The following is a 227,529-nucleotide window of genomic DNA, read 5'->3' on the forward strand; positions in this document are numbered from 1 at the left end:
CCTGCGGCCGCACTATCAGCTGGAAGGGCTGACGGTGTCGCTGCGGCTGGTTTCCAAGCTGCCTTCGCTCAAACAGAACGAAGGCTGAGTGGCGCTGACAAGTCGGGGCGCAACCGTGCCCCATAACTCCAGGAGACAGATGTGGCAGTGGATATGTTCATGAAGATCGATGGCGCCAACGGTGAATCCAAGGACGCCAACCACAAGGACTGGACCGATATCGTGTCCTTTTCATGGGGCGCAACCCAGCCAGGCAACCTGGCCAGCGGCGGCGGCCTGGGCGCGGGCAAGGCCAGCTTCAACGATCTGCACGTAGTGGCACGCATCGACAAGGCCGCGCCAGCCGTGATGAAGCACTGCGCCAGCGGCAAGCACCTCAGCAAGATCGAGCTGTCCATGTGCAAGGCGGGCGGCGAGCAGATCGAGTACTCCAAGATCACGCTGGAGGACGTGCTGGTGTCGTCGGTGCAGATATCCGGGGACCGCAGTGCCGAAGGCGTGGTGGTGAACTTCGCGTTCCAGGCGGCCAAGGTCAAGCAGCAGTACTGGGAGCAGACCGACAAGGGCGGCAAGGGCGCGGAAAGCCTGGTGGCTTGGGACATCAAGCAGAACAAGGAAGTGGGCTAGGGCGGAGACACCCATGTCCATCGCTGCGGTTCCCTTCGGCGCGCTCAGCCTGGCTGGCCAATTGGACGAGCTGCAGGCGCAGGTGCGCCGGCAGCCCGCCGACGCGGACCTGCGCGCCCAGCTGTTCCAGCTGCTGGCGGTGCAGGGGGATTGGGCGCGCGCGGCCGAGCAGCTCAACGTCTGCGGCCATCTGAACGCGCAGGCGCGGCCGACGCAGGTGCTTTACGCCAGCGCCATCGCGGCGGAACGCGAGCGCGAGGCCGTGCTTGCCGGGCAAGGCGAACCCGCGCTGCTGGACGAGCCCGCTGATTGGTTGCGGGCCATGATATCGGCGCTGCGTCTGGACGGCACTGCGCCAGGCCAGGCGGCCGAGCTGCGTGGCAAGGCTTTCGAGGATGCGAGCGCGCGTGCCGGCCTGTTGGAACTGGCGGCGCAAGAGACGGCGCAGCCGTTCCAATGGATCTGCGATGGCGACAGCCGCCTTGGTCCGGTGTTCGAGTTCCTGGCGGGCGGGCGCTACGTGTGGCTGCCCTTCGCCGGGCTCAAGCGCGTGCGTCTGCTTGCGCCGGAAGGCCTGTGCGACCTGGTCTGGGCGCAGGCCGAGATCGAACTGGAAGACGGCCGGGTGCGGCAGGGCCTGGTGCCGGCGCGCTATCCGGCAGCGCCCGGCGCGCGCATGGTCGAACTGTCCGACTCGGCCAAGCTGGGCAGGACGACCGATTGGCGCGCCTTGCATGGCGATACCTACGCAGGCGTGGGGCAGAAGATGTGGCTGACGGATGCCGCGGAAGTCGCGCTGCTCGAGGTACGCAGCCTGGAGCTGGCGTGATGGGCCACGCCGATCGTCCGCGCGATTGGGAGCCGTTGTCGCGCGGCCAGCGCGCGGCGCGCGACCGGTTGCAGCCGTCGCTGCTGGATCGCCTGATGGACAACGAGCCCGCCAAGCGCGAAGAACCGCGCGAAAACGCCATGTTGACGCATGAGGCGCTGCGCGCGGCGGTGCTGCGGGACCTGCGCTGGCTGCTCAATACCGTCAACCTGCAGGCGTCCCAGGACCTGTCGGCGCACCGGCCGGTAGCGGCCTCGGCGCTGAACTTTGGCGTGCGCGCCATGGCGGGAAAGCGCATGTCGGAGATCGACTGGATCGACGTCGAAGAGTCGATCCGCGCAGCGATCTCCGCGTTCGAGCCGCGCATCCTGGACTCGTCGGTGGAAGTGCGCTGCGTGTCCGATGCCGGCACGCTGGAACACCACAATGTGCTGAGCCTGGAGATACGCGGCATGCTGTGGTGCGTGCCGCAGCCGCTCGAGTTCCTGTTCCGCACGGACATCGACCTGGAAAGCGGCCACATGGATCTGCGCGATCTGGGCGGTGCCTGATGGACGATCGCCTGCTGGATTACTACAACCGGGAACTGGTCTATCTGCGGGAGCTGGGCGCGGAGTTTGCGCAGGCCCATCCCAAGGTGGCGGCGCGGCTGGGCATGAATGCCACGGAGGTCGCCGATCCTTACGTCGAGCGTCTGCTGGAGGGCTTCAGCTTTCTGACCGCCCGCATCCATATGAAGATGGATGCCGAGTTTCCGCGCTTCTCGCAGCGGCTGCTGGAGGTGGTCTATCCCAACTACCTGGCGCCCACGCCGGCGATGGCCATCGTGCAGTTCGCGCCCAGCATGAACGAAGGCACCTTGGCGGGCGGCTTTGAATTGCCGCGCGGCACGCTGCTGCGCGGCCGCGTGGCGCGCGGCGAGCAGACGCCTTGCGACTTCACCACCGGCCACGCCCTGCGCCTGTGGCCCTTGCAGGTCACGCAGGCGGAATTCACCGCCGCGCCGCAGGATCTGCCGCTGGCGCGGCTGGGCCTGGCCGGGCGCGCCGCTCGCGTGCTGAGCGCGCTGCGCATCCGGATAGAGGTTTGCGGCGGGCAGCGTCTGGAGGACCTGGATCTCGATCAGCTGGTGTTCCACCTGAACGGCCAGGACCTGCAAATGCAGCGTTTGCTTGAAGTCGTGATGGGGCATACCGTGGCGGTGCTGGGCCATGACACCGCGAGACCGGTGGCATGGATCAACAGACTGCCGCCGGACGCGGTACGCCACGAAGGTTTTGCCGACGAACAGGCGTTGCTGCCGGGCGACGCCCGCGTGTTCCAGGGCTATCGCCTTCTGCAAGAGTATTTCGCATTCGCGCAGCGCTATCTGTTCTTCAGCATCAACGGATTGAAGCGGGGGCTGCGCACGCCCGCGATGCCCCAGGGCGCGCAGCGCGAAACCCGCGCATTCGATCTGACTCTGCTGTTCTCGATGGCGGCGCCGGAGCTGGAAGGCGCGATATCGGCCGCCAACCTGGCGCTGCATTGCGTGCCGGTGATCAACCTGTTCGCCAAGCGGGCGGACCGCGTGGCGGTTACGCCCAGGACTTCCGAGTACCACGTCGTCATCGACCGCAGCCGCCCGCTGGACTACGAGGTCTACGGGGTGACGCGCGTCGCGGGCCATGCCGCCGCGCAGCGGCAGGAGCAGGAATTCCGGCCGTTCTACGGTTCGCTGGGCAGCGATCCCGAAGAGCACGGCGCGTACTTTTCCATGCGCCGCGAGCCGCGGCTGGTGTCCGATAGCGCGCAACGCAACGGCACCCGTAGCGGCTACATCGGCAGCGAAGTGTTCCTGTCGCTGGTGGACCGGCGCGAGGCGCCGTTCTCGGGCGACCTGCGCCACCTGACCCTGGAAACCCTGTGCACGAACCGCGATCTGGCGCTGCTGTTGCCGCTGGGCGGCGATACCGACATGACCTTGCGTGTGTCGGCGCCGGTGCGCGCGGTCAAGGTGCTGCACGGACCCACGCGGCCCCGCGCGGCGCTGGCCGAGAACGCGGCCACCTGGCACCTGATCAGCCACCTGGGCCTGAACTACCTCAGCCTGACCGACCTGGACGCCGAGCAGGGCGCGCAGACCTTGCGCGAAATGCTGCACGTGTACGGCAACCTGGCCGAGCCGGGCGTGCGCAGGCACATCGCGGGCCTGCGGCACGTCAGCGCCAGGCCTGTGCATCACCGTCTGCCCGTGCCCGGCCCCATCGTCCACGGGCGCGGCGTGCGCATCGCGCTGCAGGTGGACGAGACCGCGTTTTCGGGCATCAGCCCTTATCTGTTTGGCGCCGTGCTGGAGCAGTTCTTCGCCCGCCACGTATCGATCAACCTGATGTCGGAGCTGGTCCTCTCGACCCTGCAGCGCGGCGAGGTCGCCCGCTACAAGCCCCGCATGGGACGCCGGCCCGTGGTCTAGGGGCTGTGCACATTAAAAGGAGCGCGTGATGAAGTCCGCCGCACATCTGAACCGCATGGCTTACGACCCCGTCCATCTGCTGGGCGAGCTGCTGCGCCGCGAAGACGACGGCAGCTATGCCGTGGCCTGCGATGGCCGCGTCTGGACCGTGCAGCGCGCCGCCAGCTGCCTGCTGGAGCCGCAGCCGGGCGACGAAGTGCTGATCAGCGGGCCGGACCCCGCCCGCATCTACCTGATCGCCGTCACCGTGCAGGCCGATCCCGCACGCACCACGCTGCAGGCGGAGGGCGAATTGCTGCTGCGCTCGGGCAGCATCCGCATGGTGGCCAGGCAGCTGCATGCCACGGTGGGCGAAGTCCGTCTGGTGGGCCGCAGCTACGAGGCGGTGATGGACCGCATGACGCTGATGGCGCGGCTGTCGCAGCGCAGCGTCAGCGAGATGGACCAGGTGCGCGCCGGCGCCATCGATTTCCAGGCCGAGCAGAGCGCGCGGCTGCACGCGGCCTACACGGTGGTGACGGGCGGCGACCTGGTGAAGGTGGACGCCAAGCAGATACACATGGGGTAGGACGGTGGATATCGCCCAGCCCGTTGCCGATCCCGTCCATCCGTCCGCCGCGCCTGATGACGCGCTGGCGCAATGGTGGCGCGCGGTCGAACGCGAACCGTACGCCCATGACCTGTTCCATGCCTTGCGCTGGATCGATGCGCTTTCGGGCGCGCGCAAGCCCTTGGGACGCGACACGGTCGCGCGCCACGAACCCGTGCGGCTGCGGCAGGAGCCGTCGATGGCGTTCGCGCCGTCCACCGTGGCCGCCGCGCGCGCCGCCACGGGCGGGCGGCCCGCGGAACTGTCGATTTACAGCTTCGGCCTGTTCGGCCCCAATGGACCCTTGCCCCTGCATCTGACAGAGCATGCCCGCGAGCGTCTGGCGCATCACGGGGACCGCACGCTGTCCGCATTTGCCGACGTGTTCCATCACCGGCTCATCCTGCTGTTCTACCGCGCCTGGGCGGACGCGCAGAGCACGGTCAGCCTGGACCGCAAGGATGAGCGCTTCACTCGCTACGTAGCCAGCCTGCTGCATATGGGCGAGCCGTCGATGCGCCGCCGCGACGCGGTGCTGGACCACGCCAAGTACCACATGGCGGGCCATCTGACGCGACAGACCCGCAACCCGGAAGGGCTCAAGCATATCTTGCAATCGTTCTTCGGCCTGCCCGTGCGCATCCGCGAGTTCGTGCCGCAATGGATCCGCCTGGAACCAGACCAGCGGCTGGGCCTGGGCGGCTTTGCGGGGCTGGGGCGCGACACGGTGCTGGGCGTGGCGGTGCGCGATGCCCAGCACAAATTCCGCATCGAGATCGGCCCGCTGGCGCTGGAGGACTACCAGAGCTTTCTGCCGGGAGGCATACGCGCCCGCCAGCTGACGCATTGGGTCAGGCATTACATCGGCATGGAGCTGGCCTGGGACCTGAGACCGGTGCTGCGCGCGGAGGACGCGCGTGGCGTGAACCTGGGCGCCGCGCGTCCGCTGGGCCTGTCCTCATGGCTGGGCAAGCGCCGGCCCGAGCAAGGCGAGGCGGGCGATCTTCTGCTGGACTACGAAAGCCGCGGCGCCAGGCCGCCACGTGGCCGTGCGCCGGCCTCAACCTCAACGACGACGCGCGCGTGACGCGCCACCCTGCCATGTCCGATATCGGCCGCATCGACCTCTTCGGCAAGCTCAATCCACTGCTCTACCAGACGCTGGAGGGCGCCACCGCGTTCTGCAAGCTGCGAGGCAACCCCTATGTGGAGCTGGTGCATTGGGTGCACCAGATCCTGCACGCGCAAGACAGCGACCTGCATCGCATCGCGCGCCGCTTCGAGCTGGACCTGGCCGCCTTGCAGGCCGACCTGACGGCGGAGCTGGACCGCCTGCCGTCTGGCGCGGGCTCGGTCTCCGACCTGTCCGAACACATCGACCATGCGGTCGAAAGGGCCTGGGTGCTGGGCTCGCTGCGCTATGGCGCGGCGCGCATCCGCAGCGGCCATCTGCTGGCGGGACTGGCGCGGACCTATGCGCTGCGTCACGTGCTGCTGGGCATGTCGGCCCAGTTCTCGCGCATCGCGCCGGACACGCTGTTGGAACAGCTGCAGGAGATCGTGCAGGGCTCGCCGGAAGACGCGGCCGAGACAGCGCCCGTTGCCGCTGCCGGGGCGCCGGACGCGGGCGGTTCCGCGCTGGCGCGGTTCGCCGTCGACCTGACGGCGCGCGCGCGCGCGGGCGAGATCGACCCGGTTTCGGGACGCGATGAGGAAATCCGCCAGCTCATCGACGTGTTGATGCGGAGGCGGCAGAACAATCCGCTGCTGGCCGGCGAGGCCGGCGTCGGCAAGACGGCCGTGGTGGAAGGGCTGGCGCTGCGCCTGGCCGCAGGCGAGGTGCCGCCGCAGCTGCGCGATGTGGCGCTGTACCTGCTGGATATTGGCCTGCTGCAGGCGGGCGCGGGCGTGAAGGGCGAATTCGAGCAGCGGCTGCGCGGTGTCATCGACGAGGTGCAGGCCAGCGAGAAGCCGGTGGTGCTGTTCATCGACGAGATCCACACGCTGGTGGGCGCGGGCGGCGCGGCAGGGACCGGAGACGCGGCCAATCTGTTGAAGCCGGCGCTGGCGCGCGGCGAGCTGCGCACCATCGGCGCCACCACCTGGTCGGAATACAAGAAGTACATCGAGAAAGACCCCGCATTGAGCCGCCGCTTTCAGGTCATACAGGTGCACGAGCCCGACGAGGCGCGCGCATTCGGCATGTTGCGCGGACTGGCTGAAACGCTGCAGGCGCATCATGGCGTGCTGCTGCTGGACGAGGCGATCGAAGCGGCGGTGACACTGTCGCACCGCTACATTCCAGCGCGCCAGCTGCCCGACAAGGCCGTTGCGTTACTGGACACGGCCTGCGCGCGCGTCGCCGTCAGCCAGCATGCGGCGCCGCCCAGCCTGGAGGATGCGCGCAGGCGGGTACAGGCGCTGGAGCTGGCTCAACGCATCGCCGAACGCGAGCTGCGTCTGGGCGAGGGCGATGCGCAGCGGGTCGGACGCCTGGCGGCCGAGCAGGCCGTCGCCGCGAAAGAGGAGCAGGCGCTGGCGGAGCGCTGGGAGTCGGAACGCGCGCTGGCCGGAGAGGTGCTGAATTTGCGCCAGACGCTGGAGCTCGCCTCCTCCGATGCGCAGGAAGACCAGCGCCGCGCACTGGCGCAGGCGCGCATAGCGCTGGCGGCCAGTCAGGATGAATCCGCGATGGTGCATTGCGCGGTCGATGCCGCCGCCGTGGCCGCAGTGGTGGCCGACTGGACCGGCATTCCCGTGGGCCGCATGCTGCGGGACGAGGCGCGCGCGGTGCTGGACCTGGCGGACACGCTTTCGGCGCGTGTGATCGGCCAGCGAGATGCCCTGGAAGCGGTGGCGCGCCGCGTCCAGACTTCGCGGGCCGGCCTGACCGACCCGGACAAGCCGGTAGGCGTGTTCCTGCTCTGCGGCCCCAGCGGCGTCGGCAAGACGGAGACCGCGCTGGCGCTGGCCGAGGCGCTTTACGGCGGCGAGCAGAACCTGATCACCATCAACATGAGCGAGTTCCAGGAGTCGCACACGGTGTCCACGCTCAAGGGTGCGCCGCCGGGGTATGTGGGGTATGGCGAGGGCGGCGTGCTGACCGAGGCCGTGCGCCGGCGGCCCTACAGCGTGGTGTTGCTGGACGAGGTGGAGAAAGCGCATGCCGATGTGCACGAGATCTTCTTCCAGGTCTTTGACAAAGGCTGGATGGAGGACGGCGAGGGGCGCTATATCGATTTCCGCAATGCGGTGATCATCCTGACCTCCAACGTGGGCGCGGAACGGATCGCGACGCTATGCCGCGATCCCGAGCTGCTGCCCGACGCCGCCGCGTTGGCCGCGGCATTGCGCGAGCCGCTGCTGCAAGCCTTTCCAGCCGCGCTGTTGGGGCGGCTGGTGGCGGTGCCCTACCTGCCGCTGCCGGACGCCATGCTGGCGCGCATCGTGGACCTGCAGTTCGAGCGCGTGGGCCGCCGCCTGCTCGAGCAGCACGGCATCGTGCTGGAGGTGACGCCCGAGGCCACTGCGCTGGTGGTGGCGCGCTGCGCGGAGGTGGAGTCGGGGGCGCGCATGGTGGATGCCGTCCTGACCAACACCGTGCTGCCCCGGATCAGCCGGGAGCTGCTGGGCGCTTCCATGCAGGACCGCAGGCTGAGCAAAGTAAGCCTGTCGGTCGCCGACGGGGAGTTCCGCTATGACTACGCCTGAGGCCTCAGCGGTTCTTGTCGCCGGGTCCTGGCTTGACGGGCGCGGGCCGCAGGTAGCCGCCGATCTCGCGCAGATGATCGGACGCGCTGCGGCCGTCTGCCGCGTCGCGCGGGCGGCCCAGCGCGTCGTCGACGGGATGGGCCCGGTGCTCGGCCAATGCGTCGTGCGCGGGCAGGGCGGACGGGGTGCCGTCCGAGAAGATGCTGGGCGTGTCGTCGCCCGGCGCATCGAACAGCGCCAGGGGATCGGTGGGCGGGCGCGACACCGCGCCGTCGCCGGGCGGCAGGTGGCGCAGGGGATCTTCCGGGTTGCGCGCCTGCGCGGAGTCCAGATCGAAGGGGTGTGTGGAGACGTCCGGCGCGCTGCCCACGGGCAGGGTGCCGGGGCCGATCAGGTCGCTGAAGATGTCGTCGTCGACCACGGCGGCCGCGCTGGCCGCCGGAGCCTCGGGCGCGGCCGCTGCGGCGCGCAGCCGGTAGTCGCCGATCTGCAGCTCGTCGCCTGGATGCAGCGGCACTTCCTGGTCGCGCGCGAGCGCCTGGCCATTGACGCTGACCGTGCTCATGTCGCTCAGGTTGAGCAGAAAGCCGGCGTCATCGTCGTTGACGCGGATCGCCGCCTGCACGCGGCAGATGCCGCGCGTCGGATCGGGCAGGGCCAATTGGTTGTCGAGACTGCGGCCTACCGTGCCGCCGGGCGCCGTGAACACGGCGTGGATGGGTTCGAAGGCCGGATCGCCGGCACGCTGGAACACGGTGAGTTTCACGCCTGTCTCCTGGGCGCCGTCGGCGCGTTAACGGATCTGGGACGCTTGCGCCGCCTGGAATGCCGGTCCCCACTGGGGGTGTCCGGCCTCATTCGGCGCGAGCTGGAACGAGGGCTGCAGCTGCAGGATGCGCGCGAAGCTGTCCTCGCACAGTTGGCGATAGTTGGTCACGCAGTAGCTGAAGGCCTGCAGCTTGAGCGCTTCGACCCGCATGGGCGTGGGCGCGGTGGCAAGCGCGTCGGAAGTCGCCACCGTGCGCACGACGGCTCCGAAGCGGCTGGCGGCATATTCGTCGCGCACCTGCTGCAGCGCTTCCACGGCTTGCGGCGATGGGGTGGAAGCACAGGCTGCAAGCAGCGCGAGCGTGGATATCAAGCAAATGCGTGCGGACTGTTTCATGGCGCGGGCGTGTCGTTCGGAGTGTGTAGGCCTGGTCATTCCGCCGATGATAGCGGCCCGCCGTGCAAGGTATGCGTCGCGGCGTAACAGACGTGTGTACTTTTATTTCCGAGGTCTTATGAACGGTCCATGCCTACGAGTGATTCCGACGGGACGGCGGCGCACCGCGGCGATTCTCGCGGCTGCGTTGACGGCGGCGATGCTCGCGGCATGCTCGTCGACGGCCAAGCGAGTGCCCGTGCCGTACGCGATCGAACTGCGCGCGGATCCGAAAGTGAACCAGAACGCCAGCGGCAGGCCCTCGCCGGTGCAGGTGACGATCTATGAACTGAAATCGGCCAGCATCTTCGAATCGCGCGACTTCTTCACCTTGCAGGGCGATGCGCATGCGGCGCTGGGCGCGGAGCTGCTCAATGTCGACCAGGTCATCCTGAAACCGGGTGAAACCAAGGTGGTGCAGTACCCAGGCAACGCCGAGGCGCGCGTGGTGGGCGTGGTGGCGGCCTATCGCGAACTGGAGCAAAGCAAGTGGCGGCTGCTGGTGTCGTTGCCCGAGGCGCAGAACACCAACATCTACAAGGTCTGGCAGTTTTCGCCGAACGAGGAGACGGTGAAGGTCGCGGTCAAGCGCGACGGGCTGGAAGAAGTGGATCGCAGCCGTTCGTGGTGGCCCTTTTAGAAGCGAAGAGAACCGCACATGGTGAGTAGAGACAAAGTGATCTGGTCGGAGGGCATGTTCCTGCGGCCGCAGCATTTCCAGCAGTTTGAACGCCATATGCTGCATACCGCGCAGCAGCGCGCAGCCACGCTCCAGGGATGCTTCTGGGGCTTTGGCCAGCTGTCGCTGGACCGCGACGCGCTGGCGATCGGCAAGGTGGCGCTGACCCGGGCGCAAGGCGTCATGCCCGACGGCACGCCTTTCGATTTCTCGCATCCGGACGCGGCGCCCGCGGCGTTCGAAGTACCGGCGCAGACGCGCGGCGCGCGCATCGTGCTGGCCCTGCCGCGCGTGCGCGCCGGCGTCAGCGACGTCATCTACGAAGGCGAGGAAGACACGCTGGCGCGTTATCTGGTGCACGAAGCCGAAGTGGAAGACAGCGGCTCCGTGGCGCTGGAACCCGTCCTGATGCAGCTCGGACGCTTGCGGCTGCGATTGATGCTGGAGGACGAACTTACCGACGACTGGCTGGGCCTGGGCGTGGCGCGCGTGCTGGAGCGGCGTTCGGACAACCGGGTGGTGCTGGACGAAGGCTATGTGGCGCCGTGGCTGGCGGCGGGCGAGCATCCGGTTCTGCGGGGCTTCGTCGATGAACTGCAGGGGCTGCTCGACGCGCGCAGCGAGGCGCTGGCCTCGCGCCTGTCGCAGCCCGGCCGCGGCGGCGTTTCCGAGGTGTCGGACTTCATGCTGCTGGAAACCGTCAACCGCTATATAGGTTCGATCTGGCATGCGCGGCAGCTTCCGGCGCAGCATCCCGAACGCCTGTTCCACGACTGGCTGATGCTGGCCTGCGACTTGGCCACCTTCACGTCCGCCACGCGCCGGCCCGGTGTGCTGCCGGACTACGTGCACGATGATCTGCAGGGCAGCTTCACGCCTTTGATGAACGAGCTGCGCCGCTCCCTGTCGGCCGTGCTGGAGCAGCGCGCCTTGCAGATACCGCTGCAGGACCGCGGCCAGGGCGTGCGCGTGGCGCAGATCCAGGACGCGGAACTGTTGCAGTCGGCCGGCTTCGTGCTGGCGGTGCATGCGGACCTGGGCGTGGAGACCGTGCGGGCGCGCTTTCCGGCGCAGGTCAAGATCGGTCCGGTGGAACGCATCCGCGACCTGGTGCACCTGCAATTGCCGGGCGTCGCCGTGCGCGCGCTGCCCGTGGCGCCGCGACAGATTCCGTACAGCGCCGGACATGTCTATTTCGAACTGGATAAGAGCGGCGAATTCTGGAAGCAGCTGGAGCGCACCGGCGCGCTGGCGTTGCATCTGGCGGGCGATTTTCCCGGGCTGACGATGGAGTTCTGGGCGCTGCGCGACTGAGCGCGGCCAAACCAGGCGGAGACAACTATGCATGCTTCGGATCACACGCTGGCCGGCCCTCCGGGCGGCATCGGCGAAGGCGCTGCCAATACGGCGGGCAGGCTGCGTCCCCACGATTACGTCATCAGCGGCGCCAATCCGCTGGTGGCGGCGGCCAACCCGCTGCTGGACCTGATCCCGCAGATCCGCGCCACGGCGACGCATCCCTCGCCTGCGATGCTGCGCGAGCACCTGCTGGACGAAGTGCGGCAGTTCGAGCTGCGCGCGCAGCAGGCGGGCATCCCCAACGAAACCATACTGGGCGCGCGCTACTGCCTGTGCACGGCGCTGGACGAGGCCGCGGCGCTCACGCCATGGGGCGGGGGCGGCGTGTGGTCCGCGCACAGCCTGCTGGTCACGTTCCACAACGAGACCTGGGGCGGAGAAAAGTTCTTCCAACTGCTGGCCAAGCTGTCGCAGAACCCCGGGCAGCACCTGGATCTGCTGGAGTTGCTGTATTACTGCCTGCTGCTGGGCTTCGAAGGGCGCTACCGCGTGATCGACAACGGCCGCTCGCAGCTGGAAACGCTGCGCCAGCGCCTCTTGCGCATCCTGCGCGGCGCGCGCGGCGATTATCCGCTGGCGCTGTCTCCGCATTGGCGCGACGAGCCGGCGCAGACGCCATTGCGCCGCCTGCCCGTGCCGCTGTGGGTGTTCGGCGCGTTGGCAGCCGTCCTGGCGCTGGCCCTGTACTGGGGCCTGGGCTGGCGTCTGGGCAGCGAGTCCGACGGCGTGTTCGCGTCCATCGCCAAGCTGCGTCCGCCCACGGTGCAGATCGCCCCGACCGCCGTGAAGCGGCCCGCGCCCGCGCCGCGGCTGGCGGTGTTCCTGGCGCCCGAGATCCGCGACCAGTTGGTCACCGTGCGCGATGAGGTGGACCGCAGCGTGGTGGTGCTGCGGGGCGACGGCGTATTCGAATCTGGCGCCAGTTCCGTGCGCGACCAGTACCTGCCGGTGCTGTCGCGCGTGGCCGATGCCTTGCGCGAGACGCAGGGCAGCATCCTGGTGCGCGGCTACTCCGACAACACGCCGATGCGCAGCGCACGCTTTCCGTCCAACTGGCATTTGTCGCAGGCGCGCGCGGATGCGGTCAAGGACATGCTGGAGCAACGCCTGGGCCAGACGGCCCGCGTGCGCGCGGAAGGGCGCGGCGACGCTGATCCGGTGGCGCCCAATGACACGGCCGCGGGCCGCGCGCTGAACCGGCGGGTGGAGATCACGGTGCTGGTGCCGCCGGTGGCGCACGAGCAGGGAGGACAGGAATGATCTACAGGCTGTTCGGATGGTTCTTCAGCCGCCGCGTGTGGAACTTCCTGGGGCTGGTGGCCCTGGCGGTGCTGATCTGGATCGCGGGGCCGCTCATCGCCATCGGCACGGTGCGCCCGCTGGAAAGCGAAACGGTGCGCATCGCCGTCATCGTGGCGATGTTCGCGATCTGGCTGCTGCGGCTGTTGTGGCGCAAATGGCGCGAAGGGCGCTTGAACGCGCAGCTGCTGAGCCAGTTGCGGCGGCCCTGGCCCAAGGCGGAAAAGCCGCTGGAGGAAGCCGCCGGCAACGACGAGATACGCCAGCTGGAGGCGCGCTTTCACGAGGCCGTGGAACTGCTGCGCAAGACCCGCTTCGAGAGCCGCGGCAGGCGCGGCGCGCTGGACCGGTTCTCCAAGCAGTACCTGTATCAGCTGCCCTGGTACGTGATCATCGGCGCGCCGGGCGCGGGCAAGACCACCGCGCTGGTGAATTCAGGCTTGAACTTTCCTCTGGCCGAACGCTACGGCAAGGTGGCCTTGCGCGGCGTGGGCGGCACGCGCAATTGCGACTGGTGGTTCACTGACGATGCCGTGTTGCTGGACACGGCGGGGCGCTACACCACGCACGAAAGCGATCCGACCGGCGACGAAGAAGAGTGGCGCGGCTTTCTCGGCCTGCTGTCCAAGTACCGCGGCCGCCAGCCCATCAACGGCGCCATGCTCACTGTCAGCGTCGAAGACCTGCTGTCGGCCTCGGATGCGGAACGGGCGCAGCATGCGGCTGTGCTGCGACGCCGCCTGCAGGAATTGCGCGAGCAGCTGGGCATCGCATTCCCGGTGTATGTGCTGGTGACCAAGACGGATCTGCTGTCCGGTTTCGAAGAGTACTTCGCTTCTTTTACCCGAGAGGAGCTGGCGCAGATCTGGGGCTTTACCTTGCCGTATGCGCGCGCGCAGGAGCCGGGTTTCGACCTGTATGAAGCCTTTCACGAAGAGTATGCGCTGTTGCAGCGCCGGTTGGATGACGCCTTGCCTGAAGTGGTGGCGGCCGAGAGCGATCCTGCGCGGCGCGCGCTTGCCTACATGTTGCCGCAGCAGTTTGCGGGCCTGCAGGCCATCCTGGGCCATTTCCTGAGCGATGTGTTCGCGACTTCGAAGTTCGAGGCGCGGGTCATTCCGCGAGGCGTCTACTTCACCAGCGGCACGCAGGGCGGAGAGACCTTCGACCAGGTGACTGGCCATCTGAAGCGCTACCTGCGCATCGACGGCGGCGCCGCGCCCGCGGCCAGCGTGCCGGGCGAGGCGGAAGGACGCAGCTACTTCCTGAAGAACCTGCTGCAGGACGTCATCTTCCGCGAGGCCGGCCTGGCCAGCCGCAACCTGCGTTGGGAACGCCGCTATCGGCAGTTGCACTGGGCGGGGTACGGCCTGGTGACAGCGGCCTTCCTGGCCTTGGTCGCGGGTTGGACGATGAGCTATCGCAACAACGCCGATTACGTGGAAGAGGTGGCGCGGCGGGTGCCGGCGGTGGAGAAGCTGAGCCGCGACATCAAGATCACGCGCACCGGCGACCTGCTGGGGCTGATGCCCTTCCTGGACAGCCTCTGGTACCTGCCCCAGCACGAGGGCTTCGAGATCGACAATCCGCCCCTGAGCTATCGCTATGGCCTCTACCAGGGCCAGAAGCTGCGGGCGGCGGCGCAGGGCGTGTACGGCAACACGCTGGACCAGGTGCTGCTGCCGCAGGTGGCGCGGCGCGTCGAGACCGCCCTGCGCGACGCCTCGGCCAGCGACCTGGAGTATTCCTACGAGGCGCTGCGGGCCTATCTGATGCTGTACGAGGCCGAACGCTACGACGCGGAGTTCATGCATGCGTGGCTGCTCTCGGACATGCAGGCCACCCTGCCTGAAGGCTACACGCGGCGCCAGTATGAGCAGCTGTCGCTGCACCTGCGCAACCTGACGCAGAGCCACGTGCTGGCGTCGCCGTTTCCCAAGGACGACGCGCTGGTGGCCCAGGCGCGCGAGAAGCTGGCGCGCTACACGCTGGCGCAACGCGCCTACAGCCGGCTGCGCCGCACCCTGGCCAACGCCGACGCGGCGCCCGAGATCACGGTGGTGACGCTGGGCGGCGCGCAGGCCAGCGCCGTCTTCGTGCGCAAGAGCGGCAAGCCGTTGAGCCAGGGCATTCCCGCGCTCTACAGCTATCGCGGCTATTGGGACGTGTTCAACAAGCGCGTGACCGGCGTGGCCGAGGTGCTGCGTTCGGATGATGCGTGGATCCTGAACATCCCGTTGCGCAGCCAGCTGGACCAGACGGCGCAACGCCAGCTGGTGGTCGACATCAAGCGCTTGTACATGAACGACTACGTGGCGCAGTGGGACGGCTATCTGAACGATATGCAGCTGGCGCCCAGCAAGTCGCTGCTGCAGAACATCCAGATGGCGCGCACCTTGTCCGCGCCGGAGTCTCCGCTGGTGCAGCTGGTGCGCGGCGTTGCGCGCGAGACCTCCTTGCTGCGCGATACCGGCAAGGATGACCGCTCGCTGGTGGACCAGGCGCGCGACCGCGTCAGCAGCACGCGCGAGGCGCTGGAGCAGATGTTCGGGCCAACCGGGCCCGGCGCGGCCATGCGGGCCGACGCCACCGACGAGAAGCTGGAGCGCATCGTGGACCAGCATTTCGAGCCGTACCGTCGGCTGGCCGAAGGCGAGGGCGCGGCGGCCGGCGCCACCTCGCCTATCGCAGCCACCACCGGCCTCATCAACGAGCTCTATACCTATCTGACGGCGGCGGATGCGGCCTTGCGCAGCGGCAGCCCCGCACCCAGCTCGGATTCCGTGACCAAGCTGAGGGCCGAGGCGGGCCGCTTGCCAGGGCCGCTGCGCGACGTGCTCAACTCGCTGTCGGTGAACGCGTCCGGCGAGGTGTCCGACGTGGCCCGCGCGCGCATGGGCGAGACCGTGTCCGCCACCATCGGCATGTTCTGCGGCCAGTCCGTGGCCGGACGCTATCCGTTTTCGAGCCGTTCGGCGCGCGACGTGGCGCCCAACGATATGGCGCGGCTGTTCGGGCCCAATGGCCTGATGGACGACTTCTTCCAGAAGAACCTGGCGAACCAGATCGACGTTTCCGGACAGCGCTGGCGCTTCAAGCCCGGCATCGACGGCAAGTCGGGGGAGAACTCCACCACGCTGGACGCGTTCCAGCGCGCGGGCGTGATCCGCGACGTGTATTTCATGGCGGGCAATCCCATGCCCTCGTATCGGGTGGCCATCAGGCCCGTGGAAATGGACGCGGGCATTACCCAGTTCGTGATGGACGTGGATGGCCAGGCGGTGCGCTACGCGCATGGTCCGCAGGTGGCGACCACGGTGCAGTGGCCCGGTCCGCGCGGCAGCAACCAGGTGCGCATCGAGCTCACGCCGCAGGTCGGCGCGGCTGGCATGACCACGTCGGGCCCCTGGGCGCTGAACCGCATGCTGGACCGCGCCCAGCTGCGACGGGGGGCCACGCCGGAGGTCACGCTGGCCACATTCGATCTGGGCGGGCGCAAGGTGGTGCTGGAGATCACCGCCAGCAGCGTCAAGAGCCCTTTCCATCTGGCCGAGATGCAGGCGTTCGCCTGCCCGGGCGCGTCGTGAACAGGACATGGACATGGAGCTAGCAGTGGAGCGTGGGCGTGTGGGCTGGTACGGCAAGATTCCGGCGGCGGGCGACTTCGTGCACCGGCGCCTGCCGCGCGAGCTGATCACCTGGTGGGACCGCTGGCTGCAGTTCGGGCTGGCGGCGCTGAAGCAGGCGCCGGACGTCAATGCCGCGCGCGGCTTCGCGTCGGCGCCCATCTGGAATTTCGCGATTCCCGCCGGGCCGGGCGCGGGTGTCGCACAGCTGGGCTGCATCACGCCCAGCCGCGACCGGGTGGGCCGGGGCTACCCGCTGTGCGTGGTCATGGCCGTACCGCCCGCGCAGTACCACAGCAGCATCCTGGATGGCGCCAGCGACTACTACCGGCAGATCGGCGCCAGCATGCTGGCGGCGGTGCGCCATGGCTGCCCGGCGGAGCAGTTCGACCGCAGCCTGCAGCAGGTGCGTACGCCTGCCGCAGCGCCGGGCGCCGCCGCGCCGCGCGGCGGCAGCGACATCATGGACATCCTGAGCGCCGGCCGCGAGCAGGATTCCGCGCCGCTGGCGCGCCGCGCGCTGGGCGCCTGGCCCGACCTGCCGTTCTGCTTCAACCCCAGTTCCCACACCAGCTATTGGTGGACCAACCAGGCGGACGGCGCGGCCTTGCAGACCTACATCCATGGCGGCGCGCTGAACGCGACGCTGTTCGCCAGGCTGTTCTCATCCCTGCCGACCTGGCATCCCTGAATCTGCCGGAGGACCGCGCATGCTACGAACTTCAGCTGTGCCGCCTGGACCGGGCGCGGGGGGCTTCCCGGCCGCGCCAGATGTGGAGCGCCTGGACGATATCCTGCGCCTGCCGCCCGGGCGGCAGCGTGAACAGGAGATCCTGCGAGTGGTCGCCGGCCTGTCCGCGTCCCTGGCCGCCATGCACCAAGGCGGCCGGGCGCATGGCGGCATTTGCCCAGATGCCGTGGTCCGCGACGGGCAGGGTTTTGCCGTCCTGGCGCCGCCTTTCGATGCGGCGCCCGATGACGAAGACGCAGCGCGGCATGCCGGTTACGCCGCGTTCGAACAGTACACGGACGATCCGGGGCATTCTTGCGGCCCCTGGACGGACGTGTACGGGCTGGCGGCGCTGGCGTACTTCCTGGCGACGGGCGCGGCCCCTCCAGGCGCGCTGGCGCGCCGTGTACGCGACGATTGCCCGCCTCTGGATGAGTGGCATCCGGGCGCCTATCGCGCGGCCTTCTGCGCCGCCGTGGACGAGGGCCTGGCGATGGAGGCGCAGGCGAGACCGCGGACAGCCGCGGCGCTTGCTGCGGCGATGGGCGTGATCCCGCCGGCGGTGCCGGCTCCTGCGGCGGTTTCTGTGGCCGCTCCTGTGGAGGATCCGGAGCCGGACATGACCGCGCCTTCATTGATGATGGAGACGCCCGCCGGCGACTTTGCCGATCCGCCGCCGGCCGCCGCTCGCCTGACCGCGATGCGGCCGGAACACCCGACGCGCGCGCGGCGCATGCTGCCGCTGGCCGTGGCGGGCCTTTTGCTGCTTGCGGCGGGGGGATATGCATGGCTGCGGCCGGCACAGCCGCCAGTGGAGCTTGCTGGCGTGGCGCCGCCTCAAGCTCAGCCGCAACCCCAGCCCCAATCGGAGCCACCGTCCCAACCGCCGCCGCAACCCCTGCCGCCGTCGGAACCACAGCCGCAACCCGCGCCCGCGCCGACTCCACCGACCTCGCCGGACTCCCCCGCCGCGACCCTACCAGCCTCGCCGCCGCAGGCCGCAGCCACTGGCTCCACCATGCCGTCCGCCAGCCCGAAGCCAGATAGCGCCCCTGAGCCTGAAGCCGCGGCAGCCCCCGCCGCGTCAGAGCCCGCCGCGCCCGCGACGCCGCCGCCTCAGGCGGCGCCTGTCACGGTGCGCGTGGCCGTGCGTCCATGGGGAGAGGTGGTGGTCAATGGCCGCTCGCGCGGCGTCAGCCCGCCGCTGCGCGAACTGTCCCTGCCGCCAGGCCGTTACCAGGTGACGGTGCGCAACGCATCAGCGGGCGATTACCGCATGACCCTGACAGTAGCGCCGGGCCGGCCGGCTTCCATCACGCATGAGTTCGAGTGAAATGAGCGGCATCGCGCCCCTATGCGGCGCGCGGTCCGCGCCGCGGATGGCGGCAGCCCCTCAGGGCAGCGTGGATTCGCCCTTGAGCAGGTCGTCCAGCGTTTCGCGCTGGCGCACGACGTAGTACTTGTCACCGTCGACCATGGCTTCGGCCGCGCGGGGGCGGGCGTTGTAATTGCTGGCCATGGCCATGCTGTAGGCGCCCGCGGACTCCACCGCCAGCAGGTCGCCCTGTTGGAGAGCAAGCTTGCGCTGCCGGGCCAGCCAGTCGGCGCTTTCGCAGACCGGGCCGACGATGTCGTATAGGGTTTCGTCGCCCGCGCGCGGATGCACGGGGCGCACGCCGTGGAAGGCTTCGTATAGCGCGGGACGCAGCAGGTCGTTCATGGCGGCGTCGACGATGGCGAAGTTGCGCGCTTCCGAGTGCTTCAGGTACTGGACCCGCGTGAGCAGCACGCCGGCGTTGCCCACCAGCGAGCGGCCGGGCTCCAGCACCAGGTGCAGATGGCCGAAGCCGCGCGCGTTCAGGCGTTCGAAGACACGGTCCAGCAAGGCCTGGGGCGAGGGCGGGATCTCATCCGTATAGCGGATGCCCAGGCCGCCGCCCAGGTCCAGATGGACGATCCGGATGCCGGCCTGATCCAGCTTTTCGATCAGGTCCAGCAGCTTTTCCAGCGCGTCGAAATAGGGACTGATGTCGGTGAGCTGCGAACCGATGTGGCAGTCCACGCCCACGATTTCCAGGGCCGGCAGCGACTGGGCCAGGCGGTAGACGTCCAGCGCCGATTCGATGGCGATGCCGAACTTGTTTTCCTTCAGGCCGGTGGAGATGTATGGATGCGTCTGCGCATCCACGTCCGGATTCACCCGCAGCGAAACGGGCGCGCGCAGACCCATGTCATGCGCGATTTCCGACAGCCGGCGCAGTTCGGCTTCGGACTCGACGTTGAAGCACTTGACCTTGGCGGCCAGCGCGGCGCGCATTTCCCAGGCCTGCTTGCCCACACCGGAAAACACGATCCTGGACGGGTCCGCACCGGCCGCCAGGGCGCGCTTGAGCTCGCCGCCGGAAACGATGTCGAAGCCCGCGCCCAGGCGCGCGAATTCCTTCAGGACGGCCAGGTTGGAATTGGCCTTCATGCCGTAGCAGACCAGCACCGGATGCTGGCCGACGGCATTGCGGTAGGATTCCCAGGCAGCCTTGAGCGCGGCGCGCGAGTAAACGTACAGCGGCGTGCCCAGCTTTTCGGCCAGGTGATCCAGCGGCACGTCCTCGGCGTACAGGACATTGTTGCGGAACTGGAAGTACGGATGACCGGCCAGTTCAGGCTGCGCGGGGAATCGGGGTGTCATGGAATGGACTGCACCGGCGGGATGGCCGTCGGTTGCGGCTGCGGCTGCGTGCGCGAGGGCGGCTTGCCGTCCGGCGTCGGCATGTACAAGGGGCCCTTATACCCGCAGGCGGCAACCATGCCGGTCGCCAGCAGCGTGGCTACAATGCGAAGGACCATGCGGCGAAATGCCAAGTGGAACACTGGGAACTCCTAAATCTTGCAGGCTCGATTATGACCGAAACCGAATTTCTTGCGTTGATCGACCAGGTGCTGAACAGCATCGAAAGCCAGGCCGATGACTGGGCGGCTTCGCTCGATGTCGACGTCGAAACCAGCCGCAGCGGCAATGTGCTGACGATGGTTTTCGAGGACAACACCCATGTGGTGGTGAACAGCCAGGCTGCCATGCAGGAGCTGTGGGTCGCGGCGCGCAGCGGCGGCTTTCACTACCGCTACGATGGCCAGCACTGGAACGATACCCGAGGCGGCCCGCAGTTGCCGGATGCCCTGTCGCAGATCTGTTCCGCGGCAGCCGGCGTACCCGTGACGATACGCCTGTAAAACGTCAGCTTCAGGCGAAAAAAAGGCCGGCCCCATGGGGCCGGCCTTGTCATTTGCGCGTCAGAACGGAATCTTCTGGGACCAGGGCGTGTTGCCTTGCGTGCCTACGCCCGGCGCCACCTTGATCCGGGTTTCCTCGCTGGTGCTGCCGTTCAGGCCGTTGAGGAACTCACCCAGCGTGTCGGCCTCGGGCAAGCCCAGGCGCGCCACCGCTTGTCCGGGCGGGAATTCGGAGAAGTAGAACTCGCCGTTTTCGACCAGCAGGCCATCGGGGCGGGGACGCGGCTTCTCTTCGGGCACGCCCTTGAGGACCGTCTGCATGTAATCGACCCAGATCGGCATGGCGACGCCGCCGCCGGTTTCGCGCGAACCCAGGGACTTGGGCTGGTCAAAGCCCAGCCACGCGGTGGCGACCAGCGACGGGGTGTAGCCGGAGAACCAGGCGTCCACCGATTCGTTGGTGGTGCCGGTCTTGCCTGCGATGTCGTTGCGCTTGAGCAGGACGCGGGCGCGCGCTGCGGTGCCGTAGGTGGCCACGCCGCGCAGGATGTCGTCCATGACCCAGGCCGTGCGCGGATCGATGGCGCGGGCCGCGGCGTCGCCGGCCACGACCGGCTTGGACTGCATGATGACCTTGCCGCTGCTGTCGGTGACGCGGTCGATCAGGTAGGGCGTGACGCGGTAGCCGCCATTGGCGAACACCGAGAAGGCGCCGGCCAGCTGCAGGGGCGTGACCGAGCCCGCGCCCAGCGCCAGCGGCAACACGGCGGGCTGGCGGGCCTTGTCGAAGCCGAAGCGGGTCAGGTAGTCCTGCGCGTACTGCGGGCCGATGGCCTGCAGGATACGGATCGACACCATGTTCTTGGACTTGTACAGGCCCTGGCGCAGGGTCAGCATGGGTTCGTACTGGTTGCCGTAGTTCTTCGGGTTCCAGGCCTTGGAGCCGGTCTGCGCGGCCGTCAGTTCGAAGGGCTGGTCCGAGATCTGCGTGCCCGGGGTCAGGCCGCGTTCCAGCGAAGCGGCGTAGATGAAGGGCTTGATGTTCGAACCCGGCTGGCGCCAGGCTTGCGTCACCCGGTTGAAGTTGCCGCGGTAGAAGTCAAAGCCGCCGACCATGGCGCGGATGGCGCCATCTTGCGGCGACAGCGCCACGAAGGCCGCCTGCACCGAAGGCAGGTTGATGATTTCCCAGTTGTCGCCGAACTTGCGGATGTAGACCACGGAGCCGCGCTTGATGCGCTGCTCGGGCTTGGCCTTGTCGTTCAGCGCGCGCGCCACGACGCCCAGCACCTTCTTGTCGGTGACGGTGATGATCTCGCGCGAGCTGCGCGCCAGCTTCACTTCGGTGGGGCTGGCCGACAGCACCAGCGCCGTCAGCAGGTCACCGCTGTCGCTGAACTTGTCGAACACGCCGTCCAGGAATTCGTCCAGCGCCTGCGGGTTATTCTCGGTGCCCGGCGGCAGGTCGAGCTGTTCCTCGGGGCCGGGGTAGGGCGCGCGGCGCGTGTATTCCAGCACGCCTTCGCGCACGGCGCGGTAGGCCGCTTCCTGGTCCTTGGACTGCACGGTGGTGTAGATATTGATGCCGCGCGAATAGACGTTGTCCTGGTACACGTTGAACAACAGCTGGCGTGCCAGTTCCGCCACGTACTCGCCATGGATGGAATAGCCGCCGGCCGGCGTGCCTTCCGCGGACTTCATGACGATGGGCTGGGCCAGCGCCTGCTGGTATTCCGGTTCGGTCAGGTAGCCCAGCGAGTGCATGCGGCCCAGCACGTAGCGCTGGCGCAGCTCGGCGCGCGGGCGGTTGGCGATAGGGTTGAAACGCGAGGGCGCCTTGGGGATGCCGGCCAGCATGGCGGCTTCCGCAGGCGTGACTTCGGACAGGGGCTTGCCGAAGTAGGTGCGCGAGGCGGCCGCGAAACCATAGGCGCGGTGGCCCAGGTAGATCTGGTTCATGTAGAGCTCGAGGATCTGGTCCTTGGTGAGCTCCGACTCGATCTTGAAGGTCAGCAGCAGTTCATAGAACTTGCGCGAATAGGTCTTTTCCGACGACAGGTAGAAGTTGCGCGCCACCTGCATCGTGATGGTGCTGGCGCCCTGCGACTTCGACATGCTGACCAGGTTGGTCAGGCCGGCGCGCGCCACGCCCATCCAGTCGATCCCGCCGTGCTGGTAGAAGCGGTCGTCCTCGGCCGCCAGCACCGCGGACTTCATGACGTCCGGGATTTCGTTGAAGCGCAGCACGTTGCGGCGCTCTTCGCCGAATTCGCCGATCAGGACGCGGTCCGCCGTAAAGACGCGCAGCGGCACCCGGGGGCGGTAGTCCGTCATGGCGTTCAGGTCGGGCAGGTTGGGCCAGGCCAGCGCCAACGCCATCCCAGCCAGCAGCACGCCGCACAGGAACAGGCCGGCAAAGAAAATGCCGGTTTTTACGAAGAATCGCAGTATCGGGGAACCGCTCTTGGCGGGCTTGTCTTTCTTGGAGGAATTCTGGGGCTTGCTCATCGCGGCGATTTTACGGGTATCTCCGGGTCCGTCTTGGCACGGGGTACCGGTTTCTGTAACAAAATCGTTCAGTGTGGTAGGCGGGCAACTGGCGGCTGATGTGATAATGCCGTCATGAACTTTTCCGCTAACTCATGTCCGGAGGCTGACCCGGACCCGGCGTCCTCCTGCGAGACGCCCGAAAACCAGCCTTGCGCGATCGAGTGCACAGGCAAGGCCGCCACGCTGCCGCATGACCTGCCGGTTTTCCTGGTCGGGATGATGGGCGCGGGCAAGACCACCATAGGGCGTGGCCTGGCGCGTGCCCTGGGGCGCGAGTTTATGGACTTGGATCATGAGCTCGAGGCGCGTTGCGGCGTGCGGGTGCCGGTAATCTTCGAAATCGAGGGCGAAGCCGGTTTTCGTCGCCGGGAATCTGCCGCCTTGGAAGAGTGTACCCAACGGCGCAACATAATTCTTGCCACCGGCGGCGGCGCGATCCTGGCGCCGGAAAACCGTCAGCGCCTGCGCGAGCGCGGCATCGTGGTCTACCTGCGCGCCAGCGTGGACGAACTGTTCCGCCGCACCTGCCGCGACCGCAACCGTCCCCTGTTGGCCACGGCCGACCCGCGCGGCACGCTGCGCGACCTCATGACCCTGCGGGAACCCCTCTATAAGGAAGTAGCCGACCTGGTGGTGGAGACGGGCGCCATGCCCATACACACCCTGGTCAAGGCGCTGCTGCCGCAACTGCAAGCCTTCGAGAAGCGCATATGAACGTAGTACACGTGGACACCCCGGGCGGAGCCTACCCGATCCACATCGGCCCCGGCCGCCTGGACGCCCTGGACCAGTGCATCCCCGCCGACGCCACCGCGATCGCCGTGGTGACCAACCCGACCGTCGCCGCCCTGTACGGCGAGCGCGCCGAAGCCGCGCTGGCCCGGACCGGCAAGCGGGTGCTGCGCATCGAATTGCCCGACGGCGAGGCCTATAAGGACTGGCAGTCGCTGAACCTGATCTTCGACGCGCTGCTGGGCAACCGCCTGGACCGCCGCTGCGTGCTGGTGGCGCTGGGCGGCGGCGTCATCGGCGACATGACCGGTTTCGCGGCCGCGGTCTACATGCGCGGCGTGCGCTTCCTGCAGGTGCCCACGACCCTGCTGTCGCAGGTCGATTCGTCGGTGGGCGGCAAGACCGCCGTCAACCATCCGCTGGGCAAGAACATGATCGGCGCGTTCTACCAGCCGGTCGCAGTCGAAATAGACACCGACGTGCTGAACACGCTGCCGGCGCGCGAGGTGTCCGCGGGCCTGGCGGAAGTGATCAAGTACGGCCTGATCCTGGACCCGGAATTCTGGTCCTGGTGCGAGGACAATGCGCAGAAGCTGCGCGAACTGGACCCTGAGGCGGTCGCCTACGCCATCCGCCGCTCCTGCGAACTCAAGGCGCAAGTGGTGGGCAAGGACGAGCGCGAGTCGGGCCTGCGCGCCATCCTCAACCTGGGCCACACCTTCGGCCACGCTATCGAATCCGGCCTGGGCTACGGCGCCTGGCTGCATGGCGAAGCCGTCGGTTGCGGCATGGTGCAGGCTGCCGAGCTGTCGGCCGACGTCGCCGGCTTTGACCGTGCCGACGTGGAGCGCGTGCGCGCGCTGGTGGTCGCCATCGGCTGTCCCGTCGTGGCCCCCGACCTGGGCGCCGACCGCTGGCTGGACCTGATGCAGGTGGACAAGAAGACCGAAGGCGGCTCGATCCGCTATGTGCTCATGACCCGCATCGGCGAGGCCATGATGCGCGCGGCCCCCGACGACGCCGTGCGCGCCGTGCTGGCCCGCACCACCCAATAGCCGTGATGGAGACGGTGTTGCAGATGAAAGAACTGGCTTCCTATGCATCCCACCCGTCTCAATCGCGCGGGCGGACCTATGCCGAGCCGCCGCCGGAAAACCGGACGGAGTTCCAGCGCGACCGCGATCGCATCGTCCATTCCAGCGCCTTCCGGCGCCTGGAGTACAAGACCCAGGTCTTCGTGAACCACGAGGGCGACCTGTTCCGCACCCGCCTGACCCACAGCCTGGAAGTGGCCCAGATTGCGCGCACGCTGGCGCGCAGCCTGGGCCTGTCCGAAGACCTGACCGAAGCCATCTCGCTGGCGCACGACCTGGGCCACACGCCGTTCGGTCATGCGGGCCAGGACGAACTCAACGCCTGCATGCGCGAATTGGCGCCGGAGGCGGGCGGCTTCGAGCACAATCTGCAAAGCCTGCGGGTGGTGGACGAACTGGAAGAACGCTACGCGGACTTCAACGGCCTGAACCTGTGCTTCGAAACGCGCGAAGGCATCCTCAAGCATTGTTCGGCCGCGCATGCGCGGCAGCTGGGCGACGTGGGCCAGCGCTTCCTGGACCGCACCCAACCCTCGCTGGAGGCGCAGTTGGCCAACCTGGCGGACGAGGTCGCCTACAACAACCACGACATCGACGACGGCCTGCGCTCGGGCCTGATCACGCTGGAACAGCTGAAGGAAGTGTCGATCTTCGAGCGCCACCACGCCCACGTGCTGGAAAGCTATCCGGGGCTGGCTGCGCGTCGCGCGGTGGCCGAGACCATACGCCGCATGATCAATACGCTGATCGTCGACCTGACGCGGACCTCGTTGGCGCGCATCCGCGAGTTCGCGCCCGCCACTGCCGACGACGTGCGCCGCGCGCCGCCGCTGGCGACCTTTTCGCCCGAGATCCGGAGCGAGGCCGACGCGCTGAAGAAATTCCTGTTCGACAACCTGTACCGCCACTACCGCGTGTTGCGCATGACGACCAAGGCGCGGCGCATCGTGCGCGAGCTGTTCGCGGCTTTCCTGGACGATCCGCGGCTGTTGCCGCCCGACTATCGCCGGCCGGCTTTCAACGAGCAGGCCCGCGCCATCGCCGACTACATCGCGGGCATGACGGACCGCTACGCCATCCGCGAGCACAAGCGCCTGTTCGAGATGGCCTGAGGCCCGCGGGCCTCAGGCTTGCGCCGCGGCCTCAGCCCGCCAGATAGCGCTGCGTCAGCAGCACCCAGTAGGCCGCGCCCACGGGCAGGCTGTGGTCGTTGAAGTCATAGCCCGGGTTGTGCACCATGCAGGCCCCATGCCCGCTGTTGAAGCCTTCCGCCGAGCCATCGCCATTGCCCACCAGCAGGTAGGACCCTGGCACTTCCTCCAGCATGAAGGCGAAGTCCTCGCTGCCGGTCAGCGCGCGGGTCTGGAGTTCCACCTGGTCGGCGCCTACCAGTTCCACCGCCACCTGGCGCGCGAAATCGGTTTCTTCGCGGGTGTTGACCAGCACGGGATAACCGCGGCCGTAGTCGATGGTGGCGCGCACCTGATAGCTGGCCGCCTGGCTGTGGACCAGTTCCGTGATGCGGGCTTGCAGCGTGTCGCGCACGCCGCGGTCCAGCGCGCGCACGCTGAGTTTCAGCGTGGCGGTCTGGGGGATGACGTTGTTGGCTTTGCCTGCGTTGAATGCGCCGACCGTGATCACCGCCATGTGTAGGGGATCGATATTGCGGGCGACGATGCTTTGCAGGCCCAGCACGATGGCCGCGCCAGCCACCACCGGATCGGCGGCGCAATGCGGCATCGCGCCGTGCCCGCCCACGCCTTCCAGCACGATGGTGACGTTGTCGGACGAAGCCATCGCGGCGCCGTCGCGCAGCAGCAGGCGGCCTTGCGGATGGCCCGGCATGTTGTGCATGGCGAAGATGGCGTCGCAGGGATACTTGCTGAACAGTCCGTCTTCCATCATGCGCTTGGCGCCGCCCAGGCCTTCCTCGGCGGGCTGGAAGATCAGGTTGAGCGTGCCGTCGAAGTCGCCATGCCTGGCCAGGTGGTGCGCGGCCGCCAGCAGCATGGCGGTGTGGCCGTCGTGGCCGCAGGCGTGCATGACGCCTTCGTTGCAGCTGGCGTGTTCCAGGCCCGTCGCTTCCTGGATGGGCAGGGCGTCCATGTCGGCGCGCAGGCCCAGGCGCTTGCCGCCGCTGCCGCGGCGCAACTGCCCCACCACGCCGGTGCCGCCCAGCCCGCGTTCCACTTCATAGCCCCATTGCGTCAGGCACTGCGCCACCAGGTCGCTGGTGCGGAATTCCTGGAAGCCGAGTTCGGGGTGGCGGTGGATGTCGCGGCGGATCGAGACGAATTCGTCGGCCTGGGAGGTCATCGCCTGCAGGATGGGATGCATGTCGGAGAGGTCCTGGAATCGGGTCACTGGTTGCCTGCCAGTTTCACGTTGCTGGAGATTTCGCGGAAGCGCTCGGTCTCGGCGCGGTACATGGCGTCGGCCTGTTCCGCGCTCATGGGGGCGGAGACTTCGATGTTCTGGTGCGCCAGGCTGTCCTTCACCGCCGCATCCTGCATGGCGGCGTTGAGCGCTGCGTTCAGGCGCGCCACCACGTCTTGCGGCGTGTCGCGCTTGACGAAGTAGCCAGTCCAGGTGGTGAAGTTGAAGCCCTTGAGCAGTTGGCCTTCGTTGACCGACGGCACGGTCTTGAGCGCGGGCAACTGGCTGCGCTGCGGGTCCAGGCTGGCCAGCAGCTTGATGCGGCCCTGCTCGGCCAGCGCCACCTGCTGCTGCGACAGCGGCAGGATGGCCAGGTCCACCTGGCCGCCGCCGATGTCCTGCATCAACGGCGCGCCGCCCTTGTAGGGCACATGCATCATGTTGGCGCCGATGGTGCGCGCCATGTGTTCGCCCAGCACGTGGTACAGCGAACCCACCCCCACGCTGCCGAACGTCAGCGGCTGGGTGGCCGAGCGCGAGCGCGCCAGCGTGACCAGCTCGTCGGCATTGTTGGCGGGCAGGTCGGCGCGCGCCACGATCACCAATGGGGCCATGCCGATCATCTGCACCAGGCGGAAATCCTCGCTCTTGAGCTTGACCGCGGGATTGGCAATGGGGGACAGGATCAGCTCGTTGGGCGAGCCCTGGAACAGGTAATAGCCGTCAGCCTTGGCGCCCAGCACCTTCTGCGCGCCCAGCGCGCCGCTCACGCCGCCCAGGTTCTCCACCAGCACGGGCTGGCCCAGCTGCTTGGAGACGGGCGGGGCCACCACGCGGGCGATGGAATCGGACGCGCCGCCGGCCGGGTAGGGCACCATCATCATGACGGGCCGGTCGGGATAGTCTGCGGCCCGGGCGCCCTGGGCCAGCAGCGCCGCGCCCAGCGCCAGCGCACAGCCGGCCAGGCGCAGGCCATTGGAAATCATGCTCACGAAATTCCCCTTGGAATGATCTAGTCGTGATCCGCATGCTAGGGACAGGCCTCGCTAGTTGTCTAACGAATTGTTATTCTGGAAGCTAGAAAAAAAACTCATACTTAATCGGGACCCGGGCATGAATCTCAAGCAGCTCGAACATCTGCTGGCCGTGGCCGAGGCGGGTTCCTTCAGCCGTGCGGCCGAACGCCTGTACCTGACCCAGTCGGCGCTCAGCCGCAGCATCCGCCTGCTGGAAGAAGACCTGGGCGCGCGCCTGCTGGACCGCATGGGCAAGCGCACGGAGCTGACCCCGCTGGGCCTGACCGTCGCCGGCCGCGCGCGGCGCATCCTGTTCGAATCGGGCGAGCTGCGCCGCAGCGCGGAACTGCTGACCCAGGGCGACCGGGGCAGCATCAGCATCGGATTGGGTTCAGGGCCGGGCGTCATGCTCATGACGCCGCTGCTGGCGCACGTGGCGCAGCACTATCCGCAGTTGCGGCTGGACGTGATGCGCGGCTCGCCCGAGGCCCATCTGGCGCTGTTGCGCCAGCGGCGCCTGGATGCGCTGGTGGTCGATACGCGCGGCATCGTGCCGGCGGCCGACCTGCGCATCGAACCCATCTCGGAAATGCGCGCCGGATTCATCTGCCGCCGCGGCCATCCGCTGGCCCAGGCCGGGCGGCCGGCGCGCTTCGCGGAGGTTGCGGCCTATCCGCTGGCGTCCACGTTTCTCGCAGCGGATACCGTGCGCATCGTGGTCGACCATTTCGGCGTCGAGGCGGATCCGCAGACCGCGATGCGCCTGCGCTGCGATGAAATCGGCAGTGTGCTGGAAGCGGTGCGCGTGTCGGACGCGGTATTCCTGGGCATCGTGGGCGCGGCGCGGGTCGGCATCGCCGCGGGCGAACTGACGGAACTGCCTACCGACCCGCCGCTGCGCAGCCACGCGCTGTTTGCAATGGTGACGCTGACGGGCCGCACCGAGGCGCCGGCGATGGCGCTGGTGCGTGAATTCGTGGCCCAGCGCCTGCGCGATTGAACGCGCCGATTGACGTGCTTCAGCGCTGCTTGCGGTAGGGCTCGTCCTCGGGCACGAAGGTGGCTTCCGCGAGCGCGTCGCGGGTCCATTCCTGCATGGCGGGCAGCGCCAGCACGGCGTCCATGTAGTCGCGCACCGGGCCGGATGCCGCGATGCCATAGGTCGTGAAGCGCGAGACCACCGGCGCGAAGAAGGCGTCGGCGATCGAGAACTCGCCGAACAGGAACGGCCCGCCCTGGCCGAATGCCGCGCGCGTGTCGCGCCAGATCGCTTGCAGGCGCTCGATGTCCTGTTGCGCGGCCGCAGGAAAGTCGATGCCGGGCAGGTGCGCTTCGACGTTCATGGGCAGCGCCTGGCGCATCGCGCCAAAGCCGCTGTGCATCTGCGCGGTGAGCGACCGCGCGCGGGCCCGGGCGCGCGCGTCCTGGGGCCACAGGCGGGCTTCGGGATGGCGTTCGGCCAGGTACTCGCAGATCGCCAGCGTGTCCCAGATCGCGAACTCGCCATCCAGCAGCACCGGAACCAGCCCCGCGGGCGACACCGCGCCCACGCGGCGCGAGAATTCCTCGGTGAAGAAGCCGAGCTTCTGCTCGGTAAAGGGTATGCCTGCGGCGCGCAAGGCGATCCACGGCCGCAGGGACCAGGACGAGTAGTTCTTGTTGCCGATGATCAAGGTGTACATGCCGCGATCCTTCCTAGCCGTTGATGTGATGATTCAGGCGCCGGTTCAGCGGCGCAGCAGCTTGCCCAGGTATTGTCCGGTGTGGCTGGCGGACGTGCCGGCCACGTCTTCGGGCGTGCCCTGCGCCACCACGCGCCCGCCGCCGTCGCCGCCTTCGGGACCCATGTCGACCACCCAGTCCGCGGTCTTGATGACGTCCAGGTTGTGCTCGATGATCAGCACCGTGTTGCCGCTGTCGACCAGCTGGTTCAGCACCTGCAGCAGCAGCTCGATGTCGCGGAAATGCAGGCCCGTGGTGGGCTCGTCCAGGATGTAGAGCGTGCGGCCGGTGCTGCGCCGCGACAGTTCCTGCGACAGCTTCACGCGCTGCGCTTCACCGCCCGACAGGGTGGTCGCGCTCTGGCCCAGCCGGATATACGACAGGCCCACGTCGATCAGCGTGTGCAGCTTGCGGGCGATGGCCGGCACGGACTCGAAGTATTCCAGCGCCTGCTCGACCGTCAGGTCCAGCACTTCGCTGATGTTGCGGCCGCGATAGCGGATTTCGAGCGTTTCGCGGTTGTAGCGCTTGCCGTGGCAGACGTCGCAAGGCACGTACATGTCGGGCAGGAAATGCATTTCGACCTTGACCACGCCGTCGCCCTGGCAGGCCTCGCAGCGCCCGCCCTTGACGTTGAAGCTGAAGCGCCCCGGGTCGTAGCCGCGGGTGCGCGCTTCCGGCACGCCCGCGAAGAGTTCGCGGATGGGCGTGAACAGGCCCGTGTAGGTCGCGGGGTTGCTGCGCGGCGTGCGGCCGATGGGGCTCTGGTCCACGCTGATGATCTTGTCGAAGTTCTCCAGCCCCTGCATCGACACGTAAGGAGCGGGTTCGCTCTGCGCATGATGCAGCTGGCGCGACACGGCGACCGCCAGCGTGTCGTTGACCAGCGTGGACTTGCCCGAACCGGACACGCCGGTCACGCACACCAGCCGGCCCGCGGGGATGCGCAGGTCCACGTTCTTCAGGTTGTTGCCGCTGGCGCCCGTCAGGGTCAGCCAGGACAGTTCGTCGTTGACGGGGCGTCGCTTCGGGATGGCGATGGCGCGCGCGCCGCTCAGGTACTGGCCGGTCAGCGACTGGGGGTCGCGCTGCACGGTTTCCGGGTCGCCCTGCGCCACCACCTGGCCGCCGTGCTCGCCCGCGCCCGGTCCCATGTCCACGACCCAGTCGGCCATGCGGATCATGTCTTCGTCGTGCTCCACGACGATGACGCTATTGCCTAGGTCGCGCAGGTGCTGCAGGGTGCCGATGAGGCGGTCGTTGTCGCGCTGGTGCAGGCCGATGGAGGGCTCGTCCAGCACGTACATCACGCCGGTCAGGCCCGATCCGATCTGGCTGGCCAGGCGGATGCGCTGCGCCTCGCCGCCCGAGATGGTATCGGCGCTGCGGTCCAGCGACAGATAGTTCAGGCCGACGTTGTTCAGGAAGCTCAGGCGCGCCTCGATCTCGCGCACGATGCGTTGCGCGATCTCCTGCTTGGCGCCCGTCAGGCTCAGGTCGCGGAACCAGGTAAGGCAGGTCGACAGCGGCATGGCCTCGACCTCGTAGATGGCCTGACCGTGGCGTTCGCCGCCGCGCGGATCCTGGCCGATCAGCACGTTGCGGGCCTCGGGCCGCAGGCGCGAGCCGCCGCAATCCGGGCAGGTCTTGATGTTGCGGTACTTGCCGAGCTCTTCGCGCACGGTGGCCGAATCGGTTTCGCGCCAGCGGCGCTCCAGGTTCGGGATCACGCCTTCGAATGTATGGCGCTTGACCGTGCTGCGGCCTTTTTCGTTCAGGTAGAGGAACGAGATCTCTTCGTCGCCGGAGCCGTACAGCACCTTGTCGCGCAACGCCTCGGGCAGTTCCTCGAAGGGCGCTTCGATGTCGAATTCATAGTGCGCCGCCAGGCTGGTCAAGAGCGAATGCGTGAAGGCGTTGCGGCGGTCCCAGCCGCGGATGGCGCCGGCCGCCAGGCTCAGCTCCGGGAAGGCGACCACGCGCTTGGGGTCGAAGAAGCCGACCTGGCCGATGCCATCGCAACTGGGGCAGGCGCCCATGGGATTGTTGAAGCTGAACAGGCGCGGCTCCAGCTCGGGCAGGCTGTGGCTGCACACCGGGCAGGCGTAGCGGCTGGAGAAGACCTGTTCGCGGCCGCTGTCCATGTCCAGCGCCAGGGCGCGGCCCTCGGCCAGCTGCAACGCGGTCTCGAAGCTTTCCGCCAGGCGCTGCTTGCTTTCAGGCTTGATGCGCAGCCGGTCGATGACGACGTCGATGTCGTGCTTCTCGGTCTTCTTCAGCGGCGCCATGCCGTCGATTTCGGTCAACTGGCCGTCCACGCGCAGACGCACGTAGCCCTGCGCTTGCAGGCTGGCGCATTCGTCCTCGAAACTGCCTTTCTTGCCGCGGGCTATGGGCGCCAGTACCGCCAGCCGGGTTTCGGGCGTCCAGGACAGCACCGCGTCCACCATCTGGCTGACGCTTTGCGCCTGTAATGGCAGGCCGTGGTCGGGGCAATAGGGCGTACCGACCCGCGCGTACAGGAGGCGCAGGTAGTCGTGGATCTCGGTGATGGTGCCGACGGTGGAGCGGGGGTTGTGGCCCGCGGCCTTCTGTTCGATGGAGATGGCCGGGGACAGGCCCTCGATCAGGTCCACGTCCGGCTTGTCCATCAGCTGCAGGAACTGGCGGGCGTAGGCGGACAGGCTTTCCACGTAGCGGCGTTGGCCTTCCGCGTACAGCGTGTCGAAGGCCAGCGACGATTTGCCCGAGCCGGACAAGCCGGTGACGACCACCAGCTTGTGGCGTGGCAGGTCGAGCGAGACGTTCTTGAGATTGTGGGTGCGCGCACCCCGAATGCGTATTGTCACGTCCATCGGGCTCTTTTAAGCGGTTTCAAAGGCCAACTTGGTACTATAGCGCGCCGAATCCCCCTGCGTTCGGGGCAGTACTCCAGCCTGGATAGACCCGGGGGGCGGCGCCGCACCGCCAGATCAGACCGTGGGCGTGTGACATCCACGCGCGCGGGCGAGTCCTAGTCATCGTTGAATTTTTCGCATGCAGGCAGATAAAAAACTGAAATTGACCCCGTCCGAACGCCGCGCCAGCGTGGCGCTGGCCGGACTGTTCGCCGCGCGGATGCTGGGGCTGTTCCTGTTGCTGCCCGTCTTCGCCGTGGCCGCCGCCGGCATGCCGGGCGGGGACGATCCGGCCCGCGTCGGCCTGGCGCTGGGCATGTACGGCCTGACCCAGGCCTTCATGCAGATTCCCTTCGGCCTGGCGTCCGACCGCTGGGGCCGGCGTCCCGTGGTGCTGTTCGGCCTGCTGCTGTTCGTGGCGGGCAGCATCGTCTGTGCACAGGCGTCCGACGTGTACTGGATCACCATCGGCCGCGCCATTCAGGGCGCCGGGGCGATTTCCGCGGCCGTCACCGCCTGGCTGGCGGATTCCACCCGCGACGAGGTCCGCACCCGGGCCATGGCCATGGTGGGCGGGTCGATCGGCCTGTCCTTCGCCGTGTCGCTGGTCCTGTCGCCCGTGCTGGTGGGCTGGTGGGGCCTGTCCGGCCTGTTCTGGACCATCGCCTGTCTGGGCGTGATCTGCCTGGCCGTGGCCGGCTGGGTGGTGCCCGTGGTGCCGCTGACCCAGGCCCGCACCATGCAGGCGGCCCGGCCGCGCGAAGTCCTGACCCACAGCGACCTGCTGCGCCTGAATTTCGGCGTTTTTGTCCTGCACCTGATCCAGGTGGCGCTGTTTGTCGTGGTGCCCGCCCTGCTGGCGAAGGTGGGCGGCCTGGACGCGCGCGAGCTCTGGAAGGTCTATCTGCCGGTCATCCTGGTTTCCTTCGTGCTGATGGTGCCGGTGGTGTTCGTCGCCGAAAAGCGCCGCGCCCATCGCGGCGCCCTGCGCGCCGCCGTGGCCGGGCTGGCGCTGGTGTGCGCCTTGCTGCCCGCGGCCAGCCATGGCTTCTACACCCTGGCAGCCGCCCTGACGGGCTTCTTCGTGGCCTTCAATGTGCTGGAAGCCCTGCAGCCGTCGCTGGTGTCGCGGGTCGCGCCGCAGGCCTACAAGGGCCTGGCGCTGGGCTTCTACAACACCGCCCAGGCCGCCGGCCTGTTCGCGGGTGGCGCGCTGGGCGGCTGGCTGGCCTCGCATTCCGGTTCCAGCGCCGTTTTCATCGCCGCCGCCGCCCTGTCGGCGATCTGGCTGGCGGTGACCTGGGCCCTGCGGCCGTTGCCCGAACCGGACCGCCAGGCATCGGCGCGGGCCGGCTGAAAAGTCGGGATCCCACCCCGAAAAGCGCCCAACAGACGCGAAAACTCCATGGCTGGGGTGGACGGCTTTGTCACATCCTGGTTTGGCGCGGCGGGCGCTTTTCGTCGATAATACGCATCAAATCAGGGCTTCACTCAGGGTTCAACCCGGCGTCGCCGGTCATCGTTGCGGTGACCGGCGTGTTTCATGAAGCCGGTCTTCAACATCATCGCTTTTATGTTGTTGCCGGCGCGTCCGCGGCAACGCACACGCAGGCTGTCAACAACAGAGGGACAACGGCATGGCATCGGTTAACAAAGTCATACTCGTGGGCAATCTGGGACGCGACCCGGAAGTCCGCTACAGCCCCGAAGGGGCGGCAATCTGCAATATGTCCATTGCCACCACCTCCACCTGGAAAGACAAGGCTTCGGGCGAACGCCGCGAAGAAACGGAATGGCACCGCGTAGTCATGTACAACCGCCTGGCTGAAATCGCCGGCGAGTACCTGAAGAAGGGCCGCTCGGTCTACATCGAAGGCCGCCTGAAGACGCGCAAGTGGCAAGACAAGGACACCGGCGCTGACCGCTACAGCACCGAAATCGTCGCCGACCAGATGCAGATGCTGGGCGGCCGCGAAGACGGCGGCGGCGGTGGCGCAAGCTTCGGCGGCGGTGGCGGCTACGACGACGCGCCTTCGCGCCCGCAGCAGCAGCGCGCCCCGGCCCAACGCCCGGCGCCGCAGCAGCGTCCGGCTCCCGCGGCGGCTCCGGCCAGCAGCGGCGCCAATCTGGCGGATATGGACGACGATATTCCGTTCTAAGCCACAGCGCGGCATCAGACTTCAACAAGAACCCGGTAAATTCCTGATTTACCGGGTTTTTTGTTGCCCCTGGCGGTAGTGTGGGCCGACGCGTTCGAGAGGCCGACTCGCGGATGGGGCGCCATTCCGGCATAGGTGAGGCGAAGTCCTGGTGTTGCTGGAATTATTTTGTTTCACAAAACCCCCTTGCGCTATCTACCTAGTAGTAGATAAGATTCATCCATCGACGCAGCAAACCAAACACCCGCCGACGTCGAAACCAGAAATACAGTAGGACCGCTTTTTTATTTCCCTTCTTGTCTACCTATAAGTAGATAGTTTTTTTGAACCGCTACGCAATCGTTATCTGGAGATCAACCATGAAGACCCTCGTATCTGCCCTGATCCTGTCCGCTTCCTTCATTGGCGCCGCCCAAGCCGGCGAGCTGGACTATCCGCCTGCCCTGAACACCGAAAGCACGGTGACCCGCGCCCAAGTGCAGCAAGAGCTGGCCCAGGCCCGCGCCAATGGCGAACTGGTGTCTGGCGAAGAAGGCTACGCCGCCACGATCTTTGCCGCCTCTGGCGACAAGAGCCGCGCCCAGGTCCAGAAGGAACTGGCCGCCGCCCGCGCCCAAGGCCTGACCGACAGCGCCGAACTGGCTTACCCGCCCGTGCAAGGCTGAGTTTTTTTCCCTCGATATCTATCTATAAGTAGATAGCTCCATCGAAACCCTGATGCAGCACCTGATCCTTACTGGAGATCAACCATGAAGACCCTCGTATCCGCCCTGATCCTGTCCGCTTCCTTCATCGGCGCCGCCCAAGCCGGCGAACTGGACTATCCGCCTCCCCTGAACACCGAAAGCACGGTGACCCGCGCCCAGGTGCAGCAGGAACTGGCCGAAGCGCGCGCCAATGGCGAGCTGGTGTCGGGCGAAGAAGGCTACGCCGCCACGATGTTTGCCTCGGCCGGCGACAAGAGCCGCAAGCAAGTGCAGCAGGAATTGGCCGCCGCCCGCGCGCATGGCCTGACCGACAGCGGTGAGCTGGACTACCCGCCCGTGCAAGGCTGAGCTTCATGCCGGTACATGCGGATCCCGGGGGGCGGGATGATTCCCGGCCGGGGTCCGCAAGGGTTTTGGAGCAGTGGCAACGCTGCCGGAACCGATGACGAATCAACCTATTAGTAGGTAATATTCAGCCATGGACACTCCTACTTCCAACACCACTCGCGAACAGCTTCTGGCCCATGCCGAGAAGCTGATCCGCACGCGCGGATGCAACGGCTTCAGCTACCGCGACCTGGCTGAGCATGTGGGCGTAAAGACGTCCAGCATCCACTATTACTTTCCGGGCAAGGACGACTTGCTCTACGAGGCCGTCGAAGCCTACAGCGCACGCGCGCTGGCAGCCATGCGCGGGATCGACACGTCGCTGCCGGCGCAAGCGCAGCTCGACCAATATCTGTCGATGATGGAATCGCGCGCCTGCGGGTCGGGCGAGCTCTGTCTGGCCGGCATGCTGGCGGCCGAGGTCAATTCGCTGCCCGAACGCGTGCGTGGCGCATTGCAAGGATTCTTCCGCGCGCACGAAGCCTGGTTGGCACGCGTGCTGGCCGAAGGCGCGGCGCAGGGCACGATGAAGTTCTCTGGCACGCCGGAGGCGGCTGGCCGCGCGGTGTTCGCCACGGTGCAAGGTTGCATATTGGTGGCGCGCCTGTTCCAACAGCCCGCGGCATTGTGCGAGGCCATCGGCGCGCTGTACGTGGAGTGCGACGGCAAGCACGGCAGCGCCGTCTGAGCGTTCCCGCTCCACGCAGCCCATCAACCACGGCCGCCATGCGCAAGCAGGCGGCCGTTGTGTTTTGCGCGGCGGGATCAGGCCGCGAGCAGCGCCCGCGCCATGTCGACGCTGGTGCGCGCCTGGATACCCAGGTCGCGCATGCGTTGCTGGAAGGTTGCCTGTGCGTCTTCGAAGCCCGCGACGGGGCTCATGCAGTCCGTCAGCAACACCAGGCGCGACAGGTCGCGGCCGGGCAGGTGCTCGGCCAGGTGTTCGACAGTGGCCTTGACGCAATGGCTGCCGGCCTGGCCGGCGATCAGGATGAGTTCGGCGCGGTCCAGCGAATCGAGCAGGCTGCGGTTGAGCTGGCTGCGCGGATCGTCGGCATCAGGGACTTCGGCCATCAGCGCGCTGTAGTGTTCGGTCCAGGGGTTCATACCCTTGGGCACCTTGCGCACGATGAACTGGCGCTCGTCTTCCCAGCGGCTGTAGGCGGCGCGCACGTCCGCATGCACGTTGTGGCCCCAGGTGCCGATTTCGCAATGCAGCGGCCACACCATCAGCGTGTAGCGGCCGCGCGCTTCGAGTTCGTCCAGGTACGACAGGGTACGCGGCAGGTCGTCGTCGTGGCGCGGCCGGAAATCGCCCGCGCGCAGCTGCGCCGCCGTGATCTGCGTGTACGGCGCCACGGGCTGGCCGTCGCCGGTGGACCAGAAGGTCGGATGGGCGATGTCCAGGCGATGGTGCGAATCCAGCGTCACCGTGATCGAGGTAAGCGCGGGCGCGGTCGTGTCGATGAAGTGCGCGAGCCGCTGCATGTCGGCGTGGGCGCCGGCCACAGGCAGGGCGGGCGCGTGCGCGGCGCCCGTCACGGGATCCGTGGGCAGGTACGACTCGGGCAGGTCGCAGAAGTCATTCTGCGGATCGATGATCAGTAGATGATTGGAGCGCGGCATGACGACGTTCGGGACAGGCGAACTCGAAATATAGAACGGGATGGCCATGTCTTTCTAGAAAAGTACCAGATGCTCGGCGCGGTCTGGTAACTGCTTGAGCAGCTCGCGCCACTGCAGCCAGACGCTGCCCCCGGCTGAAACGGCGATCACTGCGATAACGATCCACATGTCAGGCTCCTGGAAAATTTCGCACGACCGTGCGAAATTAAAGTAAAGAATTGCCGGCACGGGCCGGCGCTGGAAATACGGCTACTCGAGGTACTTGAAACTGCGGTAGGTGGAAATCAATCGTTCATAGGCCGCCCGCACGCGCTGGGGAGCCTTGGGATCCCGCAGGAAGCGGGCATCGTGCATCAGCCCGATCATCAGGCTGTAGACCTCGAATACGAGCTGCTCGGGATCCGTGTCCGGCCTGACGTGGCCGGCTTCGAGAGCCTGGTTGACCGTGCGCAGCATGGCGCTGCGCCAGCGCCGTAGATTGCCCTCCAGCACCGAGCGCAGCGGGGATTCCACGTCGTCGTATTCGAAGGCGCCGGCCACGTAGATGCAGCCCGTCAACGTTTCGACATTGCTGGCGCGCTCGATCCAGAGCGAGACCAGGGCGTTGAGCCGGGGCAGGCCGCGGGGATGGGCCAGGGCCGGGGTGAACACGGCTTCAAGGAAGCGCCGGTCGTATTCGTCCAGCACCGCCTGCTGCAGGGCTTCCAGCGAGCCCACGCGCGAGAACACGCCGCTCTTGCTGATGCCCAGGCGCTTGGCCACCTGGCCGAGCGACAGGCTCTCCATGCCTTGCGCCGCGGCCATGTCCAGGGCCGCGTCCACAATGGCCGCGAAGGTCAGCTCGCTTTTCTCGGTTTTGGCAGTCATGCGGCAAATTTAGCACGACCGTGCGAAATTGACCTGGATTTTTTCAGGGTCGCGCCCCGAAAAAAACCGGACAGCCAGGCTGTCCGGTCTTGTTGCGGCAAAAGCGCGCCGGGATCAGGCCTGGTTGGCCTTGAACTCCAGGCGGTACTTGTGCAGCAGCGGCTCGGTGTAGCCGTTGGGCTGGGTCAGGCCTTCGAACACCAGCGCGCAGGCAGCCTTGAATGCCAGCGAGGTGTCGAAGTTGCCGGCCATCGGGCGGTAGAGCGTATCGCCCGCGTTTTGGCCGTCGACCACCTTGGCCATGCGCTTGAAGGTTTCCATGACCTGCTCGCGGTTGGTCACGCCGTGGCGCAGCCAGTTGGCGATGTGCTGGCTGGAGATGCGCAGCGTGGCGCGGTCTTCCATCAGGCCGACGTTGTGGATGTCCGGCACCTTGGAGCAGCCCACGCCCTGGTCGATCCAGCGCACCACGTAGCCCAGGATGCCCTGCACGTTGTTGTCGAGCTCCTGCTGGATGTCCTGCGCGGACCACTTGGACGGATCGCCGACCGGCACCGTCAGCAGGCCGCCCAGCAGGTCATCGCGCACGCTGTCGAGCTTGGTACGTTCCAGCTCCTGCTGCACCGCCTGCACGTCGATCTGGTGGTAGTGCAACGCGTGCAGCGTGGCTGCGGTGGGCGAAGGCACCCAGGCGGTGTTGGCGCCGGCCTTGGGATGGGCGATCTTCTGTTCCAGCATGGCGGCCATCAGGTCCGGCATGGCCCACATGCCCTTGCCGATCTGGGCGCGGCCGCGCAGGCCGGCATCCAGGCCGACCAGCACGTTGTTGCGCTCGTAGGCGGTGATCCAGGCGGTGGACTTCATGTCGCCCTTGCGCAGCATCGGGCCGGCTTCCATGCTGGAGTGCATTTCGTCGCCGGTGCGGTCCAGGAAGCCGGTGTTGATGAAGGCCACGCGCGCGGCGGCGGCCTCGATGCACGCCTTGAGGTTAATGCTGGTGCGGCGCTCTTCGTCCATGATGCCCATTTTCAGGGTGTTGCGCGGCAGCTTGAGCAGGTCTTCGACGCGGTCGAACAGTTCGCTGGCGAAGGCGGCTTCGACGGGGCCGTGCATCTTCGGCTTCACGATGTAGACGGAACCGGTGCGCGAATTCAGCTTGTGCTTGCGGTCCTGCAGCGCGGCCAGGCTGGTGACCACGGCGTCCAGGATGCCTTCGGGGATTTCGCGGCCCTCGCGGTCCAGGATGGCCGGGTTGGTCATCAGGTGGCCGACGTTGCGCACGAACATGAGCGAACGGCCATGCAGGGTCAGCGGCGAACCGTCGGGACGCGTGTAGTCGCGGTCGGCGTTGAGCTTGCGGGTGAAGGTCTTGCCGCCCTTGGTGACCTCTTCGGTCAGGTCGCCCTTCATCAGGCCGAGCCAGTTGCGGTAGATATGGACCTTGTCCTCGGCATCCACGGCGGCGACGGAATCCTCGCAGTCCATGATGGTGGTGAGCGCGGCTTCCACCAGCACGTCCTTGACGCCTGCGGCGTCGGTGGCGCCGATGCTGTGGCTGCGGTCGATCTGGATTTCGAAGTGCAGGCCGTTGTTCTTGAGCAGGATGGCCGTAGGCGCGGAGGCCTCGCCCTGGTAGCCGGCCAATTGCGCGGGATTCTTCAGGCCGGTCGAGCCGTTGGCCAGCGCCACGCGCAGTTGACCGCTTTCCACGGTGTAGCCGCGGGCGTCGGCATGCGAGCCCTGGGCCAGCGGGGCGGCGGTGTCCAGGAAGGCGCGGGCGCGGGCGATGACGGCGGCGCCGCGTTCCGGGTTGTAGCCGCGGCCCGTGTCGCCGGGCGTGGCGGGGATGGCGTCGGTGCCGTAGAGCGCGTCGTACAGGCTGCCCCAGCGCGCGTTGGCGGCGTTCAGCGCGTAGCGCGAGTTGGACATGGGCACGACCAGCTGCGGGCCGGCCTGCTGCGAAATCTCGGTGTCGACGTTGTCGGTGGTGGCGCGCACACTGGCCGGCTGCGGCAGCAGGTAGCCGATGCCTTCCAGGAATTTGCGGTAGGCGGCCGGATCGGCGATGGGGCCGGGGTGGGCGCGGTGCCATGCGTCGAGCTCGGCCTGCAGGCGGTCGCGTTCGGCCAGCAACGCGCGGTTCTTCGGAGCCAGGTCGTCCACCAGGGCCGCGAAGCCTTGCCAGAAGCCTTCGGCATCCAGGCCGGTGCCGGGCAGGGCTTCCTGTTCGATGAATTGATTGAGATTGGCCGCCACTTGCAGGCCGTGATGCTGGATGCGTTGAGTCATGCGGTTCTCTAGCGGTAAGGGACTGGCCGACGCCGCGCGCCGGGCGTATCTGGTCTCGACATCATCGTTCGCGCCTGCCGCAATGTCCATATCAAAACCCACTGGTCATACCAGTTTGTGCACTGCCGTATGGGCAAAGCCGTAATTTTTATGGTTTTATATCAGCTACTTACGGGGGTGTTATGCAAGAGGTCCGATCGGGGATGCACTTGGTCATACCACTGGTGCGGAGAGTGCATGTACGCGGAAACTGAAGAAAAGCCTCGCCAGGTGGCGGACGAGGTCGCCGAACGGATCGAACGCCTGATCCTGGACGGCGTGCTGAAGGCCGGCCAGGCGCTGCCTTCCGAACGGCGTCTGACCGAGAAGCTGGGCGTGTCGCGCACGGCCCTACGCGAAGGGCTCAAGCTCTTGCGCGCGCGCGAGATCATCCACACCGCGCAAGGCAAGGGTTCGTATGTGGCGCACATATCCAAGGTGGATGCCGGTCCGCTGATGCACCTGTTCAATTCGCAGCCGCGCACGCTCTACGACCTGCTGGAAGTGCGTTCGCTGCTGGAAGCCGAGTCTGCCCGGCTGGCGGCCATACGTGGCACCGAGGCGGATTTCATCATGATCCGCCGCCGTTATGACGAAATGGTGGCGGCGCAGGGCACGGCCACCGACACGGCGACGCACGCGCATCTGGACCATGCCTTTCACCTGGCCATCTGCGAGGCTTCGCACAATCCGGTGCTGGTGCACACGCTGCAATCGCTGACGGACTTGCTGCTGGGCTCGGTCTTCGCCTGCGTCAACAACCTGTACCACCGCCAACCCGAGAAACGCCAGATCGACCGGCAGCACACGCGGCTGTTCAACGCCGTGACGGCGCGCCAGCCGGAGCAGGCGCGCAAGGCGGCCGCGGACCACGTGGACAGCGTGCGCCAGAGCCTGGCCGATATCGAGCAGGAAGAGCAGCGCCTGGTGCGCGCGACGCTGCGGCTGGAAGGCTGGAGCTAGCGTCCTGCGCTCTCGCGGGGCAGGACGCATGAGGGCGCGTCGTGGTTCAGCGGTCGGCCATGGCGCCGCTGCCCACCAGCGCCAGTGGCTTGCCCGCGTACACGCGGCCAAAGCGGTTGTTGATGAACGCGTCCAGATCGATGGCTTCCTGCCCGACGAACCCGCGTTGCGGCAATGCGCCCTGCGCCACCAGATCCAGCGCGGCGCAGATGCCGGCGGCGGTGGACAGCTGGATCGCGCTCAGGCGATGGCCGTCGACGTCCGCGCCGAAGATGCGGATGGGATAGGACTCCTCTTCCAGCCGGCCATGGCGGCGGCCCGATGCCGAAGCCTGGATCACGATCACGTCCTGTTCGGTCGTGGGAATGGCGGCTTCGAAAATTTCCTTGAGCAGGTCGCGGCGGTCCCGCAAGCGCAAGTCGTTGAGCAGCAATTTCATGATGCTGCAGTGGCCCGGGTAGCGCACCGATTTGTAGTCCACGTTGCGGGCGCGACCGCGCAAGGTGGCGGGCAGGGTGCCCAGTCCGCCGGACGTGTTGAAGGCTTCGTACTCCACGCCGTCCAGCGCGAAGGTCTCGTAGCCTTCCAGCGCGGGCACGCTGGTCAGTTGGCCGTCGACGATGGCCTCGCAGGGATTGCAGTACTCGTTGATCAGTCCCTCGGTGCTCCAGGTCAGGTTGTAGCGCAGGCTGTTGGAGGGATAGCGCGGCAGGGCGCCCACGCGCATGCGCAGATCCAGCAGGGTATCGAAGCGGCGCGCCAGCGCGTTGCCGACCACGCCGATGAAACCCGGGGCCAGGCCGCATTGCGGCATCAGCACGCTGCGGGCGTCTTCCGCCAGCGCCTGGATGGCGTGCGTGCTGGCCACGTCTTCGGTCAGGTCGAAGTAGTGCACCCCCGCCTTGGCGCACAGGCCGGCCACCGCGGCGGCGCGGTGAAAGGGCAGCGCGTTGATGACCGCGTAACGCCCCTCGATGCATTGCGCCACGGAGTCGTCGCCGGAAATCTGACGGGTTTCACAACCCAGTTCGGCCACGATGCGCAGCCGTTCGGGATCCTGGTCGGCTACCAGTACCGAATAGCCGCCGCTGCGTTCCAGCATCAGGGCAATGGCGAAACCGATTTTTCCGGCGCCCAGAAGTACGACGGGCCGGGGAGAGGCGGTGGTCATGGTGCGGCTCCTGCATGGATGGGGGAGAGGGTGAGCTCATCCTATGCGCGGTCGCTGTCGATGTGTAGAGACTAAATAGTCGAATCGGCCATAGGTAACGTCAATTCGACTTAATTAAATATCGAAACGTCAAAAACAAAGCCCTCCGGTTTGGGGCCGGAGGGCTTTGGGGCGCTGCCTGGCCGGGGAGGCCAGGGGGGGATCAGCTGCCCAGGGGCGGGTAGTCCAGGTTGCCGAAGGTGACCAGGCCTTCCGACTTGGCCTGGGCCAGTTCGGTGCGGACTTCGGCGCGGGTCAGCGAGGTGGCTTGTTCAGCCGCGGCGACGGGCGGGTAGTCCAGGTTGCCGAAGGTCACTTCACCGGCGTTCTTGGCTTGTTGCAGTTCAGCTTGCACTTGCTGCGAGGTCAGGGTCGACTTCGGGGCGATGGCGGCGGGGTAGCCTTCTTCGCCGAAGGTGTATTGGCCCGAGGCCTTGGCTTGTTGCAGTTCGGCTTGGACCTGAGCGCGGGTCGGGCCCTGATCAGCCTCGGCGGCTTGGGCGCCGGCAGCCAGAACGGACATGGACAGCATCAAAGCGGTAGCAAGGGTTTTCATAGCAGACCTCCAATGTCTTGAGCTTGGGAGCCGAACCGCTGGCCTGATTGCCTGGGGTTCGCTTGCTGTGTCCCGATGAGATGCATTCTGGGCGCAAATCATCTCCGGATAAACCCTGATTCTCTGAAAACATCTTTCCAAAAAGAAGACTAATAGGTTTCCATTTCACCAAATGGCACCATGGGTGGTGGAATTTCCATTTGATGACACCATAGGAGGTAGTCCACCCGGTAGGGCGGAGGTCTGGCGGCGGGGGGAGTGGGGGGCGCAGCCCCGGAAAAGCCCGGGACCGGCAAGGAGGAGGGAATCAGCGGTTCAGTTCGACCAGCGCGGCGTTGTATTCCGCCTGGGCTTCGTCCAGTTTGCGCTGGGCTTTGTCGATCTTGTCCTGCTTGCCCTTGGCGCGGGCCTGCTTGAGCTCGCTTTCGCGCTCGGCGACCTTGTTCTGCTTCTCGCGCACGTCGGCTTCGCGCTGGGATTGCAGGCGGCTGTCGGTGCAATTCGCTTTGGCTTCGGCCAGGGCCTTGCGCAGGCCGGCTTCGCGGCGGGTATTGTTCTGCGCCTTGGCAGCGGCGATGTCGTTTTCGATTTCGCAGAACTTGGCGGCGCAGCCGCGCTGGGCCGAGCAATCGCTGGCGGCCTGGGCCGGAATGGCCACGAAGGCGGCGGCTGCGGCGGCCGTCAAGGCCAGGGATTTGAGCAATGAGGGCATGCGTGGTCTCCGTAATGCGTTGCGGAGGTTCCATCATGGGCCTTGCGCGCGATGCTCGCAATGCGCGGCATCAACGCAGCCTCAGCGCGGCGCGGACCCCGCCGATCGACCGGGTTCGTTGCCGCGCCGGCAGGACGTCAGCGGATCAGCGTGCCGGCCAGTGCGGCGGCGACCAGCAGCGCGCCCAGCCAGAGGTTGGCGCGGAACAGCATGAAGTTGCGGTCGGGGCGCTGGATGTCGAAGACCTTCAACTGCCACGCCAGGTGCACGGCCACCGCCACCATGCCGACCTGATAGGCCCACGACAGGCCGATGGCGTAGCCGCCCCAGGCCCACAGCACGATGGTGGCCAGATAGAAGCCGCCGATCCAGAGCTTGCCCTGGTCGCCAAAGCGCATGGCGGTGGAATGCAGGCCCAGGCTGCGGTCGTCGCGCACGTCCACGTAGGCGTAGATGCTGTCGTAGCCCACCTGCCACAGCACGGCGCCCGCCCACATGGCGATGGCGGCCAGCGGCACGTGGTTCTGCGTGTCCGACCAGGCCATCAGCATGCCCCAGTTGAAGCAGATGCCCAGCACCACTTGCGGCCAGTAGGTGACACGCTTGCACAGCGGGTAGATGAAGACGAAAGGCAGCACTGCCACGGCCAGCCAGCGGCTCATTTCGTTCAGGAAGAACAGCAGCGACCCGCAGACCAGCAATTGCCCGAGCAGGAACCAGACCGCGTTCTTCATCGTCAGCTGGCCGCTGGTCAGAGGGCGGAAACGCGTGCGCTCGACGTGCTTGTCGAAGTTGCGGTCGCACATGTCGTTGACGGTGCAGCCGATGCCGCGCATCAGCAGGGCGCCCAGCGAAAACACGATCAGCCGCTGCAGGTCCGGCAGGCCGCCCGCGGCCTGGATCAGCGCCGCAATGGCCGGCAGCAGGGTCAGCCAGGTGCCGATCGGGCGGTCCAGGCGGCACAGGCGGGCATAGGGCCGCCAGGACTTGGGCAGCCAGCGTTCGACCCAGTCGGTGAAAACGATGTCGCTGAGGTCGACGGGAGATTGTTGGGGGGCGCTCACTGTCACGGCGAAACGGAATGGGAAAACCAAGAGCATAAAACAACGGCGGCCGGACATCGCGCCCGGCCGCCGTTCATGTCCTACCCCCCCCCTTCGAGGCACCCGCGTCATATCGTCACTGTCGTGGCGAAAGCGGGGCCGCACGGATCCGGGCTCCGCCGGTCCGTAGCGGCGCCCCCCTGGGGGGGAAGCGCCACAGGCGCTTCGGGGGGGGACCTACTACACCTCGGCTTTTAGCAGCTTGCCGAGGATGGCGATGCCGCGGCGGATCTTGTCTTCCGGCACGGTGGCAAAGCTCAGGCGCAGCGTGTTGGTCTTGCCGGCGCCGCAATAGAACGGCGCGCCGGGCACGAACGCCACGTTCTGCGCGATGGCCTTTTCCAGCAGCTTGGTGCTGTCGATGTGCTCGGGCAACGTCAGCCAGATGAACATGCCGCCTTCCGGCTTGGTCCAGGTGACGGTGTCCGGGAATTCCTGCTTGATGGCATCCAGCATGCAGCTGCCCTGGGCGCGGTAGATCTCGCGGACGTTGGGCAGGTGCTCTTCCAGGAAGCCTTCCTTGACGATCTCGTACACGGCCATCTGCGTCAGCGTGGGCGTGTGCAGGTCGGTGGCCTGCTTGGCTTGCACCAGCTTGTTGATGAGCGGGCGCGCGGCAGCGATGTAGCCCAGGCGCAGGCCGGGAGCCAGCACCTTGGAGAACGTGCCCAGGCGCACGACGTTGGCGCCGTACTCGGCGGCCAGCGCGATCAGGCCCGGCTGCGGTTCGCCTGCGTAGCGCAGTTCGCCGTAGGGATCGTCCTCGACGATGGTCAGGTTCAGTTCCGCGGCGCGCTTGACCAGCGCGATGCGGCGTTCCAGGCTCAGCGTGCGGCCGGTGGGGTTCTGGAAGTTGGGCAGGGCGTACAGGAAGCGGGCGCCTTCGGCCAGTTCAGGCGTGATGGCTTCGGGGATCAGGCCGCCTTCGTCGGTGGGCACCGGCACGAAGTTGGGCTGGTACAGGCTGAACGATTGCAGCGCGCCCAGGTAGCTGGGGTCTTCGACCAGCACCTTGCTGTCCTTGTCGATCAGCACCTTGCCCAGCAGGTCCAGCGCTTGCTGCGAACCCGACACGATCAGGATCTGGTCGGCGGCAACGCTGGCGCCGGCCTTGTTCAGGTCGTCAGCAACCCATTGGCGCAGCGGCGCAAAACCTTCGGTGGGGCCGTACTGCAGCGCGGCGCGACCGTTGGTGGACAGTACCTTGTCGAATGCCGCGCGAACTACCTCTACCGGGAAGCCGCCGGGCGCCGGCAGGCCGCCAGCGAACGAGATGACTTCGGGGCGCTCGGTTACCTTGAGGATTTCGCGGATGGCGGAGCTGGTGAGTTGCTGGGCGCGTTCCGAAAAGGAAAACGCAGGTTCGAGAGGCTTGTCCATGGAGTGCTTCTTGATCAAGAAGGGTAGGAAAATACGGGCGGTTGATCCCTTGGGGTGGCCCGGCGGAAAAAACATTCGGCAAAAAACTATTGTCCCACACGGCAGCGGCCCGGCCCCCTTAATGGCGCCAAGCCCTAAAATCACCTGCATCGATAACCGCCTGTACAGTTACATTTCCCATGTTCGAAGCCGCTCCCATCGTCGCCGATTCCAAGGCCGCCCTGTATGCCGGACTGGTCGCCCAGGCCCGCGCCCTGCTCGAAGGCGAGCATGACCGCATCGCCAATGCCGCCAACCTGAGCGCGCTGGCCTATCAGGCCCTGCCTGACCTGAACTGGGCGGGCTTCTATTTCTACGACGGCACGGAACTGGTGCTGGGCCCCTTCCAGGGCAAGCCGGCCTGCGTGCGCATCCCGCTGAACCGCGGCGTGTGCGGCGCGGCCGCCAGCCAGCGCCAGACCCAACTGGTGCCCGACGTGCATGCTTTTCCCGGCCACATCGCCTGCGATGCGGCCTCGCGTTCCGAGATCGTGGTGCCGCTGGTGCACCAGGGCCAGTTGATCGGCGTGTGGGACGTGGACAGCCCCGTGCCCGACCGCTTTGACGAAGACGACCGCCAGGGCATGGAAGCCCTGTGCGCGGTGTTCCTGGCCAGCCTGGGCTGAGGCGCGGCGTTGACAGCGTTGCGGGCTCCCGGTAGATTCCCGCATCTGCGCTTGCAGACCACTGCATTCAATCCATACATGATTCATCAGGCCAACCAATCCGCTTTCCCGTTCCGCGCCCAGGGCGTGGTGCTGGTTTGCGCCGGCCTGAAATCCAAAAAACAGCCGCTCATCTGACCGGAGCATGCTGTTCCGTCAGATGGGCGACGGAACAGCGGCCTCCTGGCGGCGCTTGGCGCCGTCCGCGCATCCTCTAGTATCCCGAGCACTTCTGTACGGTCCCCAACCACGGTCCGCTTACACCGAAGGAGTGTTCTCATGCAATCTCATCATCAATCTCCGATCCAGGGCGTCTGGGTGCCGCTGGTCACGCCGTTTGCCGGCGGCGCCGTGGATGGCGGGGCCTTGCGCCGGCTGGTGCGCCACTATGCCGCCGCGGGCGTGGACGGGCTGGTCGTGTGCGGCAGCACCGGCGAGGCCGCGTCGCTGGATGACGCCGAGCAACTGGCGGTGCTGGACGCCGTGCTGACCGAAGCGGGCCGGCTGCCCGTCATCATGGGCCTGGCGGGCAACCACCATGGACACGTGATGCAGCGCCTGGCCGCCTTCGGCACGCGTCCGCTGGCCGGCATCCTGGCGCCCGCGCCATATTACGTGCGGCCCGGCCAGGAAGGCGCCGCCGCCTATTTCCGCTGCCTGGCCGATGCCTCGCGCTTCCCCCTGGTGCTCTACGACATTCCCTACCGCACCGGCACGACGCTGGACACAGCGACCCTGCTGGCGCTGGCCGCGCACCCGAACATCGCGGCGATCAAGGACTGCGGCGGTTCGCTGGAAAAGACCATCGCGCTGATCGCCGACGGCAACATGCACGTGCTGGCAGGTGAGGACCTGCAGGCGCTGTCCGTGATGAGCCTGGGGGGTTCGGGCATGATCGCGGCCGCCGCGCATATCCGCCCCGATCTGTTCGTGGCCATGCATCAGGCGGTGAAGGCGCAGCAGCTGGACTTGGCCAGGAAGCTGTTCCACGCGCTGGTCCCCATCATCCAGCTGACGTTCGCCGAGCCCAATCCCGGCCCCCTGAAGGCGCAGCTGGGACGGCAGGGCCTGCTGAGCGAGGAGCTGCGCATGCCCATGCCGTCCGCCAGCGCGGGCTTGGCCGCGCGCATGGACGCCGCCGTGGCGGGGCTGAACCGGCAATATCCCTGCCAGTAGCCCGAACTTGGTGAGCAGTCCGCCAGCTTTGTGGCCTTCGGATTCATTTTGTAATAAATGTCCTACCGGGAAGCTGACGGATTGCTTATCATGCGCCCATTCTTCGGGTGAAACAGAACGTTCATGGCCCAAGCTTTTGTAGCCTTGTCCGCCTGGCAAGTCATGCTGGCGGGCCTGCTTTTCTTCGGCGGCATCTATCTGGTCTTCGGTGCGGCCACCTGGCTGCTGACGCACCACATCCTGCCGGCGCTGGGCATCGGACGCCCGCTGGATCCGCGTCCGCTGGCGCCGGGGCAACTGCGGCGCGAGTTCGCGCAATCCGGCCTGTCCATCCTGCTGTTCGGCACCGGAATGATTTTTCCGTGGGGCCTGTTGCAGCTGGGCTGGGCGCACCTGGATCCGGATGCCAGCTGGCAAAAGATCACTGTCGAAATCCTGGTGCTGGTGGCCTGGAACGACGTGCATTTCTGGATCAACCACCGCCTGCTGCACACCAAGCTGCTGCGCCGCTTCCACTTGCCGCATCACCGTTCGGTCGTGACCACGCCGTTCTCGACCTATAGCTTTCATCCCATCGAGGCGCTGATGCTGGGCAACGTGATCATGCTGCCCATGGTGCTGCATGACTTCAGCTTCTGGTCGCTGGCGTCGGTGCCGCTGTTCAGCCTGTTCTTCAACTGCATCGGCCACGCCAACTACGACTTCTTCCCCAATGTGTCCTACGCGCATTGGTTCGCCGCCAGCCGCCGCCATCATCTGCACCACGCCTGCTACAACGGCAATTACGGCTTCCAGTTCACCTTCATGGACCGCCTGTTCCGCACCCGCCTGAAGGCCGAGGCGGCGCAGTCCCAGCTGAATGCTTTCCGGCAACGAGAATCGCTTGGCGGGCGCGCTTAAGCGGCAGCGCCGGCTGCCGTCGCTGCGCAACCGGCGCGACTGGCAAAGCCTGGCCTATCTGGGCGCATTGCCCGCGCTGGCGGCCTGGCAATGGGTGCACGGGTTCTGGTGGCCGCTGTACGGCCTGATGCTGTTCCTGACCCTGGGCGTGGGCGTCATCCATCACAACCACACGCATATCCGCATGTGGCGGGGACGCTGGACCAACCGCGCCACCGATTTCTGGATCACGCTGCTGCAGGGCCATCCGACCTTCGTGTTCTACCCGGCGCACGTGGCCAATCACCACCGCTACAAGCACGGCGCGCGCGACGTGGCGCGCACCTACCGCTTCGGCGGCGACACCAACCATCTGTGGGGCTACCTGATCCATCCCTTGCAGGCCGGCTGGGTGCTGTACCCGCTGTTCTTCGCCTGGCTGGGCCGCCTGCGCCGCCACTGGCCGGGCGCCTGGCGCTATTGCATGGCGCAGTACGGCGTGTGGCTGGGCCTGTGGGGCGGACTGCTGGCCGCGAATCCCATGAAAGCGCTGGTGTTCGTCATCGTGCCGCAGCTGCACGGCCTGCACTGGCTGCTGGCCACCAACTATCTGCAGCATGCCCATGCCGACGGCGGCCCCCGGGCCGTCGCGGGCCTGAACTATGCGCGCAATTTCGAAGGGCTGGTCAATCCGCTGCTCTTCAACATCGGCCTGCATACCGCGCACCACGAGCACCCGCGGGCGCACTGGTCCGAACTGGAGCGCCTGCATCGCGAGCAATACCGCAGCCGCGTGAATCCGGCGTTGAACGAGCCCGGCCTCACGCCCTACATGTTCCGGGTGTTCGTGCTGGGCGCCTTCCTGCCGCGCTTTCGCAGCCGTTCATGCATGGCGCCCGAGCACATCCGCTAGCGCCACACACCCTATATCCACCAGAGGCCTCTCATGCCCATCGCGTTTCATCGTGTCTATCTGGAAAGCGCCGGCTATTTCATGCCGGGCGAACCTGTGTCCAACGATGCCATGGACAGCTACATCGCGCCGCTGAACCGCATGTCCAGCCGCATCAAGAGCCGCATCCTGGCCGAGAACGGCATCAAGCAGCGCTACTACGCGATCGACCAGGAAGGCGCCACGGTGTTCAGCAACGCGCAACTGGCGGCCAACGCCATCCGCGATTGCCTGCGGCGCAACGACAGCGACCTGTCCGCCGTGTCGCTGCTGGCCAGCGGCTCGTCGGGCGGGGACGCGCTGATGCCGGGCTTCTCCAACATGATCCAGGGCGAGCTGGCCGCGCATCCGATGGAAACCCTGTCGGTGCACGGCATCTGCGCCGCGGGCGTATCGGCCATCCAGACGGCCGCGCAGGGTGTGGAGCTGGGCGGCCATGCCAGCGCCTTGGCCGTGGCCAGCGAGCTGCCGTCGCGGCTGTTCAAGCGTTCGCGCTTTGCGGCGCGCGGCTACGACGCCGACTTCGACGCGCATTTCCTGCGCTGGATGCTGTCCGACGGCGCGGGAGCGGTGCTGCTGGGCAATAGCGGCCGGCCCCTGCCGGGCGCTTCGCAGGGCGTGCGCCTGCGCTTGAAGTGGGTGCACCAGCGCTCGTTCTCGGGCGACTATCCGGTGTGCATGCAGCTGGGCCTTTCGGCCGACCGCGCTCGCGGCCATCTGGACTATCCGTCCTGGAACGAGGCCGAGGCCGACGGTGCGCTGTCGCTGCGCCAGGACATCCGCCTGCTGCCGCACCTGTTCGACATCGGCATCCATGAATACGCCAAGCTGGTGCGCGACGGCTGGGTGGATCCGGATCAGGTCGACCACTTCCTGTGCCACTACTCATCGGAGAAGTTCATTCCGGTGGTGGAAGACCTGATGGAGAAGGCCGGCCTGGTGATCCCGCGCGAGCGCTGGTTCAGCAACCTGGCGTGGCGCGGCAATACCGGCGCGGCGTCCATCCTGATCATGCTGGCGGAGTTCCTGGAAACGCGCGAAGTGAAACCGGGCGAGCAGATCTTCTGCTACATCCCGGAATCAGGCCGTTTCATGGCCGCCTACATGCTGCTGGAGGCCGAGGCCGTCCACGCCCCGCAAGTCGCCGCGGGCGCGCCGGCCGCGGCTGCGCCGCGCGAGGACGCGAACAGCGATGACGCTGCCGCCATCGCGCCGCCGCATGACCCGGACATGGCGCCCCAAGGCCTGGGCCAGCTGCTGACCGAACTGGCCGCAATCTGGCACGACTACCGCTCGCGCGTGTGGCGCACGCCGGTGGTGCGGCGCCTGCGCAACCGCCAATTCCAGACGGCCGACTACCTGAACTGGATGGAGAACTGGATTCCGCAGGTGCGCGAAGGCAGCAAGTGGATGCGCGAAGGCGCGGCCTCGCTGACGGAGCAATACGCGCCGCTTGCGGCGTTGATCGACACGCATGCGGGCGAGGAGCAGAACGACTTCCAGATCCTGTTCCAGGACTATCGCACCGCGGGCGGCGAGGTCGCCGACATTGACGCCCTGCGCCGCAATCCCGGCGGCGAAGCGCTCAACGCCTATCTGCACGGCCTGGCCGCCACGCGCGACCCCATCGGCCTGCTGGGCGCCATCTACATCATCGAAGGCACGGGCCAGCGCATCGTGCCGGCGCTGCTGCCGCTGCTCAAGGCCAGCCTGAAACTGCCGCCGGACGCCTTCCGCTTCCTGGAGTATCACGGTCACAACGACGAGCATCACCTGGCGCGCTGGCTGTCGGCGGTGGAACTGGCGCTGGATTGCGATGAGGACGGCCGCGCCGAGCAGCGCATCGTCGACACGGCGCGCCGCACGGCCGCGCTTTACCTGATGCAGTTCCACCACGTGATGGAAGGCGAGGCGTGATGAGCAAAGAACCCGAGTTCCTCGCCAAGCCGCACGATCCCGCCGATCCCAGCCCCTGGCTTGCGCTCTACCTGGACCGCAGCACGCCCTTGCCGGACAAGGTGAAGAAAGCCTGGCTGACGGATTCCAGCTGCGCTTCGCGCCAATACCTGCTGCCGTTCCTGCGGCCGTTGGCGCGCGCCTTCATCATCCTGATCCAGGTCATCAAGACCTTCCTGCCGCGCCGCTGGTCGCATTCGAAGCTGCTGCACCGCATCCTGGCGTGGGGCTTGAAGCGCTTCGTGTCGCCGGAGGCCAACTGGCTGATCCTGCGCCACTTCCACCTGGGCGCGCAGATTCTGTCGTTCATCGCCGCCAACTCGCCGGTGCCGGTCACGACCACGCCGCTGGAGCCGCGCGATATCGATGACCTGAAGGACGAACTCTTCGTCAAGCATGACCTGAACTTGTTCAACTTCGTCATCCGCCTGAACCAGGCGCTGCGCGATGCGGGCGTGGAAATGCATGCGCCGCAGCGGGTCGATTTTTCGATGATCCGTGATCCCGATCTGCGGCTCGAAGACATGCCGCAGGGCAAGCTGAATTTCCTGGACCTGCAAAGCGCCATCGAGCTTTTCACGCCGCTATATCAGCTGATGCTGACCGACAATGACTTCTGGCGCGCGGCCAATTCGCTGCAGCTGGACGAGACCATCGGCATCTATGCGGCCAAGCTGCTGGGCGCGCCGCAGCACCTGATCCTGGTCAACAACAACCATCCGCTGGTGCCGATGTCGACCCTGCGCGCGGGCTACCGGCTGGTGCTGCACGGGCTGTCCACCGAGATGCTGCACAGCCTGCTGATGGAAATGAAAGAGGCGCAGCAAGGCGGGGAGCCGCCCGCGCCGATCGCCTGAGTCCTTACCGCTTTTCGGCGTATACGCCGAAGCGTTGCAGCTGGGCTTCGCTGTTGCCGATTTCGCGCAGGCTCTCCTCGCCGCTGTGCGCCACCAGCATGGCGGCCAGCGTCTGCGCGATGGACAGCGCAGGCACCACCGAGGGGAACAGCGAGGGCGTGTCGTTGGCCACCAGCAGCAGCGCCTTGGCGCCCGGGGCGATCGGCGACACTGCGCTGTCCGTGACCGCCACCACGCCGGCGCCGCGCTCACGCGCGAATTCCACGGCCGTGACTGCCGCCTGCGCATAAGGCGCCTGGCTGAAGGCGACCAGCGCGTCATCCGGTCCGATGCGGCGCAACTCATCGGCCAAGGTGCCGCCGACGCCGCTGAGCAAGGTCACCTTGTCCAGGAACATGCCGCAGGCATAGCTGAAGTGATAGGCGGCTGGATACAGGCTGCGCAGACCGATGACATAGATGCGGCGCGCGCCCGCCAGCAGGCCATGCGCGGCCTTCAGCGCGGGCAGGGCGGCGGGACCCAGGCTGCTGCCCAGGTTGCGCACTTCGGCGTCGAGGATGTCGGCGACCAGCCCCGCGTCTGCGTCGTGCTGTGGACGCTTGCGCAGCGCGGTGGCGCGGCCCGCGAAGCTGGACCCGCCTTCGGCCAACCAGTCGCGGTAGGGCTGGCGGAACGCTTCGTAGGTATCGAAACCCAGCTGCCGCGCCAGGCGTAGCATGACGCCGGCCTGCACGCCGGCATGGCCGGCCGCGGCGCGCATCGACTCCAGGGCGATGTCCTTGGGATGATCGATCGCATAGCGGGCCGCCTGCCGCAGCTTGGGCGGCAGGGCGGAAAACTGGGCTTCGATCAGTTTGTCGATGGCGGCTTTATCCATCTGCGCTCCGGGTAAGGTGCCGCGTATTATGGCGCATCGTCCGCCAGCGCCAGGTCGATGGCGCTGGCCAGCGCGTCCACCGCGAAGGCCAGTTCATCGGCCGTGCTGAGGTAGGGCGGCGCCAGCAGCACGTGGTCGCCAAGCTTGCCGTCTATGGTGCCGCCGCCCGGATAGCACAGCAGGCCCAGTTCGCGCGCCTGCGTCTTGATGCGCGCATGCAGGCGGCGCTGCGGCGCGAACGCGCGCAGGCTGCCGGGATCCTCGGCCAGCTCCACGCTCCAGAACATGCCCCGGCCGCGGATGTCGGCGACGTGCGGGTGTCGTTCCAGGCGCGCTGCCAGCATGGCGCCGAACTGCGCGCCCATGTCGGCGACGCGCGCCACCAGCTTGTCGCGCAGCACGATGCGCTGCACTGCCAGCGCCGCGGCGCAAGCCACCGGATGGCCGACGTAGGTGTAGCCGTGCTGGAACGAGCCAGAGCCCGCGTTGATGGCGCCGATGACGCTGTCGTGCGCCAGCACCGCGCCGATAGGCACATAACCGCCGCCCAGACCCTTGGCCAGCGTCAGCAGATCCGGCACCACGCCTTCCTGCTCGAAGGCGTGATAACTGCCGGTGCGGCCCAGCCCGCACATGACCTCGTCCAGGATCAAGAGCACGCCATGGCGGTCGCATACCTGGCGGATCTTGCGAAAGTAGCCCGGTACCGGCGCGACCGTTCCCGCAGTGGCGCCGACCACGGTTTCCGCGATGAAGGCGGATACCGTGGTCGGACCCAGCCGCAGGATCTCTGCGTCCAGTTCCGCCGCCAGGCGGTCGGTGTATTGCTCGTCGCTTTCCTCGGCTTCGCGGTAGTGCAGGGCAAAGCAGGGCGAGACGTGATGGCTTTCGATCAACACGGGCTGGTACAGCGCGCGGCGGCCGGCGTTGCCGCCCACCGACAAGGCCGCCAGCGTGTTGCCGTGATAGCTCTGACGCCGCGCGATGTAGCGGTAGCGCCCCGGCTCGCCGCGTTCGACGTGGTACTGGCGCGCCATCTTCAGGGCGGTCTCGACCGCTTCCGAACCGCCCGAAACGAAGTAGGCATTGCCCAGGCCCGCCGGGCTGTTGGCCGCCAGCAGTTCGGCCAGTTCTTCGGCGACCGGGGTGGTGAAGAAGCTGGTGTGCGCGTACTCCAGCGCATCCAGCTGCGCGACGGCCGCGGCGCGCACTTCGGGATGCGCGTGTCCCAGGCACGAGACCGCCGCGCCGCCCGAGGCGTCGAAGTAGCGTCGGCCTTCCTGGTCGACGATGAAGCTGCCTTCGCCCTTGATGGCGATGGGCAGGGGGCTGGAGTTGCGATGGATGATGCGGCTCATGGCGTCGTGAGTGGTGTGGTTTGTCAAATAAAACACATGGTATATTTGTTGTAAAAATAAACCAAACGGTTTTATTGCCACGTAGGCCGTTGCATCGTCATCATTCGCTCAAGGGGGCGTCATGAAGTTTTCCCATCTGTTGCGTCGTTGGACTTTCGGGATTGCGGCGGCTGCCGCGTTGGGCGCGGCTGCTCCGGCCAGCGCCGCCTGGCCGGAGCAGCCGGTGCGCCTGGTGGTGCCGTTCGCCGCTGGCGGCACGACCGACTTGCTGGGCCGCCTGATGGCCGAAGGCCTGGGCGCGGAACTCGGCCAGTCCGTGGTGGTGGTCAACAAGGCCGGCGCGGGCGGCAGCCTGGGCGCGTCCGAGGTGGCGCATGCACAGCCGGACGGCTATACCTTGCTGCTGGGCACGCCCGGCACGCAGATCATCAACGCCTACGTCTACAAGAAGATCGGCTACGACCCGGCCAAGGACTTCGCGCCGGTTGCCTACGTGGCGCAGGTGCCCAACGTGGTGCTGACGCATCCCGGCTCTGGCCTGAAGAACATGGATGACCTGCTGCGTACCGCGCGCGCCGAGCCCGGCCGCCTGAACTGGGGATCGCCCGGCGTGGGCAGCTCGGGCCATCTGGCGCTGGAGATGATCAAGCGCATGGGCAAGGTGGACATCCGCCATGTGCCGTACAAGGGCGCCAGCCAGGCCAACAATGACCTGCTGGGGGGCCAGATCGACCTGTCGGCCGACAACCTGCCCACCGCCTTGCCGCTGATCAAGGCGGGCAAGCTGGTGGCGCTGGGCGTGACCTCGGCCCAACCAGTGGCCGCCGCGCCGGGCGTGGCCGCCATTGCGCAGTCCGTGCCGGGATTCGAGCTGACCTCGTGGTTCGTGGTGATGGCGCCGGCCGGCACGCCGCAGCCCGTCATCGACAAACTGAACGCCGCCGCCCAGCGGGTGCTGGATGCGCCCGCCACGCGCGAACGGTTGGCCGCCTTGGCCGCGCAGCCCATGGGCGGCACGCCGCAAGCCTTGGCGCAGCATCTGCAGACGGAACGCGAGAAGTACCGCGTCCTGATCGAAGGCACCGACATCCGTCCGGAATAAGCGGGGAAACGCATGGGCAAGCGCACGAAGAAAAGGTTGGCGGTGGCGCGCTTCTGGTACGAAGGCAACGCCTTCTGTCCGGCGCCCTGCACCATGGCGGATTTCGAACGACGCGAGTGGCGCAAGGGCGGCGACGCCCTGGCCGCCGCCGCCGGCACGGCCACCGAACTGGGCGAAGTGGCCGAGTTCGCCCGCGCGCATCCGGACTGGGAGGTCGTGGCCTTGCGTTGCGCGTCCGCTCTGCCTGGCGGGCCGATAGACGACGCCGTGCACCGTGCCTTTACCGAAGAGGTGCTGGCCGGACTGGCCGCGGACGAGGATGGCTGGGACGCCGTCTACCTGTCGCTGCATGGCGCCGCCATCACCGACCTGCGCCAGACACCCGATCTGGATTTCGTGCGGGCCGTGCGGGCCTTGTTGCCCGACGTGCCCCTGGGCGCGAGCTTCGACCTGCACGCCAACCTGGCCCCTGAGCTGGGCGGTCTGCTGGACTGCGCCAGCGGCTACAAGACCTATCCCCACATAGACATGCGAGAGGCGGCGGGCCGGGTGCTCGACATGTTGCTGCGCACGCAGGCCGGCACGCTGTCGCCGCGGGTGCTGGTGGCCAAGCCGGACCTGCTGTTGTCCAGCTTCAACATGCGCACCGATGCCGGGCCCATGCGCGAATTGCAGGATCTCGCGGCAGTCCAGTGCGGCGAGGGCGTGGTCGAAGTCTCGGTGTTTGGCGGCTTTCCGTATGCGGACACCGTCGATACCGGGGCATCGGTGCTGGTGGTGGCCGACATGACTCGCGATGCCGCCGGCGCGCGGGCGCTGGCCGTGGCCGAAACCATGAAGGCGGCGATGCGGCGTCTGGAGCCCGCGTTTGCGGTCACCTTGCCGACGCCGCAACAGGGATTGGCGCAAGCCGTGGAAGCGGCGCGCGCGGGCGGCCTGGTGGCCGTCACCGACCCGGGCGACAACCCTTTGTCGGGAGGCGTGTGCGACACGCCGGCGCTGTTCCGCGCCTTGCTGGATGCGTCGATCGACCTGCCTTGCGTGTTCGCCAGTTTCGCGGATCCGGAGGCAGTGCAGCGCGCGCATGAAGCGGGCTTGGGCGGCGACTGCGAACTGGAACTGGGCGGCCGCGTGAGCCGTGATTTCGGCGCGCCGGTGCGTGCGGCGTTCCGGGTCGAACGCTACACCGATGGCGAATTCAGCAATACGGGTCCGATGGAAACGGGCGTGCGCACGAGCTGCGGCCGCACCGCGCTGCTGTCGCTGCGCGACATGCCCAATGTGCAGGTCATCGTCACCGAGCTGGTGGCGCCGGCCAACGATCCGGGCTTCTTCACCTTGCATGGCGTCGATCTCGATCGGGTGCGGCTGCTGTGCGTGAAGGCCAAGAACCACTTCCGAGCGGCCTTCCTGCCGCTGTGCGCTGCGATCATCGACGTCGACGCGCCCGGCCCCGCGGCGCTGGACCTGCGGCTGCTGCCGTTCCGGCATGCGCGCAGGACGCATTGACCAGCGCGCAAGACCTGCGGGAATAGCGGCGCGGACCTGCGCGCCTTGGTGTTGACCCTGCGTTACACGGCAAGGGCCTTGCGCTATATTGCGACCCTTGTCCCGCAGGCCCGCCGGGCGGCGTCCGCGCTGTCGTATCCCTCTTCCGGAAGTCGTTTACATGCCCCAGACACTTGAAGTCATCGCCACCCTCCTGTTCGCCGTGGCGGTTCTTCATACCTTCTCGGTTCCGTTCTTCGCGCGGCTCGCGCACCGTGGCGGACCGCATGCGGGCTTCTGGCATCTGTTCTCCGAAGTCGAGGCCGTGTTCGGCGTCTGGGCCTTCGTGCTGATCGTGGCGATGGCGGCGCTGGCCGGCCCCTCGCATGCCATCGAGTACATGGACACGCGCAACTTCACCGAGCCGCTGTTCGTCTTCGTGATCATGGTGGTGGCGGCCAGCCGGCCTATATTGGAACTGGTGGGGACGCTGGTGCGCCTGGTGGCGCGCGTGCTGCCGCTGCCGCGCGAACTCGCCACTTTCTTTGTCGTGATGTCGCTGGTGCCGTTGGGCGGCTCCTTCATCACCGAACCCGCCGCGATGACGCTGGCTGCCATTCTGTTGCGCGACGCCTATTTCCGCAGCAGCGGGCGCGCGGGCTTCAAATACCTGACGCTGGGCGTGCTGTTCGTCAACGTCTCCATCGGCGGCGTGCTGACTTCCTATGCCGCGCCGCCCGTGTTGATGGTGGCCTCCACCTTCGGCTGGGACTCCACCTTCATGGTGCAGCATTTCGGCTGGCGCGCCGCGATTGCCGTCTGCCTGAATGCGGCGCTGTTGACCTTCATCTGCCGCAAGGCGCTGCTGGAGCGCTCGGTGGGCACGGGCGGCGGCGTCGACGCGCCCGAAGGCGGCGATGCGCGCGGGCCGGTGCCGCTGCTGGTCATGCTGGTGCACCTGGTCTTCCTGGTCGCCGTGGTGCTCAGCGCGCATCATCCGGCCATCTTCCTGGGCCTGTTGATGATGTTCATTGGCTTTGCCGAAGCCTACAAGCGCCACCAGAGCCGCCTGATGATCAAGGAAGGCCTGATGGTCGGCTTCTTCCTGGCCGGGCTGGTGGTGCTGGGCGGCCTGCAGAAGTGGTGGCTGCAGGACCTGCTGGGCGGGCTTGAACCTTTCGTGCTGTTCTGGGGCGCTACCGCGCTCACCGCCATCACCGACAACGCCGCGCTGACCTACCTGGGCTCGCTGGTCGAAGGCACCAGCGAGGCCTGGCGCTACATGCTGGTGGCCGGCGCGGTCACGGGCGGCGGGCTGACGGTGATCGCCAATGCGCCCAACCCGGCTGGCTTCGCCATCCTGAAGAACCACTTCCCGGACGGCAGCATTTCGTCGGGGCGGCTGTTCCTGTCGGCCCTGGCGCCGACCCTGGTGGCGGCGGTCATGTTCCTGCTTCCTGTCTAGGGAGACGGCCCTCGGGATGCCCCTGAGGCGCCGCCCAAGGCGGGCCGCCGGGGCCGGACACCGGCCGTTCACGAAAAACCGCTAAAATTCAAGACTTTCCCGTATTTTTTCCGGCCTCGCCCACCCGCCGCTTCCGTTCGGACCAGGTCTTGCGACCCGATCCGGCCCCGGACATTGCGTCCGGCGACAGCGGCTCTTGATATGCCGGGCCCGCGCCTGGGAGCCCTAGATGCCCATTTACGCTTACAAGTGCAGCGCCTGCGGCCATGCCAAAGACGTCTTGCAGAAGATTTCCGATGCGCCGCTTTCGGTTTGCCCCGAATGTGGCGAAAGCACGTTCTCCAAGCAGGTGACCGCGGCTGGGTTCCAGCTCAAGGGCTCCGGCTGGTATGTCACGGACTTCCGCGGCAACGGCAGCGGCGGTTCGGCCTCGGCCAGCACGCCGGCCCCGGCTGAAAGCGCCGCGCCCGCAGCCGCAGCCGCGCCCGCAGCTCCGGCCGCCCCGGCGACGCCTGCAGCCGGTAGCGCCGCCTCCTAGAGCACACGCGATGCGTATGCGCGTCATCAAGAAGTACTTCATCACCGGCCTGCTGATCTGGGTTCCCCTGGTCATCACGGTGTGGGTGCTGGGCTTGCTGGTCGCGACCCTCGAAGGGTTCGTGCCCGGCTTCCTGTCGTCCGAATCGCTGTTCGGCATCGACATCCCCGGCTTCCGCTTCGTCCTGGTCATCGTGGTGGTGCTTCTGACGGGCGTGTTCGCCGCCAACCTGATCGGCCGCACCATGGTGGACCAGTGGGAGAACCTGCTGGGACGCATACCGCTGGTGCGTTCGATCTACAACTCGGTCAAGCAGGTCAGCGATACCGTGCTTGCTCCGAATGGTCAGGCGTTCCGCCGCGCGGTGCTGGTGCAGTATCCGCGCGCCGGCAGCTGGACCATTGCTTTCGTTACCGGCACGCCCAGCGGCGAAGTGGCCGACCGGCTTCCCGGCGATCACATCAGCGTGTACGTGCCGACCACGCCGAATCCCACGTCCGGCTTTTTCCTGATGGTTCCGCGCGCTGACGTCATGGATCTTCAGATGAGCGTGGACGCGGCATTGAAGTACATCGTTTCCATGGGCGTGGTCGCCCCGGTCCAGGCGGCGACGCCCGCGGACCGGCCGGCCGCGCCCGTCCCGGCTCCCGGCGTGCAAGACACGCCTCGCGCCGATTCGTAACCCTTACGCTATAACCAAGCACATAAACGGAGTCCCCCGCATGCGTACCTGCTACACCGGCCAGGTTTGCCGTGACCATCTCGGCCAGACCGTCACCCTGTACGGCTGGGTGAACCGCCGCCGCGACCACGGCGGGGTCATCTTCATCGACCTGCGCGACCGCGCGGGCCTGGCGCAGATCGTGTTCGATCCGGACAATGCCGCCTTCGCCACCGCGGAGCGCCTGCGCAACGAATTCTGCATCCGCGTCACCGGCCTGGTGCGCGAGCGTCCGGCGGGCACCGCCAACGCCGAGCTGGCTTCGGGCGAAATCGAAGTGCTCTGCAAGGAAGTCGAGATCCTGAACGCGTCGGTCACGCCGCCGTTCCAACTGGACGACGACAACCTCTCGGAAACGACGCGCCTCACGCACCGCGTGCTGGACCTGCGCCGTCCGCAGATGCAGCGCAACCTGATGCTGCGCTACCGCGTGTCCATCGAAGTGCGCAAGTTCCTGGACCAGCTGGGCTTCATCGACATCGAAACCCCGATGCTGACCAAGAGCACGCCCGAAGGCGCGCGCGACTACCTGGTGCCTTCGCGCGTCAACGCCGGCCACTTCTTCGCGCTGCCGCAATCGCCGCAGCTGTTCAAGCAGATGCTGATGGTGTCCGGTTTCGACCGCTACTACCAGATCACCAAGTGCTTCCGCGACGAAGACCTGCGCGCCGACCGCCAGCCCGAATTCACCCAGATCGACTGCGAAACCTCGTTCCTGAACGAGTTCGAGATCCGTGAAATCTTCGAGAACATGATCCGCCACGTGTTCAAGGTGGTGCAGGACGTCGATCTGCCGACGCCGTTCCCGATCATGACCTGGACCGAAGCCATGCGCCGCTACGGCTCGGACAAGCCGGACCTGCGCGTGAACCTCGAATTCACCGACATGACCGACGTCATGCGCGACGTGGACTTCAAGGTGTTCGCCGCCGCCGCCACGGCGCCCGGCAGCCGCGTGGTCGCCTTGCGCGTGCCGGGCGGCGCCGAGATGTCGCGCAGCGAGATCGACGGCTACACCCAGTTCGTCGGCATCTACGGCGCCAAGGGCCTGGCCTACATCAAGGTCAACGAAGTGGCCAAGGGCCGCGACGGCCTGCAATCGCCCATCGTCAAGAACCTGCATGACGCTGCCCTGGCCGAACTGGTCAAGCGCACCGGCGCGCAGGACGGCGACATCATTTTCTTCGGCGCTGACCGTGAAAAGGTCGTCAACGACGCCATCGGCGCGCTGCGCGTGAAGATCGGCCACAGCGAGTTCGGCAAGAAGACCGGCCTGTCCACCGCCGGCTGGAAGCCGCTGTGGGTTGTCGACTTCCCGATGTTCGAATACGACGAGGAAGACGGCCGCTACACCGCCGCCCACCACCCCTTCACCAGCCCGAAGGACGGCCACGAGGACTTCCTGGAATCCGATCCCAGCAAGGCTTTCGCCAAGGCCTACGACATGGTGCTGAACGGTTGGGAAATCGGCGGCGGCTCGGTCCGTATCCACCGCGAGGAAGTGCAGAGCAAGGTGTTCCGCGCGCTCAAGATCGGCGCCGAGGAAGCCCGCGAGAAGTTCGGCTTCCTGCTCGACGCGCTGCAATACGGCGCGCCTCCGCATGGTGGCATCGCTTTCGGCCTGGATCGCATCGTCACGATGATGACTGGCGCCGAATCGATCCGCGACGTGATCGCCTTCCCGAAGACCCAGCGCGCCCAGTGTCTGCTGACGCAAGCGCCGTCCGAGGTCGACGAGAAGCAATTGCGCGAACTGCACATCCGTCTGCGCAACGTAGAGACGAAGTGATCCCCCCCGAAGCGCCGTAGGCGCTTCCCCCCCAGGGGGGCGCCGCTACGGACCGGCGGAGCCGGATCCGTGCGGCCCGGCTTGGGGGCGTAGCTTGCTTGCGGCGTGGGGTGCTCGAATGGGTGATGGAATCTGTTGCCCTTCGGAACTGTCTTCTGAATTGGAGTAATCTGGCAAACGCCGCCTGCTTGTGGGCGGTGCTGGCCGGGCTGCTTTTTTTGCTGCGGCCGGTGGTTCCCCAGTTTTGAAAGGCGCCATTTTCCATGTCGCTCATCCGCGTCGTCAGCTACAACATACATAAGGGCCGCTCGGCATTGGGCCGGCGCGACTCCCTGAACGAATTGCGTCTGGGCCTGTATGGCCTGCGTCCGGATCTGGTCTTCCTGCAGGAGGTCCAGGGCCGCAATGAGCAGAAATCCCTGCTCGACGCTCAGCACGAATCGCTTGCCGCCGCCTTGCGGCTGGACGTGGCCTACGGCCGCAATGCCATCCGCCATGAGACGGACCACGGCAACGCGCTGTTGTCGCGTTTCCCTATCCTCGACCACGAAAACCAGGACATCTCCGACCATCGGCTGGAGCAGCGCGGACTGCTGCACGCGCGCATCGAACTCGACGGGCGCGCGGTGCATTGCTTCGTCGTGCACCTGGGCTTGTTCGCCGGCAGCCGCAGCCGCCAGATCCTGGCGCTGACCGAGCGCATCCGCCGCATGGTGCCGGACGGTGAGCCGATCCTCATCGCGGGTGATTTCAACGACTGGGGCGACCGTCTGGCGCCCCTGTTCGTGCAGCAGCTGGGCCTGTATGAAGTGTTCTCGCATGCCCCGCGCAGCCATGGCGGCGAATTGCCGCGCCTGCGCGACTCCGTCAAACGGCTGAGCAACGCGCTGCGCGGGCTGCCCAATAGCGGCGTGTCCGTCATGGAACGCACCAATCAACTCGGCATGGATGGCAATTCGCGCCTGCTGCTGCCGCCGCCCCGCACCTTCCCCGCGGTGTTCCCCTGGTTCCGTCTGGACCGCATCTACCAGCGCGGCTTTGCCGTGCGCAGCGCGCGCGTGCTGCGCGGCCGCGAATGGGCCAGGCTTTCCGATCATTCCCCCTTGCTGGCCGAGCTGGAACTGCCGTGAGGGCAGAGCAGTCCAAGCTGGACTGGACGGTGGGCAACGATATCCGGTTGCTCCAGAACGGCTCCGACTTCTTTCCGGCGCTGTGCGCAGCCATCGACGCCGCCCAGGTCAGCGTGCACCTGGAAACCTACATCTTCACCCCGGACCGCACCGGTTCCCAGGTGTTGGACTGCCTGGAGGCGGCCGTGCGGCGCGGAGTCAAGGTGCGCGTGGTGCTCGACGGTTTCGGCAGCGCAGAGTTCGTCGATCCCTTGCGTACGCGCCTGACCAACGCCGGCGCGCAGTGCCGCATCTTCCGTCCCGAGCCGCGCTGGTTCGCGCGCTACATTCCGTCGCGCAGCCGGCTGCGCCGCCTGCACCGAAAGGTCACTGTGGTCGACGGGCGCATCGCCTTCATCGGCGGCATCAACATCATCGACGACTACGATGACCGCGATCCGACGGACGGCATCACCGGGCCGCGCTTCGATTTCGCCGTGCAGGTGCAGGGGCCGCTGGTCACCGAGGCTGCCTATGCCCAGGAACTGCTGTGGGTGCGGCTGAACTGGGCGCGCCTGCGCCGTCATCCGCGCGACTGGAACCGCATGCGGCTGCTCAAGCCGCGCCACGCTTCCGTGGCGCCCTGTGGCGACCTGCGCGCCGCGCTGGTGCTGCGCGACAACCTGCGCTTTCGCCAGACCTTCGAGCGCGCCTATCTATACGGTATCGCGCATGCGCGCCGCGACATCCTGATCGCCAACGCCTACTTCTTCCCCGGCCGCCAGTTCCGCCGCGCGCTGGCCAAGGCTGCGGCGCGCGGCGTGCGCGTGCGCCTCTTGCTGCAGGGCAAGATCGAGTACCGCATGCAGTACCACGCCACGCGCTCGCTGTATGACCAGCTGCTGCGCGACGGCATCGAGATCTACGAATACATGCCGAGCTACCTGCACGCCAAGGTGGCGGTCATCGACAACGTGGCGACGGTGGGCTCGTCCAACCTCGACCCCTTCAGCCTGCTGCTGGCGCGCGAAGCCAACGTGGTGGTGGACGACCAGCCATTCTCGTGGGACCTGCAGGAACGGCTGGAGACCGCCATCCGGGAGGGCGGGCGCTTCATCCGGCCGCTGGAGTATCAGCGCCGGGGATGGCTGCGGCGCTGGGTCGACGCGGTGTCCTACACGTTGCTGCGCATAGGGGTGGCGCTGACGGGGACGTCGGACAAGTACTGACTGCAGAACTTGGGCGTTCCGCGCATTGTTTTTATGGTCCCGACAATTGAATACAATGATCGGCTGACTCCGGATGGATCTCCATTATTGTGAATAGTGCTCAGAAGCGCGTAGCCATCATTCAGTCGAATTACATTCCCTGGAAGGGCTATTTCGACATGATGGGCGCCGTGGATACATTCGTTTTCCTGGACGACGTGCAATCGACACGGCGCGATTGGCGCACACGCAACCGGATCAAGACGGCAAACGGCGAAGCCTGGCTGACGATTCCGGTTCACCACGACAGGGATCTGCGCATCTGCGAGGTAGAAGTGGCCGACAGGAAATGGGCCGCCAAGCATTGGCGCGCCCTGGAGCTGGCCTATGCCCGCGCGCCGTTCATGAACGAGCTCAGGCCCTGGCTCGCGGATTTGTATGACCGCGCTGGTAGCCAGGAGAACCTCTCCGCGATCAATCGGATGTTCATCGGCGAGATTTGCGCCTTTCTCGGCATCGACACCGAACTGAAGGCTTCCTATGAAGTCCTACCGTTCGAGGCGCTAGACCGGTTCGATCCGACTACCCGCCTGGCCGAACTGTGCCAGGCGGTAGGCGGCACGCACTACTTGTCCGGCCCCGCTGCCCAAGCCTATCTGGATGAGTCCATTTTCAATGAACGCGGCATCGGGGTGGAATGGATGTCGTATGCCGGGTATCCCGAATATCCCCAACTGCACGGCGAGTTTCGCCATGACGTGACCGTGCTGGACCTGCTTTTCATGAAGGGGCGCGATGCCGCGCGTTTCATTGCCCGTGACGTCGCCGCAGGCAAGGAGATCGCATGAAGCTGTCAGTGGTGGCGACCCTGTATCGCTCCGCTCCGTATATCCGCGAATTCCATCAGCGCGCCAGCGCCGCGGCGCAAGCCCTCACGGATGACTACGAAATCGTGCTAGTCAACGACGGCTCTCCCGACGAATCGCTGGAGATCGCGGAGGCGCTGGTGGCTGAGGATCCCAGAGTGGTGGTGGTGGATTTGTCCCGAAACTTCGGTCACCACAAAGCCATCATGACCGGGTTGACGCATGCCCGTGGCGAACGGGTATTTTTGATCGACGTTGATCTGGAGGAATCCCCCGAATGGCTGGAGAGTTTCGATCAGGCCATGCGTGAGGAAGGCGCCGACGTGGTGTATGGCGTGCAGGCGCGCCGCAAGGGTGGCCTGTTCGAGCGTTGGAGCGGCGTGCTGTACTACAAGGTCTTGAGGTGGCTGACTGGCTTCGCCCTGCCCGAAAACCTGATCACCGCGCGCCTCATGACGCGCCGCTATGTCGATGCGTTGCTGCAATTTCGTGAGCGCGAGGTGTTTTTGGCTGGCCTTTGGTACATCACCGGTTTTCGCCAAATCGCGCGCGTCGTCACCAAGCTCAGTACCAGTCCGACGAGCTATACGTTCAGGCAAAAGTTGTCGCTGTTGGTCAATTCAGTGACCTCGGTAAGCAATCGGCCGCTGATCTTCATTTTCTATGTCGGGGCGCTCATATCGGTTGTGGCACTCATTTACGGGGGCTATCTGGTCGCAAACTGGCTGCTGTTCTCCAACCCGCCCAGCGGCTGGACCTCGGTGATGATTTCGATCTGGCTGATGGGAGGCTTGGTGATCTCATTCATTGGGATCATCGGGATCTATCTTTCCAAGATCTTCACCGAAACCAAGCAGCGTCCCTACACTATCGTGAGAAAAATACATGGCCGAACGGAATCGAGACACATTGCTGAATGAGGTCGCCGATTACTATTCGGCGAAGCTCAAGGACCACGGCACCACCGCGAAGGGCGTGGACTGGAGCAGTGCAGACAGCCAGATCCTGCGCTTTGAGCAACTGTTGCGGATCCTGCGGGAGAATGAGGATTTTTCGCTCAACGACCTGGGCTGCGGCTATGGCGCGCTGCTGCACCACCTGCAGTCGAGTTATCCGCGGTTTTCATACATGGGCGTGGACGTCAGCGAGGCGATGATAGAGGCTGCAAGCCGCGATGCGCCTGCGCATGCCGCATTTCATCTGGGTTCGGAGCCTCCGTCCGTGGCAGATTACAGCGTGGCCAGCGGGATCTTCAACGTGCGCCTGAGCCAGTCGGAGTCTGATTGGGCGGCTTATATGCATGCAACGGTGGACGTGCTGGACCGCAGCAGCAGCAAGGGCTTCGCGTTCAATTGCCTTACGTCCTACTCGGATAGCGACAAGATGCGCCCGGACCTGCACTATGCCGATCCCTGCTACTGGTTTGATCTATGCAAGCGCAAGTATTCCCGTAGCGTCGCGCTCCTGCACGACTACGGACTCTATGAGTTCACCCTTCTGGTGAGAAAGTGACATGAAGCCCATCGTGATCTTCGGGGCAGGCGACATCGCCCAACTGGCGCATTTCTATTTCACGCGCGACGGCGGACGCGAAGTGGCCGCCTTCACCGTGGACCCTGCCTATTTGACGACGGACTCGTTCCAGGGCCGGCCGGTGGTAGCGTTTGACCAGGTGGCGCAAGCCTATCCTCCGGCGAGCCACGATATGTTCATCGCGCTGAGCTATGCCGGCATCAACCGGCTGAGGCGCGAGAAGTTCCTTGCGGCCAAGGCTTTGGGCTACACGCTGGCAAGTTATGTCAGTTCGCGCTGCACCTACCTCCCCGATGAGCCGCCCGGAGAGAACTGCTTCATCCTCGAAGACAATACAGTCCAGCCTTTCGTGAGCATCGGCGACAACGTGACGCTCTGGAGTGGCAACCACATCGGCCATCATTCGACCATCGGCGCCCATACGTTCATTGCGTCGCACGTGGTGGTTTCGGGCGGCGTGCGCATCGGCGAGAGCTGTTTCATTGGCGTGAATGCCACGCTGCGGGATCACATCAGCATTGGCGATCGATGCGTCATCGGAGCCGGGGCCGCGCTGTTTGCGGATGCGGACCCCGAGGGTGTCTACACGGCGGTGGCCGCCGAGCGTTCGCGGGTGCCTAGTTCGCGCCTGAAGAGAATCTGAGCATGGCGACGCATGGCGCCATCGTCTCCGGGCCGGCCGCACAGGTCTGGCGTCCGCTGGGCCAGGTGCTGGGGGCGCCTCTGGCCGTGGATTGGGCTGCAAGCCACGCCAGCTATCCCACGGCGGTGCCCTTGGAGGGCGGCCGGGTGCGGGTCTACTTTTCGCCGCGCGATGCCGCGGGGCGGTCTTGCCTGGCCAGCATCGAATTGTCGATCCAAGGCTCGAGTTGGCAGATCATCGAACCGGCCCGCGGACCGCTGTTGCAGGCAGGTAGCCGGGGCGCCTTCGATGCGGATGGCGTGACGGTAGGCTGCGTCGTGCCGCAGCCCGGTCGCTGGCTTGCGTACTACCTGGGATGGACGTTGGGTTTGCGGGTGCCGTTTACCAACTTTATCGGTCTGGCCGTCTCGCACGATGAGGGTCGCAGCTTCGTCAGGCATTCCATTGCTCCCGTCGTGGGGCGCAGCGAGGCGAATCCCTACAGCTTGGGCTATCCCTGGGTTCTGAAGGAAGGTGCGCAATGGACCATGTGGTTCGGAACCCATCTTGAATGGGGCAAAGAAGGCCTGGAAATGCAGCACGTGGTGAAGTCCGCCAATTCGAGAGACGGGCTAGCATGGCTGTCTTCGCCCGACGTCGAGGTCGGGCTGGCCGGGTCGCTGGACCCCCGGGAGTTCGCGGTTTCGCGGCCCTGCGTGGTCCCCTGGGGGCAGGGGCGGTTGATGTGGTACGCCAAACGCCATCCAGGCTATCGGCTTGGCTTCGCCTACGCGGGACCAGATGGCGTCTGGCGCCGGCACGATGACTGCGTGACCTTCGCTGGCGAGCCCGCAGCCTGGGAGGCGAGCGAGCGGACCTATCCCTGCGTGTTCCGGGTGGGGGACGATTGGTACATGCTGTATAACGGCGATGGCTACGGACGCACGGGCTTTGGCCTGGCCCGCCTGGAAAATCCGCAGGCCCTGCCCGCGATTCCGGCCTGACTCATCTGCACTGTTGCCGCGACAGGGTCAGCGGCCCGAAGTGCTGGACAGCCAAGGCTCGCAGTTGGCCATGGCGACGTTCGGCGCAGTAGGCGGCGAGCCGGGCGATGTACGCGTCATTGGCCAGTATCGGGATGCCTTCGGGGGATTGCAGGCGCTCCGGAAATCCCCGCCCTGTCAACTGCTCGGCGCGAGATACCGCGAAGGGCGCCAAGGTGAAGACGCCCAGCCCGTAAAACCGTTGGCCTTGTGCCGATGGCTGAATGCTCAGCACGCCGTACATGGCTTCAAACGGATAGTTCGCGCCCCAGATCGCGACCGTCTCTTGAGGGAAGCCCGCGAGAGCGGTGCGCAATTCCCGCGCTCCGGCGGCCATGGCGCTGGCCTGGGACAGCACGACGCCCAGGTTCAGCGCGCAGGCTGCTCCGATCGCTGCCGTCAGCAACGGCCCCGCGCGTTGCGCGGGTCGGGATGCCAGCAGCGGCGCCATCAGCAGGGTGGCGATCAGTGGATAGTAGACATGCAAGGTGCCGGGGCGTCCGGCCAGCCCCAGGCAGAATACGGCCAGGACGCAAAGCGCCCATGAAATGGCGGCGCGGCGGCTCCAGTATGCGATCGCCAAGAGCGCGGCGAGCGCAAGCAGCGGCACAAAATCGGAATACCAGAGCATTTGCACGCCGAGCAGCGCTTTAACCAGGGAGCCATTCTGGGCCGGTAACGGCCCTAAGTCCCGGAGCATGGCGTTGAGCTTGTCTGGATCCGCAATGTCCGCATCGACGAAGAACCAGTGCTTCAGCAGGTCCAGGTCGTTATGCGTATAACCGTAGCGCGCCAGGATGTCCGGACGCTGCTCCAGACTGTCGAGGGCGCCAAAGTCGGTGAAGGCGGCGCGCGGCAGATTGAGCGCATTGAATGAATCCCACTCGGCGCCTTCATAAGATAGCCTGTCAAACCAGGTTGCGCTGACGAGGATGGTGGCGAGCAGGACCAGCGCAAGCCGGCAGGGCCGGAGACCGGCAAGCGTGCGCCATGGCAGCAGAGGCAAGCCCACGATCAGCACGATGAGCGCTTCGTGGTTGCGTTCGAGAAAGCCGGCGAGGAACAGCGCGCACCCCGCCGCCAAGACTCGCCATGAGCGGTCGCGGGCATATAGGCACCAGCATGCGATGGCTGCCAGGCTGAGCAGACCTGCGTTGATCGTGAACTGCGGAAACAGGGCAGGGCGGACCAGGACAAGCGCGCAGACCAGCAGGCCGATCCAGAAGCTCGTCCCCAGACGCCACAGGGCGTACAGGAGGGTGCCGCTGGCGATGAGCAGCGAGGCCAGGCTTGCGATCGAGTAACCCAGCACGCCATGGACCGTGGGTATGGCTCGAACCAGATAGCCCCAAAGGATGTTGGAGAAGAACAGGTTCGGCGACCCGTGGTCAGCCAAGCCATAGCCATGCGCAACCATCGACATGGCGATATCGTCGTTGGTCATCCAGCGCGGGTCGGCATATTGGTACAGCAATGCCATCATCAGTACCGGGGCCAGCAGGGCTGCTGCCAGGGCCGGAATGCAACGCAGGCGCGCGGCGCCTAGCACGCCTTGCATCAGGCCTCGGCCAAGACGATGCGGATGACACGGTCCTGGTCCGATTCCGAGAGGTCGGCATACATCGGCAGTCGCAGCAGCGCCCGCGTAACGTGGTCAGTGACGGGCAAGGCTCCGCTGGCACGGGCATACTGCTTGCCAGCGGGCGAGTCGTGCAAGGACACGTAGTGGCTGGCCGCCTGGATGCCGGCTTGCGCCAGGGCCCGATGCATGCGCGTCTTTGCCTGCTCGTCGTTGAAGACCAGGTAGTAGATGTGTCCGTTGTGGGTCGCCGCATCAGGGATGAACGGCCGGCGCAGCTTGCCGGCGGCCTCGAGGCCGGCGAAAGCAGCGTGATAGCGCGACCAGGCGGCGACGCGGCGCGCGTTGATGCTGGCGCTGTGTTCAAACTGGGCCAGCAGGAAGGCGGCCGTCAAATCGCTGGGCAGGTACGAGGATCCGAGTTCCTGCCAGGTGTATTTGTCGACTTCGCCGCGCAGAAAGCGCGAGCGGTCCGTGCCTTTTTCGCGCGTCACTTCGGCGCGTTCCCCTTCTTGCTTCGAACGCGTCAGCAAGGCGCCGGCTTCCCCCGCCACGATGTTCTTGGTACCGTGGAAACTGAGAGTGCCGTAGTCGCCCAGTGTGCCCAGAGCCTGGCCGCGCCAGGTGGAGCCGAAGCCCTGCGCGGCATCTTCAATGATCTTCAGTCCGCGTTCGGCGGCGATGGCGCAGATGGCATCCATGTCGCAGCCCACGCCGGCGTAGTGCACCGGGACGACTGCGCGGGTAAGAGGGGTAATAGCGGCGTCGATCCGGCTTTCATCCAGGTTGAGTGTGTCTTCGCGGATGTCTACGAATACCGGCACCGCGCCACGCAACGCGAACGCGTTGGCAGTGCTGACAAAGGTGAATGAAGGCATGATGACTTCATCACCCGGCCGCAAGCCACAAAGCAGGGCCGCCATTTCCAGCGCGCCCGTGCAGGAATGCGTCAGCAGCGCCTTGGCCGTGCCCAGGTTCTGTTCGAGCCAGGCATGGCATCGCCGGGTGTATGCGCCGTCGCCGGTCAGATGGCCGCTTTCGATCACCTGGGCAATGTATTGGAGTTCGAGGCCGGTGTTCGGGGGGCGGTTGAAGGGAATGGGTTCCATGGGCGCGGCGGATCGATGCGAGGGATCAGGGGTTCATGTTGCTGACGGTGAGGCCGACCATGATTATGGCGATGCCTGCCATACGCTGCCAGCCAAGGGCTTCGCCGAAAAGAAAATGGGCGCTCACCACGATAACAGGGTATATCAGGCTGGTCAGGGGATAGGCAATGTTCAAGGGCAGCTTCGTGCTCGCCAGCGTCCAGCACACGAACGAGATGCCGAAGCACATCATCGCGAAGACAGCCAACGGTGACAGCAAGGCATGGACCACGAACATCAGCTTGCCCCACAGATCCGCAGGCAAGGCGCCCATGCGGTTTATCTGCATGCGGAAAGCGAGTACTGAGGCCGCGGACGCCAGGATCATGGCGCCTAGCAGCAGGAAGGCGGCAAGTCGGCTCATCGTGTGTCGCGGACCAGTCGGCGCAGGTAGTCGGAATAGGCGTTGTTGCCATAGCCGTCGGCCAAGGCCAGCAGCGCGGCGGTATCGATCCAGTGCTGGCGCCAGGCGATCTCTTCCGGACAGGCGATTTTCATGCCTTGCCGACGTTCGACTGTTGCCACCAGGTTTGCGGCATCGAGCAGCCCGTCGGCGGTGCCGGTGTCCAGCCAGGCGAAGCCGCGGCCGAGCCGTTCGACATAGAGCTCGCCCAGTTCAAGGTAGATCCGGTTCAGGTCGGTGATCTCGATCTCGTTGCGTTGCGAAGGCTTGAGCGAACGGGCGAACTCGATGACCCGGTTGTCGTAGAAGTACAGCCCCGTCACGGCATGGTTCGATTTCGGAACGGCGGGCTTTTCCTCGATGCTGATGGCCTTGTCGTTCTTGTCGAATTCGACCACCCCGAAAGGCCGGGGGTCCAGCACGTCGTAACTGAACACCGTTGCACCTTGCGTGCGCCGGCTTGCGTGGCTGAGCGCGGTCGACAGACCGACCCCATAGAAGATGTTGTCGCCCAGGATCAACGAGACCTCGTCGCTGCCGATGAATTCTTCTCCAATCAGAAAGGCATCGGCCAGTCCACGGGGATGGTCCTGTTCCTCGTAGGAAAGATTCATGCCGATGGGCGAGCCGTCGCCCAGCAGCTCGCGAAAGCGCGGCAGGTCCTCGGGCGTGGAGATGATGAGCACGTCCCTGATGCCCGCCAGCATGAGCACGGACAAGGGGTAATACACCATGGGTTTGTCGAACACCGGCAACAGTTGCTTGCTGATGCTGCGCGTTATCGGATAGAGACGGGTGCCTCTGCCGCCTGCGAGAATAATGCCCTTCCGCACGGTCATGCTCCTGGTTGCAATGCGTTAGCCGGCATGGAGTCGGGAGAAAGCCGCGAGTGTTCGGAGGCGCCGGTCAAAGCGCAAAATTTTACCCCGATAAGGTACCTGGCGGCGCGCATCGCCTATTAGCGTCCGGCGCGAGGCAGCAGCCCCAACGCTAGGGCAGTGCCTGCGAGAATGATGGCGGCGCCAGCGAGGATTGAAGGCGTCAACGCTTCTCCTAGGAACCAGACGCCCCACAATAGTCCAAAAATGGGGACAAGAAACGTAACACTGACGGCACCGGTCGGCCCTACATTGGCGATCAGGCGAAAAAAAATGATGTAGGCCATTCCCGTGCAGACGACGGCTAGCACGGCGATTGCCAGCCAGGCTCGAAGGGAGACTGGCTGTTCGGGCCTAGCCAGGATGGCCAGAGGCAACAACAGCAGGGATGCTGCCAGCATGCTGCCGGTCGCGTTCACCAACGCGTCCACTCCGGTCAGATAACGTTTGGTCCAATTGGCGGCCAAGCCGTAGAAGACTGGCGCGGAAATCGCGGCTAATACGGGTAGTCCGGAACCGCCGTCGCTGAAATCAAGTTTGTCCCATACCAGCACCACGATGCCCCCCACGCTGATAAGCAAGCCGAGAGCTCGCATGCGAGGTAGCCGGTCTTTCAGCCAGAGCCAGCCTATCACCGCGCCCCAGACAGGGGTTACGGCATTGGCGACAGACAGTAAGCCGGCGCCTAGAGATTGTGCGGCGTATGCAAACAGCAGGAAGGGCAGTGCCGCGTTGAATGCACCTACGACCAGGATTGCCCGCCAATGACGCGCTATTAGGGGCAGCCTGCCGCGCCATATGGCGGCAGGTAACAGAAAAAGGGCAGCAAGGCCCACCCGCAGCTCGATCAGCGCAATGGGCCCGAACTCGGGCACAGCTACGCGCATGAATAGAAAGGAGCCGCCCCAGACGGCCGCCAGCAGGAGCAGGTCCAACAGGTCGCGGTGACGCATGCTTGATTGTTCCCGTGAAGTGCTATTTCCGCGAACTGGCCAGGTTCCTCATTTTGATGCGATGGGCCAGCAAGGCGCAGGTCAGGGAGAGGACAATACACAGCACCAGACCCGCGCGCACTCCGTTTAGTACTGTGCTATGGGAAATGATGATGCCGACCACGGCAGTCCCCAGCGCGCTGCCGATGGCGCGCGTGGTCTGGACCAGGGCGGAGGCCACGCCCACATCGCGCCGCTCGCTCAGCATCTGCATGAACAGAGTCAGGTTCGGAAGCAGGAAGCCCAGCGCACAGCCGTTGACAAAGAAGGCGGCCAGGATCCACCAGGCCGAGGTCCCCGGCGAGATAAGCAGCACCATCAGCGAACCAGCTGCCAGCAGGAAGCCGCCGAACACCATCAGGCGCTGCGGTTCGGTCTGCTTGGGGAACAGGCGGCCGTTGATGATGCTGCCCACCGAAATCGCGGCAACCAGCGGCGTGAGCAGCAGCCCAGCCTCGCTGGGGGTGTAGTTCAGTACCTGTTGCAAGAGCAGCGGGCTGTAGAAGATCAGCACGAACATGACCGCGCCCACCATCATCGCCGCCAGGTTCAGCAGGCGGGATTCCGCGCCGCCGAGCACGCGCAGCGGAAAGATGGGTGAGCTTACGCGCCGTTCCGTGGGAATCAGGATGGCGATAGCCGCCACACCCACCACCGCCAGGCCCAAGCCCAGCATGGGGTGGGCATGGTCGCCGCTGGCAAACGCCAGTTCCAGCGCGGCCAGCGGCGCGCCCACCGCCAGTACCAGCAGGATGGCGCCCAGCCAGTCGATCTTGCGGCTGCCGTCGTGGATGGGGCGGATGCGGGGAAAGTAGCGGGCCAGCAGGAAAAACGCACCCGCGGCCGCGATCGGCGCAATGAAGAAGGCCGCGCGCCAGCCCAGCGCCTGCGTCGCGGCCCCGCCCAGAACCGGCCCGATGCCGCTGGCCATGGCGAACGCCGCTGACACCAGCGCCATCCAGCGCACCCGCTGCTTGGCATCGGGGAACAGGTCAGCCGGCGCGGCGAATGCGGTCGCGATCATCATCCCGCCGCCTATGCCCTGCAGCGACCGGAAAATGATCAGCTGCATCATGCTTTGCGACAGGCCACAGGCGATAGAGCCCAGTGCCACGATCAGCACCGACAGCAACATCAGGGGCTTGCGGCCAAACATGTCGCCCAGCCGCCCGAAAATCAGGATGGACGCCGCGGTGGCCAGCAGATAGCCCGTTCCCACCCAGGCGTACAGCGCCATGCCGTTCAGCGCCTCGGCCACGCGCGGCAGCGTGGTGCTGATAATGGTGGAATCCAGCGCGGCCAGGACTACCGTCGCCGAAACCCCCGCCATGCCCATCAGCAGGTCGCGTCGTGTATGGGCGGGGGCGGTTGGGGGCGGTGATTCGGGCGGCGGCGTCATGCCGCAGAGCATATCACCCGCGCGTCAGGGATTTCACTTATAGAAGGTGTGATAACCCCAGAAAACCGCGATGACCAGCACCACCATGATCCAAGACCAACGCGAATTGGACAGTCCGCGCGGCTCTGGTTCGGGGGGAGGGGGCGGCGGCGCGAGGCGGGGCTGGGCGGCCATGTAGTCGATGAAGGTGGCGAAGAACTTCTGGATGATCTTGTCGCCGGCCTTGAGCAACATCCCCTCACCGTATTCCGCCAGCTTGCCGCCGGTCATGCAGGCGACGGTATAGGCGACCCGCGTGCCTTGGTCCTTGGTGCTGAGATTGATCTGCGCGGTTCCGATGGCCAGGCAGGCGGCGCGGCCCTTGCCTTCGAAGACCAGCGTGCAGCTGTTGTGCGGGTCGACGTCGGACATCAGGATTTCGCCATCGTAGTCCGTGTCGATGCCGGCAACCTTGGCGTGCAGTTTGACGGCGTACTCGGTCGGACTGAGTTGGGCGACCTCCACGCAGCCCGGAATACATCGCTGCAATACGGCGGGGTCGGTCAGAGCATCCCAAGTCTGGTGCTGGGTCGAAGGAATCCACTGGGCATCTGCAATGCGCATGGCTGTCTCCTTGCTTGGTACAGTCCCGTCTTCATTGTGGACCCAATCCGCGCAAAACGCCAATATCGGCCTGATTGGATCCGAAGTCTCCAATCGAACAGGCAGGATGCACGGAGTAAAATCATGGCCTCTCCACCGTCCTCGGCCGGTGCTCTTATTTTGCGCATATAGCCTATGACTATCCTCGTTACTGGAGGCGCCGGTTTCATCGGAGCCAATTTCGTCCTCGATTGGCTGGCGCGCAGCGACGAGTCCGTCGTCAATCTGGACAAGCTGACCTATGCGGGCAACCCACAGAGCCTCCAGGAGCTGGATGGCGATAAACGGCATGAATTGGTTGTTGGCGACATAGGCGATGTCTTGCTCGTCAACGATTTGTTGAAGCGCCATCGGCCGCGGGCGGTCATCAATCTGGCGGCGGAGTCTCACGTGGATCGTTCCATATATGGGCCGGAAGCGTTCATCCAGACCAATATCGTTGGCACGTTTCGGTTGCTGGAGGCGGTAAGGGCCTATTGGAGTGAACAGGATCCTGCGGCGCGCGCCAGTTTTCGTTTTCTGCACGTGTCGACGGACGAGGTCTATGGCTCATTGTCCGCGGATGGCGATGCGTTTACTGAAACGCACCGGTATGAACCCAACAGCCCATATTCGGCGAGCAAGGCTGCCAGCGACCATCTTGTGCGCGCGTATCACCATACCTATGGCTTGCCGTTACTGACGACGAATTGCTCCAACAACTATGGCCCCCTCCAGTTTCCGGAGAAGCTGATTCCCTTGGTGATCGCCAACGCCCTGGCCGGCAAGCCTTTGCCGTTGTATGGCGATGGCCTGCAAGTGAGGGACTGGCTGTACGTGAAGGACCATTGCAGTGGTTTGCGCCGAGTGTTGGAGGCAGGTCGCGTGGGTGAGACCTATAACATCGGCGGTTGGAACGAGCGTCCGAACCTGGACGTGGTTCAGGCAATCTGTAACTCGCTGGACGAGCTGCGGCCTCGGGCAGACGGCGTTTCATATAAGCAACAGATCGCGTTCGTCAAGGATCGGCCCGGCCATGACCGCCGTTATGCCATCGATGCATCGAAGATCAGCGATGAGCTGAATTGGCGCCCAGCGGAAACATTCGCCACTGGTCTGAGCAAGACCGTGCGGTGGTATCTCGACAATGGTGACTGGGTGGAGGACATCGTCAATGGCGCCTACCACCGGAATTGGGTGGACACACATTACTCCGAGTAGCTTTCCCGCGGACTGTCCGGCCCGAAGTGCTGTTCATCGGGCAGACCTTGGGGGGGCGCAGGATCAGTTTGCGGGTGGTATCGCAACGCAGCAGTACCCGCCCTTGCGGAGGACGTTAAGGCCGGAAAGCGCTGCCGGCAGGTAGTTGCACTGAGTGATTGCGCCTGGCGATCCGAGCGCCTGCAAAAAGCGTATGAGCTTATCGCCGGGCAGATCGCCGCCATATGCCAGTTCCGATACATAGAGCGCGTGTATCGGCCGACGCAGGTAGCTGAACGCATAGTAGGTCAAATGGTCCACGACTAGATGCGCCGCGCCGTCGCCGCGTATGCCGCATTGGTTCGTCAGCTCCCGGATGGTTTCGCGCCGCTTGTCGAAGTCCAGCGCGGGGACCGACAGCCATTGGTCGGGCACCGTGGCGGCGGGAGGATCGGAACGCTTCCACACTTCTGGTGCGAGGTGCGCGCTGAAGATCGACATGCTGGCCAGCGCGAACAACAAGCATGCGCAACGTGCAAATTGCAGGCCAGGCCACATCAACCATCTGGGCGCGTGGGCGGGCAAGGCGAGCAAGAGCATCATGAGGACTAGCGGCAAAACCTGTGCGGCGCCGTAGAAAAACCAATATTTGTAGAAAAACAGGTTGGCGCAAAGTCCCACGGCCAAGGCAGTGGCGAGTAACGCCCGCGGTGTCGCCATTTTCTGGCGCAGCCATGTTGCCGGCAGCCATAGCAAACTGGCGGCCAAAATGCCAAAAATGGCGACCTCGATCAGGAGTCGGATGATAGGGTTCATCCAAGTCGCCATGGGTGGCACAATCATGGGCGGCAGCCAACCCGATTGGAAGGTCGCGGCAAACATGACATGTTCCGCGATCTTGCCGGGCGCGCTCAACAGATTGCCGATTCCTTCCCGCAGGAAGGCCTCCGGGGCGTGGAACAGTAGCGAGGGATTCAGGAAGTTACCGGCCAGGGTGGCTTGTACTCCAGGCGCTTCCGGACAACTGGATAGCGTCGATCCCCAGCGGTATGTGGTGTAGGCGGCCCACAACACGAAGGTGATGAGCGGCCAGCGAATAGCCGAAGAACGGTGTCGGGTCACGAACCAGGCCGCGAGCAGCACCGCAGGAGTGAAGAAGATGCTCTTCGGATGTACAAAAAAGAAGGCGGAGGCTACGGGAAAGTACAGCATGGGCCATACCCATGAGATTTTTCCATCGTTCTGCTGGTTCGCGGTAGCCGTCATGCAGAAGAACATCAGGCCCAGGGTGATCCATTGTTCGGGTCGGGCCATCACCCAGAGGAAGGGAAGTATGCCCAGGGCGGGCAACACCATGAGCGCGGACAGCAGACTCAATGTGGCGCGTGCGTTGTGAGCGCTGCGCCGCGCCCAAAGGCCGAAGCAAGCCACTATCGCCAGAGCTGTGGCGACTCCCGCCAGCCGTAGGCCCAGGGGGGAAAGGTTGCCGTACAGAACGGAAAAAAATGCGGCGCCCGGGTAGAACGCCCAAGGCAGAGGGGAATTGAACACCGCCCGGCATTGAGGGAAGAAGGAGACCAGTACGCCATCAGGTTCGAAGAACCTGGCTTGGCCCCATTTGGTGACAACTTCATCCGAGTACAGGGGCAGGCCCGAACCCGCGATCAGAAGGGCGGCGAAGACGCCAAGAACCAGGAGGGAAAGCAGATCCCCCGCCGCGACCAGGCGGTCTGCAGGCCGAGGCGCCGTACTGTTATTGGCTATCATATGCGCGGAGGGAATGGAGTCACTGGCCTGGCGCGATTATACCGGCGAGGCGAGGGCGCTTCGCGCCTACATGCGTGGTGGCTTTCGCAGTACGATGCGTCCGCTGCGCAGAAGCTGAAAATGCCCCGAATTTTGTATCCTTGATGAACATCGACATGAATATTGGACGACCCGATTGCCCCATTTCCCTCGCGGGAGGTGCAGTTTGCGCACGTTGATTGTCAGTCAGTATTTTTGGCCGGAGGGTTTCCGGATCAATGAGATCAGCAGCACCTTGGCCGAGCGCGGGATGGAAATCGATGTTCTGACGGGGAAGCCGAACTATCCGGAAGGAAAGATCTATTCAGGGTACCGGATGTTCGGAGTGCAGCGTGAGCAGTTCCACAACGTGAATATCACGCGGGTGCCCTTGATTCCCCGCGGCAAGGGGGCGGTGCGCCTGACGCTGAATTACCTGTCGTTCATTTTTTCAGGGTTGTTGTTCGGGCCGTGGCTCATGCGCCGCAAGTCCTACGATGCGGTTTTCATCTGCGCCTTGTCGCCGTTGTTGCTGGCCATACCTGGCCTGTTGTTAGCGAAGCTCAAACGCGCGCCGGTGGTGATCTGGGTATTGGATCTTTGGCCGCAGAGCCTGTCGGCGACGGGCCATGTCAAGAACCGTTTCGTCTTGGGTGTAGTCGAGCGGATCGTGCGTTTCATTTATAGCCGGGCCGACTTGATACTTGTCCAGTCGGAAGCGTTTGTTGATCCGATACGCAAGCTCGCGCCGGGCAAACCCATTGAGTACTATCCCAATTCGGTCGACGACAGTTTTTCGCGGGTGCCTACGGAAGCGCCGCCCGACGTGCCGGGGCTGGACGGCGAATTTGTCGTCATGTTCGCGGGTAATATCGGCGCGGCGCAGGCTGTGGAAGTGATAGTCGCTGCCGCCGCGCTGTTGCGCGAGCATCAGGGCATCCAGTTCGTTGTTCTGGGGGGAGGCAGCCGCAGGGAGTGGATGCAGCAACAGGTGGCGGTGCTGGGCCTGGAGAACTTGCACTTGCCAGGCCGCTTTCCGGTGGAAACCATGCCTGCCTTCATGCAGCGTGCGTCGGCACTGCTGGTGACGCTGGCCGACCAGGAGATCTTCGCCGCTACCGTTCCCAACAAGGTGCAGGCCTATATGGCGTCGGGCAAGCCTATCCTGGCGTGCCTCAATGGCGAAGGCGGGCGGCTGGTGGAAAAGGCACAGGCAGGCATCGCGGTGCCCGCCGAGGATGCACAGGCTTTGGCTGCGGCCATCCGGCGCCTTGCCGATATGCCGCAAGAGGCGCGGGTGCGCATGGGTGAAAATGGGCGGCGCTACTACGAAGAGCATTTCAACCATGATCGGCTGGTGGATCAATTGGCCGAGGTGCTTGAAACGGTATCGCGTGAAAAGTCAAAATCGGCGTGAGCCCCAGCGTCTGATGCTGTCAGGCAGGGGACGCGACGGCCACACCTCTGTGGCGCCGAAACTTGAATGACAAAGGCGCTCGGGTACGACCGCACCCGGGCAATATCGAATCTGCTAGAGAAAATTGTGAAGAGAGTCTTTGATTTGTTGCTCAGCCTGTTTGCCGCACTTGTGCTGCTGATACCGGTGATTATTGTTGCGCTCTCGGTCAGGCTGACTTCGCCCGGCCCCGTGCTGTACTGGAGCGACCGGGTGGGCCGTAACAACCGAATTTTCAAGATGCCCAAATTCCGCAGCATGAAAGTGGATACGCCAGCCGTCGCGACACATTTGCTGCCCGATCCCGCAGCATGTTTGACTCCTGTCGGTGGCTTCTTGCGCAAAAGCAGCCTGGACGAACTGCCGCAGCTGTGGAGCATTATCGTCGGCGACATGAGTTTTGTCGGTCCGCGCCCAGCACTGTTCAATCAGGATGATCTGATCGCTCTGCGAACCGAGGCCGGCGTGGATGCGCTCACGCCCGGATTGACGGGATGGGCCCAGGTCAATGGCCGCGATGAATTGCCGATCCCCGACAAGGTCCGCCTCGATATCGAATACATGGAAAGGCAGTCCGTATCGTTCGATATCCGCATTCTCTGGATGACTTTCGTCAAGGTGCTGCGCCGGGACGGCGTTTCACATTGATTCGGGCAAGTCTCTTTTTTCCGAGCGTTTGTCCCTGAACATCCATCGCAAGATTGAGTAGATAACCACGGGAATCAAGGTCCAGATCAACCCGTGGTCATAAAAAATGGGCCCCTCGCCGGGCACCTGAGAAAAATGATATCCGGCAACGGCGCCCATGATGCCAAAGGCGCCCACGGTTGCGCTTGCGGTAATCGGCAGGCACGTGATCAGCGCCATGACTATGGACGCACAAACCATGGCGAAGAGTGCAATCGGCCACCCTCCAAGTGAGTAACCCGAGATGTGGACGGCTGCGGGTGCGGTGCCACGCCCTTCGAAGCCATCGCGGCCGAAGACCCGGGTATAGATGTAGGTGCTGGGGCGACAAGCCGGTCCCACACGGGCCTGAGCCAGTATGCCGCCGCACACGTAGCCTTCTTCAGTAAACACCTGGAAGTAGAAAGGGTACAGGATCGCCATGCGGGTCAAACCGGAGAATATCGTTTCCGGAGCTCGGGTGAAGGCCAGCTTGGGCGTGTCCAGAGCTTCGCTCAATGCCCCTTTGTCGGGGCGTCCTTCTGGCTGCGCCGGGGGAGTTGCCCGCTGGTGTGAGGATATTTCGGGAACATGCGGGTCACTGGAGGTGTCCGCATAGCGGAACACATGGCTGGAAATCAGCAGATAAGTCGCGAACAACGCCACGGTGCCGATTGCTGCCTTGAAATATGGCCGTCTTTGGCTATGAGCGAAAACAGTCAGGATAAGACCGGCCGCAAATACCAGAAAAGGCCATTTCATGTTTAGCAGGACCATGTACAGGGCGACGAGACCCGCCACGACTATGGTCGTAACCCTCCAGAACATTGTCGGCGAGCGTATCCATCGGATCTGCGCGTAAACGGCGAGAAATGGCAGTATGGACATCAGGACCGCCATAGTCCAGAAACGCATTCCACTCAGTATTTGAAATCGAATCTCGACAGACGATACGGCATCGGTGCCCGTGCCGTACAGTGAAAATGCCTTGGCCTGCCACAAATGGTAGCCCACATGAGCTAGCGCGAGACCGGTCACAACCAGATAGTCAATGCGGCGTATTTCGGGGATTCGGTCACAAAGTCGCTGTACCGGCATTTCCAGAAAGCGCCGTATCAGGATAACGATAATCGGCGTCATCAAAAATGGCAAAAATAATAGCAGCCAGTACAGTGGCGTAAAGAGAGTTGGAAAATCGTAAATGACCGCGTAGCTCGGGATTTTCTGCAGTTGGTGGCGACCGAACGGCGTGGCAAAAAGTATATTTCCAAGGACTACAGTAAGAAAAAACGCCGCCAAAAAAATAATCGGCGACATATTTCGGATAATCCAGGGTCGTAGCGTATTTTTTTTCAATCTCTAGTCCATGGCTTGCTTGCTATTTGCGGAGTATAGGCAAACGTCGCCCTGTCGCGTACTGTCCGTAAGTCCTAAACTGTAGCGAAGTGTTAGGGCAAGGATGCGCTTCTTGTTCGCCAAAGGCAAGTGGGCGTCAGGAGTAGAAGGCTGGGGTATGGTGCCGTGGGAGGGGGCAGTAGCGCGCGGAGCCGCGGCGTAGATGATATTTTTTGAGACGAGCGGCCGGATGGACCGGGTGCTCGAAGTCTCATGAATGCTTGGCTGCCCGCGGCCGTCGGGCAGCATCATTCTTTTGGTCCGCTTTTTTAGAGAAGTCTTCAGCCCGGAAGAGCTAAACCTTAGGGCGGGCGTACAGCGTGCGCCAGGCAATATAAATCGCCATCGGAATCAGAGTCCATACTAAGCCATGGTCATAGAACAATGGCCCTTCTCCCGGTACCTGAGAGAAATGATAGCCCGCGACTGCCCCCATGATGCCAAGGGCTCCGACCATGGCGCTGGCGCCAGTGGGTAGGCAAGTGATCAAACCGAGAATGACCGAGGCGCAAACCATGGCAAAAAGCGCGACCGGCCATCCTCCGAGGGAATAGCCAGAAATATGTACAGCAGTTGGTGCAGTGCCTCGACCTTCGAAGCCATCGAGTCCGAAGACTCGGGTGTAGATATATGTGCTGGGACGGCACACGGGGCCACGACGGGCTTGTTCGAGAATGCCGCCGCAGACGTTACCTTCCTCAGTGAAAATTTGATAGTAGAAGGGGTAGAGAATTGCCATCCGCGTGAGTCCGGAGAAAAGGATCTCTGGCGCGCGACGCAAGGCGGTTTTGGGTAAATCAATTGCTTCATTAAGAAGCTGGGTCCCGCTCTTTGTCGATGATTGCGGCTCTGGCGTGGAGGTTTGGACAGGCCCTACAGGAGTTTCAGTGGGCGACGTCTCGCTTTGTTCAGGCTGTATTGAGGCGTTGGCGTCAGGCTCGATCTCCTGGCGGGTCTGCGCGACCTGTTCCTGAGCGATCGGGGCCTCCTGTTGGGGCGCAGCCGCTTTTTTGGCGCTATCTCGGGAGATGGCGTTAGTTTTTGGCGGGAGAGTCTTATGGGAATGGCTGCCTACAGCGGGGGCTGCGTTAGCTTGAGTAGCAGCAACGGGCGTGGATACGGCAGGTTCCGGCTGAGGGTCGCTCTCGGGTTGAGCGCTGGTTTCGTTGACAGGCGCAAGCTCGGGCGAGTTCTCGCCAACCGTTGATGAATCGACTTCGGCCACAACCGTAGGCGGGACTGGATCGGCCAGTCGGAATACGTGGGTGGAAATTATCAAATAGGTGGCGAATAGGACCACCGTTCCGGCGGAAACCTTTATGTATGGATAGGTCTTGCTATATGCAAAAATGGTCAGGATGAGGGCTGCCGCGAATACGAGAAAAGGCCACTTCATATTCAGCAGAATCATGTATACCGAGACGATGCTGACAACGGTGATCGTGGCAAATACCCAAAAAATTCCGGAGCGGCGAATCCAACGAATCAGGGCATACACCGCCAGATACGGCAAGATAGACATCAGAACCGCCATGGTCCAGAAGCGAAGCCCCGAAAGAATCTGAAAGCGGATCTCGACTGACGAAACTGGATCGACACCCGTGCCATACAGCGAGAACGCATTCGCTTGCGACAGACTGTAACCTACATGGCAAAGAGCGATGACGGTGAAAACGGTGTAGTCGAGCGGTCGGATTTCCGGGATTTTCGCGCACCACCGGTGAATTGGCGATTCCAAGGTGCGCCGCACCAGAATGATAATGGGTGGCGCTATGAAAAATGGCAGTAACAAAAGCAGCCAGTAAAGCGGTGTGAAAATGGTCGGAAAATCATAGATCACCGCATAGTGCGGAATTCTCGCCAACTGTTCATGACCGAAATCCGTTGCGAACAACAAATTGCCCATGACGATTGTCAAAAAGAATGCCGCCAGGAAGATGATCGGCGCCATGTTCTTAATTATCCAGTGGTGCAGAACATCCGGCTTGGACCGGGAATTCAATATTGGCTCTTGCACGACAGACGATGGCATTGTTTCAAGCGAAGTGGATTTCATGTTGCACGATATCTTCAATAGCAGGTCTTGATAAGCAACCCAACCAACTCAACTGTGGATGAGATTGGATCCTAATGACCGGTACAGCCTCAGTAGGCAGGCCATGAGCACTGCCGCGAGCGTGGCAAGCCAAGCGGCGGCCCATCCGGCTGCAGTCCAGTTTATCTGTCCGTTGTAGATGGACGGAGGAGCCAGGAAATGCATGGCCACCAGCACAATCAAGACGAAGACGATCATTCTATAGTTGATTGTGAACCGTATGGCGTTTGATCCGGTCAAAAGCGTCAAGAAAAAGTACAACAGCGTACTTGCGGCATATGAAATTGCAAAATAGTCGAGCGAGTGCGCGCTCGAAGAGTACATGTAGGCCAGAAAAGCGACGCTATTGCTGATAGCCGCCAGCACGACCAATTGCTTCAGATGCCCGAGTACCTCGAATTTCTTCTGGGAATAGAGCGCCAGGGTGCTTAACATGATACCTAGCCCAATGAGAACCGCCCGGAAAAATGATACGTGCTGCAGATCAGGCGAAAAGTGCGTCAATTGTATTTTTGCGAATGACGCATAGACGAATATCGCGAACAGAAACAACACGACCAGAAGCGTGGTCGAGAACCTGATCAACTGGGAAAGCTCCTCTTCCTTTTTCTCACGGAACAGCCGGAAAATCATGGAATGGGCGATCAGCATGATCGGCATGGAAATGAATCCTGAAATGCCGATCAAGAGGTCTTTCGTGAACGCATAGCCCGCCACCCCCGGCCCTTCCACGCGGCCAAGGAAGAAGCGGTCGGTGTAGCTGTTGACCAGCATCAGCGAAAACCAGATGAACATGGGGCCGCCATAGGCCAGCAGCTTGGAATTCTCAAGCGCAGGTTCCTTCGCCGCCAGGCGGCGCTGGCGCTTGCGCAATACACTGGTAAACCAAGTCCAGTGAATATACAGAAGCAGGGTAATGAGGCCGGCCAGGAACCCCGCGCCATAACCTGCGACGGACACTGCGAGCGAATGGGTGTTGGACAGAATCGCGTAGGCGGCGAAGAGCAATTGGGTAATGCTGAGGGTGATCGCGCTGATGACCTGACTGCGCATCCGTCGCTCCGGCTGGAATAGGGCGACGGCTACATAGAAGAGCCCTTGCGCAGCAGTCAGAAACAAGACGCTCGCGCTTAGCGCCCGATCATGAAACAGCGATAGAAAGATGCCGGAAGTGATCAGGGCCGTCAGCGAGGCCGAAACAATGGCTATCCGCAACACCTGCGTGACGAATGCCGCTTTCCCTTTGCGCAGGGGGAAGTAAAAGATGATCGCGCTGGCAATCCAGCTTGAAGCTATCTGCGCGCCGATCACGCCCGCGGCAATCGCGGCGGAATAAGTTACATAATCGTTGGGCGGAAAGTTCATGTACATGGCGACCATGTACACGATCATGGACAGAGCCGGGAAAACTTTCACTGCGAGGTATAGGAAGAGGCCCCGTATCATGCCAAAACTTTTTAATGAAAAGGAAGGGTCGATGGTTGTCGCGGCTCCCGCATCTCACGGGCGGTCCTACTGCTCCGAATCCTGAAAAATAGTTCGGACCAGTTTTTTTCCTTGTTGCAGGGCGGTCTTGTGCTGCCGACAGAAGGCGGCTGCGCCCTGCGCGGATAGCTGGGCGGCACTGTAATTCACGCCTGCGTTGCTTCGCAGGCATTCGGCCAAGCCTTCCGCGGTGACGTCATCCAGAACGAGCAGGTGTGCATAGTACTCCTGTGGGATGCCAGGTAGGCGGGAAGAGACCACGGGAACGCCCGTGGCCATGTATTCCAGCAGCTTGGATGGAAAGGAATATTGCAGATAGGCGTCGCCCGGGATGCGCGCGTTGACCAGAAAGCTGGCGTTGCGCGACAGCGCCTTGACGTCTTCAGGCGGAATGCTGCCCAGGTAGTGTATGTGGGGGTGTTCGCTCGCGGCCCGGCGCACGGCTGCGTTCATGGAGCCCGCCCCGCATAGGACCAGATGGACCTCGCCGCCCAGTTGCTTGACGGCCTCGATGAGAATGCCTACTCCATAGGGCTCAGCCAGGCCACCAGCGTAGAAGACAAAGCCCTTGGTCAGCCCGTATTTGTTCAGAATCTCGGCATCTTGCTGGTTCTGTGCTTCATCAGGCACATCGCTGGCCTCCGCCACGCCCTCCAGGACTGCCGTTCGTTTGCCGCTCCAGGAGGGGCGCGATTGGACCAGTTCGGAGGTGATTCCTATGATGCCCGTCGCCCGGTCGCTCAGGCTCAACACCAGCGATGTGTCGATCCGCTTCAGGAAATTGAACAGGCGGCTGCGTTTGACGCCGACATTCATGTACTGCGGCAGGTCGGGAACATAGATATAGAAGGGGATCCGGAACCACTTGGAGAGGACCGCCGCAGAAAGCACCAGAGGAGTGTGCAGTGAGTACACCAGGATGGCCGAGGGACGCTCACGCTTTTGGCGCAGGCACCGCCAGCCAGCCCTCAGGATGGAGATGGTGCGCGACATGTGGCTGAGAAAGGGCATGTTGATGTAGCCGACAGCCTGGGCTTGCTGTCCGTGGGCGTCGACGCCTTTGAATGCCTTCAGCAAGACGGTACGGTTGCGCGGAAAGATCCGCGCAGGGTATAGGCCAATCGTTTCGACCTCGACGTCGTTTTGCCGCAGACCGTCTACGATCCGTGATTCGAGCTTCCGCGCGGCGTACTGATGGTTCTTCTCCGCCTTGTCGTGTAGGTCGAAATACGCCTGGGGGCAAAAGAAACCCAGGTGCAGCAATCGCTTTTTTTCAGACACGATTTTTTTCCCGTTATCGCATTCAGGGTATGGATTTGTGCGCGGAATGCGCGGAGAAACCACCTGGCGCAGACATGGCCAGCAATAACGCGGTCAATGTCGCATAGAGGCCTATGGTGCGCATGCCCCGGAACATCAGTTCGGTGAGGCCGAATGCTGCAAACCCCAGGCAGACGACGAGCCCCATGGCGGTTGCGGACTTTCCGTCCGGGCTGCCTTGGCGTAAGCGTCTGAGGAAATAGGCGCTAGGCGCAAGATATATGGCAAGCAACGCTGCAAGCCCTGGCAGGCCGTAGTTGGCCATGGCATACAGCAGGTCGTTGTGAGGCTCGCCAAAGTTTGCCGCAACCGTCGGCGAAACCTTGCCGTGCGCGGCCTGTTCCTGCAATTTTTCAGGGAACAGGCTGCCGCTGCCATTGCCGGTAAGCGGAGCGGCGCGGAACATTCTCCAGGCTGCGGACCATAACTGAAGCCGCGTGCATATGGAGGTGTCAGCCAATTTGTCGTTGCGGCATTGAACGACTTCGTTGGCCGCCAGTTCTACGCGGCTGCGCAAATCGTGATTGGCGTAGAGGACAGCCGCGCAGCCAGCAATGACCGCGACGAATATGCCCGCCTTCAAGACCCAGCGTCGTTGCCCGGCCAGCGCGAGCGCCACCAGGGAAAAGACGGGGACCGCCAGCCAACCGCCGCGGGTCAACGTCAGCGCGAAGGCATAGATCGCCACACCGCCCGTGACAAGTTTTGCGGCGGCTTCAAGCCTGGGCCAGCGTGTGGTGCGCGATCCGAGCGCGAACAGCATGAGCACGCCCAGAAGCAAGGTCAGGTTGCCGTAGGAGACAGCGTTGTACTCCTCGGGCTCTGGACGCTCGCCAGTGATCCAGGCTAGATGGATGATGGTGATGCTGGCGACCCAGGCGGCTGCCGCGAGGCCCCACAACGTGAGTTTGAGCCTTTCGCGGTCGATTTGCGCCAGGCTGGCGACGATCAATGCTATCGCCCAGAACCGGAGGCCGCGTTCAAGATCCGACCCATGCAACCTCGCATCCAACAAGGCAGAACTGAGGAGCGGCGTCAGCGGAGCCAGCGCCAGCGATACAACCAGCGGCCAGTAGCTATGCCAGTACGGAGTGCGGGATGGTTCGGATTGGCGGGCCTCCAGGCACAGGCCGACTAGGCTGAAGACGCAGGCCGCGTAGAACGCAACGCTGCCCCCGCGGCTAGTGCTGACAGTCAGGACCGGCAGCAAGCCGATACAAAGCAGCAGGGCTACATCGCATGCGTTCTTGACTGCCCGGGGGGACTGAGGAGGCGTGGCGACGTCCATGGAAACAATCCTGGGGCAAATACTGATTGGTAGTGGCGTCGTGCTTGGAAGGACAAACTAACCAGGTGCCGGGGCATTCGGGGCAGGTTGCCCCGATGCCGTTTGCTCGCCAGCGGGTCGATCAGTATTTTTTCCACACGGTACGGTTCACGTAGTCCGTATAGCTATGGATGATCCGCACCACTTTTTCCGCCACGTTGGGCATGCTGTAGTCGGCCACCTGACGCAGGCTGCGCTCGGCTCCCCGGCCCTGCTTCTCCAGGATGGAGAGTCCTTGCAGCACACGGTCCAGCTCGAGGCCGACCATCATGACGGAAGCTTCCTCGAAGCCTTCAGGGCGTTCGTGGGCTTCGCGAATATTAAGCGCGGGAAAATTGAGAATGGAAGATTCTTCCGTGATGGTGCCGCTGTCGGAAAGCACCGCGCGGGCGTCTTTCTGCAGTTTGACATAATCGTGGAAGCCAAGAGGCTTGAGCAGACGCACCAGCGGATCAAACTGCAGCTGTTGCGCGTCAATACGCTTCTGTGTGCGCGGATGCGTGGAAACGATCACGGGCTTGCCGTAAGTCGTGGCCAGACCGTTGAAGATATCCGCGAGCTTGCGCAGATTGATCTCGGAATCGACGTTCTCTTCGCGGTGAGCGCTGATGACAAAGTACTCGCCCTCGGTCAGACCCAGCCGCGAGAGCGCATCCGAGGCGTTGATCGACGGTGCGTAGTGCGTCAGCACCTCGAACATCGGGCTGCCGGTCTTGATGACGCGGTCCGGAGGGCACCCTTCGGCCAGCAGATATTCGCGGGCAATGCTGCTGTAAGTGAGGTTGATGTCGGAAGTGTGGTCGACAATACGCCGGTTGGTTTCTTCCGGCACACGCTGATCGAAACAGCGGTTTCCGGCTTCCATGTGGAAAATGGGAATCTTGCGGCGCTTGGCAGGAATGGCGGCCAGGCAGCTATTGGTATCGCCCAAGATGAGGACGGCTTCGGGCTGCATTTCGGCCAGAACCTTGTCGACGGCAATGATGACGTTGCCGATGGTCTCGGCGGCGCTGCCCCCCGCTGCGTTGAGGAAATGGTCCGGGCGGCGGACGCCGAGATCACTGAAGAAGATCTCGTTCAGTTCGTAGTCGTAGTTCTGGCCGGTATGGACGATGATGTGGTCACAGTGCTCGTCCAGCTTGGCCATGACGCGCGACAAGCGGATGATTTCGGGGCGCGTACCAAGGACGGTAACGACTTTAAGTTTCTTGGTCATCTTGGATAATTAAACTTTGTGGCCGATGGTGTCGGGATTCTGCCGGTCGAAGATCTCGTTCGCCCATAGCATGACGACCATGTCGCCCTCGCCGATATTGGTGATGTCGTGCGCCCAGCCCGGAATGGTCTCGACGATGGTGGGCTCGTCGCCGTTGGTGAGGATTTCGAACGTCTCGTCGGTGACGATATGGCGGAAACCGAAACGAGCCGAACCCTTGATGACCAGAAATTTCTCGGTCTTGGTGTGGTGGTAGTGGCCGCCGCGTGTGATGCCGGGGAGCGCAGTGAAAAACGAAAACTGGCCAGCGTCGGGCGTCTTCAGCATCTCGACGAAAACGCCGCGCTGGTCACCGTACTTGGGTACGGTGTACGCGAATTGCGCCGGCTCCAGATAGCTCATGTAGGTCGAATACAGGGCACGCGTGAACCCGGTACCCACGCGAGGCGTAATGAGCGTCTGGCGGCTTTCCTTGAAACCGCGGATCTCCTCGGCCATGTCGCCGACGGTGGTGGAATAGATCGGGTCGACTTCCACGTACCCGTTAAGGCCGGGCTCTTCGGCGAGCAAGGCGATGAGTGCCTTACAGACATCGTCCACGTACACCAGGCGCACCTTGGCCGCGGGATCATTGATGGTGATCGGCAGATTGTGCGCGATGTTATGGCAGAAGGTTGCCACTGCAGAGTTGTAGTTCGGGCGGCACCATTTGCCGAACACATTGGGAAGCCGGAACAGGCGCACCGACGAGCCAGTCTGGCGCCCATAGGCCAGCAGCGCTTCTTCGGCGGCCAGCTTGCTGGCGCCGTAGGGATTTTCCAGCTCAGCCTGGATCGATGAGGTGTAGGCGATCGGCAAGGGGCGCTGACGCTTGGCGGCGAAATCGATCAGCGACTGCGTCAATTCCAGGTTGATTTCCTTGAACTCGGCAGGATCCTTGGGACGATTCGAACCGGCCAGATGAAAGACATAATCCGCTTCCTGGACCATGGCTTCCAGTTGCGCCAGCGTATGCTCGCGCGTGAATGCGAGCACTTCGAAATCCTTGCGTTCACCCAGCAATACACGCAGGTTTTTGCCGACAAATCCGTTGGCGCCGGTGATAAGCAGCTTCATTTAACCCTCGACTTCGGGAATGTCGTTGCGCTCAACGGCCTGGATGAAATCGAGCTTGCGCAGCAAGGCCACCATGCCGGCCACGTCCAGGCGTTCAGTATTGTGCGAGTTGTAGTCCTCGTATTGCGAAATCTTCGGTTCGCCTTGTTCGACGAACTTGCCGTAATTGAGATCGCGCAGATCGGGCGGCACGCGGTAGTAACCGCCCAAGTCCTCGGCGGCAGCCATTTCTTCGCGGCTCAACAGCGTTTCATAGAGTTTCTCGCCATGCCGAGTACCGATGACGTTGATCGGATGCCCTGGCTTCTTGAGGATGGCGAGCAGGGCTTCGGCCAGGGTTTCGATCGTGGCGGCGGGGGCCTTCTGCACAAAGATATCGCCGTTCGTGCCATGCTCAAACGCATACAGCACCAGATCCACCGCATCTTCCAGCGTCATCATGAAGCGGGTCATGTCGGGATCGGTGATCGTGAACGGCGTGCCGGCGCGGAACTGGTCGAAGAAGAGGGGAATGACCGATCCGCGCGACGCCATGACGTTGCCATAGCGGGTTCCACAGATGACGGTGCCCTTGCCGTCTAGGTTGCGCGACTTGGCAACCATCACTTTTTCCATCATTGCCTTGGAGATGCCCATGGCATTGATCGGATAAACGGCCTTGTCGGTGCTCAAGCACACGACGCGGCTTACATTATTGACAATGGCCGCTTCGAGTACGTTCTCGGTGCCCAGAACGTTGGTCCGCACGGCCTCCATCGGGTGGAATTCGCACGAAGGGACTTGCTTGAGCGCTGCCGCATGAAAAATGAAATCGACGCCGCGAGTAGCGTTCAGGATGCTTGTGTAGTCGCGTACATCGCCGATGTAGAACTTCAACTTCGGATTGTTGAAGCGCTTCCGCATATCGTCCTGCTTTTTTTCGTCGCGACTGAAAATGCGGATTTCGCCGATATCGGAATTAATGAATTGCTTCAGAACGGCATTGCCGAAAGAACCCGTGCCTCCGGTTATTAGCAAGGTCTTGTCGCGGAAAGTTTTATTGCTCATGGCTTATATATACTAATTATGGCAGCGAGTTTGTCTAATTGAATTCAGGACGGAGTATATTCAATCACGAGCTTTTTGAGCATCGCCTTGGAGGCGATCTCATCACCGGTAGTGAAAGAATGTTCCATGCTTTCGAGTTCTTTCATCAATTCGTCATAAGGAATGCTATGTTCCTTCGACTGCATGATGCGAGGGTGTTGCGTAGGCGAGACATCTCCACCGATTAGGAGTTCTTCGTAGAGTTTCTCTCCGGGGCGTAGGCCCGTGATCCGGATTTCGATGTCGCCGTCGGGGAATTCCGGCGTACGGACGGTCAGGCCATGCAGTTGAATCATGCGTTTGGCCAGGTCGTATATCCGGACCGGTTCCCCCATGTCCAGGACGAAGACCGAGCCCGAGGCGCCCATGGCTCCTGCTTGGAGCACCAATTGTGCTGCTTCCGGGATGGTCATGAAGTAGCGGGTAATGTCCGAATGTGTCAATGTCACCGGTCCGCCGTTCTGGATCTGCCGATTGAACAGAGGGACGACACTGCCCGAGCTGCCCAGCACATTGCCGAACCGTACCATCGAGAAGCGGGTGCCGGTCTGGATGTCCGCCAGCGCCTGCAGCACCAATTCGGCCAGGCGCTTGGTTGCCCCCATGACATTGGTGGGCCGAACGGCCTTATCGGTGGAAATCAGCACGAAATCCTTGACGCCGGATTCGATGGCGGCACGGGCGAAGGACAGCGTTCCGAAGGCATTGGTGCGTATGCCCTCGCGGATATTGTGCTCGACCAGGGGAACATGCTTATAGGCAGCTGCGTGATAGATGGTCTCGACACCATACTTGCGCATGTGTTCTGCGCAATTCCGCTGATCACCCGCAGAACCCAGCAGCAACACGATTTCCACATTCTGCGCGTTGATCCCGGCGAGGTCCTGGCCGATGGAGTACAGAGCGGGTTCAGAGATTTCCAGCAAGACCAGGCGGCGGGGCTGCAGCGCCAGGATTTGGCGGCACAATTCGGAGCCGATGGAACCGCCTGCGCCGGACACCATGACCACATGCCCAGTTACATATCGGCCCAGCAGTGCGGGCAGCGGCGCCACGGCATCGCGGCCCAGCAGGTCTTCGATCTGAAGGTCGCGAGCTTTCAGCCCGCCGGCCTGATCGACCATTTCGTGCAGATTTGGCACAATCCGGACCCGGATACTGTGCTGCGAACCGATCTCCACCATGTTATTGATTTGTTCGCGCGAAGCCGTGGGCTTGGCAATCAAGATCTGACCGATATTGTGGCTTTCCACGAGTTCGCCTACGTCGCTCGTCGGGTAGGTGCGGAGGCCAGCGGCCATCAGACCGGTCTTATCGCGGTCGTCGTCGACCAGCGCGATCGGGCGGTAGTGCGAACTGTTGCGCAATGCTAGCGCCAATTGGCTGCCAGCCGGGCCTGCGCCATAGATAAGCACGCGCACGACGCTGTCCCGCGGGACATCACCAAGTCGGTGGCGCGGAAACAAGATCTTGATGGCCGCCAACCGTACGCCCAGCAGCAGCACCAGGGACACGACGCCGTAAATGGTCAACACGCCGCGCGAAAGCCCGGAGGACATCTGCAGAAAGAGGCTGCAGGCGGTGACCGTCATGATTGAAACCAGAACGCCACCTACAATGACAAGGGCTACGCGGTCTGTCATGTACCGCAGCACATATTGATACGTGCCGAATACGACGAGCGCGAAGATGCCGCTGGCGCACGCGGCAAATGACAGCAAAAGATAGTCTGGTGTCGTAAAAAATAGCTCGAAACGAAGCCATAATGCCAACTGGAATGCGCCAAACAGAATCAGCGCGTCCAGCGAAATGGCAAGGGCTCTTTTGGCCGATCTCGGAAGGTCAACGAGGGCTTGCCGAACTGCACCGATTGATGTACGCAAAGTCACACCGACTGATAGAGAGAGTTGGGGGTGCATGATTGTATCAACACGCCGTCGGGGTAGAGTAACCGCGCCCGCGCCCCAAGGCGGGCGTGGGCGCCGGCAACGGCTTGCACGACGTGGGCATCCGAGGTGCTGCAATATGCGGCGCTCGAGGGGATTAGGATGCGGAAACTAAATGGGGGCGCATCACTCGCTCCTGGACTTGCTGCCTGGCGGAGATCCGGCGACACGGTCCTGAAAGTTCGAATGTCTTGTTGGCAATGCGCGAGGCGTGCCTTTTTTGAACAACAACTTACGAAAATATGATGAGCAAAATATTAGTCACGGGCGGCACGGGATTTGTCGGGCAACGGGTGGTGCGGGATCTGTTGGCGCAAGGCCACTCGTTGCGGCTGTTGACACGCCGGCCTCTGAACGATGAGCGGGTCGAAGTGCGCAATATTCCGGATATGGAGGATGAGGCGGCGCTGCTGGAGGCCATGTCGGGGATGGAGGCTGTCTGCCATCTTGCGGGGCGAGCCCACGTGCTGGGCGCTCCGCCTGCCGACCACGAGCTTCTGTTTGAGCAGGTGAACGTGGAATGGACTTGCAGACTGGCCGACACCGCTTTTCGTTCCGGAGTGAAGCGCTTCGTGTTCGTCAGTTCTATTGGCGCGGTGGGAACGTCCAGCGAGGCGGGGGCTCCGTTGACCGAGCAGACGGAATGCCGCCCGACTACGCCTTACGGCAAGTCCAAATTGAAGGCGGAGCGGAAGCTGGCCGAGCTGGCGCAGCGCTACGGCGCCGAACTGGTGATCGTCCGGCCTCCGTTGGTTTACGGCAAGGGCGCGCCGGGCAATATGGCGCGGATGGCCCGTTGGGTTCGGGCCGGCGTGCCGCTGCCATTGCGTAACGTGCACAACCAACGCAGCTTGGTGCATGTGGATAACCTGTCGGCCGCGCTATTGGCTTGCTTGCAGCATGCTGATGCGCCTGGTCATGTATTTCATGTACGGGACCTGCAGGACTATTCGACGCCGGATATCTTGCGTGGCGTGGCCAAGGACGTCGGTCGGCCAGTGCGTTTGATTCCTTTCCCGTCTTTCATGTTGCGTATGTTGGCGCAGGCTGCCGGCCAACGTGGCGCCTATGAGCAGCTCACGGGGACCTTGCAGGTCGACGACGCTGCCATCCGCAAAACGCTGCAATTCATGCCTAGATCCTTGCCGTTCGAAGTTGTCTGAGCCGGCACGGAAATAGATATTCGGCATTTTTTCCAGGCGTTCCTACCTGGAGGGCGGCTCTTGGCCTGATGAAACGCGGCCGCATGACTGGTGCAGTTTGTTGTAAATTGCCGAAATTCTTCGCTGCGGATGCCGCCCTGCATCGGCGGATGATTTCGACTCCGCGTCATGCGGTCTTTTGTGCTTTTGTCAATGCCAACACGCATCCTCATTGTTCGCACTTCTTCACTAGGCGATCTGGTGCACATGCTGCCCGCCATATCCGACATCGCCCGGCATGTGCCGGACGCGGAGATCGACTGGATTGCAGAAGAAGCTTTTGCGGACATCCCGGCATGGCATCCAGCAGTCAATGAAGTCATCAAGGTGGCCCATAGGCGCTGGCGCAAGGCCTGGTGGTCTACGCAGGTCCGGGCCGAGCGCCGGGCGCTGAAGGAACGCCTGCGGTCCAAACAGTACGACATCGTCCTGGACATGCAGGCGCTCCTGAAATCCGCCTGGCTGGTGCGCCAGACCCGTGGCGTACGGCACGGGCTGGACTGGCGCTCTGCGCGCGAGCCGCTGGCGTCGCTGTTCTACAACGTGCGGCACAGGGTGGAATTCTGGCAGCCGGCGGTGATCCGCCAGCGCAAGCTGGCTGCCCTGACGTTCGGCTACCAATACGCCGGTGCGCCCGATTTCGGTCTGCAGGCTTTTGCGCGGCAGGCGACGCAGCCTGCGGCGGACCCGGTGCTGGAAGTCGGCAGCGAGGGTATGAACGTCGCCGAACTGCCGCGCTTGCACCATCTGGATACGGACCGCGGCTACGCCGTGATCATGCCGTCGGCCAGCCGCGACGACAAACTCTGGCCGGAAGAAGACTGGCGCGTCGTGTTCCGCCGCCTGCGCGAGGCCGGCTGCACCCTGAAATTGCTGGCGGGGAACGAGCAGGAAGCCGAGCGCGCCCGGTTGCTGATTGCCGGCATGGACGGCGCCGAGGTGATGCCCCGCATGGACCTGAGCGCGGTGGCGGGCCTGCTGGCCGCGTCCCGCCTGATGGTGGGGCTCGATAGCGGCCTGACCCATCTATCGGCCGCCCTGGGCCGGCCCACCATCGGCATATACCGTGCCTCCACGCCGGTGCGCACCCCGCTGGTCGGTTCCAGCTACACCGCCAGCCTGGGCGACCGCGGGGCTTCGCCGTCGCGCGAGGCCGTGATGGCGGCGGTGGAGCAGGCCTTGGCCGCCCAGTGACATGAATCGCGGCGTTTACTCGCTGGCGCTCAGGGCTCTATCACCGCTGGTCTGGCTCTGGATGGGCCACCGCGCCCGGCGCGCGGGCGGACAATGGGAAATCTTCTCTTCTGAACGCTTCGGCCACGCCGCGCCTGCCACGGCTACGGCCGCTGCCGCGTCCTGGACCGCACCGGTCTGGGTGCATGCCGTCAGCCTGGGCGAGACGCGCGCCGCACAGCCTCTGCTGCAAGCCTTGCTGGACCGCGGCCTGCCGGTGTTGCTGACGCACATGACAGCCACCGGCCGGGCCGAGGGCGCACGCCAGTACGCGGATGCGATCGCCCGCGGCCAGTTGCGCCAGGCATGGCTGCCTTATGACTTTCCCGGCGCAACCCGCCGTTTCATGGTGGCGTATCGGCCGCGTTGCGGCCTGCTCATCGAACGCGAGATCTGGCCGAACCTGCTGGCGGCCGCGCGCGGCGCTGGCGTGCCCATGGCGTTGGTGAGCGCCCGGTTTTCGGTGTCGTCGCTGCGCCAGGCGGGCAGGATGGGCGGCGTGATGCGTGAAGCGCTGGGCGGGCTTGACTCGGTGCTGGCGCAGACCGCGGAGGACGCGGACCGGCTGGTGCAGGCTGGGGCGCCGCAGCCCGTCGTGACGGGCAATCTGAAATTCGATCTGGTCTTGCCGGCGCCGCAGGTTGCCGCGGGGCAAGCCTGGCGCGAACAGCTGGGCCGGCGTGTGGTGGCGGTGGCCAGTACGCGGGAGGGCGAGGATAGCGGTTTCATCGAGGCCATCAAGCGTCACGCCGCGATGCCGGGCGCGCCCTTGTTCCTGTTGATTCCGCGTCATCCGCAGCGCTTTGATGAGGCTGCGCGTCTGTTGTCGGAGGCCGGGCTGCCGTATGTCCGGCGTTCCGAAGGCGTAGCGCCGGGGCCGGGTACGGCGGTGCTGCTGGGCGACACGCTGGGCGAGATGGCGTTCCACTATGCCGCTTCGGATGTGGCGATCGTGGCGGGCAGTTTTGCGCCGCTGGGCGGGCAGAATCTGATTGAGGCTTGTGCGGCGGGCGTACCGGTCATCGTCGGCCCGCACACCTTCAATTTCAAGCAGGCGGCGGAAGACGCCATCGCGGCGGGCGCGGTGCTGCGCGCGGCCGACGCCGGCCAGGCGGTGGAAGCGGCCATGGCATTGCTGACGGACGAACCGCGCCGCCAGCGCACGGCTGAGGCGGCGCTGGCATGGTTTCGCATGCATTCGGGAGCCACGGGGCGCACGCTGGACGCGCTGGCGCCTTGGTTGGAGGCAGGAAAGGGGGGCTAGCGCCCGGGTTCACCGGCGTATGCGCCGGACGGGGCTTCAGGGGGCGGCAGGCGGGATCTTGGGAACCAGGGTCACCGCGCCCGGATTGAGTTCCTGATTGAAGCGGCGCGGGTCGCGGCCTTCGTCCTCGGGACGCACGCCCAGCCAGCCCTGGCCCAGCGCATAAACCCCCAGATTCGCCAGCAGGATGAGGATGAAAAGCACGCGCATGGCCGGGGTCTCCCGTTCAGACTTGGTCGTCCAGGGTGGCGCGGGCGACCGCGGCCAGGCCGTCCAGGACGGGGTGATCCAGATAGATGGGCACGGGGGCCGCACCTTCGGTGCCGCCCGCGTCCGCCAGCAGGCGTTCGATTTCCTGATGCACTTCAGGCCAACCGCCGCCCGCCGCGTAGATCTGCGGCGTCTGGCCGTAGCGCTGGCGTCCCGCCAGCCATTGGCGCACGACGGCGCCGGCCTGCGCGGCGGCGATGCCGGAGGCGATGGCTTCGTGCGTGTCCGTGGGATAGGCCACGACCTGGCCGTTGGCGATGGGCAGGTTGGCGGTGCCGTGGGCCAGCGCGCTGCGCATCATGGCCGGGCCTGGCAGGATCAGGCCGCCGGCAAAGACGTTGTCGGGGCCGACGGTGTCGATGGTGGTGGCGGTGCCGAAGCTGGCCAGCACGAAGGGCGGGTGCGCGCCAGGCAGGCGCGACAGCACGCCCAGCAGTGAGGCCCAGCGGTCGGCGCCCAGCTGCGTGGGCGTCTTGTAGCTGTTGACCAACCCCAGCGTGGTTGCTTGCGACGGCGACCAGGTCACCGTGCAGCCATGTTTTTGCAGGATGGCGGCGATGGCCGCGCCGCGGGCCTCGCCGGCGACGTTCACGCCCAGCGCGCGCAAGGGGCGGCGCGGCAAGGCGGACAGCCAGCGGTCCAGGGCGTCCAGGTCCAGCCCGTCGAAGGCGACCGCCGCGGGTTCGCGCGGCGTGTCGGGGTTGCTGGCGTCCAGCCAACCCACCTTGAGACGGCTGTTGCCGGAGTCGATGAGAATAATCATGCTTGGCGTCGAATCGAGATTTCACCGACCAGGATCGGTTGGGTGCCCTCGGGGGTTTGCACCAGCAGGCGGCCTTGTTCGTCCACGCCGCAGGCGGTACCGCCTAGAAGAATAGCGCCCTTGTCCAGCACGTTGACCTTGCGGCCGGCCAAAGCGTCCACCTGGTCGAAACGCGGCCTGAAGGCGCCAAAGCCTTCGCGCTCCAGGGCCTGGACCGCTTCCAGCCAGGCCATGGCGCTGGCGCAGACCAGGTCGGCGGCGGAGGCCTGGCGGGCGGCTGCTGCCTGCACCTGGCTCCAGTCGGCGACTTCGCGTTCCAGCGCGAGCGACAGCCGGGCGGCGTCGGTCAGGTTCACGCCCATGCCGATGACGACCGTATGGCCGGCCTCGCTGCCGCCGGGGTTGCGGGCGGTCTCGACCAGTACGCCTGCCAGCTTGGCGTCGTGCCACTGCACGTCGTTGGGCCACTTCATGCACAGCCCGGTGGCTTGCGGGCCAGCGACGGTGCGCAGAGCCTCGCAGGCGGCGATGCCGGCCAGCGGTGACAGCGCGGGCAGTTGCGCGGGCGGAAGGTGCACGTCGAACGCACAGGAGAACATCAGCGTGGAGCCCGTGCGGTTCTGCCAGGGACGGCCGGCGCGGCCGCGGCCGGTTTCCTGCAGGTGCGTGCCCAGCAGCCAGGGCTTGCCGCCGCTGTCGGCGCGAGCGCGGGCCAGGAGATCGGCATTGGTCGATCCAGTGCTGCCGATCCAGGAGATGTCCTGGAAGGCGGGCAGGCGCGTGCTGAGCGTGCGGGCCAGGGTTTCCGGCGCGGGCAGGTCGATGGGGCTGGCTTGAGCGGACATGGCGGCGATTGTAGGGCACGCGGCCCGCGCTCGCGGTCTGCCGGCGCCAGCGTTTATGATTGGCGATACATTTTGCATCGGTATTCTGTCTTCATGCCGCATTCCGCCTCGTCCGCACCTGCCGCCGCCGCGCCCTTCCGTTTCGAAGGAGGCGTGTGCCATGTGGCCGGCGACTGGAGCGTGCTGGCGCTGGCCGAGCCTGGCGAGGTCCAGCGCCGCCGCGAGGCGCTGGCCTGCGCCACCGATGGCGGCGCGCGCTGGGACCTGCACGGCATCGGCCGGCTGGACACGATAGGCGCGCTGCTCATCTGGGAAGCCTGGGGCAATAAGCTGCCCGAGCGCGTGCGCTGGTCCGCCGGCCAGCAGGATGTCTTCAACGCGCTGGCCCTGAACAAGGGCGAGACCCCGGCCGCCGCGCCCAAGCGCGACCCATTGAGCTGGCTGCGTGCGATGGGCGAGGCGATCTTCCTGGCTATCGACAACGGCCGTGCCTTGCTCATCATGCTGGGGCAGCTGGTCCTGGACCTGGGCGGCATGCTGTTGCGCCCGCGGCTGGGGCCGTGGCGCGAGATTTCGGCGCAGGTGTACCGCACCGGCGCTCAGGCGCTGGGCATCACGGCGCTGGTCGGCTTCCTGATCGGCGTGGTGCTGTCCTACCTGTCGGCGCAGCAGTTGCAGATGTTCGGCGCCGACCGTTTCATCGTGCGCCTGCTGGGCGTATCCATCGTGCGCGAACTGGGGCCGGTACTGGCCGCCATCCTGGTGGCGGGCCGCTCGGGTTCCGCGATCACGGCGCAGATCGGCGTGATGCGGGTGACGCAGGAACTCGATGCGATGCTGGTCATGGGCATTTCGCATGGGCAACGCCTGATCCTGCCGCGAGTGGTGGCGCTGGCTGTGACCATGCCGTTATTGGTGCTGTGGACGGACGCCATGGCGCTGTTGGGCGGCATGCTCGCCGCGCAGATGCAGCTGGGCGTGTCGGCGCAATGGTTCCTGCAGTCGCTGCCGGACGCGATTTCGCTGACCAACTACTGGATCGGCATCCTCAAGGGCGTGACCTTCGGCATGCTGATCGCGCTGATCGCCTGCCATTTCGGGCTGCGCATCCAGCCCAACACGGAAAGCCTGGGTCGCGGCACCACCACATCGGTGGTCACCTCGATTACCGGCGTGATCCTGCTGGACGCGCTGTATGCCGTGATTTTCAGCTCGGTGGGCATCTGATGAACAGCGCCGCCCAGCACAAGCTTTTCACCGAGGATGGCGTTACGGTAGAACCCGTCATCACCGTGCGCGGGCTGCGCACGGCGTTTGGCGACCACGTGGTGCACGACAATCTGGACCTGACCGTCTTCCCCGGCGAGATCCTGGTGCTGGTGGGCGGCTCGGGCACGGGCAAGACGGTGCTGCTGCGGCAGATCATCGGGTTGGACCGGCCGGCCGCGGGCACGGTGCGGGTGCTTGGTCATTCGCTGTTCGAACTGACGGCGGCTGAACGCCGGCGGTTGTCCTATCGCTGGGGCATGCTGTTCCAGGCGGGGGCGTTGTTCTCCGCGCTGTCGGTGTTCGACAATGTGGCCTTGCCGCTGCGCGAACTGCGCACCGTGCCGGAAGACCTGGTGCGCGATGTCGTCATGTGCCGGCTGGCGATGGTGGGCCTGTCGGCGCGCGATGCCGACAAGCGGCCGTCGGACCTGTCTGGCGGCATGGTCAAGCGCGTGGCGCTGGCGCGTGCGCTGTCGCTGGATCCGGAGCTGCTGTTCCTGGACGAACCCACGGCTGGCCTGGACCCGCTGCGCTCCGACGAGTTCGTGGATCTGGTGCGCAGCCTGCACCGGCAATTGGGATTCACCGTCGTCATGGTGACGCACGACCTGGACACGCTGCTGGCGCTGGCCACGCGCGTCGCCGTGCTGGCGGACAAACGGGTGATCGTGTGCGACACGGTGCCGGAAGTATTGAAGGTCGATCACCCGTTCATTCACACGTTCTTCCTGGGCGAGCGCGGTCTGCGCGCGCTGGGGGATCTGGCGCCGAAGGGATTGCATCATGGAAAACCGTAGTCATGCGCTCATGGCCGGCATCTTCACGCTGGCCTTGCTGGCCGCAGCCGCCTTGGTGGCCATCTGGATCGGACGCGACCGGACTCAGCTGCAGCCATACGAAATCATCTCCGCGACCGCCGTCAGCGGCCTGAACCCGCAGTCCACGGTGCGCTATCAGGGCGTGCCAGTGGGCAAGGTGCAGTCCCTGGCCCTGAACCCGGACAAGCCCGGGCAGGTGCGCATCCGCATCGGCGTGGCGCCCAACACGCCGATCACCGAGTCCACCTGGGCCGAACTGGGCGTGCAGGGCGTGACCGGCATTTCCAACGTGGAGCTGCGCGATGACGGCACCTCGATGAAGCGGCTGGCGTCGTCGGCCGCGCATCCGGCAGCCATTCCGCTGCGCCCCGGTTTTCTCGACCGCATCGAGCAGCGCGGCGGCAAGCTGATCTCCAACGTCGAGGAGGTCACCGAGCAGCTGCGGCGCGTGCTCAGCGAGCAGAACGTGCAGGCGCTCACCGCCAGCCTGCAGAACGCCAACGACATCACCCAGTCGCTCAGGGGGGCCAGCCAGGATCTGGCGCCTACGCTGGCCAAGCTCGGTCCCCTGATCGATTCGCTGGACAAGACCTCGCGCCAGGCCGACCGCGCCGCGCGGGAAGTCGGCGACCTGGCGGCGCAGGCCCGCCAGTCGCTGGCCCGCCTGAACGCGCCAGATGGTCCCCTGTCCGCCGCCACCAGCAGCCTCAACGACATCGCCCTGGCCGCCGCGCGGCTGGATGGCGAGACCCTGCCCGCCATCACCAGCATGGCCACCAACGTCAGCGCGGCCGCGCGCGGCGCCACCGTTACTCTGCGCCGTGTGGACAACACGCCGCAATCGTTCCTGTTCGGCCCGGCGCCCCGCGAGCCCGGGCCCGGCGAGGCCGGTTTTGCAGGCTTCGGGAGATCGCCCAAATGATGAAGATGCGTAGCGCCGTTCTAATCCTGACGCTGGCCCTGGCCGGTTGCGGCATCGGCCGCGTGGCAGCCCCGCCTTCGGTATTCGACCTGGGCCTGGACTCCCGGCCCACGCCGGCCTTGCCCGCGCGCGCGCCGCTTGCGCTGGTCTTCCAGGCCGTGCCCAGCCTGTCCGACACGGGGGTGATCTGGCGCGTGGGAGACAGCGCCGCGCCCAAGGCCTATGCCAGTTACCGCTGGGCCTCGCCGCCGGCGGACCTGGTGCGTCAGCGTCTCACGGAGCGCCTGTCGCGCCAGGGGCCGGTGCTGGACGAGCGCGTCACCCTGCAGACGCCGCAATTGCAGGTGTCGTTGTCCCAGTTCGAACAGGTATTCGCGGCCGACGGCCAGTCCAGCGAAGGCCGCGTGCTGCTGCAGGCGGTCTTGCTCAGCGGCCGCAGCGTGGTGGGCCAGACGCGCATCGAGGCCCGCGCGCCCGCGCCCACGCAGGACGCGCAGGGCGGAGTCGCGGCATTGCGTCAAGCGACGGACGATGCCGCGGACCAATTGGCGCAGTGGCTTGCCACGACGCCCAAGCCCGCCGCCAGGCCGGGCGGTTAAGATCGCTGTTTTTCCCGCATCCTGAGTCACGCCATGTCCGCACGCACTGAAACCCACGCCTTCAACGGAGCCGCCGGCCGCATCGATTGCGCCGTGGACTGGCCCGCGGGTACGCCGCGAGGCTGGGCGCTGGTTCTGCATCCGCACCCGCTGCAGGGCGGCGCGCGCGAGAACAAGGTGGTCACGACCCTGTCGCGCGCCTGCGTGCAGCATGGCCTGGTGGCGGTGCGGCCCAATTTCCGCGGCGTCGGGCAGTCCGAGGGCGTCTTCGACAAATCCGTGGGCGAAACCCAGGACATGCTGGCGGTCGTGGCGCAGATGCGCGAGCTGCACCCGGAACTGGCCCAGGCGCCGTGGGTGCTGGCCGGCTTTTCGTTTGGCACTGCCGTCGCCGCGCAGACCTATGCCGCCCTCGCCGAGCAGGGCGACACGGTACTGCCCTCCGCCCTGATGCTGATGGGCCCCGCCGTGAACCGCTTCCAGTCGCACGAAGTGCAGGTGCCGGACGATACGCTGATGGTGCACGGCGAGGAAGACGAAGTCGTGCCGCTGTCCGAAGCCATGGACTGGGCGCGCCCGCGTTCCATCCCCGTGGTGGTGGTGCCGGGCGCATCGCACTTCTTCCACGGCAAGCTCCTGGTGCTGCGCCAGTTGGTGCAGGCGCGGCTGAAGGTTGCGCTGGACTAAAACCGGGGGCGCCGCTTGCGCGGCGCAGCAGGTTCAGCCCGGCCAGCGCGAGCCGCGGATCACGCTGCAAAAATTGCCGGGCCTGAAGGCCGGTTCCTTGTCGGCGATGACATCGGCCTTGACGTTGCCGAAGGTGGTCTGCGGCTTGTGTTTGATGCCGTCGTAGAACGCCTGGATGATTTCTTCCTTGAAGCCTGGCCCGCGTGGATGCGCAGCGACCACGGCTTCGCGCTGGGTGTCGCTGTAGTCGCCGTAGGTCAGGCCCAGCACGTCCATTTCCACGCCCGCCGTCACCAGCGCGACCACCGGATGCATGAATTCGGGAATGCCGGGCGTCGTGTGCAGCGCAATGGCGGTCCACACCAGATCGATGTCTTGTTGGGCGATGCCGCGGCTGCCAAGGAAATCGCGCGCCGCGTTGGCGCCGTCTACTTCGAAGCGGCAGCAGTCGCTGCTGTGCTGATGCGTCAGGCCCATGTCGTGGAACATGCAGCCGCAATAGAGCAATTCCGGGTCGAACTTCAGTCCGCGCCGCTTGCCGGCAAGCGCGCCGAAGTAGTAGACCCGGCTGGAGTGGTGGAACAGCAGCGGCGTGGCGGTGTCGCGCACCAATTCCGTGATTTCGCGGGCGAGCTTGCTGTCGGGAATCTGAATGCCGTCGATGACAGGGTTCATGGCGGGAGTCCTTGCGTGGGGTGGGGGTTCGATAAATTCTCCCGCCGTACTAGAATGGCTTCAATTGTCGTAATACGCCAGATTCCGCCAAAACATGCGATTTCCCGACGCCTGCCGTCCAGGCGCGATGCCATGACCAAGACCATAGCCATTCTTGCGCTGCCCGGCGTCCAGATGCTGGATGTCTCCGGCCCCCTGGACGTATTCGCCCAGGCCAATGCCGAACTTGGACGCGAGCTATATGCGCTGCGCGTGGTGGGCTATGAGGCCGGGCCCATCCGCTGTTCGTCGGGCGCGCGCCTGCTGCCCGACCTGGCGGTGGGCGATCCGATCGCGCGTCTCGATACCCTGTTGGTCGCCGGCACGCCGCAGGCCGCCAGCGCAATGCTCAGCAGTTCCGCCTTGCGCTGGCTGCGCGTGACGGCCCGGGGCGCCCGGCGCTATGGCTCCGTCTGCACTGGCGCGTTCATGCTGGCCGCAGCCGGCCTGCTGGATGGCCGGCGCGTGACGACCCATTGGAATGCGGCTGCGCAATTGCGCCTGGCCTATCCCAAGGTGACCGTCGAGGAAGACGCCCTGCATGTGCGCGACGGCAAGGTGCGCACCTCCGCTGGCGTCACGGCCGGACTGGATCTGGCGCTGTCGCTGGTGGAGGAGGATCTGGGCCGGGAGGTGGCCGCCAACGTGGCTGCCCAGCTGGTGATGTTCTTCAAGCGGCCCGGCGGCCAACTGCAGTTCAGCCGCAGGGGGCAGGCCGGTCCGGTCGGGCGCTCGGCCCTGCAAGAAGTCCAGCGCTGGGTCGCCGGCAATCCCGGGCTGCCGTTGTCGGTGGACGCGCTGGCCGAGCACGCCGGCCTGAGTCCCCGGCATTTTGCGCGGCTGTTCCATGCCGAGGTCGGCGTCACGCCGGCCGCGTGGGTGGAGATGACGCGCATCGCTGCGGCCCGCGCGCTGCTGGAGGCGGGCGCCGCCACGCCCAAGCAGGCGGCCGCGCAATGCGGCTTTGCCAACGTCGACACCTTGCGTCGCGCCTTCGTCAAGCACGTGGGGGTTTCTCCGGCCGTGTACCGCCGGCATCACGGTGGCGGTACGGATTGATCCGTTGCCACATCCCGAGGCCGGCAGGTTGCATCAAGTTGCATGTTTTAAATGCGCGGGAACCCCGAGCGGGCCGGACGGGTCTGATCGACTGCCTATAATTGTCAGCCACTTGCCCCGCGCCGGCGGGCGTCATTACTGGACCCACGTTGCCGATGAAGAATTTGCCTTACTCCGCTCACTCCCCCGTTGTCTTTACCCGCCGCCTGCTGTCAGGCGCGGTGCTGTCAGCCATGCTGGCGGCTTCGATGCCGGTCTGGGCGCAGCAGGCTCCCGCCGCGGCGCCCGCCGCAGCCGCCGGCGCCGCGGCCCCGGCGCCGAATGCTTCGGCGGTGGTGCCCGTGGGCGACGTCTCGGCCGTGCCGGCCCCCACGATCGCGGCCAAGGCCTGGATCGTGATGGACGTGAACAGCGGCCAGACCCTGGCCGCTTCCAACCCGGACATGAAGGTGGAACCGGCATCGCTCACCAAGATCATGACGGCCTATGTCGTGTTCAACGCGCTGGACGAAAAGCGCCTGACGCTGGAGCAGACCGTGCCGGTGTCCGAGCGCGCCTGGCGCACGGGCGGTTCGCGCATGTTCATCGAACCGCGCAAGCCGGTCACGGTCGACGAACTCAACCAGGGCATGATCGTGCAGTCCGGCAACGACGCCTCCGTGGCCCTGGCCGAGGCCGTGGGCGGCAGCGAGGCTTCTTTCGCTTCGCTGATGAACCAGGAAGCCGAACGCCTGGGCATGCGCAACACGCACTTCATGAACGCCACGGGTCTGCCCGATCCGCAGCACATGACGTCCACGCGCGATCTGGCGATCCTGTCGTCGCACCTGATCACCGATCATCCGGACCACTTCCACTACTACAAGCAGAAGAGCTACACCTACAACAAGATCACCCAGCCCAACCGCAACCGCCTGCTGTGGGCCGACCCGTCGGTGGACGGCATGAAGACCGGCCACACCGATTCGGCCGGCTATTGCCTGGTGTCGACCGCGGTGCGCGGCGACCGCCGCATCCTGGTGGTCGTGGTGGGCACGGACAGCGAAGCCACGCGCGCCGAGGAAAGCCTGAAGCTTCTGAACTGGAGCTTCCAGAACTTCGATACCGTGAAGCTGTTCGACAAGAGCCAGCCCGGCATCGATGCGCGCGTCTGGGAAGGCACGGTTGAAAACGTCAAGCTGGGCCCGCCCAACCCCGTGTCGATCGCGGTGCCGCGCGGCAAGGCCGGCGACCTGAAGCCGGTGGCGCAGCGCACGGATCCGCTGATCGCCCCGCTGGCCAAGGGCCAGCAGGTCGGCACCCTGCAGTTCACGCTGGACGGCAAGGTGCTGCGCACCGAACCGCTGGTGGTGCAGGACGCGGTCGAACGCGCCGGCTTCTTCGGCCGCATGGTCGATACCGTCAAGCGCTGGTTCGAGTAATTCCGCCGCGCCGCGGGCGCTATCGCGGGTGTAAGCTAGCAACGGGCGTTTCGCATGAAACGCCCGTGCTCTATTCACGGGACGGACCGGACGGTTCGTCCCTCTCCATTTCATATTCAGGAGTGCCTCATGATTCCGGGCGTGCCGGGCGAAAGCCAGGTGTATCTCAACGGTGAGTTTCTGCGCGTGGACGAGGCCAAGGTCTCCGTCCTGGACCGCGGCTTCATTTTCGGCGATGGCATCTACGAAGTCGTCCCCGTGTACCAAGGCAATGCGTTCCGCATGGCCGAACACCTCAACCGCCTGGACCGCAGCCTGGCTGCCTTGCGGATCGCGCAGCCCTTCGACCGCGCGGGCTGGATCGACCTGATCCAGCAATTGCTGGCGCGCACCAACCTTGAAACCTGCATCGTCTACCTGCAGGTGACGCGCGGCGTGGCCAAGCGCGACCACCAGTTCCCCTCGACGCCCGTGGCTCCGACGGTTTTCGGCATGATCTCGGCGTGGGCGCCGCCGCCTGCCGCGCAGCGCGAACGCGGCTTGAGCGCCATCAGCATCCCGGACGAGCGCTGGCTGCATTGCGAGATCAAATCGGTGTCGTTGCTGGGCAACGTGCTGGCCAAGCAGCAGGCCGTCGATGCGCAGGTCGACGAAGTGGTGCAGTTCCGCGACGGCTATCTGACCGAAGGCTCATCGACCAATATCTGGGTCGTGTCCGGCGGCAAGCTGCTGGCGCCGCCCAAGAACAACCTCATCCTGGAAGGCATCCGCTATGGCCTGATGGGCGAGCTGGCCGCCGAGGCCGGCATCCCGTTCGAGTCGCGCCCGATCTCGCGGCAAGAGGTGGAAGAGGCCGACGAGCTGATGCTGTCCTCGGCCACCAAGGAAGTGCTGGCCATCGTCTCGCTGGACGGCAAGCCGGTGGGCTCGGGCAAGCCCGGCCCTGTTTTTGCGCAATTGCGGGCGGGTTATGATGCCCGCATCGCCGCGCTCTGAGTCCGGCGATACCGGGCGGCTCCCGCGGGGCCGCCCCGGCGGCCTTGCCGGCTGGCGGTTTGCCCCCATATAGACAGGATCTGGCCGCCCCGTGGCAGGCATCCCCGGGTGCAGTATCGAGCCGTGGCCGCGCCCTGGGGGGCAACACCTTATAGGCACATCATGCAACATATCCCGCCCGAAGACTCCCTCATCGAATATCCCAGCGACTTTCCCATCAAGGTCATGGGCAAGCAGCATCCCGAATTCGCGCAGACGCTGACCGAAGTCGTGCTGCAGTTCGATCCCGAGTTCGACGCCGCCACGGTGGAAATGCGGCCCAGCAAGGGCGGCAACTACATGGGCCTGACCTTCACGGTGCGCGCGACCTCGCGCGAGCAGCTGGACGCGCTCTACCGCGCCCTGCACGGTCATCCGATGGTGTCCATCGTCCTCTAGCGCAAGAGCAGGACAGCTGTGATCAAGTGGCTCGCGCGGCCGGCCGACTACCTGTCGGTCTGGCACGACATGCAGGCGTACACCAATCTGCGCGGCGCCGATACGCCTGACGAGATCTGGCTCTGCGAACACGCGCCGGTCTACACCCTGGGGCAGGCAGGCCTGCCCCAGCACGTGCTCAACCCCGGCAACATTCCCATCGTCCATTGCGACCGCGGCGGGCAGGTGACCTACCACGGTCCTGGCCAGGTCATGGCCTATGCGCTGTTCGACCTGCGCCGCGCCGACATCTACGTCAAGGAATACGTCAATCTGCTGGAAGGCGCGGTCATCGACACGCTGGCCCAGATGGGCGTGGCCGACGCCTGCCGCAAGCCCGGCGCGCCGGGCGTCTACGTCCCCGATCCGGACGGGGGCGAGCTGGCCAAGATCGCGGCGCTGGGCATCAAGATCCGCAACGGCCGTGCCTACCATGGCGTGTCGTTGAACGTGCAGATGGACCTGACGCCGTTCCTGGGCATCAATCCCTGCGGCTATGCGGGCCTGCGCACCGTGGACATGGCGGCCTGTGGCGCGCGCCGCGAGCCCACCGAGACGGGCGAGGCGCTGGCGCGCAATCTGGCGCAGGCCTGGGACCGCGCAAGGAACAAGACATGAAGACCTTTAGCGCGGCCGACGTGGCCGCAACCACGCCAGAAGAACTGGCCCGCCTGCGCGAACAAGGGCCGGCCGAGGACTATGCGGCCTGGATCCGCGCGGCGGCCGAACTGGGGCTGATCGAAGCCCAGACCATCTACGGCCAGATGCTGCTGGACGGCGCGGGCGTGGAGCGCGATCCGGAACAGGGGCTGACGTGGTTCAAGCGCGCCGCCCATGCCGATCACCCCATGGCCATCAACATGGTGGGCCGCTGCTACGAGAACGGCTGGGGCGTGCCGCGTGACGACACGGTCGCGGCCTACTGGTTCCGCCTGGCCGCGGACAAGGGTCTGGACTGGGGCATGTACAACTATGCTCACATGCTGCGCAGCGGCCGCGGCAGCGTGGCGCAGGATCCCGCGGCGGCGCTGGCCCTTTACCAAAAGGCGGCAGACGCCGGCCACGTGAAGTCCATCGGCGTCGTCGGCCGCTTTTACGAGGCTGGCGAGGTGGTCGAGCAGGACATGGAACGCGCCTTCGACTGTTATCAACGCTGCGCCGAAGGCGGCGATTTCCGCGGCATGTTCCACCTGGGCCGGCTGCTGTTGCTGCGCGGACGGAAGCAGGACGCCGTGCAATGGCTGGTGCGCGTGCCTGAAACCGCCACGCCTGCGTTTCTGCAGGAAGCCAACACCATGCTGCAGGACAGCGGTTTTCCCGCACTATATGAGTAGCTGGGTGTAGCGCGGCAGAGCAGGCAAGAGCCCGGCGTCCGTCGCGCAATCCGTCCTACGTACTCAATCTTTCCTCAAAAACCACTTCCACCGTAATCCGCTCGCCCGTGCCGCATTCGCCATCCAGGCGGTCCAGCAGCAACTGGCCGGCGCGCCGACCCAGGAGGGCGGCGTCGGCGCCCAGGGTGGTCAAGCCCTGCGCCCACTGCGCGGCGCTGCCGTCGTCCGAGTAGCCCAGCACCGCCAGGTCCTGCGGCACGTGCAGGTCGCGGTTGTGGGCTTCCGAGACCGAGGCAGCGGCCAGCAGATCGCTCGTGCAGAACACCGCATCGAAGATCGTGTTGGTGGTCAGCAAGCGCAGGAAGGCCATGCGGCCGTCATTCATGTGCTGCACTTCAGGCTGCACGATATCCGCTGCCAGTTCCAATCCGAGTGCGGCTGCGCTGCTGATGAAGCCTTCGCGCCGGGCGCGTTCCCACGGGTTGTCGGCGCTGACGCAGGCGACGCGCGCATGGCGCTTGGCGGCCAGGTGCCGCGCCGCCATGCGGCCGGCTTCCGCGTTGTCGACCACCACGGCGCCGTCCAGCGGCTGTGCGGACAGGCTCCAGGTCTCCACGACGGGGAGCTCCAGCGCCGCCAGGGCAGCGCGCAGGGTGGGATCGTCCAGCGGGCCGATGGCCAGGACGGCGGCGGGGCGAAGCTCACCCAGCAGGGGCTGTGACTGGGCCTCATGCCAGGGGCCGGCGGCCAGATAGTAGCCCGCAGGCAGCAGCAATCCGGCGCAGGCCTGGATGGCGCGGGCCGCGGGCGCCCAGTCCAGTCGGGGTGCGATCAGGGCGATGGGGTGGGGCGGGGGCAGGGAAGACATGGGCAAAACCGGCGGATTCGTCAGGCGTGACGATAACCCAGCCCGGCTGCGGCCAAGGAGGTTTGCCGCCCGGGGGACGGGACCCCGCGCGGCGGATCCGGGCGGCGGAGGGTAAAATGCCGTTTTTGTCTCAGACCCGGCGCGCGCTCGCGCCGGTCATGAAGGTGCTCCATGTCTACGCTCGCCGAGTCTCCTGTTCCCTCGAACGAATCCGCCGCTGCGCCCGCGGAAGCGGTCTACGATCCGACGCAAAAGCAGAAATCGCAGGCCAAGACCGCGCGCATCCCGATCAAGATCGTTCCGGCCGAGCGCCTGAAGAAGCCTGAATGGATCCGCGTGAAGGCCGCCGCGCCCGGCTCGCGCTTCTACGACATCAAGCGCATCCTGCGCGAGCACAACCTGCACACGGTGTGCGAGGAAGCGTCCTGCCCGAACATCGGTGAATGCTTCGGCAAGGGCACGGCCACGTTCATGATCATGGGCGACAAGTGCACCCGCCGCTGCCCCTTCTGTGATGTGGGCCACGGCCGCCCGGATCCACTGGACACCAACGAACCCCTGAACCTGGCGCGCACCATCGCCGCGATGAAGCTGTCCTATGTCGTGATCACCTCGGTGGACCGCGACGACCTGCGCGACGGCGGCGCCGGCCACTTCGTGGATTGCATCACGCACATCCGCGAACTGTCGCCCAGCACCCGCATCGAGGTGCTGGTGCCCGATTTCCGCGGCCGCCTGGACCGCGCGCTGACCATCCTCAACGCCGGTCCCCCGGACGTCATGAACCACAACCTGGAAACCGTGCCGCGCCTGTACAAGCAGGCGCGCCCGGGCTCGGACTACATGCACTCGCTGAAACTGCTGGCCGAGTTCAAGAAGCTGCACCCCGAAGTCCCCACCAAGTCCGGCCTGATGCTGGGCCTGGGCGAAACCGACGAGGAAATCCTGCAGGTGATGCGGGATATGCGCGAGCACAACGTGGACATGCTGACGATCGGGCAGTATCTGCAGCCGTCGGAACACCATCTGCCGGTGCTGCGGTACGTGCATCCGGATACTTTCGCCATGTTCGAGCGCGAAGCTTATGCGATGGGGTTCTCGCATGCGGCGGTGGGCGCGATGGTGCGGTCTTCGTACCACGCCGACGAACAGGCGCACGCCGCCGGCGTGAACTGATTCAGCAGGCCGGCGCGTCGGCGAACGGCGCGCCGTTGCGGTCCTTCTCGGACAGCAGGGGCGGTTGCACGCAGGGCCAGGCAATTGCCAGCTGCGGATCGTTCCAACGTATGCAGCGTTCGTGCTGCGGGGCGTAATAGTCCGTGGTCTTGTACAGCACCTCGGCAAACTCGGACAGCGTCAGGAAGCCGTGGGCGAAGCCTTCCGGTATCCACACCTGGCGCCTGTTCTCCGCGCTCAGTAGCGTGCCCACCCATTTCCCGTATGTCGGCGAGCCGCGCCGCAGATCCACCGCTACGTCGAAGATCTCGCCCGCGCACACGCGCATGAGCTTGCCTTGGGGTTGTTCGATCTGATAATGCAGCCCGCGCAAGACGCCCCGCGCTGAGCGTGAATGATTGTCCTGCACGAAATTGCGCCGCAACCCCGTTGCCGCCTCGAACACTGCCTGGTTGAAGCTTTCGAAGAAAAAGCCACGTTCGTCGCCCAGTACTCTCGGTTCCAGGAGCAAGACGTCGGGAATGGCGAGCGGGGTGGCTTTCATCGGAATGCGGGGTTGCCGGATTGGCTGAGTTGGTCCAGGGTGCGATCTACCTGTTCGGTCCATGATGGCATAGGCAATTGCAGCGCGCGTGACAGTTTGGCGGTATCCAGCGTGGAGTTGCTCGGCCGCCGCGCGGCTGCGGGATAGTCCCGCGCCGCGATCGCATGGATCTGGTCCGGGACCAGCATCAGGCTGGCGCCGCGTGCGGCTGCTCCGGCAACGATGTATCTTGCATAGGCATGCCAGTCGGTCGAACCAGCGGCGGCCAGATGATAGGTCCCGGCGGGCAACTGCCCCGCGCAATGTTGCCGAATCGCCTGGGCGGTAATGTCGGCGACGAATTCGGCCGATGTGGGCGTGCCATGCTGGTCGGACACCACGTTCAGGCTTTGGCGTTCCAGCGCCAGGCGCAGCATGGAGTTCAGGAAATTCTTGCCATGCCACGAATGGACCCAGCCGATCCTGAATACCAGCGCATCGCAACCCGTGGCCTGGATGGCCTGCTCGCCCGCAAGTTTGGTGCTGCCGTATACGTTCAGCGGATTGGGCCTATCGGTTTCCGAGTAGGCCCGCTGTTGGGCGCCGTCGAACACATAGTCGGTCGAAAAATGGACCAGCAGGGCGCGGGCCGCCTGGGCGTGGCGGGCCAGCGTGGCAACTGCCAGCGCATTGACCTGTGCGGCGGTTTCCCGGTCGCTTTCGGCTGCATCCACTGCCGTGTAGGCGGCTGCATTGATGATCACATCGGGCCGGCAGAACGACAAGACCGCTAGCAGCGCATCCGGGTCGCGTAGATCCGCGCCGTCGCGGCCCAGCGCCACGACCTCTCCGAGAGGGAGCAGGGCGTGGTTCAGTTCCCGGCCGACCTGGCCGTCCTTGCCCAGCAATAAGATCTTCACGCGGCCTCTGCCAAGTTCCGTACCGTTCTCTAGCCCGGCCGCGCAGCGCGCGTCCCGGCCGCGAGACTACTTGCGCGCCTGGGCGCCCGCCCAGAACGTGTCTTTCTGTCCCGCATGCTGGTTTATACAACGCGCCAGCACGAACATCAGATCCGACAGCCGGTTCAGATATTGCCGCACGGGCGGGTTCACCGGTTCGACCCGGGCCAGCGCCACCACGGCCCGCTCGGCCCGGCGGCAGACCGTGCGCGCCACGTGCGCCTGCGCCGAACCGCGCGAACCGCCGGGCAGGATGAATTCGCGCAGAGGCGGCAGCGCCGCGTTGTAGTGGGCCAGGCGCGCGTCCAGGCGGGCGATGTGGTCGTCCGTGAGCGCGGTATGGCCAGGGATGCAGAGTTCCGCGCCCATGTCGAACAGGTCGTGCTGGATGGCCAGCAGATCCGCGGATATCTCGGCGGGCAGGTCTTCGGTCAGCAGTACGCCGATCACGCTGTTCAGTTCGTCGACGTCGCCGATGGCCGCGATGCGCGGGGCGTCTTTGGGCGTGCGTGATCCGTCCCCCAGGCCCGTGGTGCCGTCGTCTCCCGTGCGGGTGGCGATGACGGATAAGCGATTGGCCATGGGAGCTCCTGAAATGAGTGACGAAAGGTATGGGTTTTGCGTCCAGCCATGAAACATGGGGGGGCGCGTCGCGGGTTCCGCAATCAACTGTCAGAATTGTTGCGTCCGGGCGAGGGAACTGTTGCACAAGGGCGGTATCCTAGCACTGTGGAAAGCGGGGACGCCGGTTCCGTGCTTTCCCTGCAATCGGAGGATATCTGCATGATTTTTGACCGCAAGTATGCAATACCCATGGCCGCCGCGGCAGCCGTGGCCGTCGTCACGCTGGCCGCGCCGCTGGCGTTCGCGCAGCAGGCCGATGCCAGCGGGGAAGTGCGGCGGGTGGACCCGGCGGGCGGCAAGGTCACGATCAAGCATGACGCCATCAAGGCGCTGGACCTGCCCGCGATGACGCTGGTCTATGAAGCGGATCCGGCGCTGCTGGCCAAGATCAAGGCGGGCGACAAGGTGCGCTTCACGGCGGTCCGCAAGGACGGCAAGTACATCGTGACGGCGATCAGCAACTAGCGTCGCCGGGATGGCGCCGCGCGCACGCCGGGCGGCGCAGCGGGCCTGCTGGTCAAAAGAAAACGCCGTGCGCAGCGCCAGGCTGCGGACGGCGTTTTGCTGGCGGCGCGCAAGGCGCGCCCGCGGTTTACAGCACGTAGCGCGCCAGATCCTGGCTGCTGGCGGCTTCGGCCAACTGCGCGTTGACGTAGGCGGCGTCGATCTTCACATGCTTGTCGCTGCTGGAGGTCGCGTCGAAGGACAGTTCGTCCAGCAGCTTCTCCATTACCGTATACAGGCGGCGGGCGCCGATGTTCTCGGTGGTTTCGTTGACCTCGTAGGCGAGCTCCGCCAGGCGGCGCACGCCTTCTTCCGTGAACTCCAGCTGCAGGTCCTCGGTGGCCATCAGCGCCGTGTACTGCTTGGTCAGCGACGCGTCCGTGTCGGACAAGATGCGCACGAAGTCCTCGGCGGTCAGCGATTCCAGTTCGACGCGGATCGGGAAACGGCCCTGCAGTTCAGGGATCAGGTCCGAGGGGCGCGACAGGTGGAAGGCGCCAGACGCGATGAACAGGATGTGGTCGGTGCGGACCATGCCGTAGCGCGTGTTGACGGTGGTGCCTTCGACCAGCGGCAGCAGGTCGCGCTGCACGCCTTGGCGCGAGACGTCCGCGCCACCGGATTCCTGGCGGGCCGCGATCTTGTCGATTTCGTCCAGGAAGACGATGCCGTTCTGCTCGACGTTGTTGATCGCCACGGTGCGCAGGTCTTCTTCGTTGACGCGCTTGGCGGCTTCTTCGTCGACGATCAGCTTGAAGGCTTCGCGCACCTTCATCTTCTTGGGCTTCTTCTTGTCGCGGGCCATGCCGGCGAACATGCCGCGCAGCTGCTCGGCCATTTCTTCCATGCCGGGGGGCGTCATGACGTCCATTTGCGGCACGGCCTGGGCGACTTCGATTTCGATTTCCAGGTCATCGATCTTGCCTTCGCGCAGGCGCTTGCGGAAGGTCTGGCGGGCGCTGTTGTCTTCGCCGCGTTCCGGCTCGCCGGAGGCGCCGCGCGGGGGCGGCACCAGGGCGTCCAGGATGCGGTCTTCGGCGGCGTCTTCTGCCTGGGTGCGCACGCGGCGCATTTCCAGTTCGCGGGTCTGCTTGATCGAGTATTCGGTCAGGTCGCGGATGATGGTGTCGACGTCGCGGCCCACATAGCCCACTTCGGTGAACTTGGTGGCTTCGATCTTGATGAAGGGCGCGTTGGCCAGCTTGGCCAGGCGGCGCGCGATTTCGGTCTTGCCCACGCCGGTGGGGCCGATCATGAGGATGTTCTTGGGGTGGATCTCGTGGCGCAGGGGTTCGGCGACCTGCTGGCGGCGCCAGCGGTTGCGCAGCGCCACGGCCACGGCGCGCTTGGCGCGGTTCTGGCCGACGATGTACTTGTCGAGTTCGGAGACGATCTCTCCGGGCGTCATGTTGGATGCGGACATGAGGGCGGATCCTTGAAGCTAGGGCGGGCTGGGGTGGCGGCCGCGGCGCGACTGGCGCGCCGCGTGGCGGGCGTCAGTCGCCCAGCGTTTCGATGACGTGGTTCTGGTTGGTGTAGATGCAGAGGTCGCCGGCGATTTCCAGCGATTGCTTGACGACGGCTTCCGGGGAAAGCTCGGTGTTGCGCAGCAGCGCCAGCGCGGCCGATTGCGCATAGGCGCCGCCAGAGCCGATGGCCGCCAGGCCGTGTTCCGGCTCGAGCACGTCGCCGTTGCCGGTCAACACCAGCGTGTGCTCGGCGTCGGCCACGATCAGCATGGCTTCCAGGCGGCGCAGGACGCGGTCGGTGCGCCAGTCGCGGGTCAGTTCGACCGCGGCGCGCATCAGGTTGCCCTGGTGTTTTTCCAGCTTGGCCTCGAAGCGTTCCTGCAGGGTGAACGCGTCGGCGGTGGCGCCGGCAAAGCCGGCCAGAATCTTGTCGTGGTACAGGCGGCGGATCTTGCGGGCGGTGCCCTTGATGACGATGTTGCCCAGGGTGACCTGGCCATCGCCGCCCAGTGCGACGCGGTTGCCGCGGCGCACGCACACGATGGTGGTGGCGTGAAATTGTTCCATGCGTTCCTTCCTATGAAGGGATTAGCTGGGGGCGGTTCTGGGGAAATCAAGGCGGGACGGTTGCGTCCCCTTTGCGTGCCGGCCCAAGAAAAAAGGCCATGCTGGAAACCAGCATAGCCTTTCAGCGTAGGGCTTGAATACGGGACGGATCAGTCGCCGTAGAGCTTCTGGCGCATCTCGCGGCGTTCCTGCGCTTCGAGCGACAGGGTGGCCGTGGGGCGGGCCAAGAGGCGCGGGATGCCGATGGGTTCGCCGGTTTCCTCACACCAGCCGTATTCGCCGCTGTCGATGCGGGCGATGGACTGTTGCACCTTCTTCAGCAGCTTGCGCTCGCGGTCGCGGGTGCGCAGCTCCAGGGCGTGTTCTTCCTCGATCGTGGCGCGGTCGGCGGGATCGGGCACGAACTGCGTTTCGCGCAGGTGCTCGGTGGTTTCGCCGGCGTTGGCCAGGATGTCCTGCTCGAGTTGTTTGAGCCGTTCCTTGAAGAAAGCCAGCTGGCGTTCGTTCATATAGTCGGACTCGGGCATGGCCAGCAATTCCTTCTCGCTGGGCAGATCAATCGCCGTATCGCTCGTCGACTTGCTTGATTTCTTGGTTGCTGCCTTGGTAGCCATGAAAACACTCCACTATGAATCGATCCTGGCGCGGGCGTTCATTCCCGGTCCGTATTACTTGTTGCCTACGCTATTCGTACCTCACAGTACTGCCTTCGTCGCATCACGTCACGTCAGGAAGGGGGATTACCCCGCCAGGCACTGCTCCAAGCCCCGGGTGAAAATCTCCTGGGGCAGCTTACGACCGATGAAAACCATCTTGGTGGACGGTTTTTCGGCTGCGGTCCACGGCTTGCCGGGTTCGGCGCCCATCATCATGTGCACACCCTGGAACAACATGCGGCGGTTGATGCCCTTCATGTACAGGATGCCCTTGTAGCGCATCAGGTCGGGACCATAGACCTGCACCACGCCGCCCAGGAATTCCTCAAGGCGCGCGGGATCGAACGGCTTGTTGGAACGGAACACGAACGCGCCGATTTCGTCGTCGTGCTGGTGGTGGTGATGATGGTGGGCATGATTGCAATGCGCCCCGCAGTCGCCTTCGTGATCATGGTCATGATCGTGGCCATGGTCATGCCCATGGTCGTGATCGTGGCCGTGGTCATGGGCGGCGTCGGGGTGCTCATCGGCCAGGAAATCCGGGTCGATGTCCAGAATGGAATTCAGGTTGAAGCCGCTGATGTCGATGATGGACTTCAGGTCGACTTCGCCGAAGTTGACCGGCGTGATCGGCGCGCGCGGGTTCATGTGAACCAGGCGGTGGCGCAGCGCTTCGTAGTCGACTTCGTTGACCAGGTCGCGCTTGGAGATCAGGATGCGGTCGGCGAAACCGACTTGCTTCTGGGCTTCGGGCTGGGCGTCGAGGGTGGCCATGCCGTGCTTGGCGTCGACCACCGTGACCACCGCGTCCAGGCGGTAGTACTCGGCAATGTCGTCATCCATGAAGAACGTCTGGCAGACGGGGCCGGGGTTGGCCATGCCGGTCGTTTCGATGATGACGCGTTCGAAAGACAGTTCGCCGGCTTCGCGCTTGGCGCGCAGTTCGCCCAGCGTGCGCATCAGGTCGCCGCGCACCGTGCAGCAGACGCAACCGTTGGACAGCTCGATGATTTCTTCGTCGCGGTCCTGCACCAGCAGGTCGTTGTCGATGCTTTCCGGCCCGAACTCGTTTTCGATGACCGCCACGCGGCGGCCATGGTATTCGGTCAGGATGCGTTTGAGCAGGGTGGTCTTGCCCGCACCGAGAAAGCCGGTGAGGATGGTGACGGGAACCATTTTGTCCAAACTGCGCGGGGTGTTCATGGCGAAGCTGCTAGCGTGAAGTCAAGGCGTTAAACAGGAACTCTCGGCGGGGATCGCAACCCTGTCTTGCAACGCCGTCTTGCGACGTTTCGACGGGGTTTCCCAGTCTTTGCCGGAGGGTGTTTGCCGCAGGCTGCGTGGGCCGCCTGCAGCGGCCGGACGCAGGATTACAGCACAGTCGGGGGCAGGGGGCAAACCCAGGGTCAACCCTGGGGCCGTAGCCATCCAGATGGCGTCCGTACGCCGTCAAGTATCGGGCGATACCACTATTTGGGGGCGGTTTGCCCGATTTCAAGGGCGCGATGCGCGCATCCGGATGAAACGGCCTGTACGGGCTTGCTGCCGATGGCGGAGAACCGCGGGCGGGCTGCCCGCCAGCACTAGTTCTTAATGATGGTGGTGGCCGTGGCCGGCGTCCGCGGCGGGCTGCTTCTGCTGGCATTGGGGGCACAGCGCGCGGATTTCGGTTTCGTGGGTGGCCAGGGCATAGCCGGTCTGGGCGACGCGTTCAGCCAGTTGGCGGCTCATGGCGGGGTCGGACACTTCCGCGACTGCGCCGCAGCCCGTACAGACGACCAGCAGGTCGTGGGGCGCGCCGCCCGCGTCGTGGCAGGCGCTCCAGGCGTTGACGGCGTCCAGGCGGTGGATCAGGCCCTCGTCCATCAGGAAGTCCAGGGCGCGGTACACGGTCGGGGGCGCGGCGCCCGGATGCACGGCGCGCATTGCATCCAGCAATTCATAGGCCTTCAGGCTGCGGCCATGGCGCAGCAGCAGTTCCAGCACCTTGCGGCGGATGGGGGTGAGGCGGCGCCCGCGCTGCTCGCACAGCGCTTCGGCGACGCTGAGCTGGGCGCCGACGGTATCGCTGCGAGGGGTGCGGGGCGGTGCGGACATGGCTGGCTTTATCTCTATGGAAAACGCGCGCGATGCGCGCGAGATGCCTGGAAGGTAGCAGAAAACATCCAGATGCGGGCGAACGCCGTGGAATCAAGCCGTTTAGTTATGATATAACATAATAAAACTGGCTGTAGCCGCTATTTGCCTCCGCATTCTTTCCATGTCCCATTTCACGCTTTTGCCCCGGCGGCCCGGTGCCGCGCCGCGGCAAACACTCCCGCCGCGTTCCGCCTTCCTGGTCTCCGCCTGGCGCCGCATGGCCGCGGCCGTGGTCGCTGCGGCGGCCTTGTGGGCCTTGACCGGTTGGGCGCTGGATTGGTGGGTGCGATGAACGCGCCGGTCACCATCGAGCTGGACGACGCGTCCTTCGGTTGGCATGGGCACGCCGCGCTCAAATCGGTGTCGGGGCGTTTCGCCGCGGGCGGCATGACCGCCGTAGTGGGTCCCAACGGAGCGGGAAAGTCCACGCTGATCAAGGGCATCATGGGTGTGCTGCGTCCCATGGCCGGCAGCGTGCGCATCAGCGGCGCGGGCCGTTCGGAACTGGCCTGGCTGCCCCAGGCCGCGGAGCTGGACCGTTCGTTCCCGGTGTCGGTGCTGGACCTGGTGGCAATGGGCGCCTGGCGCCGAGTGGGGGGATGGCGCAGATATGCGAACCAGGAGCTCGAGCGCTGCATGGACGCGCTGGAGACCGTGGGCATGGCCGACGCGGCCGGACGCGGCGTGGACGCGCTGTCGGGCGGGCAGATGCAGCGTGCGCTGTTCGCGAGGATGCTGGTGCAGGACGCGCCCGTGCTGCTGCTGGATGAACCCTTCGCCGCCGTGGACAGCCACACGGCGGACGACCTGATGGCCCTGCTTTGCGGCCTGCATGGCCAGGGCCGCACCGTGATTGCGGTGCTGCATGACCTGGATCTGGTGCGTGACCATTTCCCCGAGTGCCTGCTGCTGTCCGGTTCGGTGGTGGCCTGGGGAGACACCGAGCACACGCTGAACGACGCGCATCTGAAGCGGGCGCGGCAGTGGTTGGCGGAGGTCCGCGCATGAGCCTGGCGCAATGGGTGGCGTCGCCCTTCCTGGATTACGGTTTCATGCGACGCGCGCTGGCCGGCGCCTGCGCCCTGTCGCTGGGCGCGGCGCCGCTGGGCGTGTTCCTGGTGCTGCGGCGCATGAGCCTGATGGGCGATGCCATGTCGCATGCCATCCTGCCTGGCGTGGCGGCGGGCTTTCTGTTGGCCGGACTGTCGCTGGGCGCAATGATGCTGGGCGGCATCGTCACGGGGCTGGCCGTGGCGTTGCTGGCGGGATTGGTGGCGCGCATGACGCCGCTGCGCGAGGACGCCAGCTTTGCCGCGTTCTATTTGATATCGCTGGGGCTGGGCGTGCTGCTGGTGTCCCTGCGCGGCTCCAATATGGATCTGCTGCACGTGTTGTTCGGCACGGTGCTGGGGCTGGACGACGCGGCATTGCTGCTGGTGACGGCCACGGCCAGCGTGACCCTCCTGGCGTTGGCCGCGATCTACCGGCTGCTGGTGGCCGAATGCCTGGACCCGGGTTTCCTGCGTGCCAGCGGCGGCGGCGGAGGCTGGGTCCACATGGCTTTCCTGGTGCTGGTGGTGGTGAACCTGGTGGCGGGCTTTCAGGTGCTGGGCACGTTGATGGTGGTCGGCATCATGATGCTGCCGGCCGCCGCCGCGCGCTTCTGGGTCCGTTCTGCCGCCCGCCAGATCCCGCTGGCCGCGGGACTGGGCGTGACAGCCTCGACGACCGGTCTGCTCATTTCGTACCACTTCAATGTGCCGGCCTCGCCCGCGATCATCCTGGCGGCCGGCGCCTTTTATCTGTTTTCCATCGTGGGCGGCCCGCAAGGCGGGCTGCTGCCGGCGCGACGCCGCATGCGCCGCGCCTGACTCATCCAATAGGAGATACGCCATGCGTTTCCATTCCCTGGCGCGCCGCCGCGCGCTGCTCGCCACGGCCGGCCTGTGCCTGTCGGCGCTGTTCGGAACCGCGCAGGCCGCCGAACCGTTGAAGGCCGTGGCCAGCTTTTCCATCCTGGGCGACATCGTGCGGGAAGTGGGCGGCGCCGACGTCAGCGTGGCCACGCTGGTGGGGCCCGATGGCGACGCGCACGAATATGAGCCGACGCCGGGCGATGCGAAGAAGCTGGCTGCCGCGCGCGTGCTGTTCGTCAACGGCCTGGATTTCGAGACCTGGATGCCGCGCCTGGCGAAAGCGTCGGGTTTTGCCGGCGCTACCGTGGTCGCGTCCCAGGGCGTGAAGACGCGCACGTTCGCGGGCGGCGGGCATGATGATGGGCACGACCACGACCACGACCACGACCACGACCACGATCATGGCCATGGTCATCACCATCACAGTGGCGCCGATCCGCACGCATGGCAGAACCTGGCCAATGGCGTCATCTACGCCCGCAATGTGGCCGAAGGGTTGGCTGCCGCCGATCCCGCGCATGCCGACGCCTACCGCCAGCGCGCGCAAGCCTATATCGCGCGCCTGCAGGCGCTGGACGCGCAGGTCCGCAAGACCTTTGCCGCGATTCCGGCCGAGCGCCGCAAGATCGTGACTTCCCATGACGCCTTCGGTTATTTCGGCGATGCCTACGGCGTGGCGTTCATTCCCGTGATGGGCGTGTCGACGGATGCGGAACCCGCCGCAGGCGAGGTGGCCCGCATCATCGAACAGGTCAAGCGCGAGCGTGTGCCTGCGGTATTCGTGGAGAACATCAGCAGCCCCAAGCTGGTCCAGCAGATCTCCCGCGAAACCGGGGCCAAGGTGGGTGGTACGCTTTATTCCGACGCCCTGTCCAAGCCCGGACAGCCCGGCGCCACCTACCTGGAAATGTTTGAATGGAACGCACGTCAGCTCGCCGCGGCCATGCAGCCCTGACCGCGGCGGCGATGCTGCTGGCGGCAGGCGCCGCCAGCGCGCACCCGCATATGTGGATCGATGCCCGCGCGGCGATCGATATCGATGGACAGCAGCGCATCACGGCGGTGCGGCAGGTCTGGCTGTTTGACGAGATGTTCGGCGCCTACGCCACGCAGGGATTGAAGAAGGGCAAGGACGGTTCGCTGTCGCCCGAGATCCTGCAGGGCATGGCGCGGGACTGGATGCAGGCGTTGGGCGAACCGATCTCGCACTACTTCACCCGCGTCACCGTGGACGGCAAGACCGCGGCTTTCGCGGCCCCGCAAGATGCGCGCGTCGACTGGAACCCAAAGACCACGCGGCTGACGCTGTCCTTCACTTTGCCGCTGGCCACGCCAGTGGCGCCGGACGCAGGCGGCGCGCAGGTGGACATCTACGATCCCACCTATTTCGTGGCCTACGCCTTCGATGAAAGCGGCGCGGTATCGCTGGGCGGACAGGGCGCCAAGACCTGCACGTCCGCCTACCGCAAGCCCAAGGAACTGGATTGGAAAACCATGCAGCAATTGGCCGCGATCCCGGCCGACCCGGACGCCTTGCCGGACGAGCTTTTTGCGATCACCAAGGGGCTGACGCACCGCATCGAGGTGCGTTGCGGGTAATGCTCGCGCTGCTGGCCGTGCTGCTGCTCGGCGGCGCGGGCGCGGCCGCGGCCCAGGGTGCGCATCCCTTCGGCGTGCCGGAGAGCGGGGCGGGCGTGGGCGGGCCGGGTTGGCTGGCCGGCTTCTTTGGTCAGGTATCGGTCTGGCAAAGCCATTTCTACCGGCAGCTGACGGGCGCGGTGCGCGCCTGGCAGGCCGAAGGCGGCGCGGCCTGGGTCTTGATCGGCCTGTCCTTTGCCTATGGCGTATTCCATGCCCTGGGGCCGGGACATGGCAAGGCCGTGATCTCTTCCTACGTGCTGGCCAACCGCCAGACCGCGCGCAACGGCGCGCTGCTGGCGCTGGCGTCCGCGCTGATCCAGGCGTTGGTGGCGATTGCGCTGGTGGCGGTGCTGGCGCTGATCTTCAACGCCACCGCGGCCACGATGAACAACGCGACGCGCTGGCTGGAACTCGGCTCCTATGCGCTGGTGACCTTGTTGGGCATGTGGCTGGTGTGGGTCAAGGCGGTCCGTCCGCTGTTGCGGACCCGTGCTGGACGGGCGTCTACGGGGTCGATGCCAGAGCACGGCCATGGACATGAGCACACTCACCATCATCACCACGATCACGATCACGATTGCGGCTGCGGCCACGCACATGTGCCCGCGCCAGCGCAGGTGTCTGGCCAGTTGAACTGGCGTCGCGCGGCAACGGCGATTCTGGCCGTGGGCTTGCGCCCGTGCAGCGGCGCGTTGATCGTGCTGGTGTTCGCGTTGGCGCAGGGCTTTTTTCTGGCCGGCGTGGCCTCGGCCCTGGCGATGGGCCTGGGTACCGGACTGACGGTGGCGGCGCTGGCGTGCCTGGCGGTTGCGGCCGGGGGCGCGGCCACGCGCGTCGGCAGCCGGCTGTCCAGTGTTGGCGCGGCGCGCCTGCGCTATGGCGTGGAAGCGCTGGCGGCACTGGCGGTGCTGTTGCTGGGGGTGATGCTGCTGGGCGGCGTGATCGCGGGAGGTGGCTAGGGAACGGTCGCGCGAATTTGCGTAGCTGTTTCACCAGAATGCGTCGGACCCGACGCGTTCAGGATTTGCGTCCGGCCCGAGGATGCGCCTGGTCGTAGGCGCGGGCCAGGTGCTGAAAATCCAGCCGCGTATAGATCTGTGTGGTGGAGATGTTGGCGTGGCCCAGCATTTCCTGCACCGCGCGCAGGTCCTGCGCGGATTGCAGCACATGGCTGGCGAAGCTGTGGCGCAGCACGTGCGGGTGCACGTGCGTGGGCACGCCGGCCTGCTGCGCGATGCGAGCCAGCTGCAGTTGCACCACGCGCGGCGAGATGCGCCGACCGCGCGCGCCCAGGAACAACGCGGCTGCGTCCTCGGGCTGCGCCGTGAAGGGCGTGAGCTGCGGGCGCGCCGCGATCCATTTGCGCAGGGCGGCCAGCGCCGCCCGGCCCACCGGCACCGAGCGGCGCTTGCCGCCCTTGCCCAGCACGATGACCTCGGCCTCTTCCAGGCTCAGCCAGCCGCGCGATTCGTAATTGCCGGAGCGTTCATAGCGCAGGTCCAGCCCGACCAGCTCCGACAGCCGCAGGCCGCTGGAATAGAGCAGTTCGAACATGGCCTGGTCGCGCAGCGCCGCGGGTTCGTTCGCCACTTGCGCGGGCGCGCGGTCCAGCAAGGCCTGGGTCTGCTCCACGGACAGGGCCTTGGGCAGGCCGCGCGGCGCCTTGGGGGCGCGCACGCCGGCCACCGGATTGCCGGCCAGCTCGATGGCCGGGGCCCACCATTGATAGAAGCCACGCCAGGCCGCCAGCGTGCGCGCCAGGCTGCGGGGCCCGCGGCCCTGGGCATGCAGGCGCGCCACGAACTGGCGGATGTGGCCGTTGCCGATCTTGTCCAGCGGCAGCTTGGCCTGCTCGGCAAGTTCGCGCAGGAAATGCAGTTCGCGGCGATAGCCGTCCAGTGTGTGGGGCGAGTAGCGCCGGTTGGTTTCCAGATGGCGCAGCCAGGCGCTCATGGCGTCCGGCAGGGGAGTATCGGGCGGGGCCGCGTCTTGCGCTTGCGTGGCTGTCGGCATGGCGTCCGCCCGTGTCACCGCTAGGCCTTGGGCGAGGCCGGATTCAGGCGATGCAGCGCCGCGGAAGCCAGCTGGCCGATGGATTCCAGGAAGGTCGTGCCCATTTCAGGCGTGAAGCGCTCGGCGTCGTCCGAACCCAGCACCAGCAGGCCGACGGCGGGGCCGTCCGCTTCCAGGCGCAGCGGCACCAGCGCCAGCGACTTGGGCTTGGCATCCAGCCAGCCGGCCGCTTCGAATTCGGTGTCGGTGCCGCAGTACGGCGTCTTCAGGCTGTCGGTAAAGGTGCGTACGTCCTGCGTGACGGGTTCGCCGTAGCCGGTTGCGGGCAGTTCCGACAGGTCCCACAGGCGCAGCGCCACATGGTTCAGCTCGAACTGTTCGGCCAGCCCCAGGGCGATTTCGCCTGGTACATGCTGCGGATCGCATTCGGACAGCAGGCGGCAGCACCACTTGGCCACATGGGTGCCGATGCTTTCGTTGGCGGTGGCGTTGCGCACGAGTTCGTTCAGGCGCCATTCGAGTTCGCGGTTGCGCTCGCGCAGCGTCAGGATCTGGCGTTCGCCCAGCGAAATGGCGCGCGAGCCATGCGGATGCGGCACCTGCAACGTGGCGAAGACGTCAGCGTGATCGTCGAAGAAGCCGGGGTTCTCTTGCAGGAAATCAGCGACGTCCTGAGCGGTAATAGCGGTATCAGTCATGGCTTATCGGTTCAGCCCCATGGAGAAGACGAGCTTGTCGATATCGACCTGCCCCGTGAAGACGGACTCGGCAGGGCCGGTCATGCGCAATTGCTCGCCGTTCCAGGCGACGGTCAGCACGCCGCCGCGCGCTTGCACGCGCACCGGCGAGTCCAGCAGGCCGCGGCGGATGCCGGCCGCGACGGCGGCGCAGGCGCCCGTGCCGCAGGCCAGGGTTTCGCCGGCGCCGCGTTCGAACACGCGCAGGCGGATGTTGTTGCGATCCACGATTTGCATGAAGCCGGCGTTGACGCGGCGCGGGAAGCGCGGATGGGTTTCGATCAGGGGACCGAGAACGGACACGGGCGCGGTGTCGACGTCGTCCACCACCTGCACGGCGTGCGGATTGGAAATCGCCACGGCGGACAGCGCGACGGTGCGCGGCAGGCCGGCGGGCGCGTCCAGTTCCAGTTCCCACAGCGTGTCCTGGCCTTCGACCCGCGCGGCGAGGCCAGCGGTGTCGAACGGCAGCGCGGCGGGCTCGAAGCGCGTGCTGCCCATGTCGACGGTGACCTGCTCGTCGTCGCCCTGATCCAGCACCAGGATGCCGGTGGCGATTTCGGCGCGCAGCGGGTTGCGGTCGGACAGGCCCTGCTCGTGCACGAAGCGCACGAAGCAGCGCGCGCCATTGCCGCAGTGCTCGACCTCGCTGCCGTCGGAATTGAAAATGCGGTAACGGAAATCGGCATCGGGCCGGGTCGCGCGTTCGACCAGGAGGATCTGGTCGGCGCCGATGCCGAAATGCCGGTCGCCCAAGGCGCGGGCGCGCTCGGGCGTCATTTCGATGGTCTGGCGGACCCCGTCGAGCACGACGAAATCGTTGCCCGCGCCATGCATTTTGGTGAAGTTCCAGTTCATCACTGGATTATCGCCCATATTGGGGCGCGAGCTGCGGACTCAGTAGAGTTTGGGTTCGCCCGGCGGACGGGTCTTGAAGCGGCGATGGACCCAGTAGTACTGGCTGGGGCAGCGGCGCACCCAGGATTCCAGCTCGCGGTTCAGGCGCGCGGTGGCGTCTTCCAGCGATTCGGTCCCGGGGAAGTCGGCCAGCGGCGGCAGCACTTCGACGTGGTAGCGGCCGGTATCCGGGTTCCAGAAGTCCAGGATGGGCAGCACGGCGGCATCCCATTTCTTGGCCAGCTGGGCGGTGGCGAGCAACGTCGCCGCAGGCACGCCGAAGAACGGCGCGAAGATGGCGCCCTGGCGGCCGAAGTCCATGTCCGGCAGGTAGTAGACGGGGCGGGGCTCACGCAGGTGGCGGATCAGGTCGCGCACGCCGTCCTTGCGGCTGACCAGAAAGACCTCGTTGAAGCGCTTGCGGCCGGCGGCCACGATGGCGTCGACCTGGGGGTCGCTTTGCGGCGTGTACATGGTGGCGGCGCTGGGCACCTCCATGGTGAGCCGCGTCGCGGCCGCGTCCAGCCCGATGAAATGGGGCGCCAGCAGGATGACCGGGTGGCCCTGCGCGGTCAGCGCGTTGATGCGGTCCGCGCCAGTTTGCGTAACCATGTCTTTGATGGCTTCGGGCGTGCCGTACCAGAGCACGCCGCGGTCGACGATGGATTGCGCCAGCGCGCGGAAATGGTCCGCGACCCACTGTTCGCGCACGTGTTCCGGCTGGTCGGGAAAGCACAGTTCCAAATTGCGGCGCACGATGCGGGCGCGCGACTTGGCCAGCCGCGGGGCCAGCCAGCCGAGGGTTGCGCCGATGCGCTGCCGGGTCGACGGCTTGATGCGGCCGAACCATTTCAACAGGGATGTCAGCGCGCGCGTTTTGAAATCAGTCATGGTCGGTAATAGGGAGCGGACAGGGCGCGGCGGTTCAGCTTGCCGGAGTAGCAGCGTCGGCGGCGGGAGCCGGCGGCGCGCCGCGCGGCGTCTTGTAGCGGTTGTAGCTCCAGAGGTATTGCTCCGGGCAGCGGCGGATCAGCGTTTCCATGGCGGCGTTGAGCAGCGCGGCCTGCTCGGCGGCGTCGGCGGGCAGCGGCTCGGGCACGCGCACATAGTGGATGCGCCAGCCCCGGCCTCCCGGCAGTCGTTCGCCTGCGGTCAGGATGATGGGCACGCCCGTCTGCGTGGCCAGCTTGCCGGGGAGCGTCATGGTGTAGGCCATGCGCCCGAAGAACGGCGCCCAGACGCCGTCGCCCACGCTGGGCGCCTGGTCGGGCAGCATGCCGACGGATTCGCCGCGGCGCAGGGCGCGCACGAATTCGCGCACCCCCTGCATGGTGGCCGGCACGGCGTTGACGGCCGAGGTGTTGCGCGCGGTTTCCAGCAGCGGGGCCAGGACGTCCTTGCGCGGCGGCCGGAACATGACGGTCATGGGCATCTGGCGGGCCAGGTAGCGCGCGGTGATCTCGAAGCAGCCCAGATGCGGCGTCAGGAACAGGATGCCGCGGTTCTCGGCGCGGGCCGCGCTGACCACGTCGTTGTCGTCCGAGATCACCTGGGCCAGGCTTTGTTCATTGCGGAACCAGACCCGCGGGCTCTCCAGGATCATGGCGCCGATTTCGCCCGCCGCGCGTCGCGCGAAGGCCGGATCGGGGTAGCCGGCCTGGGCCGCGTTGGCCTGCAACCGCCGGCGGTACTTGCCCGGCCAGGCGTAGATCGCACGCCCGGCCAGCCGCCCCACGGCGTGCGCGATGGAAAGGGGCAGGGCGGCGAATGATCTGAACAGGAAGAGCAGCATGCGGCAGAAAAATGGGACGGACAGAAAGTGCGCCTGGGTCTGGGGCTATATGCATACGTCCCCCAGCTTTGGCGGCAGAACCGCATTTTCGCTTAAAATAGCGCAGTCGCCGAGTTAACCGACAACTTGCGGGGCGACGGCAAGGGTACAGCGCTTTGCGCGCCTCTTGCCAAATCCGCTAAAGCGTCGCGCCCAGATTTGCGTATGTCTTGCGGTCAGGGGTGCAACGCGCCTCGTGAACCTATGCGCCGGCAACGCCGGCCACCAAGGACGCATCTGTGGCCAACAACGACTTTCTCTTTACTTCCGAATCCGTCTCCGAAGGGCACCCCGACAAGGTTGCCGACCAGATCTCCGACTCGATCCTGGACGCGATCTTCACGCAGGACCCGAATGCGCGCGTCGCAGCCGAGACCCTCTGCAACACCGGTCTGGTAGTGCTGGCTGGCGAAATCACCACCACCGCCAACGTCGACTACATCCAGGTCGCGCGCGACACGATCCGCCGCATCGGCTACGACAACACCGAATACGGCATCGACTACAAGGGCTGCGCGGTGCTGGTCGCCTACGACAAGCAGTCGCCGGATATCGCCCAGGGCGTGGACCGCAGCTCCGAGGACTACCTGAACCAGGGCGCGGGCGACCAGGGCCTGATGTTCGGCTATGCCTGCGACGAAACCCCCGACCTGATGCCGGCCCCGATCTGGTACGCGCACCGCCTGGTGCAGCGCCAGAGCGAACTGCGCAAGGACGGCCGTCTGCCGTGGCTGCGTCCCGACGCCAAGTCGCAGGTGACGTTCCGCTACATCGACGGCCGCCCGGCTGAAGTCGACACCGTTGTGCTGTCGACCCAGCACGCGCCCGAGGTCTCGCAAGAGACCATCCGCGAAGCGGTGATCGAAGACATCATCAAGCCCAGCTTCCCCGAAGGCCTGATCACGCCGCAAACGAAGTTCCTGGTCAACCCGACCGGCCGCTTCGTCATCGGCGGTCCGCAAGGCGATTGCGGCCTGACCGGCCGCAAGATCATCGTCGACACCTACGGCGGCGCATGCCCGCACGGCGGCGGCGCGTTCTCGGGCAAGGATCCTTCCAAGGTCGACCGCTCGGCCGCCTACGCCGCCCGCTACGTGGCCAAGAACATCGTGGCCGCCGGCCTGGCGCGCCAGTGCCAGGTGCAGGTCAGCTACGCCATCGGCGTGGCCGAGCCCATCAACATCACCGTCTACACGGAAGGCACGGGCGTCATCCCCGACGACCAGATCGCCAAGCTGGTGCGCGAGCACTTCGATCTGCGTCCGAAGGGCATCGTCAACATGCTGGATCTGCTGCGCCCGATCTACGCCAAGACCGCGGCCTATGGCCACTTCGGCCGTTCCGAGCCGGAATTCTCGTGGGAAGCCACGGACAAGGTGCAGGCGCTGAAGAAGAGCGCGTAACCTTCCTGGCGCTTGAATAAGAAAAGCCCCCGCGAAAAAACGCGGGGGCTTTTTCATTGCGGCAGGGACCTTACAGTCCCCAGGCCGACAGGTCGGGCCGGCGCAGCTTAGGCGCCAGCACCGGCTCCAGCGCCGCGGCGCAATCCAGCATTGCCGCGTCGCCGCCTGCCGGCGCCAGCAACTGCACCGCCATGGGCATGCCTTCGGCATCGAAGCCCACGGGCAGCGAGATGGCGGCCGCGCCCAGGAAGTTGGCGGGACGCAGCAGCTTGCCCAGTCCGGCGTGGCGCGTATCGTCGGCGTCCAGCGCTTGCGCGGCCTGGTCGCAGGCGGGCATCAGCAGGGCGTCCAGGCCTTGCATCGCTTGCGCGAACGCGGCCATGTCGGCGGCGCGGCGTTGCAGCGCGGCTTCGTAGTCGGCCTGCGCGATCCGGCCGCCGGCCGCGATGCGCTTGCGCACCACTTCCCACAGCGGCGTGGCCGGGTCTTCGGCCAGCGCGCCGTAATAGCGGTAGGCCTCATAGGCCAGCACCAGCGAGTTGTCGTCGGCCATGCGGGCAAAGGACAGGGCCGCGGGCGGATGCCAGGGCGTGGGCGTGTAGCCGGCCCGCGCCAGGTTTTCCTCGGCTTCGCGCCAGGCCCGCAGGCCGGCGTCGGCCAAGGAAGCGGGCCAGGCGTCGGGCGCCAGTACCGCCACCGGACCGGGGGCGCGCGCGGCGGGCTGGCGCAAGGCGGCGATGGCGCTTGCGGGAAATTCCAGCGTGGCCGCGTCGCCGATGTCGGGGCCGGCCAGCAGTCGGGTGAGCAGCCGGGCATCCGCCACCGTGCGTGTGATCGGACCCAGTACGTCCAGCGTGTCCGACAAGGGCAGGCAGCCGGCGCGGCTGATCACGCCGGTGGACGGCTTGTAGCCCACCAGGCCATTCAGAGCCGCCGGCGCGCGCACCGAGCCGCCGGTGTCGCCACCCAGCGCCAGCGGCGCCAGGCCCGCGGCCACGGCCACGCCGGCGCCGCTGGACGAGCCGCCCGGCGCGCGCGCCGTCTGCGCGTCCCAAGGGTTGCGCGCCGTGCCTTGGGTGGGGTTCTGGCCCGACAGGCCAAAGGCGAACTCGGTCATGCGGGTCTTGCCCAGCACCACCATGCCTTGGGCGGCCAGCTTGTGCAGCGGCACCGCCGTTTCACCGCTGATCCGGCCTTGCAAGGCAAGCGAACCCAGGCTGGCGCTGACGCCGTCCCATTGCACGCTGTCCTTTACCGCCACGGGCACGCCGTGCAGGGGACCCAGCACAATGCCCGCGGCCAGCAGGCGGTCGGCGGCGTCGGCCTGGGCCAGCGCGCGCTCGGCCGTGACTTCACTATAGGCGGCCAGCGCGGGGGCGCGCTCGATGCGGTCCAGGAAGTGGGTGGTGACCTGGCGCGAACTCAGTTCGCGCCGGCGGATGGCGCCGGCCAGGGCCTGGGCGTCTTGGAAGTGCAGGGCGGTGTCTAGTGCTGGCATGGGTCTCATCGGAAAAGAAAAAGCTTTCCGGTCCCGCGGGAACCGGAAAGCGCTATTGCGTGACGTTCGTTCTCTCTGCTTACTTCAGGCTCTGGCCCTTGGTTTCCGGCATGCGGATGAAGGTGATCAGGGTGATCACGGCGCCCGCCAGCACGTAGTAGAAGAACCAGCGCTCCATGCCCTTGCTTTGCAGCCAGGTCAGCAGGTAGGGCGTGGTGCCGCCCAGCAGGGCCACGACCAGGTTGTACGGCGTGCCGATGCCGACGGCGCGCACGCTGGTGGGGAACTGTTCCGACATGATGGCCGGCGCGATCGAGGTGTACATGGCGTACAGCACCAGGCCGAACAGCTCTACCGCCAGGATCGAACCGAACGACGGGCCCAGCGTGGTCATCAGCGGATAGAAGAACACCAGGTAGCCGGCGGCGAAGAAGATCAGCTGCGGCTTGCGGCCGATGCGGTCGGACAGGATGCCGAACAGCGGCTGCACCAGCATGAACACGATCAGCGCGACGGTGTTGGCGGCGAACGCGGTCTTCGGGTCGGCATGCACCTGGCGGATGGCGTAGGTGGGCACGTAGGCCACGAAGATGTAGAACGCGAACGTGGTCAGGATGGAGAAGCCCACGATGCGCAGCACTTCACGCGGATGGTCGCGCAGCAGCGTGCGCAGCGGCTGCTTTTCGACGCCAGCCTTCTTGGCGTGCGAGAACGCTTCGGTCTCCGGGATCGAGCGGCGGATCCACATGCCGGCCAGGCCGCCCAGCGCGCCCAGGAAGAACGGAATGCGCCAGCCCCAGGCGGCCATCTCGACCTTGGTCAAGGTCGAGGTCAGCACCCAGCCGATGGCCGAGGCGGCCAGGATGCCCACGGCGGCGCTGAAGAACACGAAGCTGGAATAGAAGCCGCGCTTGTTGGGCGGCGCCATTTCCGCCAGGAAGGTCGTGGCCGAGGCATACTCTCCGCCCAGCGACAGGCCTTGCAAGAGGCGCGCAGCGGTCAGCAGCAACGGAGCGGCCAGGCCGATGGAGGCGTAGGTGGGGGTGACGGCGATGATCAGCGAGCCGCCGGCCATCATCAGGATGGTCAGGCCCAGCGCGGCCTTGCGGCCGTAGCGGTCGGAGAAGATGCCCAGCAGCCAGCCGCCGACCGGACGCATGAAGAAGCCCACCGCGAAAATGCCGAAGGTCGCCAGCAGGGCCGTGGTTTCATTGCCTTCGGGGAAGAACTGGCTGGAGAAGAATATGGCGAAGGACGCGTAGATGGTCCAGTCGAACCATTCGACGGCATTGCCTACACTACCGGCCAGAATGGTGCGCGAGCGGGAAACGGGCGCGGTGCCGGCCGAGGCGGCTGCCCCCTGCGGCTTGCGCAGGGGCGCTGAAGTGCTGCTCATGAAAACCTCAAATAAGAATTTATTTTTGGTCAAAAAGACCGTTTAATTTTGTGTTTTTATCAATGCGCGAACGTTAATTTAATGAATATGGACACGTCAAGTAAGGGTAAGCCCCTAGCTCCGGGGCTGGACGACACCGATCTCGCCTGTCTCATCGCGCTGCAGGCGGACCCGCGCGCGTCCTGGCGCGAGTTGGGAGCCGCCACCGGCATTCCCGAGCGCACTGTCGCGCGCCGCATCAAGCGCCTGATGGATGCCGATGCCCTGCGTGTCATCGCGGAACCCGATCCCCTGGCCACCGGCCGCGGCGTGGTGCTGCACGCCTGGGTGCGCTGCCGGTCGGGCCGCGTGCCCGAGGTGGCCGATCAGCTGGCGCGGCTGGACCTGAGCCAGCTGGTGGTCACGCTGGCCGGTTCGGCCGACCTGATGGCCGAGCTGACGCTGGCGGACGCGGCCGACATGCCGGACGTGGTCACGCGTGTGCTGCCGTCCATCGACGGGGTGGAGCACGTGGAGGCGCGGCTGGTGCTGCGGCCGTTCCGGCGCGCCGGCCAGTGGCGCATCCAGGCCTTGCCCGACGCAGCGGCGGCCGAGTCCGCCATGGCGCAGCCGCCCGCGGCGTTGACGGACGCCGAGCAGCGCATAGTGGCCTGGCTGATGCGTGATGGCCGCGCCAGCCTGGCCGAACTGGCCGAGCAGGCTGGCGTCAGCGAGCCCACCGCGCAGCGTCTCTTGCACAACATGGTGGAGCGCCGCGCGCTGAGTTTCCGTGTGGAAGTGGAGCCGGCGCTGGTCGGCTTTCCGGTGGAGGCGGTTATCTCCGTGCAAGTGCGCCCTCAAGCCGTGGACGCGCTGGCCGCGCATCTGGCGCTGGATCCCAACACCCGCTGCCTGTTCGGCACCAGCGGCGCGTCGCAGCTGTTCTGGCACGTGCTGTGCCGCGACAGCCTGCACTTGTGGGACGTGGTGACGCGCCGCCTGGGCGAGCTGGATGGCGTGTTGAACAGCGAAGTCGGCGTGGTGATGCGGGCGCACAAGCGCTGCGGCATCGTGCGCGCCGGCGCGCGGCTGGGGGCGGACGCGTAGCGTTGCGTCCCCGTCAGTGCGGAATATGACGCGGCGTGTTCACCAGACCGCGTCGTCCGAACCCGGCGCGCGCAGATGCCGGGCGAAGCGCTGCGACAGGAACTCCACGAAAGCGATCGTCTTGGCCGGCAGGTTCAGGCGTTCGGGATACAGCGCGTGGATGTCCGCGCGCGGCGTGCGCCAGTCGGCCAGCACCGCGCGCAGGCGGCCGGCGCGCAGGTGCTCGGCCGTTTCCCATTCCGAACGCATGACGATGCCGTGACCGTCCAGCGCCCATTCCAGGGCGCTTTGCCCGTCGTTGGAACTGAGCGGACCGCGCACTTTCACGGTCTCCGCACGCTGGCCCGATTCCAGCCGCCAGGTGCCGTAGGCCACGTCGTTCTCGCGCACCACGATGCAGCGGTGGCGTTGCAGGTCGCCCGGCGCGCGCGGCTCGCCATGGATTTCGAGGTAGCGCGGCGACGCGCACAGCAGCCGCCGATTGGAGGCGATCTTGCGCGCGGTCAGGCGCGCATCGGGCAGGTCGCCAAAACGCACCGCCACGTCGAAGCCTTCCTCGATCAGGTTCAGCGGCCTGTCGGTCAGCCGCATCTGCACTTCCACTTCCGGGTACTGGCGGGCGAAGTCCGACACGGCGGGCACGATGTGGGCGCGGCCGAAGCCGAACGTGGCGTTCAGCCGCAGCAGCCCTTGGGGACGGGCGCGGGCGCTCGATACGGAACGTTCCAGCGCCTCCAGGTCCGTCAGGATGCGTGCGCCCTCGGCCAGATATAGCTCACCTTCCTGCGTGACGCTGACCCGGCGGGTGGTGCGGTTCAGCAACCGCACGCCCAGGCGCTGCTCCAGCTTGGCCAGGCGCGTGCTGACCGCGGGCGGCGTCAGGCCCAGTTCGCGGGCGGTGGCGGACAGATTGCCGTGCTTCACTACCAGTGAGAAGAAGGCGAGATCGGAGAGGGCGTCCATGCGCTTATTTATAAACTGAATTTAATAAAGCTTTATCTGGATTAGCAATTATAAGAAGAAGACCCGCTTATACACTGGCCTCACCACTAAAGAGCCGCCTGCGCGGCCAACCGAGGAGACCAGGAATGAAGATCAACAAAGCGGCCGGCGTTCTATGCGCGGCCATTGCCGCATCCTGTTGGACCCAACCGGCCGCCGCCGCCGACGCCTTTCCCCAGCGCGCCGTGACGCTCATCGTGCCGTTCGCGCCCGGCGGCAGCGTGGATATCGCCGCGCGACTGATTTCGGACGCCTGGGGCCGCGCCCTGGGGCAGAGTGTCGTGGTGGAGAACCGCGCCGGCGCTTCCGGCAACATCGGCATGGCCGCAGTGGCGCGCGCCGAGCCCAACGGCTACACGCTGGCCGTCAACACCATGTCGCTGGCGATCAACCCGGCGCTGTTCCAGAACATGCCGTTCGACACGGCCAAGGACCTGCGTTCGGTCGGCACGATAGGAACGTCGCAGCACGTGCTGACGGTGACCAACCAGTTGCCCGTGGCCAATGTGAGCGAGCTGCTGGCCTATGTGCGCGCGCGGCCCGCCAACGACCTGAGCTTCGGTTCGGCAGGCACGGGCAGCACGTTCCACATGGCCGCGGAACTGTTCAAGTCGGTGTCCAAGACCCAGATCCTGCACGTGCCCTACAAGGGCGGCGGCCCGGCCATGGTGGACACCATCAGCGGCCAGGTGCAGATGAGCTTTCCGGTGCTGTCCGCAGCCAAGCCACAGGTCGACGGCAAGAAGCTCAAGGCGTTGGGCGTGACCGGCACCACGCGTTCGCCGCTCTTGCCCGACGTGCCCACCATCGCCGAGTCCGGGCTGCCCGGCTACGAGTTCAACACCTGGTTCGTGATCAGCGCGCCCGCGGGCACGCCGCAAGCCGTGATCGACACGCTGAACGCCAAGCTCGAACAAGCCCTGCGTTCGCCGGAGCTGGCGCAGCGCATGGGCCGCGAGGGCTTCGATCCGCTGATTTCCTCGCCCGCCAAGACGGACGCCATGGTAGCCGCCGAGATGACGCGCTGGGCTGGCATCGTCAAGGACGCCGGCATCCAGGCCAACTGACCGGGCCGCAAGACCCAACTACGAAGGACGCAAGACATGCCCGGCAAGACGCTGTACGACAAACTGGTGGCCAGCCATGAGGTGGCCCGGATCGACGACGAGCACATCCTGCTCTACGTCGACCTGCACATCATGAACGAATACACCAGCCCGCAGGCCTTCAGCGGCCTGGCCGCGCGCGGGCGCGGCGTGCTGCGCCCCGGGCAGCAGATGGCGGTGGTGGACCACATTATCCCCACGCATCCGGTGCCGGCGGCACTGCGCGTGATCGCCGACGACGCTTCGTCGCGCCAGGCGCTGAACCTCAAGCGCAATTGCGACGAGCAGGGCATCGCGCTGTTCGACACCACCGATCCGCTGCAAGGCATCGAACACGTGATCGCGCCCGAACATGGCATGGTGCTGCCGGGCATGGTGGTGCTGTGCGGTGACAGCCACACCACCACCTATGGCGCGCTGGGCGCGCTGGGCTTCGGCATCGGCACGTCCGAGGTCGAACACATATTGGCCACGCAGACGCTGGCGTACCGCGTGGCGCGCAACATGCGCATTCGCGTCGATGGCGCGCTGCCGGCCGGCGTCACCGCCAAGGACCTGGTGATCTGCGTCGTGCACCGCATCGGCGCGCAAGGCGCGCGCGGCCATGCGGTGGAGTTCTGCGGCGAGGCCATCGCCGCGCTGTCCGCCGAGGCCCGCATGACCTTGTGCAACATGACGGTGGAAGCCGGCGCGCGCGCCGCGCTGATCGCGCCGGACGCCATCACCGAGGCCTACGTCGCCGCGCATGCGCCCGAACTTCAAGGCGAGACGCTGGCCCAGGCCCGCGCCTATTGGGCCACGCTGCGCTCGGACGAGGATGCCGTGTTCGATGCCGAGCACGTGCTGGATGCCGCCGCGATCGCGCCCTTCGTCACCTGGGGCACCAGCCCGGACCAGGCCATGCCGGTGGACGGCGTGGTGCCGGACCCGCAGGCCGAGCCCGACGCGCTGGCCCGCCTGGCGCTGGAGAAGGCCATGGACTACATCGGCCTGACGCCGGGTACGCCGATAGCCGGCGTGCCGATAGACCGCGTGTTCATCGGCTCCTGCACCAACGGACGCATCGAGGATCTGCGCGCGGCGGCAGCCGTGGTGCGCGGCCGCAAGGTGGCCGCCGGCGTGCGGGCCATGGTGGTGCCCGGATCGGGCGCGGTGCGCGCGCAGGCCGAGGCCGAAGGCATTGCGGCGCAATTGATCGAGGCCGGCTTCGAATGGCGCCAGCCTGGCTGTTCCATGTGCCTGGCCATGAACGACGACGTGCTCAGCCCGGGCGAGCGCTGCGCCTCCACCACCAACCGCAATTTCGAAGGCCGGCAGGGGCGCGCAGGACGTACGCACCTGATGTCTCCGGCGATGGCCGCCGTCGCCGCGCTGGCCGGCCGCATTGTCGACGTCCGCGTCTGGGAGCAACACGCATGACCGCAACCATCGAGGGCGTTGCCGCGCCGCTGCCTTTTTCCAATCTGGACACCGACCAGATCATGCCCAAGCAGTTTCTGCGCATCATCGACAAGGCAGGGCTGGACCGCGGCCTGCTGCATGACCTGCGCTTTGATGCGGGCGGCGCGCCCAGGCCGGATTTCGTGCTGAACCAGCCTGCTTATGCCGGCGCGTCCATTGTGGTGGCGGGGCCGAATTTCGGCTGCGGCTCCAGTCGCGAGCATGCGGTGTGGGGCTTGCAGCAGTTCGGCATCCGCGCGGTGATCGCGCCCAGCTTCGGCGAGATCTTCTACTTCAATGCCGTAAACAACGGCCTGCTGCTGATCAGCCTGGCGCCGGCCGAGATCGACGCCTTGCTCGCCAGGGTGTCCAATACGGCCACCAACCGCGTCAGCATCGATGTGGCGGCAGGGAGCGTCACCGCCATGGACGGCTGGACAGCGGCGTTCACGCTGCCAGAACGTCACCGCCGCATGTACGTGCAGGGGCAGGACATGGTGGGCGCCTCATTGCAGCAGCTGGACGAGGTGGAACGTTTCGAGGCCGGGCATTGGGCGCGGCACCCCTGGATGAAAGACCTGGCGCGCCGCGTGCGCGACCGCCTGGACCGAGAGGCCATATGACCGCATTCTTCGACCTGCCCGTGCGCCGCATCGCGGCCAACGGCATCGAGATCGCAGCCCGCGTCGACGGCGCTGGCCCGCCGTTGCTGTTGCTGCACGGCCATCCCCAGACCCACGCCATCTGGCATCGCGTCTGGCCGGAACTGACGCGCCACCGCACTTGCGTGGCGGCGGACCTGCGCGGCTACGGCGATAGCGACAAGCCTGCCGCATCGCCGGACCATTCTGCCCATTCCAAGCGCGAGATGGCGGCCGACATGATCGAGCTGATGCGCGCCCTGGGCCACGAGCGCTTCGAGGTGCTGGCGCACGACCGCGGCGCGCGCGTGGCGCACCGGCTGGCGCTGGACCATCCCGCCGCCGTCAGCCGCATGATGCTGCTGGACATCGCGCCCACGCTGGACATGTACGAAGGCACCACGCGCGCCTTCGCCCAGGCCTATTTCCACTGGTTCTGGCTGATCCAGCCGGCGCCGCTGCCCGAAACCATGATCCAGCGCGACCCGGTGTTCTACCTGCGTTCCGTGATGGGCGGACGGCCTGGCGGGCTGGCGCACTTTTCCGCCGAGGCCATGGCCGAGTACGAACGCGCGGCGCAACTGCCCGGCTGGGCCACGGGCATCTGCGAGGACTACCGCGCTTCCGCCACGCTGGACCTGGAGCACGACCGCGCCGGCCGGGAGGCCGGCGAACGCCTGCGCATGCCACTGCGTGCGCTGTGGGGCGAGCGCGGCGCGGTGGGCCGGAACTTCGACGTGCTGGCGCTGTGGCGCGCGATCGCCGACGAGGTGTCCGGAGGCCCGTTGCCGGGCGCGCACTATCTTGCGGAAGAGTGCCCGGACGCGCTGCTGGCGCAGGCCGGAGAGTTCTTCGGCTGGCGCTAGCGGCAGGGCTCGGCCCGCATGTAGCACCCCGCGCGCGGACAGGCATTCAAGTCCGGGCGGGGCATAGGGCCTTCTAAAAGGGGACGCACTGCCGGTGTTAACCTACGCCCGATGAATCAGCACCACGTCGACCTCTCCAAACTCCCCGACGCCGAAGACGCGCAACGCGCCTTCAAGGCTTCGGATTCGCCCTGCGTGGCCGTCTGCTCCACGCTGTTTGACGACATCTGCCGCGGCTGCGGCCGCACCGCCATGGAAGTCGCCAACTGGGTGTTCATGACGGAAGAGGAAAAGCGCGAAGTCTGGGTGCGCATCACGGCGCAAGGGTATCCCCGCCGCAACAACTAGCCGGCGGCCGCGCAGGCCGTCTTGGGCATGTCACATGGCGCGGGCTAAATCGCGCTATTGCCCACTTCCGGCTCCATCATGCGCATCGTCCTGGTCACGGATGCCTGGCATCCGCAAGTCAATGGCGTCGTCCGCACCTGGACGACCATGCAGCAGATCCTCGGAGAATGGGGCCACGAGCTGATCGTGGTGAACCCGCAGGGCAGCCGCACCGTGCCGGCGCCTTCCGAGCCCGACCTGCGGCTGTGTCTGCAGCCCGGCCGGCAATTGCGCCGCATCCTGGGCGACCTCGTGCCCGACGCCCTGCATATCGCCACCGAAGGTCCGCTGGGACTGGCCGCCCGCCGCATGGCGCTGGCGCGGGGCTGGCGCTTCACGACTTCGTTCCACACCATGTTCCCGGACTACCTGCAGGCGCGCATGGGCATCCCGGCGGCCTTGCCCTGGCGCTATCTGCGCTGGTTTCACCGGCCCTCGCAGCGGGTGCTGGTGCCGACGCCCACGGTGCGCGACGTGCTGGCGCGGCGCGGCCTCGCCAACCTGCAGATCTGGTCGCGCGGGGTGGACCCGCGCAAGTTCCTGCCGGGGGCGGGCGAGGCCTTCCCGGACCTGCCCCGTCCCGTATTCCTGAGCGTGGGCCGCGTGGCGCGCGAGAAGAATCTGGACGCCTTCCTGTCGCTGGACCTGCCGGGCAGCAAGGTAGTGGTGGGGGCGGGGCCGGATGAGGCGCGGCTGAAGAAGCGCTTTCCCGACGCGATTTTCCTGGGCATGCGGCAAGACGAAGCTCTGCCGGCGCTCTACGGGTCGGCCGACGCCTTCGTCTTCCCCAGCCTGACGGACACCTTCGGTCTGGTCATGCTGGAGGCCATGGCCTGCGGCACGCCGGTGGCCGCTTTCCGCAGCGAAGCGCCGCTGGCGGTGGTGACCCAGGGCGTCACCGGTTTCCTGGACGAAGACTTGGCCCATGCCTGCCGCTCGGCCCTGTCGCTGGACCGCCATGCGGTGCGCGAACATGCCCTGACGCGCAGCTGGGACTCGGTGGCCGCGACCCTGCTGGCTGCACTGGTGCCGCTGGATGGGAGCGCCCGCGGCGCGGAACATGCCGAGGCGTCGTGCGTCCCTGAAGGGGCCATGCTTGCGCGGCGGCCGGGTGGCGAAATGCCCGCCAGGGAGCCAGGGGTTTGATCCCTGGCGCACGGTTCCCGGGTACAATGCCCGGCAATCCTGAGGAGCGTTGCGACGACCCTGCGGTTCCCGCCAGCCGGCACGGCAAGCGGATCCAGGCTCGCCAGGCTCAGGAATCCTTGTTCAAGCGGCGCGCCTTGCGCGGCGCTACAGCAACGGCGCTCACCTTTGTCGCATATGGCGGGAAAGGCGAGCACTCGACCTTCGTGGTGCCTTCGCGTTGTCCGGCCATATCCTGCGCCGTTCGTATTTCACGTGGAGCCTACACACCATGAACGCTGTGACCGATAAATCCTTCTCCGACTACCTCGTCGCCGACATGTCGCTGGCCGGCTGGGGCCGCCGCGAACTCGCCATCGCCGAAACCGAAATGCCCGGCCTGATGGCCATCCGCGAGGAATTCGCCGCCAAGCAGCCGCTCAAGGGCGCGCGCATCGCCGGCAGCCTGCACATGACCATCCAGACCGGCGTGCTGATCGAAACGCTGGTGGCCCTGGGCGCCGAAGTGCGCTGGGCCTCGTGCAACATCTTCTCCACGCAGGACCACGCCGCCGCCGCCATCGCCGCGTCGGGCACCCCGGTCTTCGCCGTCAAGGGCGAAACGCTGGAAGAGTACTGGCAGTACACCCACAAGATCTTCGAATGGCCCAATGGCGAAAACGCCAACATGATCCTCGACGACGGCGGCGACGCCACCTTGATGCTGCACCTGGGCACCAAGGCCGAGAAGGACATCTCGGTGCTGGCCAACCCGGGCAGCGATGAAGAGCGCATCCTGTTCGCCGCCATCAAGGAAACCCTCAAGCGCGATCCCAAGTGGTATTCGACCCGCCTGGCCCTGATCAAGGGCGTGACGGAAGAAACCACCACCGGCGTGCATCGCCTGTACCAGATGTCGCAAAAGGGCGAGCTGGCCTTTGCCGCCATCAACGTCAACGACTCGGTCACCAAGTCCAAGTTCGACAACCTGTACGGCTGCCGTGAATCGCTGGTCGACGGCATCAAGCGCGCCACCGACGTGATGGTCGCCGGCAAGGTTGCCGTCGTGGCCGGCTACGGCGACGTGGGCAAGGGCTGCGCCCAGGCGCTGGTCGCGCTGCGCGCCCAGGTCTGGGTCACCGAAGTCGATCCGATCTGCGCCCTGCAGGCTGCCATGGAAGGCTTCAAGGTCGTGACCATGGAAGAAGCCGCCGCGCACGGCGACATCTTCGTCACCGCCACCGGCAACTACCACGTCATCACGCGTGAGCACATGAATGCCATGAAGGACCAGGCCATCGTGTGCAACATCGGCCACTTCGACAACGAAATCGACGTCGCCAGCCTGGCCGACTGCAAGTGGGAAGAGATCAAGCCGCAAGTCGACCACGTCATCTTCCCGGACGGCAAGCGCATCATCCTGCTGGCCCAGGGCCGCCTGGTGAACCTGGGTTGCGCCACCGGCCACCCGTCGTTCGTGATGTCGTCCTCGTTCGCCAACCAGACCATCGCCCAGATCGAGCTGTTCACGCGCAACGAAGCCTACCAGTCGGGTCAGGTCTACGTGCTGCCCAAGCACCTGGACGAGAAGGTCGCCCGCCTGCACCTGAAGAAGCTGGGCGTGAAGCTCACGACGCTGCGCCAGGATCAGGCCGACTACATCAACGTGCCGGTCGAAGGCCCCTACAAGCCCGAGCACTACCGCTATTGATGGTTGTAGCAAAATAGGAAAGTGCCGCGCCATGCCGGCGCGGGCTTTCCGGTCCGCAGGACCCCTGTCGCGTACGTATCGCCGCGGCAGGGCCGGCGGGCTCACAACAGGAGATCGAACATGGCATTGATACTCGTCTGGATCCTGAACGCGGTGGCCCTGCTGGCCGTGGCCTACCTGCTGCCCGGCATCACCGTGGCCAGCTTCGGATCGGCGCTCATCGCCGCGCTGGTGCTGGGCCTGGTGAACATGCTGGTCAAACCGGTGCTGGTGCTGCTGACACTGCCCATCACGATCGTCACTCTCGGTCTCTTCCTCATCGTCATCAACGCCTTGTTGTTCTGGTTCGTCGGCTCCGTGCTGAAGGGCTTCCAGGTCAACGGGTTCTGGTGGGCCGTGGGCGGTGCGATCCTGTACAGCATCATCTCTGGCCTGCTCACGAAGCTGATCCCCTAATGTCTGACTCGACTACTCCCGCTTTCAGTCTGGAATTCTTCCCTCCGCGCGATCTGGCCGGCCAGGAGCGGCTGGTGCGCGCGGCCAAGCAGATGCTGGCCATCCAGCCCAAGTACGTCAGCGTGACCTTCGGCGCGGGCGGCTCCACCCGCGCCGGCACGGCGGACGCCGTGCGCACGCTGCGCAACCTGGGCTGCGAGGCGGCGCCGCACCTGTCGTGCGTCGGCGCCACGCGCCAGGATCTGCGGGACATCCTTCAGGCCTACAAGAACGAGGGCGTGCGGCGCGTGGTGGCCCTGCGCGGCGACCTGCCCTCGGGCATGGGCGGCGATGCGGGCGAACTGCGCTACGCCAACGAGCTGGTGTCGTTCATCCGCGAGGAAACGGGCGACTGGTTCCACATCGAAGTGGCGGCCTATCCCGAAATGCATCCCCAGGCGGCCAATCCCTCCGCCGACCTGAACCATTTCGTGAACAAGGTGAAAGCCGGCGCCGACGCCGCGATCACGCAGTACTTCTTCAACGCCGACGCCTACTTCGACTTCGTCGACCGGGCCCAGGCCAAGGGCGTGAACGTACCTATCGTGCCGGGCATCATGCCCATCACGAACCACACGCAACTGCTGCGCTTCTCGGAAATGTGCGGTGCGGAAGTGCCGCGCTGGATCCGCCTGCGCCTGGCCGAGTTCGGCGACGACAAGGCCTCCATCCGCGCCTTCGGCGTGGACGTGGTGACCGAGCTGTGCCAGACGCTGCTGGACAACGGCGCGCCGGGCCTGCATTTCTACACCTTGAACCACGCGGAAGCGCCGCTGGCGGTGTGGAAGGAACTGTCCGTGCAGGCGTAACAGGCTGCACCCGCCAGAAAGGCCAAGCCCACCCGCGAGGGTGGGCTTTTCTTTGGGCAAGCCCGCCGCTTACTCCGGCTGGATGCCCGCTTGCCGGATCTGCTGGCCCCAGGCGTCGTACTGGCTGCGCACGAACTGCTGCAAGGGATCGCCGGTAGCCAGATCGGGCTCCATGCCCATGGCGCGCAGCTTCTCCTGGATCGCGGGTTGCTGCATCGTGGCCGTCAGTTGCTCGGACCACCACTTCGCCGCCTCGGGCGCCAGGCCGCCGGGGCCGGCCACGCCGATCCAGCCGGTCAGGTCCAGGCTGCCCATGCCCAGTTCCTGGGCGGTGGGCACGGCCGGCAGGATGGTCGAACGCTTGTTGGAAACCAGGGCCACGGCGTTCAGGTTCTTGGCGCGGATCTGCGGCAGCACGGCCCCCAGGTCGGCCGCCACGAAATCGATGCGCCCGCCCAGCAGGTCGGTGATGGCGGCCGGTTGGCCCTTGTAGGGCACCGCCAGCACCTCGGCGCCGGCTGCGCGGCTGAACGCCGCCGCCACCACCTGGCCCGTGCCGGAGCCATAGCCGCTGGTCACCGAGTTCGGCTTTTCCTTGGCTGCCGCCACCAGTTGGCGCGCGTCGCCATGCTGGCCGGCGGCGCGCGTGACGATGACCACGTCGAAGCGCACCACACGCCCGACCTGGGTGAAGTCCTTCATGGCGTCATAGCGCTGGAAGGCCTTGGACAGGTAGGGGCCGGACGAGCTGGTGGCGCTGGAACTCGGCATCATGGTGTAGCCGTCGGGCGCGGCCCGCGCCACCGTGTCCACGCCCAGCACGCCCAGCGCGCCGGGCTTGTTCTCGACGATGATCTGCGCGCCGGTGCGGGCGCGGATATCGTCCACCACCACGCGCGAGACGTTGTCGATGGTGCTGCCAGCGGGAAAGCCGACCACGAAATGGATGGGCTTGTCCGCCTGCGGATAGCCGGGGGCTGCGCCTGTCAGGGACGGCAGGCACAGCGCGGCGGCGATCAGGGCGGATCGGATGTTGTTTTTCATGTCTGTCTCCTCGTGCTTTGGAACCTTAGGACGTCCGGCCGGCCTGGGCTTCCGCCAGGATCTCGGCTGTGTGTTCGCCCAGGCCGGGCGGATGCCGCCGGATCTCGGCCGGCGTGCGGCTGAAGCGGACGGGCAGGCCCGCCTGGATCAGGCGCCCTTCGGTGGGGTGCTCGGATTCATGCCAGAAGCCGGTGGCCCGCAAGTGCGGGTCGGCCAGCAGTTCCTCGAAGCCGTTGACCGGCGCATAGGGGATGTCGGCGGTCGCCAGCAGTTCGATCCATTGCGCGGTGGTGCGCTTGCCCAGCACGCCTTCGACGTAGCTGTACAGCTCGGGAAAATGCTTGCTGCGGCTGTTGAGCGTCAAGTAGCGCGGGTCCTGCGCCATCTCGGGGTTGCCGGCCAGCGCAAAGAAGCGCTGCCATTGCGGCGTGGTGTAAGGCACCACGCTCATGTAGCCGTCCTGCGTGCGGAACGGGCGGCGGTACTCATTGAGCAGGCGCGTATAGCCCGCCGGCCCTTCGGGCGGCACGAAGGTCAGCCCCGCCAGATGTTCCGGCGCCAGGAAGGCCACCATGCATTCGAACATCGGCACTTCCACGGCCTGGCCGCCCGCGCCGCGCTCGCGCGCCAACAGGGCGCTGGTGACGGCGTTGGCCACGTACAGCGCCACCACCTTGTCGGCGACCACGGAATTGACATAGCGCGGCGCCTGCTCGCCCGCGCCGCCCTGCAGCCAGGCCATGCCCGACGCGGCCTGGATGGTGTCGTCGATGGCGGCGCGTCCCGCGTAAGGGCCTTGCTCCGAATAGCCATAGCAGGCGCAATAGACCAGTTCGGGAAAACGGGGCTGCAGCGTCGCGTAATCCAGGCCCAGGCGGCGCATCGCCGGGGCGCGCATGTTGGAGATGAAGACGTCGGTGCCGCCGATCAACGCGTCCAGTTGCGCACGGCCTTCGGGGGTCTTGGCATCGATCACCGCGCTGCGCTTATTGCGGTTCAGGTTCAGATGGGTATGGCTCATGGCGGCATGGCGCTGGGGGGTGACGTGACGGAACACGTCGCCCTCGGCGGATTCCACCTTGATGACGTCGGCGCCCATGTCGCCCAGCATCTGGGTGGCCATGGGCCCCATGCCGACGCTGGTCATGTCGACGACGCGTATGCCGTGCAGTGGTCCGGGCATGTTCAGTCCTCCCCCAGCAGGCGGCGCGCCAGGCGCAAGTGCGGGCGGTCGATCATCTTGCCGTCCAGCCGCAAGGTGCCCGCGCCCGGGTTGGCGGCGAAGGCGGCAATGACCGCGCGGGCCCATTGCAATTGGCCGTCGTCCGGGCTCAGCGCCGCGTTGACCGCGGCTACGTGGCGCGGATGGATGGCCATCTTGCCGACGAAGCCGTCGCGAAAGGCTTCGCCGGCCTCGGCTGCCAGAACCTCGGGCGCGTCCAGGTCGACGCAGACCGTGTCGATGGCGCGCACGCCGGCCGCGGCGGCCGACATCAGGCACAGCGAGCGCGCCAGACGGAAGGGCTCCGTGTAGCGGCCCGCCTCGCGGTTGCGCAGCGCGCCGACGTCGGCGGCCAGGTCTTCCGCACCCCAGGACAGCCCCCACAGCCGCGGCGTGGCGTCGCGGTAGTCGTGCAGGCTGAACAGGGACTGCGCAGTCTCGGTGACGATGGCGAGGATGCGTGTGACGCCAGGGGCCGTGCCGGCCGTGGCCTCGAAGGCGTCCAGATAGTGCGACAGGTGCAGGAGACCATCGCGGCCGGCGCATTTGGGCAGCACGATGCCGTAGGGGGTGGCGGGCATCACGGCGGTCAGATCGGCCAGGGCGTCGCCGCCCTCCAGCGCGTTGATGCGCACCCATAGTTGTTTGCCTGCCGCGCCGCGTTCCAGCATGGCGCGGACTTCCTTGCGCGCAGCAGGCTTCTGGTCCGGGGCGACGGAGTCTTCCAGGTCCAGGATCAGGGCATCGGCGGCGCTGGCGGCCGCGTGATCGAACTTGCGCCCGGAATCGCCGGGCACGAACAGCAGGGAGCGGGTCATCGTGGTCCTCCTGGACGGCGGCAAGCTCAGGCCGGACGCTTGCGCATCAAGGCCGAACGCTTGCACGTGGCCACGACTTCGTCGCGATGGTTCAGCGCGGTGTGCTCGAACTCGACGATGCCCGCGTTGGGGCGCGATTTGCTCTCGCGCACCGACAGCACGCGGGTGTGCACATGCAAGGTGTCGCCAGCGAAAACCGGCTTGGGGAAGTTCACGTCGGTCATGCCCAGATTGGCCACGGTGGTGCCCAAGGTGGTGTCGTTGACCGTCATGCCGATCAGCAGGCCCAGCGTGAACAGGCTGTTGACCAGGGGCTTGCCGAACTCCGTCTGCGCGGCGAAATGCGCGTCCAGATGCAGCGGCTGCACGTTCATCGTCAGGGAACTGAACAGCACGTTGTCCATTTCGGTCAGGGTGCGGGTCCAGGCATGCTCGAACGCCTGCCCGGGCGAAAACTGTTCGTAATAAAGGCCAGCCATGTTCTTTCCTTCATGTAGAGAGCGCCGGGGTATTGGCCCGGAATTCGAGCGGCCGCTACCGGTAATCCCGATCCGCGTTCTTACTCTTGAACAAAAGTTTATATTCATGAACGAAGGCGGGCAATGGTTTTGCCTAGTCGTAAACCCGCAGGAGCCTGCGCAGCCGCAGAGGACGCAGGCGCGCGCCGCCAGCGCGGGTGACGCGGCGGAAAGCAGGAAGGGGAGGTAAAGGCGCGGCCGCCAGGCGCCTCTTGGGGCAGCCAGGCGGCCGGAGCGGCGGAAGCCCTTTTAGGGGCTGGCCTTAGTAGGCAGTCACGGCGGGCGCCGGGCTGTCCAGGCGTTGCGTGAGTTCGCGGCCGGCGGCAAGCAAGGTCTGGCCGATGAGGTCGGCGCGGGAGGCGGAACGGTCCAGCGGAGCGCCCACGACCAGCGCCAGCACGGCGCCGTACAACACCAGCGGCGCGGCAACCGACAGGGTATCGGCCTGATGCTCCGCCAGATTGACGTGCCAGCCGCGCCGGGCTTCGGAATCGATCAGCTGCAGCAGTTGCTTGTGGGTCTTGACCGTCTTGGTGGTATAGCGGTCCAGGGGCAGGCGCGCGACCAGCGCCTCGCGTTCGGCAGGCGGCATGGCGCCCAGCAGGGCACGCCCGGAGGCCGATGCATGCAGCGGTTTTTGCTGGCCGACCCTGGCCGTGAAGCGCACGATGCGTTCGGGCTCGGCCACGTCCAGGTAGACCACCTGGTCGCCCGACCGTTGCGCAAGGATCAGGGTCTCGTCCAATTCGTCGCGCAGCGCCTCCAGCGTGGGCCGGATGCGTGTGGTCAGCTGGTCATGCTCGGCCACCGTGCGGGCCTCGTTCAGCCAGCGGCGAGTGAGGTAATAACGGCCCGCAGTCTGATGCGCGTAGCCGTCGCCTTCCAGCGTGTCCAGCAAGGCCAGGCAGCTGGACTTGGGGATGCCCAGTCCGGCCGAAAGCTGCGACAGCGTGGCCGGCGCCCGCGTCGCGGCGAAGAATTGCAGGATGTCCAGGACGCGCCTGGCGCTTTTTACGTCGTTCGTACTCATGCACGCGAATATATATTCATGAACGGGCAGCAGCAACCGCCGCCGCCCGCCGCGCCATCAGTCGGCGTACACCCCCGCCTTGCGGATGATGCCGCCCCATTTGTCGACCTCGGATTGCAGCCAGGTCTGCAGGCCTTGCGGCGTCTGCTTGGATTCCGGCACGATCTCGGCGCCCAGTTCCGCCATCTTCTGCGTGAAGGCAGGATCCTTCAGCGCGGCGCGCAGGGCCTCGTTGAACTTCGCGACGGCTTCTGGCGGCGTGCCCTTGGGCGCGTAGACGCCATGCCACACCTTGACCTCGAAGCCCTTCAGGCCGTTCTCCTGCAGGGTCGGCGCATCAGGCAGCGTCTTGATGCGCTCCAGCGTGGTGACGCCGTACAGCTTCACGCGGTCGGCCTTGATCTGCGGAATGGTCTGGGTGGTCTGATCGCACAGCACGTCCACCTGGCCGCCCAGCAGCGCGGTCATCGCCGGCGCCGTGCCGGCATAGGGCACGGTGGTGAACTGCACGCCCAGCGATTCCTGCAGCAACATGCCGCAGAGCTGCGACACCGCGCCCAGCCCGGCGTTGGCCAGGTTGATCTTGTTGCCGTTTTCCTTGGCGTACTTGATGAAGTCCTTCATGCCGTCCGCGGGCAGGTCCTTGCGGCCCAGCAGCGTCATGGGCACGTCGGCCACCTGGCCGACATAGGCGAAGTCCGTCAGCGGGTTGAATGACAGCTTGCGGTACAGCGCCGGCGCGGTGGCCATGCCGTTATGGTGGATCAGGAAGGTGTAGCCATCGGGCGCGGCGCGCGCCACGTGCTGGGACGCCAGCGTGCCGCCCGCACCGGTGCGGTTCTCGATGATGATGCTTTGGCCCAGCGTCTTGGACATGGACGCGCCCAGACTGCGCGCCACGACATCGGTCGGCCCGCCCGCTGCGAACGGCACGACCAGCGAAATGGGATGGTTGGGATAGGCGCCTTGCGCGCCGGCGGTGCCAGAAACCAGGCAGGACAGGGCCAGCATGGGCCATGCTGCACGCTTGAGGGCGCGCGCGTAGATAGGGGGCATGTCTCGCTCCTTGTGGTGTTGTCGGGGCCCCCAAGGCAAAGCATGACGGCCGGACACCAGTGTGGCGCGACAGCGCCCGGATGAGAATTCGCGGTTCCGCAAGCCGGGTTTCGGCTGCTGGAAAGGAGGGTTTACGCGGAAGGCGATATGAGCGGGGGATTTTCCTGCTCTTCCTGCGAACCGAGTCCGCTGCACGGGAGGGCTGCGGCTTGCACGCGGTCATGAAAGTAACGGTGAAAAATCTCCCAGCCCCTGTACTGCGCGGACGCCACCTGGAAGGCGCACAGCCGGCCCACCAAGCTGCAGATCCAGTCAGCACATTAAAGGGTCTGGAACAGGTGGCTCTCACCTTGAATCAGCGGCTCGACCAGCGTTCTGCATCGGTCGGTGGCATCTTCGAACATCGCCAGCGTGCAGGCTTCGACATTCATTTCGCGCCATCGGCTGCCCGCCTGTTGCTCGTCGATCAAAAGCATGAAGGTGGCCTGCCTTGCCGAGAAAAAGCGATCCGCGCGCCGGACTATGCGTAGCAATTGCTGCTTGAAGATCTCCGCGGGTTGATGCGATGCCGCGTCTGTTGTCTTTTGCTCGCCGCTGTAAATCACGTGTCCGCCAATCTGTCTGATCCGGTTCAGCAAACGCCCCGTTGCGGTCCGCAACTGCTGGTACTTTTCAACATTCCGGACGGTATAGAGTTGCGCGCCCTTCTTTTCCCAGCGGTACGCAGGTTGGTCTTGCCGTTCCAGTTCGAACTTCAATAGATGGCATTTCAGTTTGTAGAAGTAGATGGCGAATTCGCGCACGGATTCAACAGGCAGGACCAACCCCCCGAAGCCGAACACCGGGCTTGTCCGGTGCTTGTCGTGATCACGAGAGACGAATGGGCCAATGTGGCCGAACTCGTCCAGATACATGACGTAATGCATGACGTAACCCTTTGTCCGACACGTGGCTTGCATACGAATCGAAGCAGTGTAGGGCGCGGGAGACGGCTGGCTTTCCTTCAGTGAATGGAAAGATCGCACCCAAATTCAAAATGGCAACGATTCATGCCGCACAAAAACACGAAAGCCCGCAGCAATGAATTGCGCGGGCCTCGGAAGGTGGGCATATGGCGTGCATATACGTTGAAGAAACTGTAAAGCAGATTCCGGTCGTGCTGCAAGGGATCAAGGCGTCCGGAACACATAAATGCGCGCGGAAGCCTGCGGTATCAGACGGAGTCCCGGGTTCTGGCCTGGGAGGCTTGGCATGTTCCTGCCGGAAACCGCCCCTAGTTCGCCTGATCCTTCCCCGGATCTTCAGCCAACACCTGCGGCGCCGGATAGTTCGACACGGGCGCATCCATCGGCTCCGCGCGCAGCGGCTGGTGCACGCGGCTGGGAGGGACCAGCGAATCGGGCGAGTCGGGATTGGTCCACAGCGGGTCCGGGATCTCGGCGAAGACCTGGCGCAGGCGTTCGCCCCAGGTGCCGCGGATCATGCGGAAGTACTCGTTGTGCTCGTCGATGCTGGCGAAATGCGTGACGCGCAGCGAGTGCGTGTCGTAGACCAGCAGGTCCAGCGGCAGGCCCACCGAGATATTGGAGCGCAGCGTGGAGTCCATGGAGATCAGGGCGCACTTGGCCGCTTCGTCCAGCGAGGTGTCGGGACGCAGCACGCGGTCCAGGATGGGCTTGCCGTATTTGGCTTCGCCGATCTGGAAGTACGGGCATTCCTGGCCGGCTTCGATGAAGTTGCCGGCCGAATACACCTGGAACAGGCGGCAGCGTTCGGCGCCGATCTGGCCGCCGAAGATCAGGTTGACGTTGAAGTCCACGCCCTGCTCGCGCAGGGCCGGGGCTTCGTGGTGATAGACGGAGCGCACCGCGGCGCCGACGCGGCGGGTGGCCTCGAACATGTCGGGCGCGTTCCAGACGGTTTCGCCGCCTTCGTCGTGCTGGCGCGCCAGCGCGTTCAGCACCGCCTGGCTGACCGCCAGGTTGCCCGAACTCATCAGCACCATGACGCGGTCGCCCGGGCGCTCGAACACGGTCATTTTGCGGAAGACGCTGATCTGGTCGACTCCGGCGTTGGTGCGGGAGTCGGCCAGGAATACCAGGCCGGAATCAAGGCGGGCTGCGACGCAGTAGGTCATGATCAGAATTAGGGAAAACCACGCCGCATTGTATTGCGGCGCGGCTGGCGGGATGTTACTGCTGGGCGCTGGTCTGGACCTGCACGCTGACCTCCATGGATTCCTGGCCGCCGCCGCTGCGCACGCCGCGCACCGGCGAAGCCGAGTCGTAGTCCCGCGCCACCGCCAGCCGGCAATGGCAGTCCGAGGCGAACTGGCGGTTGGTGATGTCCACGCTGGTCCAGCCCACGTCGGGCAGCCAGACGTCGGCCCAGGCGTGGCTGGCGGCGTGTTCGGCGGTGGTGTACAGGTAGCCGCTGACGTAGCGCGCGGGCACGCCCAGGCCGCGCACGCAGGCCAGGAAGAGGTGGGCATGGTCCTGGCAGACGCCGTGGCCCATGGCCAGCACCTGGTTGGCGGCGGTGGTGACATCGGTGGTGCCGGGCTCGTAGGCGACGCGGTCGCTGACCGCGGTCGCCAGGGCCAGCACGTCGTCCGGCGTATGCAGACCGCCCGGCAGCGCGTCGCGCACGAAGGCCATGACGGTGTCGTCGGCCTGGGTCAGCGGCGTCTGCACGCAATAGGCGTGCACTGGCAGACGGCTGTCCTCGCTGCCCAGCAGGCCGCGTTCCAGCGGCGCCACCAGCACTTGCCCGACCACGCGCAGCTCGATGTCGGTGTGCGGCTGGTTGAGCGTCAGCGTATGCGTGATGTTGCCGTAGGCATCTACCTGCTTGTCCAGCTCGCCGGGCGCTTCGATGTGCCAGCGCAGCACGCGCTGGTGTTCGTCGTCGCGCGGGGTCAGCCGCAAGGTCTGGATGCTGTAGGTGACCGGGGCGGTATAGCGGTAGTGAGTGACGTGGGTGATGATCTGTTTCATTCCGGTCTCCGGTCTAGGCCGACAGCGGCACCAGGAAGTCCTGGCTGATCCGGTTGCCCAGATCGTTGATGCGGTCGAGGAAGTGCTCCAGGTACTGGTGCAGGCCGCTGTCCAGGATGTCCTCGACGCGGCCGTATTGCAGTTCCGCGCACAGCATGCCGGCGCGCCTCTCGGTTTCGGTCGAGCGTTGGTTGGAGACGCGCGCCAGGTCGTCGGCCACCGCGCGCATCGAGGCCAGCAGCGATCGCGGCATGTCGCCGTGCAGGATCAGTAGCTCGGCCACGCGGTCGGGGGTGATGACGTCGCGATATACCTTGCGGTAAATCTCCAGGCCGGACACCGAGCTGAGCAGCGCCGACCAGCGGTAGAACTCGCTTTGCAGCGCCGCCGCGCCGGCTCCCTCGGTTCGGCCATCGTGGCCGTTGGACCCGCGTTCATGGAACTTCACGTCCAGCATTCGCGCGGTGTTGTCGGCGCGTTCCAGGTGCATGCCGATGCGCAGGAAGTACAGGGCCTCGTCCTCCAGCATGGTGCCGATGGTGACGCCGCGCGCCAGGTGCGAACGGAACTTGACCCATTCGAAGAACTCGCCCGGGTTGCGTTCCAGCAAGCCCGTGTGCAGGTGCTTGAGCAGTTCCAGCCAGGTGGTGTTGTAGGTTTCCCAGACCTCGGTGGTGAGGCTGCCGCGCACGGCGCGCGCGTTCTCGCGGGCGGCGCGCATGCAGGAATAGATGGACGAGGGGTTCTCGGGATCGCGCACCATGTACTGCAGCACGTCGTGCGGCGAGATGGAGGCGTACTTGCTCTGGTACAGGCCTTGCAGCTCGGAGATGCGCAGCACGCCCAGCCACGAGCCTTCGCGCCGCTGCGCGTCCTGCGGCAGCAGCGACATCTGCAGGTTCACGTCCAGCATGCGGGCGGTGTTTTCGGCGCGTTCGGTGTAGCGGCACATCCAGAACAGATTGTCGGCGGTTCGGCTCAGCATGTTCAGTCCTCCTCCAGCACCCAGGTGTCCTTGGTGCCGCCGCCCTGGCTGCTGTTGACCACCAGCGAGCCCTCGGTCAGCGCCACGCGGCACAGGCCGCCCGGCACGGTGCGGATGTCCTTGCCGCACAGCACGTAGGGGCGCAGGTCCACATGGCGCGGCGCCACGCCCGATTCCACGTAGGTCGGCACGGTGGACAGCGCCAGCGTGGGCTGCGCGATGTAATTGGCGGGGTTGGCGCGCACGCGGTCCTTGAAGGCCTCGACCTCGGCGCGCGAGGCCGACGGCCCCACCAGCATGCCGTAGCCGCCCGAGCCATGGACTTCCTTCACCACCAGTTCGTGCATGTGGGCCAGCACGTGCGACAGTTCGTCCGGCCGGTTGCAGCGCCAGGTGGGGACGTTGGACAGTATCGGCTCCTCGCCCAGATAGAAGCGGATCATGTCGGGCACGTACAGGTAGGTGGACTTGTCGTCGGCGATCCCGGTGCCGATGGCGTTGGCCAGCGTCACGCGGCCGGCCCGGTACACCGACAGCAGGCCGGGCACGCCCAGCGCGGAATCGGCGCGGAACGACAGCGGATCGAGGAAGTCGTCGTCCAGGCGGCGGTAGATCACGTCCACCTTGCGCGGCCCCTGCGTGGTGCGCATGTAGACGGTGTTCTGCTCGACGAACAGGTCCTGGCCTTCGACGAGCTCCACGCCCATCTGCTGCGCCAGGAAGGCGTGTTCGAAGTAGGCCGAGTTGTACATGCCGGGCGTCAGCACCACCACGGTGGGATCGTCGCCGCCGTGCGGCGCGACTTCGCGCAGGTTGTCGAGCAGCAGGTCCGGGTAGTGCGCCACCGGCTCCACCTTGATGCGGCCGAAGGCGTCGGGCATCAGCCGCATCGACATCTTGCGGTTCTCCAGCATGTAGGACACGCCGGACGGCACTCGCAAATTGTCTTCCAGCACATAGAACTCGCCCGCGCCCGCGCGCACGATGTCCACCCCGGCGATGTGGCAGTAGATGTCCTCGGCCACGTCCACGTCCTGCATCTCGGGGCGGTACTGGGCGTTCAGGAATACCTGCTCGGCGGGCACCACGTCCGCGCGCACGATGTCGTGCCCGTGATAGATGTCGTGGATGAACATGTTGAGCGCGCGTACCCGCTGCTTCAGGCCGGCTTCCAGCAGACGCCATTCGGCGGCGGGGATGACGCGCGGGATCAGGTCGAAGGGGATCAGGCGTTCGGTGCCGGCCGCGTCGCCCGCCACCGAAAACGTGATGCCGACCCGGCGAAAGCTCAGGTCCGCTTCCAGGCGGCGCGCGGCCATGGCCTGCGCGGACTGCTCGTCATGCCAGCGCTCGAAAGCCTGGTAGTGGGAGCGTATGCCGCCGGCGCTGTCGCGCATTTCGTCATAGGCGGCGGGACGGGATGATCTGTCCTTCATGGCTCCTCCGGTACAGGTGCCGGCAGCCGGCTCGCGCACGGCCGCCGTCCGGCCAATGTCCGGCCGGTTGCAATGGATTAAGCAACCCGCATGCCAGCCTGGCCGGCACGCGCGGGGGGCGCCCCTGAGGACCAATATCCTCCGAAGGGCGTTGCGGCGCCATCGCCGCGGCGGCTGAGGCCAGGGGATGGCGTGGGCGCCAGGCGCGGATTGGCCGGGGCTGGCGGGTGGATCGGGGTCAGCGGGGCTGGCGCGGAAATGCTTGGCCAGGGGAACGGGTGGGGCGGCGCTGCCGAAGAAAGCGCACGGAAGTGCGCGGGCGCTGCTAGGCCCGGCGGCAGTCCCTATGATAGGTCGTGCACCGTATTGGTGCAAACTGGTGGAGCAGAACTGGTGCGTCAGTTCATGCGGAAGCTGTGCAGCGTGGTGCCGCTGGTGCCGCCTTGTTCCAGCGGCGCCTGGGGCACCCAGCCGTCCTGGGTCAGTACCGCGTCCAGCGGGAAGTCGTGGGCGGCGGGTTCATAACCGGCGTCCAGCTCGCCGCAGCTCCAGGCGATGCCGATGGCGATGAACGGGTGGCCGCGGTCGCGCAGCGCGGCCAGGGTGCGGTCGTAATAGCCGCCGCCATAGCCCAGGCGGTCGCCCTGTTCGGTGTAGCCCAGGGTGGGGACCAGCACCACGTCGGGCAGCAGTTCGGCGCCGGCGACGGGTTCCTGGATGCCGTAGGGGCCGGCACGCAATTCGGCATCCGGCGTCCAGGGCAGGAAGGCCAGCGGGGCATTGCGTTCGCGCACCACGGGCAGGGCCACGGTCACGCCGTTCTCGACCCATTGTTCTAGCAGCGGGCGCAGGTCCGGTTCGTCGGCCATGGGCCAGAAGGCGGCCACGGTAGCGGGCGCGGGGCGGCCCGCGCGCACGGCCTCATCGCGCGCCACATTCAGCCAGGTGAACAGGCGCGCGCGCATGAGCAGGCCGCCGCGGCTACGCTGGTCTTCCGGCAGTTCGGCGCGCAGTTTCCGCAATCGCGCGCGTAGCGGTACTGCGGTATCCTCTGGAGTATTTTGCGTAGTCATGCGGTGGCTGTAAGAGGGATGGACAAATGATGGCGAATGTGCGGACGCATGCGGACGAACAGGTGGATTGCCGGCATGCTGGCGTACGGCAAGGCCAGTGTATGAGGGACAGGGCATGACACAGACTCTGCAACCCGGACGGTATCAGAAAACCGCGCGGAAATCCGGGTCCGCCGCCGCCACCGAGGCCGCTCCCGGCCTGCGCCGCTGGCTGCCGCTTCTGGCGCTGTTCACCGCGGCCTGTGCGCCGGTGGACGCGCAGCAGCGCAGCGCGTCGGTCAACACCCAGCCCCAGCCTCAGCCCGCCGTTCAGGCCGCGCAACCCGCCATTTCCGTGCCGCCCGCGGTGCTGGCCGGCCTGCCGCCGACTTCCCAGACGCCCGCGCTGGCCGCCGTGGTTGCCGCGCGCGAAGCCATGAACCGCAAGCAGTGGTCCGTGCTGGGCGCGCTGGTGCCGCAGGCCAAGCCGGATCCGCTGGGCATGTACCCCGAATACTGGCTGCTGCGCTACCAGTTGTGGACGCCTCCCGCCACCGGCCGGCCCACCGCCGACCTGCAGAAGTTCATCAGCGGCAATTCCGACGCCTACCTGGCCGATCGCCTGCGCGGCGACTGGTTGCTGGCCGCGGCCCGCAGCGGAGACTTCGAAACCGTGCGCAAGCTCGCGCCCGTGAAGAACAGCAATGCGCAGATCGAGTGCGCCATCCTCGATGCCAAGCACATGACCGGGCAGCGCGCCACGGCGGCGCAGGCCGCGGCCGTGTTCGCGCCGGGCGGCGCCTGCTGGGCGCTGTACGACCAGCTGGTCGCCGACGGCATCATGGGTTGGGAGCAATTGGAACCCCAGCTGCGCGACGCCATCGAAGCCAACAAGACCGCCGACGCGCGCAAGTTCGCGCAGTACATGTTCGAGCCGGGCGACCTGAAAACCTATGACCAGCTCATGAAGGACCCCATGAAGTGGCTGACGCGCCAGAGCCGTCAACCCGTGGGCCGCAACGAGAAGGAACTGGTGACGATCGCCTTGGCGCGCCTGGCGCGTTCCGACGTCAGCGTGGCGGATTCCTACCTGCGCCGCGAATGGGGCAAGTCCGGGGACTGGTCCAAGTCCATGGCCAAGTCGAACCTGGCCTGGGTCCGCGGCCAGTACGCGCTGGTCGCCGCGCTGAATCTCGACAGCCGCGCGGACGACTGGTACCACGAGGCCGGCCACATCCGTATGACGGAATACAACGCCGCCTGGAAGGTGCGCGCCGCCTTGCGCCAGCCCAAGATCGACTGGAAATGGGTCATGGAATCCATCGACCAGATGCCCGCCTCGCAGCAGGCCGATTCGTCCTGGATCTACTGGAAGGCCCGCGGCCAGGCCGCGCGCGGCAACAAGGAACAGGCCGCCACCGCCTACGCCAGCATTGCCGACCGCTTCGACTTTTACGGCCAGCTGGCCGCCGAGGAACTGGGCCGCCGCATCACCGTGCCGCCGCGCCCCGCGCCCCTCAGCGACCAGGAAATCACCGAGGCCCGCGCCAACCCCGGCCTGCGCCGGGCGATCCAGCTCTTCCGCCTGGGCTGGCGCGCCGAAGCCGTGCCGGAATGGAACTTCACGCTGCGCGGCATGAGCGACCGCCAGCTGATGGCCGCCGCCGAACTGGCGCGCGCCGAGAACATCTACGACCGCGTGGTCAACACCTCCGACCGCACGGAAAAAGAGTTCGACTTCAGCCAGCGCTTCATCGCGCCCTTCGAAGGCCGCGTCACCGCCAAGGCCAACGCCATCGCGCTGGATCCGGCCTGGGTCTATGGCCTGATCCGCCAGGAATCGCGCTTCATCATGGACGCGCGCTCGCACGTCGGCGCTTCCGGCCTGATGCAGCTGATGCCGGCTACGGCCAAGTGGGTCGCGGGCAAAATCGGCATGAGCAACTTCACGCCCGACAGCGTCAACGACTTCGACACCAACACGGAACTCGGCACCAACTACCTGAACATGGTGCTGCGTGACCTGAACGGTTCGCAGATGCTGGCCAGCGCAGGCTATAACGCCGGCCCGCGCCGTCCGCACAACTGGCGCTCGACCTTCACGCATCCAGTGGAAGGCGCGATCTTTGCCGAGACCATCCCGTTCAACGAGACGCGCACCTACGTCAAGAACGTGATGTCCAACTCGGTGTATTACGCCGCCATGTTCACCGGCCAGCCCCAGTCCCTGAAGGAACGCCTGGGCAACATCGTGCCGCTGGGCGCGGAAAGCACTTCGATCCCATGACGCGGGATCCGGCCACGGACGGCCTGCAGGTCTATATCGTGGGCGGAGCGGTGCGCGATGCGCTGCTCGGCCTCCCCCCCGGCGACCACGACTGGGTCGTGGTTGGCGCCACACCCGAGGACATGGCTCGCCGCGGCTTCGTGCCCGTGGGCGGCGATTTCCCCGTGTTCCTGCATCCGCGCAGCAAAGAGGAATACGCGCTGGCGCGCACCGAGCGCAAGTCGGGGCGGGGCTACAAGGGCTTCACGTTCTATACGGGCGCCGACGTCACGCTGGAAGAGGATCTGCGCCGTCGCGACCTGACCGTCAACGCCATCGCGCAGAAGCAGGACGGCGAGCTGGTTGATCCCCTGGGCGGGGCCGCCGACGTGCGCGACCGCATCTTCCGCCACGTTGGCGAGGCCTTCGAAGAGGATCCGGTACGCATTCTGCGGCTGGCCCGGTTCGCGGCGCGCTTTGCCGATTTTTCCGTGGCGCCCGAGACCCTGGCGCTGTGCCGCCGCATGGTCGAGGCCGGCGAGGCCGACGCGCTGGTGGCAGAACGGGTCTGGAAGGAATTGTCGCGTGGCCTGATGGCGGCGGCGCCGTCGCGCATGCTGGGCATCCTGCAGCAATGCGGCGCGCTGGCCCGCGTGATGCCCGAGCTGCAAGGGGTGGAACAGACCGCGGCCGACGTGGATCGCGCGGCCGCGCAAGGCCTGTCGCTGCCGGGCCGCTATGCCTTGCTGTGCCGGCTGACGCCTGAACGCGACGCCATGGGCCGCCGCCTGCGCGTGCCCACGGAATGCAACGATTACGCGCGGCTGTTGCCGGAAGTGTTGGCGGGGCTGGACGCGGTGGAGCAAGGCGCCGATCCCGCGGACGCGCAACTGGCGCTGATGGAGCGCGCCGATGCGCTGCGCAAGCCGGAACGCTTTCTGGATCTGCTGGATGCGGCGGCCGTGCTGCGCTCCGTGGACCGAGCGGCTTGGCAGTCGCGCGTGGCGGTCGTACGCGGCGTGGATGCTGGAGCCATCGCCAAAGCTTGCGCCGGGGATCCGGCGCGTATCAAGGAGCAGGTGCGCGCCGCGCGCCTGGAGCGCCTGCGGGCGCAGTGATTCCGCTATGGATCTGAAAACGTGGCGGCCATGCCTATGAGGCCGCCACGCGTTCCTACAGCTTGCCCAACCGGTCGCCGCGCGAGAACCCTGCCAGCGGTTCGGTGATGCCGCGTCCCACCGCCAATACCTTGAACAGTTCGCCCATCTCCGATTCGGACAAGAGCTTCTGCACGGGCGCCACGGCTTGCGCGTATTGCTGCACGTCGCTCGGATCCAGTTGCGCCAACAGATCCATCAGCCCCGCATTCATCAGGAAGCGGGCCTGCGAGGTATAGCCCAGGACTTGCATGCCGGCCTCGAGCGCGGCATCCGCCATGGCGGTGAAATCGACGTGCGCGGTGATGTCCTGCAGGCCCGGCGCGGTGAACGGATCGCCGTGGGCGTGATGGCGCAGGTGGCACATGAGCGTGCCGCCGGCGCGCTGCGGATGGTAGTACTCGCTGCGCGGAAAGCCGTAGTCCAGCAGCAGCGCCGCGCCGCGTTCCAGCCAGCCGCCCATGGCGGCGATCCAGGCTTCGCCTTGCAGGTTGATCTCGGACACGTAACCGGGCAGGGCCGGCATGCGGGCGGCGACAGCGGCGGCTAGCGCCGGCGGCGCCGGGCGGTCTTCCCAGACGAAGCCTTGCGCGGCGTCCACCGCCACGCCGCGCTCCAGCACCTCGCCCGTATCGCTCCAGCGGAAGATCGACACCGGCATCGCGTCCAGTACTTCGTTGGCCAGCACGCAGCCGGCAAAGCGCTGGGGCAGCGCGTCCAGCCATTGCACGCGCTCGCCGAATGCCGCCAGCCTTTCAGCCTGGCGGGCGCGCAGGTCGGCCGACACTTCCAGGATCAGGTAGCGGGTTTGATCCAGGCCCATCGCATCCAGTTCGCGCAGCACGCCTTCGGCCAGGGCGCCGGTGCCGGCGCCGAATTCCAGCACGGCGTCGGTCTGCGTCTGGCGCAGCACCTGGGCGGCCTGGCGGGCCAGCGTGCGGGCGAACAGCGGCGTCAGCTGGGGCGCGGTGACGAAGTCGCCGGCAGGCGTGCGGACGTCGCCGTCGGCCTCGGCCAGCTTGACGTTGCCGGCCGCGTAATAGCCCAGCCCGGGCGCGTACAGAGCCTGCGCCATCCAGTGGTCGAACGACAGCCAGCCGCCATGGGCGGCGATGGTGGCGCGCAGATGCGCGGCAGCGGCTGCGCTGTGTTCCTCGGCGGCGGGAGTAAGGGCGGGCAGGTTGGCGGGGGCGGATCGTTGCATGGTCGGGCGGTGCGTGGACAAGCGGTCATTTTCCCAAAAAACAAACCCCGCGACAGGCGCGGGGTTTGTGTTGGGTTCAAGCGGGCGGATTAGCCGCGGCGGTCAGCCGACTTGCCGAAGCGCTTGGCGGGGCCGCCGGGGCGCTTGTCGAACGAGGGCTTGCCACGGAAACCGCCTTCCGGACGGTCGCCGCCGCGGAAGCCGCCTTCACGCTGCGGACGGTCGCCGAAGCTGGGACGGTCGCCAAAGCTCGGGCGGTCGCCAAAGCTGGCGCGGTCGTTGTAGCTGGGGCGCGAGTCGCGGTCGCCGCCACGGAAACCGCCTTCACGCGGGCCGCGCTCGCTGAACGGGCGGGCATCGCGCTGGGGGCGGTCGCCATAGCTGGGGCGGTCGCCGAAGCTGGGACGCGAATCGCGGTCGCCGCCGCGGAAGCCGCCTTCGCGCTGCGGACGGTCACCGAAGGGGCGGTTGCCCTGGTAGCCGCCTTCACGCTGCGGACGGTCGCCGAAGCTCGGACGATCGCTGAAGGAACGGGCCGGGCGGTCGCCGAACGGGCGATTGCCTTGGTAGCCGCCTTCGCGCGGGCCGCCCTCGCGGTTGCCTTGATAGCCGCCTTCACGCGGCTTGAATTCGCCACGCGGGCCGCCGAAGGAACGGCCTTCGCGGTTGCCCTGGTAGCCGCCGCCGGGACGCTTGCCGAACGGCTTGCCGCCACGCGGGCCGGCGCCGCCAGCCGAGGGGCGCGGGGTGCGCTTGGGTTCCAGGCCGGCGATCACTTCGGGGGTGATCGATTGGCCGATGTAGTGCTCGATGCGGCGGACCTTATGGCGCTCGGAATGCGTTGCCAGCGTGAAGGCCAGGCCGCTGCGGCCGGCGCGGCCGGTACGGCCGATACGGTGCACGTAGTCTTCGGCTTGCATCGGCAGGTCGAAGTTGACGGCGTGGCTGATGCCTTGCACGTCGATGCCGCGGGCAGCCACGTCGGTGGCGACCAGGATGCGCAGTTGGCCGCGCTGCAGTTGCGACAGCGTGCGGGTGCGTTGGCGCTGGTTCATGTCGCCGTGCAGGGCGGCGGCGGCAAAGCCTTGGTCGGCCAGGCGGTCGGCCAGATCGTCGGCGCCGCGCTTGGTCGACGTGAAGACGATGGCCTGGTCCAGCGAGGCGTCGCGCAGCACGTGGTCCAGCAGCTGCATCTTGTGGCTGGCGTCGTCCGCGTACAGCAGGCTTTGCGTGATGTTGGTGTGCTTTTCCTTGGCGCCGGCGATCTCGATGCGCTGCGGTTCGCGCATCATGCGCGAGGCCAGCTTGGCGACGGTGCCGTCCAGCGTGGCCGAGAACAGCAGCGTCTGGCGGCCTTCCGGCAGGCGGCTGACGATGGTCTCGATATCTTCGATGAAGCCCATGTCCAGCATGCGGTCGGCTTCGTCCAGCACCAGCGTGTGCACGGTGTTCAGTTTGACGCGGCCCGAGTTCAGGTGGTCGATCAGGCGGCCGGGGGTGGCGACCAGCACGTCCACGCGGCGCGACAGCGCCTTGAGCTGCGCGCCGTAAGGCATGCCGCCCACGACGGTGGCGGTGCGCAGGTCGGCCAGCTTGCGGCCGTAGGTGGCGGTGGCGTCAGTGACTTGCAGGGCCAGTTCGCGGGTCGGGGTCAGCACCAGCACTTGCACGCCGACGCCCTTGTTGGCGGGCATCTGGGCGATGCGGTGCAGGGCCGGCAGCATGAAGGCCGCGGTCTTGCCGCTACCCGTCTGCGAGGACACCATCAGGTCGTGGCCAGCCAGCGCTTGCGGAATGGCCGAAGCTTGGACGGGAGTGGGGGAGGTGAAGCCAGCGTCTTGAATGGCCGACAACAGAGCGGGCGCAAGACCCAGGTTTTCGAAAGACATTACTTTCCCTTGCCGCAATCAATGCGACGCAGTGCTTGGTCGGGCCAGGGGATTAGGCGGCCGGATCCAGGCGACGGTTGATGGAGCATCGTGCCGACCGAATCAACCGTGCGCGTGGCGCGTTCTCGTGTACTGAGTGGAACGCAGGGCGAAAGGAAAGGAGGTCAGGAATCGATGATGTTCGGCATGGGGCCGGGGCTGTGTCACCCGGCAGACTGCGAAAATTTCCGCTAAATCAAGGCGGTAAATGCCGAACTCGTTTTGTGCAGTGCGGCGATCATAACCCGAATTCGCCCTGCATGGGAATTATTTTTTTGTCCAGCTCCCAATCAATAGGGTTTTTCCCTTGGTTGGTCAGCCACTGATTGGTGGCCAGGAAGTGGCCGCAGCCCAGGAAGGGTACTGGGGGCCTTCTGGCGGACAGGGGCGAGGGGTGGTTGGACATCAGGACCAGGTGGCCGCTGTTGTCCGGGAGCAACGCCCGCTTGGCCTGGGCATGCGCGCCCCACAGCATGAAAACCTTGGGCGACGGGTCGCGCGCGACCAGCGAGATCAACGCGTCCGTCACCGTTTCCCAACCGCGCTTGGCATGCGAGGCCGGCTGGCCGTCTTCCACGGTCAACGCGGTGTTCAGCAGCAGCACGCCCTGTTCCGCCCAAACGCTCAGGTCGTTGCCGGCCGGCACGCGTGTGCCCGGAAACTCCTGGGCGATTTCGTTGAAGATGTTGCGCAGGCTGGGCGGCCGCTTGCAGTCGTCCGGCACCGAGAAGGCCAGCCCCTGGGCCTGGCCCGGCCCGTGATAGGGATCCTGCCCCAGGATCACCACGCGCACGTCCGACGGCTCCAGGCCGTGCAGGGCGCGGAAAGGCGTGGCCGGATAGACCACCGCGCCTTCTTCCAGGCGCTTGTCCACATGGGCGATTACGCCGGCCAGCGCGTCGGCCACGGCGCGCGTCTCGAAAGCGACTTTCCAGGCGGAGGAGAGCTGCGCGGCCTGAGTGGCCAGGGAGGAGTGGAGTAGGCGGTTGTCCTGGTGCATGGGCGCAATTGTGGCACAGCCTTCCGAGGACGCCGGGCGGGGCATTGAGGGCCGAAAAAGCGCTCTTCTACTGTCAACTATCAGAATTTTCTGGTGCGGAACGGCCTGCCATTCGCTTAACTTGCGACAAATCTTGCTGACCAGAATTCGTGCATTGCGCCAAACAACCAGAACCGCGCATTTGCACGTAGTCCCTCCCAAATGAAAACGAACAGACCTTTGCAGGTAGGCGCAATCGCTGCATCCGCGGGCGGTTTCATTAAGAAAAATCCAGAAGCAATGGCTTTCATATGAAGCTGACCGCAGTGGCCTTGCTGGCGGTGTTCGCATCCCCCTTGGCAGCCCAACCCATACTGCCCGCGGCCGCTGACCGCGCCACCGAGATCCAGCGCCGCCAGGAACAGGAGCTCGAGGCGCAGCGCGCGCGCGCCGCGCAGCGTCCAGACGTCCTGTCCGCGCCCGAGGCGCCGGCCGCGGGGGAAGGGCCGCTGGTCTTTCCCGAGGAAAGCCGGTGCTTCGTGCTGCGCGAAGTGCAATGGGACTCCCCCGAACCGCCGTCGGCGCTGCGCCGCGCGGCCGAGTCCGCCATCGGCCCCTGCCTGGGCGGACAGGGTTTGAAGAAGTTGCAGGAGCATTTGCACGCGCTGCTCATCGCTCAAGGATTGATCACCGCGCGCGTACTGGTGCCGGAGCAAACCTTGGCCGCAGGCGAGTTGCAGTTGCGTTACGTGCCAGGCCGCATTTCGGCAGTCCAGAGCGAGGGCGCCGCGGGCTGGTGGCGCACGGCGCTGCCGACCGGCCCGGGCGGCGAACTGAATCAGCGCGATCTGGACCAGGCCTTGGAAAACATCCGGCGGCTTGGCGGCCAGGCCGATGCCACCATAGACGTGGAGCCAGGTCCGAGCGTCGGCGACTCCGACATCCTCATCAAGCCCGGCAGCGGCAAGCGCTGGCATGCCTATCTGGGCGGTGACAACGGCGGCATGGAGTCCACCGGCAAGGAACAGATCAACGCCGGCCTCACGCTGGATTCTCCGCTGTTCCTGTACGACCAGTTGTCGGTTTCATGGAACAGCAACGCCGCGCTACGCCGCAATGATGCCGGAACGCGCGCGGCCTCCATGAACTACAGCATTCCCTTCGGGTACTGGACGCTGTTCGCCGGCGCCAGCCGTTCGCGCTATCGCCAGACCGTGGCGGGTCTGGACGAGCCGGTCATCTACGGCGGCACCACCAAGCAGATCGAGGCGGGCGTGTCCGTGGTGCCTTATCGGGCTGGCGCCTACAAGGGCACGGTGACGCTGAAATTCCTGCGCAAGCGCGTCAACAGCACCATCAACGACGTCGATATCGACGTGCAGCGACGCGACATCACCGGCTATGAGTTCGGTTATGGGCATCGCCAGTACATCGGCCCCGCCGCGCTGGACGTAGGCGGCGGCGTGCGCGGAACGCTGCCGCAGTTCTCCGACCGTCCCGGCTACATCTACGGCGATCCCGACTGGAACGGGCGCAGCACCCTGCTCACGGCCAACGCCGGACTGCATCTGCCGTTCAAGGTGGCGGGCCAGCAAGTGGCGTATCAGGCCAATTGGCAGATCCAGCACGCCAAGACCGCGTTGGTGCCGGCGGACTACTTCACCATCGGCAATCGCTACGCCGTGCGCGGCTTCGATGGCGAGATGACGCTGGCCGCCGAAGACGGCTGGACGTTGCGCCAAGACCTGTCGCTGAACCTCGGCGATCTGGGTCAGCAGCTCTACACCGGGTTTGACGTCGGACGGGTCGGAGGCCCGTCGGCGGAGTACCTGTCCGGCCGCACGCTGATCGGCGCGGTGACCGGCATGCGCGGCCGGATCGCCCTGCCCGGCCTGAGCGCGAGTTACGACCTGTCGGCGGGTTGGCCCTTGAAGAAACCAGAAAGCCTGAAGACCCAGAGCACCGTACTGGCTGCGTCACTGATGTTCGAGTTTTAGCGTCAAGCGCGGCCGGGCCACGCCCGCGCTTCGCTCCTTGCGCCGCGAGTCCCGCAGCGCGCCACAAGAACCGACTACCGAGTGTGCCTCATGTCCAAATTCCGTTCCGCCATCGTGTGGCTCGTGCTGTACACCCAGGTCTGGACGCCGGTCCTGGCGCAGACGCTACCTATCTCAGTGGACCGGAATGCTCCGGGCCAACGGCCAGTGGTGGGCGTGACCAACGGGGTGCCGGTAGTGAACATCGCGCCGCCTACCGCGGGCGGGGTGTCGAACAACAAGTTCACGGACTTCAACGTCGGCCGCTCCGGCGTGGTGTTGAACAACAGCGGCGGGGCCAGCCAGACGCAACTGGCGGGCCAGGTCGCGGGCAACCCCATGCTGGGCAACCAGCGCGCGACGACCATCCTGAATCAGGTCACTGCCCCCAATCCGTCGCAGCTGGCCGGCGCGCTTGAAGTGGCGGGCAACCGGGCCAATGTCATCGTCGCCAACCCGGCCGGCATCACCTGCAACGGCTGCGGCTTCCTGAACGCGGACCGCGCCACGCTCACCACCGGCAAGCCCGCTGTCGGGCCGGACGGCAGCATCGGTCTGGACGTCGCGAGCGGCAAGATCCGGGTCGAAGGCGACGGCCTGCTCGGCGGGAACGTCGGCCAGGTGGACCTGATGGCGCGCACATTGGAGATCAACGCGGGCATCTGGGCGCAGCGCCTGAACGTAACGGCGGGTGCATCGCGGGTGGATTACGGCTCTGGCGCGGTGTCGGCTCGCGAAGGCGAGGGCGCCGCGCCTGCGGTGGCGCTGGACACGGCGGCACTGGGCGGCATGTACGCCAACAGCATACGGCTGATCGGCACGGAAGCCGGCGTGGGCGTGAACGTGGGCGGCAATCTCGTGGCGCTTACGGGTGATCTGGAGGTGAGCGCCGCCGGGGACCTGCGCATCACTCCCAGCGGCACCGTGCAGGCCGCGAAGAACTTGCAGATGGCGGCGGGCCGCGATCTTGAAGTGGTAGGCGCGGCGCAGGCGTCGGGCACGGTGGCTTTGCAAGCAGGCGGGCTAGCCGCGATCCGCGGGGCGGTGAGCGCGGGCGGGGAACTGGCGGTCAACGCCCTGGGCGACGTGACCGTGGGGGCGCAGGGCAGCCTGCAGACCCAGGACGCGCTGCGTGTGGCCGCAGGGCGAGACCTGGCCTTGTCGGGCTCGTTGCTGATGGGCGATCAGGATCTGAGCGCGCAGGCCGGTCGCCATGTGCGCGCCGGCGTTGCGACCCGCGTGCCGGATCCTGTGCCGCCCGTGACCGGCGGTTCGGATTCGGGCGGCGACCCGGCAACGGACGCTGGTTCGGGTACGGGTTCGGGGTCCGGCCAGGATGGTAATCCGCCGCCGGCGAAGTCCGGCGAGACGGCAGCGGGCGATGGCTCCGCGGGCCTGGTGTCGGCCAAGGGGACGGTGGCGCTACAGGCCGCACGAGACATCCAATTGCCGGGCCGCGTCGTCGCATCGCGCGAGTTGCAGGTCCAGGCCGGCGGCGAGCTTTCATCCGCTGCGGGCGCGAAGTTGCAGTCGGGCAAGTCGATGAGCCTGCGCGCGGGCGAAGACGTAAGCCTGGCAGGATCGGCGTTGACGGATGGCGCATTGTCCATCGACAGCGCGCGCGGCCTGAAGGTGGACGGCAGTGCGCTGGCCTACGGCGGCACGCTGCAGATGCGCAGTGGCGGCGATATCCAGCTGGGCGCCGCCAGCAAGACGCAGGGACGCGTCGTCGACGCCGTGGCGTCGCGCGACCTGCGGGCCGGCGGAACCATGGCGGCGGCGGGCGACGTCCGCCTGCAAGCCGGCCGCGATACGGCCGTCTCCGCGGCCATCGGCGCCGATGGCGACCTGACGCTGGAAGCGCGGGGCGGCATGCAGGTGAGCGGGCAATTGGCCAGCACCGGCAAGGCACGGCTGCAAGCAGGCGGCGACGCGGCGCTGACGGGTAGCGTGCGCAGCAATGGCGACCTCGACGTCCGGGCGGACGGCAAGCTGTCGCTAGATGGTACGGCCGGCGCCACGGCTGGCGCGCTGAGGCTGGCATCGGCCGGCGACCTGAGCATCGGCGCGGGCGGCGTGGCGCAGGCGGGCGGCCTGGCGGACCTGCGCACGGGCGCTGCGTTCCGGTCGGCGGGCGAGGTGTCATCGGTGCAGGCGTTGACGGTGGCGGCCGCAGGCGATGCCGCCGTCGATGGCAAGCTGCTTGCCGGAGGTCCGCTGTCGGTGGATAGCATCGGCAAGCTCGTCGCGGGCGCGGGTTCCATCCTGCAATCCGAAGGCGCGATGCAGTTGCGGGCGGGACGCGAACTGACGCTCGCCGGGGTTGCTGAAACCAATGCGGGATTGGCGTTTCAGGCGGGTCAGGGCATGCGCATCGACGGCAACGCTCTGGCGTATGGCGGTACCTTGTCGCTTGCCGCCGGCGGCGATCTGTTGCTGGGGGCTGCCAGCCGTACCCAGGGCGTAGGCATCGCAGCACGAGCCGACGGCGACCTGACCGCAGCCGGCGCCATGGGTTCACGCGCAGACATCGCATTGACCGCCGGCCGCGACATATCGCTTGCCGGCAAAGGTTCGACGGCCGGGAACCTGGATCTGCGGGCCGCGCGCGACTTGCGAGGCAATACGCAGGCGCAGTGGGAAGTCGAGGGCGGCGTGGCGGGGCAAGCCGGTCAGGATCTGGCGCTCGCGGGCGCATTGCAAAGCAATGGCGGCATTGAATTGATCGCCGCGCGCCACGCAACCGTGGATGGCACGTTGACCGCCGCCACGGGCGCTTTGCGCTTGGCAGCAGGGAGCGACCTGGCGATCGGCGCGCAAGGCCGCGTGGCGGCCAAGGGGCGTGTGGAAGCCCTGGCGGGCGGCGATCTGCTGGTCTCCGGCGCCTTGAGTTCCCTGGATGAATTGTCCGCGCAGGCGGTGCGCAATGCCACGGTGAGCGGCAAGCTGTATGCCGCGGGTCCGCTGGATCTGCGTGCGCGCGCCGATCTCGCCCTCAGCCAAGGCGGGCATGTGCAGAGCGACCGGACGCTGCGCCTGAACGCAGGCCAGGACCTCACATTGGCCGGCACGACGTTGACCGATGGCGGCATGACGCTGGAAGCCGTGCGCGATTTGCGCGTGACTGGTGATGCGTTGGCTTTCGGCGATCGCTTGCGCGCATCCGCCGGGCGGGACTTGTCGCTGGGCGCTGCCAGCAGATTGCAGGGCAAAGGCGTGAGCCTGGACGCGACCCGCGACGCGCGGGCCGACGGCACGCTGGTGTCCACGGCCGATGCGGCGCTGACGGCCGGCGGCGATGTCGCGGCCCAAGGCACGATCAGCGCAGACGGCAGGTTGGACCTTACCGCTGGCGGGACGGCGCAAATCGCCGCGACGGGTCGGATCGAGTCGGCTGATGTCGCGCGTTTGAGCGCCGGCGGCGACGTAACCATGGCGGGCGAGCTGCGCGGGAATCAAGGCGCGAGCCTGCAAGCCGCAGGCGACCTGAAACTGGATGGCGTGGCCGCCTCGGCCCAGGGCGAACTCGCATTGCGCGCCGGGCGGGATATGGCTTTTGGCGCCGGCAGCCAGGCGCTGGCTGGCGGCGCATTGAGCGCACTGGCGGGCGCCTCCCTGACGGCTGCCGGCATCGTGTCATCGCTGGCCGATGTGGCGCTGGACGCGGCCGCGGACCTGACGCTCAAGGGCCAGACCTTGGCTGTGGGCGATCTGCGATTGCGTACGGACGGGACGCTGGCTTCGACCTCGGACGCGCGCATACAGGCCGACGGCTCGGTGGTCGCGGACGCGGCCACGGCCGCGGTTGCCGGCCAGTGGATCGCCGGCCGCAGCGCAGATCTGCGCACCCGCGGGGACTTGAAGGTCGACGGTTCCGTCCTGGCGCGCGACGGCGCGCTCTCTGCTGTCAGCGGCGGCGATCTCGCGCTGGGCGCGGCGGGCGCGTTGCAGGCAGGCGGGCTGCTGGAGGCGCGGTCCGGCGCCAAGCTGATTCTTGACGGGACCCTCTCCGGCGAGAAGGACATCCGCCTGACGGCCACGACGGATGCGCTGTTGAACGGCAAGACGATCGCCAACGGCCTGTTGAACGTCACGGCTGGCGGAGATCTGCGCGTGGGCAAGGACGGGCTGGCGCAAGGCAGCCGCAGCCTGATGCTCGACGCGGGACAGGATCTGCATATCGCGGGCACCGCCGGCACGGCAGACGGCGCGGGCAGCGGCGGCACGCTGCGTGCACAAGCGGGCCGGGATCTCTTTGTGACCGGCGTGGTGACCGGCGGCACGCCGGCCAGCCTCGCGGCGCGCAGGCATATCGGCATCGATGGCACCGTCACCGCGCTGTCTGGCGGATTGACCGCCGACGCCGGAGGCGATCTGGAAGTCGCTGCCGGCGGCCGCATGCAGGCCGCTACGGATCTGTCCCTGCTCGCAGCGGGAGATGTCGAGGCCGACGGTACGTTGGCGGCCGGCGGCGCGCTGATGCTGCAAGCCGGCGGCGACGCCAGGCTGGGCGGCGTGGTGGCCGCGTTGGGCGAAACCGCCACGTCCAAGGCTGGCGACATGTCCGTGTTGGCGGGACGTGACCTGATCGTCAAACAGGGCGCCCAGGTGCAGGCAGCAGGCGCCTTGAATGCGCTCGCGGGCCGCGACCTCTTTGTCGCTGGCGCTTTGGCGTCGGTGCGCGACCTGGCCTTGGCGGCTGCACGCGATGCGCGAGTGGAAGGGTCCGTTGCCAGCGATGCCAATCTGACCATGACGGGCCGGAATATCGTAGTGGGCGCGAACGGTCTGGTGCAGGCCGCAAACAAGCTCGCCGCGACGGCGGACGAATTCCTGGACGTGGCGGGCAGCATGCTGGCCGGCCGCGAACAGGCCCTGACCGCGGGTGACCGCGTCAAGATTGATGGCACAGTCGCGGCACTGCAAGGCGACCTGTCGCTGCAGGCCGCGCGCGGCGATCTGACGCTCGGCGCCGGTTCGCAGGTGCAGGCGGGCGGCGTCCTGGTTGCCGCTGCGGGCGGCACGTTGCAGACGTTGGGGTCGGCTTCCGCCGGCCGCGGTATGACGCTGCGCGCGGCCAAGGACGCGCTGCTCGGCGGCATCATCGCCACGCAGGCGGGCGCGCTGTCCGCCAGTGCGGCGGGCGACTTGCGGATCGCCGCCGACGGCCGCCTGCAATCCGCGGCCGCACTGATCCTGGACGCAGGCGGGAAGCTCGCCAATGCGGGCGTGGCCGTGGCGGCCACGAATGCCACCCTGACCGCAGGTTTCTCGCTCGCCAACACCGGCGCGGTGCTGGCCGGCGGCGATCTCGACGTTCGCACCCAAGGCCTGCTGGACAATGCCGGCAGGCTGGCTGCGGGCGTGGGCGCGGATGGCGTGCTCAATCAGCCAGGCAGCTTGCGTTTGACGGCAGGCTCCATTCAGCATGCCGGCGCCAGTCTCGCCGGCAAGGACATGACGCTGACGGCCACGGACTCGGGCGCGGCGGCGGGCGATATGTCGCTCGCGGGCGGTACGCTGTCGGCCAACAATCTGATGACGCTGTTGGCCAAGGGCGATATCGACACCGCCGGCGCAACCCTTCATGGCGGCGGCCTGGACTTGTCCGCCGCCAACTTGCGCAACGCAGGCGGCAAGATCACCTCCGCCGGCGATGCCCGCATCGATCTGGGTGCGGGCGGGACGCTGGACAACACCGGCGGCCTGATCGCGACCGCGGGCAACGCGCGCATCAATGCGGGTACGCTGGACAACCGCGATGGCACGGTGGCGGGCGGCGACCTGAACGTCACCGTCGCGGACACGCTCAACAACCAGCGCGGACTGATCCAGGCCGATCGGACGCTGACGCTGTTGGCGTCCCGCCTGGATAACCGCGACACGCTGAATGGCACCGGCACGTCCGCGCGCGGCGTGTTGGGCAAGATCGTGAGCATCGTGGCCGACGGGGTGGACAACCGGGGCGGCGCCGTCAACGCGGGCGAGAGCCTCGCCATCAAGACCAGGGAGGTCGACAACACCGCCGGCGAAGTGGTCTCGCAGGGCGACGCGCGCATCGAGACCGACACGCTGAAAAACGTGCAGGGCAAGGTGTTGGCCGGCAAGAGCCTGGCCGTCATCGTCAAAACCCTGGAAGGTCTGGGGGTGGTGGAGTCCGCCGGCGATCTTTCCTTCGAATATGCCGGCGCGCTGAACCAGAGCGGCGACATCATCGCGGGCCGCGACCTGAACCTGGCGGTGGGTGGCGCCATGGACAACAGCGCCCGGCTCAGCGCCGGCCGCGACCTGAACATCAAGGCCGACTCGTTGCACAACCAGGCCACGGGCGAACTGCTGGCGGGGCGCAACAACAACCTCAACGTCACCAATGGTCTGACCAACGAGGGCTTGATAGACGGCGGCGTCACCAACATCAGGGCCGGCAGCCTGAACAACCTGGGCCGCATATTCGGCGACGCCATTTCCGTCGGCGCGGGTACGCTGGTCAACGACGTGGGGGCGGGCGGCGGGGCCGTGATCGCCTCGCGCGGCGATCTGGATCTGGGCGCCACCAACCTCGTGAACCGCGAGCATGCGCTGATCTACGCGGCGAAAGACCTGCGCATCGGCGGCGCGCTGGACGCCATTGGCCGCGCCGTCGGCCAGGCCGTGTCGTTGATCAACGCATCGGCCACCATCGAAGCCGCCGGCGATGCCCGCATTTCGGCCGCATCGCTGATCAACCGGAACGATCACTACGCCAACGAAACCGTGGTGGTGTCGTCCAAGCCCAAGGTGTACTTCACGCCAGAAGGCACGACGGACATGTACGACGCCGAAACCAACTGGCTGTGCGACGACGTCACGCCCATGTGCAGCAAGGATCCGGCATGGCTGAATGACGATCCCGAACGCAAGCTGTTGTTGCCGTCGACCAAGTACCCGGCGGATCGCTACGGCCCTCCGTTCGATTATGTGCCGCGCACCAAAGGCAAGGCGGGCCGGGATGTGCCCATTCCGCCGGCCTATGCCAAGGCCTACGACGTCTGCTCCGGCGGCGATAACGGCGGCGACTGCACGCAAGTGCCCGAAAAGTTCAAGTATGGCAACGATGCGCGCGTATGGGCGGTCTTCGGCGTGACTCCGCCCGCGGGCGATATGCCCGTTTGGCGGGAACCGGATCGTCCCTGCAGGACGAGTGCCGAATGCACGGCGGAAAGCGAACGCCGCAAGGCTCACGACGAGGCCTATGCCGCCTACAAGGCCCGGCATTTGGAACTGGACGCGCGCATCCACGAGTTCAACGCCGACCACGCCAATCGGTTGGTGGGCAATTTCACCTACTACCAGGTGACCGAAACCGTCACCGAATCGCGCACGACCTCCACCGATCCCGCCCGCATCCTGTCGGGCGGCAATATGACGCTGACCGGCGCCGTCACCAACAACAAGAGTCAGATCGCGGCGGGCGGCGCGTTGTCGATATCCGGACCGGAAATCAACAACATCGGCGCCGGCGGCACGCGCACCATCACCCGCAACGGCACGGCAACCGTGACGCAGGAGCGCCGCCGGGACCGCAAGGAATACTCCACTCCCTACACCGTCACGCTGGCCGCCCAGCCCATCGAATTGCCCATCGCCACAGCGGGCGGCAATGTGCAGGTCGGCCTGAGCGGCAAGACGCCCGGTTCTACGGCGATCGGCAAGCCGGGCGCGGTTCAGGTCGCCAGCCTCGACCTCCCGGGCGGCAAGGCCGTCCGCACCGTATCCAATCCGGCCAGCATTCCCGACAGCCAACTGTTCACCATCAACGGCCGGCCGGACGCGCAGTACATCGTGTCCACCGATCCGCGTTTCACGGGCCAACGCCCCTACGTCTCCAGCGACTATCTGTTCGACCTGCTGCGCCAGCCCGGCGCGTTGCCGGGAACCTCGATCGACAACACGGCAGGCGCGGGCGCTGGCCTGACGGGAGATCGCAAGCAGGGGGACAACCCGTCTGGCGGCGTCAACGCCAATACAGGCGCCGATGGCCATGTGTCCGGCGGTTCCTCGGGGACCGGGGTTGCCGCCGGCGGCGCGCTGACCGGGTCCCGGCTGGGCGGTTGGGCCGCGCTGATTCCGCCGGGCGCCAAGTTCCTCACGCCCTCGGGCCAACCTCGGCGCCTGGGCGACGGCTTCTATGAACAGAAGGCGGTGTCCGACCAGATTCTGGCCACCACCGGCCAGCGCTTCCTGGAGAACTACAGCGACAACGACGCGCAGTACAAGGCCTTGCTCGCGGCTGGCGCCAAGTTCGCGCTGGACAATGGCGTCAAGCTTGGCTCCGCGCTTACCGAGGCCCAACAGCGTCAGCTCACCACCGACCTGGTCTGGCTGGTGGAGCAGACCGTCACCCTGCCCGACGGCAGCACCGAGACCGTGCTGGTGCCGCAGGTCTACCTGGTGGTGCGCGAAGGCGACCTCAAGGGCGACGGCACGCTCATGGCCGGGCGCGACGTGAACATCGCCGCCGAAGGCAAAGTCACCAATAGCGGCACCATCGGTTCGCGGCAAGCCACCGTCGTCACCGCCGGCAACATCGTCAACCAAGCTGGCGGCACCATTCAGGGCGGCAGCGTCAATCTCGCCGCGCGGGAAGACCTGGCCAACATCGCGTCCCTGATCAAAGGCGACAAGGTCGCCCTGACCGCCGGGCGCGACATCGCGCTGACCTCGACCGCCGGTTCCGAAAACCACGGCAGCACCTGGGGCACGCACCTCACCGGCGTGGCGCGGGTAGAGGCGGGCACCCTCGACATGCAGGCCGGCCGCGACCTGACGCTGACCGCCGCGCAGGTCATGGTCAAGGACGACGCGCGTCTGCAAGCCGGTCGCGACATCACGCTGGCCACGCTGACGGAAAGCCATGGCGAAAGCATGGCGCTCAACCGGCGCAATCGTCATGACCTGAGCACCAGCAAGGAAATCGGCTCCGTCATCGACGCCGGCCGCAACCTGACCCTGATCGCAGGCCAGGATGTCAACGCTCGTGCGGCCGATGTCACCGCCGGCAAGCAGTTGGCGGTCGCCGCGGGGCGCGACATCAACCTGACCGCGGGCGTGGAGACGGGCTCTGCGCGCGACGAGGTCCATTACAAGACCAAGGGCTTCCTGTCCTCCAAGACCACCCACACGATCAAGTCGGGCGACTGGACGCAGGCGCAGGGCTCGACCTTCACCGGCGATACCGCCGTGCTGATGGCCGGAAGGGATTTGAACGTCATCGGCTCCAACGTCGGCGCGCAGAAAAACCTGGTCATGAACGCCGAGCGCGACGTGAACATCCTGCCCGGCGTCAACACCACGGACAGCTACGACTACAAGAAAGTCACCAAGTCCGGCCTCGGCGCGACGGGCGGCCTGAGCTACGGCAAACGCCAGCAGACAGACTCGCTCGATGGCAAGAAAGTCTTCCACACGGCCAGCACCGTGGGCAGCGTCGAAGGCGACGTGCTCATCAACGCCGGCAAGACCTTGAATATCGTGGGCAGCAACGTGGTCGCGCCCAAGGGCGACGTGACCCTGATCGGCCAGCAGGTCAACATCGCCGCCGCCCAGGACTCCGCCCGTGAAAGAGAGTTTCACGAGGTCAAGCAAAGCGGCCTCAGCATCAACGCCAAGAACCCCTTGCTTGATGCCATGCAAACCGCGAACCGCATGGGCAACGCCGCCGGCAAGACCGACAACAAGATCATGAAGGCCCTGGCCTTGGTGACCACGGGCGTGGCGGCGGTCAACACCTACGATGAAGTGATGGCGGACCCGCAGAGCGCGGGCGGCGTGACGCTGAGCCTGGACATCGGCAGCAGCAAGACCCAGACCATCACCAACCGCAACACGACGTCCTCGGTCGGCTCCAACATCGCGGCGGGCAAGGACCTCACCGTCATCGCCAAGGGCGCAGGCGCCGATTCGGACATCACAGTCACGGGTTCGCGGCTGTCCGCCGGGAACAACGCCTTGCTCAAGGCGGACGGCGACATCCTGCTGCAAGCCGCGCGCGACACCTACGAACAGCACACCCAGAACAAGAGTTCGGGCGCCAGCGTAGGCGTGGGCGTGACGGCGGGCAGCAACGGCGTCGGCTTCGTGGCGACCGCCGGGGCCAACGCCTCGCGCGGCCGCAGCGACGGCAAGGACACCACCTGGACCAACACCGAGCTGACCGCGGGCAATGTGCTGGCGCTGCAATCGGGCGGCGACATCTCCTTGATTGGCGCGACGGGCCGCGCCGATCAGATCATCGCCGACGTCGGACGGGACCTGCGCATCGAGAGTCTGCAGGACGTCATCACCTACGACTCCAAGCAGCAGGGCGGCGGGGTGCAGGGCAGCCTGTGCTACGGCTATTGCAAGAGTTCGGTGTCGGGCAACGTCTCGCAGACCCGGATGAAGAGCGACTACAAGTCGGTGGAGGAGCAGTCCGGGCTGATGGCGGGCGACGGCGGCTTCGTGGTGGACGTCAAGCGCAACACCACGCTGATAGGCGGCGTCATCTCCAGCAGCGACCAGGCCGTGGCGGATGGTCTGAACCTGCTGAAGACAGGCACGCTGGTGGCCGAAGACGTGAAGAACGTGGCGCGCTACAAGGCCGACCGGATCTCCCTGAGCGGCGGCAGCGGCGGGGCGGGGACGCCGGTGGCGCTTGGAGCCTTCGGCGAAAACGACTCCAAAACGCTCAGCGGCATCAGCGGCGGGACGGTGGAGATCCGGGACGTTGCGGGGCAGCAGGCGCTGACGGGCAAGAGGGCAACTGAGACCATCGCGTTGTTGAACCGCGATACGAGCGACACGTTGAATTCGTTGAATCCGATCTTCGATAAGGATCAGATCGAGGCGGGTTTCGACATCGTGGAGGAAATGGGGAAACAGGCGGGGCAGTTCTTCGAGAATCGAGCGGCAAAGGCGAAGGCGCTTGAAGAGGCCTTGAAGAATGAACCCGAGGGTCCGCGCAGGGATGAGCTGAAAGCGCAATACGAAGACGCCAAGAAATGGGAGGCTGGTGGCGACAGTCGTCGTTGGTTCACTGCAATAGCCGGCGCGGTGAGCGGCAACGTCACCGGCGCTGTCACCGAAATGGTGCAGGCGGTAGCGGTCAACTATCTGCAAGGGTTGGCGGCCACCGAAGTCAAAAAGTTCATATCCAATCTGGGCGATGGACCGCAAGCGGAAGCGGCGCGCGCCGCGTTGCATGCGATCGTGGGCTGCGCCGGGGCGGCGGCTAAAGGCAACGACTGCGGCGCGGGAGCGTTGGGGGCTGGAGCCGGGTCGGTGTTGAATGCTCTGCTGGGCGAGACGTCAAAGCTCAACCCTGAAGAGAAGGAGCAACGTAGCAACCTGATCCAGTCGCTGGTGGCAGGGATGTCCAAGGTGGCTGGCGTCGACGGCGCGGAAGCGGTGTTCGCGGCGAACAACGAGACGACGAACAACCGGCTTGCTGTCGATGAACATCAGTCTCGCTTGGCCGAGATGGAGGCGTGCGGAACCACGAAGTGCCGGGACGAGGTAACGGCAAAGTACAGAGAGATATCGACGCAGCGGGGTCGCGAACTCCAGGAATGCGGGGTCGACTGCGTTGAGATAGCGCATGAGCTCACGCAACGTCTGGCCGAATCCACCCAGCGTCAAGGAGAGCTGGTAGAGAAATCTAGAAGCGCTCAGGGTCTAAGCACTGCCGAATTAGAAGAGCTCGAAATCCTCCGTTTCGGGATGCCCTTGCTCGTGGCTGATCGCTTTACCGCCATCAAAAGAGGCATGGAGCGTGGAAGTGAGGAAGCGAAGCAGCTGTTTTGGGAAAGCCTGGCCGAGGAAGGGATACAGGGTGCGGCGGCCGGTGCTGGAGCGATAGGCGGGAGAGCGGCGAAGGGAGGAAAGGATGGTTCTACTACTGAGTCGGGCAAGGGGGGCGGTAAAGGAAGCCCGCTGCCTGTGCCGGAGCCTGTGCTTGCGTCGAATGGGTTGGTTTACAAATCGAATGACAAGCACACTCGTGGGGTGTTTGGGAACAGGCCGAATGCCGGATTAGAGCCGAGAAACTCGCTGGGTTTGTTTGAATCTTCCGTTTCCCCTGAAGAGGGTGGGAAGCATAGATATGCCAAGGATGAAAACGGAAATGTGCATCGGTTTTCGGACGGCAATGATGGAAAATGGCACTGGACGGGGAGTACCGCAGATAGAGATAACTCGTTGAACAAGAGCGCTATTCCTATCGATGTGAAACGAAAACTTGGTTTATCCGGAAAGTGGGGGTGAATGTGATTTTTGGTGATACATACAAATTTGCGATCCTTATGGAGCATATACCTGTTTGGGGTTCGAACTATCGGAATGGACTGTTTTATTTTTTTATCGGCGGAGAGATGTTTCCTGAAGAAATGCATACAGCCACTTTAGACGTGGATGTGTGTATGTTAGACGCTAAAAACGCACTGGTCTCTTTTCCTGAAAATCGCGAATTATTTGAGGCAGACGCAAAGGTTGCTTTCAATCATATGCTGGGATTGATTTCCCCAGAGCTAGTAGACGAGGACGCCGATGTTCCGGATGATTTTAATTCGTCCTATTTATATCAAGCAGCTACCCAAAACATCTACGATGCAGGATGTCATGTTTTTTGCGTTGCTTATGGCGATGAGGTGCGAATTATAGGCGCGAAAATAAGCCAATTTTTGAGAGATGCGACAGGAAGAGGCTACTGGTCGGCAGTTCCTAATATTAAATATTGGGATGTGTATATAAATAAGAGTGAGGTTGAAAAGATAATATCTGATGCCGTAAATCACTACAAAAAAATTTGAAAATAGAGTGTTGCGTTATTCTTTAGTGCCCAGGTGGCCTCGTTAATTTTTCCAGGCATAGGCATGCCTTTTGGCGAAAGGTATCTGTGAGGGAGGCCAGGTGTCAGTCCGATTTTTCAATCAAGTTTCGGCCAGAGGCAGGGGCCAGGGTGGGGGGGAAAATCTAGTCTTTCTGGAAAGCGAAGATGAAAGCGGTTTTGGTGATTCGTATAGGTTGGGATTCTCTGGAACATATCCCTGTTTGAAGTTGCTCCTTAAAAGAGCGCGATTGAAAGAGCAAGAGTCAGAGTATCGCCAATCGCATGAAGGCATCCTTCGTCGATGCCACCGAAAAAAAAATCTAGAAATCTGAGTTGGATAAAAGAATGAGCTTCAGCATGGATTTGTCCCATGAGGTACTGACGAGGTTTGACGAGGAGGGGTTGCTCGGAGAGATAGAAATCAATGGGTACAAGGAAAATTTCTTTTCTCCAGTGAGATTCTGGTCTCGCATGGATTATCTGAAGAGTTGGAAGAAATCACTGGATCAGGGGTTGCAAAGTCATGGGCATGCGGCTCTGGCAACCTCTATGTATGATCCGAATTCATCCAATTTCGTATTTTGCTGGGTAATTTATATTGAAAGTGAGCAGGCCTACATTCAAAATCATGTGATATTTTTGAATGAGTTGTCTGTTCCATTTGTTCCGGAAGATATAAATCTACATATTTATCCGAGGGAGGAAATCAGTGAGGATGGGATGAAGATTTCTCAGTGGAGCGTTGATACTGCCTCGGTTGCGCAGTTTTCTGAAATGTTGGGGAAGTGGATTTCAGAAAATTAAACAGTCCATCTGAAACGACACAAGAAAGATGCCGCGCCACCCGTCATGAAACTGGGCGTAATCCGGACGATAGGGTGAGGGTGTTTTAAACGGTGAGAGCTGGCGTATTACCCACTGCTGTAAGACTTCATCGGCCGGATCCAACTCTCCAGCAGCAATTGGGCGATGGCGGATGCATCCAACCCGCTGAAACAAAAACGCCAGGCATCAATAGCCTGGCGCTCAAGTGTGCCGCCAACACCTGGCGGCGGCGACTCCGAAATCGCTACCCTCGATTCAAACCGGCCACCCATCCTGCCGATACGCCGAATCCCAGAACATCCATTCCAGCTGCGCGGCACGCGTATACGCCGCGTGCATCTGCTCCAACGTTTCGGCGGACGCCTTTTCGGCGACGCGGTCGACCGTGGTGATGACTCGGCGCACCAGGGCGTGGAAGTCCTCGCAGGCATAGGCCTCGATCCAGGCGGAGTAAGGATTGGGCTGCGCCGCCCGCGCATGGATTTCGCGGCCGATTTCGGCATAGATCCAGAAGCACGGCAGCAGGGCCGCCAGCGCTACCGGGTACGGCGCGCTCCAGGCGGTGGCGATCAGGTAGCTGGTGTAGTGGTGGCAGGCAGGCGTGAGCGGTGTGGCTTCGAAGGTGGCGTCATCGATGCCGAACTGCTTCAGGAAGCCCGCGTGCAGGGTGCGTTCGGCCACCACCGCGCCCTTGGCGGCGTCGGCGAACTGCACCACGCCGTCGGCGTCGTCGGCCTTGGCCGAAGCGATGGCCAGCGCGCGCCCGAATGCGACCAGGTAGTGCGCGTCCTGGATCATGTAGTGCTTGAACGCGTTCTCGTCGAGCTGGCCGCTGGCCAGTTCGCGGTTGAACGGCATGTCGCGCGTGGTTTCGTAGAGTGTGGCGTTGCGCGCCCAGGCGTCGGAGCTGAAAGACATGGGATTCCTCAAGACAGACTGTCGGCGCGCGGTTGCGCGCCGGTCGATAAAAGCGGGCTAGGGTATCAAAGCATGCGGGGCGTCAGGCCTTGCGCTTGCGGTGATGCCGGACGTAGTCCTGCAGGACCTCGCGCAGCACGATGGCCTGGTTGTGTTCGGTGTTGCGGGCGCCATAGAGCAGGGTCAGCGGACGGTCGCCCGCCGCGTCCAGCAGGGCGGCCATGCGCGCCTGCTGTTCGGGTTCCGCCAGTTCGGCCTGGTAGCGTTGGCGGAATTCTTCCCAGCGATCTTCGATGTGGCTGAACCATTTGCACAGCTCCAGGGTGGGCGCGATGTCGCGGGCCCATTCGTCCAGGTGCAGGTCCGCCTTGCGCAGTCCGCGCGGCCACATGCGGTCCACCAGCGCCCGGTAGCTGCCTTCCGGACCCAAGCCCTCGTAGACGCGTTGCACGGCGATGGCGGACGGTTTCATGGCGGCTCCAGGGCGGGTGGCGGATCCCGCTACTTTAGCGCCCGCCGTCCGCTTTCAACCCGGGATCAAGGTTTTCCGCGGCGCCAGCGCGCGTGCCGCAGGCGCGCAGCACCAGGAAGCCGACCACGGCGGACGCCAGCGAGCCCGTCAGCACGCCGATCTTGGTGGCGTCGATGGCGGCCGGATCGCTGAATGCCAGGGCGCCGATGAACAGGCTCATGGTGAAGCCGATGCCGCAAAGCAGCGACACGCCGTACAGCTGCGCGTAGCTGGCGTGGCGCGGCAGGGTGGCGATGCCGCTCTTGATGGCCAACCACGCAAAGCCGAACACGCCCAGCTGTTTGCCCAGGAACAGGCCCAGCGCCACGCCCAGGGGCACGGGCGCCGCCAGGCTGCCCAGGCCCATGCCGGCGAACGACACGCCAGCGTTGGCGAAGCCGAAGATCGGCACGATCAGCAGGGCGACCGGCTTGTGCAGCGCATGTTCCAGCGTATGCAGGGGCGAGTGCGCGCCGGGATGGCCCTGGTTCTGCGGGCGCAGCGGAATGGTCAGCGCCAGCGCCACGCCGGCCAGCGTGGCATGCACGCCGGACTTCAGGACGAAGTACCAGAGCACGGCGCCGATCAGCAGGTAGGGCGTCAGGCGCAGCACGCCGGCGCGGTTCAGGCAGAACAGGCAGACCAGCAGGGCGCCCGCCATGCTCAGCGCGAACACGTTGAGTTCGGCGGTATAGAACAAGGCGATGATGACGATGGCGCCCAGGTCGTCCAGGATGGCCAGCGCCGTCAGGAAGATCTTCAACGAGGTCGGCACGCGGCTGCCCAACAGCGCCAGGATGCCCAGCGCAAAGGCGATGTCGGTCGCCGCCGGAATGGCCCAGCCGCGCAGAGTGTCGGGGCTGCCAACGTTGATCAGCACGTAGATCAGGGCGGGCAAGGCCATGCCGCCCAGGGCGGCGATGCCTGGCAGCACGATGCGGGCGGCGCCGCGCAGTTGGCCGTCCAGGACTTCGCGCTTGATCTCAAGGCCGACCAGCAGGAAGAACACCGCCATCAGGCCGTCGTTGATCCAGTGCAGCACGGTTTCTTTAAGCAAGACCGGACCCGCCTGGAAGCCGAGCTTGGTCTCCAGCACGCTGAAATAGGCCGGCGCGGCCGGGCTGTTAGCCACCACCAGCGCGACCAGCGCGGCCAGCATCAGGACATAGCCGCCCAGCGCCTCGGAACGGAGGAACGATTGCAGGAACGAGACCGGCTTTTGGGAAGGGACGGCCTGGAAACTCATGCAGTACCGCCCTTGCTTACGTTTTGATAAGATGCGCGTTTCATTCCTGAATTTTACCTGAATTCATCTTTCGGGATTCCTCTACGTCGTCGAACATCTTTCAATTATTCGAAAAAACAGCTTATCAGCGTCGAATTGTTGGCGTTGCTTGTCCGGCGACCAAACCCTTTCCCTCGAATCCCGACCAGTCCGTGGCCAGCAACGCCGCCTGGCGACTCTTGCTAGCCAAATGCCATTACGCCCTCTTACGGTATTGACCTACACGCCCGCCAAGCCCGGCGCCGCGAGCCGCCTGGTGGATGTTGGCGAAGCGCTCACGGCGCCTGCGGCCCAGAGTCCCCATGGCGTCTATCAGACCCGGCAACTGATCCCCAGCACACGCCTGTTGGGCTGGGCGCGGGCCGGTGCGCGCTTCGATCTGTCCCGCACCGGTTCCGTGCGCGTCTGGTCCGATGGCCGGCTGCACGCCGCCGAATGCCCGCGCGACTGCGCTAGCGCGGGCGCGGCGGCCCTGGAGCAGGAAGACATCGCCTACCTGGAAGCCTACCTGCTATCGCAGGGCCGTTGCTGGAGCGACGCGGACGCCTCGCAAGGCGGCCAGTCCTGATCATGCCGAATTCCATCGAATCCCTCCAGGGCCGGCCGGGCCCCGAAGCGCGCCTGCGCATCCTGCACACGGAAGCGGCCACCTCGTTCGGCGGCCAGGAATTCTGCATCTACAAGGAAATGATAGCCATGCGCGAGCGCGGCCACCATCTGGAAGCGGTCTGCCAGCCGGAGGCGGAACTCGGCACGCGCTTGCGCGAGGCCGGCTTCACCGTGCACCTCATTCCCATGGATGGCCCGCTCAACTTCGTGCGCGGCGTCGCGTTCGTGCGCCGGCTGTTGCGCCGCGGGCGCTTTGACGTGGTCAATACGCACAGTCGCCGCGATACGGTCCTGGGCGCGTTTGCGGCGCGCCTGGCGGGCACGCCTCTCATCGTGCGCACGCGCCATTTGGCCAAGCCCATCAATTCCCTCTACGCCTATACGTGGCTGGCGCATCGCGTCATCGCCGTCAGCCGTTACGTGCGTGGCCAGTTGCTGGACGGCGGCGCGCGGCCGGAGGCCATCGCCACCATCCATTCGCCCGTGGTGCTGCCTCAGGTGCATGGCGGCGTCTGCGTCAGGCGCGAGCTTGGCCTGCCGGAGGATGCGCTGGTGGTCGGCTGCGTGGCCGTCATGAGGGCGGACAAAGGGCATTGCGACCTGATCGACGCTTTTCGCCGTATCGCCGCCACGTTTCCGCAGGCGCATCTGGTGCTGGTGGGCGAGGGCCAGCCCATGGCAGGGCAGTTGCAGGCGCAGGTGGAGGCATTGGGCCTGGCGCACCGCGTGCATTTCACCGGCCGGCGCGACGACATCGGCAATGTCCTGACAGCCTTCGACGTGTTTGCGCTGCCGACGCTGCGCGAGGCGCTGGGCACTGTCTTCATCGAGGCCGCGGCCATGGGGGTGCCGGTCATAGGCACCGACGTGGGCGGCGTGCCGGAAACCATGCAGGCGGGCGTGACTGGCCTGTTGGTGCCGCCCGGCGATCCTGCGGCGCTGGCGGGAGCGCTGGAAAGCCTGCTGGCCGATCCGGCGCTGCGCCGCCGCATGGGCGATGCGGGCCGCGAGCTGATCCGCGGGCAAGGCCTGTTTTCCGCCGAGCGCACAGCCGGCCTGGTTGAACAGGCTTACGCCGGCTGGCTGGCGGAACTGCGGGGGCCTGCGCGCGCTGCCTGAGGCGGGCGGCGGCTCAGTGCCAGAGCAGGGCGTTCATGGCCTCGACCAGCCGGTCGCGGTAACGCGGCAGCAGCGCCTGCACGTGCGCCTGACGTTCCTTCCATTCGGCGGATTCCGCGCCGGCGGCGATGCGCGGCGGCGCCCAGATCGGGTCGGGGAAATGGCGGTCGCCGCGCCAGCGCGGGATCACGTGCCAGTGCAGGTGCGGCACCATGTTGCCCAGCGAGGCCAGGTTGATCTTGTCCGGTCCCAGGACCGATTGCTGCGCTTCTTCGACCACGTACACGGCGCGCATCAGCAGGTCGCGGCCGTGCGTGGACAGGCTGGTCATCTCGGCCAGATGGCCGTTCCAGATTACCCGCGTGAAGCCCGGATAGTCGGCGTCGTCGACCTCGACGATGCGCAGATGCGGGCCGCGCCACAGCAGCGTGCCGCCGTCTTCCTGGCACAGCGGACAGTTGGGGTCGCGTGCGCTCACGGCATCACCTTGCGGTACTGGATGAAGCCCGAGCGGTCGGCGATGCGGTCGTAGAGCTGGATGGCGGTGGCGTTGGTTTCATGCGTCAGCCAGTACACGCGCGAGCAGTTGGCGGCGGCAGCCTGCGCGTACACGTGTTCGATCAGCTTGCGGCCGGCGCCGGTGCCGCGCACATCCGGGTCCACATACAGGTCCTGCAGATAGCAGTAGTCGCCCGCGGTCCAGGTGGAGCGGTGGAAGATCCAGTGCACCATGCCGATGGCCCGGCCGCTTTCGTACGCCAGCGCCGCATGCATGGGTTCGGCGGGGTCCAGGAAGCGCGCCCAGGTGTTGCGCGTGACCGCGTCGTCGATGTTGACGCGATAGAACTCCTGGTAGCCCTTCCATAGCGGCAGCCAGGCTTCGAAGTCGGCGGCGACGATGGGACGGATTTCTGCGGTACTCATGGCTTGCGGCCTCCAGGCGGGATTCAGAGTTGGTCTTCCATGGCTTCGACGATGTGTCGCAGCACTTGCAATCGAGCGTAGCGCTTGTCGTTGGCCGACACCAGATGCCACGGCGCGTTGGGGAGGTCGGTGCGCGCCAGCATCTCGTTGGCGGCATCCGCGTAGTCCTTCCATTTGTCGCGATTGCGCCAGTCGTCGGGTGTGATCTTGAAGTTCTTGAAGGGCGAGTTCTCGCGCTCCTTGAAGCGCTCCAGCTGCACGTCCGGCGTCACCGCCAGCCAGAACTTCAGCACCAGCGCGCCGCTGGCGGCCAACTGCCCCTCGAAGTCGTTGATCTCGGCGTAGGCGCGGCGCCAGCAGGCGGGCGCGGTCAGTTTTTCGACGCGCTCGACCAGCACGCGGCCGTACCAGGAGCGGTCGAAGATGGCGATGCGGCCATGGCGCGGCACGTGGCGCCAGAAGCGCCACAGATAGGGCCGGGCCAGCTCTTCGCTGGTGGGGGCGGATATGGGCGTGATGTCGAACTGGCGCGCATCCAGCGCATGCGTGACGCGCCGGATCGCGCCGCCCTTGCCGGCCGCGTCCTGCCCTTCGAACACCAGCACCAGCGAACGCTCCTGGAATTTCTTTGAACGCGCGGCGCGCGCCAGCCGGCCTTGCAGCAGGCCCAGTTCGGATTCGTAGTCGTCCTTGTCGGTCTTGGCGTCGTAGTCCAGTTCGCCCAGGCGGTCGACGACGCGCGTGGTCCTGGCATGCGCCACGAAGGCGGCCGGAATGCGCGGCACGCCGCGCTGGCGCATGGCGGCCAACACGGCTTCGGCGGTGCGCGCGGCGCGCATGTCTTCGTCCGCGCTGGGGATCACGACCCAGGGGGCGTGGCCGCAGTCCGTGCGGTTCAGCACCAACTGGCCGGCGTTGCGGATGCGGTCGTACTTTTTGTAGACCTTCAGGTCTATCGGGCTGACCTGCCAGGAGGTTTCCGGGCTGGCCAGCAGGCGCTCGGCCCGCTCTTTCTGTGCCTTGGCCGACAAATGGAACCAGAGCTTGACGATCTGCACTCCCTCGGCGGCGAGCATGGCCTCGAAGTGGCGGATCGCGGCGGCCTGCGCCTCGATGCTGTTCTGGTCGGGCTTCTTGCGCGTGGCCTCATACAGCAGCGATGCGTACCAGGAGCCGAACACGATGCCGGTGCTGCCCTTGGGCGGCAGGTCGTTCCAGTAGCGCCAGAACGGCGGACGCTCCAGCGCGGCGCCTTCGCGCGGGCCGTAGGCCAGCGTCTTGATGTGGCGCGGATCCATCCATTCGTTCAGCAGGTTGACGGTGGCGCCCTTGCCGGCGCCGTCTATGCCCGCGATGACCACCAGCAGCGTCTTATCCGCTTTCTGCAGGCGCTGATACTGCGCGTTCAGCAACGCGACGCGCAGCTTCGCCTCCAATGGCTTGAACTCTTCCTTGGACAGGCTGGGGTCGGCTTCGGCTTCTGCAAACATGGGGGATCCGTCTGATCGGCAATTCTGCGATCGGACGATCTTGCGGGATAAGCCCCGGGCGCGCAAGCCCGGCGCGCGGCTCGGTCAGAGCGCGTCGACGGGGATCTTCAGGTAGCGCACGCCGTTGTCCTCGGGCGGCGGGAAATGGCCGGCGCGGATGTTCACCTGGATGGCGGGCAGGATCAGGGTGGGCATGGAGAGCGTGGCGTCGCGCCGCGTGCGCATGGCGACGAAGTCCTCTTCGGCGACGCCGTCGCGCACGTGGATATTGGCGCGGCGCTGTTCGGCCACCGTGGTCTGCCAGGAGGCTTCGCGCCCGGCGGGCGGGTAGTCGTGGCACATGTACAGCCGAGTCTCGGCGGGCAGGCCCAGCAGGCGCTGGATGGAACGGTACAGCTGATGGGCGTCGCCGCCCGGGAAGTCACAGCGCGCTGTGCCCACGTCCGGCATGAACAGCGTGTCGCCGACGAAGGCCGCGTCGCCGATCAGGTAGGCCATGTCAGCCGGCGTATGGCCAGGCACGTGGATGGCCTGCGCCGTCAGCGCGCCGATGCGGAAGGTTTCGCCGTCCTTGAACAGATGGCCGAATTGCGAGCCGTCCAGCTGGAACTCCGGCTCCAGGTTGAAGATCTTTTTGAACACGCCCTGCACGGTCTGGATGCTTTGGCCGATGGCAATGACGCCGCCAAGCTGTCGCTGCAAGTAGGGCGCGGCCGACAGATGGTCGGCATGGGCATGGGTTTCCAGCAGCCATTCGGTCTTCAGGCCATGCTGGCGTACGTAATCCGCCACCCGGTCGGCGCTGGCGGTGCTGCTGCGGCCGGACTTGGGGTCGTAGTCCAGCACCGAGTCGATGATGGCGCAGGCGCCGCTCGGCGCGGGCTCATGCACGACGTAGGTGACGGTGGCGGTGACGGGATCGAAAAAGGCCTGGATCTGGGGAGACATGGACGCTCGCATCGCAGCGAGTCGCTGCACGATGAAACACTATATATATTTCAATAATATTGTTGGATATTATATTGGTCAATATAATGATCAAACTCCATCTAGCCGATTGATACGCATCAAATGAATGACGCCCTGACCGAGTGCGAAGTCGCCGCCCTGCGCGAATCCGCCTCCCAGGCCTGCGCGCTCCTCAAGGCGCTGGCCAACGAAGACCGCCTGCTGCTGCTGTGCCAGCTGGTCCAGAACGAACGCAATGTGAGCGAACTCGAATCGCTGACCGGCATCCGCCAGCCCACCTTGTCCCAGCAACTGGGCGTACTGCGCGACGAAGGCCTGGTCGCGACCCGGCGCGAGGGTAAGTACGTCTATTACCAGATGGCCAGTTTCGAGGTCAGCCAGGTGATGAAGACGCTTTCCAGTTTGTACTGCGGCCGGACCATGGAGTCACTGGAGTCGCTCAAATGAACATGGACTGGTCCGCCTTCACGCCTTGGTCCGCTGGCGCGGGCGGCCTGCTCATCGGCGCCGCAGCCGTGCTGTTGATGGCCGGGGCGGGGCGGATCGCGGGCATCAGCGGCATCCTGGGCGGCCTGCTGCCGCCCGAGCGCGGCGGCATGTGGCGGCTGGCCTTTCTGTTGGGCGTGTTCGCTGCGCCCTGGCTGTACCGCCTGGGCAGCGCCTTGCCGCCCATCGTGGTCGAAGCCGGCACGACGCGCCTGATCGTGGCGGGTCTGCTGGTGGGGATCGGCACCCGCTATGCCTCGGGCTGCACCAGCGGCCACGGCGTCTGCGGCGTGTCGCGCGGATCGCGCCGGTCGCTCACCGCCACCGCCTTGTTCATGGCCGCGGGTTTTGCCGTGGTCTACGTCACCCGCCATCTGGGGGGACTTTGACATGGTGGCATTGATCGCATTCGGGTCGGGCCTGGTGTTCGGGCTGGGCCTCATCATTTCCGGCATGGCCAATCCGGCCAAGGTGCTGGGTTTTCTGGACCTGGCCGGCGCCTGGGATCCGTCACTGGCCTTCGTGATGGGTGGCGCCGTGCTGGTCACGGCGGCGGGCTTCGCGCTCTTGCGGCGGCGTCGTGCCAGCTTGTCGGGCGAGCCGCTGCGCTGGCCCACGGCTACGCGCGTGGACGTGCGACTGGCCGTGGGCAGCCTGGCGTTCGGCGCGGGCTGGGGCCTGGCGGGCTTCTGCCCAGGACCCGCGCTGGTGGCCGCATCCGCCGGCGTGTCCGAAGCGCTGATCTTCGTGGCCGCCATGGTTGCCGGCATGGCGATATTTTCAGTCCTGGAAAAATTCAAAAGCCGGTAGACCGGCGAGGAGACAAGCATGCCGACAGCAGAGGCGCAGCGCGATTTCGATGTGGTGGTGGTGGGCGGCGGATCGGCGGGCATAGGCGTCACCGCCAGTCTGCTGCGTCGCCGCCCGGACCTGCGCATCGGCGTCATCGAACCCAGCGACAAGCACTACTACCAGCCGGCCTGGACGCTGGTGGGCGGCGGCGCTTTCGACATCGCCAAGACCGTGCGCCCGACCCGCGACGTCATGCCCAGGCGCGCCACCTGGCTGCAGGCGGCAGCGGCGGGCTTCGAACCCGAGGCCAACCGCGTGCTGCTGTCCGACGGCCGGGCGGTGAGCTACCAGCAACTGATCGTCTGCCCCGGCCTGCGCCTGGCGTGGGACAAGGTCGAGGGCCTGGCCGACACGCTGGGCAAGAACGGCGTCAGCTCCAACTACCGCTATGACCTGGCGCCCTATACCTGGGAACTGGTGCGCGGGTTGAAGGGCGGGCGGGCGCTGTTCACGCAGCCGGCCATGCCCATCAAATGCGCCGGCGCGCCGCAAAAGGCCATGTACCTGGCCTGCGACCACTGGAAGCGCACCGGCGTGCTGGACCGCATCGACGTGGAGTTCGACCTGGCGGGCGCGGCGCTGTTCGGCGTGCCGACGTTCGTTCCGCCGCTGATGTGCTATGTCGAAAGCTATGGCATCGCGCTGGCCTTCAACTCGGCGCTGGTGGCGGTGGACGGCGCGGCGCGCAAGGCCTGGTTCGATCTCAAGAACGCCGACGGCGCGGTGACGCGCGTGGAGAAATCCTTCGACATGCTGCACGCGGTCCCGCCGCAGGTGCCGCATGACTTCCTGAAGAACAGCCCGCTGGCGGACGCCGCCGGCTGGTGCGAAGTGGACCCGTCCACGCTGTTGCACGTGCGCCATGGCAACGTGTTCGGGCTGGGCGATGGCATCTGCACCAGCAATGCCAAGACCGCCGCGGCCGCGCGCAAGCAGATCGTCACGGTGGCGGAAAACTTGCTGGCGCTGCGCGAAGGCCATGCCATGCCCGTCAAGTACGACGGCTATGGCTCCTGCCCGCTGACGGTGGAGCGCGGACGCATCGTGCTGGCCGAGTTCGGCTACGGCGGCAAACTCCTGCCCACCTTCCCGCTGGACCCGACCGTGCCGCGCAAGAGCGCCTGGTTCCTCAAGGCGACGCTGCTGCCCTGGATCTACTGGAACGGCATGCTCAAGGGCCGCGAATGGCTGGCCCGCCCTCTGGGCAACTGAGCGTCTCCATGATCGATACGGTATTGGCCGTCAGTGCGGCGCTGGGGGCGTGCGTCGGCCTGATACTCGGGCTGACCGGCGCGGGCGGGGCCATCATGGCGGTGCCTCTGCTGGTCTTCGGCCTGCATTTGCAGGTGTCGCAGGCCGCGCCCATCGCCTTGCTGGCGGTGGGGTTGTCGGCCGCGTTGGGCGCGGTGCTGGGCTTGCGCAAAGGGCAGGTGCGCTATCGCGCAGCGGGCTTCATGGCGGCCACCGGCATCCTGGTGTCGCCGTTGGGCTTGTGGGCGGCGCGGCGTCTGCCCAATGCGCCGTTGGCCATCATCTTTGCCGGCGTGCTGGGCATGGTGGCCTGGCGCATGTGGAACCAGGGCAACAAGCCCCCGGCGGCGCAGGCCGCGCCGCGCACGCCGCCCTGCCAGCTCAATGCCAGCACCGGCCGGCTGCGCTGGACCGCGCCCTGCGCGCGCGCCCTGACGGGGGCGGGGTTGATCGCCGGTTTCCTCTCCGGCCTCCTGGGCGTGGGGGGCGGTTTCGTCATCGTGCCCGCGCTGCGGCGCGCCACGGACCTCAGCATGCAGGCCATCGTCGGCACCTCGCTGGCAGTGATCGCGTTGGTGTCGGCCAGCGGCGTCGTGGCCGCGGCGGCGGGCGGGCATCTGGACTGGCGCATCGCCGCGCCTTTTACCGCGGCGGCGGTGCTGGGCATGCTGGGAGGGCGCAAGGTGGCCGACCGGTTTCCCCCGCGCCGTCTGCAGCAGAGTTTCGCGCTGTTCGCGGGCCTGGTGGCCGTGGCGATGCTGATGAAGGGTGTGCTGGCGCTGCTCGCGGCCGCATGAGGCCGTGAGCAGCGCGGTTTACTCGTAGGTGCGGATATCGTCGATGACCTTGCCGTCGTTCGGCAGGCCATCCGCATCCACCCACTCCACGTCGCTGCGCAGCTTGGTCACGTCGCGCACCGATTCGGCGATGCGCTTGCCGAGCTCTTCGCTGCGCACCCGCGATTCCACTTTGAGCACCATGCGGTCGGAACCCGTGCTGCCGCTGATCACCAGCCGCGCGCGCAGGATCTCGGGATGGCGGCGCGCCACGTCGGCTACCTGCGACGGATGCACGAACATGCCGCGCACCTTGGTGGTCTGGTCCGCGCGTCCCATCCAGCCTTTGATGCGGGTGTTGGTGCGTCCGCAGGGCGAGATGCCGGGCATGACGGCGGACAGGTCGCCGGTGCCGAAGCGCACCAGCGGATAGTCCGGGTTCAAGGTGGTGACCACGACCTCGCCGACTTCGCCGTCGGGCACGGGTTCGCCGGTGCCGGGGCGCACGATCTCGACGATGATGTCCTCGCCCAGCACCAGGCCTTCACGCGCCGGCGTTTCAAACGCGACCATACCCAGGTCGGCGCTGCCGTAGGCCTGGTAGCCGTCGATGCCGCGCGCGGCCAGCCAGTCGCGCAGGGATGGGGGGAATGCTTCGCCGGACACCAGCGCGCGGCGCAGCGAATCCAGCTTCACACCCAGTTCGTCGGCCTTTTCAAGGATGATCTTGAGGAAGCTGGGCGTGCCGGTATAGCCGGTGGGCGCCAGATCCTGGATCGCGCGCACCTGCTGTTCCGTCTGGCCGGTGCCGCCGGGAAACACGGTGCAGCCCACGGCATGCGCCGCGGTTTCCATCATGGAGCCCGCGGGTGTGAAGTGATAGGAAAAGCAGTTGTAGGCCAGCTCGCCGGCGCGAAATCCGGCCGCGTGCAGGGCGCGGGCAAAGCGCCAATAATCGCTGCGCGCGCTCTCCGGCTCATAGATGGGGCCGGGAGACGCGAACACCCGCATCGCCTCGCCCCAACCGATGGCGGAGAAGCCGCCGAAGGCTTTCTGCGGTCCGGCAGGCGCGGCCGCGTCGGCGCGGCTGTGCTGCTGGCGTTCCAGCAGTTCGTGCTTGCGCAGCACCGGCAGGGTCGCCAGCGCCGCGCGCGACGTGATGGTGGCGGGGTCGATGCCGCGCAGCTGCTCGGCGATGGCGGGCGCACGCGCAATGGCCCGCGCGATCGCGCCGGGCAGGGCGGCCATCAGCTCGCGCTCGCGTTGCTCGGGCGCTCTGGTTTCGAGAATATCGAAAAACTGGGACATGGGATCACACCCTCTCGTATGCCAGGAATCACGCCAGCCAGCGCTTGCGCCGGCGGTAGAACTTGTTGTCGCGGAAACTCTTGCGTTCGCCGCTGGAGATGCCCAGATAGAACTCTTTCACGTCCTCGTTCTGGGCCAGGTCGGCCGCCGCGCCATCCATCATCACGCGGCCGTTTTCCAGGATGTAGCCGTAGTCGGCGTAGCGCAGCGCAATGTTGGTGTTCTGCTCGGCCAAGAGGAAGCTGACGCGCTCGCGCTGGTTCAGGTCGCGCACGATCTCGAAGATCTCCTCGACGATCTGCGGCGCCAGCCCCATGGAGGGCTCGTCCAGCAAGATCATGTTCGGGTTGGCCATCAGCGCGCGGCCGATGGCAGTCATCTGCTGTTCGCCGCCCGAGGTGTAGCCGGACTGGCTGGCGCGGCGCTGCTTCAGGCGGGGGAAATACTGGTAGACGCGGTCCAGCGCCGCCGCGGTATCGGCGCGGCTCATGCTGCGCGTGTAGGCGCCGGTCAGCAGGTTTTCCTCGATGGTCAGGTGGGCAAAGCAATGCCGGCCTTCCATCACCTGCACCACTCCGCGCTTGACCAATTCCGCCGGCGACAGCTTTTCGATGCGCTGGTTGCGGTACTGGATATGGCCCTTGGTGACGTCGCCGCGCTCGCCCTTGAGCAGGTTCGAAATGGCGCGCAAGGTGGTGGTCTTGCCCGCGCCGTTAGCGCCCAGCAAGGCCACGATCTTGCCTTCCGGCACTTGCAGGGAAACGCCCTTGAGCACCAGGATCACGTGGTTGTAGATCACCTCGATGCCGTTCACGTCGAGCAGCACCTTGGGGGTGTCTGCGGGTACTGCGGAAGTCGTTGCAGCGGTCATGGCTGTTCCTGCGGCTTGGTGGCCGCCGGCCCCTTATGCGGGACCGGCGGCCGGTTCACATCAGTTCTCGCAAGTGCGGGGCGTGATGTTCTTTTCTTTCGCGTATTTCGCTGCGCTTTCCTTAACCATCGGATCCAGGATGGTCTTGTCGGCCTGATACCAGTCGGAGACCACCTTGAACTTCGCGCCGTCCCACTGCACGATGCGGGCCCAGTCGTCGCCCTTGTGGTTGCTGCACGAGGTCTTGACCGGACGCATGATCTGGCCGAAGCCCAGCTTGTCCAGCTTTTCCTGCGTCAGGTTCAGGTTCTCGAAGCCCCAGCGGACCTGCTCTGGCGTCAGCGCCTTGCCCTTGCCGAACTTTTCCTGCGCGGTGCGGATCGCTTCCACCTGCAGCATCGAGATCATCATGCCGCGGGTGTGGGCGATGGTGCCCAGCGTGGTCTTGCCGGTCTTGTCCGAACCCTGGCCCTTGTCGTAGACGAACTTCTTCAGGTCGTCGTAGACCTTGTCGTGCTCGGCGCCGCTGTTGTGGATGGTGATGGCGTTGTAGCCCTTGGCGACATCGCCCAGGTCCTTCACGTCGCCTTCAGAGCCGGCCCACCAGATGGCGTACATCTTGTCGCGCGGATAGCCGCTGGCCTGGGCTTCGCGGATGGCGGTCGGCGTCATGATGCCGGCGCTCCACAGCAGCACGTAGTTGGGGCGCGCCTGGCGGATCTGCAGCCAGGTGGACTTCTGTTCCACGCCGGGAGCGGTCACGGGATAGAGCACCAGCTCGAAGCCTTCCTTGGCCGCGCGCTTCTGCAGCAGGGGGATAGGTTCCTTGCCATACGGCGAGTCGTGGTAGACCAGGGCGATCTTCTTGCCCTTGAGCTTGTCCATGCCGCCTTCTTTCTTGGCGATGTCCTGGATCATCACGTCGGCCGCGGTCCAGTAGGTGCCCAGCAGCGGGAAGTTCCACTCGAACACGCTGCCATCGACCGACTGCGACAGGCCGTAGCCCATCGTTTCGACCGGGACCTTGTCGACCATGGCCTTGTCGCTGACGGCGAAGGTGATGCCGGTGGACTGGGTGTCGAAGCCCGATGCGCCGGTGCCCTTGCCCTTCAGGCGCTCGTAGCATTCCACGCCGCGGTCGGTGGCATAGGCGGTTTCGCATTCCTCGTACGTGATCTTGACGCCGTTGACGCCGCCATCGCGTTCGTTGACCAGCTTCAGATAGTCCAGCTTGCCGTCGGCCCAGGGAATGCCCAGGGGCGCGAAGGACCCGGTGCGATACACCAGCAACGGAACGAACTGCTCTTCCGCCGCCATTGCCGGCGTGGCCACGGCGCCTGCGGCGCCGGCTGCGGCCATCAAAGCTGCCGCCAACTTCAGGTTAAGACGCTTCATCTCCATTTACCTCCTGCGTGGTGTTTGGGTCAGTAAACCCTGGGACACCGGGATTGGCCCGGTCTTGAGCCGGGTATTCAGGATGCCGGTTGCAGCGCTCATGCCGCTACTGCCGACGGTGATCAAAACTTAGGCCACTCCATCCGGGCCGCGGCGGATCCGGCTTTGCCGGTCCCCAGCGGCGCCCCCCTTGAGGGGGAAGCGCCGAAGGCGCTTCGGGGGTGGGTCTTATCCTTAATGCGGGAAGGGCCAGATGCGCAACTTCTCCTTGCCGATGCTCCACAGCCTGGCCAGCCCGTGCGGTTCGGCGATCAGGAAGAACACGATCAGTGCGCCGAACACCATGTGTTCGATGTGCGCGGCCGTGTCCACCGACAGCGGGATGCCCAGCGCATGCGGGATGTTGGACAGCGCCACCGGCACCAGCACGATGAAGGCCGCGCCGAAGAAGCTGCCGATGATCGAACCCAGCCCGCCGATGATGACCATGAACAGCAGCTGGAACGAACGCGTCAGGTCGAACGCCAGCGGTTCCCAGGACCCCAGGTGGATGTAGCCCCACAAGGCCCCGGCCACGCCGACGATGAACGAGCTGACCGCGAAGGCCGTGAGCTTGGCGTACATCGGGCGGATGCCGATGACGGAGGCCGCCACGTCCATGTCGCGGATCGCCATCCACTGCCGGCCGATGGCGCCGCGTACCAGGTTCTTGGCAAGCAGGCTGAAGATGACGACCAGGATCAGCACGAACAGGTACTTCTCCAGCGCGCTCTGCACCGGCAGGCCGAAGGCGGTCAGCGGCGGCACCGAGACGTTGCCGGACGACGAGTAGTTGGTGAAGAAGGGGATGCGCAGGAACGCCCAGTCCACGAAGAATTGCGCGGCCAGCGTCGCCACCGCCAGGTACAGGCCGCGGATGCGCAGGCTGGGTATGCCGAAGATCACGCCCACGATGGTGGCGAAGAAGCCGCCCAGCAGGATCTGGATGACCAGCGGCATGCCGGGAAAGCGCACGCCGAAGTTCCAGGCTGCATAGGCGCCCACCGCCATGAAGGCGCCCGTGCCCAGCGAGATCTGGCCGCAATAGCCCACCAGGATGTTCAGGCCCACGGCGGCCAGCGCCAGGATCAGGAACGGGATCAGGATGGCGCGCAGCAGGTAGTCGCTGGCCATGGCCGGGATGGCGATGAACGCCACCGCCAGCAGCAGCCAGATGAAGATGCGGTCCTGGCGGATCGGAAAGATCTGCTGGTCAGCGCGATAGCTGGTCTTGAATTGGCCGTTTTCGCGATAGAACATGTTTTTATCCTAGAGGGCCTGTGGGCTCAGACACGGTCGATGATCTTCTCGCCGAACAGCCCTTGCGGACGGAACAGCAGGAACACCAGCGCCAGCACATAGGCGAACCAGATTTCGATACCGCCGCCTACCAGCGACCCCAGATAGACCTCGGACAGCTTTTCGCCCACGCCGATGATCAGGCCGCCCAGGATGGCGCCCGGCACCGAAGTCAGGCCGCCCAGGATCACCACCGGCAGCGCCCGCAGCGCCGCGGTGGACAGCGTGAACTGCACGCCGAATTTCGAGCCCCAGATGATCCCGGCCACCAGCGCCACCAGCCCTGCCACGCTCCAGACGATCACCCAGATGCGGTTCAGCGGAATGCCGATGGACTGCGCGGCCTGGTGGTCGTCGGCCACCGCGCGCAGGGCGCGGCCGGTCGAGGTGTACTGGAAGAACAGGGCCAGCGCGGCCACCAGCAGGGCGGCGATCACCGCTGCCGTCAGGTCTTCCAGGTTGATCAGCAACCCTCCCTCGAAGACCGAGTCCAGGATCATCAGCGGATCCTTGGGCATGCCGACGTTGATGGAGTACACCGAGCTGCCGAAGGTGATCTGGCCCAGGCCGTCCAGGAAGTAGCTGATGCCCAGCGTGGCCATCAGCAAGGTGGTGGCCTCCTGGTTGACCAGGTGGCGCAGCACGAAGCGTTCGATGGCGACCGCCAGCAGGAACATCACGATGGCGCTGACGATGAAGGCCAGCACATTGGCCAGGATCATGTTGTCAAAGCCGAGCCAGCGCGGCAGCCACTCCGAGAAGCGGGCCATGGACAGCGCGGCGACCAGCACCATTGCGCCCTGCGCGAAGTTGAAGACGCCGGATGCCTTGAAGATCAGCACGAAGCCCAGGCCGATCAGCGCGTACAGCATGCCGCTCATCAGGCCGCCGAGTAAGGTCTCTAGAAAAAATCCCATGTCTGTCCGCCTTAGTGCGATACGCCGAGGTAAGCTCGGATCACGTCTTCGTTGGCACGGACCTCGTCCGGCTTGCCGTCGCCGATCTTCTTGCCGTAGTCCAGCACCACGACGCGGTCCGAGATGTCCATGACCACGCCCATGTCGTGCTCGATCAGCACGATGGTGGTGCCGAACTCGTCGTTCACATCCAGGATGAAGCGGCTCATGTCCTGCTTCTCTTCGATGTTCATGCCGGCCATGGGTTCGTCCAACAGCAGCAGGCGCGGCTCCATTGCCAGCGCGCGGCCCAGGTCCACGCGCTTTTGCAGGCCGTAGGGCAGGCGGCCCACGGGCGTCTTGCGGTAGGCCTGGATTTCCAGGAAGTCGACGATGTTCTCGACGAACTCGCGGTGTTTGATTTCTTCGCGCTCGGCCGGGCCCAGGCGGAAGGCCTGGGCCAGCAGTCCGCACTTCATGCGCAGGTTGCGGCCGGTCATGATGTTGTCCAGCACGCTCATGCCCTTGAACAGGGCCAGGTTCTGGAACGTGCGCGCGATGCCCATTTCAGCGGCGCGGCGCGGATTCATGCGCGAGAAGCGCTCGCCGCGGAATTCGATGCCGCCTTGCTGCGGTGTATAGACGCCGTTGATGACGTTGAGCATCGAGCTCTTGCCGGCGCCGTTGGGGCCGATGATGGCGCGGATCTCGTGTTCGCGCACGTTGAACGAAATGTCCGTCAGCGCCTTCACGCCGCCGAAGGACAGCGAGATGTTCTGCATGTCCAGCATGACGTCGCCGATACGCTGGTCGCGGTCGTTGTTGCTCATGATCTCTACGCGGCCTTGGCGGTGATGGCGGGGAAGGTCTTGACCGGGCGGATCTTCAGGTCCGCCGAGATCTTGCCGGTGCGTCCGTCTTCGAATTTCACTTCGGTCTCGATGAACTGCGATTGCTTGCCGCCAAAGAGCGCGTCAATCAGCACGCCATACTTCTGCGCGATGAAGGCGCGGCGCACCTTGCGCGTGCGGGTCAGTTCGTCGTCGTCCGGATCCAGTTCCTTGTGCAGGATGAGGAAACGGCTGATCTGCGAGGCCGACAGCTTGGGATCGGTGGCCAGGTCGGCGTTGACCTGCTCCACGCATTCGGCGATCAGCTGGTAGACCTCGTCCTTGGAAGCCAGGTCGGTGTAGCCGGCATAGGGCATGCCGCGGCGCTCGGCCCAGTTGCCCACGGCTTCCAGGTCGATGTTGATGAAGGCGCACACGTCGTCGCGGTTGGCGCCGAAGGCGACCGCTTCCTTGATGTGCTGGAAGAACTTGAGCTTGTTCTCGATGTACTTGGGCGCGAACAGGGCGCCATTGGCAAGCTTGCCCACGTCCTTGGCGCGGTCGATGATCTTCAGTTGGCCATCGGTGTCGAGATAGCCCGCGTCGCCCGTGTGGAACCAGCCATCGGCGCTGCGCGCTTCCGCCGTCGCTTCCGGGTTGCGGTAGTACTCCTTGAACAGGCCGGGGCTCTTGACCAGGATCTCGCCGTTGTCGGCCACGCGGATCTCCACGCCCTCGACGGGCGGGCCTACCGTGTCGTCGCGCACCTGGCCGTCGGGCTGCACGCAGACGAAGACCGAGGTTTCGGTGGAGCCGTAGAGCTGCTTGAGGTTGATGCCGATGGAGCGGTAGAACACGAACAGGTCGGGGCCGATGGCCTCGCCCGCGGTGTAGGCCACGCGCACGCGGCTCATGCCCAGCGCATTGCGCAGCGGACCGTAGATCATCATGTTGCCCAGCGCGTAGCGCAGGCGGTCCCAGGCGCCGACCTGCTCGCCGTCCAGGATCTTGGCGCCCACGCGGCGGGCGAGCTTCATGCAGGCCGCGAACAGCTTGCGCTTGATCAGTCCCGCGTCTTCCATGCGGATCATTACATGCGTCAGCAGGCCTTCCAGCACGCGCGGCGGCGCGAAGTAATAGGTGGGGCCGATGTCGCGCATGTCGATTGACACGGTGTCGGGCGATTCAGGATGGTTCACGGTAAAGCCCGTGACCAGCAGTTGCGTGTACGAGAACATGTTCTGGCCGATCCAGGCGGGCGGCAGATAGGCCAGCACGTCTTCCTGGTCGGTCAGTTTTTCCATATCGGACACGGCGCGCGCACGGTCGATCAGCGCATGGTGCGTGAGCACCACGCCCTTGGGCTTGCCCGTGGTGCCGGAGGTATAGAACATGGCGGCCGGGTCATGCGGCTGCACGGCGGCGACGGCCTGCTCGAAGAAGCCGGGATGCTGCTTGGCGTATTCGCGGCCCAGCTCTTCCAGCTGTTCATACGAGCGCAGCATCGGGTCGGTGTAATGCCGCAGGCCGCGCGGATCGTCGTACACCACATGCTTGAGCGCGGGACATTGCTCGTGGACTTCGAGCATCTTGTCGACCTGTTCCTGGTCTTCGACGATGGCCACGCTGATCTCGGCGTCCTGCAGCACGTAGACCATTTCCTGCGCCACGGCATCCTGGTAGAGCGGCACCGGTATCGCGCCCAGCGACTGCGCAGCCATCATGGCCATGTACAGGCGCGGACGGTTTTCACCGATCACGGCCACGTGCATGCCGGGCTTGATGCCCAATGCAGCCAAGCCATGCGCAACATGCCGGACATGCTCCGCCACGTCGGACCACGTTAGGGTTTGCCAGATCCCCAGATCTTTTTCGCGTATGGCGGGCCGCGACCCGCGAACGCTGGCATGCGTGAACAGCAGCGCCGGAAAGGTATCCAGCGCCGCCGGCATCTGTGCAGATGCGGGCGGTGTATGTGCCACGATGTCTCCTCCGGTTTGGGCGCATCGGGCCGGGAGTCCGCGAGAGCGGTGGCGGCGATGAGGCGCTTGACCAGTTGGTTTTAGATTTACGGCAGGAGTTAAGGTATAAGGTTGGGTTGCTACCAACTGTCACCATCGCGACATTCAAGGAACTTTTAGGGTATTCCCGATGCAGCTATCCGACTCCCTGCAACTCGCCGCCGCCTGGTTTCGCGTGCTCAGCCGCGATCAGCAAGAGCGCGTCGAGAGGGACCTTACCGTGCAGCAGGTGGTTGCCGGGTCGATCATAGAGCGCAAAGGTGAACTCGCCCAGGCTTGGATAGGGGTGCTGGCGGGGCTGGTGAAGGTTTCGGTGGGCAACGCCGAAGGCAAGGTGGCGTCGCTGACCGGCGTGCCTGCCGGCGGCTGGATCGGCGAGGGCTCGCTGCTCAAGCGCGAGATCCGCAAGTACGACATCGTTGCTCTGCGGGATTCGGTGGTCGCGCGCCTGCCGGCCGCTACCTTCGATTGGCTGCTGGATAACAGCATCCCGTTCAACCGCTATCTGCTCCACCAATTGAACGAGCGCGTGGCGCAGTTCATCGGCAAGGCGGAGTACGACCGTTTGCTGGATCCGGATGCGCGCGTGGCCCGCTGCCTGGCCGAACTCTTCAACCCTTTGCTGTATCCCGGCATGGGCATGCGCCTGGCGATTACCCAGGAAGAAGTCGGCTATCTGGCCCGGGTGTCGCGCCAGCGCGCCAACCAGGCGCTGCGCAAGCTGGAAGAGGCGGGCTTGCTGAATGTGGAATACGGCGCGGTCAGGGTGCTGGACCTGGACGGCTTGAAACAATACGGGTCGGACCGCGCCGCGGCCGAGGGCGAGCCGGCCTAGCGCTGGCCGCTCCTGTTCAAAATAGTTGTTGACTATAGATCGCGCGCTATTTAATATTGCGCAATGAAATCCAGATCCAAAGCCAAAGCCGCATTCAACCCGCTGCTGCTGGACAGCCAGCTGTGCTTCGCCCTGTACTCGACCTCGCTGGCGATGAACAAGGTGTACCGCAAGCTGCTGCGCGGTCTGGACCTGACCTATCCGCAGTACCTGGTGATGCTGGTGCTGTGGGAAGGCGACGAGATTACGGTGACGGATATCGGCGAGCGCCTGTTCCTGGATTCGGCCACGCTGACGCCGCTGCTGAAGCGCCTGGAAGCGGCAGGCCTGGTAACGCGCAAGCGCGCCGTGGAAGACGAGCGCCAGGTGATCGTCGGACTGACCCGCCAGGGCCGCGAACTGCGCGCGCAAGCCGAGGCCGTGCCGCACTCGATCGCGGGCGCCGCGCAGTGTTCGCTGGAAGAGGCGCAAGGTATGATGAAAACGCTGCATGCGCTGCGGGAGAAGCTCAGCGCAAGTCTTTGAAGCGGCGGGCCAGGCCCGCTATCGTTAGATCAAATAAATAGTGCGCTATTTAATATTGCACTATTTAAATAGTAAGGGTCGCGGCGGGATGTTCCCGCCAGGCCTGGCAGTCCAACCTCCACTTCCCTACAAGGAAACGCATCATGTCTATCGAAAAAGTGCTGTACCGCGCCCATGCGCACGTCACCGGCGGCCGTGAAGGCACGGGCGCCACGGACGACGGCAACCTGAACGTCAAGCTGACCACGCCGAAGGAACTGGGCGGCGCGGGCGCGGCCGGCACCAATCCGGAACAACTGTTCGCCGTGGGCTACTCGGCCTGCTTCATGGGCGCCATGAAATTCGTCGCCGGCCGCGACAAGATCGCCATGCCGGCGAATGCGACGATCGACGGTGCTGTCGGCATCGGTCCTATTCCTACGGGGTTTGGGATTGAAGTCGAACTGAAGATTTCGTTGCCGGGGATGGAGCGGGCTGAGGCGGAGAAGCTGGTGGCTGCGGCGCATATCGTTTGCCCTTACTCGAATGCTACGCGTGGCAATATTGATGTGACGTTGACGATTGTTTGATCGTTGATGGGTTGTTGATGTTCTGTTGGCGGGCGGCCTTGTTCTTAGGCCGCCCGTCGTCGCGTGCGGCGTGGCGGCTCGCGCCCACGATTGCGGTCCGGAGCGAAGGCTCCGGGCCGCAATCGTTGCCCCGCGCAGCGCGAGTCCCCGACGTGGCAGGCGTCAAAAGAACGCCAACAACGCCATCCCTCTAATGCGACCCACCCAAGTAAGCCGCCACAACAGCCGGATCATGCTTCAACTTATCCGCACTCCCATGCACCGAGATCCGCCCGTTTTCCAACACATACCCATAATCCGCCACATTCAATGCAGCAGCAGCAAACTGCTCCACCAGCAGCATCGTCACCCCTTCATCCTTGAGCCGCGCAATGATCCGGAACACTTCTTCCACCAGGATCGGCGCCAGCCCCATTGAAGGCTCGTCCAGCAACACCAGTTCCGGATTCAGCATCACCGCTCTAGCCATGGCCAGCATCTGCTGTTCGCCGCCCGACAAGGTGCCGGCCAGCTGATCGCGCCGTTCCTTCAGGCGCGGAAACAGATCCATGGCCCGGCCCAGGTCGGACTGCACGTCGCCCTTGGGACGGCTGCCTGTCAGGCGCGGGAAAGCGCCCAGCAGCAGGTTGTCGGTGACCGACAGCGTTGGAAATACGCGCCGGCCCTCGGGCGAATGCGCCAGGCCCAGCCGCGCGATGCGGTGGGACTCCAGGCCGTCGATGCGTTTGCCGCTCAGCGTGACCTCGCCCGCGGTGGGGCGGATCATGCCGGACAGCGCCCGCATCGTGGTGGTCTTGCCGGCGCCGTTGGAGCCGATCAGCGTCACCACCTTGGCCTTGGGCACTTCCATGCTGATGCCGTGCAGCACCTTCACCTTGCCGTAGCCCGCTTCCAGATTCTTGATCGATAGCATCTTGTTGTCCCCTTGGCGTCAGGCGGGCGCGCCGCCCAGATACGCCTCGATGACCTTGGCGTTGCTTTGCACTTCGTTGGGCAGGCCCTCGGCGATCTTCTGGCCGAAGTCCAGCACCGACACGGTGTCGCACACCCCCATCACCACGTCCATGTGGTGTTCGATGAGGATCAGCGTGATGCCGTGGTCGCGCACCTTGCGGATGATGGCCAGCAGTTCGACGATGTCGGGCGCGGTCAGGCCGGCCGCGGGTTCGTCCAGCAGCAGGAGTTGCGGATCCAGGGCCAGCGCGCGGGCGATTTCCAGCAGGCGTTGCTTGCCGTAGGGCAGGTTGCGCGCTTCCTCGCTGGCCAGGGATTCCAGGCCCACGAATTCCAGCAGCGCCATGGCGCGTGCGCGGGCGCCCTGTTCCTCGCCTTTCCACTTGGACGTGCGCAGCGCGATGCCGGCCAGCCCAGTGGTGAAGGTGTGGTGCAGGCCGACCAGCACGTTTTCCAGCGCGGTCATTTCGCCGAAGAGCTGCACGTTCTGGAAGGTGCGCGCAATGCCGGTTTCAGCGATGTCGGCCGGTGTCATGCCAACCAGCGACTTGCCCGAGAATTCCACGGCGCCGGAAGTCGGCACGTAGATGCCCGTCAGCACGTTCATCATGGTGCTCTTGCCGGAGCCGTTGGGACCGATCAGGCCATGGATGGTGCCGCGCTTGACGGTCAGGTCGACCTGGTTCAGCGCCTTCAGGCCGCCGAACTGCATCAGCACGCCCTTGGCTGCCAGCAGCGTGTCGCCCTTGCCCTTGGCCGCATCGGGCACGGCGTCCTGGGCTTTCACCAAGTCCGACTTGACCGAGAGCGCGGCGCGGCGATTGGAGAAGAACAGGTTGCGCACGAAGCCCACGATGCCGTCGGGCAGGTAGTACACGACGAACAGGATCATGGCGCCGAAGATCGTCAGGCGCCAGTCGGTGACCGCTTCCAGCCAGTACGAGAACACCGCCAGCAGGATGGTGCCGACGACCGGCACGACGACGCGGCGCGGTTCGGTGCGGCCCTTGGATATTGCGATGGCGCTGCCGACGGTGACCAGGATGGCCACGGCCAGCGCGATCAGCCTGAAGGTCGAGATGTCATCCAGCATCTTGGGCAGCAGCACGATGATGGACGCGCCCAGCAGCGCGCCCGTGCGGCTCTTGCGCCCGCCCATGATGATGGCCAGCAGGAACAGGATGGTCAGTTCGAAGTTGTAGGTGTTGGGCGAGATGTACTGTTCGGAATACGAGTACAGCGCGCCGGCCAGGCCGGCGAAGCCGGCGCTGATGACGAAGGCGAACACCTTGTGCCGGTAGACCGACACGCCCATGCAGTCGGACGCGATGGGGCTGTCCCGCAGGGCCTCGAACGAGCGGCCCAGGTGCGACTTCAGGATGCGGTGCACCACGATCAGCGACAGCACCAGCAGCGCCGCGACCAGCCAGAAGTACTCGCTCTTGGTCAGCACATGTCCGGCGATGGCGGGCTTGGAGATCTTGATGCCCAGGGGGCCTTCGGTGAGGAAGGTCATTTCGTTGATCAGGATCTGGATGATGGTGCCAAACGCCAGCGTCACCATGGCCAGGTACGGCCCCGTGACGCGCAGCGCCGGCAGCGCCAGCACCGCGCCGAAGGCGGCCGCGATCAGGATGGCCGCGGGCAGGATCACCCAGATGGGCATCTGCAGATGGAAGAACAGCACGCCCGCCACATACGAGCCGATGCCGAACAGGCCGGCGTGGCCCAGCGACACCTGGCCGGTATAGCCCACCACGATATCGAGCCCGAACAGCAGGATCGAATAGATCATGATGGTTTCGATGAGGTGCAGGTAGTACGTGTTGGTCACGCCCAGCGGCACGGCGGCCAGGCAGGCCACGGCCACGATGGATAGCAAAAGGTGCAAGGGTTTCATCGCTTACACCTTCTTGATCGCGGTCTTGCCGAACAGGCCGGCGGGCTTGAAGGTCAGTACGAGCAGCAGCAACACCAATCCCGGCACGTCTTTGTACCCCGTCGAAAGATAGAAACCGGTGGTCGTTTCGGCGATCCCCAGGATCAGCCCGCCCACCACCACGCCCATGCCGCTGGACAGGCCGCCGATGATGGCGACCGCGAAGGCTTTGAGGCCCAGCACCGCGCCCATGGTGGCGCCGGTCAGGGTCAGGGGCGCGACCAGCACGCCCGCGAACGCGGCAGTCAGCGAGGACAGCGCGTAGGAAAAGGTGATCACCATGCCCGTGTTGATCCCCATCAGGCCAGCGGCGTCGCGGTCGTTGGACGTGGCGACGAAGGCCTTGCCGTAGATGGATTTGCGGTTGAAGACTTCCACCAGCAGCATCATCGCCAGGGCGCCGAACACCACCAGCAGCTCCATGGGCAGCACGTTGGCGCCCAGCACCTGGATGGGCGCTTCCGGCAGCGGCGAGGGGAAGCGCAGGTCGTCGCGGCCCCAGATGTTCTCGGCGACGTTCTTGAAGATGATGCCCAGCGCGATGGTGGCCATGATCCAGCCGAACTCCGAGCGGGTCTTGATGGCGGGCCTGACGCCCACGCGCTCGACCAGCGCGCCTTGCGCGAATCCGAAGATGCAGACGATGGGTATCATCACCCAGTAGTTCACGCCCAGGCCGACCAGTGTCAGGCCGACCAGCGCGCCCAGCATCAGGGCTTCGCCCTGGCCGAAGTTCAGGGTGCCCGACGTGGCGAACGTGAGCTGGTATCCGAACGCGATGACGGCATAGATCATGCCCAGCGCGATACCGCTATAGATGAGCTGTAGAAGAATCATGGTGTGTGTCGTGTAGCGCTGTGGTTCCGTCCCAACCCCCTTGGGCAGAACGCGGTTTTCAGGCGGCGGCAAGCCCGCGCCCTGGGCGACAGGGCGCGGCTGGCGGCGGCCGGGCAGCCGCCGCCGGGATGCGCTGCGGGACCTTAGTTGGCCTTGACGACGCGGCCGCCCTTGACCTCGCCGATGACCACTTCCTTGACGGTGATCGCGTCGTGGTTGTCTGCGCTGAAGGGCTTGTTGTAGGTCATGACCACGCCCTCGACGGGCGTCTGCAGGTTTTCGAGGGCCTCGCGGACCTTCGGGCCGTCGGTGGAGTTGGCCTGCTTGAAGGCCGCGGCCAGCAGATAGATGGAGTCATAGCCCTGGGCGGCCGACACCGGGGAATCGATTCGGTTGTTCTTGGGCTTGAACTTGGCCAGGTAGGCGTCGATGAAGGCCTTGCGCTTGGGCGTGTCCGGGTCCTGGATGAAGGTCTGCGGCATGCGCGCGCCTTCGCCGTTGGCGCCGGAGTTGTCGATGTAGTTGGCCATGGACAGGGTCCAGCTGCCGATGATCGGCACCTTCCAGCCCAGCTTGGTCATGCCGTTGGCGACCTGGGCCAGTTCGGGGCCGATGCCGTAGGTCAGCACGGCTTCGGCGCCGGCGGCCTTGGCCTTCAGCAGCTGGGCCGTCATGTCGACGTCCTTGATGTTGAACTTCTCCACGGCCACGGGCTTGATGCCCTTGGCGTCCAGGGCCTTTTCCAGGTCCTCGCGGCCGAGCTGGCCGTAGTTGGTGGAGTCGGCCAGGATCGCGACCTTCTTGAAGCCGCGGCGGGTCACCGCCTCTTCGACGATCATCGGGGCCTGGATGCTGTCATGCGCCGCGTTGCGGAACACGTAGTTGTTCGGGTATTCCGGCGCCTTGAACTGGTGCGTGATCACGCTGCCCGTGGCCACGTTGTTGAACACGGGGATCTTGGCGTCCTGGTAGAAGCGCTGGGAGGCCAGGGCCACGCCCGTGTTGATGTAGCCGACGGTGGCGGCGACCTGTTCCTTGTTGATCAGCTCTTGGGCGATCTGTACGCCGCGCTCGTTCTTGGCTTCGTCGTCGCGTTCGACGGCGACCAGCTGGCGTCCCATGACGCCGCCGTTCTTGTTGATTTCTTCAATGGCCAGGCGCACGCCGTCGCGCATGCTGACGCCCATGGAGGACGAGCCGCCGGTGTAGGGGCCGGCCACGCCGATCTTGATGGGGTCGGCGGCGTGGGACGCGGCCGTTGCGGCAAGTGCAAGGGTTCCTGCTAGCAGCTTCAAACGAAAATCCATTGATGTCTCCGTTGTAATTGGTAGAACTGCGTGGAAAACCGTGTGCCGGCGCCAGACGGCGAAAATCGTTGCTGCGGCGCTCTCCTGTGTGGCGTGTCGTGACTGTCTGCCTAATCACTTACGCGAAACTGACCCGGCGGGGTTTTTCCGCGTAAATACCTAGTACGGACGCACGAGGGTTCCTGTCATGCGCCATGGCGCTGCCTGCTGTGGGGAAGGGAATGGAAGGCGGCGTGCCGTGGCGGGCATGGGCGGGACATTGCATTGGCGGCATCCTAGCCAGCGCGGCGGCGGGCTGCGCGGAATTTCATTCCGCCCCGGCCTGGAAATTTATTCCTTACCGGCCCGCAGGCCTTGCGGCCATTGAGAAACCTGTTTGCACACGTCATCCAGCCATAGGGAAAACGCTTGGACCGCTCTGCCCGGCGGGCGCGAGGTTTCGGTGCACAGGTAATACTGGCATTCGCCGGGAATTTCGATGTCCAGGACGCGCACCAGCTTGCCCTCGTCCAGCCATTCGGCCGCCAGCGCGCGCCGCGTGAGCGCCAGGCCCTGGCCGGCGCGCGCGGCTGCCAACATGATGCCCAGGTCCACCAGCCACACCCCGCGCGCGGGCTCGGGCCAGTCCAGCCCGGCGGCGGCCAGCCAGGGCCGCCACGGTTCCATCGGGCAGCGCAGCAGTTGCGCCCGGGCCAGGTCGGCGGGCCGCTCGAAGGGGCCGTGCCGGTCGCGGTATTCGGGCGCGCAGACCGCGAACACCGGATCCGCCGTCAACTGGTGCGCGTTCAGGCCGGGATATTTTCCGCTGCCGAAGCGCACCCAGACGTCGGCATTGGGCGGCATGATGTCCAGGTAGGGGATGGACAGCATGATTTCCAGCTCCACCTCGGGATGCGCGGCGGTGAAGCCGGGCAGGGCGGGGATCAGCACCTGGCGGGCGAACGTGGGGGTGGAGACGACGCGCAGCGGTTCGAGCTTGGGTTCGCCGCGCTTGTGCAGGGAGGCGTCGGACAGCAGGTCCAGCGCGGTGCGGACCTGGTCCAGGTACTCGCGTCCGGCCGAGCTCAGCGTGGCGCCGCGGCTGCTGCGGATGAAGAGTGTGACGTCCAGCATGGCCTCGAGCGCGGCGATGCGCTTGCCGATGGCGCTGGCAGTGACGAAGAGTTCCTCGCTGGCGCGTTCGAAGGAGCCCAGGCGGGCGGCTGCCTCGAAGGCCTGGATGGCTGCCAGGGGGGGCAGGCGCACATCTTTGGAAGGGCTGGGACCGCGCATGATCGTCTGGCGGGCCGGTGTTGCGCCCGACGAAAGATTGGCTACCGGGCGATTATAAGGACGGCGGCGCCAGCCCTGCGCCGTAGCGCCGGAGCACCTGGGAGATTTCCACGCGATAGCCGTCCAGCCAGCGCGCTTGTGCGGCCTTGGCCTGCTGGTGCGCAGGGTGGCGGATGAGTTGTTCCAACGCTTCCAGCGATTCCCAGTAGTAGACGTTGGAGATCAGGCCGCGCGCGGTGTCTGCCCAGCTCTCTTCGCCCAGATAGCCCGGAATGGCGCGCGCGGCACCGGCGATGGCTTGATCCAGGCGGTGGAAATCATCGTCGAACTGCTTGGTGGCGAAGATGAAGGTGGAGCTGTACATGTGGGACTCCGGACGCGGCGGGTGCGGCAAGCAGGAAAACCGGCCGCCGGGAGGTCCGGGCGGCCGATCGGGGGAACTGCTGGAAACGTAGCTTAAACGCGTCTACACGCCCTTCAGTGCCAGGCTGACCGCCAGCGCGGCCATGACCACGGCGATGATGCCGTCCAGCACGCGCCAGGCCGACGCGCTGGCGAAGAACGGGGCGAACAGGCGGGAGCCTATGCCGAGCACGGCGAGCCACAGCAGGCTGGCGGTGAAGGCGCCGGCGGCGAATGCCATGCGCGCTTCCTCGAAGCCGTGCGCCAGCGAGCCGACCACCACCATGTCGAGCCAGAAATGCGGATTCAGCAACGAAAAGCCCAGCGCGCCCAGCATGGCGGCGCGGCGCGATGGCACCACGTCGCGGGCGGCGGCCAGGCCGCCGGTGGCGGTCCAGGCGCGGCGCGCCGATTGCAATGCGTACCAGGATAGGAAGGCCACGCCGAACCACAGCACGGCGGTTGTCAGCCAGGGGAACCAGGCGGTGAGCGCCTGCAGGCCGGACACGCTGGCGAAGATGAAGACGGCGTCTATCAGCGCGCAGATGGCGACCACGCTCAAGAGGTGGGCGCGCATCAGCCCCTGTCGCAGGATGAACGCGCTTTGCGCGCCCACGACCGCGAAGAGGCCCAGCCCGGTGGCCGTACCGCTGGCCCAGGCAGTGAAGAAGAGGGGGGATGACAACGTGGCGAACATGACCTGCACCTGTGCTGCTACGCCTGTGGCGGCGTTTGGATGACAACGCGGGGCGCTATCAGCGCTCCGGTAATAAGGCATTTTCGCTTGCAGTGAATATGAAATAAAGCTAATTTTCCTTCACTATCTTAAGTAAAACTAATCTCATGAAAATCGATCACGGCAACCTGCGCGCCCTGGCCGCGGTGGTGCGGGAAGGCAGTTTCGAGCGGGCGGCGCTGTCGCTGAGCGTCACGCCATCCGCGGTGTCGCAACGGATCAAGGCGCTGGAGGACCGCATGGGCCGCCTGCTGGTCCAGCGCACCGTGCCGGCGGTAGCCACGGCGGACGGGCAGGTGCTGGTGCGGCTGGCCGAGCAGACGGCGTTGCTGGAGCATGACGCGCTCGACCGCCTGGGCGTGGCGGACGACGATGTGCCGTATGCCAGCATCCCCGTCGCGGTCAATCACGACAGCCTGGAGACCTGGTTCGTCGATGCGGCGGTGCAGTTCTCCGCGCGCACCCGCGCCACGCTGGACATGCAGTCCGAAGACCAGGACCACACCGCGGCGCTGCTGCGCAACGGTTCGGTGCTGGGCGCGGTGACCGCCCTGGCCGAGCCGGTCCAGGGCTGCCGCATCCATGCGCTGGGCAGCATGCGCTACGTGGCCACCTGCACGCCGGAATTCCACAAGCGCTACTTTTCGCAGGGCGTCAACGCCCAGACGCTGGCGCAGGCGCCGGTGCTGGTGTTCAACCGCAAGGACGCGCTGCAGGCGCGCTTCGCGCACAAGATCGCCGATCCCGCACCCTGGCAGCCGCCGGTCTGGTGGGTGCCGTCGACACGCGCGTTCGTGCAGGCCACGCTGGGCGGCCTGGGCTGGACCATGAATCCGCTGCCCTTGGTGCAGGAACACCTTGATGCAGGTCAGCTGATGCTGCTTCGAGGCCGCGCCTGGGAGGATGTACCGCTGTATTGGCAGCATTGGCGGGTAAACTCCGAAGCGATGGAAGCCCTGACGGATTCGGTCCTGTCAGCTGCCCGCAGCCTGGTCAGGCGGCGTTAACCCACTAGGAGAACAACCCATGAACATCCGCAAGTTCGCTGTCATTGCCGCACTGGGCCTGTGCACGGCCGGCTCGGCCTGGGCGAAGGACTACAAGGTTGGCCAGATCGAGGTCGACGACCTCTGGGTGCGTGCGTCGGCGCCTGGCCAGTCCAATGGCGCGGGGTATATGGACATCGATAACGACGCCAAGGCTGCTGACCGCCTGCTGTCGGTGTCGTCCGACGCGGCCGAGCGCGTCGAACTGCACACGGTGCAAACCGAGAACGGCGTCTCGAAGATGCGTCAGGTGGAAGGCGGCATCGCGTTGCCGGCGGACACCGAGGTCAAGCTCAGCCCGGGCGGCTACCACGTCATGTTCATCAAGCTGAAGGCCCCGTTCGCCGAAGGCGGCACGGTCCCGGCCACGCTGAAGTTCGAAAAAGCCGGCGAAGTCGCCGTGCAATTCAAGGTCAAGCCGGCCTCGCACAACCCCGGCATGAACCACGGCAGCATGAACCACGGCACGATGAAGCATTAAGCGCCAGGCGCTGCACGCGCCTGACGGCGCGGGTGTAGTCGCATGAAAGACTAAGCCGGCCCAGGGGCCGGCTCAGGCAGATCCTCGCTATTGGGGCAGGTCCGTCGTCAGACTAGAGGCAGACCCGCCCGCATCAAGCCGGTCTCCCCCAATCGGGGCCGCGCGGAGCCGGGCTCCGCCGGTCCGCAGCGGCGCCCCCCTGGGGGGGAAGCGCGCAGCGCTTCGGGGGGGGGGATTAATACAAGCCTTGCTGACGCATCGCGTCAGCCACCTTCACGAAGCCGGCAATGTTGGCGCCATCCAGATAGTTCACGTATTCGCGCTCGCTATGGCCGTGGCGCACGCAGTTCTCGTGGATGTCGCGCATGATGGCGTGCAGGCGCGCGTCGACTTCCTCGCGCGTCCAGGACAGGCGGGCCGAATTCTGGGCCATTTCCAGGCCGGACACGGCCACGCCGCCGGCGTTGCTGGCCTTGCCCGGGGCGTACAGCACGCGGGCGGCGATGAAGGCCTTGGCGGCTTCCAGCGTGGCCGGCATGTTGGCGCCTTCGGCGACGCACAGCACGCCGTTCTTGATCAGCGTTTGCGCATCGGCCAATTCCAGTTCGTTCTGGGTGGCGCAGGGCAGGGCCACGTCCACCGGCACGTGCCACGGACGTTTGCCGGACTCATAGGTCAGGCCGAATTGGCGGGCATAGGTGTCCAGGCGGCCGCGCAAGTCGTTCTTGATGTGCATCAGCGCCACCAGCTTCTCGTGCGTGAAGCCGGCTTCGTCCACCACGGTGCCGTTGGAGTCGGAAACGGTCACCACCTTGGCGCCGAGCGCCATGGCTTTTTCGATTGCGTACTGGGCGACGTTGCCCGAGCCCGACACGGACACGCGCAGGCCGTCGAAGGACTTGCCCACGCGCTTGAGCATTTCTTCAGCGAAGTACACGGTGCCGTAGCCGGTGGCTTCGGGGCGGATCAGGCTGCCGCCGAAGGTCAGGCCCTTGCCGGTGAACACGCTGGCGGTCGAGTTGGACAGCTTTTTCATCATGCCGGCCATGAAGCCGACTTCGCGCGCGCCCACGCCGATGTCGCCGGCCGGCACGTCAGTGTCCGGACCCAGGTGGCGGTACAGCTCGATCATGAGAGCCTGGCAGAAGCGCATGACTTCGGCGTCGGACTTGCCCTTGGGATCGAAGTCGGAGCCGCCCTTGCCGCCGCCCATGGGCAGCGTGGTGAGCGAGTTCTTCAGGGTCTGCTCGAAGGCCAGGAACTTCAGGATGGACAGGTTCACCGAGGGGTGAAAGCGCATGCCGCCCTTGAAGGGGCCGATGGCCGAGCTGTGCTGGATGCGGAAAGCGCGGTTGACCTGGGCCTGGCCGCGGTCATCGGTCCAGCACACGCGGAACTGGATCACGCGTTCCGGTTCCACCAGACGCTCGAGTACAGCATGCTCGGCGTAGTGGGGGTGCTTCTCGATGAAAGGCCAGAGACTCAGCATCACCTCCTGGACGGCTTGCATGAACTCAGGCTGCTGCGGGTCGCGCGCGGCGACGCCACGCAGGAAGTCGTCCAGACTCTGCACTTTCAACATGATCTCCTTGGGGGTGCTTCGAATAGGTGCGGACTGCGCCGAATTGGGGCGCGAAAATTCTTTTTGGTGCACGGCTGCACCTGTATGGTGCGGGAATTGTAGGGGCAAAATGTTGCCCTGCGCAAAGCCGAAAAATAGTGCCATCACCTTGATATCAAAGCACTTTTTCTTTTATTTTAATAGGGACGTATTGATGGCTGGATTCGGGTGGATGACGTATTCATGAGGGAGATTTAGGCAGAAATGCTTGAATTCCATAGGGAAATAAATATGTCCCCGTTTATTTAACCAAAGAAGTATTGCGCCCTTGCGACTTCCGCAGACGGAAGGAACGCTGGTCTGAGGCATGTTTGGGCTGGCACGAAGGGTGTTTCCTGCTTAATGCGTCCCCGTTATTTATTTGAGCGAAATCATTCCCCGGGGGCAGGATTACAACTGCGCGGCAGCCAGCCCCGCGCCCAAGGCCATCAGGACCGCTCCCACCACCCGATCGGCCGCAAGCTGATGATCCAGCAGCAGCCGCCGCAGGAAAGGCGAGGACACCGACCACGCCACCACGCCGAACCAGATCCAGTGCGCCAGCGACATGAACAGGCCATAGCCGAACTGCCACGACAGCGGCGTGCCGGGCGACACGACCTGGGTATAGGTGCTGACCACGAACAGCGTGGTCTTGGGATTGAGCGCGTTGGTCAGAAAGCCGCTGTATAGCGCCTGCCAGCCCGAGATCGGCGGGCGGGCCGACAAGTCGCGGCTGACCTGGGTGCGGTTGAAGAAAGTCTTCCAGCCCATGTAGACCAGGTAGCAGGCGCCCGCGAGTTTGATGCCCTGCAGCACGGGCTGCGCGTAATGCGCCAGCAGGCTGACACCGAACATCGTATAGAACACGTGCACCTGCACGCCCAGCGCGATGCCCAGCGCGCAGATCAGGCCGGTGCGGCGGCCGAACAGATAACTGTTGCGCGTGACCATGGCGAAGTCCGGCCCGGGGCTGATGACGGCAAGAATGGTGATGAGGGCGACGGCGATCAGTTCGGTCATGGCAATAGGGCGGCAGGTTGCGAAATGGAGCCGGCATTGTGGGACGCTGGCGCGCGCCGGAAAAACGATTTCTAATGCCGCTTATCCGTGAGAAAAAATCACCTTTCGCCATGAAACTGCCACCGCTCAATACGTTGCGGGTGTTCGATGCCGCGGCCCGTCATCAGGCTTTCGGCAAGGCGGCCGAAGCGTTGCACGTGACGCATGGCGCCGTCAGCCGGCAGATCCGGCTGCTCGAGGATGCGCTGGGCGTGGCGCTGTTCGAGCGCCGCAATCGAGCTGTTTTCCTGACCGATGCCGGCAGGCAGCTGTTCGAGGTGACGAGCGCGCTGTTCGAGCAGCTGACAACTGGCCTGGCCAAGCTGCGCCAGCCGGCGGCGGACGCGCCGCTGGTGCTGTCCTGCGAGCCCACCATCGCCATGATGTGGTTGATCCCGCGGCTGCCGGACTTCCAGCACGCCCATCCCGGCGTGCAGGTGCATCTGTACGCTGCGGGCGGACCGGTCGATTTCGGCGCCCAGGGTGTGGACGTAGCCCTGCGCCGCAATGACTTCGATTGGGACCCGGCCCTGTATGCCGAGCATGTCTGCGAGGAGTGGACGGGACCGGTGTGCCGGCCGGGATTGGTCGGCGCCGCGGGCGCGGATCCGGCTGAAGCGGATTGGGGCGGGGCGCCAGCGCTCAGCAGCGCGACGCGTCCGCTAGCCTGGCGGCAATGGTCGCGGGCAGCGGGCATGAAACCCCCGCGCCGGACCGGGCCGGCCTACGAGCATTTCTATCTGAGTTTGCAGGCCGCCGCCGCCGGTTTGGGGGTGGCGATAGGTTCGGCGCTGATGGCGTGCGACGCCTTGCGCGACCGCCGGCTGCAGGCGCCTTGCGGCTTTGCCCGTGACGGTTCGGCCTATGTACTGCTGTCGCCGCGGTCTTGTTCAGAAGATCCGCGGGCGGCAGCGTTTCTGGAATGGTTGCGCCGGGAAGCCGCCGCAACGCTAGGGGAAGCGGCGGGTCAGAGCGTGGCGTCGTAGTCGATCGTCAGGGGAGCGTGGTCCGAGAAACGCTCGTCCTTGTAGATGGCCACATTGCGGGCGCGGGCGGCGATGCCCGGCGTGGCGATCTGGTAGTCGATGCGCCACCCCACGTTCTTGGCCCAGGCCTGACCGCGGTTGCTCCACCAGGTGTATTGGTCCGGGCGGTCATCGATGGTGCGGAACACGTCGACGAAGCCGCGCTTGTCGAACACGTCGGTCAGCCAGGCGCGCTCTTCGGGCAGGAAGCCCGAGTTCTTCATGTTGCCCTTCCAGTTCTTCAGGTCGATTTCCTTGTGCGCGATGTTCCAGTCGCCGCAGATGATGAACTCGCGGCCGGTGGTCTTGTGTTCGTGCATCAGGGCGTCGATCCAGGGGCCGAAGCGGTCCAGGAAGCGGTACTTGGCCTGCTGGCGCTCGTCGCCGCTGGAGCCCGAGGGCAGGTAGGCGCTGATGACCGACAGGTTCTTCCAGTCAGCGCGGATGATGCGGCCTTCGGGATCGAATTCCTCGCATTCCAGGCCGGCGTTCACCCGCTCGGCCGCGTCGCGCAGATAGATGCCCACGCCGCTATAGCCCTTCTTCACGGCATGGTGGAAGTGGCCGGTATAGCCGGGCGGGTGGCGCAGGTCGTCGGTCAGGTCTTCGTCGGATATCTTGATTTCCTGAAGGCACAGCACGTCGGCGGCGTGCTTTTCCATCCAGGGTTGCAGGCCCTTGCGGAAGGCGGACCGGATACCGTTGAGATTGATCGACGTGATGCGCAGCAAAGCGAAACTCCTGTTGAGCGGCCGCCAGGGCCGGGGCAATGGCAGCAATTTAACCGACTCCGCGCCGCCGCCCGGGAATAGCCCCGACAGCGGATAAAATGCTGGCGTTTGCCATCTACCGGACCTTTACGCATGCCCGCCGCCCAATCTTCCGCCACCGCCCTGGATTTCGTCCGCTTCGCCCTGAACGAGGGCGTGCTGCGTTTCGGCAGCTTCAAGGTCAAATCGGGTCGGATCAGTCCCTATTTCTTCAATGCGGGCCTGTTCAATAGCGGACGCTCGGTCGGCAAGCTGGCGCAGTTCTACGCCCAGGCGCTGCTGGATTCGGGCGTGGAATTCGACATGCTGTTCGGTCCGGCCTACAAGGGCATCCCGCTGTCCACGGCTACCGCCGTGGCGCTGGCCGGCCACCCGGACATGAAGGGCGGCGACGTGCCTTTCGCGTACAACCGCAAGGAAGCCAAGGACCACGGCGAGGGCGGCACCCTGGTCGGCGCGCCGCTCAAGGGCAAAGTCGTCATCATTGACGACGTGATCACCGCGGGCACCTCGGTGCGCGAATCGGTCGAGATCATCCGCGCGGCCGGTGCCGAGCCTGCCGCCGTGCTGATCGCCATGGACCGCATGGAACGCGCGGGTCCGGACGACGCGCTGTCGGCGCATTCTGCCGTGCAGGACGTGGCCAAGACTTACGGCATGCCGGTGGTGTCGATTGCGTCGCTGGCGGACATTCTGGCCTTGCTGCAGGATGATGCGTCGTTCGCCGAACACCGTGAGGCGGTGTTGGCTTATCGGACGAAGTACGGGGTGAAGTAAACCTCGTCCTTGGCGAGTAGAAAGGGGCGGCCAGGTGCTGCCCTTTTTTTAACCGTAGCTTGCCGCTGGCTCGGCGACGCCGTGGGGTTGGCCAAAGACGGCAACACCGCTCGCCCGGGCGGCATCCGCCAGCTTGCGATCAAAGGTGGCCAGATAGCCGTTGGTTCTTTGGGCCAGTTCGAGATAGCTGGCATCGTAGACGGTCAAGCCGTGCGTTCGAGCCAGCAGATAGCTGCGGGCCACGCTGGAAGATGGGGCGGCCGGATCCGGAAGTATGGGCAGGCGTTCGAGTAGCTGTCTGAACGAGAACAGCTGACCCGCCGACGCCCGTTGGCTACGTTCGGCGCGCAACATGCCGTTCGCGACTTCCGTGTGCCAGATGAGGGGCACCGTGTTTTCAGATTCGTGGGCCGTTTCCAGCAGATGCCGGGCCATCAGCGCTTCGTGGGCGTCCGCGCGGTCGACCAGCCACGCCAGCGCAAGCGAGGCGTCCGGTATCAAGTGGATCGGATTCATTCCCGGCCCTCTTCGACCCAGGAACGGATGACTTCGTGGGGGACGGCCGGTGCTGGCTTGAAGCTTTTCATTGCCTCAAGCGCATCATGGGCATCCAGCGACGTGCTGGGTAGGACCGGGGTCAACCTGGCGCAGAACACGCCGTCCAGTGAAATGATGAAATGCTGGCCTTCGCGGACCGCCTGCAGGTGGTCGGAAAAGCTGTGCAGTAGTTCGCTGGTGCTGATTTCCAGGTAGTTCATGTCCAAGCCTCCGGGCAAAAGTCGACCGGATCATTCTTGGATAAACGAAGGGCCACGGCAATATGCCGCGGCCCTTCGTTTCGTCTGATACGTCAGGAATGCGCCCGTTGCCGGGGCGTCCTGCGCGGTCAGCTATCCAGCTTCTGCTTCAACAGATCATTCACCTGCTGCGGATTCGCCTTGCCGCGGGCGGCCTTCATGATCTGGCCCACCAGCGAATTGAACGCCTTCTGCTTGCCGGCCCGGTACTCTTCCACGATGGCCGGGTTGGCGGCCAGCACCTCGTCGATCATGGCGCCGATGGCGCCGGTGTCGCTGATCTGCTTGAGCCCGCGCGCCTCGATGATGGCGTCAGGCTGACCGCCGTTCTCGCCGGCCCACATGGCGCCGAAGACTTCGCGGGCGATCTTGTTGGAGATGGTGCCGTCGATGATGCGGCCGATCAGGGCGGCCAGCGCCGGCGCCTGGACCGGAGAGTCGGCGATGCTCTTTTCGTCCTTGTTCAGGGCGGCGGAGGCTTCGCCCATGACCCAGTTGGCGGCCAGCTTGGCCTGGCCGGCCGGCAGCGCGTTCGCCACCGCCTGGAAGTAGGCGGCCAGGTCGCGGCTGACGGTCAGCTGGGCGGCGTCGTAGGCGGGCAGGCCGTACTCGGATTCGAAACGGGCGCGCTGGGCGGCCGGCAGTTCGGGCATGGCGGCGCGGACCTCGTCGACCCAGGCGCTGGAGATCACCAGCGTGGGCAGGTCGGGGTCGGGGAAGTAGCGGTAGTCGTGCGCGTCTTCCTTGCTGCGCATGCTGCGCGTTTCGTCGCGGTCGGCATCGTACAGGCGGGTTTCCTGGACCACCGTGCCGCCATCCTCGATCAGCTCGATCTGGCGCCGCGCTTCATAGACGATGGCGCGTTCCAGGAAGCGGAACGAGTTGACGTTCTTGATCTCGGTGCGGGTGCCGAATTCCTTCTGGCCCACGGGACGCACGGACACGTTGGCGTCGCAGCGGAACGAACCTTCCTGCATGTTGCCGTCGCAAATGCCCAGCCACACGACCAGGCTGTGCAGGGCGCGGGCGTAGGCCACGGCCTCGGCGGCCGAGCGCATTTCGGGTTCCGTCACGATTTCCAGGAGCGGCGTGCCGGCGCGGTTCAGGTCGATGCCGCTGCCGGGGGCGCCGTTGGCCAGGCTGAAGTCGTCGTGCAGGGACTTGCCCGCGTCTTCTTCCAGGTGGGCGCGCGTCAGATTGACGGTTTTCTCTTCCTCGCCGACGAAGAAGGACAGCGAGCCGCCCACCACCACCGGCAGCTCGTATTGGCTGATCTGGTAGCCCTTGGGCAGGTCGGGGTAGAAGTAGTTCTTGCGCGCGAACACCGAGCGCGGCGCGATGGTGGCGCCCACGGCCAGACCGAAGCGGATGGCGCGTTCGGCGGCGCCGCGGTTCATGACCGGCAGGCTGCCCGGCAGCGCCAGGTCGACCACGTTGGCGTGGGTGTTGGGCGCGGCGCCGAATTCGGTGCTGCTACCCGAAAAAATCTTGGAGTCCGTGGAAAGCTGGGTGTGCGTTTCCAGGCCGATGACGATTTCCCAGTTCATGTTCTCAGCCTTGCTGGACCGGGGCACGCGTGTGCCAGTCCGTCACTTGTTGGTAGCGGTCGGCGATGGCCAGCAGGCGGCCTTCGTCGAAATAGTTGCCGATGATCTGGAGACCAACCGGGCGCTGGTTGCCAGCGCCACCGAAGCCGCAGGGGATCGACATCGCAGGCAGGCCGGCCAGGCTCACGCCCAGCGTGTAGACGTCGGCCAGCCAGTCGGCGGTGGGATCGTCGCGGTTGTCGCCGATGTTCTTGGCCACCGTGGGCGTCACCGGCCCCATGATCACGTCGCACTGGTCGGCGTAGGCGCGCTGGAAGTCTTGCGCGATCATGCGGCGCAGGCGCTGCGCCTGCAGGTAGTAGGCGTCGTAGTAGCCGTGGGACAGCACGTAGGTGCCGATCAGGATGCGGCGCTTGACCTCGTCGCCGAAGCCTTCGGCGCGCGAGCGGCTGATCATTTCGTTCAGGTCGCCGTACTGGGCGGCGCGGTGGCCGTAGCGCACGCCGTCGTAGCGCGCGAGGTTGCTGGACGCTTCGGCGGGGGCGATGACGTAGTAGGCGGGAATGGCGAGTTCGGTGCGCGGCAGCGACACCGGCACGCGCACGGCGCCCAGGGCTTCGAACTGGACCAGCGCGGCCTCGACCGCGGCGGCCACGTCGGGCGCCAGGCCGGCGCCGAAGTACTCGGCGGGCACGCCGATGCGCAGGCCTTTCAACGGCTGGCTGCCGGCGGCGTCGAAACGGCCCTGGGCCGCCTCGAAGTCGCGCCGGACGCGGCCGGGCGCGTTGGCGGCGGCGTCGCATTTTTCCAGGCTGGTGGCGTCGCGCGGATCGAAGCCGCTGATGACGTCCAGCAGTTCGAGCAGGTCCCGGGCGCTTTCGGCCAGCGGGCCGGCCTGGTCCAGGCTGGAGCCGAAGGCCACCATGCCAAAGCGGGATACGGTGCCGTAGGTGGGCTTGATGCCGCTGACGCCGCACAGGGCGGCGGGCTGGCGCACCGAGCCGCCGGTGTCGGTGCCGGTGGCGGCCGCCACCAGGCGGGCGGCCACGGCGGCGGCCGAGCCGCCCGAGGAGCCGCCGGGCACGGCGGCGTGGTCCCAGGGGTTCTTGACCGCGCCGTAGGCGGAGTTCTCGTTGCCGGAACCCATGGCGAATTCGTCGCAGTTCAGCTTGCCGAGCGACACGGCGCCCGCTTCGCCCAGGCGTTCGACGACGGTGGCGTCGAACGGGCTGACGTAGCCTTCGAGCATCTTGCTGCCGGCGGTGGTGCGCCAGCCGCGAGTGACGAAGGCGTCCTTGTGGGCGATCGGGATGCCCGCCAGCGGGCCGGCCGAGCCGGACGCCAGCGCGGTGTCGGCGGCGCGGGCCTGGGCCAGCGTCAATTCGGCGTCAATATGTAAAAAGCAATTCAGGCCGCTGGCCGCTTCGGCGGCCGCCAGGCCGCTTTGGGCGAGCTCGACGGCGCTGATCTGGCGTTGCGCAAGGGCCGCGCGCAGGGCGGCGATCCCCTTGAATTGGGTGTGCAGAGCGGGTTTCGTCATGACTTAATCCAGGACCTTGGGAACCAGGAACAGGCCTTCCTGGGCGTCGGGGGCGTTGGCCAGCAGCTCCTCGCGGCGGGCCTCCGAGCTGGGTTCGGTCACGACATCTTCACGCAGGCGCAGCACGATGTCCTCATGGGCGGACAGCGGGTGAGCCAGCGGTTCGACCCCCTGGGTATCGACGGACTGGAGCCGTTCGATCAGGTGGAGGATGCCGTTGAGTTCGGCCTGCGCGACGGTGCGCTGGTCGGGGGTCAGTTCGATTCTGGCCAGCCGGGCAATGCGGGCCACATCTGTGTCATTGAGCGCCATGGGGGATTGCAAATCGATAAGCGAAGGCCGAGGGGCGGGACAGGGCAGTATGCATATGCCGAACCCGTTACAAAGCTTGAATAGCCTGCATTTATGCGCTATTTCCGGGGAAATTATAAGTTATGATTCACGGTTTAATCGCCGTGATGACAGGCGGACCCGTTGTTTTACGGGCCCTACGCCCCGCGGCATGTACCTCATTCCCCCCAGAATTTAGCTGAGCTCCCATGTTCGGATTCCTGCGCAGTTATTTTTCCAGCGATATGGCGATCGACCTCGGTACCGCCAACACGCTGATCTACGTCCGCGGCAAGGGCATCGTGCTCGATGAACCGTCCGTGGTCGCAATCCGTCATGAAGGCGGTCCCCACGGCAAGAAGATCATTCAAGCCGTCGGCCATGAAGCCAAGCAGATGCTTGGCCGCGTTCCCGGCAATATAGAAGCCATCCGGCCCATGAAGGACGGCGTCATCGCCGACTTCACGGTCACCGAGCAGATGCTCAAGCAGTTCATCCGCATGGTGCACCCCCGCAACATGCTGGCGCCCAGCCCGCGCATCATCGTTTGCGTGCCCTGCGGCTCCACCCAGGTCGAACGCCGCGCCATCCGTGAATCGGCCCTGGGCGCGGGCGCGTCCCACGTCTTCCTGATCGAAGAACCCATGGCCGCGGCCATCGGCGCCGGCCTGGCCGTGTCCGACGCCAGCGGCTCCATGGTGGTCGACATCGGCGGCGGCACCACGGAAGTGGCGGTCATCTCGCTGGGCGGCATGGTCTACAAGGGCTCCGTGCGCGTGGGCGGCGACAAGTTCGACGAAGCCATCGTCAACTACATCCGCCGCAACTACGGCATGTTGATCGGCGAACCCACCGCCGAACTGATCAAGAAGGAAATCGGCTCGGCGTTCCCGGGATCCGAAGTCCGCGAGATCGAGGTCAAGGGCCGCAACCTGGCCGAAGGCGTGCCGCGCAGCTTCACGGTCTCGTCCAACGAGATCCTGGAATCGCTGACCGACCCGCTGAACCAGATCGTCTCGGCCGTGAAGATCGCGCTGGAACAGACCCCGCCCGAACTGGGCGCCGACATCACCGACAAGGGCATCGCCCTGACCGGCGGCGGCGCGCTGCTGCGCGACCTGGACCGCCTGCTGCAGGAAGAGACCGGCCTGCCCGTCGTGGTCGCGGACGATCCGCTGACCTGCGTCGTGCGCGGTTGCGGCGAGGCGCTGGAACACCTTGAGAAACTGGGCGCCATCTTCATCAACGACTAATTTTGCCCGCCAGCCCGGAGCCCCGCTTTTTCACGGCTCCGGCCGCTGCCGGAGCGACGGACGCGGGCGTCCGGGCTGATATTCATGCAACGACAAGGGACTCCTCCCCTATTCAGGCGCGGCCCACCTGCGGAGGTGCGGCTGGTCGTTCTGGTCGTCCTTGCGTTGGCCCTGATCGTCATGGATTCGCAATGGCGCATGCTGGAACCGGCGCGCCGCGCAATGTCCGTCGCGCTGTATCCCTTCCAACGCGCCGTCATGGCGCCGCGAGACCTCGTCCAGCAAGTGAACGAATGGGTCAACGCGGCCAATCTCATCCGTAGCGAAAACGAAGCCTTGCAGCGCCAGCGCATCGAGCTGGCCCAGGTGACCACGCATGGCGCCCAGCTGGCTGCCGAGAACTCGCAGTTGCGCCGGCTGCTCGGGGTGACCGATACCGTGGCGCAATCCGCGGTGGTGGTCGAGGTCATGTATGAACCCACCAACGCATTCACGCAGCGCCTGGTGTTCAACAAGGGCAGCAAGGCGGGGCTGGCCCCGGGCATGCCGGTAATCGACGAAGGCGGCGTGGTCGGGCAGATCGTGCGCGTCACGCCCATGACCGCCGAGGCGGCGCTGGTCACCGACGAACAGGTCTCCATCCCCGTGCAGCTGCTGCGCAACGGCCTGCGCCTGATTGCGTTCGGCGGCAACTCGCCCGGCAAGATGGAAGTTCGTTACCTTGCCGCCAACGCCGACATCAAGGAAGGCGATACCATCGTCACCAGCGGCGTCGGCGGGCTGTTCCCGGCAGGCCTGCCGGTGGCCAAGGTGACCTCGGTCGAACGCGACACCGCCTCCGGCTTCGCGCGCGCCGTATGCGAACCGCTGGCCCATCCCGAACGCTACCGCCACTTCCTGGTCTTGCAGGTCGATGTGGAGCGCGCCGAGTCCAACCGTCAGGAGGTCGATTCCGGTGGATCGGACTAATCAATCCTCGGGGCAGGCCGCGCGCCGCCTCGGCACCCCCAGCAACGTGCAGCCCGACCGGCTCTCCGGCCCGGCGCACGGCTTGTTCGTCTGGGCCACGGTGCTGGTGGCGTGGCTGGTGTCGCTGCTGCCCTGGCGCCTGTGGCAGGGCGCGCCCGACATCCTGCTGCTGATCATCGCCTTCTGGTGCGTGCATGAGCCGCGCCGCGTCGGCTTGTTCACCGCCTTCTTCTTTGGGCTGCTGATGGACGTGCACGACGCCGGCCTCTTGGGCGAGCACGCGCTGTCGTACACGCTGGTCGCCTACGGCGCGGTGGTGTTGCACCGCCGGCTGCAGCGCTTCGACCTCTGGAGCCAGGCCATGCACATGCTGCCTGTGTTCTTCATTGCCCGCTTCGTGACCCAGATCATCCATGCGTGGCTGGCCGGCAAATGGCCGGGTTGGGACTGGGGCATCAGCGTGCTCCTGACCACCGCCTTGTGGCCGCTGGCGGGCTGGGTTCTGCACTTGCCGCAGCGCGGTGTCGACGACGCTGAATCCTCCTCCGCCTGACGGCGGCGCCGCGTCATGTTCGAATTCAAGAAAACCGGCCAGCAGCAGAAGCAGCGTTTCCGCCTGCGCGCCTGGGTGGGCGGGCTGTTCGCGTTGGCCTGCTTCGGCGTGCTGATCGGCCGCTTCTGGTACCTGCAGGTCGACCGCTACGAGGGCCTGTCCGAGCGCGCCGACCGCAACCGCATCGCGGTCGTACCCATCCCGCCGCGACGCGGCGAGATCCTGGACCGCAACGGCGAGGTGCTGGCGCGCAACTACCGCACCTATACGCTGGAGGTCGTGCCGGCACAGGCAGGGAACCTCAGCGCGCTGTTCGAACGCCTGACCGAAGTCGTGTACATCAGCCCGGCCGACCAGCGCCGCTTCAAGCGCCGCGCCGCCGAGTCCAGCCGCTACGCCAGCCTGCAGCTGCGCAATAACCTCAACGAAACCGAAGCCGCCTGGTTCGCCGCGCATTCATTCCAGTTCCCGGGCGTGGAGCTGCGCGCGCGCTGGGTGCGCGAGTATCCGCAGGGCGTGTCGGCGGCCCACGTGGTCGGCTACATCGGCCGCATCGCCGAGGGCGATATCGAAGAACTGGACCGCGCCGGCCAGCTGGGCAACTATCGCGGCACCGACGTCATCGGCAAGAAGGGCATCGAAAAGACCTGGGAGGAGCAGCTGCACGGCCGCACCGGGCTGGAAGAAGTCGAAGTCACTGCAGGCGGACGCCCCATGCGCACGCTGCGCCGGATCGACCCGGTGCCGGGCTCCGATATCATGCTGTCCATCGACCTGGGGCTGCAGAAGGTGGCCGAAGCCGCATTCGAGGGGCAGCGCGGGGCGCTGGTCGCCATCGACCCCGATACCGGCGAGGTACTGGCCTTTGTCTCGCAGCCTTCCTACGACCCGAACCTGTTCGTGGACGGCATCGACGTGGACAATTGGCGCATGCTGAATGAATCGCCGGACCATCCCCTTATCAACCGGCCGCTGTACGGCACCTATCCCATCGGTTCGACCTACAAGCCCTTTGTGGGCCTGGCCGCGCTGGAACTGGGCAAGCGCCGCGCCACCGATCGCATCTCCGACCCCGGCTATTACGAATTCGGCGGCCAGAAATTCCGCAACGCCGGCGGCGCGGCCTATGGCATGACCGACATGCACAAGGCGATCGTGGTGTCGTCCGACACCTATTTCTATTCGCTGGGTCCGGAAATCGGCGTGAACGCGCTGCATGATTTCGCCAAGCAGTTCGGCTTCGGCCAGATCACCGGCATCGACCTGGAAGGCGAAAAGCGCGGCGTGCTGCCTTCGACCGACTGGAAACGCTCGGCCTACAAGGACAAGGACCGCCAGCGCTGGTACGCAGGCGAAACGATTTCGGTGGCGGTGGGCCAGGGCTACAACGCATTCACGCTGTTGCAGCTGGCGCAGGGTACGTCCACCCTGGCCAACAACGGCCTGTACCGCCGCCCGCACCTGGTGCACGCGGTGCGCGATCCGCGCAGCGGCGTGGCCAAGGCCACCGAGTCCGCGCCCGACTACCGCATTCCCCTCAAGCAGGCCAATGTGGATGTGATCAAGAACGCCATGGCGGATGTGGTGCGCGCCGGTACGGCGCGGCGCGCGTTCGCCAATACGGCCTACCAGGCGGCCGGCAAGACCGGCACCGCGCAGGTGTTCAGCCTGCGCGGCGGCCATTACCGCGCCAGCGCCATCGACGAACGCCTGCGCGACCACGCCTTGTTCATGGGCTTTGCGCCGCTTGAGCATCCGCGCATCGCGGTGGCGCTGATCGTCGAGAACGCCGGCTGGGGCGCGAGCGTCGCCGCTCCGGTCGCGCGCAAGGTGTTCGACTATTGGCTGGCCAAGGACCGTCAGGACAAGATCGTGCGGCCCGAGCGCGCCGACCCCCTGGCCTCGGTCGAGGAAATCGCTTCCGACGTGGTGCGCCGATAATGAAACGCCTGGGCCTTATCCTGCTACGTGTGTTCACGGCCTTCGATTGGCCGCTGCTGGCGATCCTGTTGATGTTCGCCGCGCTGGGCATGACGGTCATGCATTCCGCGGTGGGCGGCACGGACTGGCGCTTCGCCGAACAGTCGCGCAATTTCATCATCGCCTTCTTTGCCATGTGGACCATGGCCCTGATTCCGCCGAAGTGGCTGATGAAGCTGGCCTTGCCCTTCTACGTGGTGGGGGTAGTGCTGCTGCTGGGCGTGGAGTTCTTCGGCGAAACCAGCAAGGGCGCGACCCGCTGGCTGAACCTGGGCGTGACCCGCATCCAGCCTTCCGAGATGATGAAGATCGCCGTGCCCATGATGCTGGCCTGGTACTTCCAGCGCCACGAAGGCGCCGTCCGCATCCGCGACTTCCTGGCCGCCGCCGCCATGCTGGCCGCGCCTTTCGCTCTGATTGTGCTGCAGCCCGACCTGGGGACGGCGCTGCTGGTGTTTGGCGCCGGCTTCTTCGTGATCTATTTCGCGGGCCTGTCTTTCAAGCTGCTGGTGCCGGTAATGCTGGCGGGCATCATCGGCATAGGCACGCTGATCTACTACGAAGACCAGTTATGCGAGCCCGACGTGGACTGGGTGGTGCTGCACGACTACCAGAAGCACCGGGTGTGCACGCTGCTCAACCCCAGTTCCGATCCGCTGGGCAAGGGCTTCCATACGATCCAGTCGATGATCGCGGTGGGTTCGGGCGGTGTGTACGGCAAGGGCTACATGAAGGGCACGCAGACGCACCTGGACTTCATCCCCGAACGCACCACCGACTTCATCTTCGCGGTGTACGCGGAAGAATTCGGACTCTACGGCGGCATCGCCATGCTGGTGCTGTATGGACTGATGATGGCGCGAGGACTGACGATCGCGTCACGGGCATCGTCGCAGTTCGGCAGGTTGCTGGTCGGGGCGCTGACGATGATGCTGTTCATCTATGTATTCGTGAACGTGGGGATGGTGACGGGGATTCTGCCTGTGGTGGGGGTGCCGTTGCCGTTCATGAGCTATGGGGGGACGGCTTTGTTCACCATGGGGATTGCGTTTGGGATCATGATGAGTGTTAGTCGGCATCGGTCGGTTAAGACTTGATCTTTTTGGCGGCTGCGCGTTCTTCGTAGGTCGCCCGTAGGCGCGGGCGGCGTGGCGGCTCGCGCCCACGATTGCGGTCCGGAGCGTTCGCTCCGGACTTCCCCATCCTCATCCTCGTCACCGCCTGCGGCGGTTCCTTCGGATTCCGTCGGGCGCATCGAGGTTGCGAGCCGCCACGCCGCCCGCGCCTACGGGCTACGTACGTCTTGGGTCGCTGCGCTGCTAGATCCGTGATCGGTGACGAGTCTTGCGTTGCCCGTAGCATACGGCCGCGCGGGCGGCCGTAAGCTACATACGTGGTTTTGGGCGTCGTGGCGATGGTCGCTTGCGCGTTTGCGGAGCGTGGTTTGCTAGTGGCCGCTCATCATTGGGGTGGGGCGGTGATGGGTGGTGCGCGGCAGGCAGCGGCTTGCGCTTGAGGATTTTCTCGCGCGCACCACCCATCCGGCACCGTGGCTTAGCGGTCGGTGATGATCAACGGCCTGGTGACGTTCGGTGATGAGCAGCACCCTTGAGGCGTTAACGCTGATGGGTGTCTCACACGCGCGCAGCGTCATTCTCAACCGTAAGACACCGCGGAAGCCTCGGAAGGCCGCCCGGGCGGCCGGCCCGAGGCGAGCCCCGCAAGATCCACCGCCATACCCCACCCGTTGCTAGAAAGCCAAGCACACAGCTCGCCCCAGCTGAGGCCGAATTGCAGTTGAACGAGCCCGTCGCGTCGGCGGCCCGCCGATGCGACGGGCGTCTTAAGAACCCAAAACGCCCGTCGGCAAACAGAACATCAAGCAGGCAACGCCTCAGGCACCCCAAGGTCGACGGCCAGTTTCGTCAAACCATCCCAGATCCGGCTATCAAACGTCAGCGTATCCTCGTTCAGCGCCCGGTTGCGAGCTTCGTACTCGCCCGGATACTGCACGCCTTCGACGCCCGGTTGGGGCTTGCAGGCGTGCAGGTAGTCGATGAACGCGCCCACCTCCATCGACCGCCAATCCGTATTGAAGTCCACCTGCGGATCCAGCAGCAGCGCGAACATGTTGTTCGTCGCTACGCCGGTGCGTGGATGCTGCGGCTGGATCGTGCCGCCGCCAGACAGCACGCCGGCCAACAGTTCGGCCACCAGACCCAGGGCATAGCCCTTGTGGCCGCCGAACGGCAGCAGCGCGCCGGGCGGGTCGGTGAACAGCGCGTTGGGATCCGTGGTCGGATTGCCCTGGGCGTCGATCAGCGAGCCCGCGGGCGCTTCCTCGCCCTTGGCGGCCAGCACACGAGCCTTGTTGACGGCGATCGAGCTGGTGGCCATGTCCACCAGGAACGGCGGACGGCCGCCCGGCAGCGGGCCGGCGAAGCACAGCGGGTTGGTGGTCAGGCAGGCCTGCGCGCCGCCGAAAGGCGCCACGGTCGGCGAGCGGTTGATCACGTTGGTGAAAGCCAGCAGGATCAGGCCCTTGGCCGCCACCATTTCCCCGTAGTGGCCCATGCGGCCCAGGTGATGGCTGTGACGCAGGGTTAGGATGCACTGGCCGTGCTCCTGCGTGCGCTCGATGGCCTTCTCGATGACGACCTTGCCGACATACTGGCCCAGCCCGTGGTGGCCGTCGTAGGCCAGCATTGCGCCGCGGTCGTTGACCAGTTCGGGCCGGCCGTCGGCCTGGGCCAGGCCCTCGGACAGCACGCGCCGGTAGTTCGTCAGGATGGACAGGCCGTGGCTGGTGTAGCCCACCCGGTCGGACTCGACCAGGTGCTCGGCCACGTCGCGGGCGATGTCCTCGGGCACGCCTTGGGCCATCAGCACGCGGCGGCCGTATTCATTGGCTTGGGCGATCGAAATCTTCATGACGCGCCCTCCTTACAGCCAGCCCAGCCAGCGCCAGTAGGTCATGCCCATCAGCAGCATCAGCAGGTAGCCGACGATGGTGACGATGATGCCGACCTTGGCGAACTGCTTGGCGTTGAAGGTCTCCGTTCCCAGGCACACCATGTTCTGCGGCGCGTTGATGGGCAGGATGAAACCGTAGCTGACGACAAAGCCCAGCAGCATGGTCATGCCCAGGCGGCTGAATTCGCCCGGCAGCGTGGCCAGCACCGAGATCAGGATCGGCAGCATGGCCGAGGTCAGCGCGGTGGCGCTGGCGAAACCCAGGTGGATGACAATGAGGAAGGCGGCCAGGATCGCGAAGATCGCCAGCGGTCCGAGGTGGTCCAGTCCGGTGTGCGCCACGACCTGGTTGCCCAGCCATTGGCCAGCCTGGGTCGTCAGCAGGGCGGTGCCCAGGCTGATACCGACGCCGAACACGATCACGGTGCCCCATGGGATGCGCGATTGCACGTCTTTCCACGTCATCACGCCAAAGCGCGGCAGCAGCAGCAGGACCAGGCCGAAGTAGGTGGTGGAAGTGGTGTCGAACTTGTGCAGCTTGCCTTCGGTCGACCAGAACAGCAGCAGCATCAGCGACACGGCCATCAGGCGTTTTTGCGCGCCGGTCATGGGGCCCAGTTCAAGCAGCGACTTCTCGACGGCTTCCTTGCCTCCCGCGATGCTGTCGCTTTCCGGCGGCAGCAGCTTGAGCACGATGATGATCAGCACGGCCGACATGATCAGCGACCAGGGGGCGCCAGCGATCAGCCAGTCCGACCATGCCACGCGTT

The 227,529-nt window shown here is 65.7% G+C and carries 207 protein-coding genes and 1 riboswitch (2 of these 208 only partly in view); of the genes, 104 read left to right on the forward strand and 103 right to left on the reverse strand.

What is annotated here, in order from left to right; genetic code table 11:
- From tssC to tssH, 8 genes are all read left to right on the forward strand, one after another.
- Positions 1 to 88, forward strand: partial view of a type VI secretion system contractile sheath large subunit gene (gene tssC / locus IB257_RS19550; protein ID WP_059379448.1) — the 3' end only. It extends 1,415 nt beyond the left edge of the window; only the last 88 of its 1,503 coding nucleotides appear in the window; the start codon falls outside the window, past its left edge; the stop codon is at positions 86 to 88.
- 71 nt (positions 89 to 159) lie between these two features.
- A complete protein-coding gene (locus tag IB257_RS19555) occupies positions 160 to 627 on the forward strand; it encodes a type VI secretion system tube protein Hcp (protein ID WP_088607795.1) in 468 nt (155 codons plus the stop codon).
- A 13-nt stretch (positions 628 to 640) separates the two neighbouring features.
- Positions 641 to 1,456 carry a type VI secretion system accessory protein TagJ gene (locus IB257_RS19560; RefSeq protein ID WP_119449737.1) on the forward strand — a complete coding sequence of 272 codons (816 nt, stop codon included), beginning with the start codon at positions 641 to 643 and terminating at the stop codon, positions 1,454 to 1,456.
- Positions 1,456 to 2,007 (forward strand): type VI secretion system baseplate subunit TssE, encoded by a 552-nt coding sequence (gene tssE / locus IB257_RS19565; protein WP_054457215.1) that lies wholly within the window; start codon positions 1,456 to 1,458, stop codon positions 2,005 to 2,007. Before IB257_RS19560 ends, tssE begins: the two co-directional genes overlap by 1 nt.
- Entirely contained in the window at positions 2,007 to 3,911 is a 1,905-nt protein-coding gene (tssF, locus tag IB257_RS19570) for a type VI secretion system baseplate subunit TssF (RefSeq protein ID WP_192492695.1), read from the forward strand. Before tssE ends, tssF begins: the two co-directional genes overlap by 1 nt.
- Positions 3,912 to 3,939: 28 nt before the next feature.
- Positions 3,940 to 4,479 (forward strand): DUF3540 domain-containing protein, encoded by a 540-nt coding sequence (locus IB257_RS19575; protein WP_054457211.1) that lies wholly within the window; start codon positions 3,940 to 3,942, stop codon positions 4,477 to 4,479.
- A 4-nt stretch (positions 4,480 to 4,483) separates the two neighbouring features.
- Positions 4,484 to 5,587, forward strand: a complete 1,104-nt coding sequence (gene tssG / locus IB257_RS19580; protein WP_192492696.1) for a type VI secretion system baseplate subunit TssG — start codon at positions 4,484 to 4,486, stop codon at positions 5,585 to 5,587.
- 14 nt (positions 5,588 to 5,601) lie between these two features.
- Complete coding sequence (tssH, locus tag IB257_RS19585) at positions 5,602 to 8,211, forward strand: type VI secretion system ATPase TssH (protein ID WP_192492785.1); 2,610 nt, start codon at positions 5,602 to 5,604, stop codon at positions 8,209 to 8,211.
- Between the two features lie 4 nt (positions 8,212 to 8,215).
- On the opposite strand, the gene IB257_RS19590 is transcribed toward tssH, so the two are convergent.
- Together IB257_RS19590 and IB257_RS19595 are read right to left on the reverse strand one after the other, a co-directional pair.
- Positions 8,216 to 8,977 (reverse strand): FHA domain-containing protein, encoded by a 762-nt coding sequence (locus IB257_RS19590; RefSeq protein ID WP_192492697.1) that lies wholly within the window; start codon positions 8,975 to 8,977, stop codon positions 8,216 to 8,218.
- A gap of 27 nt (positions 8,978 to 9,004) precedes the next feature.
- A complete protein-coding gene (locus IB257_RS19595; protein WP_054457206.1) occupies positions 9,005 to 9,376 on the reverse strand; it encodes a TssQ family T6SS-associated lipoprotein in 372 nt (123 codons plus the stop codon).
- A 118-nt stretch (positions 9,377 to 9,494) separates the two neighbouring features.
- Here IB257_RS19595 and tssJ point away from each other — a divergent pair, with 118 nt between their 5' ends.
- Genes tssJ through IB257_RS19625 form a run of 6 tightly spaced genes read left to right on the forward strand, consistent with a single transcriptional unit; the run spans position 9,495 to position 18,441 of the window.
- Positions 9,495 to 10,055 carry a type VI secretion system lipoprotein TssJ gene (tssJ, locus tag IB257_RS19600; protein WP_054457203.1) on the forward strand — a complete coding sequence of 187 codons (561 nt, stop codon included), beginning with the start codon at positions 9,495 to 9,497 and terminating at the stop codon, positions 10,053 to 10,055.
- A gap of 18 nt (positions 10,056 to 10,073) precedes the next feature.
- A complete protein-coding gene (gene tssK / locus IB257_RS19605; RefSeq protein ID WP_192492698.1) occupies positions 10,074 to 11,408 on the forward strand; it encodes a type VI secretion system baseplate subunit TssK in 1,335 nt (444 codons plus the stop codon).
- A 27-nt stretch (positions 11,409 to 11,435) separates the two neighbouring features.
- Positions 11,436 to 12,713: a DotU family type VI secretion system protein gene (locus IB257_RS19610; RefSeq protein WP_054457200.1), complete on the forward strand. Its 1,278-nt coding sequence runs from the start codon at positions 11,436 to 11,438 to the stop codon at positions 12,711 to 12,713.
- Complete coding sequence (gene tssM, locus IB257_RS19615) at positions 12,710 to 16,339, forward strand: type VI secretion system membrane subunit TssM (protein ID WP_192492699.1); 3,630 nt, start codon at positions 12,710 to 12,712, stop codon at positions 16,337 to 16,339. Before IB257_RS19610 ends, tssM begins: the two co-directional genes overlap by 4 nt.
- 13 nt (positions 16,340 to 16,352) lie before the next feature.
- Positions 16,353 to 17,069, forward strand: coding sequence for a type VI secretion system-associated protein TagF (tagF, locus tag IB257_RS19620; protein ID WP_054457308.1), 717 nt, complete (start codon positions 16,353 to 16,355; stop codon positions 17,067 to 17,069).
- A 19-nt stretch (positions 17,070 to 17,088) separates the two neighbouring features.
- The gene (locus IB257_RS19625; protein ID WP_192492700.1) at positions 17,089 to 18,441 is read left to right on the forward strand and encodes a hypothetical protein; all 1,353 of its coding nucleotides are present in this window, start codon (positions 17,089 to 17,091) and stop codon (positions 18,439 to 18,441) included.
- A 60-nt stretch (positions 18,442 to 18,501) separates the two neighbouring features.
- On the opposite strand, the gene lysA is transcribed toward IB257_RS19625, so the two are convergent.
- Both lysA and IB257_RS19635 read right to left on the reverse strand, forming a co-directional pair.
- Positions 18,502 to 19,794, reverse strand: coding sequence for a diaminopimelate decarboxylase (gene lysA, locus IB257_RS19630; protein ID WP_054457194.1), 1,293 nt, complete (start codon positions 19,792 to 19,794; stop codon positions 18,502 to 18,504).
- The gene (locus tag IB257_RS19635) at positions 19,791 to 19,952 is read right to left on the reverse strand and encodes a lipoprotein (RefSeq protein WP_225589042.1); all 162 of its coding nucleotides are present in this window, start codon (positions 19,950 to 19,952) and stop codon (positions 19,791 to 19,793) included. Before IB257_RS19635 ends, lysA begins: the two co-directional genes overlap by 4 nt.
- A gap of 54 nt (positions 19,953 to 20,006) precedes the next feature.
- On the opposite strand from IB257_RS19635, the gene cyaY reads away from it, so the two are divergent.
- On the forward strand, positions 20,007 to 20,336 hold the full coding sequence (cyaY, locus tag IB257_RS19640) for an iron donor protein CyaY (RefSeq protein ID WP_013396958.1): 330 nt from the start codon (positions 20,007 to 20,009) through the stop codon (positions 20,334 to 20,336).
- Between the two features lie 60 nt (positions 20,337 to 20,396).
- Here cyaY and IB257_RS19645 read toward each other — a convergent pair whose 3' ends face one another.
- A complete protein-coding gene (locus tag IB257_RS19645) occupies positions 20,397 to 22,844 on the reverse strand; it encodes a penicillin-binding protein 1A (RefSeq protein WP_054457191.1) in 2,448 nt (815 codons plus the stop codon).
- Between the two features lie 114 nt (positions 22,845 to 22,958).
- Between IB257_RS19645 and IB257_RS19650 the strand changes: the two genes are divergently transcribed.
- Genes IB257_RS19650 through IB257_RS19660 form a run of 3 tightly spaced genes read left to right on the forward strand, consistent with a single transcriptional unit; the run spans position 22,959 to position 25,824 of the window.
- Positions 22,959 to 23,600, forward strand: a complete 642-nt coding sequence (locus tag IB257_RS19650; protein WP_054457189.1) for a shikimate kinase — start codon at positions 22,959 to 22,961, stop codon at positions 23,598 to 23,600.
- Complete coding sequence (aroB, locus tag IB257_RS19655) at positions 23,597 to 24,673, forward strand: 3-dehydroquinate synthase (RefSeq protein ID WP_125472556.1); 1,077 nt, start codon at positions 23,597 to 23,599, stop codon at positions 24,671 to 24,673. Before IB257_RS19650 ends, aroB begins: the two co-directional genes overlap by 4 nt.
- A gap of 23 nt (positions 24,674 to 24,696) precedes the next feature.
- Entirely contained in the window at positions 24,697 to 25,824 is a 1,128-nt protein-coding gene (locus tag IB257_RS19660; RefSeq protein ID WP_175181583.1) for a deoxyguanosinetriphosphate triphosphohydrolase, read from the forward strand.
- Positions 25,825 to 25,855: 31 nt separating this feature from the next.
- Here IB257_RS19660 and IB257_RS19665 read toward each other — a convergent pair whose 3' ends face one another.
- Positions 25,856 to 27,049, reverse strand: coding sequence for a M20 aminoacylase family protein (locus IB257_RS19665; protein WP_119449723.1), 1,194 nt, complete (start codon positions 27,047 to 27,049; stop codon positions 25,856 to 25,858).
- A gap of 23 nt (positions 27,050 to 27,072) precedes the next feature.
- Positions 27,073 to 28,074: a tripartite tricarboxylate transporter substrate binding protein gene (locus IB257_RS19670; RefSeq protein ID WP_192492786.1), complete on the reverse strand. Its 1,002-nt coding sequence runs from the start codon at positions 28,072 to 28,074 to the stop codon at positions 27,073 to 27,075.
- A gap of 127 nt (positions 28,075 to 28,201) precedes the next feature.
- Between IB257_RS19670 and IB257_RS19675 the strand changes: the two genes are divergently transcribed.
- Complete coding sequence (locus IB257_RS19675; protein ID WP_054457181.1) at positions 28,202 to 29,104, forward strand: LysR family transcriptional regulator; 903 nt, start codon at positions 28,202 to 28,204, stop codon at positions 29,102 to 29,104.
- A 19-nt stretch (positions 29,105 to 29,123) separates the two neighbouring features.
- On the opposite strand, the gene IB257_RS19680 is transcribed toward IB257_RS19675, so the two are convergent.
- Positions 29,124 to 29,786: a glutathione S-transferase family protein gene (locus IB257_RS19680; protein ID WP_054457179.1), complete on the reverse strand. Its 663-nt coding sequence runs from the start codon at positions 29,784 to 29,786 to the stop codon at positions 29,124 to 29,126.
- A gap of 45 nt (positions 29,787 to 29,831) precedes the next feature.
- A complete protein-coding gene (uvrA, locus tag IB257_RS19685; RefSeq protein ID WP_119449721.1) occupies positions 29,832 to 32,681 on the reverse strand; it encodes an excinuclease ABC subunit UvrA in 2,850 nt (949 codons plus the stop codon).
- A gap of 181 nt (positions 32,682 to 32,862) precedes the next feature.
- On the opposite strand from uvrA, the gene IB257_RS19690 reads away from it, so the two are divergent.
- The 5 genes from IB257_RS19690 to IB257_RS19710 all read left to right on the forward strand — a co-directional run bounded on the left by IB257_RS19690 (position 32,863) and on the right by IB257_RS19710 (position 36,664).
- Positions 32,863 to 34,080 carry an MFS transporter gene (locus IB257_RS19690; RefSeq protein ID WP_119449720.1) on the forward strand — a complete coding sequence of 406 codons (1,218 nt, stop codon included), beginning with the start codon at positions 32,863 to 32,865 and terminating at the stop codon, positions 34,078 to 34,080.
- Positions 34,081 to 34,360: 280 nt separating this feature from the next.
- On the forward strand, positions 34,361 to 34,882 hold the full coding sequence (gene ssb / locus IB257_RS19695; protein ID WP_119449719.1) for a single-stranded DNA-binding protein: 522 nt from the start codon (positions 34,361 to 34,363) through the stop codon (positions 34,880 to 34,882).
- Positions 34,883 to 35,241: 359 nt separating this feature from the next.
- Positions 35,242 to 35,547, forward strand: a complete 306-nt coding sequence (locus tag IB257_RS19700) for a DUF4148 domain-containing protein (RefSeq protein ID WP_042795957.1) — start codon at positions 35,242 to 35,244, stop codon at positions 35,545 to 35,547.
- Positions 35,548 to 35,631: 84 nt separating this feature from the next.
- Positions 35,632 to 35,937, forward strand: a complete 306-nt coding sequence (locus IB257_RS19705) for a DUF4148 domain-containing protein (RefSeq protein WP_054457161.1) — start codon at positions 35,632 to 35,634, stop codon at positions 35,935 to 35,937.
- Positions 35,938 to 36,067: 130 nt separating this feature from the next.
- Positions 36,068 to 36,664, forward strand: a complete 597-nt coding sequence (locus IB257_RS19710; protein ID WP_192492701.1) for a TetR/AcrR family transcriptional regulator — start codon at positions 36,068 to 36,070, stop codon at positions 36,662 to 36,664.
- A gap of 77 nt (positions 36,665 to 36,741) precedes the next feature.
- Here IB257_RS19710 and IB257_RS19715 read toward each other — a convergent pair whose 3' ends face one another.
- From IB257_RS19715 to IB257_RS19725, 3 genes are all read right to left on the reverse strand, one after another.
- Positions 36,742 to 37,602, reverse strand: coding sequence for a hypothetical protein (locus tag IB257_RS19715; RefSeq protein WP_054457305.1), 861 nt, complete (start codon positions 37,600 to 37,602; stop codon positions 36,742 to 36,744).
- A 249-nt stretch (positions 37,603 to 37,851) separates the two neighbouring features.
- Complete coding sequence (locus IB257_RS19720) at positions 37,852 to 38,469, reverse strand: TetR/AcrR family transcriptional regulator (protein ID WP_175181581.1); 618 nt, start codon at positions 38,467 to 38,469, stop codon at positions 37,852 to 37,854.
- 114 nt (positions 38,470 to 38,583) lie between these two features.
- Positions 38,584 to 40,758 (reverse strand): malate synthase G, encoded by a 2,175-nt coding sequence (locus tag IB257_RS19725; protein ID WP_119449716.1) that lies wholly within the window; start codon positions 40,756 to 40,758, stop codon positions 38,584 to 38,586.
- A 237-nt stretch (positions 40,759 to 40,995) separates the two neighbouring features.
- Between IB257_RS19725 and glcC the strand changes: the two genes are divergently transcribed.
- Entirely contained in the window at positions 40,996 to 41,760 is a 765-nt protein-coding gene (gene glcC / locus IB257_RS19730) for a transcriptional regulator GlcC (protein WP_013396917.1), read from the forward strand.
- Between the two features lie 46 nt (positions 41,761 to 41,806).
- Here the strand turns inward: glcC and IB257_RS19735 are convergent, their stop codons facing one another.
- The 5 genes from IB257_RS19735 to IB257_RS19755 all read right to left on the reverse strand — a co-directional run bounded on the left by IB257_RS19735 (position 41,807) and on the right by IB257_RS19755 (position 46,721).
- Positions 41,807 to 42,931 carry a saccharopine dehydrogenase family protein gene (locus tag IB257_RS19735; protein WP_192354814.1) on the reverse strand — a complete coding sequence of 375 codons (1,125 nt, stop codon included), beginning with the start codon at positions 42,929 to 42,931 and terminating at the stop codon, positions 41,807 to 41,809.
- Between the two features lie 202 nt (positions 42,932 to 43,133).
- Positions 43,134 to 43,526: a DUF4148 domain-containing protein gene (locus tag IB257_RS19740; protein WP_082401215.1), complete on the reverse strand. Its 393-nt coding sequence runs from the start codon at positions 43,524 to 43,526 to the stop codon at positions 43,134 to 43,136.
- Between the two features lie 307 nt (positions 43,527 to 43,833).
- Positions 43,834 to 44,238, reverse strand: a complete 405-nt coding sequence (locus tag IB257_RS19745; RefSeq protein WP_054457151.1) for a DUF1090 domain-containing protein — start codon at positions 44,236 to 44,238, stop codon at positions 43,834 to 43,836.
- A gap of 137 nt (positions 44,239 to 44,375) precedes the next feature.
- Positions 44,376 to 45,302, reverse strand: a complete 927-nt coding sequence (gene ubiA / locus IB257_RS19750) for a 4-hydroxybenzoate octaprenyltransferase (RefSeq protein WP_054457303.1) — start codon at positions 45,300 to 45,302, stop codon at positions 44,376 to 44,378.
- A 219-nt stretch (positions 45,303 to 45,521) separates the two neighbouring features.
- On the reverse strand, positions 45,522 to 46,721 hold the full coding sequence (locus IB257_RS19755; RefSeq protein ID WP_119451792.1) for a PLP-dependent aminotransferase family protein: 1,200 nt from the start codon (positions 46,719 to 46,721) through the stop codon (positions 45,522 to 45,524).
- Positions 46,722 to 46,900: 179 nt separating this feature from the next.
- On the opposite strand from IB257_RS19755, the gene IB257_RS19760 reads away from it, so the two are divergent.
- The 6 genes from IB257_RS19760 (at position 46,901) to IB257_RS19785 (ending at position 53,245) form a co-directional block, all read left to right on the forward strand.
- A complete protein-coding gene (locus IB257_RS19760) occupies positions 46,901 to 47,386 on the forward strand; it encodes a GAF domain-containing protein (RefSeq protein WP_119451789.1) in 486 nt (161 codons plus the stop codon).
- Between the two features lie 318 nt (positions 47,387 to 47,704).
- Positions 47,705 to 48,601, forward strand: a complete 897-nt coding sequence (gene dapA, locus IB257_RS19765; protein WP_054457147.1) for a 4-hydroxy-tetrahydrodipicolinate synthase — start codon at positions 47,705 to 47,707, stop codon at positions 48,599 to 48,601.
- A 123-nt stretch (positions 48,602 to 48,724) separates the two neighbouring features.
- Positions 48,725 to 49,501 (forward strand): sterol desaturase family protein, encoded by a 777-nt coding sequence (locus IB257_RS19770; protein WP_054457145.1) that lies wholly within the window; start codon positions 48,725 to 48,727, stop codon positions 49,499 to 49,501.
- Positions 49,461 to 50,393 (forward strand): fatty acid desaturase, encoded by a 933-nt coding sequence (locus IB257_RS19775; protein WP_225589044.1) that lies wholly within the window; start codon positions 49,461 to 49,463, stop codon positions 50,391 to 50,393. The genes IB257_RS19770 and IB257_RS19775 overlap by 41 nt, the downstream gene beginning before the upstream one ends.
- Positions 50,394 to 50,426: 33 nt before the next feature.
- Positions 50,427 to 52,349 carry a StlD/DarB family beta-ketosynthase gene (locus IB257_RS19780; RefSeq protein ID WP_054457141.1) on the forward strand — a complete coding sequence of 641 codons (1,923 nt, stop codon included), beginning with the start codon at positions 50,427 to 50,429 and terminating at the stop codon, positions 52,347 to 52,349.
- Entirely contained in the window at positions 52,349 to 53,245 is an 897-nt protein-coding gene (locus IB257_RS19785; protein WP_054457139.1) for a hypothetical protein, read from the forward strand. Before IB257_RS19780 ends, IB257_RS19785 begins: the two co-directional genes overlap by 1 nt.
- Before the next feature lie 4 nt (positions 53,246 to 53,249).
- On the opposite strand, the gene IB257_RS19790 is transcribed toward IB257_RS19785, so the two are convergent.
- Entirely contained in the window at positions 53,250 to 54,122 is an 873-nt protein-coding gene (locus tag IB257_RS19790; protein WP_119451790.1) for a MurR/RpiR family transcriptional regulator, read from the reverse strand.
- Between the two features lie 26 nt (positions 54,123 to 54,148).
- Positions 54,149 to 55,480, reverse strand: coding sequence for an aspartate aminotransferase family protein (locus IB257_RS19795; protein WP_192354812.1), 1,332 nt, complete (start codon positions 55,478 to 55,480; stop codon positions 54,149 to 54,151).
- Positions 55,481 to 55,601: 121 nt separating this feature from the next.
- Between IB257_RS19795 and IB257_RS19800 the strand changes: the two genes are divergently transcribed.
- The 13 genes from IB257_RS19800 to IB257_RS19860 all read left to right on the forward strand — a co-directional run bounded on the left by IB257_RS19800 (position 55,602) and on the right by IB257_RS19860 (position 68,925).
- A complete protein-coding gene (locus tag IB257_RS19800; protein ID WP_054457135.1) occupies positions 55,602 to 56,582 on the forward strand; it encodes a tripartite tricarboxylate transporter substrate binding protein in 981 nt (326 codons plus the stop codon).
- A gap of 12 nt (positions 56,583 to 56,594) precedes the next feature.
- Positions 56,595 to 58,091 (forward strand): M81 family metallopeptidase, encoded by a 1,497-nt coding sequence (locus tag IB257_RS19805; RefSeq protein ID WP_192354811.1) that lies wholly within the window; start codon positions 56,595 to 56,597, stop codon positions 58,089 to 58,091.
- Between the two features lie 160 nt (positions 58,092 to 58,251).
- Complete coding sequence (locus IB257_RS19810) at positions 58,252 to 59,535, forward strand: putative Na+/H+ antiporter (protein ID WP_054457131.1); 1,284 nt, start codon at positions 58,252 to 58,254, stop codon at positions 59,533 to 59,535.
- A 229-nt stretch (positions 59,536 to 59,764) separates the two neighbouring features.
- A complete protein-coding gene (locus IB257_RS19815) occupies positions 59,765 to 60,073 on the forward strand; it encodes an FmdB family zinc ribbon protein (protein ID WP_054457129.1) in 309 nt (102 codons plus the stop codon).
- A gap of 16 nt (positions 60,074 to 60,089) precedes the next feature.
- Entirely contained in the window at positions 60,090 to 60,755 is a 666-nt protein-coding gene (locus IB257_RS19820) for a DUF502 domain-containing protein (protein WP_054457127.1), read from the forward strand.
- Positions 60,756 to 60,795: 40 nt separating this feature from the next.
- Positions 60,796 to 62,583, forward strand: coding sequence for an aspartate--tRNA ligase (aspS, locus tag IB257_RS19825; RefSeq protein WP_054457125.1), 1,788 nt, complete (start codon positions 60,796 to 60,798; stop codon positions 62,581 to 62,583).
- 263 nt (positions 62,584 to 62,846) lie between these two features.
- Positions 62,847 to 63,713: an endonuclease/exonuclease/phosphatase family protein gene (locus IB257_RS19830; RefSeq protein WP_054457124.1), complete on the forward strand. Its 867-nt coding sequence runs from the start codon at positions 62,847 to 62,849 to the stop codon at positions 63,711 to 63,713.
- Complete coding sequence (clsB, locus tag IB257_RS19835) at positions 63,710 to 64,921, forward strand: cardiolipin synthase ClsB (RefSeq protein WP_054457122.1); 1,212 nt, start codon at positions 63,710 to 63,712, stop codon at positions 64,919 to 64,921. Before IB257_RS19830 ends, clsB begins: the two co-directional genes overlap by 4 nt.
- Before the next feature lie 89 nt (positions 64,922 to 65,010).
- Entirely contained in the window at positions 65,011 to 65,748 is a 738-nt protein-coding gene (locus tag IB257_RS19840) for a WbqC family protein (protein ID WP_279636156.1), read from the forward strand.
- On the forward strand, positions 65,745 to 66,686 hold the full coding sequence (locus tag IB257_RS19845; RefSeq protein ID WP_125471200.1) for a glycosyltransferase family 2 protein: 942 nt from the start codon (positions 65,745 to 65,747) through the stop codon (positions 66,684 to 66,686). The genes IB257_RS19840 and IB257_RS19845 overlap by 4 nt, the downstream gene beginning before the upstream one ends.
- Positions 66,652 to 67,278: a trans-aconitate 2-methyltransferase gene (locus IB257_RS19850; RefSeq protein WP_175212976.1), complete on the forward strand. Its 627-nt coding sequence runs from the start codon at positions 66,652 to 66,654 to the stop codon at positions 67,276 to 67,278. The genes IB257_RS19845 and IB257_RS19850 overlap by 35 nt, the downstream gene beginning before the upstream one ends.
- A 1-nt stretch (position 67,279) precedes the next feature.
- Positions 67,280 to 67,942, forward strand: coding sequence for an acetyltransferase (locus IB257_RS19855; protein ID WP_125471199.1), 663 nt, complete (start codon positions 67,280 to 67,282; stop codon positions 67,940 to 67,942).
- Between the two features lie 2 nt (positions 67,943 to 67,944).
- Positions 67,945 to 68,925: a hypothetical protein gene (locus IB257_RS19860; RefSeq protein ID WP_125471198.1), complete on the forward strand. Its 981-nt coding sequence runs from the start codon at positions 67,945 to 67,947 to the stop codon at positions 68,923 to 68,925.
- Position 68,926: 1 nt separating this feature from the next.
- On the opposite strand, the gene IB257_RS19865 is transcribed toward IB257_RS19860, so the two are convergent.
- From IB257_RS19865 to IB257_RS19895, 7 genes are all read right to left on the reverse strand, one after another.
- A complete protein-coding gene (locus IB257_RS19865; protein WP_192354808.1) occupies positions 68,927 to 70,522 on the reverse strand; it encodes a hypothetical protein in 1,596 nt (531 codons plus the stop codon).
- Entirely contained in the window at positions 70,522 to 71,652 is a 1,131-nt protein-coding gene (gene rffA, locus IB257_RS19870) for a dTDP-4-amino-4,6-dideoxygalactose transaminase (protein WP_192492702.1), read from the reverse strand. The genes IB257_RS19865 and rffA overlap by 1 nt, the downstream gene beginning before the upstream one ends.
- 25 nt (positions 71,653 to 71,677) lie before the next feature.
- Positions 71,678 to 72,055 carry a hypothetical protein gene (locus tag IB257_RS19875; RefSeq protein WP_125471195.1) on the reverse strand — a complete coding sequence of 126 codons (378 nt, stop codon included), beginning with the start codon at positions 72,053 to 72,055 and terminating at the stop codon, positions 71,678 to 71,680.
- Positions 72,052 to 72,933 (reverse strand): glucose-1-phosphate thymidylyltransferase RfbA, encoded by an 882-nt coding sequence (rfbA, locus tag IB257_RS19880; RefSeq protein ID WP_125471194.1) that lies wholly within the window; start codon positions 72,931 to 72,933, stop codon positions 72,052 to 72,054. The genes IB257_RS19875 and rfbA overlap by 4 nt, the downstream gene beginning before the upstream one ends.
- 119 nt (positions 72,934 to 73,052) lie before the next feature.
- Positions 73,053 to 73,925, reverse strand: a complete 873-nt coding sequence (locus tag IB257_RS19885) for a DMT family transporter (protein WP_192492703.1) — start codon at positions 73,923 to 73,925, stop codon at positions 73,053 to 73,055.
- A 22-nt stretch (positions 73,926 to 73,947) separates the two neighbouring features.
- Entirely contained in the window at positions 73,948 to 75,300 is a 1,353-nt protein-coding gene (locus IB257_RS19890; RefSeq protein ID WP_192492787.1) for an MFS transporter, read from the reverse strand.
- A gap of 96 nt (positions 75,301 to 75,396) precedes the next feature.
- Complete coding sequence (locus IB257_RS19895; protein WP_175212978.1) at positions 75,397 to 75,966, reverse strand: CoxG family protein; 570 nt, start codon at positions 75,964 to 75,966, stop codon at positions 75,397 to 75,399.
- 174 nt (positions 75,967 to 76,140) lie between these two features.
- Here IB257_RS19895 and rfbB point away from each other — a divergent pair, with 174 nt between their 5' ends.
- Positions 76,141 to 77,205 (forward strand): dTDP-glucose 4,6-dehydratase, encoded by a 1,065-nt coding sequence (rfbB, locus tag IB257_RS19900; RefSeq protein ID WP_125471190.1) that lies wholly within the window; start codon positions 76,141 to 76,143, stop codon positions 77,203 to 77,205.
- A 63-nt stretch (positions 77,206 to 77,268) separates the two neighbouring features.
- On the opposite strand, the gene IB257_RS19905 is transcribed toward rfbB, so the two are convergent.
- Positions 77,269 to 78,951 carry a hypothetical protein gene (locus IB257_RS19905; protein ID WP_192492704.1) on the reverse strand — a complete coding sequence of 561 codons (1,683 nt, stop codon included), beginning with the start codon at positions 78,949 to 78,951 and terminating at the stop codon, positions 77,269 to 77,271.
- Positions 78,952 to 79,156: 205 nt separating this feature from the next.
- Here IB257_RS19905 and IB257_RS19910 point away from each other — a divergent pair, with 205 nt between their 5' ends.
- Positions 79,157 to 80,386: a glycosyltransferase family 4 protein gene (locus tag IB257_RS19910; protein WP_125471188.1), complete on the forward strand. Its 1,230-nt coding sequence runs from the start codon at positions 79,157 to 79,159 to the stop codon at positions 80,384 to 80,386.
- 126 nt (positions 80,387 to 80,512) lie between these two features.
- Positions 80,513 to 81,073 (forward strand): sugar transferase, encoded by a 561-nt coding sequence (locus IB257_RS19915; protein WP_125471205.1) that lies wholly within the window; start codon positions 80,513 to 80,515, stop codon positions 81,071 to 81,073.
- On the opposite strand, the gene IB257_RS19920 is transcribed toward IB257_RS19915, so the two are convergent.
- The 9 genes from IB257_RS19920 to IB257_RS19960 form a co-directional block, all read right to left on the reverse strand.
- Positions 81,065 to 82,408, reverse strand: a complete 1,344-nt coding sequence (locus tag IB257_RS19920) for a hypothetical protein (RefSeq protein ID WP_175212980.1) — start codon at positions 82,406 to 82,408, stop codon at positions 81,065 to 81,067. The genes IB257_RS19915 and IB257_RS19920 overlap by 9 nt on opposite strands.
- Positions 82,409 to 82,781: 373 nt before the next feature.
- Positions 82,782 to 84,542: a hypothetical protein gene (locus IB257_RS19925; protein ID WP_192492705.1), complete on the reverse strand. Its 1,761-nt coding sequence runs from the start codon at positions 84,540 to 84,542 to the stop codon at positions 82,782 to 82,784.
- 48 nt (positions 84,543 to 84,590) lie between these two features.
- Entirely contained in the window at positions 84,591 to 85,973 is a 1,383-nt protein-coding gene (locus tag IB257_RS19930; RefSeq protein WP_175212982.1) for a hypothetical protein, read from the reverse strand.
- Between the two features lie 120 nt (positions 85,974 to 86,093).
- Positions 86,094 to 87,347 (reverse strand): glycosyltransferase, encoded by a 1,254-nt coding sequence (locus IB257_RS31860; protein ID WP_125471184.1) that lies wholly within the window; start codon positions 87,345 to 87,347, stop codon positions 86,094 to 86,096.
- Between the two features lie 22 nt (positions 87,348 to 87,369).
- Entirely contained in the window at positions 87,370 to 88,674 is a 1,305-nt protein-coding gene (locus tag IB257_RS19940; protein WP_125471183.1) for an O-antigen ligase, read from the reverse strand.
- A gap of 121 nt (positions 88,675 to 88,795) precedes the next feature.
- Complete coding sequence (gene wecB, locus IB257_RS19945) at positions 88,796 to 89,929, reverse strand: non-hydrolyzing UDP-N-acetylglucosamine 2-epimerase (RefSeq protein ID WP_175212984.1); 1,134 nt, start codon at positions 89,927 to 89,929, stop codon at positions 88,796 to 88,798.
- A gap of 9 nt (positions 89,930 to 89,938) precedes the next feature.
- Complete coding sequence (locus IB257_RS19950; RefSeq protein WP_125471181.1) at positions 89,939 to 91,045, reverse strand: capsular polysaccharide biosynthesis protein CapF; 1,107 nt, start codon at positions 91,043 to 91,045, stop codon at positions 89,939 to 89,941.
- Positions 91,046 to 92,092, reverse strand: a complete 1,047-nt coding sequence (locus IB257_RS19955) for a polysaccharide biosynthesis protein (protein WP_125471180.1) — start codon at positions 92,090 to 92,092, stop codon at positions 91,046 to 91,048.
- Between the two features lie 44 nt (positions 92,093 to 92,136).
- Entirely contained in the window at positions 92,137 to 94,050 is a 1,914-nt protein-coding gene (locus IB257_RS19960) for a nucleoside-diphosphate sugar epimerase/dehydratase (protein ID WP_125471179.1), read from the reverse strand.
- 272 nt (positions 94,051 to 94,322) lie between these two features.
- On the opposite strand from IB257_RS19960, the gene IB257_RS19965 reads away from it, so the two are divergent.
- The 3 genes from IB257_RS19965 to IB257_RS19975 all read left to right on the forward strand — a co-directional run bounded on the left by IB257_RS19965 (position 94,323) and on the right by IB257_RS19975 (position 97,776).
- Entirely contained in the window at positions 94,323 to 95,240 is a 918-nt protein-coding gene (locus IB257_RS19965) for an NAD-dependent epimerase/dehydratase family protein (protein WP_175212985.1), read from the forward strand.
- 192 nt (positions 95,241 to 95,432) lie between these two features.
- Entirely contained in the window at positions 95,433 to 96,473 is a 1,041-nt protein-coding gene (waaC, locus tag IB257_RS19970; RefSeq protein WP_192492706.1) for a lipopolysaccharide heptosyltransferase I, read from the forward strand.
- A 1-nt stretch (position 96,474) separates the two neighbouring features.
- Positions 96,475 to 97,776 carry a 3-deoxy-D-manno-octulosonic acid transferase gene (locus IB257_RS19975; RefSeq protein ID WP_192492707.1) on the forward strand — a complete coding sequence of 434 codons (1,302 nt, stop codon included), beginning with the start codon at positions 96,475 to 96,477 and terminating at the stop codon, positions 97,774 to 97,776.
- A 36-nt stretch (positions 97,777 to 97,812) separates the two neighbouring features.
- Here IB257_RS19975 and IB257_RS19980 read toward each other — a convergent pair whose 3' ends face one another.
- The 3 genes from IB257_RS19980 to IB257_RS19990 are packed head-to-tail and all read right to left on the reverse strand — an operon-like array spanning position 97,813 to position 99,654.
- Entirely contained in the window at positions 97,813 to 97,986 is a 174-nt protein-coding gene (locus IB257_RS19980) for a hypothetical protein (protein WP_175159970.1), read from the reverse strand.
- Positions 97,987 to 98,002: 16 nt separating this feature from the next.
- Positions 98,003 to 98,809, reverse strand: coding sequence for a type III pantothenate kinase (locus IB257_RS19985; protein ID WP_192492708.1), 807 nt, complete (start codon positions 98,807 to 98,809; stop codon positions 98,003 to 98,005).
- Positions 98,806 to 99,654, reverse strand: coding sequence for a biotin--[acetyl-CoA-carboxylase] ligase (locus IB257_RS19990; RefSeq protein WP_192492709.1), 849 nt, complete (start codon positions 99,652 to 99,654; stop codon positions 98,806 to 98,808). The genes IB257_RS19985 and IB257_RS19990 overlap by 4 nt, the downstream gene beginning before the upstream one ends.
- 93 nt (positions 99,655 to 99,747) lie before the next feature.
- Between IB257_RS19990 and IB257_RS19995 the strand changes: the two genes are divergently transcribed.
- From IB257_RS19995 to IB257_RS20015, 5 genes are read left to right on the forward strand one after another with little or no spacing between them, the layout of a single operon-like run.
- On the forward strand, positions 99,748 to 100,881 hold the full coding sequence (locus IB257_RS19995) for an ABC transporter permease (RefSeq protein ID WP_192492710.1): 1,134 nt from the start codon (positions 99,748 to 99,750) through the stop codon (positions 100,879 to 100,881).
- Positions 100,881 to 101,720 (forward strand): ABC transporter ATP-binding protein, encoded by an 840-nt coding sequence (locus IB257_RS20000; RefSeq protein WP_054457079.1) that lies wholly within the window; start codon positions 100,881 to 100,883, stop codon positions 101,718 to 101,720. The genes IB257_RS19995 and IB257_RS20000 overlap by 1 nt, the downstream gene beginning before the upstream one ends.
- Positions 101,707 to 102,663: an MlaD family protein gene (locus IB257_RS20005; protein ID WP_175159965.1), complete on the forward strand. Its 957-nt coding sequence runs from the start codon at positions 101,707 to 101,709 to the stop codon at positions 102,661 to 102,663. The genes IB257_RS20000 and IB257_RS20005 overlap by 14 nt, the downstream gene beginning before the upstream one ends.
- A complete protein-coding gene (locus IB257_RS20010; protein ID WP_054457293.1) occupies positions 102,663 to 103,262 on the forward strand; it encodes an ABC-type transport auxiliary lipoprotein family protein in 600 nt (199 codons plus the stop codon). The genes IB257_RS20005 and IB257_RS20010 overlap by 1 nt, the downstream gene beginning before the upstream one ends.
- 33 nt (positions 103,263 to 103,295) lie before the next feature.
- Positions 103,296 to 103,949, forward strand: coding sequence for an alpha/beta hydrolase (locus IB257_RS20015; RefSeq protein ID WP_054457076.1), 654 nt, complete (start codon positions 103,296 to 103,298; stop codon positions 103,947 to 103,949).
- Positions 103,950 to 103,982: 33 nt separating this feature from the next.
- On the opposite strand, the gene IB257_RS20020 is transcribed toward IB257_RS20015, so the two are convergent.
- Positions 103,983 to 104,624, reverse strand: coding sequence for an HD domain-containing protein (locus IB257_RS20020; protein WP_125471172.1), 642 nt, complete (start codon positions 104,622 to 104,624; stop codon positions 103,983 to 103,985).
- 132 nt (positions 104,625 to 104,756) lie between these two features.
- Here IB257_RS20020 and IB257_RS20025 point away from each other — a divergent pair, with 132 nt between their 5' ends.
- The 6 genes from IB257_RS20025 (at position 104,757) to IB257_RS20050 (ending at position 109,950) form a co-directional block, all read left to right on the forward strand.
- Positions 104,757 to 105,722 (forward strand): GlxA family transcriptional regulator, encoded by a 966-nt coding sequence (locus tag IB257_RS20025; RefSeq protein WP_054457072.1) that lies wholly within the window; start codon positions 104,757 to 104,759, stop codon positions 105,720 to 105,722.
- A 155-nt stretch (positions 105,723 to 105,877) separates the two neighbouring features.
- Entirely contained in the window at positions 105,878 to 107,143 is a 1,266-nt protein-coding gene (locus IB257_RS20030; protein ID WP_118933510.1) for a D-alanyl-D-alanine carboxypeptidase family protein, read from the forward strand.
- Positions 107,144 to 107,272: 129 nt separating this feature from the next.
- Complete coding sequence (locus IB257_RS20035; protein ID WP_054457068.1) at positions 107,273 to 108,139, forward strand: D-amino acid aminotransferase; 867 nt, start codon at positions 107,273 to 107,275, stop codon at positions 108,137 to 108,139.
- A 162-nt stretch (positions 108,140 to 108,301) separates the two neighbouring features.
- Positions 108,302 to 108,577, forward strand: a complete 276-nt coding sequence (locus IB257_RS20040) for a YbeD family protein (RefSeq protein WP_054457066.1) — start codon at positions 108,302 to 108,304, stop codon at positions 108,575 to 108,577.
- An 18-nt stretch (positions 108,578 to 108,595) separates the two neighbouring features.
- Entirely contained in the window at positions 108,596 to 109,234 is a 639-nt protein-coding gene (gene lipB, locus IB257_RS20045) for a lipoyl(octanoyl) transferase LipB (RefSeq protein WP_054457064.1), read from the forward strand.
- Complete coding sequence (locus IB257_RS20050; RefSeq protein WP_175181534.1) at positions 109,231 to 109,950, forward strand: tetratricopeptide repeat protein; 720 nt, start codon at positions 109,231 to 109,233, stop codon at positions 109,948 to 109,950. Before lipB ends, IB257_RS20050 begins: the two co-directional genes overlap by 4 nt.
- Before the next feature lie 55 nt (positions 109,951 to 110,005).
- Here IB257_RS20050 and IB257_RS20055 read toward each other — a convergent pair whose 3' ends face one another.
- Positions 110,006 to 110,818, reverse strand: a complete 813-nt coding sequence (locus IB257_RS20055) for a substrate-binding domain-containing protein (RefSeq protein ID WP_192492711.1) — start codon at positions 110,816 to 110,818, stop codon at positions 110,006 to 110,008.
- Between the two features lie 171 nt (positions 110,819 to 110,989).
- Between IB257_RS20055 and lipA the strand changes: the two genes are divergently transcribed.
- Complete coding sequence (gene lipA / locus IB257_RS20060; RefSeq protein WP_054457058.1) at positions 110,990 to 111,994, forward strand: lipoyl synthase; 1,005 nt, start codon at positions 110,990 to 110,992, stop codon at positions 111,992 to 111,994.
- A gap of 1 nt (position 111,995) precedes the next feature.
- On the opposite strand, the gene rfbC is transcribed toward lipA, so the two are convergent.
- The 3 genes from rfbC to IB257_RS20075 all read right to left on the reverse strand — a co-directional run bounded on the left by rfbC (position 111,996) and on the right by IB257_RS20075 (position 114,058).
- Positions 111,996 to 112,538 (reverse strand): dTDP-4-dehydrorhamnose 3,5-epimerase, encoded by a 543-nt coding sequence (gene rfbC / locus IB257_RS20065; RefSeq protein WP_125471167.1) that lies wholly within the window; start codon positions 112,536 to 112,538, stop codon positions 111,996 to 111,998.
- Positions 112,535 to 113,437 (reverse strand): dTDP-4-dehydrorhamnose reductase, encoded by a 903-nt coding sequence (gene rfbD, locus IB257_RS20070; RefSeq protein WP_125471166.1) that lies wholly within the window; start codon positions 113,435 to 113,437, stop codon positions 112,535 to 112,537. Before rfbD ends, rfbC begins: the two co-directional genes overlap by 4 nt.
- Before the next feature lie 66 nt (positions 113,438 to 113,503).
- Positions 113,504 to 114,058: a cob(I)yrinic acid a,c-diamide adenosyltransferase gene (locus IB257_RS20075; protein ID WP_125471165.1), complete on the reverse strand. Its 555-nt coding sequence runs from the start codon at positions 114,056 to 114,058 to the stop codon at positions 113,504 to 113,506.
- A 201-nt stretch (positions 114,059 to 114,259) separates the two neighbouring features.
- Here IB257_RS20075 and IB257_RS20080 point away from each other — a divergent pair, with 201 nt between their 5' ends.
- Positions 114,260 to 114,565 carry a copper-binding protein gene (locus tag IB257_RS20080; RefSeq protein ID WP_054457046.1) on the forward strand — a complete coding sequence of 102 codons (306 nt, stop codon included), beginning with the start codon at positions 114,260 to 114,262 and terminating at the stop codon, positions 114,563 to 114,565.
- Positions 114,566 to 114,692: 127 nt separating this feature from the next.
- Here the strand turns inward: IB257_RS20080 and hslU are convergent, their stop codons facing one another.
- The 5 genes from hslU to IB257_RS20105 all read right to left on the reverse strand — a co-directional run bounded on the left by hslU (position 114,693) and on the right by IB257_RS20105 (position 119,393).
- Positions 114,693 to 116,027: an ATP-dependent protease ATPase subunit HslU gene (gene hslU, locus IB257_RS20085; RefSeq protein WP_054457045.1), complete on the reverse strand. Its 1,335-nt coding sequence runs from the start codon at positions 116,025 to 116,027 to the stop codon at positions 114,693 to 114,695.
- A gap of 73 nt (positions 116,028 to 116,100) precedes the next feature.
- Complete coding sequence (hslV, locus tag IB257_RS20090; protein WP_013396837.1) at positions 116,101 to 116,640, reverse strand: ATP-dependent protease subunit HslV; 540 nt, start codon at positions 116,638 to 116,640, stop codon at positions 116,101 to 116,103.
- Between the two features lie 149 nt (positions 116,641 to 116,789).
- Positions 116,790 to 117,254 (reverse strand): RNA polymerase-binding protein DksA, encoded by a 465-nt coding sequence (gene dksA, locus IB257_RS20095; protein WP_006389752.1) that lies wholly within the window; start codon positions 117,252 to 117,254, stop codon positions 116,790 to 116,792.
- Positions 117,255 to 117,380: 126 nt separating this feature from the next.
- On the reverse strand, positions 117,381 to 118,499 hold the full coding sequence (locus tag IB257_RS20100) for a GTP-binding protein (protein ID WP_054457043.1): 1,119 nt from the start codon (positions 118,497 to 118,499) through the stop codon (positions 117,381 to 117,383).
- Between the two features lie 387 nt (positions 118,500 to 118,886).
- Complete coding sequence (locus IB257_RS20105; RefSeq protein ID WP_013396835.1) at positions 118,887 to 119,393, reverse strand: Fur family transcriptional regulator; 507 nt, start codon at positions 119,391 to 119,393, stop codon at positions 118,887 to 118,889.
- 330 nt (positions 119,394 to 119,723) lie between these two features.
- On the opposite strand from IB257_RS20105, the gene IB257_RS20110 reads away from it, so the two are divergent.
- The 5 genes from IB257_RS20110 to IB257_RS20130 are packed head-to-tail and all read left to right on the forward strand — an operon-like array spanning position 119,724 to position 123,951.
- A complete protein-coding gene (locus tag IB257_RS20110) occupies positions 119,724 to 120,443 on the forward strand; it encodes a metal ABC transporter ATP-binding protein (RefSeq protein WP_119450151.1) in 720 nt (239 codons plus the stop codon).
- A complete protein-coding gene (locus IB257_RS20115; protein ID WP_054457039.1) occupies positions 120,440 to 121,306 on the forward strand; it encodes a metal ABC transporter permease in 867 nt (288 codons plus the stop codon). The genes IB257_RS20110 and IB257_RS20115 overlap by 4 nt, the downstream gene beginning before the upstream one ends.
- 22 nt (positions 121,307 to 121,328) lie before the next feature.
- Positions 121,329 to 122,306, forward strand: a complete 978-nt coding sequence (locus tag IB257_RS20120) for a metal ABC transporter substrate-binding protein (RefSeq protein WP_225589047.1) — start codon at positions 121,329 to 121,331, stop codon at positions 122,304 to 122,306.
- Entirely contained in the window at positions 122,267 to 122,950 is a 684-nt protein-coding gene (locus tag IB257_RS20125) for a DUF1007 family protein (protein WP_192492712.1), read from the forward strand. The genes IB257_RS20120 and IB257_RS20125 overlap by 40 nt, the downstream gene beginning before the upstream one ends.
- Complete coding sequence (locus tag IB257_RS20130) at positions 122,950 to 123,951, forward strand: nickel/cobalt transporter (protein ID WP_192492713.1); 1,002 nt, start codon at positions 122,950 to 122,952, stop codon at positions 123,949 to 123,951. The genes IB257_RS20125 and IB257_RS20130 overlap by 1 nt, the downstream gene beginning before the upstream one ends.
- A 58-nt stretch (positions 123,952 to 124,009) precedes the next feature.
- On the opposite strand, the gene xerC is transcribed toward IB257_RS20130, so the two are convergent.
- The 5 genes from xerC to IB257_RS20155 are packed head-to-tail and all read right to left on the reverse strand — an operon-like array spanning position 124,010 to position 128,431.
- On the reverse strand, positions 124,010 to 125,005 hold the full coding sequence (gene xerC / locus IB257_RS20135; protein WP_192492714.1) for a tyrosine recombinase XerC: 996 nt from the start codon (positions 125,003 to 125,005) through the stop codon (positions 124,010 to 124,012).
- 20 nt (positions 125,006 to 125,025) lie between these two features.
- Positions 125,026 to 125,703 (reverse strand): DUF484 family protein, encoded by a 678-nt coding sequence (locus IB257_RS20140; protein WP_054457030.1) that lies wholly within the window; start codon positions 125,701 to 125,703, stop codon positions 125,026 to 125,028.
- 3 nt (positions 125,704 to 125,706) lie between these two features.
- Positions 125,707 to 126,618 (reverse strand): diaminopimelate epimerase, encoded by a 912-nt coding sequence (dapF, locus tag IB257_RS20145; RefSeq protein ID WP_192354797.1) that lies wholly within the window; start codon positions 126,616 to 126,618, stop codon positions 125,707 to 125,709.
- Positions 126,619 to 126,639: 21 nt separating this feature from the next.
- Complete coding sequence (locus IB257_RS20150; protein WP_192492715.1) at positions 126,640 to 127,530, reverse strand: lysophospholipid acyltransferase family protein; 891 nt, start codon at positions 127,528 to 127,530, stop codon at positions 126,640 to 126,642.
- A gap of 34 nt (positions 127,531 to 127,564) precedes the next feature.
- A complete protein-coding gene (locus tag IB257_RS20155; protein ID WP_192330330.1) occupies positions 127,565 to 128,431 on the reverse strand; it encodes a lysophospholipid acyltransferase family protein in 867 nt (288 codons plus the stop codon).
- 278 nt (positions 128,432 to 128,709) lie between these two features.
- On the opposite strand from IB257_RS20155, the gene metK reads away from it, so the two are divergent.
- A complete protein-coding gene (gene metK, locus IB257_RS20160) occupies positions 128,710 to 129,873 on the forward strand; it encodes a methionine adenosyltransferase (protein ID WP_059374170.1) in 1,164 nt (387 codons plus the stop codon).
- A gap of 70 nt (positions 129,874 to 129,943) precedes the next feature.
- Here metK and IB257_RS20165 read toward each other — a convergent pair whose 3' ends face one another.
- On the reverse strand, positions 129,944 to 131,371 hold the full coding sequence (locus IB257_RS20165; RefSeq protein WP_054457019.1) for an amidase: 1,428 nt from the start codon (positions 131,369 to 131,371) through the stop codon (positions 129,944 to 129,946).
- Between the two features lie 79 nt (positions 131,372 to 131,450).
- Positions 131,451 to 132,767 (reverse strand): MFS transporter, encoded by a 1,317-nt coding sequence (locus IB257_RS20170; RefSeq protein WP_054457017.1) that lies wholly within the window; start codon positions 132,765 to 132,767, stop codon positions 131,451 to 131,453.
- Between the two features lie 81 nt (positions 132,768 to 132,848).
- Between IB257_RS20170 and IB257_RS20175 the strand changes: the two genes are divergently transcribed.
- Entirely contained in the window at positions 132,849 to 133,853 is a 1,005-nt protein-coding gene (locus tag IB257_RS20175; protein WP_192492716.1) for an Lrp/AsnC family transcriptional regulator, read from the forward strand.
- Positions 133,854 to 133,892: 39 nt separating this feature from the next.
- Here the strand turns inward: IB257_RS20175 and IB257_RS20180 are convergent, their stop codons facing one another.
- The gene (locus IB257_RS20180; RefSeq protein WP_175162360.1) at positions 133,893 to 134,816 is read right to left on the reverse strand and encodes a LysR family transcriptional regulator; all 924 of its coding nucleotides are present in this window, start codon (positions 134,814 to 134,816) and stop codon (positions 133,893 to 133,895) included.
- A gap of 125 nt (positions 134,817 to 134,941) precedes the next feature.
- Between IB257_RS20180 and IB257_RS20185 the strand changes: the two genes are divergently transcribed.
- The 9 genes from IB257_RS20185 (at position 134,942) to metF (ending at position 143,435) form a co-directional block, all read left to right on the forward strand.
- Complete coding sequence (locus IB257_RS20185; protein ID WP_054457011.1) at positions 134,942 to 135,922, forward strand: tripartite tricarboxylate transporter substrate binding protein; 981 nt, start codon at positions 134,942 to 134,944, stop codon at positions 135,920 to 135,922.
- Between the two features lie 36 nt (positions 135,923 to 135,958).
- Positions 135,959 to 137,380, forward strand: a complete 1,422-nt coding sequence (gene leuC / locus IB257_RS20190) for a 3-isopropylmalate dehydratase large subunit (RefSeq protein WP_192492717.1) — start codon at positions 135,959 to 135,961, stop codon at positions 137,378 to 137,380.
- Positions 137,377 to 138,024 carry a 3-isopropylmalate dehydratase small subunit gene (leuD, locus tag IB257_RS20195; RefSeq protein ID WP_054457007.1) on the forward strand — a complete coding sequence of 216 codons (648 nt, stop codon included), beginning with the start codon at positions 137,377 to 137,379 and terminating at the stop codon, positions 138,022 to 138,024. Before leuC ends, leuD begins: the two co-directional genes overlap by 4 nt.
- A complete protein-coding gene (locus IB257_RS20200) occupies positions 138,021 to 138,908 on the forward strand; it encodes an alpha/beta fold hydrolase (RefSeq protein ID WP_175162366.1) in 888 nt (295 codons plus the stop codon). Before leuD ends, IB257_RS20200 begins: the two co-directional genes overlap by 4 nt.
- 111 nt (positions 138,909 to 139,019) lie before the next feature.
- Positions 139,020 to 139,256, forward strand: coding sequence for a DUF1289 domain-containing protein (locus IB257_RS20205; RefSeq protein ID WP_054457003.1), 237 nt, complete (start codon positions 139,020 to 139,022; stop codon positions 139,254 to 139,256).
- A 78-nt stretch (positions 139,257 to 139,334) separates the two neighbouring features.
- Positions 139,335 to 140,441 (forward strand): glycosyltransferase family 1 protein, encoded by a 1,107-nt coding sequence (locus IB257_RS20210; protein ID WP_192492718.1) that lies wholly within the window; start codon positions 139,335 to 139,337, stop codon positions 140,439 to 140,441.
- A gap of 35 nt (positions 140,442 to 140,476) precedes the next feature.
- Positions 140,477 to 140,612: riboswitch (S-adenosyl-L-homocysteine riboswitch) on the forward strand.
- Positions 140,613 to 140,712: 100 nt separating this feature from the next.
- Entirely contained in the window at positions 140,713 to 142,131 is a 1,419-nt protein-coding gene (ahcY, locus tag IB257_RS20215) for an adenosylhomocysteinase (protein ID WP_054457001.1), read from the forward strand.
- Positions 142,132 to 142,251: 120 nt separating this feature from the next.
- Entirely contained in the window at positions 142,252 to 142,587 is a 336-nt protein-coding gene (locus tag IB257_RS20220; RefSeq protein WP_006389784.1) for a phage holin family protein, read from the forward strand.
- Entirely contained in the window at positions 142,587 to 143,435 is an 849-nt protein-coding gene (gene metF, locus IB257_RS20225; protein WP_054456999.1) for a methylenetetrahydrofolate reductase [NAD(P)H], read from the forward strand. Before IB257_RS20220 ends, metF begins: the two co-directional genes overlap by 1 nt.
- A gap of 69 nt (positions 143,436 to 143,504) precedes the next feature.
- On the opposite strand, the gene IB257_RS20230 is transcribed toward metF, so the two are convergent.
- The 12 genes from IB257_RS20230 to IB257_RS20285 form a co-directional block, all read right to left on the reverse strand.
- Positions 143,505 to 144,479, reverse strand: a complete 975-nt coding sequence (locus tag IB257_RS20230; RefSeq protein ID WP_192492719.1) for a tripartite tricarboxylate transporter substrate binding protein — start codon at positions 144,477 to 144,479, stop codon at positions 143,505 to 143,507.
- Between the two features lie 25 nt (positions 144,480 to 144,504).
- A complete protein-coding gene (locus IB257_RS20235) occupies positions 144,505 to 145,662 on the reverse strand; it encodes a CaiB/BaiF CoA-transferase family protein (protein ID WP_192492720.1) in 1,158 nt (385 codons plus the stop codon).
- A 2-nt stretch (positions 145,663 to 145,664) separates the two neighbouring features.
- Entirely contained in the window at positions 145,665 to 146,519 is an 855-nt protein-coding gene (locus IB257_RS20240) for a CoA ester lyase (RefSeq protein WP_192492721.1), read from the reverse strand.
- A 26-nt stretch (positions 146,520 to 146,545) separates the two neighbouring features.
- On the reverse strand, positions 146,546 to 146,998 hold the full coding sequence (locus tag IB257_RS20245; protein WP_054456992.1) for a MaoC family dehydratase: 453 nt from the start codon (positions 146,996 to 146,998) through the stop codon (positions 146,546 to 146,548).
- Between the two features lie 301 nt (positions 146,999 to 147,299).
- On the reverse strand, positions 147,300 to 148,067 hold the full coding sequence (locus IB257_RS20250; RefSeq protein ID WP_192492722.1) for an IclR family transcriptional regulator: 768 nt from the start codon (positions 148,065 to 148,067) through the stop codon (positions 147,300 to 147,302).
- Between the two features lie 57 nt (positions 148,068 to 148,124).
- Entirely contained in the window at positions 148,125 to 149,123 is a 999-nt protein-coding gene (locus IB257_RS20255) for a tripartite tricarboxylate transporter substrate-binding protein (RefSeq protein WP_119450164.1), read from the reverse strand.
- Between the two features lie 320 nt (positions 149,124 to 149,443).
- Positions 149,444 to 150,049: a DUF3800 domain-containing protein gene (locus tag IB257_RS20260; protein WP_225589048.1), complete on the reverse strand. Its 606-nt coding sequence runs from the start codon at positions 150,047 to 150,049 to the stop codon at positions 149,444 to 149,446.
- A gap of 347 nt (positions 150,050 to 150,396) precedes the next feature.
- Positions 150,397 to 151,260, reverse strand: a complete 864-nt coding sequence (locus IB257_RS20265; RefSeq protein WP_054456984.1) for a proteasome-type protease — start codon at positions 151,258 to 151,260, stop codon at positions 150,397 to 150,399.
- A 55-nt stretch (positions 151,261 to 151,315) separates the two neighbouring features.
- Complete coding sequence (locus IB257_RS20270) at positions 151,316 to 152,119, reverse strand: transglutaminase family protein (protein WP_054456981.1); 804 nt, start codon at positions 152,117 to 152,119, stop codon at positions 151,316 to 151,318.
- 13 nt (positions 152,120 to 152,132) lie between these two features.
- Positions 152,133 to 153,104: an alpha-E domain-containing protein gene (locus IB257_RS20275; protein WP_054456979.1), complete on the reverse strand. Its 972-nt coding sequence runs from the start codon at positions 153,102 to 153,104 to the stop codon at positions 152,133 to 152,135.
- A gap of 2 nt (positions 153,105 to 153,106) precedes the next feature.
- Positions 153,107 to 154,540: a circularly permuted type 2 ATP-grasp protein gene (locus IB257_RS20280; protein ID WP_054456977.1), complete on the reverse strand. Its 1,434-nt coding sequence runs from the start codon at positions 154,538 to 154,540 to the stop codon at positions 153,107 to 153,109.
- 398 nt (positions 154,541 to 154,938) lie between these two features.
- Entirely contained in the window at positions 154,939 to 155,613 is a 675-nt protein-coding gene (locus IB257_RS20285) for a 5-formyltetrahydrofolate cyclo-ligase (RefSeq protein WP_054456975.1), read from the reverse strand.
- Between the two features lie 115 nt (positions 155,614 to 155,728).
- Here IB257_RS20285 and IB257_RS20290 point away from each other — a divergent pair, with 115 nt between their 5' ends.
- Complete coding sequence (locus IB257_RS20290) at positions 155,729 to 157,879, forward strand: lytic transglycosylase domain-containing protein (RefSeq protein WP_192353129.1); 2,151 nt, start codon at positions 155,729 to 155,731, stop codon at positions 157,877 to 157,879.
- On the forward strand, positions 157,876 to 158,976 hold the full coding sequence (locus IB257_RS20295) for a CCA tRNA nucleotidyltransferase (protein WP_192492723.1): 1,101 nt from the start codon (positions 157,876 to 157,878) through the stop codon (positions 158,974 to 158,976). The genes IB257_RS20290 and IB257_RS20295 overlap by 4 nt, the downstream gene beginning before the upstream one ends.
- Before the next feature lie 55 nt (positions 158,977 to 159,031).
- Here the strand turns inward: IB257_RS20295 and IB257_RS20300 are convergent, their stop codons facing one another.
- From IB257_RS20300 to IB257_RS20310, 3 genes are all read right to left on the reverse strand, one after another.
- Positions 159,032 to 160,219 carry a class I SAM-dependent methyltransferase gene (locus IB257_RS20300; protein ID WP_054456968.1) on the reverse strand — a complete coding sequence of 396 codons (1,188 nt, stop codon included), beginning with the start codon at positions 160,217 to 160,219 and terminating at the stop codon, positions 159,032 to 159,034.
- Between the two features lie 89 nt (positions 160,220 to 160,308).
- Complete coding sequence (locus IB257_RS20305; RefSeq protein ID WP_054456966.1) at positions 160,309 to 162,108, reverse strand: DEAD/DEAH box helicase; 1,800 nt, start codon at positions 162,106 to 162,108, stop codon at positions 160,309 to 160,311.
- A 277-nt stretch (positions 162,109 to 162,385) separates the two neighbouring features.
- Positions 162,386 to 163,147, reverse strand: coding sequence for a uracil-DNA glycosylase (locus tag IB257_RS20310; protein ID WP_175213009.1), 762 nt, complete (start codon positions 163,145 to 163,147; stop codon positions 162,386 to 162,388).
- A 290-nt stretch (positions 163,148 to 163,437) separates the two neighbouring features.
- Here IB257_RS20310 and IB257_RS20315 point away from each other — a divergent pair, with 290 nt between their 5' ends.
- The 4 genes from IB257_RS20315 (at position 163,438) to IB257_RS20330 (ending at position 178,810) form a co-directional block, all read left to right on the forward strand.
- Entirely contained in the window at positions 163,438 to 165,123 is a 1,686-nt protein-coding gene (locus IB257_RS20315) for a ShlB/FhaC/HecB family hemolysin secretion/activation protein (RefSeq protein WP_192492724.1), read from the forward strand.
- A gap of 90 nt (positions 165,124 to 165,213) precedes the next feature.
- Positions 165,214 to 177,441, forward strand: a complete 12,228-nt coding sequence (locus IB257_RS20320) for a hemagglutinin repeat-containing protein (protein WP_192492725.1) — start codon at positions 165,214 to 165,216, stop codon at positions 177,439 to 177,441.
- Entirely contained in the window at positions 177,438 to 177,986 is a 549-nt protein-coding gene (locus IB257_RS20325; RefSeq protein WP_217481766.1) for an immunity 42 family protein, read from the forward strand. Before IB257_RS20320 ends, IB257_RS20325 begins: the two co-directional genes overlap by 4 nt.
- 365 nt (positions 177,987 to 178,351) lie before the next feature.
- Complete coding sequence (locus IB257_RS20330) at positions 178,352 to 178,810, forward strand: hypothetical protein (RefSeq protein WP_175181516.1); 459 nt, start codon at positions 178,352 to 178,354, stop codon at positions 178,808 to 178,810.
- Between the two features lie 276 nt (positions 178,811 to 179,086).
- Here IB257_RS20330 and tenA read toward each other — a convergent pair whose 3' ends face one another.
- From tenA to nhaA, 3 genes are all read right to left on the reverse strand, one after another.
- Entirely contained in the window at positions 179,087 to 179,749 is a 663-nt protein-coding gene (tenA, locus tag IB257_RS20335) for a thiaminase II (RefSeq protein ID WP_192492726.1), read from the reverse strand.
- Between the two features lie 82 nt (positions 179,750 to 179,831).
- Positions 179,832 to 180,221 carry a DUF488 domain-containing protein gene (locus IB257_RS20340; protein WP_054456960.1) on the reverse strand — a complete coding sequence of 130 codons (390 nt, stop codon included), beginning with the start codon at positions 180,219 to 180,221 and terminating at the stop codon, positions 179,832 to 179,834.
- A gap of 34 nt (positions 180,222 to 180,255) precedes the next feature.
- The gene (gene nhaA, locus IB257_RS20345; protein ID WP_225589049.1) at positions 180,256 to 181,506 is read right to left on the reverse strand and encodes a Na+/H+ antiporter NhaA; all 1,251 of its coding nucleotides are present in this window, start codon (positions 181,504 to 181,506) and stop codon (positions 180,256 to 180,258) included.
- Positions 181,507 to 181,735: 229 nt separating this feature from the next.
- Between nhaA and IB257_RS20350 the strand changes: the two genes are divergently transcribed.
- Entirely contained in the window at positions 181,736 to 182,113 is a 378-nt protein-coding gene (locus IB257_RS20350) for a hypothetical protein (protein WP_054456956.1), read from the forward strand.
- Between the two features lie 2 nt (positions 182,114 to 182,115).
- Positions 182,116 to 183,273 (forward strand): glycosyltransferase family 4 protein, encoded by a 1,158-nt coding sequence (locus IB257_RS20355; protein ID WP_054456954.1) that lies wholly within the window; start codon positions 182,116 to 182,118, stop codon positions 183,271 to 183,273.
- A gap of 13 nt (positions 183,274 to 183,286) precedes the next feature.
- On the opposite strand, the gene IB257_RS20360 is transcribed toward IB257_RS20355, so the two are convergent.
- From IB257_RS20360 to IB257_RS20375, 4 genes are all read right to left on the reverse strand, one after another.
- Positions 183,287 to 183,751 carry an HIT family protein gene (locus tag IB257_RS20360; protein WP_192492727.1) on the reverse strand — a complete coding sequence of 155 codons (465 nt, stop codon included), beginning with the start codon at positions 183,749 to 183,751 and terminating at the stop codon, positions 183,287 to 183,289.
- The gene (locus IB257_RS20365; RefSeq protein ID WP_175213016.1) at positions 183,748 to 184,197 is read right to left on the reverse strand and encodes a GNAT family N-acetyltransferase; all 450 of its coding nucleotides are present in this window, start codon (positions 184,195 to 184,197) and stop codon (positions 183,748 to 183,750) included. Before IB257_RS20365 ends, IB257_RS20360 begins: the two co-directional genes overlap by 4 nt.
- Positions 184,198 to 184,220: 23 nt before the next feature.
- A complete protein-coding gene (gene pap / locus IB257_RS20370; RefSeq protein ID WP_192492728.1) occupies positions 184,221 to 185,687 on the reverse strand; it encodes a polyphosphate:AMP phosphotransferase in 1,467 nt (488 codons plus the stop codon).
- An 84-nt stretch (positions 185,688 to 185,771) separates the two neighbouring features.
- Positions 185,772 to 186,635, reverse strand: a complete 864-nt coding sequence (locus IB257_RS20375; protein WP_192492729.1) for an MBL fold metallo-hydrolase — start codon at positions 186,633 to 186,635, stop codon at positions 185,772 to 185,774.
- A 123-nt stretch (positions 186,636 to 186,758) separates the two neighbouring features.
- On the opposite strand from IB257_RS20375, the gene IB257_RS20380 reads away from it, so the two are divergent.
- The 5 genes from IB257_RS20380 to IB257_RS20400 are packed head-to-tail and all read left to right on the forward strand — an operon-like array spanning position 186,759 to position 190,042.
- Positions 186,759 to 187,103 (forward strand): helix-turn-helix transcriptional regulator, encoded by a 345-nt coding sequence (locus tag IB257_RS20380; RefSeq protein ID WP_054456945.1) that lies wholly within the window; start codon positions 186,759 to 186,761, stop codon positions 187,101 to 187,103.
- A complete protein-coding gene (locus IB257_RS20385) occupies positions 187,100 to 187,531 on the forward strand; it encodes a YeeE/YedE family protein (RefSeq protein ID WP_054456943.1) in 432 nt (143 codons plus the stop codon). The genes IB257_RS20380 and IB257_RS20385 overlap by 4 nt, the downstream gene beginning before the upstream one ends.
- Before the next feature lies 1 nt (position 187,532).
- On the forward strand, positions 187,533 to 187,952 hold the full coding sequence (locus IB257_RS20390) for a DUF6691 family protein (protein ID WP_054456941.1): 420 nt from the start codon (positions 187,533 to 187,535) through the stop codon (positions 187,950 to 187,952).
- Between the two features lie 18 nt (positions 187,953 to 187,970).
- Positions 187,971 to 189,206 (forward strand): FAD/NAD(P)-binding oxidoreductase, encoded by a 1,236-nt coding sequence (locus tag IB257_RS20395; RefSeq protein ID WP_192492730.1) that lies wholly within the window; start codon positions 187,971 to 187,973, stop codon positions 189,204 to 189,206.
- 8 nt (positions 189,207 to 189,214) lie between these two features.
- Positions 189,215 to 190,042, forward strand: coding sequence for a sulfite exporter TauE/SafE family protein (locus tag IB257_RS20400; RefSeq protein ID WP_192492731.1), 828 nt, complete (start codon positions 189,215 to 189,217; stop codon positions 190,040 to 190,042).
- 18 nt (positions 190,043 to 190,060) lie between these two features.
- Here IB257_RS20400 and IB257_RS20405 read toward each other — a convergent pair whose 3' ends face one another.
- From IB257_RS20405 to IB257_RS20435, 7 genes are all read right to left on the reverse strand, one after another.
- Positions 190,061 to 191,329, reverse strand: a complete 1,269-nt coding sequence (locus IB257_RS20405) for a phenylacetate--CoA ligase family protein (RefSeq protein WP_175213020.1) — start codon at positions 191,327 to 191,329, stop codon at positions 190,061 to 190,063.
- A gap of 28 nt (positions 191,330 to 191,357) precedes the next feature.
- The gene (locus tag IB257_RS20410; RefSeq protein WP_175162418.1) at positions 191,358 to 192,200 is read right to left on the reverse strand and encodes an ABC transporter ATP-binding protein; all 843 of its coding nucleotides are present in this window, start codon (positions 192,198 to 192,200) and stop codon (positions 191,358 to 191,360) included.
- A gap of 60 nt (positions 192,201 to 192,260) precedes the next feature.
- On the reverse strand, positions 192,261 to 193,601 hold the full coding sequence (locus tag IB257_RS20415; RefSeq protein ID WP_175162420.1) for an ABC transporter substrate-binding protein: 1,341 nt from the start codon (positions 193,599 to 193,601) through the stop codon (positions 192,261 to 192,263).
- A gap of 228 nt (positions 193,602 to 193,829) precedes the next feature.
- Positions 193,830 to 194,894 carry a branched-chain amino acid ABC transporter permease gene (locus tag IB257_RS20420; protein WP_054456932.1) on the reverse strand — a complete coding sequence of 355 codons (1,065 nt, stop codon included), beginning with the start codon at positions 194,892 to 194,894 and terminating at the stop codon, positions 193,830 to 193,832.
- 26 nt (positions 194,895 to 194,920) lie between these two features.
- Positions 194,921 to 195,850, reverse strand: a complete 930-nt coding sequence (locus IB257_RS20425; RefSeq protein WP_192492732.1) for a branched-chain amino acid ABC transporter permease — start codon at positions 195,848 to 195,850, stop codon at positions 194,921 to 194,923.
- Positions 195,851 to 195,861: 11 nt separating this feature from the next.
- A complete protein-coding gene (locus IB257_RS20430) occupies positions 195,862 to 196,659 on the reverse strand; it encodes an ABC transporter ATP-binding protein (protein ID WP_054456930.1) in 798 nt (265 codons plus the stop codon).
- Positions 196,660 to 196,664: 5 nt separating this feature from the next.
- Entirely contained in the window at positions 196,665 to 198,641 is a 1,977-nt protein-coding gene (locus tag IB257_RS20435) for a long-chain fatty acid--CoA ligase (RefSeq protein ID WP_119450176.1), read from the reverse strand.
- A 169-nt stretch (positions 198,642 to 198,810) separates the two neighbouring features.
- Here IB257_RS20435 and IB257_RS20440 point away from each other — a divergent pair, with 169 nt between their 5' ends.
- From IB257_RS20440 to IB257_RS20450, 3 genes are all read left to right on the forward strand, one after another.
- Positions 198,811 to 199,515, forward strand: a complete 705-nt coding sequence (locus tag IB257_RS20440) for a Crp/Fnr family transcriptional regulator (protein ID WP_054456926.1) — start codon at positions 198,811 to 198,813, stop codon at positions 199,513 to 199,515.
- A gap of 63 nt (positions 199,516 to 199,578) precedes the next feature.
- A complete protein-coding gene (locus IB257_RS20445; protein WP_054456924.1) occupies positions 199,579 to 200,040 on the forward strand; it encodes a MarR family winged helix-turn-helix transcriptional regulator in 462 nt (153 codons plus the stop codon).
- Between the two features lie 143 nt (positions 200,041 to 200,183).
- Entirely contained in the window at positions 200,184 to 200,609 is a 426-nt protein-coding gene (locus IB257_RS20450) for an organic hydroperoxide resistance protein (RefSeq protein ID WP_175162424.1), read from the forward strand.
- 190 nt (positions 200,610 to 200,799) lie between these two features.
- Here the strand turns inward: IB257_RS20450 and IB257_RS20455 are convergent, their stop codons facing one another.
- The 7 genes from IB257_RS20455 to IB257_RS20485 form a co-directional block, all read right to left on the reverse strand.
- The gene (locus IB257_RS20455) at positions 200,800 to 201,522 is read right to left on the reverse strand and encodes an ABC transporter ATP-binding protein (protein WP_013396767.1); all 723 of its coding nucleotides are present in this window, start codon (positions 201,520 to 201,522) and stop codon (positions 200,800 to 200,802) included.
- Positions 201,523 to 201,540: 18 nt separating this feature from the next.
- The gene (locus tag IB257_RS20460) at positions 201,541 to 203,463 is read right to left on the reverse strand and encodes an ATP-binding cassette domain-containing protein (RefSeq protein ID WP_119450178.1); all 1,923 of its coding nucleotides are present in this window, start codon (positions 203,461 to 203,463) and stop codon (positions 201,541 to 201,543) included.
- A 3-nt stretch (positions 203,464 to 203,466) separates the two neighbouring features.
- Positions 203,467 to 204,339, reverse strand: a complete 873-nt coding sequence (locus IB257_RS20465) for a branched-chain amino acid ABC transporter permease (RefSeq protein WP_054456919.1) — start codon at positions 204,337 to 204,339, stop codon at positions 203,467 to 203,469.
- 143 nt (positions 204,340 to 204,482) lie between these two features.
- On the reverse strand, positions 204,483 to 205,646 hold the full coding sequence (locus IB257_RS20470) for an ABC transporter substrate-binding protein (protein ID WP_054456918.1): 1,164 nt from the start codon (positions 205,644 to 205,646) through the stop codon (positions 204,483 to 204,485).
- A gap of 330 nt (positions 205,647 to 205,976) precedes the next feature.
- Positions 205,977 to 206,918 carry a LysR substrate-binding domain-containing protein gene (locus tag IB257_RS20475; RefSeq protein ID WP_054456916.1) on the reverse strand — a complete coding sequence of 314 codons (942 nt, stop codon included), beginning with the start codon at positions 206,916 to 206,918 and terminating at the stop codon, positions 205,977 to 205,979.
- 52 nt (positions 206,919 to 206,970) lie between these two features.
- Complete coding sequence (locus IB257_RS20480; protein WP_192492733.1) at positions 206,971 to 207,282, reverse strand: antibiotic biosynthesis monooxygenase; 312 nt, start codon at positions 207,280 to 207,282, stop codon at positions 206,971 to 206,973.
- Positions 207,283 to 207,384: 102 nt separating this feature from the next.
- Positions 207,385 to 208,017, reverse strand: coding sequence for a LysE/ArgO family amino acid transporter (locus IB257_RS20485; RefSeq protein ID WP_054457287.1), 633 nt, complete (start codon positions 208,015 to 208,017; stop codon positions 207,385 to 207,387).
- Positions 208,018 to 208,163: 146 nt separating this feature from the next.
- On the opposite strand from IB257_RS20485, the gene IB257_RS20490 reads away from it, so the two are divergent.
- Together IB257_RS20490 and IB257_RS20495 are read left to right on the forward strand one after the other, a co-directional pair.
- A complete protein-coding gene (locus IB257_RS20490; protein WP_059379996.1) occupies positions 208,164 to 209,063 on the forward strand; it encodes a LysR family transcriptional regulator ArgP in 900 nt (299 codons plus the stop codon).
- A 19-nt stretch (positions 209,064 to 209,082) separates the two neighbouring features.
- Complete coding sequence (locus IB257_RS20495) at positions 209,083 to 209,583, forward strand: copper chaperone PCu(A)C (protein WP_119450180.1); 501 nt, start codon at positions 209,083 to 209,085, stop codon at positions 209,581 to 209,583.
- Between the two features lie 235 nt (positions 209,584 to 209,818).
- Here the strand turns inward: IB257_RS20495 and gdhA are convergent, their stop codons facing one another.
- Together gdhA and IB257_RS20505 are read right to left on the reverse strand one after the other, a co-directional pair.
- Complete coding sequence (gene gdhA, locus IB257_RS20500; RefSeq protein ID WP_054456908.1) at positions 209,819 to 211,165, reverse strand: NADP-specific glutamate dehydrogenase; 1,347 nt, start codon at positions 211,163 to 211,165, stop codon at positions 209,819 to 209,821.
- Between the two features lie 429 nt (positions 211,166 to 211,594).
- Positions 211,595 to 212,206, reverse strand: a complete 612-nt coding sequence (locus IB257_RS20505; RefSeq protein WP_175181509.1) for a LysE family translocator — start codon at positions 212,204 to 212,206, stop codon at positions 211,595 to 211,597.
- Between the two features lie 110 nt (positions 212,207 to 212,316).
- On the opposite strand from IB257_RS20505, the gene IB257_RS20510 reads away from it, so the two are divergent.
- Positions 212,317 to 213,231 carry a LysR substrate-binding domain-containing protein gene (locus tag IB257_RS20510; RefSeq protein ID WP_192354777.1) on the forward strand — a complete coding sequence of 305 codons (915 nt, stop codon included), beginning with the start codon at positions 212,317 to 212,319 and terminating at the stop codon, positions 213,229 to 213,231.
- On the opposite strand, the gene IB257_RS20515 is transcribed toward IB257_RS20510, so the two are convergent.
- Positions 213,213 to 214,001 (reverse strand): exodeoxyribonuclease III, encoded by a 789-nt coding sequence (locus IB257_RS20515; protein WP_054456902.1) that lies wholly within the window; start codon positions 213,999 to 214,001, stop codon positions 213,213 to 213,215. The genes IB257_RS20510 and IB257_RS20515 overlap by 19 nt on opposite strands.
- 132 nt (positions 214,002 to 214,133) lie before the next feature.
- Between IB257_RS20515 and pyrE the strand changes: the two genes are divergently transcribed.
- Positions 214,134 to 214,817 carry an orotate phosphoribosyltransferase gene (gene pyrE / locus IB257_RS20520; RefSeq protein WP_054456901.1) on the forward strand — a complete coding sequence of 228 codons (684 nt, stop codon included), beginning with the start codon at positions 214,134 to 214,136 and terminating at the stop codon, positions 214,815 to 214,817.
- Positions 214,818 to 214,865: 48 nt separating this feature from the next.
- Here pyrE and IB257_RS20525 read toward each other — a convergent pair whose 3' ends face one another.
- From IB257_RS20525 to gatC, 5 genes are all read right to left on the reverse strand, one after another.
- Positions 214,866 to 215,333: a type II toxin-antitoxin system VapC family toxin gene (locus tag IB257_RS20525; protein ID WP_054456899.1), complete on the reverse strand. Its 468-nt coding sequence runs from the start codon at positions 215,331 to 215,333 to the stop codon at positions 214,866 to 214,868.
- Positions 215,330 to 215,575 carry a type II toxin-antitoxin system Phd/YefM family antitoxin gene (locus tag IB257_RS20530; RefSeq protein ID WP_054456897.1) on the reverse strand — a complete coding sequence of 82 codons (246 nt, stop codon included), beginning with the start codon at positions 215,573 to 215,575 and terminating at the stop codon, positions 215,330 to 215,332. The genes IB257_RS20525 and IB257_RS20530 overlap by 4 nt, the downstream gene beginning before the upstream one ends.
- Before the next feature lie 128 nt (positions 215,576 to 215,703).
- The gene (gene gatB / locus IB257_RS20535; RefSeq protein WP_192492734.1) at positions 215,704 to 217,161 is read right to left on the reverse strand and encodes an Asp-tRNA(Asn)/Glu-tRNA(Gln) amidotransferase subunit GatB; all 1,458 of its coding nucleotides are present in this window, start codon (positions 217,159 to 217,161) and stop codon (positions 215,704 to 215,706) included.
- 4 nt (positions 217,162 to 217,165) lie between these two features.
- Positions 217,166 to 218,701, reverse strand: coding sequence for an Asp-tRNA(Asn)/Glu-tRNA(Gln) amidotransferase subunit GatA (gene gatA, locus IB257_RS20540; RefSeq protein WP_192492735.1), 1,536 nt, complete (start codon positions 218,699 to 218,701; stop codon positions 217,166 to 217,168).
- A gap of 3 nt (positions 218,702 to 218,704) precedes the next feature.
- On the reverse strand, positions 218,705 to 219,013 hold the full coding sequence (gene gatC / locus IB257_RS20545; RefSeq protein ID WP_054456891.1) for an Asp-tRNA(Asn)/Glu-tRNA(Gln) amidotransferase subunit GatC: 309 nt from the start codon (positions 219,011 to 219,013) through the stop codon (positions 218,705 to 218,707).
- Between the two features lie 227 nt (positions 219,014 to 219,240).
- On the opposite strand from gatC, the gene IB257_RS20550 reads away from it, so the two are divergent.
- From IB257_RS20550 to rodA, 5 genes are all read left to right on the forward strand, one after another.
- Positions 219,241 to 220,284, forward strand: a complete 1,044-nt coding sequence (locus tag IB257_RS20550) for a rod shape-determining protein (RefSeq protein ID WP_006216320.1) — start codon at positions 219,241 to 219,243, stop codon at positions 220,282 to 220,284.
- Positions 220,285 to 220,368: 84 nt separating this feature from the next.
- The gene (mreC, locus tag IB257_RS20555; RefSeq protein ID WP_042796087.1) at positions 220,369 to 221,253 is read left to right on the forward strand and encodes a rod shape-determining protein MreC; all 885 of its coding nucleotides are present in this window, start codon (positions 220,369 to 220,371) and stop codon (positions 221,251 to 221,253) included.
- Positions 221,240 to 221,806 (forward strand): rod shape-determining protein MreD, encoded by a 567-nt coding sequence (gene mreD, locus IB257_RS20560; RefSeq protein WP_054456889.1) that lies wholly within the window; start codon positions 221,240 to 221,242, stop codon positions 221,804 to 221,806. Before mreC ends, mreD begins: the two co-directional genes overlap by 14 nt.
- A 15-nt stretch (positions 221,807 to 221,821) precedes the next feature.
- Positions 221,822 to 223,747 carry a penicillin-binding protein 2 gene (gene mrdA / locus IB257_RS20565; protein ID WP_054456887.1) on the forward strand — a complete coding sequence of 642 codons (1,926 nt, stop codon included), beginning with the start codon at positions 221,822 to 221,824 and terminating at the stop codon, positions 223,745 to 223,747.
- A complete protein-coding gene (gene rodA, locus IB257_RS20570; RefSeq protein ID WP_054456885.1) occupies positions 223,747 to 224,883 on the forward strand; it encodes a rod shape-determining protein RodA in 1,137 nt (378 codons plus the stop codon). The genes mrdA and rodA overlap by 1 nt, the downstream gene beginning before the upstream one ends.
- Positions 224,884 to 225,664: 781 nt before the next feature.
- On the opposite strand, the gene IB257_RS20575 is transcribed toward rodA, so the two are convergent.
- Both IB257_RS20575 and IB257_RS20580 read right to left on the reverse strand, forming a co-directional pair.
- Positions 225,665 to 226,717: an Ldh family oxidoreductase gene (locus tag IB257_RS20575; RefSeq protein WP_119450185.1), complete on the reverse strand. Its 1,053-nt coding sequence runs from the start codon at positions 226,715 to 226,717 to the stop codon at positions 225,665 to 225,667.
- A 12-nt stretch (positions 226,718 to 226,729) separates the two neighbouring features.
- Positions 226,730 to 227,529 carry the 3' portion of a DASS family sodium-coupled anion symporter gene (locus tag IB257_RS20580; protein WP_054457779.1) on the reverse strand. 694 nt of this gene lie beyond the right edge of the window, so the window shows 800 of its 1,494 coding nt (coding positions 695-1,494); the start codon falls outside the window, past its right edge; the stop codon is at positions 226,730 to 226,732.

It is taken from the genome of Achromobacter sp. ACM03 (assembly GCF_014851665.1).
Taxonomy (GTDB): Bacteria; Pseudomonadota; Gammaproteobacteria; order Burkholderiales; family Burkholderiaceae_B; genus Achromobacter; species Achromobacter aegrifaciens.

Coding starts and splice junctions, on each gene's coding strand:
- IB257_RS20300 (WP_054456968.1), bottom strand. CDS start 160,219: ATGCAACGATCCGCCCCCGCCAACCTGCCCGCCCTTACTCCCGCCGCC.
- IB257_RS20010 (WP_054457293.1), top strand. CDS start 102,663: ATGAAGATGCGTAGCGCCGTTCTAATCCTGACGCTGGCCCTGGCCGGT.
- IB257_RS19795 (WP_192354812.1), bottom strand. CDS start 55,480: ATGAGCCGCATCATCCATCGCAACTCCAGCCCCCTGCCCATCGCCATC.
- IB257_RS19985 (WP_192492708.1), bottom strand. CDS start 98,809: ATGATTATTCTCATCGACTCCGGCAACAGCCGTCTCAAGGTGGGTTGG.
- IB257_RS19975 (WP_192492707.1), top strand. CDS start 96,475: ATGAATCGCGGCGTTTACTCGCTGGCGCTCAGGGCTCTATCACCGCTG.
- IB257_RS20275 (WP_054456979.1), bottom strand. CDS start 153,104: ATGCTGAGCCGAACCGCCGACAATCTGTTCTGGATGTGCCGCTACACC.
- IB257_RS19955 (WP_125471180.1), bottom strand. CDS start 92,092: ATGAGCAATAAAACTTTCCGCGACAAGACCTTGCTAATAACCGGAGGC.
- IB257_RS19800 (WP_054457135.1), top strand. CDS start 55,602: ATGAAGTTTTCCCATCTGTTGCGTCGTTGGACTTTCGGGATTGCGGCG.
- IB257_RS20000 (WP_054457079.1), top strand. CDS start 100,881: ATGAACAGCGCCGCCCAGCACAAGCTTTTCACCGAGGATGGCGTTACG.
- IB257_RS19875 (WP_125471195.1), bottom strand. CDS start 72,055: ATGAGCCGACTTGCCGCCTTCCTGCTGCTAGGCGCCATGATCCTGGCG.
- IB257_RS19645 (WP_054457191.1), bottom strand. CDS start 22,844: ATGAGCAAGCCCCAGAATTCCTCCAAGAAAGACAAGCCCGCCAAGAGC.
- IB257_RS20485 (WP_054457287.1), bottom strand. CDS start 208,017: ATGTTCGCCACGTTGTCATCCCCCCTCTTCTTCACTGCCTGGGCCAGC.
- lipA (WP_054457058.1), top strand. CDS start 110,990: ATGTCTACGCTCGCCGAGTCTCCTGTTCCCTCGAACGAATCCGCCGCT.
- IB257_RS20180 (WP_175162360.1), bottom strand. CDS start 134,816: ATGGACGCCCTCTCCGATCTCGCCTTCTTCTCACTGGTAGTGAAGCAC.
- IB257_RS20155 (WP_192330330.1), bottom strand. CDS start 128,431: ATGCTGCTCTTCCTGTTCAGATCATTCGCCGCCCTGCCCCTTTCCATC.
- IB257_RS20025 (WP_054457072.1), top strand. CDS start 104,757: ATGACCAAGACCATAGCCATTCTTGCGCTGCCCGGCGTCCAGATGCTG.
- IB257_RS20245 (WP_054456992.1), bottom strand. CDS start 146,998: ATGGCTGGCCTTTATTACGAACAGTTTTCGCCCGGGCAGGCGTTCGAG.
- IB257_RS20185 (WP_054457011.1), top strand. CDS start 134,942: ATGAAGATCAACAAAGCGGCCGGCGTTCTATGCGCGGCCATTGCCGCA.
- IB257_RS20120 (WP_225589047.1), top strand. CDS start 121,329: ATGCGTTTCCATTCCCTGGCGCGCCGCCGCGCGCTGCTCGCCACGGCC.
- IB257_RS19705 (WP_054457161.1), top strand. CDS start 35,632: ATGAAGACCCTCGTATCCGCCCTGATCCTGTCCGCTTCCTTCATCGGC.
- IB257_RS20200 (WP_175162366.1), top strand. CDS start 138,021: ATGACCGCATTCTTCGACCTGCCCGTGCGCCGCATCGCGGCCAACGGC.
- IB257_RS19755 (WP_119451792.1), bottom strand. CDS start 46,721: ATGGACAAGCCTCTCGAACCTGCGTTTTCCTTTTCGGAACGCGCCCAG.
- IB257_RS19760 (WP_119451789.1), top strand. CDS start 46,901: ATGTTCGAAGCCGCTCCCATCGTCGCCGATTCCAAGGCCGCCCTGTAT.
- leuC (WP_192492717.1), top strand. CDS start 135,959: ATGCCCGGCAAGACGCTGTACGACAAACTGGTGGCCAGCCATGAGGTG.
- IB257_RS19690 (WP_119449720.1), top strand. CDS start 32,863: ATGCAGGCAGATAAAAAACTGAAATTGACCCCGTCCGAACGCCGCGCC.
- IB257_RS19775 (WP_225589044.1), top strand. CDS start 49,461: ATGCTTTCCGGCAACGAGAATCGCTTGGCGGGCGCGCTTAAGCGGCAG.
- IB257_RS20390 (WP_054456941.1), top strand. CDS start 187,533: ATGGTGGCATTGATCGCATTCGGGTCGGGCCTGGTGTTCGGGCTGGGC.
- IB257_RS19925 (WP_192492705.1), bottom strand. CDS start 84,542: ATGAAATCCACTTCGCTTGAAACAATGCCATCGTCTGTCGTGCAAGAG.
- IB257_RS20295 (WP_192492723.1), top strand. CDS start 157,876: ATGACGCGGGATCCGGCCACGGACGGCCTGCAGGTCTATATCGTGGGC.
- gatB (WP_192492734.1), bottom strand. CDS start 217,161: ATGAACTGGGAAATCGTCATCGGCCTGGAAACGCACACCCAGCTTTCC.
- IB257_RS20075 (WP_125471165.1), bottom strand. CDS start 114,058: ATGGCCAATCGCTTATCCGTCATCGCCACCCGCACGGGAGACGACGGC.
- gdhA (WP_054456908.1), bottom strand. CDS start 211,165: ATGTTGAAAGTGCAGAGTCTGGACGACTTCCTGCGTGGCGTCGCCGCG.
- IB257_RS19670 (WP_192492786.1), bottom strand. CDS start 28,074: ATGATTTCCAATGGCCTGCGCCTGGCCGGCTGTGCGCTGGCGCTGGGC.
- nhaA (WP_225589049.1), bottom strand. CDS start 181,506: ATGAGTTTCCAGGCCGTCCCTTCCCAAAAGCCGGTCTCGTTCCTGCAA.
- IB257_RS20220 (WP_006389784.1), top strand. CDS start 142,252: ATGGCATTGATACTCGTCTGGATCCTGAACGCGGTGGCCCTGCTGGCC.
- IB257_RS19995 (WP_192492710.1), top strand. CDS start 99,748: ATGCCGCATTCCGCCTCGTCCGCACCTGCCGCCGCCGCGCCCTTCCGT.
- IB257_RS20440 (WP_054456926.1), top strand. CDS start 198,811: ATGCAGCTATCCGACTCCCTGCAACTCGCCGCCGCCTGGTTTCGCGTG.
- IB257_RS20165 (WP_054457019.1), bottom strand. CDS start 131,371: ATGCCAGCACTAGACACCGCCCTGCACTTCCAAGACGCCCAGGCCCTG.
- IB257_RS20430 (WP_054456930.1), bottom strand. CDS start 196,659: ATGAGCAACAACGACCGCGACCAGCGTATCGGCGACGTCATGCTGGAC.
- IB257_RS19820 (WP_054457127.1), top strand. CDS start 60,090: ATGCGCGTCATCAAGAAGTACTTCATCACCGGCCTGCTGATCTGGGTT.
- IB257_RS19845 (WP_125471200.1), top strand. CDS start 65,745: ATGAAGCTGTCAGTGGTGGCGACCCTGTATCGCTCCGCTCCGTATATC.
- IB257_RS20110 (WP_119450151.1), top strand. CDS start 119,724: ATGAACGCGCCGGTCACCATCGAGCTGGACGACGCGTCCTTCGGTTGG.
- IB257_RS19575 (WP_054457211.1), top strand. CDS start 3,940: ATGAAGTCCGCCGCACATCTGAACCGCATGGCTTACGACCCCGTCCAT.
- rffA (WP_192492702.1), bottom strand. CDS start 71,652: ATGGAACCCATTCCCTTCAACCGCCCCCCGAACACCGGCCTCGAACTC.
- tssK (WP_192492698.1), top strand. CDS start 10,074: ATGGTGAGTAGAGACAAAGTGATCTGGTCGGAGGGCATGTTCCTGCGG.
- IB257_RS19790 (WP_119451790.1), bottom strand. CDS start 54,122: ATGGATAAAGCCGCCATCGACAAACTGATCGAAGCCCAGTTTTCCGCC.
- IB257_RS20530 (WP_054456897.1), bottom strand. CDS start 215,575: ATGAACTACCTGGAAATCAGCACCAGCGAACTACTGCACAGCTTTTCC.
- IB257_RS20080 (WP_054457046.1), top strand. CDS start 114,260: ATGATTTTTGACCGCAAGTATGCAATACCCATGGCCGCCGCGGCAGCC.
- IB257_RS20320 (WP_192492725.1), top strand. CDS start 165,214: ATGTCCAAATTCCGTTCCGCCATCGTGTGGCTCGTGCTGTACACCCAG.
- IB257_RS20400 (WP_192492731.1), top strand. CDS start 189,215: ATGATCGATACGGTATTGGCCGTCAGTGCGGCGCTGGGGGCGTGCGTC.
- metF (WP_054456999.1), top strand. CDS start 142,587: ATGTCTGACTCGACTACTCCCGCTTTCAGTCTGGAATTCTTCCCTCCG.
- mrdA (WP_054456887.1), top strand. CDS start 221,822: ATGTTCGAATTCAAGAAAACCGGCCAGCAGCAGAAGCAGCGTTTCCGC.
- IB257_RS19635 (WP_225589042.1), bottom strand. CDS start 19,952: ATGGTCCTTCGCATTGTAGCCACGCTGCTGGCGACCGGCATGGTTGCC.
- IB257_RS20475 (WP_054456916.1), bottom strand. CDS start 206,918: ATGCGCGGTCCCAGCCCTTCCAAAGATGTGCGCCTGCCCCCCCTGGCA.
- IB257_RS20265 (WP_054456984.1), bottom strand. CDS start 151,260: ATGACCTACTGCGTCGCAGCCCGCCTTGATTCCGGCCTGGTATTCCTG.
- IB257_RS20575 (WP_119450185.1), bottom strand. CDS start 226,717: ATGAAGATTTCGATCGCCCAAGCCAATGAATACGGCCGCCGCGTGCTG.
- rfbC (WP_125471167.1), bottom strand. CDS start 112,538: ATGAAAGCCACCCCGCTCGCCATTCCCGACGTCTTGCTCCTGGAACCG.
- IB257_RS20365 (WP_175213016.1), bottom strand. CDS start 184,197: ATGAGTACCGCAGAAATCCGTCCCATCGTCGCCGCCGACTTCGAAGCC.
- hslU (WP_054457045.1), bottom strand. CDS start 116,027: ATGTCCGCATCCAACATGACGCCCGGAGAGATCGTCTCCGAACTCGAC.
- IB257_RS20460 (WP_119450178.1), bottom strand. CDS start 203,463: ATGAAACCCTTGCACCTTTTGCTATCCATCGTGGCCGTGGCCTGCCTG.
- IB257_RS20410 (WP_175162418.1), bottom strand. CDS start 192,200: ATGACCGCTGCAACGACTTCCGCAGTACCCGCAGACACCCCCAAGGTG.
- tssF (WP_192492695.1), top strand. CDS start 2,007: ATGGACGATCGCCTGCTGGATTACTACAACCGGGAACTGGTCTATCTG.
- IB257_RS20205 (WP_054457003.1), top strand. CDS start 139,020: ATGAATCAGCACCACGTCGACCTCTCCAAACTCCCCGACGCCGAAGAC.
- leuD (WP_054457007.1), top strand. CDS start 137,377: ATGACCGCAACCATCGAGGGCGTTGCCGCGCCGCTGCCTTTTTCCAAT.
- IB257_RS20150 (WP_192492715.1), bottom strand. CDS start 127,530: ATGACTGATTTCAAAACGCGCGCGCTGACATCCCTGTTGAAATGGTTC.
- xerC (WP_192492714.1), bottom strand. CDS start 125,005: ATGCCGACAGCCACGCAAGCGCAAGACGCGGCCCCGCCCGATACTCCC.
- IB257_RS19805 (WP_192354811.1), top strand. CDS start 56,595: ATGGGCAAGCGCACGAAGAAAAGGTTGGCGGTGGCGCGCTTCTGGTAC.
- IB257_RS20005 (WP_175159965.1), top strand. CDS start 101,707: ATGGAAAACCGTAGTCATGCGCTCATGGCCGGCATCTTCACGCTGGCC.
- IB257_RS20255 (WP_119450164.1), bottom strand. CDS start 149,123: ATGCCCCCTATCTACGCGCGCGCCCTCAAGCGTGCAGCATGGCCCATG.
- waaC (WP_192492706.1), top strand. CDS start 95,433: ATGCCAACACGCATCCTCATTGTTCGCACTTCTTCACTAGGCGATCTG.
- IB257_RS19735 (WP_192354814.1), bottom strand. CDS start 42,931: ATGACCACCGCCTCTCCCCGGCCCGTCGTACTTCTGGGCGCCGGAAAA.
- IB257_RS20175 (WP_192492716.1), top strand. CDS start 132,849: ATGAATATGGACACGTCAAGTAAGGGTAAGCCCCTAGCTCCGGGGCTG.
- IB257_RS20315 (WP_192492724.1), top strand. CDS start 163,438: ATGAAGCTGACCGCAGTGGCCTTGCTGGCGGTGTTCGCATCCCCCTTG.
- tssM (WP_192492699.1), top strand. CDS start 12,710: ATGATCTACAGGCTGTTCGGATGGTTCTTCAGCCGCCGCGTGTGGAAC.
- IB257_RS20425 (WP_192492732.1), bottom strand. CDS start 195,850: ATGGGATTTTTTCTAGAGACCTTACTCGGCGGCCTGATGAGCGGCATG.
- aroB (WP_125472556.1), top strand. CDS start 23,597: ATGAACGTAGTACACGTGGACACCCCGGGCGGAGCCTACCCGATCCAC.
- IB257_RS20355 (WP_054456954.1), top strand. CDS start 182,116: ATGCCGAATTCCATCGAATCCCTCCAGGGCCGGCCGGGCCCCGAAGCG.
- wecB (WP_175212984.1), bottom strand. CDS start 89,929: ATGACCAAGAAACTTAAAGTCGTTACCGTCCTTGGTACGCGCCCCGAA.
- IB257_RS20470 (WP_054456918.1), bottom strand. CDS start 205,646: ATGGATTTTCGTTTGAAGCTGCTAGCAGGAACCCTTGCACTTGCCGCA.
- IB257_RS19560 (WP_119449737.1), top strand. CDS start 641: ATGTCCATCGCTGCGGTTCCCTTCGGCGCGCTCAGCCTGGCTGGCCAA.
- IB257_RS20510 (WP_192354777.1), top strand. CDS start 212,317: ATGAAACTGCCACCGCTCAATACGTTGCGGGTGTTCGATGCCGCGGCC.
- IB257_RS19785 (WP_054457139.1), top strand. CDS start 52,349: ATGAGCAAAGAACCCGAGTTCCTCGCCAAGCCGCACGATCCCGCCGAT.
- IB257_RS20385 (WP_054456943.1), top strand. CDS start 187,100: ATGAACATGGACTGGTCCGCCTTCACGCCTTGGTCCGCTGGCGCGGGC.
- IB257_RS19660 (WP_175181583.1), top strand. CDS start 24,697: ATGAAAGAACTGGCTTCCTATGCATCCCACCCGTCTCAATCGCGCGGG.
- IB257_RS19965 (WP_175212985.1), top strand. CDS start 94,323: ATGAGCAAAATATTAGTCACGGGCGGCACGGGATTTGTCGGGCAACGG.
- IB257_RS20310 (WP_175213009.1), bottom strand. CDS start 163,147: ATGCACCAGGACAACCGCCTACTCCACTCCTCCCTGGCCACTCAGGCC.
- IB257_RS20115 (WP_054457039.1), top strand. CDS start 120,440: ATGAGCCTGGCGCAATGGGTGGCGTCGCCCTTCCTGGATTACGGTTTC.
- IB257_RS19740 (WP_082401215.1), bottom strand. CDS start 43,526: ATGAAAACCCTTGCTACCGCTTTGATGCTGTCCATGTCCGTTCTGGCT.
- IB257_RS19725 (WP_119449716.1), bottom strand. CDS start 40,758: ATGACTCAACGCATCCAGCATCACGGCCTGCAAGTGGCGGCCAATCTC.
- IB257_RS20290 (WP_192353129.1), top strand. CDS start 155,729: ATGACACAGACTCTGCAACCCGGACGGTATCAGAAAACCGCGCGGAAA.
- IB257_RS20450 (WP_175162424.1), top strand. CDS start 200,184: ATGTCTATCGAAAAAGTGCTGTACCGCGCCCATGCGCACGTCACCGGC.
- rodA (WP_054456885.1), top strand. CDS start 223,747: ATGAAACGCCTGGGCCTTATCCTGCTACGTGTGTTCACGGCCTTCGAT.
- IB257_RS19710 (WP_192492701.1), top strand. CDS start 36,068: ATGGACACTCCTACTTCCAACACCACTCGCGAACAGCTTCTGGCCCAT.
- IB257_RS20305 (WP_054456966.1), bottom strand. CDS start 162,108: ATGTCTTTCGAAAACCTGGGTCTTGCGCCCGCTCTGTTGTCGGCCATT.
- IB257_RS19890 (WP_192492787.1), bottom strand. CDS start 75,300: ATGGGCATGGCGGGGGTTTCGGCGACGGTAGTCCTGGCCGCGCTGGAT.
- IB257_RS19650 (WP_054457189.1), top strand. CDS start 22,959: ATGAACTTTTCCGCTAACTCATGTCCGGAGGCTGACCCGGACCCGGCG.
- glcC (WP_013396917.1), top strand. CDS start 40,996: ATGTACGCGGAAACTGAAGAAAAGCCTCGCCAGGTGGCGGACGAGGTC.
- IB257_RS19940 (WP_125471183.1), bottom strand. CDS start 88,674: ATGGACGTCGCCACGCCTCCTCAGTCCCCCCGGGCAGTCAAGAACGCA.
- IB257_RS20375 (WP_192492729.1), bottom strand. CDS start 186,635: ATGTCTCCCCAGATCCAGGCCTTTTTCGATCCCGTCACCGCCACCGTC.
- IB257_RS19780 (WP_054457141.1), top strand. CDS start 50,427: ATGCCCATCGCGTTTCATCGTGTCTATCTGGAAAGCGCCGGCTATTTC.
- IB257_RS19920 (WP_175212980.1), bottom strand. CDS start 82,408: ATGTCGCCGATTATTTTTTTGGCGGCGTTTTTTCTTACTGTAGTCCTT.
- rfbB (WP_125471190.1), top strand. CDS start 76,141: ATGACTATCCTCGTTACTGGAGGCGCCGGTTTCATCGGAGCCAATTTC.
- IB257_RS19610 (WP_054457200.1), top strand. CDS start 11,436: ATGCATGCTTCGGATCACACGCTGGCCGGCCCTCCGGGCGGCATCGGC.
- IB257_RS20210 (WP_192492718.1), top strand. CDS start 139,335: ATGCGCATCGTCCTGGTCACGGATGCCTGGCATCCGCAAGTCAATGGC.
- IB257_RS20455 (WP_013396767.1), bottom strand. CDS start 201,522: ATGCTATCGATCAAGAATCTGGAAGCGGGCTACGGCAAGGTGAAGGTG.
- IB257_RS20230 (WP_192492719.1), bottom strand. CDS start 144,479: ATGAAAAACAACATCCGATCCGCCCTGATCGCCGCCGCGCTGTGCCTG.
- dksA (WP_006389752.1), bottom strand. CDS start 117,254: ATGGCTACCAAGGCAGCAACCAAGAAATCAAGCAAGTCGACGAGCGAT.
- IB257_RS19960 (WP_125471179.1), bottom strand. CDS start 94,050: ATGCACCCCCAACTCTCTCTATCAGTCGGTGTGACTTTGCGTACATCA.
- IB257_RS19860 (WP_125471198.1), top strand. CDS start 67,945: ATGGCGACGCATGGCGCCATCGTCTCCGGGCCGGCCGCACAGGTCTGG.
- uvrA (WP_119449721.1), bottom strand. CDS start 32,681: ATGGACGTGACAATACGCATTCGGGGTGCGCGCACCCACAATCTCAAG.
- IB257_RS20130 (WP_192492713.1), top strand. CDS start 122,950: ATGCTCGCGCTGCTGGCCGTGCTGCTGCTCGGCGGCGCGGGCGCGGCC.
- IB257_RS20105 (WP_013396835.1), bottom strand. CDS start 119,393: ATGTCCGCACCGCCCCGCACCCCTCGCAGCGATACCGTCGGCGCCCAG.
- IB257_RS19855 (WP_125471199.1), top strand. CDS start 67,280: ATGAAGCCCATCGTGATCTTCGGGGCAGGCGACATCGCCCAACTGGCG.
- IB257_RS20285 (WP_054456975.1), bottom strand. CDS start 155,613: ATGACTACGCAAAATACTCCAGAGGATACCGCAGTACCGCTACGCGCG.
- IB257_RS20030 (WP_118933510.1), top strand. CDS start 105,878: ATGAAGAATTTGCCTTACTCCGCTCACTCCCCCGTTGTCTTTACCCGC.
- IB257_RS19625 (WP_192492700.1), top strand. CDS start 17,089: ATGCTACGAACTTCAGCTGTGCCGCCTGGACCGGGCGCGGGGGGCTTC.
- aspS (WP_054457125.1), top strand. CDS start 60,796: ATGCGTACCTGCTACACCGGCCAGGTTTGCCGTGACCATCTCGGCCAG.
- IB257_RS19905 (WP_192492704.1), bottom strand. CDS start 78,951: ATGATAGCCAATAACAGTACGGCGCCTCGGCCTGCAGACCGCCTGGTC.
- IB257_RS19980 (WP_175159970.1), bottom strand. CDS start 97,986: ATGCGCGTGCTTTTCATCCTCATCCTGCTGGCGAATCTGGGGGTTTAT.
- IB257_RS20465 (WP_054456919.1), bottom strand. CDS start 204,339: ATGATTCTTCTACAGCTCATCTATAGCGGTATCGCGCTGGGCATGATC.
- ahcY (WP_054457001.1), top strand. CDS start 140,713: ATGAACGCTGTGACCGATAAATCCTTCTCCGACTACCTCGTCGCCGAC.
- IB257_RS20240 (WP_192492721.1), bottom strand. CDS start 146,519: ATGACCCGCTCCCTGCTGTTCGTGCCCGGCGATTCCGGGCGCAAGTTC.
- IB257_RS20250 (WP_192492722.1), bottom strand. CDS start 148,067: ATGAGTACGAACGACGTAAAAAGCGCCAGGCGCGTCCTGGACATCCTG.
- hslV (WP_013396837.1), bottom strand. CDS start 116,640: ATGGAACAATTTCACGCCACCACCATCGTGTGCGTGCGCCGCGGCAAC.
- pap (WP_192492728.1), bottom strand. CDS start 185,687: ATGTTTGCAGAAGCCGAAGCCGACCCCAGCCTGTCCAAGGAAGAGTTC.
- IB257_RS19830 (WP_054457124.1), top strand. CDS start 62,847: ATGTCGCTCATCCGCGTCGTCAGCTACAACATACATAAGGGCCGCTCG.
- dapA (WP_054457147.1), top strand. CDS start 47,705: ATGCAATCTCATCATCAATCTCCGATCCAGGGCGTCTGGGTGCCGCTG.
- IB257_RS20350 (WP_054456956.1), top strand. CDS start 181,736: ATGCCATTACGCCCTCTTACGGTATTGACCTACACGCCCGCCAAGCCC.
- IB257_RS20445 (WP_054456924.1), top strand. CDS start 199,579: ATGAAATCCAGATCCAAAGCCAAAGCCGCATTCAACCCGCTGCTGCTG.
- IB257_RS19850 (WP_175212976.1), top strand. CDS start 66,652: ATGGCCGAACGGAATCGAGACACATTGCTGAATGAGGTCGCCGATTAC.
- ssb (WP_119449719.1), top strand. CDS start 34,361: ATGGCATCGGTTAACAAAGTCATACTCGTGGGCAATCTGGGACGCGAC.
- IB257_RS19745 (WP_054457151.1), bottom strand. CDS start 44,238: ATGCCCTCATTGCTCAAATCCCTGGCCTTGACGGCCGCCGCAGCCGCC.
- IB257_RS20380 (WP_054456945.1), top strand. CDS start 186,759: ATGAATGACGCCCTGACCGAGTGCGAAGTCGCCGCCCTGCGCGAATCC.
- IB257_RS19885 (WP_192492703.1), bottom strand. CDS start 73,925: ATGCGTCACCGCGACCTGTTGGACCTGCTCCTGCTGGCGGCCGTCTGG.
- IB257_RS20140 (WP_054457030.1), bottom strand. CDS start 125,703: ATGACTGATACCGCTATTACCGCTCAGGACGTCGCTGATTTCCTGCAA.
- IB257_RS20495 (WP_119450180.1), top strand. CDS start 209,083: ATGAACATCCGCAAGTTCGCTGTCATTGCCGCACTGGGCCTGTGCACG.
- IB257_RS19865 (WP_192354808.1), bottom strand. CDS start 70,522: ATGCAAGGCGTGCTAGGCGCCGCGCGCCTGCGTTGCATTCCGGCCCTG.
- IB257_RS20035 (WP_054457068.1), top strand. CDS start 107,273: ATGATTCCGGGCGTGCCGGGCGAAAGCCAGGTGTATCTCAACGGTGAG.
- gatA (WP_192492735.1), bottom strand. CDS start 218,701: ATGACGAAACCCGCTCTGCACACCCAATTCAAGGGGATCGCCGCCCTG.
- IB257_RS20395 (WP_192492730.1), top strand. CDS start 187,971: ATGCCGACAGCAGAGGCGCAGCGCGATTTCGATGTGGTGGTGGTGGGC.
- gatC (WP_054456891.1), bottom strand. CDS start 219,013: ATGGCGCTCAATGACACAGATGTGGCCCGCATTGCCCGGCTGGCCAGA.
- tssE (WP_054457215.1), top strand. CDS start 1,456: ATGGGCCACGCCGATCGTCCGCGCGATTGGGAGCCGTTGTCGCGCGGC.
- dapF (WP_192354797.1), bottom strand. CDS start 126,618: ATGGGCGATAATCCAGTGATGAACTGGAACTTCACCAAAATGCATGGC.
- IB257_RS19895 (WP_175212978.1), bottom strand. CDS start 75,966: ATGCGCATTGCAGATGCCCAGTGGATTCCTTCGACCCAGCACCAGACT.
- IB257_RS19665 (WP_119449723.1), bottom strand. CDS start 27,049: ATGCATCCCATCCTGCAGGCGATGACCTCCCAGGCCGACGAATTCGTC.
- IB257_RS20280 (WP_054456977.1), bottom strand. CDS start 154,540: ATGAAGGACAGATCATCCCGTCCCGCCGCCTATGACGAAATGCGCGAC.
- IB257_RS20490 (WP_059379996.1), top strand. CDS start 208,164: ATGAAAATCGATCACGGCAACCTGCGCGCCCTGGCCGCGGTGGTGCGG.
- pyrE (WP_054456901.1), top strand. CDS start 214,134: ATGCCCGCCGCCCAATCTTCCGCCACCGCCCTGGATTTCGTCCGCTTC.
- IB257_RS19930 (WP_175212982.1), bottom strand. CDS start 85,973: ATGATCGTGTACATGGTCGCCATGTACATGAACTTTCCGCCCAACGAT.
- IB257_RS20055 (WP_192492711.1), bottom strand. CDS start 110,818: ATGTCTTCCCTGCCCCCGCCCCACCCCATCGCCCTGATCGCACCCCGA.
- IB257_RS19700 (WP_042795957.1), top strand. CDS start 35,242: ATGAAGACCCTCGTATCTGCCCTGATCCTGTCCGCTTCCTTCATTGGC.
- IB257_RS20020 (WP_125471172.1), bottom strand. CDS start 104,624: ATGAACCCTGTCATCGACGGCATTCAGATTCCCGACAGCAAGCTCGCC.
- IB257_RS20405 (WP_175213020.1), bottom strand. CDS start 191,329: ATGTCCCAGTTTTTCGATATTCTCGAAACCAGAGCGCCCGAGCAACGC.
- IB257_RS19815 (WP_054457129.1), top strand. CDS start 59,765: ATGCCCATTTACGCTTACAAGTGCAGCGCCTGCGGCCATGCCAAAGAC.
- IB257_RS20525 (WP_054456899.1), bottom strand. CDS start 215,333: ATGAATCCGATCCACTTGATACCGGACGCCTCGCTTGCGCTGGCGTGG.
- IB257_RS20050 (WP_175181534.1), top strand. CDS start 109,231: ATGAAGACCTTTAGCGCGGCCGACGTGGCCGCAACCACGCCAGAAGAA.
- IB257_RS19990 (WP_192492709.1), bottom strand. CDS start 99,654: ATGTCCGCTCAAGCCAGCCCCATCGACCTGCCCGCGCCGGAAACCCTG.
- IB257_RS19720 (WP_175181581.1), bottom strand. CDS start 38,469: ATGACTGCCAAAACCGAGAAAAGCGAGCTGACCTTCGCGGCCATTGTG.
- tssH (WP_192492785.1), top strand. CDS start 5,602: ATGTCCGATATCGGCCGCATCGACCTCTTCGGCAAGCTCAATCCACTG.
- IB257_RS19555 (WP_088607795.1), top strand. CDS start 160: ATGAAGATCGATGGCGCCAACGGTGAATCCAAGGACGCCAACCACAAG.
- rfbA (WP_125471194.1), bottom strand. CDS start 72,933: ATGACCGTGCGGAAGGGCATTATTCTCGCAGGCGGCAGAGGCACCCGT.
- IB257_RS20505 (WP_175181509.1), bottom strand. CDS start 212,206: ATGACCGAACTGATCGCCGTCGCCCTCATCACCATTCTTGCCGTCATC.
- IB257_RS20270 (WP_054456981.1), bottom strand. CDS start 152,119: ATGAAACAGATCATCACCCACGTCACTCACTACCGCTATACCGCCCCG.
- IB257_RS20100 (WP_054457043.1), bottom strand. CDS start 118,499: ATGAACACCCCGCGCAGTTTGGACAAAATGGTTCCCGTCACCATCCTC.
- tenA (WP_192492726.1), bottom strand. CDS start 179,749: ATGTCTTTCAGCTCCGACGCCTGGGCGCGCAACGCCACACTCTACGAA.
- IB257_RS20330 (WP_175181516.1), top strand. CDS start 178,352: ATGAGCTTCAGCATGGATTTGTCCCATGAGGTACTGACGAGGTTTGAC.
- IB257_RS19715 (WP_054457305.1), bottom strand. CDS start 37,602: ATGCCGCGCTCCAATCATCTACTGATCATCGATCCGCAGAATGACTTC.
- IB257_RS19810 (WP_054457131.1), top strand. CDS start 58,252: ATGCCCCAGACACTTGAAGTCATCGCCACCCTCCTGTTCGCCGTGGCG.
- IB257_RS19595 (WP_054457206.1), bottom strand. CDS start 9,376: ATGAAACAGTCCGCACGCATTTGCTTGATATCCACGCTCGCGCTGCTT.
- tagF (WP_054457308.1), top strand. CDS start 16,353: ATGGAGCTAGCAGTGGAGCGTGGGCGTGTGGGCTGGTACGGCAAGATT.
- IB257_RS20235 (WP_192492720.1), bottom strand. CDS start 145,662: ATGCCCGGACCACTGCACGGCATACGCGTCGTCGACATGACCAGCGTC.
- IB257_RS19680 (WP_054457179.1), bottom strand. CDS start 29,786: ATGTACACCTTGATCATCGGCAACAAGAACTACTCGTCCTGGTCCCTG.
- lysA (WP_054457194.1), bottom strand. CDS start 19,794: ATGACACCCCGATTCCCCGCGCAGCCTGAACTGGCCGGTCATCCGTAC.
- IB257_RS20040 (WP_054457066.1), top strand. CDS start 108,302: ATGCAACATATCCCGCCCGAAGACTCCCTCATCGAATATCCCAGCGAC.
- IB257_RS20480 (WP_192492733.1), bottom strand. CDS start 207,282: ATGTACAGCTCCACCTTCATCTTCGCCACCAAGCAGTTCGACGATGAT.
- IB257_RS20125 (WP_192492712.1), top strand. CDS start 122,267: ATGGAACGCACGTCAGCTCGCCGCGGCCATGCAGCCCTGACCGCGGCG.
- IB257_RS19770 (WP_054457145.1), top strand. CDS start 48,725: ATGGCCCAAGCTTTTGTAGCCTTGTCCGCCTGGCAAGTCATGCTGGCG.
- IB257_RS20340 (WP_054456960.1), bottom strand. CDS start 180,221: ATGAAACCGTCCGCCATCGCCGTGCAACGCGTCTACGAGGGCTTGGGT.
- IB257_RS20170 (WP_054457017.1), bottom strand. CDS start 132,767: ATGAGCAGCACTTCAGCGCCCCTGCGCAAGCCGCAGGGGGCAGCCGCC.
- IB257_RS20015 (WP_054457076.1), top strand. CDS start 103,296: ATGTCCGCACGCACTGAAACCCACGCCTTCAACGGAGCCGCCGGCCGC.
- IB257_RS19675 (WP_054457181.1), top strand. CDS start 28,202: ATGAATCTCAAGCAGCTCGAACATCTGCTGGCCGTGGCCGAGGCGGGT.
- IB257_RS20420 (WP_054456932.1), bottom strand. CDS start 194,894: ATGTTCTATCGCGAAAACGGCCAATTCAAGACCAGCTATCGCGCTGAC.
- mreC (WP_042796087.1), top strand. CDS start 220,369: ATGCAACGACAAGGGACTCCTCCCCTATTCAGGCGCGGCCCACCTGCG.
- IB257_RS20260 (WP_225589048.1), bottom strand. CDS start 150,049: ATGCATTACGTCATGTATCTGGACGAGTTCGGCCACATTGGCCCATTC.
- cyaY (WP_013396958.1), top strand. CDS start 20,007: ATGACCGAAACCGAATTTCTTGCGTTGATCGACCAGGTGCTGAACAGC.
- IB257_RS20415 (WP_175162420.1), bottom strand. CDS start 193,601: ATGGAGATGAAGCGTCTTAACCTGAAGTTGGCGGCAGCTTTGATGGCC.
- tssJ (WP_054457203.1), top strand. CDS start 9,495: ATGAACGGTCCATGCCTACGAGTGATTCCGACGGGACGGCGGCGCACC.
- IB257_RS19950 (WP_125471181.1), bottom strand. CDS start 91,045: ATGAAGCTGCTTATCACCGGCGCCAACGGATTTGTCGGCAAAAACCTG.
- IB257_RS20550 (WP_006216320.1), top strand. CDS start 219,241: ATGTTCGGATTCCTGCGCAGTTATTTTTCCAGCGATATGGCGATCGAC.